Origin of the sequence: Streptomyces sp. T12 (assembly GCF_028736035.1) — a bacterium.
Lineage (GTDB): Bacteria > Actinomycetota > Actinomycetes > Streptomycetales > Streptomycetaceae > Streptomyces.
The window spans coordinates 10,605,538-10,830,694 of record NZ_CP117866.1 but is presented as its reverse complement, the minus strand read 5'-3'; the positions used below and the strand labels follow the sequence as shown (position 1 = coordinate 10,830,694).

Here is a 225,157-nt window from a genome sequence, read left to right as displayed (position 1 = left end):
AGTTTGAACGATGGAGTTGTCGCCCCGAGCTGTCTCGACGAACTGCCCGGACCTCAACGCACTGTTGAACGCACAAATGGCTGGCGAGCTGCGCCAGTTATCTCTCAGCTCCAGCGGGCCGGGCAGGCTGGTGGCGAACTCCTGAACGGCGGCAGGTGTGGCGCTCCGGAACTCGTAGATCGACTGGTCGATGTCGCCGACCATCACAACGTGCACTCCGCAGTCGCGGAGAAACTCCAGGATGCGCAACTCCTCGCGACCGCAGTCCTGCGCCTCGTCGACAATCACCTCAGCGAAGCGTGACCGCAACAGCGGAGCGAGGATGGCCCGCCCCTCGGAGCTGCCGATCCAGAATTCAGCCAGCACGCGTGCGGCTGCACAACTGACCGTACCTGCACGGAGAAGGCGCCCAAAGATATAGGCCGCATTGGCCTCCGCCTCTTGCTTACGCTCCGCAAGCATCCTGTGAGCATCCGCATCGCCGAATTCTCGCGGCACTCGGCACAGATTGAGGTGAGCCCGACCATCTGAGTCAAAGTCGAACCAGTTGAACTCGAGGTCTTTCGTTCTCCCGATGTCGCGAAGGCGGAAGCTCGTGCTGGGTACGTCCCGCCAAGACTGCACATAGTTTGGCTCCTGCTGGTAGGCCTTGGCGTACAGCGGAGTCACGATGAAGCGGTGAATGAAGGTACCGGAAGTTCTTTATCCCTAGCTTGGACAAGTACGTGCCGGCTTCCGGCTGTTCCTGGCTCTGACTCTGGCTCTGGCTCTGGCCCACCGACACGTCCCCGTAAATTCACGCCTGCCGCTTTACGTAAAAGCGAACATCTACACCATGCATCGCATAGGCCAACACTTGCGCACTTTGGCACGCGATCCTCAAGACATGTAAGTAAACTAGCTGGTAACACAGGGTGTTCTTCGCCACGTTGAGTGGCGGGAGCCTCGTTGCATCCCGAGTCCGGGCCCAACTGCGCGCTTAAGGCCTGAGTGTTGGGCCTGTCCACGAGGGGGGCTCGCGCCAGTTCAGCTGTCGAACCTTCGCGTCAGCCGAGCAACTCGCCCTGAACAACGGCCCCACTGAGTTCGGAGGTTGGCTGCGCCTGACCACCCCGCGCTCGACTCCGCCGAACTGATGGTCCTTTAGAGCTCGTACCACGGTCATGACGCAGGCTTGCTGAGGCGCCGCCAGCAGATGAGGTCGCAGGCCAGGGATACGAATGCGTCGTGGAGTTCGGTGCGGCGTTCCCATTGGCCGAAGCACAGCCCAGTGGCCACGTCGGCGTAGTCAGGGGGACGCTCCGTGGCTGCCGTATCAATCGCTGGGGTCCAGGACGGTCCGGGACGCTCGTTGGTCGGCCGGTTTCACCGTTGAGGCGATGTTCCGGACTCCCAGCAGACCGGGCTGGCGTCGCCGCAGTTGGCGCTCCAGACGCTGATGCAGCGTGAACCAGGAAGCAGGGCAGCCGCGGCAAGCGCCGCCGAGGCGGACGGTGACGACGCCGTCGCGTACGCCGACGAGGTCGATCGTGCCGCCATGGGACCGGGCGAAGTCACCCACCTGTCCGGCGAGGACCTCTCGTGCCGCGCCGTACAGCAGCCTGTCGTCATGCCGGTGGTCCTGACCGGCGGCCGGGGTCCATCCCGCATGGTCGTCGAGGGCGGCATGCAGCGCGGTGCGGACCCGGGCGCCCTCCTCTCGCCAGGTGCGGTCCACGCCGAGACAGGTGACGACGGCCGTGGATTCCAACGTGATCCGGGCGAGGGTGCCGTCGGCCAGCAGGGCAGCAAGAGGTGCGGGCACCTCGGCGAATGGGCCGGTGGTGGTGAGGGTTCCAGCGGGGACGATCCAGCGCAGCCGATCAGGTCGGCCGGGGACTTGTTGGGGGTATATGGGGATCATCAGGTCGGCTCACCCGCCCAGCAGGACGGTGGCCGTTCGGGCCAGGTAGGCCATCAGCCAGGCCAGGACCGTCAGGTAGGTGAAGGCGATCGTCGGCCATCTCCAGGTGCCGGTCTCGCGGCGCAGGACCGCCACCGTGGCCATGCACTGCAGCGCGTACACGAAGTAGACCAGCAGTGCGGCGATGGTGGGCGCCGTGAACACCGGCTCGCCGGCGCGCGGCCCGTCAGGGTAGGTCATGTTCCCCAGCGCCTGCGCCGGCTGTTCGGGGTCCTCGGCGGCGGCGACCTGTCCGAGGCTGGCGACGAAGGTCTCCCGGGCGGCCTGGGCGGACAGAACGCCGACGTTGATACGCCAGTCGAAGCCCTGCGGGTCGAAGACGGGGGCGACAAGGCGGCCCAGGTCGGCGGCGTAGCTGTGGTCGACGGTGTAGGCGGACACGGCGACGGAGTCGGTGGTGTCGATGCCGGCCGCGCGCAGCTGCGCGTCCGTGTGCAGTGGCAGGTTCAGCAGCAGCCACAGCACGACGCTGGTGGCGACGATGACGGTCGTGCACTTGTGCAGGAAGGCGCGCGCGGAGGACCACATCGCCACCAGCACCGCGCGCGGGGCGGGCAGCCGGTAGGGCGGCAGCTCCATGGAGAACGGCATCGCCTGGCCGCGGCGGTCCCCGATCGTCTTGAACACCCAGGCGGCCAGCATCGCCGAGACCGCGCCCAGCAGATACAGGCCGAACATGACCAGGCCCTGCGCGCCGAACGGACCGACCGTGACAGAGGGGTCGACCAGCAGGCCGATGAGCAGAACGTAGACCGGCAGCCGCGCCGAGCAGGTCATCAGCGGGGCGGCCATCATCGTGGCCAGGCGGTCCCGGGCCGAGGGCAGGGTGCGGGTGGCCATGATGCCGGGGATCGCGCAGGCAAACGACGACAGCAGCGCCACGAAGGCCCGGCCCTCCAGACCGAAGCGGGCCATCACCCGATCCATCAGGAAGGCCGCTCGCGCCATGTATCCCACGCCCTCCAGCAGGGCCAGGAGCAGGAACAGCAGCACGATCTGCGGGACGAACACCAGCACGCCGCCGACACCGCCGATGAGGGCATCGCCCAGCAAACCGGACAGCCACGGACTGCCGACCTGGGCGTCCACCTGGACCGACAACCACGCGAACAGCGACTCCACCCCGTCCTGCAACGGGGCTGCCAGGGTGAAGACGGTCTGGAAGAACAGCATCATCACCGCGAAGAAGACCGCTGTCCCCCACAGCGGATGCAGCAGCACCGCATCGATGCGCTGGGTGATCCGGTGGCGCTCCGGGGCCGGTAGCCGGCGAAGGCGAGGACCGACTCCGCCCAGGCGTCCCGCTCGCCCGGCTCGGTGGGCGGTGCCAAGGCCGGAGTGGGCCAGGCGCGCCACGTGGTGAGCTGCTCGCGCAACTGCCCGATGCCCAGCCCACGGTGGCCGACCACGGGCAACACCGGCACGCCGAGCGCCTGCCTCAACGCGTCGACGTCCAGGTGGCCCTGACGGCGGGACAGTTCGTCGGTGAAGGTCACCACGACACAGGTCGGCAGCCCGCGGGCCAGGACCTGGGCGACGAACCCGAGGGAGCGCCGCAGCGTGGTGGCGTCCGCCACGACCAGCAGCGCGTCAGGCCGGTCGGCGCCCTCGAGTCGTCCGTCCAGCACGTCGACCGTGATCTGCTCGTCGGGGCTGATCGGCTCCAGGCCGTAGGTGCCCGGCAGGTCCTCGACCAAGTGCCGGTGGTGGCCTGTCCGGGTGGTCCCGACGTAGCGGGACACGGTCACCCCGGGGTAGTTGCCGGTCTTGGCATGCAGGCCTGTGAGGCCGTTGAAGACGCTGGTCTTGCCCGAGTTGGGGGCGCCGACCAGGGCGATCCGTGGCGCCTCGGTCAGGGTGGCGTCCGCGCCGCCCTCGTCGTGGCAGCTCACGCTCACCGCTCCGCCTCGGTCACGTGCACGCGCTCCGCCTGCGCGCGGCGCAGGCACACCTCGTAGTCGCTGACCCGGTAGAGGACGGGTTCACGCAAGGGCGCCCGGCGTACCACCTCCACGACCGCTCCAGGGGTGAAGCCGAGGTCGTGCAACCGGCGGGCGACAGTGGGCTCCCCTTCAGCGACGACGCCTAGCACGGCGGCTCGGGCACCGGGTGCCAGATCCGCCAGAGAGAGCGGTACGGCATCGATGACGGTGGTCCCCCGGCCGCCTGCTTCCTCGAACACCCCATCAGTGCCACTCATGTGCGTCTCCACCACATCGTGCCGGGCAGATCCGCCCAGCAAAAGATCACCAACATGGTGAAGTTAGCCTTACCTGTGTGCGGGAGACCTGGGGCTTGTGGCCCTCAGGCATGGGCCCCTTGGCCCCATCAACCCGGACCACGCGGACCACGCGGACCACGCGGACCACAACAGCGAGCCGACTCTCAAACGGGCAGGCGCACGTCAGGTTGCGGTACGCGACGGGATACAGAACGATCTCGGCGGCGCCGAGTTGGGGCAGCAGAAGGCTGTTGCAGCAGGCGACCAGCCCGAAGCGGGGCTTCTGGGCGGCGGCCGGGCCGCGACGCACAGCGCCTCGTCGCAGCGGCCAAGGGCAGACTTGCCGCAGGCGGGCACAGCACTCCGCATCGGCGCCCAGCGTGTCGGGGCGCGTCCGGCCGCCCCGCCCGGGACGGGTGTGGCGGCCGGACGGTGACCGAGCGGGGAGGGACACCGCTTCCAACTGCGGCCTCTGGATAGGAGAACGCGCAGCCAGCAGTTGGAGGCGGCGGTCCGTGGCCCTCTTCCCGTTCGGTTCCGGGAGGCAGCATCGCTTGACGAGGCAAGGGGGTGCTCGGGCCGAACGGCCCCATTGCCGCGGGCTGTAGGTCCCGTACCGCGAGCGACGATCGGGACCGTCCGGCCCATCCACACCAGGCGCTTCGGACCGGGCGCCGCATCGGGACCGGGCCGTAGCGTTCCCTGACATGGACAACGGCACGACCGCGGTGGCTTCGGAACCCACGACGAGGGGGCACGTCGACTCGTCGCACGGCAGGGACTGGCGCGATGTCAATTCCCCGCGCTCCGACACCTGCCCTGTGCCGCAGGTGCGGAGGGCTTCCCCTCCTCTGCCTCTTCGACGTGAGGCTGCACCGGCCCGCGGTGGGCCGCGCGCACCGTTGGCAGGGGCGCCTGTGCAGCCGTCACGGCAGTGACCGACCTCCGTCGGCCCCAGCCCAACACCCCTCCGCCCCGCTGCCGGCGCGGCCCGTCGAGCATGGCGTGCCACCCCGACACCACGCCCACCGGCTCCATGCCGCGCCCGGCCCACAGAAAGACGCGCATGATCCTCGAAGATCTCCGAACGGCCTGCCGCAAGGACCCGGCCCTGCACGGTGTCCATGTGGTCGAAGTCCTGCTGTACCCCGGCCTGTGGGCGATCTGGGCCCACCGGCTCGCCCACAAGCTGTACCGGCTCGGTGTGCCACTGCTGCCCCGTCTGCTGTCCCAGCTCACCCGCGCGCTGACCGGCATCGAGATCCACCCGGGCGCGGTCGTCGGCCGCCGCTGCTTCATCGACCACGGCATGGGCGTGGTGATCGGTGAGACTGCGGTCCTGGGCGACGACGTGATGCTGTATCACCGCGTCACCCTGGGCGGCACCGGCTGGTGGACCGACGCGAAGGCCGCCAAGCGGCATCCCACCATCGGCGACCGGGTGGTCCTAGGCGTCGGCGCCACCGTCCTCGGCCCCGTGCACGTCGGCCACGACGCGATCGTCGGCGCGCACGCCCTGGTTCTGCGCGACGTCCCCGCCCACTCCCACGTCCGGACCGCACATACCGCCTCCGTCACCCATCTTCCTGACACAGCAACGACACCCCACGCCGGGGTCCTCACCCCCTCGGACGAGAAAGAAGGACGACCATGACGGCGACACGCCCCTCGTTCATTCCCTCGATCACGGCGCTGATAGGCCGCACCCCCCTGGTGGCGCTGCGCCGCTACGGCGCGGACCTGCCCGTGCGCCTGGTCGTGAAGCTGGAGTCCGCCAACCCCGGCGGCAGCGTCAAGGACCGCATCGCCCTGGCGATGATCGAGGACGCCGAAACCACCGGCGCGCTCCGGCCCGGGCAGGGCATCGTCGAACCGACCAGCGGCAACACCGGCATCGGCCTGGCCATGGTGGCCGCCGCCAAGGGCTACCCGGTCACGTTCACCATGCCCGAGAGCATGAGCACCGAGCGGCGCGCCCTGCTGCGCGCCTACGGCGCCGAGCTCATCCTGACCCCGGCCGCCGAGGGCATGACCGGCGCGGTCGCCCGCGCCACCGAACTGGCCGAGCGCCACGGCTGGTTCATGCCGCAGCAGTTCCGCAACCCGGCCAACCCCGACGCTCACCGCCGCACCACTGCCCAGGAGATCTGGCAGGACACCGCCGGACAGGTCGACATCCTGGTGGCCGGCGTCGGCACCGGCGGCACCGTCACGGGCGTCGGCCAGGTCCTCAAGGAGAAGAACCCCGACATCACCGTGGTGGCCGTGGAACCGGCGGAGTCGGCCGTCCTGTCCGGCGGCTCCCCCGGCCCGCACCGCATCCAGGGCCTCGGCGCCGGCTTCGTCCCCGATGTCCTCGACACCGAGGTCTACGACACCGTGCAGCGCGTCTCCGCACCCGAGGCCCGTGCCGCGGCCAGGCGCCTGGCACGCACCGAGGGCATCCTCACCGGAGTCTCCGGCGGAGCCGCTCTTCACGCGGCCACCACCGTCGCCCACTACCCACAGCACAAGGGCGCCCTGATCGTCGTCGTCCTGCCCGACAGCGGGGAGCGTTACCTCAGCACGGACCTGTTCCACGACGAATAGCGGCACCACGGAGCCGGAACACAGAGGAAAGCCATGAACCGCACGGTTCACGGGCGCGCCCACTGTCGCCGCCTGGTAGCGGGCTGATCCCGCTTGCTCGTGCAGACGTGCTTCCGGCCTGCTGACGCCGCCTGCCGGGACGGGTCCACTGGCCCCTTCAATCGGGACGTTCGGCCCCCGCAGCCCACCATCACTCCGAGTTAGGTTCACCTAAGTAGTACCGATGCAGGCAGAGAGCGAGGCACGACCATGGCATCGACGGACCATTCGGCCCTGCAGAAGAACATCCCCGTTCCCGGCGACGGACTGGACGCCGCCCGCATGCCCGGCCACTGGCTGCTGGCCCGCCTGGGCAAGCGGGTGCTGCGCCCCGGCGGTGTGGAGCTGACCCGGTGGATGCTGGACGCCCTGGGCGTGGATCCGGAGGACCGGGTGGTGGAGCTGGCCGCCGGCCTGGGAGCCACCGCCCGGCTGACCCTCGCCCGCCGCCCGGCCTCCTACACCGCAGTCGACCGCGACGCCACCGCCGTGGCCGCACTCAGCGCCCTCACCGCCCCGGGCCCGACCCAGGTGCGCGCCGTACGGTCGGACGCCGCGGACACCAGGTTGCCGGAAGGTGACGCCACCGTCGTGTACGGCGAGGCGATGTTGACCATGCAGCCCGAACCCGCCAAGCGGCGCATTGTACGCGAGGCCCGCCGGCTGCTCGACGGCTCCACCGGCCGGTACGCCATCCACGAACTGTGCCTGCTGCCCGACGATCTCGACCCGGCACTCGCCGAGCGGATCACTCATGACCTGCACGAGGCCATCCACGTCGGTGCCCGCCCCCTGACCCCCACCGCCTGGAGTGAGCTGCTCGCCGCCGAGGGCTTCACGGTCACCGCCCACAAGACGGCACCGATGGCACTGCTCGAACCACGCCGGCTCGTCGCCGACGAGGGGCTGGTCCCCGCGCTGCGCATCGCCGGCAGGGCACTGCGCAACCCAACTGCCCTGCGCCGTGTGCTGCACATGCGCCGCGTCTTCCAACGCCACAGCGGCCATCTGGGCGCGATCAGTCTGCTCGCCGTCCCCACACCGTCCCAGCCCTGAGGAGGAACCCCTCATGACCGCCACCGTGATCACCGACCTGGCCGCCGAACTGACCGTGCCCGAGGACGGCACGCTCAGCCGGGTCCTGTACCGCGACGACCGCCTGCGCGTGGTCGGCTTCGCCTTCGCCGCCGGCCAGGAACTGACCGAGCACACCTCCGCCCTGCCCGTCGTCATCCAGGTCGTCCAGGGCCGTCTCGACCTCGTCCTGGGCGAGGAGAAGACGGAGGCAACGCCTGGGAGTTGGATCCACTTGCCCGCGCGGCTACCGCACACCGTGCGCGCCACCGAGCCCAGCGTCATGCTGCTGACCATGCTGCCCGTCCCGGAGTCGTCCGGATCCGGGGTGCCTTCTGCGGCATGACCGACGCCCGGCCGTGCGCGCTGCCCTGATCAGCGCACCAGCGCCGCTGCCACCCTGGGCGGCAGCACGTCGCACAGGTCGGTGACCTGAACGTGGCCGGCGTGCCGCCCGGTGAACTGCGCGACGGAGACGTCCAAGGAGCCGAAGGACTCCTCGAACACGCGGCGCGCGTGCGGGGTGCGGTCCAGCGCCCAGGCCGCCGTCGCCGTGGAGGTACGCAGGAACCGGCCGGGCTCGGGCCCCACGACGAACAGCTCGGCGCGACGGCCCGTGCGGTCGGCCGCAAGCATGACCAGGTCCTTGAACGTCTGCCGCTTGCGCATGGCGTCCGCGCCGCGCCACCGCGCGAGTTTGAACTCCGCCACCCGCCGGTCCGTCTCCAGATCGAACGGCCGGTGCGGGTCGTTGCCGGCGGCAAGCGAAGGACGTACGGCGATCTCCTCCCCGCCCTCCAGGACATGGGGCAGTGCCAGCACGATCCCGGCCGCGTGGATGAGATCGTTCAGCCGGCCGAGGCTCTCGCGCACGGTCAGGGCCGCCACCATCAGTTCAGGACCGATACCCCGGGCGGCGGCCATGTCACCGACCTCCCTGGCGGGTCTGCCCGTCAGGTCCCGCTCCAGTGAGGCGATGGCCGCGGTCAACGGCTCGGCGCCCAGGAAGTCCGCCAACAGCGCCACAGCGTCGCCCAGTTGAGGAGCACCCATGCCATCGCCCGCTTCGTCTGTCATGAACGGCATTGTGCCCTGCGGCGCTTCGGCAGCCAGCCGGGCCCAGCCGACCCCTGTTCGGGCTACTCGGCGAACACGGTGTCGTAGAACCGCGCTGTGATCTCGGTCAGAGCTCCACAAACGGCGGGCAGGGTGGTCCGCACGACCGTGGCCGACTCGGGTGAAAGCATGGATCTCCTCGGCAGCGGAGGTGGGCAAGGAGGACCGAGCTCACGACCGTGGCCGGGGCGCGCCTGTCGCACAGCTTGGCGCATCAGCCTTCACAGTGGCCCTGTCGGCTCAGAACCGGGGCCGGACACCCTGCCGGGCCCGATGGTCGGCCCGGTCGCCGCGTGTCACCAGCCCGGACGCCTCCACCGGCCCAGCTGCATCGGCATGTCGGCCTCGTTTTCGAACGTGTCACCAGCGACCGCAGAGGCAGACACCCCACTTGAAGTTCCGTGCCCGTCGCGCCCCTCGCCTACCGGCCCGTGACGCAGTCAGGTGATCTCGAGAACGTCCCGTACGGGGCGGCGAGGCGTCCCGGGGCCTCGCGGGCCGTAGCCCAGACGCAGCACCATCTGCACCTGCCCGGTGCCCGACGCCGGGTCACGGGCCAGCAGGCGCAGCTCGGGCTCTTCCAGGGCGTGAGAGGTCAGGGAGGTTGCCAGGTCGGCCAGGGTGGCCTCCAGCAGGACGCGTTCCAGTGCCTGCCCGGCGCGCAGCCACTCGGCAGGGCCCTCGCCGCGGGTGCTCAGCAGGGCCAGATGCGGCGTGTGCTCGAAGGCGGTGGTACCACGGTCGGCCACCGGACGCCGTCCGGCGAAGTCCCGTACAGGGGCCTTGCCGTTGCGTTTCCGCGGCCCAAAGGCGTACTCGGGCACGCCGTCGACGGCGGTGTCCGCCTCCGCTCCGAGCCGGGTCCAGCGAACCAGGTCCTCGTTGGCACCGGGGTCCATGAGGTCGCGGCTCTCGGCGTCGTGGACCAGGTCGAGCACGGTCTCGGCATGCCAGGGGCCAGGGAAGAGCAGGGCGGCTCCCTCCTGTGCTGCCGCGTCCTGCAAGGCGGCCCGCACGTCCTCGGGAATGTCCTTCTCCGCGAAGGGATGGCGGCTTGTGTGCCGCTGCCGGATCGCCGGGTGCAGCCGCGCCAGGCCCTCGTCCCGCGCACCGCCGACCGCGTCAGTCAGATGGACGGCGGCAAGCAGCAGTGGGTCGTCAGGCTCGGGCAGCAGAGTCGTCTTCGAGACGAGGTCCGCGTGTGCCGCGGCGACGCGCAGGTTGAGCAGCGCTGCCCCGCAGCCGATGTGCAGTGCCCGGTTGTCGGGATCGGACCGGGGCATGGCCCGCCTGGCGTCGGCATGCAGCAGCACAGAACGCTCGTCGGTCCGGTAGTGGAAGCGCCATGGCTGCGCGTTGTGCATGGACGGGGCCGCGGTGGCTTCGGCCACCAGTGTGGTCACCGTCTTCTCATCGAGTGGTCGCGAAGCCATGACCTCCTCCTCCCACGTCGCCCAGGCGACGCAGATCCGAACCACCGGGTACCCGGAGAGCGGTTGCGGGCACCACTGCGACCGCGGCGGTCGGTCCGCGCACGACGGCCGGATTCCACCCGCCGGAACCGCTTGGTCCCGCGGCCCTCCGCGCTTCCTACGTGCGCCCTACTCCAGACACCATGGGCACGAGGGGACACGCAAGGTCCCCATCGTCCCCCAGATGGGTCCGATCGGCCCTCCTGCATGCGGTCACCTGACGGTCCGAGACGACACTCAGGTCGGTCAGCAAGCCGTCCTTCACCGGCACACGCACGGCGACGCCGTCCAAGGTGCCGGCCAGCTCCGCCAGGAGCAGCCCGACGGCTCGAGCGGCGCCCGTGCTGGTGGGGATGATGCTCACGGTGGCGCTGCGGCCCGGCCAAATGCAGCATGGTCCGCGACGCCAGGGGCTGCCGGAACGGCGCACTGTCAGGACACGGAGTGGGCACCGCTGGGACGCGCAGGGTCTCGGGTGTCAGCGCGGTGACCGGCCGCGTACGTCCGTCCATGTAGGAGAGGAACCGTCTCTTCAACTCGGCCGGCGTCAGCACGGTGTCCTTCAGGCGCGGGTGGATCCTGGGTGCCACGAAGATGTACCTGGTGGGAAGGGTCCTGGTCGTCTCCACAGCCGCCGCGAACGGTTTGATCATCTCCGGCAGCGCGTCGTCGAGCGTCAGGCCATCGGAGTAGTGCTTGCACTGGTAGCAGTGCCACTCACCGTTCAGCCTCTGTTCGCTCATGAAGGCCACTACATCGGCGCCGCGGTCGTTGGTCCCACCGATGATTTCGACGCCGAGATAGCCGAACTCGTCCTTTCGCATGCGGACCCACTCGCAGGTGAACTGCTCCCACTGGTCCGCCTCCCAGTAGAAGACCTGCTGCAGCGGCGTTCGCGTGTCGAACCGGTTGTGCGACACCACCGACGGCGGGAGCACGTACTGCGACACGGCTATGCCCTCTGCGCCCATCCCACCGCCGTCCTGCGGTAGTTCGTCCACCGTTCCTGGAGACTGAGCGGGAGTGAGTCCTGTTGCCAGGTCTCATGCTCAGCCGAACGCCCCGGACGTTGTTGGGCGTTCTGGTTGCCCGCGTTCACTCCGCGTCCGGCGCGCAGGACCTGGACGCGCAGAAGCAGTGGGCCCTGCGCATGCTGCGGGAGGCCGAGGAGGAGCTGCGCGGGCGGCATCCGGAGCTGACGGTCAGCACCGAGCAGATCTCCGACACCGCGGCCGAGGTGCTGCTGGGCCAGGCGGAGAAGGCCGAGATGCTGGTGCTGGGCTCCACCGGTCACGGCGCCATTGCAGGGTTCCTGCTCGGCTCCGTGGGGCAGCAGGTGCTGGCCCGGGCAAACAGTCCGGTGGTCATGGTGCGGGCGAACGCCCGCTCGGCCGCCAAGCACGACGGTGGGCAGGTCGTGGTCGGGCTCGACGACCTGGGCGACCCGGCCGCGCCGCTGCTGGAATTCGCCTTCGACGCGGCCGCCGCTCGCAGGACCGCGCTGCGCGCCGTGCACGCGCCGAGCCTGCCGCCGCTGTACGGACATGGCCCGGTTGTGGGACAGCTGGCCAGCCAGGAAGGCGGCATCACGGGGCAAGCGGAGAAGGCACTGTCCGACGCTCTCAAGCCGTGGCAGGAGAAGTACCCGCAAGTCCCGGTCGCCCACACGGTCGATCTCGCCCGCCCGTCCGGAGTCGTACTGCGGGCCGCCGCGCAGGCCGGACTCGTGGTGGTCGGCCGCCGGGTGCACCGGCCGGCGCTCGGTATGCGCATTGGGCCTGTGGCCCACGCTGTGCTGCACCATGCCGCAGCCCCGGTCGCCGTAGTGCCTCACGACTGAGGGCCGGATTCCGCTCGGCTTGGCCGGGTGGCCCCACCGCCGGGGACGTCCAGTACCTGCCGCCGCAGCGCGGCCCGTTCGACCCTGGAACCGCACCGACCAGACAGACCTGAGGAGCATCACATGAAGGCAGCAGTCGTCCGGTCCTTCGGCGAGCCGCTGGTGATCGAGGAGCGCCCGGACCCGGAGCCCGGATTTGGCCAGGTCCGCATTCGCCTGGAGGCGTCCGGGCTGTGCCACACCGACATCCACGCGGCGCACGGTGACTGGCCGGTCAAGCCCACCCCGCCGTTCGTCCCCGGCCACGAGGGCGTCGGCATCGTCGAGGCGCTCGGCGACGGGGTGACCCTCCCCCAGCCTTCGGCCAGGGGGACCCCCATCGCTGCGCTCGCCGTCGGTCAGCGGGTGGTCGTGCCCTGGCTGGGCTGGGCCTGCGGGCGGTGCGAGCACTGCCTGTCCGGCTGGGAGACACTGTGCGAGCAGCAGCAGAACACCGGCTACAGCGTGGACGGCGGCTACGCCGAGAAGATGCTCGCCCCCGCGGACTTCGCCGCTGTGGTCCCCGACGGCATCGACCCTCATGACGCGGCCCCGCTGACCTGCGCCGGCGTGACGACGTACAAGGCGCTGAAGGTCGCCGGAGTCCGCCCGACCCAGCTGGTGGCGATCTCCGGCGTCGGCGGCCTCGGCCACCTCGCCGTGCAGTACGCGAAGATCGCCGGAGCCACCGTCGCCGCGATCGACGTCACCGACGAGAAGCTCGAACTCGCCCGGGAGCTGGGAGCGGACATCCTCATCGACGCCCGCAAGGAGGATCCGGCCGAGGTCCTCAAGCAGCACGGGGGCGCCCATGCCGCGATCGCGCTGGCTGTCAACGAGCAGGCGTTCGCCTCCGTGTACGGCGGTCTGCGGCGCGGCGGCAAGCTGGTCATGGTCGCCCTGCCCGCCGGCGGAACCATCAGCGTGCCGATCTTCGACACCGTCCTGAACGGCACCTCCGTGATCGGTTCCATCGTGGGTACCCGCCAGGACCTGGACGAGGTGTTCCAGCTCCACGCCGCCGGACGCACCAAGGTGATCTACGAGACCCGGCCGCTGGACACCGTCAACGACTCCATCGCCGAAGTCCTCAACGGGCAGATCAAGGCACGCATCGTCTTCGAGATGTGACCCGTCCACGCCTGGCTGCTGCACCTCGCGCACCGACCGAGGTGCAGCTCCGCGAGTGGCCGAGGCGCACTCTCCCTCTGGGAAGCAGGAAGGAAGAACACCGTCATGGACCGTTACGTGTACGCGTTCACCGAGGGCGGCCGTGACATGGCCGACCTGCTCGGCGGCAAGGGCGCCAACCTGGCCGAGATGACCCGCATGGGCCTGCCCGTCCCGCCCGGCTTCACCGTCACCACCGAAGCCTGCCGCGCCTTCCTGGCCACCGGCACCGAGCCGGACAGCCTGGCCCGTGAGATCTCCGACCATCTGACGGCACTGGAGGAGGCCGCCGGGCGGCGGCTCGGGCAGCCGGACGACCCGCTGCTGCTGTCCGTCCGCTCCGGGGCCCGCTTCTCCATGCCCGGCATGATGGAGACGATCCTCGACATCGGCCTCAACGACGAATCGGTTCTCGGCCTGGCGAAGACCTCCGGGAACGAACGCTTCGCCTGGGACTCCTACCGGCGCCTTCTGCAGATGTTCGGCAGCACCGTCATGGGCGTCGACAGTGCACTGTTCGAGACCGTGATGGCCCGCCTCAAGGAGGCCCGCGGCGCGGTGGACGATCTGGGCCTGGACACGGCCGATCTGGCCGGGCTCGTCGAGGCGTACAAGGAGCTGATCCGTCAGGAGACGGGCGAATATTTCCCGCAGTCCCCCGCCGAGCAACTGCGCCAGGCCGTCCTGGCCGTCTTCGAATCCTGGAACGGCGAACGCGCCCGCCTCTACCGCCGCCGCGAGCACATCCCCGACGACCTGGGCACCGCGGTCAACGTGCAGACCATGGTCTTCGGCAATCTCGGTCCCGAGTCCGGCAGCGGCGTCGCTTTCACCCGCGACCCGGCCACCGGGCGCAGCGGCCTGTACGGCGACTATCTGCCCAACGCCCAGGGCGAGGACGTCGTCGCGGGCATCCGCAACACCGTCCCCCTGGACGAACTGGGCCGCCTGAACCCCGAGGCGTTCGCCCAACTCCGCGACCACATGCGGACGTTGGAGACCCACTACCGGGACCTGTGCGACATCGAGTTCACCATCGAGCGCGGCCGACTGTGGATGCTGCAGACCCGGGTCGGCAAGCGCACCGCCGAAGCCGCGTTCGCCATCGCCGCCGAGCTGGTCGACGAGGGACTCATTACCTCCGACGAGGGTCTGGCCCGCGTCAGTGGCGACGGTCTCGCCCGCCTGATGTTCCCCCGCTTCGACACCTCCGCTGTCGGTGAGGCGCTCGCGCACGGCATCCCGGCCTCGCCGGGTGCCGCCGTGGGCGCTGCGGTGTTCGACTCCGCCGAGGCGGTCCGGCGCGCCGCCGCCGGGGAGAAGGTCGTTCTCGTACGGCAGGAGACCACCCCCGACGACCTGCCCGGCATGGTCGCGGCCCAGGCGGTGCTGACCAGCCGGGGCGGCAAGACCAGCCATGCGGCGGTGGTCGCCCGTGGTATGGGCAAGGTGTGCGTGTGCGGTGCCGAAGAGATCGCCGTCGACCCACAGGAGCGCCGCTTCACCGTGGGCGGCACCACCGTCGAGGAGGGCACAGTCATCTCCGTCGATGGCTCGGAAGGCGCCGTGTACGCCGACGCGGCTCCGCTGGTGGACTCGGCGGTGATGCGGTACTTCGAGACCGGCGAAGCCTCGGCCGGGCTGGTCGAGGCTGTGGACGGCGCCATGCGACAGGCCGACGGCGTACGACGGCTGGGGGTCCGGGCCAACGCGGACACGCCCGAGGACGCGGCCCGCGCCCGCCGGTTCGGAGCTGAGGGCATCGGCCTGTGCCGCACCGAGCACATGTTCCTCGGCGACCGGCGGCAGCTGGTCGAGGCGATGATCCTCGCCCGCACCGATGCCGAACGCGAGCGGTCGCTGAAGGCGCTGTTGCCGCTGCAGCGGCAGGACTTCATCGGCATCCTGGAGGCGATGGACGGCCTGCCGGTCACCATCCGGCTCCTGGACCCGCCGCTGCACGAGTTCCTGCCGGACCGCACCGAACTCGCCGTGCGCCTCGCCGCCGCCGAGGCGCACGGCAGCCCGCCGAGCACGCATGACGCCGAACTGCTCGACGCCGTGAACCGTATGCATGAGGAGAACCCGATGCTCGGCCTGCGCGGCGTACGCCTGGGACTGGTGGCACCGGGCCTGGTCGCCATGCAGGTTCGGGCCATCGCCGAGGCGGTCGTCGAGCGCAAGCGAGCAGGTGGCGACCCGCGGGCGGAGATCATGGTGCCCCTGATCGACACGGTGGAGGAACTGCGACTCGTGCGCGAGGAGGTGGAACAGGTACTGGCCGAGGTCAGCACCCATTCCGGCGTCCCCGTGGAGTGCCCGATCGGCACGATGATCGAACTACCGCGGGCCGCCCTCACCGCGGGCCGGATCGCCGAGGAGGCGCAGTTCTTCTCCTTCGGCACGAACGACCTGACCCAGACCACGTGGGGCTTCTCCCGCGATGACGTCGAGGCGGCATTCTTCTCCGCGTACCTCGACAAGGGCATCTTCAAGGTCTCTCCGTTCGAGACGATCGACCGCGACGGCGTGGGCCGACTGGTCCAGATCGCCGTCGCCGAAGGCCGCGCCGCACGCCCCGGGCTGAAGATCGGCGTCTGCGGCGAGCATGGAGGAGACCCGGACTCGGTGCACTACTTCCACGCCGTGGGGCTCGACTACGTCTCCTGCTCGCCGTTCCGTGTCCCGGTCGCCCGTCTGGAGGCCGGACGGGCCGCACTACCCGGGACCGAGGCCAGCGACAGCCGGTGACACACGAGCCGGGGATGAAGGTCCGGCGTCGGTCCTGTGAGCCGCCGGCCGCCATGTGAGACGACGACGATGTGCGGCGGTGCGCCACCGCACCTATTCGGAGAACAGGCACGATGGAGACAACGTTTCGAGGCGTCGGTGTCAGCCAGGGTGTGGTGATCGGCACGGTACGCCACATGGGGACCGCGGTCCTGCAGCCGCCCGACCGGCGGATCCCGTCCGAGGCCGTGCGGGGTGAACAGGGCCGCGCCCGCCGGGCGGCCGACGTGGTTGCCGCGGATCTCACGGCGCGCGGTGCCCTGCCGGCGGTGAGGCACAAGCGGTCCTTGAGGCCCAGGCCCTGATGGCACAGGACCCCGAACTGATGGCGGAGGTCGAGCGGCGTATCGGCGGGGGCAGCTGCGCCGAGCGCGCGGTCTTCGACGCCTTCGCCGCATACCGAGCGTTGCTGGCAAAGGCTGGCGAGTACCTCGCGGGCCGGGTCGCCGATCTGGACGACGTACGCGACCGCATCATCGCCCGGCTGCTCGGAGTGCCCATGCCGATCCTGCCGGACAGCAAGGAACCCTACGTGCTGCTCGCCCGCGATCTTGCCCCAGCGGACACCGCGCTGCTGGACCCAGCCCTGGTGCTGGGCTTCGTGACCGAGCAGGGCGGGCCGACGAGTCACAGCGCCATCCTCGCCCGCGCCCTGGGTGTACCGGCTGTCGTGGCGTTGCCCGGCGCCACCGGGGTGGCCGAGGGCACCGTCGTCGCGGTGGACGGCAGTACCGGCGAGGTGTTCCTGGAGCCGAATGCCCGCAAGCGGGCGGAGCTTGAGCGTCTGGCCGCCGCCCACGAGGCGGCCCTGGCCTCCGCCTCCGGTCCCGGGGGCACCGCGGACGGACACCGGGTGCCGCTGCTGGCGAACATCGGCGGCCCCGCGGACGTACCGGCCGCCCTCGCGGCGGGCGCCGAGGGCGTCGGCCTGTTCCGCACCGAGTTCCTCTTCCTCGACGACAGCAAGCGGGCGCCGTCCGCGGAACGCCAAGTGGAGGCGTACCGCCAGGTGTTCCAGGCATTTCCCCAGGGCCGAGTGGTGGTGCGGGTGCTGGACGCGGGCGCGGACAAGCCGCTGGACTTCCTGACCCCGGCCGACGAGCCGAACCCGGCACTGGGCGTGCGCGGACTGCGCACGCTGCTCGATCACCCCGATGTACTGCACTCGCAGCTGCGGGCACTGGCCACCGCGGCCGCGGGCCTGCCGGTACAGCTGGAGGTGATGGCGCCGATGGTCGCGGACCGCGCGGACGCCAAGGCTTTCGTCGACGCCTGCCGCCAGGCGGGCCTGCGGGCGAAGACCGGCGCGATGGTCGAGATTCCCTCCGCCGCGTTGCGCGCCCGGTCCATTCTCCAGGAGGTCGGGTTCCTGTCGCTGGGCACCAACGACCTCGCGCAGTACACCTTCGCCGCCGACCGACAGGTGGGCGCGCTCGCCCATCTGCAAGACCCGTGGCAGCCCGCCCTCCTCGACCTCGTCGCCGCTGCCGCCGGCGCCGCGAACGCCGAGGGCAAGAGGTGCGGCGTGTGCGGCGAGGCCGCCGCCGACCCACTGCTCGCCTGCGTCCTCACCGGACTCGGCGTCACCAGCCTGTCCATGGGCGCCGCATCACTGCCGTACGTCCGCGCCGAACTGGCCCGGCACACCCTCGCCCAGTGCCGGCGAGCAGCCGCCGCGGCCCGCGCCACGGACACCGCCGAGGAGGCACGCGCCGCGGCCCGCACCGCCATTTCCGGCACGGACGAACGGGTCCGTGCGGCTGCCGGACGCCGCTGACCGCCCCTCGCGCCCTGTCGCATCCGCCGCCACTCGGAACCGGAACGCACGGAACCGGCCAGCTACAGGCGAGGACACGCCATACCCGGACAAGCAGCACGACACCTTCCAGGCAGCAGCCTGACCACACCAGGCGAGCCACCCCGGTCTACACGCGGCGGCTCACCTCGGTGTTTTCGCGCATACGGCGTGAGTCACAGCTCATCGTGGCGCCACCGTCTCCGACAGCAGCGGGACGCACACGTCGTCCACAGACGAAAGAACTCCGACCGCAGACACGCAGACCAGGCGGTGCTCCGGGGCCGAGGCGACGAAGGCTGCCAATAGCGCCTCCCCGGTGGGAGGCCTGTCCAGTCCAGGAATCAGGCGCTGTGGTGGGCGCCCTGGATGTGGAAGTTGAAGTCGGCATTGCCGAAGGCGCCATACAGGCGCAGCCAGATGGGCAGCAGCATCTCGGCGCCACGGGCAGTGGTGATGTCGCCCAGGTCGATGATGTCGCTGGCCGGCCAGCCGAAGGACACGAGCAGTTCGGTGACGGCCGCCTTGGCCTCGGCGTCATCGCCGGAGACGAACACGGTGTGCGCGCCCGGCACACGCGCCGGGGCCACCATGATCTGGGCGTTCATGGTGTTGAGGGTCTTGACGACCTTCGCGTCGGGGAAGGCACTCTGAATCTGCTCGCCGAGGCTGTCGGTGTTGACCGGGTCCAGCAACGGGGGCATGCCCTGGGAGAAGTCCAGGGGGTTGGCGATGTCGATGACCACTTTGCCGGCCAGGTTCGCGGCACCGGCGGAGTGGAGGGCCTCCAGGCTGCTGAGGCCCGCGGTGGTGTTGACCACCACCTCGCAGTGGGCCGCGGCGTCGGCGAAGGTCTCCAGCCGGGCCTGCGGATGCTCGGCCTGCCACTGCGAGTACGGCGGGTTGCCGTAGCCGTCGGGCTCGGTGCGGGCGAGGGTGGCCTTCGGGTCGCGGGTGCCGATTGGCAGCCTCATGGCCGAGAGAGATGAGTTCGGCGTGCGCACTGGGCGGGTGCCGATCCGCTGCGTGCCAGTCGAGGGAAGCCGGGACGGATGGCCCCCGGAACGACTCCGGACGGCCCTCCCCGCGGTGCTCTCTCAGTGGCCACGCTGGTCATGGGCCCGACTAGCAGCTGTCGCTCTGGGCCCGAAGGAGTTGATCGCCATGACAACCCTGGCCGGAACCCCGGACCGTCCGGTCCGGGTGAACGCGGTGCTGGATGCGCCTCTATCCCGGTGGCTGTGGCTGGTGAAGTGGATCCTGGTCATTCCCCACTACGTGGTTCTGTTCTTCCTGTGGATCGCCTTCACGGTGGTGAGCGTGATCACGTTCTTCAGCATCCTGTTCACCGAGCGCTACCCACGCGCGCTGTTCGACTTCAACCTGGGTGTGCTGCGCTGGAGTTGGCGGGTCGCGTACTACTCGTACGGCGCCCTGGGCACCGACCGGTATCCGCCGTTCAGCCTGGGTGAGGAGCCCGACTACCCGGCGCGGCTGGACATCGCCTACCTCGAGCGCCTCTCCCGCGGCCTGGTGCTGGTGAAGTGGTGGCTGCTGGCCATCCCGCACTACATCGTCGTCGGCTTCTTCCTCGGCGGCTGGCACGTCGGCTGGTGGGACGGCGGGCTCGTCGCCGTCCTGACGGTGATCGCCGCCGTGACCCTGGCCTTCACCGAGAAGTACCCGAAGAGCCTGTTCGACCTGATCCTCGGCCTCAACCGGTGGGTGCTGCGGGTCGCCGCCTACGCCGCCCTGATGACCGACACCTATCCGCCGTTCCGACTCGACATGGGCGGCACCGAACCGAGCGATGCGGAGGACCAGTCGTCATCACCGCGCTGGTGAGGGCGTTCCTGATCGTGCATGGACTGCTCCACCTGGGCGTCTGGACGACGCCGGAGCAGCCCGACAGGCCGGCCCCGTTCGATCGCGGGCACTCGTGGGCCCTGGCCGCCGCCCACGTCTCGCCCGCGCCGGCCAGGGCCGTGGCGCTGGCGCTCGCCTGGTACACAGCCCTCGTGTACGTCGTTGCCGGCGCCGGGGTGCTCGCGGGCAGCGGCTGGTGGCCCACCGCAGCTCTCGTGGCCGCCGCCGGCGGGCTTGCCCTCAAGGCGATCTGGTTCGACCCGTGGCTCAGCGTCGGCGTGCTGCTCGACGTGGGCGTCATCGTGGCCGTGGCCTGCACTTGGCCCGCCTCCGTCTACTGAGGACGAGCAGGCCCTTCGATTCACCCTGTGACGACTCGTACGGCCAGCGACTCCCAGCCCTGCCTCGCCCAAAGCGTCCTGGGGAGAAGCTCTCAGCGCAGCAGCAGCCCAGAACCTCGGCCGGATCACCCCGGCCGGGGCTCTTCCGTCGGGCTTGTGCATCTCGCTCAACCGTGACAGGCACTCGTTCACAGCGCCCGCAGCCCGTGCTCCCGGAACTGCTCGCGCACCCGCTCCGTCAGCTCCGGGTCCGGGGTGGGCGTGTCGCGTAGGGGGAAGAGGATGCCCAGTGAGTCGTACTTGTGGGCGCCGAGCTTGTGGAACGGCAGGACGTCCACCCGGTCGACGTTGGACAGGCCGGCGAGGAACACGCCGAGGCTGTCGATGGCTGCCGGGTCGTCGGTCCAGCCGGGCACGAGCACGTAGCGGATCCACACCGGGACGCCGAGCCGGTCCAGGCGGGTGGCGAAGTTGAGCGTCGGGGAGAGTTCGCCTCCGGTCAGCTTCCGGTAGGTGCGAACGTCGAATGACTTGATGTCCAGCAGGACCAGGTCGGTGTCGGCGAGGAGTTCGTCGGTGGCGCGGGCGCCGAGGAAGCCGGAGGTGTCCAGGGCGGTGCGCAGGCCGAGTTCCTTGCAGCGGCGGAAGATCGCGGCCGTGAAGGCGGGCTGCAGCAGGGCCTCGCCGCCGGTGAGCGTCACTCCCCCGCCGGCGGTCGTGATGAAGGCCCGGTACTTTCCGATCTCGGCCATCACCTCGTCGACGGTGGTGTGCTTCCCGTCGCGCATGTGCCAGGTGTCCGGGTTGGCGCAGTACAGGCAGCGCAGTGGGCAGCCGCTGAGGAACAGCACGAACCGGGTCCCGGGACCGTCCACTCCCGTGGACAGGTCCCAGGAGTGGACCCGGCCCGTCACCGGCTCGACCGTGGTGCTCACAGCGATCCGTGGAAGGTGCGGCTGATCACGTCGAGCTGCTGCTCACGGGTCAGGCGGACGAAGTTGACGGCGTAGCCGGAGACCCTGATCGTCAACTCGGGGTATTTCTCCGGGTGTTCCATGGCGTCCTCGAGCGTCGCCCGGTCCAGGACATTGACGTTCATGTGGAAGCCGCCGGAGGCCATGTACGCGTCGAGGATCCCGGCCAAGTTGCCCGCGCGCTCGTCCGGGTCATGGCCCAGGCCCTCGGGCGTGATCGTCGTCGTGAGCGAGATGCCGTCCCGCGCCTGCTCGTACGGCAGCTTGGCCACCGAGAGGGCCGAGGCCGCCACTCCGTGCCGGTCCCGGCCGTTCATCGGGTTGGCCCCCGGTGCGAAGGGCGCCCCGGCACGCCGGCCGTCGGGGGTGTTGCCGGTGTGCTTGCCGTAGACGACGTTCGATGTGATGGTCAGCACCGACTGGGTGTGCTCGGCGTTGCGGTACGTGGGGTGGCGGCGCACCTTCGCCATGAACGACTGGACCAGGTCGGCGGCCAGCGCGTCCGCGCGGTCGTCGTTGTTGCCGTACGCCGGGTACTCGCCCTCGACCTGGTAGTCGACGGCCAGTCCGGTCGCGTCCCGGATGACCTTCACACGGGCGAACTTGACGGCCGAGAGGCTGTCGGCCGCCACCGAGAGTCCGGCGATGCCGCAGGCCATGAAGCGGTGCACGGGGTGGTCGTGCAGGGCCATCTCGATCCGCTCGTAGGCGTACTTGTCGTGCATGTAGTGGATGACGTTGAGCGCGTTGACGTACGTGGCCGCCAGCCAGTCCAGCATGCGGTCGTACGCTGCCGACAGCCCCTCGTACTCCAGGTACTCGCCGGTCAGCGCGGGCGCCTCGGGGGCGATCTGCTCGCCGGTCATCTCGTCCCGGCCGCCGTTGATGGCGTACAGCAGCGCCTTGGCGAGATTGACGCGCGCCCCGAAGAACTGCATCTGCTTCCCCACCGCCATCGCGGAGACGCAGCAGGCGATCGCCGTGTCGTCGCCGGTGCGCGGACGCATCAGGTCATCCGACTCGTACTGGATCGCGCTGGTGTCGATGGAGACCTGCGCGCAGAACTCCTTGAACCCGGAGGGAAGTTGAGGCGACCACAGCACCGTCAGGTTGGGCTCGGGGGCCGGGCCCAGGTTGTACAGGGTCTGCAGGAACCGGAAGGAGGTACGGGTGACCAGTGGGCGGCCGTCGGTGCCGATGCCGCCGATGGACTCCGTCACCCAGGTCGGATCGCCGGAGAAAAGCGCGTCGTACTCGGGGGTGCGCAGGAACCGTACGATCCGCAGCTTGATCACGAAGTCGTCGATCAGCTCCTGCGCCCGCGTCTCGTCGATCGTCTCGTCCTGCAGGTCGCGCTGGAGGTAGACGTCGAGGAAGGTGGAGGTGCGGCCGAGCGACATCGCGGCGCCGTTTTGCTCCTTCACCGCCGCCAGGAAGCCGAGGTAGAGCCACTGCACGGCCTCGTGAGCCGTCGCGGCGGGGCGGGTGATATCGCAGCCGTACGAGGCCGCCATCTCGACCAGCTCGTCGAGCGCCCGGATCTGCTCGGCCAGTTCCTCACGGTCGCGGATGACGTCCGGGCCGGAGGGCTGCGCGTCCAGCAGGGCCCGCTCGGCCCGCTTGGCCTCGACCAGCCGGGCGGTCCCGTACAGCGCGACGCGCCGGTAGTCGCCGATGATCCGGCCGCGGCCGTAGGCGTCCGGCAGACCCGTGATGATCCCCGCCTTGCGGGCGGCCCGCATCTCGGGAGTGTAGGCGTCGAACACACCGTCGTTGTGGGTCTTGCGGTAGGTCCCGAAGACGCGCGTGACGAAGGGGTCGGCCTGGTAGCCGTACGCCTTCAGCCCGTTCTCCACCATCCGCAGCCCACCGTTGGGCATGATCGCCCGCCGCAGTGGGGCGTCGGTCTGCAGGCCGACGATCAGTTCGCGGTCGCGGTCGATGAAGCCCGGCCGGTGCGAGGTGATGGTGGATGGGGTGCCCGGGTCGACGTCCAGGATTCCCTTGCGCCGCTCCTCGGGGAACAGACGAGCGACCTTGTCCCAGACGGCGAGCGTACGCTCGGTCGGCCTGGCCAGGAACGTCGAATCGCCGTCGTACGGCGTGTAGTTGGCCTGGATGAAGTCGCGCACGTCGACCTGGTCCCGCCAGTGCGTACCGGCGAAGCCCCGCCATGCCTCGGTCGTCGCCCGGGGTCCAGCTGTCACCGTTACCGTCATCGCCGGTCTCTCCCTCACTCCGCACGCAGGATCTCTGCGCTTTCGATGCTCGTCGCTCGTGATGCCTGCGGGGAGGGCCTGTCGGCGTACCTGGGGCGCGCCATCGGTCCCTCGCCTGCCGGGCCGATTGGGCCCGGTCAGGCCGAACCCGGCATTACCTGGCCACCGACGCACGAGCGACCGGGGCACCTGCGCCGACGTGCGGCTGGTCACCGACAGCGTGCGCTTCCGGCGGATCCTTCGCGCCGTCGGCCTGGCAGGTGTCTTCGAGCTGCACCCCAGCCTGGGCACGGCCCTGGCCCGTGCACCGCAGGCCGTGACCGCGCCTGCCGCGGCGGGTTGATGACCAGGCGGATGGGCTAGCGACTCGCCAGCACATCGTCGAGCGCCATGCGCGGGGTGCGCCGTGGGCTCGCAGCGCCTTCGGGGCCGTATCCGAGACGGATGAGCATCTGCACATGATCGGTCCGCCCTGGCGTCGGGCTGAGGGAACTGCGTAGGTCCGGCCATTCCAGTGCCTGGTGCAACAGGGAGGCGCGCAGACCATGTGCCGTGGCGAGGAGCCACACGTGCTGGAGCGCTTGTCCGGCCCGCAGCCAGTCGGTGCGGTGGTCGTGTTCGGTGATCAGCACAGCAACGGTGGGTGTCGCCTCAAACGGTCGGGCGACCAGCCGCTCGGCGTGCCGCTGCGCGGTGAAGTCCCGCAGGGGAAGGTGTTCGCGCGCGTCCTGGGGGCCGAGCGCCTCCCGCGGCATGCCCACGTCGGGACCCGGCTCCCGGTCTCGGTGCACCCAGCGGCTGCTCTCCGTAGCGCGGTCGGTGGCGATGCGGTTACGGCCCTCGGCCTCTGCGGTCAGGCGGAGCAGCCGCTCCGTCTCGACGGCGTCCGGGAACCAGAGCCGCGCGCCTTCCACACGGGCGGCTTCACAGAGTTCGTTGCGCAGATACGGCGGCAGCGGCCGCCCGGAGAACGGGAGGCGGCTGCTGTGCCTGCGCCAGATCGCCTCGTACAGGTCGGCCCGGTGCTCCGTCGGGCGCCGGGCAACGGACCCTGCCAGGCGGACAATGGCGAGCAGTCCGGGGTCCTCCGGGGAGGGCAACAGGCGCCTGACCGGCGACCATCCGGAGTGCGCGATCGCGACCCGGAGATTCAACAGGCACGCCCCCACCGAGAGATGCAGGGCGCGACCGGTCGGGTCCGTGTGCCGCAGGCCGCGTTCAGGGGCGGCGCGCACCTGGAACGTGGCCGACTCGGGATCCAGGCGGAAGCACCATGGCTGGGTGTTGTGGATCGAGGGCGCGGCGACCGCGGCCGACACGCAGGTCTCCGGAAATACGGCGTCCAGGGATGTGCTGTGCAAGATGCCCTCCTCGCGCGTCGGCGTAGGACAGCGGGTGCTGTTCTCCGAGCCTGGGCGCCCGGCCACGGCCTGGTGAGGGGCCGATGGTCCCGCCTCCGGGACCGGTCGGGCCACACCTCACCGCGTGGGCAGCGTACGGGAACGCAGTCGTGACGTCCCGTCCTCCAGTTCCACGCCGGTATGGGCTGAACGGCCCAACGTCAGCTGCGAGTTGGCCCCCCATCGCCCCTCCCGCACTGCCTGGTCGGCCCCTGTCAGGGCTCGCTCCCGACTGTCACCTTCGTGAACGTCACAACGAGGACGGAGGGCAGACCGATGGACCGCAGCAGGCATATGAAGAAGCGGCTCTGGCGATGGCGTAACAACCCGCTCCGACGGCGCCACGACATCCTCGAGGCCTGGATCATGCTGGCCGTGTGGGCGGTCACAGCGGTGGGCAGTACCGTCGCCGGCCTGGTGACGGCCCACGCAGCCGACGAGGTGTTCGCCCGGCAGCGCGCCGAGCGCCATTCCGTGCGCGCTGTCCTCCTCAACGACGTCCCCCGGAACGTCCCGGCGGACGGAGCCACCAGTGACAAGACCTCCGCACGAGTCCGCTGGACAGACCCCGACGGCTCCGCCCACACGGACACGACCCTGGTGGAGACCGGGCTGAACGCCGGATCCAGGATCGTCGTCTGGACGGACGGCCGGGGCGAGATCACCGCCGAACCGCCGAGTCCCACGGAAGCGGCCGTCGAATCCGGCGCCCTGGCCACCGCGGCCGCGCTGGCCTTCGCCGGCCTCGCTTTCGGCGCCGGAACCCTCGCACGGTGGAGGCTCGACCGGCGGCGCATCGACCAGTGGGGCAGGGAGTGGGACCTGGTCGGCCCGCAGTGGGGCCACAAGACCGGGTGATCCACGTCTCGCTGCGGGAAGCGCAGCCAAGCCGTACGAGCACACGGGTGGTTCCGCCTCCGTACCCGCGTCTGCCGTGACCGCGGCGGTCCGAGTCGCGCGACGACGGCTGCCCTGGTGGGATCGTCGAACACGGTGCGCTGCCGACGTGCCTCGGCGGGCGGTTCAACTCCTTCCCGCCGAGCACCGCCATCGGCTGATGCGCTTCGCCCGTGAGGTGTCGTTCCCGCAGGGCACCCACCTTTTCGAGGAAGGCGGCAAGGCGGATCGGTTCTGGATCATCCGCACCGGCAGCGTCGACCTCGACATGCACGTGCCCGGCCGCCGCGCCGCCGTCATCGAGACCCTCCGGCACAACGAACTCATCGGCTGGTCCTGGCTGTTCGCCCCGCACACCTGGCACCTGGGCGCCACGGCGACCAGCCCGGTGCGCGCCGACGAGTTCGACGCCACCGCGGTCCGCTCGATGATCCAGGACGACCCCGCACCCGGCTGTTGGACCTGTATGCCCCCTACGGCAGCGGCAGCCGCCTGTGACCAAGCCGACGGGGCGAAGTGACAGCACCGAAGGAGGCATCATGCACGGCACCCCGCACATCGTCAGCGACGTGATGACCCACACCGTCGCCGCCATCGGCCGTGGCGCCTCCTTCAAGGAGATCGTGCGGATGATGCAGGACTGGAAGGTCAGTGCCCTTCCAGCCCTGGAAGGCGAGGGCCGGGTCGTCGGGGTCGTGTCCGAGGCCGACCTGCTGCCCAAGGAAGAGTTCCGCGACAGCGACCCCGACCGGTACACCCAGCTGCGGCGTCTGTCCGACCTGGCGAAGGCCGGGGCGGTGACCGCCGGGGAGCTGATGACCTCTCCGGCCCTCACCGTCCACGCGGACGCGACGCTCGCGCAGGCCGCGCGGACCATGGCACGCGCCAAGGTCAAGCGGCTGCCCGTGGTCGACGACTTGGGCATGCTGCAGGGCATCGTCAGTCGCGCCGACCTGCTGAAGGTGTTCCTGCGCGACGACGAGGACATCGCGGAGGAAGTACGCCGGGAGGTGGCGTCGTACCTCTTCCCCGCGTCGACGTCAGCCGTACGCGTGGCGGTGTGGGAGGGGGTCGTGACACTCAGCGGCCGTGTCCGGGACACGTCCCTGGTGCCCGTAGCGGCACGGCTGATCCGGGCCGTTGAGGGGGTCGTGGACGTGGAGTTCGACGTCTCCGCGCACGGCCGTTCCTCGGAGACGTCCCCTGCCCCGTCGAGTCACAGCGAGAACGCCTCACCGTCGTGAACCGCCCCGAGTGAACGTTGAACATCGCAGCGAGGACGGCGGCGTTGCGCACGTTACCTTCCAACACGCACCGTCCGTGCGGCGACCGCCGCCGCTCCGCGTTGCTGCCTCAGGAGTTGAGTGCCGCCATGCCGACTGCAGCGCGCAGGGGTCGGCTACTGCACGGTGCACAACCCGTTGCGGCGGAAGGGCGGACTGCCATGGAACAAGTGATTCTTGCCTCCAGCGCCCCATCGGGGCCCAGCCGGACCGCAGTCGATTGGGCCGCGCACGAGGCACGGCTGCGCGGTCTGCCGCTCCGCGTGGTCCACGGCCCACCGCAGTAGGTGAGCGAGGCCAAGGTCGTCGTGTGCGGCCTGCGCCGGGAGGATGTCGCCGACTCCCAAACGGCCGGCTTGCCCCTTCCTGTAAACGTCGAAGCCGCGGCCCGGCCGCTCGTGTTCGTCCCGGACGATCTCTCCGACGCCCGCCGCTCCGAGGGGGTCACGCTCGGCGTGGACGCCCGTAACCCCGCGGCCGCCGCGATCGACTTCGCCTTCGACAGCGCCCGGATACGAAGCTCACGCCTGTACGTTGTCCACGCCTGGTCGCTTCCCGCCAGTGCCGCCGAACTGCCTTTCGCCGTACCGGAGGAAGACCGGGCCGCCTGGGAGGACCAGGAGGTGCAGCAGCTCGCCGATGCGCTACAGCCGTGGTGTGAGAAACATCCGGAGGTACCAGTGCTCCAGGACGTCGTCCTGTTCACGCCGGCGCAGGCCCTGCTCCGCTGTTCCGCGGGCGCCGCACTGGTCGTCGTGGGCAGGAAGCCCGGCGTCGGCTGGAGGTACATGATTGGGTCCCTGTTGCGAGAGGCCACGTGCCCCGTAGCCGTGGTGCCGTCGTAGGTGCGGCCATGGGGCGAGCCCGGTGCCGGGCACCGGGGTCTGTGTGGAGCGGAGCATCCCGGCCCGCCTTATGTGTGTGCCAGCTCGTCGGCGACATGTGCCGCCCACGTCTCGATCGCGGTGAAGTCGCGGAAGTCACCGCCCTTTCCGTTACGGAGGATCATTCGTGCGGCCCATCCCTGGCCGAGGCGTCGAGCGGGCCGCTGCCGAACAGCCACAGTGGGCGTTCGCCCAAGTCGTGGCGGTGCCGACGGAGGAACCGGCGGGTGTGCTTCTGCCAGCGTCCGGCGTACAGTCCGCCTCCGACCACCACGGCGTCGTACGACGCCACCCTCGTGACGGACCGGGCCGGAAGGACCTCGACCGTCAGGTCGTCCTTGCGCAGGACGTCGGCGATGGTTTCGGCGATCTGCGCCGTCGATCCGTTCGTGCTTCCATAGGCGACCAACACGGTGCCGGTTATGGCGGTACGCCTCCTCTCACATCTTGCGCAGCCAGTCGCCGGCCACGCCGTGCAGCGCGTGCTCCTGAGTGCGCAGGCGCGGGTCATCCAGCCGGTACGTGAGCCTGTCGACCACGCCGACCACACCGTCGATCCGTGCGGTCATCGACAGGGCGATCTCCGTCTCGCTCTTGCGTTCCATGTGGCCGGTGAGGGTGACGACGCCGTGCACCACGGACACGTCGATGCTGCGGGGCGGCAGCCACAGGGTGCGCCCCAGTACGTCCTCGATCACCTCGTCGCGGATCTCCTTGTCGGGCCGCAGGAAGACCTGGAGCAGGTCGCGGCGGGTGACGATGCCGACCAGCCGGTCCGCCTCGTCGAGCACCGGCAGCCGCTCCACCTGGTGCTGGGCCATGGTGCGGGCGGCCTCGACGATGGTGTCGTCGGCGTGCGCGGTGACGGGCGGCACGGTCATGAGCCGGCCGGCGGTGCGGGCATGCGCCTTCGCCGCCTGCCGTCGGGCACCGCGCGTCAGCCCGGACAGGAACGCGAAGCGACGGCGCGGTTCGTACGGTTCGGGGGTGGCCGCCTGGCGTGCCACCAGGTCCGTTTCGGAGATGACGCCGATGACCTTGTCGTCCTCGTCGACTACCGGCAGTCCGCTGATCCGGTGGGCCGCGAGCAGTCGGGCGACCTCCTTGAACGGGGTGCCGTACGCGGCGCGGACGACCTCCGTGGTCATCACGGAGCCGACCTTCTGGTTCTTCATGTCCCCTCCCTCCTCAGCGGAGCCGGCGCAGATAGGGGTCCTGGGGCCTGCACGGCAGCAGGCGGATCCGCGCGTCCAGCACGGTGACGCCGCCCGGTGTCGCGAGGACCGGGTTGAAGTCGCTCTCAGCGAGCTGCGGCAGGTCCGCCGCCATGCGGGACAGCCGCAGCAGCAGCTGTTCCAGCTCCTCGATGTCGACGGGTCCGTTGCTGTGCGCGCCGAACAGGAGCGGGGCGCAGCGCGGGGAGGTGATGAGGTCGTGCACGTCGTGGTCGGTGAGCGGGGCGAGGCGGGCCGCGTGATCGGCGAGAACCTCGGTGGCCGTGCCGCCGAGCCCGAACAGGACGAGGGGTCCGAAGACCTGGTCCTGGACGACGCCGGCGAACAGCTCGGTGCCACGGTCGGCGAGTGGCTGGATCACCACTCCCTCCAGCAGGCCGGCGAACCGGGTCTCCAGGTCCCGGAAGGCGGCGCGGACCTGGTGGTCGCCCCTGAGGTCGAGATGGACGGCGTGCTCGGCGGTCTTGTGGACCAGGCCCGCCCAGTGACCCTTCATCACGACCCGGCCGTCGGCGCCGCGCAGCCGGTCGGCGGCGAGGACCGCGTCGTCCTCGGTCTCGGCCCAGGCCCACGGGATCTGCGGGATGCCGTAGCAGGCCAGCAGGTCGGCGCAGGTGCGCGGGTCCAGCCAGCCGCCGTCGGGGTGTGCGGCGAGGTAGGTCTCGACGACGGTGCGGGCTCGCTCCGTCTCGACGCCGTCCAGGTCGGGGACGGTCCCGGCGGGCCTGGCGAGCCAGGCCGCGCGGTGGGCGGCGTGGGCCAACGCCCGTGCCGCGGCCTGGGGTTCGGCGTAAGACGGGATGGTTCCGTCTTCCGCAGCGGGCAACAGCTCGACGGGCAGGCCCTGTTCGAGCCGTACCGCGGCGATCGGCTTCGCCCTGCGGCCGGGGGCGCGGGTGAGGGCACGGACGAGGTCGTCACCGGTCGCCGCGGCGACCGCCGTGGGGACCAGAGCGACGAGGACGGCGTCGACGCCGCCGTACCGCATGATCCGGTCCACGCAGTCCGTGAGTTGTTCCTCCGTGACGGCGGCGGTGGCGTCGATCGGGTTGCCCACCGCCGCCCCGTCCGGCAGTACGGCGAGCAGGTCGTCGATCAGTTCCGGTGTGGGGTCCGGGAGCGACAGTCCGGCTTCGGCGCAGGCGTCGGCCGCGAGGACACCGGCCCCGCCCGCGTTGGTGACGATCGCCACGCGGCTGCCCGCGGGCAGTGGCTGCGAGTGCAACAGCGCGGCGGTCTCGAGGAGTTCACCGATCGAGCGGGTGGCGGTGATGCCGGCCTGGGTGAAGAGCGCGCCGCGGGTCATGGTGCGGGTGGCGGCGGCCGCAGTGTGCGAGGCGGCGGCGCGCCGGCCCGCGTCGGTGCGGCCGGCATCGACGGTCAGTACGGGCATACGGCGGGTCACGCGCCGGGCGGTGCGGGAGAAGGCGCGCGGGCTGCCGAAGGACTCCAGGTGCAGCAGGGCGAGGTCAGTGCGGCCGTCGCTCTCCCACCACTGGAGCATGTCGTTGCCGCTGACGTCGTACTTGTCGCCGAGAGAGGCGAAGGAAGAGACACCGATACCGAGCCGGGAGAGCCCGTCGAGCAGGGCGATGCCGACACCGCCGGACTGCACGGCGACGCCCGCGGTGCCGGGCCGTGGATGGCCGGCGGCGAAGGTGGCGTCGAAGCTGAGCTCCGGGTCGGTGTTGGAAATCCCGAGGCAGTTGGGGCCGACGAGCCGCATGCCGTGCGAGCGGCAGGCCGCCAGCAGAGCGTGCGCCTGGCCGGCGTCCAGGCCCGCGGTGACGACGAGGAGGGCCCGTACGCCCGTCTTGCCGCACTCCTCGGCGGTCTCCGGAATAGCGGCGGCCGGTACGGCGAGCACCGCGAGGTCAGGTGTCTTGGGCAGGACGCTGACCGACGAGTAGGACGGCACGCCGAGAATCGAGCGCGCGGCGGGGTTCACCGCGAACAGACGCCCGGTGTAGCCGCCCGCGTGCAGCTGGTGCAGGATCGCCCGGCCCACCGAACCCGGCTTGCGCCCTGCTCCCACGACGGCGACCACCTCCGGCCGCAGCAGCGGCTTCAAACTGGCGACGTCGGCGGCACGCCCCCGTTCCTCGACAGCTGTGAGGTAGGTGTCGCTCTGGTCGAGGGTGATGGTGCAGCGCACCTCCGGGCCCTCGAAGCGGCGCTCCGTGCGTAGACCGAGGTCGGCGAACAGCTTCAGCACCTCGCGGTTCTCACTGAGCGCGTCGGCCGTGAAGGTCGTGATGCCCTCGGCGCGGGCGGCAGAGACGAGGTGCTCGACGAGCAGGGTTCCCACGCCCCGGTGGTGTAGTCCGTCGGCGACGGCGATGGACACTTCGGCCGCGTCCTTCTCGTCCCCTGTGTCGTACTCGGCAAGACCGATCCCCCGGCCCTGCGTCTCGGCCAGCAGCGCCCGGTAGCCGGTGCGGGCCGCAGCACAGGCACGGTCGGCGGCCAGACGGGCCGACCGGTGGCTCGCGGCGAAGAACCTCAGGCGCAGGTTCTCCGGGGACATCTCCTCGTACAGCCGCTCCAACTGGTCGTGGTCGCTCGGCACCACGGGACGGATGCACACGGTGGTGCCGTCCGTGAGCAGGGCGTGGACGGGGGGTCGGTCGGTCACGTCGTGCGTCATCGCGGGACTCCTCCAAGCCTCTTGTCATTTCGAGCATCCGGCGGATCGGGGGGTGGTCCCATGGGCTGTCCGGGGGCGATGCGAGGGCCGGTAGGCCCAAGTTTTCGCCAGTCGTCCCCGGCGCGGACGCGGGAGGCGTGCCTCACGGTGCACGTTCAGGGTGCGCCGCCCCTTGCCGGTCAGTGCGGTGCTGTCCCGGTCTTCGACCTGGGCACCAGTGACTACGTTGAAGTCATCGACGTAGGCCATCGGGCGATGGAGACGGCATGGCCGACAAGAAGGTGGCGAAGGTGCCTCGCGCGGCATACGAACGGGAACTGCTCCGCCTGCAGACGGAGCTGGTGAAACTGCAGGAGTGGGTGCGCGCTGAGGGCGCCCGGCTCGTCGTGGTCTTCGAGAGGCGGGACGCGGCGGGCAAGGGCGGCACCATCAAGCGGGTCGCAGAACACCTCAACGCGCGTGTCGCCCGGATCGCGGCGCTGCCCAAGCCGACCGAACGCGAGCGCACCCAGTGGTACTTCCAGCGGTACGTTGAGCATCTGCCGGCCGCCGGGGAGATCGTGTTGTTCGACCGGTCCTGGTACAACCGTGCCGGAGTCGAGCACGTGATGGGCTTCTGCACTAAGAGGACGTCTCAGTTGGGGGCGGGCAATGGGCAGAAACGGCAAGCCGGCCCAGGGTGTTGGGTCGGCTAGGAGCGGCCTTGGGCTCACCGGCTCAGCGGGCCATCCAGCGGTCCATCTCCCGCGCCCGCGTGTCCAGCGCGGTGACGACGGCGGCTGACGCGGTCCGGGGACTGCCGGGGACCTGCACATCATGCTGGACGCCACCACACATGTGGCCGGGCCCCGGTTCGGGTATCTCCACCTCGATTCCCGCGCGCCGCGCGAGCGCGACCGCCATCGCCACGAACCCCTCGGAGAGCGCGAGGATCACGGAGTGCCCCGTCCGGCAGTGCCACGCGACCAGGCCGCGTGCGAACTCCGCGTATACGGCTGGATCGACCTCGAGTGTGTCCGGGTCGCCCCCATATTTTCCCTGGCCGATTCCCGAGGGCAGCTTGAGCTCCGCCTCAAAGACCTCGACCTGCCGCAGGAAGAGGCGGCCGGCACCGTTCGACGGGTTCCACAGCGTCTTGTCACCGATGTCGAAGTACATGCTCATCGCTAATCCCCCTGCTCAGCCGCCCCGGCTCAGGGTAGAAGATCGGGCGGGTGGTAGGCACCCGGGTAAAACTGTGCCTTGGGAGGCCAAGACTCGTTGCTCTGGCATGGGCACAGTTGAGCAGCTGGTACCGGACGGACTCTGGGAGATCTTCCAAGACGTGGCGCCAGAGCCGCCCGTGCGTGCCCAGGGCGGCGGCCGGCGGCGGTGTGACGACCGCGCGGTTCTTGCAGCGATCATCTTCGTCGCCACGTCGGGCTGCACCTGGCGGCAGCTACCGCCGGTCTTCGGCGCCTCCTGGCAAACGGTCCACCGGCGCTTTACTGGCTGGTCCAAGGCCCGGGTGTGGGCAAAAATCGCACCGCGTGGTGCTGGATCGGCTCGGCACGAACGGCGAGCTGGACTGGTCCCGGTGCGCAATCGACTCGGCCAGTGTCCGGGCAGTCTAAGGGGGCCTTTGACCGGACCGAATCCGACCGATCGCGGCCAGCTCGGGTCGAAGATCCACGTCATCTGTGACCGCAACGGCCTGCCGATCTCGGTGGGCATCTCCGGTGCCGACCTGCACGACAGCCAGGCCCTGATCCCGCTGATGCGCGGCATCCCGCCAATCCGCTCCCGCTACGGGCCAAGACGCCGCCGCCCGGCCAAGCTGCACCCGGACAAAGGCTACGACTTCGACCATCTGCGCGACTGGCTGCGCCGCCGCCAGATCGCGCCCTGTATCGCCCGCCGCGGCATCGAACCTCCCAACCGCCTGGGCCGCCATCGCTGGGTCGTGGAAAGGACCATGTCCTGGCTCAACGGATGCCGCCGCCTGCACCGCCGCTACGAGCGCAAGGCAGAGCACTTCCTCGCCTTCGTCGGCATCGCCAGCAGCCTCATCTGCTACCGCCGATGCACCAACTGAGACGACGTCTAAGGAGGAGTACCAGCTCTTCCTGCGCCAGTGCCCGATCTTCGAGCGGTTGCTGTTGGAGGACGGGATCCTGCTGCGCAAGTACTGGTTCTCGGTGAGCGACACGGAGCAGCAGGAGCGCTTCCGGCGCCGGCTGGAGGATCCGACGCGGCGCTGGAAGCTGTCCCTGATGGACATGGAGTCGATCACCCGCTGGGAGGCGTACTCCCGGGCCAAGGACGAGATGATGGTGCACACCGACATCCCGGAGGCGCCCTGGTTCGTCGTCGAGAGCGACGACAAGCGCCGGGCGCGGCTGAACATGATCGCCCACCTGGACTTCGTCCCCTACCAGGAGGTGGCGCCGCCGGTGCTGGAACTGCCGGAGCGGCCGCCGTCGACCGGCTACCAGCGCCCGCCGCGCGATCTGCAGACCTACGTCCCCGATCACGCGGCGAGTCTCTGAGGCGCCGGTCAGGCGTCGTGCACCCGGTGCGGTACGACGGCGACCGGGCAGGCGGAGTGGTGCAGTACCGCGTGGGCGACCCGGCCGAGCTGGAGCCCGAAGTGCCCCTCGCGGCGCCGGGCGCCGACGACCAGCAGGTCGGCCTCGTGCGAGGCGTCCACGAGCACCCGGCGGGCATGGCCCTCGACGGTGCGCCGGCGCACATCGATGTCCGCCGGGACGTCCTGCAACGCCGCCTCCAGTTCCTCGACCGCCCGCTCCTCGTGCAGACGGGCGGACTCACCGGCCAGCAGCGGATGGTCGGTGGTCTCGTGTGCCGGGCACCGCCAGGCCCGTACGGCCTCCAGAGGCACGCCGCGGCGCCGTGCCTCTGCGGCGGCGAACCGCACGGCCGCCGACTCCTTCACGTCCTCGCCGACACCCACGACGACGCGGCCGCGCACCGGGGGCGTCGCCTGGTTGTCGTGGCTGCCGCGCAGCACGATCACCGGGCAGTCGGCATGGGCGGCGACGGCCAGACTGACGGAGCCGAGCAGCATCTCGGCGATGCCGCTGCGGCCGCGCGTGCCCACGACCAGCGCGGAGGCGTTCCGCCCCTCGCGCACCAGGGCGTACTCCGGCTCCTCGAACACCACGTCGGCGGTCACCTTCAGGTCGGGGTGCCGGGCACCCGCCCGCTGAGCAGCGGCGCCGGCGACGTCCTGGGCCAACGGCAGCGCGGTCGACTTGCCGATATCCCGGGCGAGCGCAGCTCCCTCGTACCGCTCCCACAGGCAGGCATACACCACCCGTAACGGCACCCCGCGCAGCACGGCCTCGTCGGCCGCCCAGTCGACGGCGCGCAGGCTCGGCTCGGAACCGTCCACGCCCACGACCAAGGGCTCGCCGAGGGCTCGTTCCACCTCTGCGTTCATGATCTCCACTCCTCCAGAGAATGCGTTCAGTCGTGCGCGACGACGGCCACGGGGGCGGTGGAGTGGTGCAGTACCGCGTGTGTGACGGGTCCGATGTGGGCACCGACCGGGCTGCGGCGCGTCCGGCGACCGACGACGACCAGCGAGGCCTCGCGGGAGGCGTCGATGACGTGGTTGGCGGGGCTGCCGGAACGGGACACCTCGACGATCTCGATCTCCGGGTACTTCTGCCGCCAGGGGTGCAGCACCCCAGCCAGCGCGGCAGCCTCCTGCCGGCCCAGTTCGGCGTTGAGCTCGGGGTCGGCGGGGAGGCCGTAGGCGAAGTAAGGCGGAAGGTTCCAGCCGTGCACGACCCTCAGCGCGGTGTTGCGGCGGGCGGCCTCCTCGAAGGCGAAAGCGATCACCGCGTCGTCGGGGTGGCCGGTATCGACGCCGAGGACCACGGGCCGGTACGCGGTGGCGGCGGACGGGATGCCCGCCGGATCCGCCTCGTGCTCGTCGGCGGCCTGCTCCCCGGCCCGCACCAGAACGACAGGGGTCTCCGTGTGCGCGATCACTGCCATGCCGACGGACCCGACGAGGAATCCCCCGATCCCGCTCAGCCCGCGCGAGCCGAGGACCAGCAGCTCGGCGTCCTTCGCCGCCTCGGCCAACGCATCCATCGGCCTGCCGGAAATCTGCTCCATCTCCACATGCACGCCGGGGTGGCGCAGGCGGAGGCCCTCGGCAGTCTCGCGCGGAATCCGCTCGCTCCAGTGCGCTTGCGTCTCGGCGCCCAGGAGCGGGGCCTGCGCCATGGGCTCCGGGACGGGTTCCCAGACGTGCACCAGCCGCAGCGGCAGCCCGCGCAGCTTCGCCTCGCGGGCCGCCCACTCGCCGGCGGCACGGCTCTCGGGCGAGCCGTCGAGGCCCACGGTGACGTTGCGGGACATGTTGTCCACCTCCTGGTCGGGGTTCTGACTCCAGGGTGGCGACGAGGAGAGACGCGGTGCAGAGACCGCAGGTCCCCGGTCTGGGACCGATAGGCCCCATCGGCCGAGGTGTCCCCGCCATCGCAGGGCCCGCGACGCCGGCCGTGACACAGCGGTACACGCGACCAGAGCGAGGCCCGTGTCGAGCGGACCGAAGGTCACCAACCCGATCCGCCGAGAGTCGTGCGCTCGGAGCCGAACCTCGTCCGAGAACACCTACTGAAGCAAGGATCCGGTCTCCCGGAGCAGCGGCACCCGCAGGCCGTTCGGCATCTCGCGGCCAACCAGGGTCCCGGAGGATCATGAGGTCCTTCGGCTCAAGGAGGATCATGTCCCAGACCTCGGTCGGCCGTGCTCCAAGGTGGCGCCGCCTGGTGCCGGGGCTCGGTGTGCTGTTCGGCTATCGGCGCTCGTGGCTGCGGGGCGACGTCCTGGCCGGGGTGACGGTGGCCGCGTATCTCGTGCCCCAGGTGATGGCGTACGCGGGCGTGGCCGGTCTGCCACCGGTCGCCGGGCTGTGGGCGATCCTGCCGGCGGTTGCCCTGTACGCCCTGCTGGGTTCCTCCCGCCTGCTCTCCGTCGGCCCGGAGTCGACGACCGCGCTGATGACGGCGACGGTGGTCGGGCCGCTCGCCGCCGGAGATCCAGCCCAGTACGCAACACTGGCAGCCACCCTCGCGGTCGCGGTCGGCTTGTTGTGCGTGCTGGCATGGGCGACACGGCTCGGCTTCATCGCTGACCTGCTGTCCCGGCCGGTGCTGATCGGGTATCTGGCGGGCGTGGCACTGATCATGATCGTGGACCAGCTTCCCAAACTGACCGGTGTCCGGACGACAGGCTCGGCCTTCTTCCCCCAACTGTGGTCCTTCGTAGGGCACTTGTCGCGGCTCCACCTGGCCACGGCGTTGTTCGCCGTCGCGGCGCTCGTGGTCCTCTTCACAGTGGCCCACTTCTTCCGCACCGTCCCCGGTCCCCTGCTCGCCGTGGTGTTCGGCACGGCAGCCGTGTCCGTCTTCGACCTCCACGACCAATACGGCATCAAGGTGATCGGTGACGTCCCGTCGGGCCTGCCCACCGTGGCTCTGCCGGACCTGGCCGAACTGCCGCACCTGGTGCTCCCCGCCCTGGGCGTCCTCCTGGTCGCCTACACGGACTTCATCCTCACCGCGCGGGCCTTCACCAAGCGCGACGACGGGGACTCCGGACTCGACCCCAACCAGGAGTTCCTCGCGCTGGGCGCCGCCAACCTCGGCGCGGGCACACTGCACGGCTTCCCGATCAGCAGCAGCGCCAGCCGCACCGCGCTGGCCTCCTCAGCCGGCGGGCACAGCCAGGCGTACTCGCTGGTGGCCGGCGCGGCCGTCCTGTCGGTCCTGCTCTTCCTGAGCCCCCTGCTCTCTCGCACACCCACGGCAGTCCTCGGCGCGCTTGTCGTCTACGCGGCCGTCCGCATGATCGACCTGACAGGCTTCCGCCGGCTGGCGTCCTTCCGCCGCCGGGAACTCCTACTGGCGCTCGGCTGCCTGGCCGGAGTTCTCGCCCTGGACATCCTGTACGGCGTGCTGGTCGCCGTCGGTCTGTCCGTGGCCGAACTGCTCACTCGGGTGGCCCGCCCGCACGACGCCATCGAGGGCCTGGTGCCCGGGGTGGCCGGCATGCACGACGTCGACGACTACCCGCAGGCCCGCACCATCCCCGGCCTGCTCGTCTACCGCTACGACTCCCCGCTGTTCTTCGCCAACGCCGAGGACTTCCGCCGCCGGGCCCTGGCCGCCGTCGACGAACAGACCGAACCGGTCCGCTGGTTCGTCCTCAACACCGAGGCCAACGTGGAGGTCGACATCACCGCCTTGGACGCGGTCGACGAACTCCGCCGGGAACTCGCCCACCGCGGCATCGTCTTCGCCCTCGCCCGCGTCAAGCAGGACCTGCTGGATGACCTGAGGGCGTACGGCTTGGTGGACACCATCAGCAGCGAGCGGATCTTTCCGACCCTGCCGACGGCCGTGGCCGCATACAGGAAGTGGCACCGCGATCAGTAGTCCGCCCGGGGATCCGCCCTCCGCACCGCAATGTTTTCGGGACGCCTGGCGAGGTGGTCGCTGTCGTCGTTGGCCCAGGACGGTTGCGGCGGACAGGGCCGACGGGAAGTCGTCCCTGCGCCGTGCGGCCCTACGGCAAAGTGGGTTGTGGGGCCGATGCGCCTGAATCAATGGGGCCCTTCGGCCCCTCTTCGCCCAGCGCCGTGAAACAGCGCCGAAACGCGGCCAGGTGCCTGATACACAGAAGATGCCGCCCGATGCGATGCGGCAGTCCTTCCCACCTCATCCCCTGCCCGGGAGGCTTCATGCTGTCCGCAGAATCCGCCGCCGTGGTACGTGCCACCCTGCCCGCCGTGGCCGGAGCGCTCGACGAGATCACGACACGCTTCTACGGCGCGATGTTCCGCGACCGACCGGAACTCCTCGACGGGATGTTCAACCGCGGCAACCAGGCCAGCGGAGCCCAGCGCCGCGCGCTGGCCGGCTCGATCGCCGGGTTCGCGACCGCGCTGCTCGACGATCCCGACAGCCGCCCGGACACGCTGCTGGACCGGATCGCGCACAAGCACGCCGCGGTCGGGGTCACCGACGACCAGTACACGATCGTTCACAAGTACCTGTTCGGCGCGATAGCCGACGTCCTCGGCGACGCCGTCACCCCGGAGGTGGCTACCGCCTGGGACGAGGTGTACTGGCTGATGGCCGGCGCCCTCATCGGCCGTGAGGCCCGCCTGTACCAGGACGCGGGCGTGGAGCCCGGCAAGGTGTGGCGACCGTGGACGGTCGTCGAGCGCCGCACCGAGACGCCGGACGTGGTGTCCTTCGTCCTCCGCCCAGCCGACGGCGAACCGTCTCCGCGGGCACGGGCAGGCCAGTACGTGAGCGTACGGGTCCTGATGGCCGACGGGGTCCACCAGTTGCGCCAGTACAGCCTGTCCTCCGACCCGGGCGGGGAGCTGCGGCGCATCACCGTCAAGCGGGTTGCCGGCACGGCCGACGCGCCGGGCGGCGAGGTCTCCGGCCTGCTGCACGACCAGGTCCAGGAGGGCGACGGACTGACGCTCTCCGCTCCCTTCGGCGACGTCTTCCTTGACGACCCCGCCGACGCCACCACTCCGGTCGTACTGGTCTCCGCGGGCATCGGCGGCACCCCGATGACCAGCATCTTGGCCCATCTCACGGCCCACGGTTCGACCCGCCCGGTGCTGGTCCTGCACGCCGACCGCTCCCCCGCCGACCACGCCCTGCGCACCGAGACGGGCGAGTTGGTCGGGCAACTGCCGGGCGCCCGCGCGGTTTTCTGGTACGAGCGCCCCGGTCCGGAGGAACCCGACGCCCGAGAGGGTCTGATGAACCTCGACGGGATCGAACTGCCCGAGAACGCCACGGTGTTCCTGTGCGGCCCGCTGCCGTTCATGCGCGATGTCCGCGCTCAGCTGCTGGGCGCCGGGGTTCCGGCACAGCACATCCGCTACGAGGTCTTCGGCCCCGACCTTTGGCTGCCCGGCCCGGCGGCCTGAACGAGCTTGCCACCTCCAGAAAGGGAATCACCATGACCAGCGACAAGGCCCAGGCCGCGCCCACAGTGCGGCTGCGCTCCGACGGCCCGGTGGACAAGGACACGCTCGACTACGCTCGTACGAAGATCGACGCCGTCGTCACCCGGCCAGGGCTGCCAGCCGTCACCGGCGAGGTGCGGATCGTGCGGGCGGCCACCCGCCACGCGGACCACCCCTGGTTGGCCACGGCGGAACTGCGCGTCGGCAGGCGCCAGGTGGTCGTCCTCGCCGAGGAGGCCACCGGCCGGGAGGTCGTCGACCAACTACAGGACCGGCTGCGCCGCCAGACCGACAAGGCCGCCCGCACCGCACACAACGACCATCGGGCGCCGGCTCCGCCGTGGCGCGGTGGCTCCGGTACCCCACGTCCTGCCGAAGGCAGCGGCAGCGCGGCGGACTCTCACCCGGCGTGAGTCCGCGGTGAGTACAGGCCCGGTCGGTGACGGTCCGCCGACCGGGCCTCTGTGCGTCCCCTCAGCCTGTACCTGGGAGCCCACCTCCCGGGCCGTTCGGACCAGACGAGTGACCAACGGCCCGCTGACAGCGCTCGCAGGCGCAGGAAACGCTGATGCTGTGCGGTTCCCGATCGACCGGTGAGAACGAGGAGTTGTGTGATGGCGAAGGCGTATCTGGTGGGCAGCGGGATCGCGGCGCTCGCCGCAGCCACCTTCCTGATCCGCGACGGCGGATTCGACGGAGCGGACATCCACCTCTTCGAGGAGCAGCGCAACATCGGCGGCAGCCTCGACGCGGGCGGCACGGCCGACGTCGGCTACACCATGCGCGGCGGGCGGATGTTCGAGGCCCAGTTCCGCTGCACCTACGACCTGCTGTCTGACATTCCCACGCTCGATGACCCCTCGGTGTCGGTGACGCAGGAAATCCTGGCCGGACACGAGGACTTCGCTTGGGACGACATCGCACGCCTCATCGACGGCGACGGAAAGGTCGTAGACGTCCGCTCGATGGGCTTCTCCGAGCGCGACCGGCTGGAACTGGTCCGCTGTCTGGCGACGCCCGAGGGCCACCTGGACGGCAAGCGGATCACCGACTGCTTCGGCGAGCACTTCTTCACCACGAACTTCTGGTTCATGTGGTGCACCACGTTCGCTTTCCAGCCCTGGCACAGCGCCATCGAGTTCCGCCGCTACCTGACGCGCTTCATCCACCTCTTCCCCGAGTTCGCCTCCATGTCGGGCATCCACCGGACCCGCTACAACCAGTACGACTGCATCGTGCGCCCCCTGACCGCCTGGCTGCGCGAACGCGGCGTCACCCTCCACACCGGATGCCACGTCACCGACCTCGGGCTCGCACCGGGCCGCAGGAGTACAAGGGTTGAGCGCATCTACCTGTCCCGCAGCGGCCGTGACGAGCAGATCGAGGTGGCTCCTGAAGACCTGGTCCTGGTCACCAACGGCTCCATGACCGACGCCTCCAGCCTCGGCTCGCACACCGCCGCGCCCCCGCCGGCGCCCCACCGCTCGGACGCCTGGCTGCTCTGGCACCGACTGGCCAGGGGACGCGACGACTTCGGCAACCCGGACGCCTTCGACAAGCACGTCAAGGAGTCCCGCTGGGAGTCGTTCACCGTCACCACTAAGGATCCTGCGTTCCTCAAGGCGCTGGAGGAGTTCAGCGGCCGCGAGACCGGCAAGGGCGGGCTGATGACGTTCACCGACTCCAACTGGCTGCTCACCATCGTCGCCAACCGCCAGCCCGTCTACCGCGACCAGCCCGAGGGCGTCTCCGTCTGGTGGGGCTACGCCCTGTTCCCCGGCCGTGAGGGCAACCGCACACCCAAGCCGATGACAATGTGCTCCGGCCGCGAGATCCTCGAAGAGGTTCTGCACCACCTGCACTTCGACGAGCCGACGGCGGCCCGAATCCTTCAGAACTCCACCGTAGTGCCCTGCCTGATGCCGTACATCACCAGCCAGTTCCTGGCCCGCCGCCGCGACGACCGGCCCAAGGTCGTACCCGAGGGGTCGGTGAACCTCGCTTTCATCGGACAGTTCGCCGAGGTACCCGACGACGTCGTCTTCACCGTCGAGTACTCCGTACGCACCGCCTGGACAGCCGTGGCCCGACTCCTCAAGCTCGACAAGCATCCGCCCGCGGTCTACAAGGGCCACCACGATCCCCACGTACTGGCCGCAGCCCTGGAGACCATGCACCGCCGGTAACCCGGAACCCGATCAACCAACGCCTCCGAATCATGGATAGTCCACCGCCATGTCCTGATCGCCACGTCGAGAGGCAACGCCACGACGACAGCCCACAACCACACGCACCACCGGACCAGCCACCCGGAGGAGAAGCCGCTACGCCGCGGCGTAGCTGAGGCGGAACAGGTCCTGGGCGCGCTCCAGGTCCCGCTCCGTACGAAGCTGCACCTCAAGGTCGCCCGTGCCGTGGTGGCCGAGCCCCGTCACGTCGCGGGTGAACCCGGGAACAAGGCCGACCCCCTTCGGAACCGCCTTGAGGTAGACGAGCAGCTTGGTCTTCTGCGGCGGACAGACGCAGGCGAAGTTCCGCAGCCGCTGGTAGGCACAGTAGGTCTGGCGCGGGACCCGGGTGATGCCGTCCCCGAGGCCGAGCAGGATCTCGTCGACCGCCGCGGCCAGTTCCGTCATGGGCCCGTCTCTCCTTGGGACGCTTGGCACCGCGGACGCCCGTCGACGGGCGGTCCTGGGGGCAGCGACATGTCCGGTGACGGAGGCCACGGTCTCAAGGCCAAAGTGCTCAGTGCCGAAGAAGCGGTAGCGGACCAGGTCGATGCTGCGCCGGTGCTCGCGTACGGCATGCACGTCGTAGCGGGTGAAGTCGCCGGCCACGCAGATCAGCCTGGGCGCGCTCCACAGCACCTGGGCGGCGGCCGTGACCCCGAGCCGGTCGCGGACCAGGTGCTGGTACTCGCTCCGATGGTCCATCAGCCAGCTCAGCTAGAAGAGACCCTGATGGATCACGCCTGCGTCGGTGCCGCGCTTTTACTCCACGACCACCGGTGCCCCGTTCTCGTCGATCCCCAGCGAGTCGATCCGGCCGCCGTGGACCGGACCGGTGCTGTACTCGGTCGCCAGGAAGCGGACCCCGAGCAGTGTCTCCATGTTGGCCTCGACGAGGCTCTGCACATCCGCCTCGGCATCAGCAAGGCGCGGCATGACCTCCGTCACGCCGCCCTTCGTGTTGTAGAGCTTCAGGTCCAGCACTGCCCCTCCCGTCCAGCCAGTGTGGCCAACGCTCAACAGCAGGGGCTGTCGAATCTATTTCCGGCTACTCCGCAGCCCGGTCTGGGGATCCCCGGGACACTACAACGAGGCAATCAGGTGAGGTTGGGACATTTCGGGGTCGCGGGGCATATACAGGGCCGCAGGGCTAACGCTCCGCCAGGTAGCCCATGTGCTCGAGTTCCTGCACCGCGTGGGCCGGCCCGTCGAGGAGCGGGCCATCGAGGACCCCGAGCTGATCGAGTGGCGCGGCGGCTGGCCGTACGACTGAGAGAACACCGTGTACCCGCCCGCGCCGTGCACAGGCGCGACGGCGTCATCGGCACCAGGAAGACGACCAGCAGCAGCGCACCCAGATCAGCCCAGACACCGAGCAGCATGCTCAGCCCGCCAGCGAGCAGCAGCAGGCCACTGCCGACGGTGGTCGGCACGGCCGCAGGTACCCCTTGGAAGCGGCATACCCGGCCATGGCCTTCGTCTGGGTGAGGTGACCGACGGCCAAGGCGAGGAAGAGGACCGCGAAGAGGATGCGGCCGATGAGTACCAGGACGTCCATGATGACCTCCAGGCGCGGCGTGCTGTTGAAACAGGAACCACTTGGCTCCAAGCCTACGCGCGGCCGATCGGGCGGCCAACGGGCACGGCCTCAGTGAACTGCCCGCTGCCGCCCGGGAGACAACTTGATGACCGTCTTCCGATCGCCTTGATGCCGTGGACTAAACTTGAAGAGTTCTTCAATTCACTAATTGCCGTGGACAGCGACTTCCGGAGGGGAGGCCCGGATGAGCGGGTCCGTGTTCGCCGAGGCGCTGCTCGAGCGAGTGCGTCATGCGCGGGCGGATCTCGAAGCGGCACTGGAGGCCCAGGACGCGTACGCCGTAGCGGTGGCCCAGGACGAGCTGGATGACGCGGTGCGCGTGGCACGGCGGCACGGGGTCGACGTTCTCGTCGAGGAAGCGGAAAGGGAGTGATCGGGATGCCCATTCCGCTGTACGAGGCGAAGGCCGAGTTCTTCCGGATGCTCGGCCATCCTGTGCGGATAAGGGTGCTGGAGCTACTGCAGGACGGGCCAAGACCGGTGCGCGACCTGCTCGCGGCGATCGAGGTCGAGCCGTCGAACCTCTCGCAGCAGCTGGCCGTGCTGCGCCGCTCCGGAATCGTCACCGCCACCCGCACCCGCTCGACGGTGGTGTACGAGCTGGCCGGCGGGGACGTAGCCGAGCTGCTGGCAGGGGCACGCCGGATCCTGTCCGTGCTGCTGGCCGGCCGCCACGAGCTGCTGGAGGAGCTGCGATCCACAGCGGAGCCTGCACGGTGATGGACAGACACCGGTTCAGGCCGCCGTGGCGCAGAGGCCGCCCCGCAGCGGGGATAGAGCATGTGCCGCCGCCTGTACGGCGGCACATCGTCTCGATACCGGTCGGACCGGAGGCGGTGACGCACGCCCGTGAGGCGGTGGCCGGGCGGTTCCGTGAGATCGGCGTCGTGCCGGACTCCACGTTCGCCGACGCTGTGCTGCTGGTGGTCAGCGAGCTGGTCACCAACGCGCTGCGGCACGCCGCGCGCTCGCCCTTGATGGACGTAGGGATAACGGTCGCCGCGGACCAGCTGGTCGTCAGTGTCGCGGACGCCGAGCCGCGCCTGCCGGACCTCACACTCGAGGGCATGGGCGCCGGGCTGCGGATGGTGACCGAGTTGGCCGCCGACTACGACGGGGACGTCAGTGCCGAGCCGGCCCTGGACCATGACGGCAAGGTCGTCCTCGTCCGGTTCCAGATCCCTTCGCAGGTCATGTAGTGCACACCACCCGGAATGAAGCAGGGAGTTGACCCGGTGAGCGAGCCCAAGAAGGAACGCGACGCGGAGAACCGGAAGGAGCGCGGCGTCGCCTTGCGCGCCTTCTTCTACATCTTCGGCACCCACATCATCGCCGGGTGGGTGATGCTGCTGTTCTACCTCGCCGGGCACGCGAACAAGTAGCGCAGGCGCGAGGAGGCGGGCGGTAGCCGAGCGGCGTCGGTCGTCCGCCCGCAAGGGCCTGTTGGCCCTGATGTCGGCCCCCGGTTGGCCCTGGTGCGCCGTCCTGGCACCTGGAGATGATCAAGTTCGGCCCCTCGGCGGCCTCCATTCTCCCGCACGCACGTCCAAGGGGTGGCGGAGGGCTGTCTCGGCTGGCCATTGAAGGCTTGCTCAATTAGGCACGTGCGGCCGTTGGCATGTGCAGGGGAAGAAAGGACGGCCGGAGTGATCGCTGTTGTGGGGCATGCCGATCTCACTGCGCCCACGCTCGCGCTGCTGGAGGAGGAGCTGCGTGCCCGGCTGGCCGAGTTCGCGCGGGCGGGCAAGGCCGGGCTGGTCCGCGCGGGCAGGGGGCTGCCGGTGGTGTTCGGGCGGGCCGCCCGCGCGGCGGGACTCGCCGTGGTGACGGTGCTACCGGCCCGCAACGGTGTCCCCGCGCAGCTCGCGGAGCCCGACCGATTGGCGGCCGGGGAGTTGCTGTTGCTGTCGGAGCAGGTGCGGCTGGTGGAGTACGACCCGGGTGATCGCGGCTCGTGCGTGGGTGCCGACGAGGGCCTGCTGCGCGCCTGCGCCCGAGTGCTGGCGGTGTGGGACGGCTCGCCGTCCACCGGGAAGGACGCGACCGCCCACCTGGTGGCCTACGCACGCAGTCACGGCGTCGATGTCGAGGTGCTCTGGCCGCGTGGCGCCGGGCACGAGGCCGCCTGCAAGGAGCCGTCATGACGGCTCGGCCTTCCCCATCCGCTGCTTCTGCTCCGGGCGCTCGCATGGTCGAGTTGGGCCGGGAAGAGTCGCTCAAGCTGCTGGCCGGTGTGTCCATGGGACGGGTGGGCTTCAGCCATCAGGCGCTCCCCGTGATCCGGCCGGTCAACCATCTCATCACCGACGATGGCGACATCGTCATCCGCACCCATGCGGGGGCCGCACTGCTGGCCACCGCGACGGCGTCGGAGGTGGTGGTGTACGAGGCCGACCGTATCGACGAGGACACCCACACCGGCTGGAGCGTGATGGTCACCGGCACCGCCAGCCGCGTGACGGACCCGCAGGAACTCTCCCGCTACCACGCCGAGCTCACGACATGGATCAACACGGAGATGGAGCACGTCGTCCTCATCCGGGCGGAGCTGGTGACCGGCTACCGGCTCGTCCGCTGAAGCGGCGCGTGGTTACAGGTCGTTGCCCGCGTAGGACAGGTTGAAGCTCTTGTTGGTCAGCGGGAAGTCCGGGACGATCGTGTCCGCCAGTGCCACGGGCAGGGCGGGCCAGTTGAAGAACGACGGGTCGACCGGCTTGACCCGGGCCAGGGTGCCGTCGGGGGCGAGTTCGACCCGGGTGGCGGTAGTGCCGCGCCAGCCCTCCACCAGGCCGACGCCGGTGCCGGGGCCTGCTCCCGGCGCGGGCGGAGCCGCCAGTACGGCAGCGGGTGCGGTGAGTCCCTCGGCGAGCCCGCCGATCAGGGCGAGGGAGGTGTCGATCTCCTCGGCGCGGATGAGGAAGCGGGCCAGGACGTCGCCGCCATCGTGGACGGGGACGTCGAGCTGGGTGCCGTACTCGGCGCACGGGTGCGCGACGCGGGCGTCGTCCGCGAGTCCGCTGGCGCGGGCGACGTAGCCGAGGCAGCCGATCTCCCGGGCGGCAGCGGTGTGGAGGATCGCGGTGCCGGTGAAGCGGTCGCGGACCGTGGAGTGGCCGAGTGCGAGGTCGATGATCTCGTGAATGTCCTCGCCGATCGCCTTCAGGCGTCTCAGGTCGGGTGCGGCGTGGAGTGCGGCGCCGCCGGGGACGACGCCGCCGCGGAGCAGCCGGTGGCCGGTGATCTCCCGGTTGAGGCGCAGGAGTTGTTCGCGGACGCGCTGGGCGTGGGCGTTGAGGATGCCGTGGCCGACGTCGTTGCAGAGCATGCCGAGGTCGGCGACGTGGTTGTGGATCCGCTCCAGCTCCAGCAGCAGCGCCCGGACGCGCTGGGCCTCGGCCGGGACCTCGGTGCCGGTGGCCTCCTCGACGGCCAGGCAGTACGCGAGGGCGTGACCGACGGCTGTGTCCCCGCTGATGCGCTCGGCCAGCGGCAGCCCGGCCGCGATCGAGCGACCCTGGAACAGCTTCTCGATGCCCTTGTGCACGAACCACAGGCGGGCCTTGAGCTTCAGGATGGTCTCGCCGACGACGGAGAACCGGAAGTGGCCGGGCTCGATCAGCCCGGCGTGCACCGGGCCGACGGGGATCTCGTAGACGCCGTCGCCCTCGACCTCCAGGAAGGGGTACGGCCCCTCCTGCTCGCCGAAGGCCGGTGGGGGCCCGGCGTCGGGGCGCATCGGATACCAGCCACGCGGCCAGTGGAAATGGCGGACGAGGCGGCGCGGCAGGGGGTGGTCGAGCGGGACCACGCCGTGCAGGTCGCGCATCTCGCGCTCGAACCGGCCGGCGGGGAAGGAAAGATGGGCAAGCGTCGGCACCTCGGGGCGGCCCGCGTCGAGGCGCACGTGCAGCTCCACCCGTGTGTCGGGTGGCCCAGAGACGAAGAGGTACACGACACGGACGGTGTCGGGGTCGTGGTGAGCGGCGACCAGGGCGAGGCGGTGCCCGCTCCGCAGCAGTTCCTCCGTTCTCTTGGCCAGTTCCGCGGTGTGGATGTCGTGGACGGTGCGCATGGCTCACGGCCTCCCGATGGTGTCCGCGGCGATGGTCAGCAGGTCGGTGAGCGGTCCGAGTCCGATGCCCAGGGCCGCGCAGCCCAGCAGGCCGAGGGCGAGCGGCCACAGTGCGGACGGGTGTTCGTCGACCGGTTCCCCGGGGCCGAGCAGCATCCGCGCCGTACGGAGGGAGAGCGCAGCGAAGGCGACCAGGACCACTGTGAAGGCGGCGGCCGTGGCCCAGGCCAGTCCCCCTCCGGCCGCGAACCCCGCGCGGGCGATGCCGAGTTCGGAGGCGAAGAGGCTGAACGGCGGGAAGCCGAGCAGCGCCACCACACCCAGCCCGAACAGGGCCCCAAGCCAGGGAACCCGGGCGAGTAAGCCGCGGACGCGGCCGATGCGCGTCGTGCCGGTGAGGCGGAGGATGTGCCCGGAGGCGCAGAAGGCGACGGACTTGGCCAGGCCGTGTCCGGCGATGTGAAGCAGAGCGGCGGACAGGGCGAGCGGGCTGCCGATCGCCGCGGCGAGGGCGATCAGACTCATGTGCTCCATGCTGGAGTAGGCCAGCATTCGCTTGTAGTCGCGCTGGGCCAGCAGCATCCCGGCGGCCAGGGCGAGGGTGAGCAGGGCAATGCCCGCGAGCAGGACCTGGGTGAAGCCGGGCCCGAGGGCGGCGTCGGCAATGATTCGGTAGCGCAGGATCGCGGCGAACGCGACCGAAAGCAGCACCCCGGACATCAGCGCGGACACGGGAGCCGGGGCCTGGCTGTGGGCGTCGGGCAGCCAGGCGTGCAGCGGGATCAGGCCGGCCTTGGCGCCGAAGCCGAGGATGACGAGGGTGATGCCGAGCCGGGTGACCGCAGGGTCAAGGCGGTCGGCGCGGGCGAGCAGGGTGGGCCAGTCCAGCGCCCATGCCTCGGCGATGCCGGCCTGTCGGGCGGCGTAGTAGATCAGGACGGTGCCGAGGAAAGCGAGCGCGATCCCGGCGGAACAGATCACCACGTACTTCCAGGCCGCCTCGACGGACGTGCGGGTGTGGCGGTGGCCGACGAGGAAAGCGGTGACGATGGTGGTCGCCTCGATGGCGACCCACAGCACGCCGAGGTTGGCGGTGAGCACGGCCAGGCTCATGGCGGCGAGGAAGGCGTGGACGAGAGCGTGGTACTGCGCTGCCGGGCGGCCCGTGGTCCATTCGCCCGCCAGGTACGCGGGGGTCGAGGCGCAGGCGACGAGCGCGACCGCGCCGATGACCAGCAGCATCCAGGCAGTCAGCGCGTCGGTCCGCAGAAGTCCGGAGTACGCCGCCGTCGGGCCGTCCTCGACGACGGCCACCGCGAGCAGACTCCCGCACAGCAGGATCACGGCGGGCGAGAGGAGTCCGGCCCAGGCCGCGGGCCGGCGCCTCGGGGGTGCTTCGGGTTCGGGTGACTCCGCCACGAGGACGTAGCCCGCACCATGGACAGCGGGCAATGTGGCGGGGACGAGCTTACGGGTGCGAAGTCCGTTCAGAGCGTATGACCCGGAAACGGCCAGCGGCACGGCCGCGGGTGCGGTGAGTAGCACTGCGGAGGAGGCGGCGTTCATCAGTCGTGCAGCTCCCGCAGGTCGTCGATGTCGGTGGTGCCGAAGGCTTCCCGCATCCGGGTGGTGAGGATCTGCAGCACCAGCACGGCCAGCAACACGTCGAAGGAGACCCCGAGTTCGACGATCAGCGGCACTCCGGAGGTGGCAAGGAAGGCGGTGGCCGTGATGCCGTTGTCGAGCAGCAGGAAGCCGACCACCTGGGCCAGGGCCCGGCGCCGGGTCACCAGCACGAAGAACCCGATCAATACGACGGCCAGGCCCACCGGCAGGGCCCGGGTGGCCGGGGTCGGGTCCAGCTCCACCAGCGGACTGGCCGCCACATAGGCGAGGAGCGTGAGCACGGCCGCGGTCAGCAGCGAGGCGGCGACGTTCACCAGCGGCTGCGTCTCGCGCACCTCCTCGCTGTGCGCAGGATCGGCGGCCAGCGCGGCCAGTGCCCGCCGGATCAAGTAGGGCAGCAGCCCCGCCCGCAGCAGTCCGATGCCAACCGCCACGACGATGACGTCCCAGCGTTCCTCGTGGATGCCGAGCAACAGGGCGATCGCCGCGAGGGCCAGGCCCTGAAGCGCGAAAACCCGTACGATCGCGGCGAGTTCGCGGCGCCACAGCACGACCACGGCCGCCAGCAGGAAGGCGCCGCAGGCCAGGTCGAGGAGTTGTGTGTAGAGGGCCTCGCTCATGACTCTCCGCTCAGGAAGTACGAGGCGGTCACCGCGAGCAGCGCCAGCAGGAAGGACCCGGCAAGCAGTTCGGGCACCCGGAACAGCCGCACCTTCGCCCAGAACACCTCGGCCGTCGCCAGCACCGCGCCCAGCAGCACGACCTTCACCGCGAACAGCACCAGCGCCAGCAGCAGAGCTGTCCAGGAGGCGCTGGTGGCGATGCCCCAGGGCACGAACAGCGAGGACAGCAGCCCCAGCAGCAGGGTGAGCCGCATCTGAGCGCCGAGTTCGACCAGCGCCAGGTCGGGGCCCGCGTACTCCAGCACCATCGCCTCATGGATCATGGTCAGCTCGAGGTGCGTGGAGGGATTGTCCACCGGAATCCGCCCGGTCTCCGCGAGCACCGCCACCGCGAGTGCGGCCGTGGCCAGCAGGCCGGCCGGGGAGGTGAGCCGGGCGGGTTCGTGGACGGCGCCGGAGACGATGGCGGGGATGTTGGTGGTTCCGGCCGGTATCGACAGGGCGAACACCGACAGCAGGATGGTCGGTTCGACCAACGCGGCGACGGTCATCTCCCGGGAGGCGCCCATTCCGCCGAACGCGGTGCCTGTGTCCAGCCCTGCTAGGGCCAGCACCAGAGTGCCCAGCGCGATCAGCGCCACCACGAGGATCAGGTCCGCGTGACCGCTGACCGGGGTGTCGGTCGACAGTAGCGGCACGAGCGCGGCGGCCACCATGGTGGTGGCGACCAGCAGCGCGGGAGCGGCCCGGAACGCGGGACCGGTACCGACCGGCGTGATCGGCTCTTTGCGCAGCAACTTGCGCGCGTCCCGCCAGGGCTGCAGCACTCCCGCCCCGGCCCGGCCTTCCAGGCGGGCCCTGATCTGCCGCATCCAGCCGGTCAGCAGCGGCGCTCCGGCGCCGACCGCGACGACCTGACCGGCCACCGCAACGTATCCGACCGCACTCACCAGCCCACCGCCAACACCACCAGAAGAACGACCAGGCCGACGAAGCCGTAGCCGAGGTAAAGGTGCACGCTGCCGCCCGCCAGCCGCCGGGCCGCCTGCCCGGTGCCGGCCAAAGCCCGCAGCACCGGCTCGTAGAGCCGGTGTTCGATCCGGTCGGGCACCCTGCGCTGGAAGCGCACCCGCTCCACCAGGTACGCCGACTCGCGCACCGGGGTGACGTTCACGTCCTGCTCGGGAGCGAGGACATCGTCGAAGACCCGCTGCAGCGGCTCGGCGAACGAGGTCGCTGTATAGGCCATGCGCGGCGTGGGTGTCCCGCCGCCGCAGTCCCACAGCCGCGTGTTCACGCGTCGCCGCCGGCGCGCGTACAAGCGGGGCAGGCCGACGGCGAGCATGGCGGCGGCGGTCAGGGCGGCCACGATCCACAGCGGCGACAGCGAGGCGGAGATGTCGGCGAGCCGCACCCGCACCCCGCCGCCCGACACGGTCCCGCTGCCCGGCAGTCCGACCGCACTGACGGCCCGGTCGAGCCCGTCGCCCAGCAGCCCCGGCACCAGCGCCAGGGCGACGCACGCGGCGCCGAGCAACCCCATCCCGGCCAGCATCAGAGGCGGCGCCTCCTTGGCAGCGTCCGCCCGCGGGCTGCGCGGCCGGGCGAAGAACCCGACGCCGAGCGCCTTGACGAACACGGCCGCCGCGAGTCCCGCCGACAGCGCGATCAGCGCCACCGACAGCGGCAGGACGACCGCCACCGCGACGCCCGGCACCCGCAGTCCGTGGATGAGGGACTGCAGCAGCAGCCACTCGCTGATGAAGCCGTTGCCCGGCGGCAGCGCGACCGCGCCGAGCGCGGCCAGCGCGAACAGCCCGGCCGTGACCGGCATCTTCGAGCGCAGTCCGCCGAGCAGGTCCAGGTTGCGCTCCCCCGTCGCCCGCAGCATCGAACCGGCCGCGCAGAACAGCAGGGCCTTGAACGCGGCGTGATTGACCACGTGCAGCAGCGCGGCCGCCAGGGCCAGCGCGGCCAGCGGCTCGTCGCCGTACGCGGCGAACAGGCCGGCCGCGCCGACCCCGATGAGTACGAGCCCCATGTTCTCGCTCGTCGAGTACGCCAGCAGCCGCTTCAGGTCCGAGGCCATCGCCGCCTGCAGGATCCCGTACACCGCCGACAGCCCGCCCAGCGCGAGCACCGCCAGCCACCACCAGGCCGGTCCCCCGCCGAGCAGGTCCAAGCCGACCCGCACCAGGCCGTAGATGCCGAGGTTGACCATGGCGGCGCTCATCAGCGCCGAGACCGGGCTGGGCGCCTCGGGATGCGCGCGCGGCAGCCAGGCGTGCAGCGGCACGGCGCCCGCCTTCGACGTGAAGCCGGCCGCGACCAGCACGAAGACCAGCCCGCGTACGGTCGGCGACATGCCGTCCGCGCCCGCCCGCAGCGCGGCGAAGGACTCGCCGCCCGCCAGCCCGGCGAACACCGCCAGCCCGGTCAGCAGCAGCACGAGCCCCAGATGGGTCATCACCGCGTACCACACACCCGCCTGCCGCACCGAAGCCCGCTCCCGGTGCTCGGCCAGCACCAGCAACAACGAGGCAAGCGCCATCAACTCCCACAGCACCAGGAACGTCGACACCGAGGCGGCCACCGGGACCAAGATCAGCGTGAGCGCGAACAGCGGCAGCACCGCCTGCGCCCCGCGCGAGCCGAGCCCGTGCGCCCCGTGGCCGGCGGCATAACCGATCCCGTACACCGCGACCGCCGCCACGACGACCCCCGCCACCGCCAGGAACAGGCCCGCCAACGCATCCACCGCCAGATGTGTCCCGGCCAGCGGCAGCACCCCGGGGAACGTTGCTCTCCAGCGGCTGCCTCCCAGTGCAGCCACACCCGCCGCACCACCACTCACCCCCACCCCCGCCGTCAGGACCCCAACGACCGCAGTGCGCGGCCGGTACGGCAGCAGCAGCCCGGCCAGCGCGCCCACCCCGCCCATCCCGGTGGCCGTCGCGAGAGCGGCCGGCACCACGCTCATCTGCCGGTCACCCGCCGCAGGGCCGCCACGATCTCGCCCGGCTCCGGCGGGCAGCCAGGTACGGCCAGATCCACCGGCACGACATCAGCGACGGCGCCCTCGACGCCGTAACCACCCACAAACTCCCCGCAGTTGACCGCGCAGTCCCCCACCGCCACCACCAGCCGCGGCTCACCCATCGCGGCAACCGTGCGCCGCAGCGGCTCCGCCATGTTCCGCGTCACCGGCCCGGTCACCAGTGCCACGTCCGCGTGCCGGGGCGAGGCCACCAGCCGCGCTCCGTACCGCTCGGCGTCGTACACCGGACTGAAGGCGGCGGCGATCTCGATCTCGCAGCCGTTGCAGGACCCCGCGTCCACACAGCGCACCTGCACCGATCCGCCGAACTCCCGTGCCCTCCCGGGCACCTCGTCCTCCGGGCGCGGCGGGGCGGGCTCGGCCACCCGCCCGGTCTCGCGGATTTTGCGCAACAGGCCCATGAACCCTCCCTGACACGGCGAGAACGTGTCCGCAGATGACCAACGAGGTGTGCTGCGGCTGGAGTTACGACACTTTCCTTGCGCTTTGCCAACTTTGACGATGCTTTGTTCGGGGATGATCCGATCGAGTCGGACCGGATCTGCCGGGGGTGAAGGCGGCCGCCTCCCGGCACCGCAGAGCGCTGTCAAACTCTTCGGTCGGGAGGCGGCCGCCGATCAGGGGCCGTCGCTCGACGGCGGTTTCGCTTCCCCTTGCGCGGCCTGCAGGTCGGCGAGGAGTTCGGCCTGCCCGGCCAGGACTCCGGAGAGGATGGTGCGGGCGACCCAGAGCAGTTCGGCGATGTGCGGGCTGGTCAGTGAGTAGTAGACGGCCGAGCCCTCCTTGCGGGTCACCACCAGGTTCGCCCGGCGCAGCACCGCGAGCTGCTGGGACAGGTGCGCGGGCTCGATGCCCACCTCGGGCAGCATCTCGGCGACCGCATGCTCGCGCTCGCTCAGCAACTCCAGCACCCGGATGCGCGCCGGATGGCCGAGCGTCTTGAAGAACTCGGCCTTGAGCTGGTACAGCGGCGTGCTCATCGTGGCGCCACCTCCCCGGCCGGGCAGCACGGCCCCGCCGGCCGGACCACTCTGCATCGCATCCACCCACTCGTCAGCAACATGCGGCCCATCCTCGCCTGCGGCACCAGTCAGCCTGAACCCGCACCGAGAGACCGGCCGCTGGAATCCAGCGATGACGACCTCAGTAATTGCTAACATTAGCAACTCCATACGTCCGTGAGGGAGGCTTCCGTGAGAATCACCCCACTGCGGGGCCTGGGCGTCACCTGGTACAAGTGCCCCGCCTGCCGCCTCAAGTGCCGCCCCACCGCTGTCGGGCCGGACGGCAACTGCCCGCGCTGCGGCCAGGCCCGCATGTTCAAGCTGTCCTTCGGCGGCCGGTCCGTGCCGCGGAGCGCAGGCGCGGACCGCGGCTGACCCGCCCACGGCACGAGGCCGGAGGTCTGAAGTGGGTGACTGGGGGGTCCAGTCCGGCAGCGGGGTCCGCTTCGAGTGGGGCCCGGAGCGCGCCGCCTGGCAGCGCAGGCCGCCTGTCTGGTCGTCGTGGACGTGCTGTCCTTCACCACGGCGGTGAGCGTCGCCGTGCAACAGGGCATACGGGTGCTGCCGTTCTGGCTGCCGGACGAACCGGCAAGCGCCGTCGAGCAGGCTGCCGCCGAGAAGGCCGCCGAGGTCTTCGCCCGCCAGTCGGGCGCGCGCCTGGCCGCCCCACGCCACGCCGTCACGCCCGCCACTCCCTGGTCCCTCTCCCCTGCTCAACTGCGCGCCGCGCCCTTCGTCGCCCGCCTGGTGCTGCCGTCGCCGAACGGCGCGTCCATCGCGGCCGCCGCACGGCCGAGCGTGCGGGTGGTCGCCGCCTGCCTACGCAACATCAGCGCGGTCGGCGGCTGGCTCACCGCCCACGGCTACGGCACGCCCGAACGTCCCGTTGCCGTGATCGCCGCGGGTGAGCAGTGGCCGGACGGCAGCCTGCGCCCCGCCCTGGAGGACCTGCTCGGCGCGGGAGCCCTCATCTCCGACCTGCACGCCCAGGGCGCCGGCCCGCTCTCGGCGGAGGCCGCAGCCGCCAAGGCCACCTACGAAGGCACGGCCGACCTCGCCCACGCGGTCGCCGTGAGCGCCTCCGGCCGCCGGCTGACCGCGACGGGATTTGTCGAGGACGTGGCCATCGCCACCGAAGAGGACACCTGCACCATGCCGGTTCGGGACGGCGACGGCGCCTTCGCCCCGGGATAATCCGGCAAGGTCATTGGCCTGTCTGGTCTCCGGTCGGCCACCCGGTGGTGCGCCACTCATGACGCCCCTCTGTCTGCGCCCCGTGCTCTGTGCTGTGCGCAGCGCGCGCGGCGGCCAGGTCAGCATGCACAGGGATGGGCGGGCAGTCCCCGGCGGGAACGAGGGAACCGTCGGCGGGAATGGCGGCCAGCTCCAGGCCACGGCCGGCCTCGGCGAGACGATGCGCCGCCTCGGTGATCGCCAGCTGTCCGTCGGCCGACCAGCCGCGCAGCTCGGTCAGGTCGAGAATGACCGGGCCGGCGCCGCGGGCCACTGCCCAGCCGACCGCGCCGGTAAAACGGTGGACGGCGTCCGGGCCCAGGTATCCGGCGACGGACAGGATGCCGAGGTTCTCCTCGACGGTGTAGCGCCAGTCGATGGTCATGGTCGTGAACTTCCTTGTGCGGGTGGCCCGTTCGGGGTCGGAGAGGTGTCAGAGGGGCAGGGTGATCCAGATGCTCTTGCCCTTGCCGTCGGCATCCCTGCGGACGACCGCGGTGCCGCCCAGGCCGAGGGTCAGCTCCATGACGGTGGCCAGACCACCGGCTCCGTTACCGGTGACCGCGCCGTACAGCTGGGGCTGGTAGGGGTGGCGGTCGTGGACAGCGAAGGCCAGGGAGTCCCGGCCCGCCGCGTAGATCACCGTCACCTGTGGGGAGAGGACGGCGGCGTGCCGGACACTGTTGGTGACGAGCTCGCCCAGGATCAGCAGCGCCGGGTCCACCGTGGAGTGGCGCAGCCCGATTCCCCACTCGACCCACGCCGCTTCGGCGGTCTCACGAGAAAGGCGGACGGCGGACGGCTCGCAGGGCAGGGTGACCACGTGCCGGTAGGGCAGGGCTTCCAGTCGGGTGGACATCACGCCTCCGGGCGGGCGAGGCGGAAGCCGGTCACTGGCTTGGGGTGGATCCGCAGGAGCGTGTCGTGCGGACCGTGCGTCCAACCAGCAAGGGTGCGCCGGTAGTGGGCGCCCTCATTCGGGTCGGTTATCACTTCGGCGGGGCCGCAGACGGTGACGGTCCAACCGGTCCCGGCCACGGCACGGATCTCGTCCACGTGGTAGGTCGCCGTCGCCGGGACCGCCGATGCCGGCACCGGGGTGCGGACCACCAGGCGGCCGTACTCGAAGACGTGCCGGGCGGGGCGTACGACGGTCAACTCCCGCTGCGTGTACACGAGCCGCCCCAGGCTGCTGCCCTCAAGCAGCCACAGGGCCTCCGCGCCGGAGACCTCGACCATGCGCGCGATGGTGGGGGACATGCTCATTGCAGGGCTTCCTCACTGGGCGTTGTGGTCCGCGGGGCAGGGACAGAGGACATGACTCCGGCGCTCTCCAGGTAGTCGCGGGCGCCACGGATCGCCTCGGGCGTGGTGGCGTACTCGCGGCCCTCCCGGCCCAGCAGATCCAACGCACCCACCGAGTCGAGGACCTGGCGCTGCCCCGGCCGGATCCCGGAGGCCAGCACGACGATGCCCCGACGGCTAAGCTTCTCCACCACGTCCTTGAGGACAAGCGCACCGGTGGCATCCATGGTCGACACCCGCGACATGCGCAGGATCACCACCCAAACATCAACAACCTCCGTCAGCTCCAGCAGGAATCGGTGCGCGGCGGCGAAGAACAGCGGCCCGTCGATGCGGTAGGCGACAATGTGCTCGGCCAGCAGCGCGTGTTCCTCGGCGCTGTGGTCGCCGCGGTCGAGCGGCACCTGGTCGAAGCGGGCCTGCTTGGCCACAGCGCGCAGGGCGAGGGCACCCGCGACGATCAGGCCGATGATGACGGCGTAGACCAGATCAAGGGCCAGAGTGGCGCCCGCCGTGAGGACGAGGATCACCGCGTCCGAGCGGGTGGCCTTCGCCATCGCCCTGAGCGAGCCGACCTCGACCATGCGGATCGCGGTGGCCAGCAACACGCCGGCGAGGGCGGCCAGCGGGATCTTCGAGACCAGGGGCGCCGCCGCGAAGACGATCAAGGCGAGGATCGCGGCGTGGGTCAGAGCCGCGAGCCGGGAGCCTGCACCCGTACGGACGTTGACCGCGGTCCGGGCGATCGCGCCTGTCGCCGGCACGCCGCCGAACAGCGGCGCGGCAATGTTGGCCAACCCTTGGCCGAACAACTCGCGGTCGGGGTCATGCTTCTGGCCGACCGTCATGCCGTCGGCGACCGACGCCGACAGCAGCGACTCCAGGGCGGCCAGCGCCGCGACCGCCACGGCTGGGGCCAGCAGGGACCCAAGGGACCCGAGGTCGAGGAAGGACAGAGAAGGAGCGGGCAGCCCGGCGGGCAGGTCACCGATCGGCCTCGCCGCATCCAGACCGGCCGCCTGGGCCACGATCGTCGCCGCGATGACCGCCAGAATGGAGAACGGGATCGCCGGCCGCCACCGCGCGCCGGCCAGCATGACCGCCGCCACCGCCACCGCAAAGCCCACCGCGGTCCAGTTCGGAGACTTCGCGAACTCCTCCACAGCGCGCCAAGTGACCACGAGCACCCGGTCGCCCTCCGGCTTGGACACTCCGAGCGCGTTCGGAATCTGCTGCAACCCGATCACACAGGCGATGCCCAGGGTGAACCCCTCCACCACCGGAGCCGGCACATACTGCATGTACTTGCCGGCCCGCAGCGCGGCCAGCACCACCAGCATGAGGCCCGCCGTCAGCCCGACGGTGAGCACCCCAGTGGGCCCGTACTGGCCGACGATCGGCACCAGGACCACCGTCATCGCGCCCGTCGGCCCGGACACCTGCAGATTCGAACCGCCGAACACCGCTGCCAGCGCGCCCGCGACCACGGCGGTCGCCAACCCCGCCTCCGCCCCGAGCCCGGAGGAGACCCCGAAGCCCAGCGCGAGCGGCAGCGCCACGATCGCGACCGTCAGTCCGGCGAGCAGGTCCCGGCGCGGATCGCGCCGCATCTCCGCCAGATCCCTCCGGCCGGGCAGCAGCGCGGCAAGCCGGGCCCGGGCCCGGCTGGTTGACGAGGTCATCACGCGGTGACCTCGTCTTCCCGTAGCTCGGCCAGCAGCTCATGCTGTCCCCTGAGCATCTCGGTCAGGATCCGGCGTGCGGCCCCCATCAGCTCCGCGACGTCCCCGCCGGCTAGCTGGTAGACGACCGTCGAGCCCTCCCGTGTCGAGGCGACGATCCCCGACCGGCGCAGCACCGCCAGCTGCTGCGACAGGCTGGAGGGCTCCACCTCGATCTCCGCGAGCAGTTGCCGTACCGGCCGCGGCCCCTCCTGCAGCAGCTCCAGCACGCGTATCCGCACGGGATGCCCCAGCATCCGGAAGAACTCAGCTTTGGCCTGATACAGCGGAACCGACACGACCCCTCGATTTCCCCAACGAAGACCCCGCTCCCCGCAGGGCAGACACGGCAGACGTCAGACACGTATGTGCTGTGCCTGCGGCTACCGGTGACAGGCACAGCCACATCAGCATGTAACCAATTGCAAAATTTAGCAATTCAGATATCCTATTTATGACGATTGACACATATGCGCTGGCGGGCGACGAAAACTCCTGGTCATGGAGTCGGCTGACCTCGTCCCAGCCTGGCTGTTCCGCGCCGGTGCCGATCAAGGGTCGACGCCCGCCAGCCTGCAGTTGGCGGACAACTGCGGACATCTGAGTACGGGCACTCACGACACCGCGCATGGGCCCGGGAGGATGGTCGCCCGGTGAACATGAACGCGGAACTCACCGGCAGGGGCGTGGCCGTGGTCCTGGCCGTCATCGAACTGGCAGCCCTTGCCTGGCACGGAAAGAGCCGCTCCGGAAGCTACTTCCACGCCCGACACGTCGGTTACACGATCACATAGGCAACCCAACGGTTCCAGCTCAATAAGCGCAGGCCGCTTAGAAGCGGGGCAACGTAGCGCGGGATCGCCGGTTAGCCAAACCGGCGATCCCGCGGATCATTGATAGTCCACCGCCACCACCTGCCCACACGTCGAAAGGCACCGAGACGGCCGTCAATTCAGCTCGCCGCGCGTCGTCAGCGCTTCCCACCGCCGCGTAGCTCCCGGGGAACATGTGCAGCGCGCGCTCAAGATCCCATGAGCCGCGCAGGTCGCCCGTGCCCTGGGGCCGACCTCTATCACAACCCGCGTGAACCCGGGAAAGACGTCGACCTGCGTCGGGTTTGCCTGTGCATCGACATCGACCTCAGCGCGCGATGCGGGGTGACCCTACTTACGTCATCGGCTGTCTTGTCCAATTTCCGGCCCAACACCGTGGTCCGCTGACCCGCCACAGGCATTAGAGCCACAAGTTTTCGGCAGTTTCAAACCACGCGCATTCGCGCCACCTGGGACGGGACGGGAAGCGTGGAGGACGCTTCCAGGGCGCTGGGGTTCTCGCGGGCGAAGGGCTACGACCTGGTTCGTCGCGGGGAGTCCCGTGCCGCGTGCTACGCGTCGGCCGTAGCACACGTGTCGTCACCGCCTCTCTGCTCCGCGTGCTCGAAAGCGGAGAGCCGGAGTACATCTCTCACACAGCTCTCACCAACTGGGCGGACTCCCCCAGACTGTGAGTCCCTGACCTGGCCTTACGCTCCTGTCCTGGATCGGCTGGACGCCCTTGGACGGTCTTTACGGCCTGCGCCAGGTGGTGCCGTTCGGCAGCTTCTTGGCGAGGGCGGAGGAGGGGCTGCAGGCCGCCTGTGCCGCCGGGGCCGCCTGCGGCTCGGCGTCGGCGGTCGTCACGGCCGTGAGGGTGGTCGCGGGCAGGACGAGCAGGGCGCAGGCTCCGGTGAGGGCCAGTCGCCGGGTCAAGGACCGCATGAGCGGGGCTCCTTGTCTGATACGTGCACGATCGTGCCGGTCTCAGGAGAGCCGGTGCACCGTGCGGTCGCTGAGGTCGATGACGAACTTCAGGGTGTCGATCCAGGGCCCGTTCCTGACGCTGGTGAAGAGCCGCACGCAGCGGTGCGTGCCGTCGCAGTCGGCGAGTTCGGCGACGCCGGTCGGCGGGGTGTCGTACGTCATGCCCTGCACCCGCAGCTGGCGGTCGCCGGTCAGCGGCCGGCCGGTAGCGCTTTCGTAGTCCTGCCGTACGCCCTGTCCGAGGGGGTCCGCGAGCAGCACCCGCAGCGCCTCGCGCGACTCCGGCCCGGCGGGCGGCGGCTGGGCGCCGGTGGTGGACCGGGTCAGCTCCACGCGGCCGGTGGAGAGGTTCACGGTCTTCTTGACCAGGCGGTCGTCTCGGTAGTCGTAGATGAGGATGTCGGCTCGCCGATCGGCGCCTGTCTCGTCCGGGTCGACCAGGGTGGTGGTGAGGAGCTGCGGCTTCCCCTCGCAATGGGTCGTCGCCGGTGGTCTGCGGGGCGGCGGGTGCGTTCTGGCCTGGTGTTTCCGGTGAGTCGTACGGCGATGGGGTGGCCGGGGCGGTGGCTGCCAGGGCCGGGATCGGGGTGCCGTCGTCCCCTGAGGCGTTCATGGGCAGGGTTACGGTGACGGCCACCGCCGTACCGGCCACGGCTATGGCGGCGCCGGTGAGGAGGTGGCGGGCGGTGGGGCTGGGGCGATTCTGGTGCTGCTTCTGCTTCTGCTTCTGCATGAAGGTGCTCCCCCGTGTCTTCGGGATGGGCGGCGTGGGGCGCGCGCATCGGCGCGCGCCCCACGCCGTGGTCAGGTCAGTCCGCCCAGTGGCCGTTGCACTGGCCGGCAGTTACCCAACGGTGGGAGCTGATGCCGTCGTTGATCGCGACTTGATTGTGGAACGTGTTGTTGTTCAGGTTGCTGGCGTACTTCTCGGAGCGGGCGAGGCAGGCCATGCCGCCGCCCCAGTCGGTGCCGGTGGCGTTGTAGACGGCGACCTCCATGAGGCGGCCCTTGTTCAGGAGGGAGCTCGCACGGTTGGTGTCCCTGCCGTTGAAGGCGCCCTGTCCGTTGCCCCAGTTGGAGTCATTGATGTCCGTGTGGCCGAGAAGGGTGCGGCAGTTGGCGTGCTCGTAGGCGTAGAAGAACCCGCGGCGGGCGTTTTGGTAGTCGTCATCGCACGGGGCGGCCGCGACCGACTTGTCCGGAGCCGCCTGCGCGGCCGTCACGGGGGTGGCGGCTCCGAGGCCCGCGAGGGCGAGCGTCGCCAGGAGGACGGGAATCTTGCGCTTCATGTGATGCTCCTCTTCTTGTGGGTGGTCAGCTGGGTTGTCAGCGGTTCTCGTGGTGGCTGTCGGGACCCGTCCGGGCCTTGGCTCCCAAGAGGTCCTGGGCGTTGGCCAGCGCGGTGAGGCTCATGCGCCGTTGGTCGGCGATCTCGTCGCGGTACGGCCCCAACTTCTCGGCGCGGTACTCGCGTTCGAGGGTGCGTGCCGTGCGCAGCAGCGGCGTGTCCGTGGCGCAGGTGGCCTCCGCGACGGCGAGGTCCACCTCCGTGGCCCGGGCGTCGGCCCGGCTCAGCCCCTGGGTGAGGCGAGCCAGGTCGCGGCGGGTCGGCGTAGGGGTGGCCCGCCTTGTTCATGCAGGCGGCCCAGGCCGTCAGCGCGCGCTTGAAACGGGTGTCCTTGACGATGTCGGGTGCGTAGAGCGGCTTCAGGTTCTCGGCGGTCCGGTCGGCGTGGAACCAGGCCCGGAAGTCGCCGTACAGCCGGTCCAGGGCCTGCGCCCGGCAGCCGCCGGCCGTGGTCTGCACCGTGCCGCCGCCCGGCAGGTCGACGCTCACCCACCCGTTCCCCGGTGAGCCGTCAAGTGCTGTGTTGTAGCGGATGAGTTCGGGCCTGGAGAGCTTTCCGGCATACGCGTTGTTCGGATCGGCAAGCCGGTTCTTGTTGGCCTGCTCCTCGAGCCCGGTGCCGTAGCCGTACTTCCTCGCCCAGCCGAGGTCGGACAGCACATACCCGCCGCCCTGCCGCTCGGCGATGCTCGCGATCGGCCCGATCCAGTAGCGGAATCCCTCCTTCTCCATGCATCGCTTGGTGAGCAGGGCCTCGGCGCGTTCGACGAGGGCCTGCTCGGCGTACGTCAGTTCCCGATACCCGGGGTCCGGGTCGAGGTCTGGGTCCGCCGACGGAACGCAGGCCGCGAGCGCCACGGCTGTGCTGATCACTGCCAGTGGCCATATCGGCGTTCGGCTCCTTCCTGCCCCAGTGCGATCCGGTACGGGCATCGGTTCCTCCCCTTGTCGGCGGCCCGGTTCGAGGGCCTCGCTCTGTGCCGCGGTTGGCCCAAGTGCGGGCCGCCGACTGCGAGTTCAGCGCTGGTCAGGGTTGTTCAGCAGTCCCCATCCGCCACACTGAACAAAGCAGGTGACCGTCGTGGCGCCGCGGAAGAGCCAGGGACGAGCCGGGAACGAGGGGGAGCAACGCGTGGGACGTCGCGAAACACCGGTGGATCCGAACGCGGGGCCTGTGCAGCGGTTCGCGTACGAGCTGCGGAAGCTGCGGCAGGAGGCGGGCGGGCTCACCTACCGGGAGATGGCCCGCCGGGCCCACTACTCGGTGACCGCGCTCTCCCAGGCCGCCGCCGGACAGCAACTGCCGTCCCTGGACGTCACCCTGGCGTACATCGAGACCTGCGGCGGCGACCCGGAGGGGTGGGAGCGGCGCTTGACGGAGGCGAGCGAGGAGACGGCGTTACGGGAGCGCACGGACGACGAGGCCCGCTCTCCGTACCAGGGGCTGGCCCGGTTCGAGCCCGACGACCACGACCGGTTCTTCGGCCGGGGCGAACTGATCGCGAGATTACGGGGGTTGACCGCCGAGCGGCGCTTCACGGCAGTGTTCGGGCCGTCGGGGAGCGGCAAGTCGTCGCTGTTGCGCGCCGGGTTGATACCTGTGTTGCGAGAGGGTGGTGGCGGCTCGATTGCCGCGATCCGGATTCTCACGCCGGGCGAACGTCCGTTGCGTACGCATGCGGAGGCGCTGAATCCGACTGAGACCGGTTCCGGCGACACGGTCGTCGTCATCGACCAGTTCGAGGAGGTCTTCACCCTCTGCCACGACCCGGCGGAGCGCGCCGGGTTCGTCGAACGGCTGCTCGCCGCCCGTGAGCCGGACAGCCGACTGCGGGTCGTGATCGCCGTACGCGCCGACTTCTAGGGCCGCCTCGCCGAACATCGCTCCCTGGCCGACGCGTTGTCCGACTCCGGGCTGCTGGTCGGGCCGATGAGCGCGGCCGAGCTGCGCGAGGCAGTGATCGGGCCCGCGCAGGCGGCCGGGCTGATCGTCGAGCGGGAACTGACCGCCCGGGTGGTCGGTGAGGTGAAGGGCGAGCCGGGCGGGTTGCCGCTCATGTCGCATGTGCTGCACGAGACCTGGCGCCGGCGGCGGGGGCGGGCGCTCACGGTGGCGGCGTACGAGGCGGCGGGCGGGCTGCACGGGTCGATCGCGCAGACCGCGGAGGACGTGCACGCCGGGCTGTCGGCACCACAGGCGGAGCTGGCCCGGCTGATCCTCCTCCGGCTGATCACGCCGGGCGAGGGCTCGCAGGACACCCGCCGCCCGGTCGCCCGTACGGAACTCGACTTCGCGGATGAGAGCGACGTCGCCCTCGTCCTGGACCGGCTGGCCCGCGCCCGTCTGATCACCCTCGACGAGGACACCGTCGACCTCGCCCACGAGGCGCTGATCACCGCCTGGCCCCGGCTGCGCGGCTGGATCGAGGAGGACCGGGAGCGGCTGCGCGCCCACCGGCGGCTGACGGAGGCGGCCCAGGCGTGGGACGACCTGGGGCGCGATGCGGGGGCCTTGTACCGGGGATCCCGCCTCGACACGGCTGACGAACTGTTCGCCACGCCTGAGCATGGGACCGCCCTCACTTCGCCGGAACGTTCCTTTCTGGCCGCGAGCCGCGAGGCCCGCACCGGGGCGCGGCGGCGTCGGCGCGGGCTGATCGGCGCCCTCAGCCTCCTGGTCGCCCTGGCCCTCGTTGCAGGGGTCGTCGCCTGGCAGCAGGGGCGGACGAGTGACCGGCGGCATGCGGAGGCGGAGGCGCGTCGGATCGCGGCGGTGGCGGAGAGCATGAGGCTCTCCGATCCGGTGACGTCGATGCGGCTGGGTGTGGCGGCGTGGCGGCTGGCGGAGACTGCGGAGACTCGAGGGGCGTTGGTAGGGGCGGTTACGCAGCGAGAGGAGGACGCATTCGCGATACCTGGGGCGGATATCGGGGGACAGAACTCTGACATAAGCCCCAAGTTCCACTTCGTCGACAACGGCCGGAGCCTGATGTCCATCGCTGCGGACCGGATCAAGATGTGGGATCTGCGGACCCATCGCAGCACTCACTACCCGGGGTTCGGCGAGCCGGAGCTGAATACCACTATGTACGCGGTCGCACCGGACGGTCGCTCGCTCGCGTCGGTGGGGGAGCAAGGGATTCGGATCTGGGACGTCCGCTCCGGACGCATCACCGCCAAACTCCCCATGGCCTGGCCCACGGACCCGGCGTTCGGGCCCGGCGGGCACACCCTCCTCGTGGACACCGACCCCTGGGATCGGGAGACAGACAACTCGCGTTCCGTACAGGTATGGGACCTGCGCACCCGGCGGATGCTGCTGAGTGTCCCGATGGGGGACGATGAGGCAGTGAACAGGGCGGTCAGCGCGGACGGCCGGTGGCTGGCGCTGTGCTCGGACGAGCGCCCCCTGGAGATCTGGGACACGACCGGGCGAGGGACGGCAGCTGAGCCCTGGCCGGCCCGGCTGAAACGGCACTCATGTACCGGCGATCCCCTCCCCTTCGCCTTTTCACCTGACAACCGCAGCATGGCGCTCCTGACCGAGACCGGGGTCCGCAGGACGGACTTCCGCTCCGGGCGTGAGCTCCCCGGGATCGAGGAGGAGGACCTGAGGACACTCCGGTTCAGCGCGGACGGCCAGTTCCTCGCCTCGGGTGGGTTTCAAGGGCTCGTGGTGTGGCGCCTGTCGGACCCGGACAACCCCATCCTCCGGCACTCTTTGCCCGGACAGGCGGCGGGCTTCGAGATCGACCTCGACTCGCATGCCCTTCGCTATCTCAACGAGGCCGCGACGGTCGTACGGTCGCTGAGCCTTGACGAGGCGGCGAAGCGGTGGGAGCGATACCCGGCCGACGACGCACAGCTGAGCCAGGACGGCACGACGCTTGCCGTTCTCCGGCAGAAGGGCGCCCAGACGGGCGTCCAGCTGCTGGACACGCGCGACGGTGCGGTTCTCCCCGCACCGGAGGGAGAGCCGTGCGCTGGTGGGGAGCTGGAGGACGTGCCCATGCGGATGTGCGCCGATCTCATGGCGTTCAGCGGCGATGGCAGGTACTTCGCCTACGGCAGAAGCTGGCTTGAAGACAGCGACGGCGTGCCGGGGCCTCCCAGTATCACCGTCTGGGACGTCAGAGCCGGTCGGGAAGTCGCCGACATTGAGCCGCCGGGCGGCCGTGGCCTGTGGGGAGTGGAGAGCGTTGCTCTCACTCATGACGGTACTTCTGTGCTGACGTTCAGATCATGGGACGGCAACGCGGTCGACCTATGGGACGTGCGTGGCCGTGAGCGCGTCCGGACGGTGGACAGGGGCGACAGTGCCGTGAGCCAGGTGGCAGCGGGGATGAGCAGTTTCGAATGGCGTGTGCAGAGGCTGGCCGTGCGCCCGGACGGAGACACCGTGGTGTCCCAGGACGGAGTGATCGCCGACCTCTCCACCAGGCTGATCGGGGATCGCAACCTTGGCGACAGCGCGACCCTGCAACTCGCCTTCAGCCCCGACGGTGCTTATCAGCAGCGGTGACGGAGTCGCTGCGATACGAGACGGCCGCGCAGTACCTGATGCGACGGGTGCTCAAGGATACGGAGGTGGCCGGACGGCGGTTGCCGACGGGAATACCCATCGTGGTGCTGGTCGCGGCGGCGAACCGCGATCCGGAGGTGTTCGAGCGGCCCGACACTTTCGACGTCCGGCGCAAGAACCTGGGCGACGTGATCGATTTCGGGACGGGAATTCACTGCTGCCCCGGCAGCGCGCTCACACGGCACCAGACACAGATCGCGCTTCGGCTGCTGTTCGAGCGTTTCCCGCGTATACGGCTGGCCGGCACACCGAAGCGGCGGTGTTCCACGGGACAGCGCGGGATCGGGTACCTGCCGGTGCGGCTTGTGTCGATGACGCGGCCCCTTGAAGGACTCGGCGTGTAAGGAGGAGGGGCAGTGTCTGAACTCCAGGCCCTTATCGGGGTCTTGTCCGCCGGTGCCTATCTGCCTCAGCAGATCGTCACCAACGAAGAGGTCGCGGCCGGTTGCCGCATGTCGGCCGAGTGGATCGTGGAGCGCACGGGAGTGCTGCGACGTCACCGTGCGGCTCCTGATCAGGCGCCGTCGGATCTGGCGGCCCAGGCGGTACTGCAGGCCCTTGAACGAGCCGGTCTGAGCGCGCAGGATCTGGGGCTGCTCGTGCTGGCGACGTCGATTCCCGACGAGTTCGGCCCTCCGACGGCGTGCCGGGTGCAAGCATTGCTGGGGGCGCGGAACGCGGTCGCGTTTCGATGTGACGGCGGCGTGCTCGGGATGGCTGTTCGCGGCCCGAGTGGCGCGTGACTGGCTCGCCTCCTCGGGCGAAGGGTATGCAGCCGTGGTCGGCGTCGAGGTGTACTCACGGTTCCTGGACCCTGCAGACAGAGCGACGGCGGTGCTGTTCGGGGACGGGGCCGCCGCGACGATCCTCGGGCCGGTCACGGCCGGCGGCTTCGGCGCGATTTCCCTGGGCTCGGACGGGACCGGAGCGGACGACGTCGTTCTCCCAGCCGGGGCGGGGCGCATGCCTGCCTCCGAGCGCACCTTGGCCGAGCAAGCACCCCGCGCTGCTGCGGCACGCTGCCGTACAGCTCGGGATCGGCGCGGACCGCCTGGTGCTCGTGGGAGACCAGGCCGGGAACCTGGGGGCTGCATGTATCCCCTACGGACTTGGCCGCGCGATCGAACACGGCCGTCTCCACGACGGTGACCGCGTTCTGGTTGTTGCGTTCGGCGCAGGGCGTACTTGGGGCAGCACGGTGCTGACGTGGTCAGGAAACTGACTCCTCCCCCAGGGCCAGCGCATGGCGTTTCCCCTCATCGCCTACGCCAGGACGGCGCCCAATGTGCCGTCCCATGGGCCGGACAAAGGCCGCTGACAATAAGAGAAGGACATGCGAAATGCGGGCCTACATTCATGTAGGGTCTCGCGCTTCGCTGTATACGCCGAGGCTGGGCCCTCGATCCGGGGCCCGTCATCGACGGTGCCGTCCCCCTGGCCGAGGTGCCGGACGGTTTTCGGGCGATGGACGACCGGTCGGCGCTGAAAGTGCGCATCACCGTCAGAGTGCGGGGCCGGCGGCACGGGTGTGGTTCCTCCCGTGCCGCGTGGCGCCCTCGTGATGTCAGGCGGCGCTCTTCACGTGGCGGACGAGCCACATCAGCAGGGCGTCCAGGTCGGCGGCGGCCGAGAGGACCCGGTCGACCGCCTCGGGGGTGTGCAGCCATTGCTCGCAGCCGAGGGGACGGGCGGCGATCAGCGAACGGTGGCGCAGCAGGTTCGTACGGGAGTGGTCCGTCGGATAGCCGCGCGGGGGTCGTTTCATCACGTCCCCGGAGATGTCGTAGCCCTTCTTCCGCACGTCCTCGACGATGGCGGACAGTTCGCGGCCGCTCCCCTCGGAGGCCACGGCTTTGCGGAACATGTCCACCTGGCCGGGATCGGGGTACCACCAGGCGCCCTGGATCCGCAGGCCGTCCAGGGAGAACCGGAGACCGATCTCGATCTTGCGGCCGAGCCGGATCACCGCGCCCTGGTGCTGCCACCACCAGGAATCGGTGCGGTAGTGCCAGACGGAGAAGTCCTCGTACCGGGGGTCGGTGTCCGCGACCTCGTTGAGCAGGGCGATCATCGGCTGCCGGACCAGGCGTTCGCGGTCCGCGCGGTAGCGCTCGCGGGTCGCGTGGGTCGGTTCGCCCTGGAGCTGCCACAACACGTCCATGGCCTGCTCCGGCCAGCCGGTGAACTGTCCGCGCATGCGCGCAGGTTAGCTCACCCATGATCCGCGCGTGCCGAGAGCGAGACGGGCAGGGAGGCTAACCCCAGACAAGGTGGGAGGTGCTGCGGCCGGGCTCGCCAGCCAGTTCGATGTGCCGTGCGCGGTGGGCGAGTTCGTCGAGAAGCACGGAGAGTGCAGTCGATATGAAGCGGGCGGTGGGATTTGTGCAGCCGAACTTGAGATCCCACAATTCATGCAGGATCTCGCGGCTGGTGTCGGATACCGCCCTCGTGACCTGCAGTTCCTTCCGCAGTCTCACGGCGTGTCGGACTTCCGAGTCGGCAGTGCGGGCACGCGTCGACGCCGTCGGCGAGGGCCTGCCGACCTGGTCGCGGGCTGATCAGCGCAGTCCGGCGAAGAGATCGTTCTCGGGCACGGCCGCGCCGGTGGCGTCCTGGACACGTACGAAGGTCTCCATGCCCATCAACTCGCCGAACCTCTCCTTGCCCATCTTGAGGAAGAAGATGTTCTCGCCCTGACTGGCGTGCGCGGCCAGCGCGTCGAACTTCTGGCCGCTGAACGCGGTGGTGTCCACCCACGTGGTGATCTCATCGTCGGGGAGGCCGATCTCGGCCATCGCGGCGGCCTCGGCGGGATCCGGCTCCGGCATGTCCGGATGAAACTCGCGCATGATCTCCCCGAACCGCTGCATCCCCGAGCGGGGCATCGTGGTCCAGTACACCTTCGGTGTCAGCGCGGTCATCTCCAGCGCCGCCATCGTGATGCGGTGGGCCTGGATGTGATCGGGGTGGCCGTAGAAGCCGTTCTCGTCGTAGGTGACGACCACATCAGGTCGGTAGTGCCGCATGAGTTCCGCGAGTCGGGCCGCGCCTTCCTCCACGGGGGTCTGCCAGAAGGATCCGGGGGCGTCGTTGCTCGGCCAGCCCATCATCCCGGAGTCGGCATAGTCCAGCATCTCCAGATCGCTGACCTTCAGCACGTCACAGCTCGCCTCGAGTTCTTGACGGCGCATCAGGGCGATGGCCGCCGGATCGTGCCCGGGATCGCCCGGCTTGACACCCCCCGGTCCGTCACCGCAACCGCCGTCGGTACACGTCACGAGAACTGTGCGGATGCCTTCCGCCGCGTACCGCGCGAGGACCCCTCCGGTTCCGGTGGCCTCGTCGTCCGGGTGGGCGTGTACTGCCATGAGCGTCAAGGGCCGGTCAGTCATGAAACAGTCCTCCAGCAGAAATACGTCTTGGTCCGAGTGCGCGGCGGGCGTACCGCGATCCTGGGGCCCGGATCCTGGTGGGGCGGACGACCCTCTGGTCTCCGTGTTCCCCGCCCGTGCGGCGCCGGTCCCTCGGTCGATGCAACCGTGCCGGCCGGACCGGATGTTCCCGGCGCGGCCGCTTGGCCTTCCAGGCGTCGGCGTTTCAACGCGAACGAGGTACAGGCGCGACCTGCATTGTCCTGTCGCACTGCGTCTGGCGTGTGGTGGGCTGCTGACCTGCGCTGTTGCCAGGTTGTTTGCTGCGATGTGGAAAGCCCCGAACCCGCCCTCGCCGCCTCGGATCTGCACGTGGTGATGTGCTGTGCGATGTGCACCGTTACCTGTACGCGGTACTGAGCTGCACTGTTAATTGGGGAGTCGAACCCCCGCGTTGCTCTTCACGCGCCAGGAGTGGGCCGGAAAACCGCCGGCCCTCGGTGTGTGCACGCCTCCGAAGCTGCTACCTGCTCCACATCGTCCCAGCTTGCTGGACTACTCAGTCCAGCAAATCGACCTCCCAGTTCGTACGCTGGATCCGCACATCGACCTCGCGGATCTCCCGGGCGAGGGCATCCGCCTGACCGCGCAGTTCCGCGACCGGAAGCGCGGAAAGCATCATCAGCTCGGACCGGAGCTGCCGGCCGTATCCCCGCTCACCCTGACCCGCCGCCGCGTCCGCCGCCGCGGTGACCACAGAGTGACGCAACCGCAGGACATCCCGGCGTGCGAGGGCATCGGTGAGCGTGCCGTTCGGACCCATCTCCACGGTGGCATTGGTCCGATTGATCCGCCGGATCAACGTTTCCAGAGCGTCCAGCACCTCACCGGCCTCAGCCAACAGCTGAGCTGCATCCTCGGCGGGCGTCTCCCCTTCCTGGTACCGCGCACTGCTGACGACACGCGCTCGCAGCTGTTCTACACGGCGCGTCGCCTCCGCACGTTCTGCCAGTGCCTCAGCAAGCTTCACTGTCTCCCCCTCCCCCTCCGTGAGCCCGCACGAGTATACGAGTGCGAACCGGCTCATACGCACCTGCATTTTGATCCGCCGCAGCCCTGACCAGCCACTGGAGTGAGAGCGGACAGCCACTCGGAGCGCCACGTCGGATCCGACTTCCATCCGGCACCAGCCGTGAGATATGGCCTTGCGCATCCTGCAGGGGCTCATCGAGGCCGAGGGCACCGACGTGATCGGTGCCGCCCCGGGCGAGCGCTCCGGCAAGCGCACGACCTGGCGCAACCGACGCCACTGCTGCGACCGACCGCCTCGGCTGCTGCTGGTCACGGTCATGGAGAGCAACACCAGCCTGCGGCTGTGCCGGGGTGCAGCCGTCCGCTGATGCCGGCGCCGAATGCGGGGGCGGTCTTCACCACCCCAGGGCGCATGGAACCCGACGGGCCGCGACGTCACCCGACGGCCCGTCGTCGACTGGCCGAGGACATGCAGGCCCATGGCCGAGCCGACCAGCAACAGACCGCTGCCGATGGAGGCAGTCCACAAACTCGCGACGTCAAGGGCGACTCGCCTGCATGAAAATCATGTGGCGATCAACACACACGTCAGTAAAGACATCCCCAAAGTTGCGCGTAGGAAATCGGCCATGCGGCAATCGGCGGAACACCGCAGGACTCCCGGCCGCATCCGAAAGCAGGCACCGCGGGCGCTTTGCCCCATGTATGCGCTGTCCATTTTGTGCACATTTTCAAGAAAAGTTCCATCCTGTTACATGGATGACTCTGACCGGAAACCGATCGTTGACACATCTCATCGAAACCCGGCTAGATGATCTAGATGATCTCGTTAACTGTGAAACGATTTCGATTCAGCGATTTCGAATATGTCCGTGAGAGGTGCAGACCCAATGGTGCGACGACGGATTCTCCTCCTGGGGGGAACCAGCCGACTCATCAAGAAGGTGGCCGGACTGAATCTGGATGTCGTCAATGTCCGGGCCGCACTCGACCTGGATCCGGCCGCCGCGCGATTCTGTACCGAGATACACGAGGTCGACGTCAGTAGCACTACCGATGTTGCGCAATTGGTGGAGCGTCTGCAGGCCAGAGCACCGTTCGATAGAATAATCTGTCATTCGGAACCGCTTCAGATGCTCTCTGGCCATCTAAGTACGCACTTCGGCATTCCTGGAAACTCATTCGACACGGTGCAGGCATTGCGCGACAAGTATCGGCTGCGCAGTCTGCTGCGCGAGCACGGTGTACGGACGATTGCAGCGCAGATCGTCACGAACGAGCAGGACATTCAAGACTTCGCCGAGCGGCACGGCGGTGCGGTGGTGAAGCCGAGAAGCGGTGACGGCAGTGTCGGAATCCACTTCGTCCATGGCGCCGAGGATGCCGCAGCAGCCTGGAAATGGGCATCGTCGATCGGCCTGTCGGAGATGCTGGCCGAGGAGATCATCGAAGGTACGGAGGTGTCCCTCGAGTTCTTCTCGGTCAACGGCACGCACATCCCTCTCGCCGCGACAACCAAGGAGCTCTCCTCCGGCTCCGTGGAGCTGGGACACGCCGTGCCCGCCCCACTCACCGAGCGGCAGTTCGACGAAGCCGCCAGGCTGGTCCGCGCCGTTCTCGACGTAGCGGGCCTGACGTGGGGCCCTTCGCACACGGAGGTCATCTTGACGGCGCACGGCCCCGAACTGGTCGAATCGCACAGCCGCCGGGCAGGTGGGCACATCAACGAGCTCGTGCGTCTGGTCTACGGAATCGACATGGAGCGGCTGGCCTTTGAGCTCGCCGCGGATGACGCTTCCCGCCTCCCTGACGTTCCGTCGGCGACAAAAGCCGCCGCCATTCGGTTCCTGATCGCCGAACCCGGTGAGATTCAGGACATCAGCGGCGTCTCTTCGGTTATGGCCGTGCCGGACGTGGCAGAGGTCGAAATCTACGCGAGCCCCGGCGGCGTCTCGCGGGGACTCCGGTGGTCGGGAGACTACGCCGGCCACGTCATCGCCACGGGAGCAAGCGCCGACGATGCCATGGCGCGCGCCACTCTCCACGCCTCACAGATCCAGATCCGCACCCGGGGATTCGAAGAAGTCCCGTATCCCCGCGGAAAGGTCTTCGCCGAGGAAGTGGACCAGGCATTCGATGCATTCGATGCCTCGGTGACGGCAAGGAAATAGCGGCCATCCGCACGCAGAATTCAGTTGATCCCATCGAAATGAGCGAGTCACCAAAAATGCACGAGGACACACCCCGCCCGCAGGACGTCTCCCGCGAGGTGTTGATCGGCGTCATCACTGGAGGAGTCTCCCAGGAGCGCGACCGTTCGCTGCTCTCAGGCCGCACCGTCTACGAATCCCTCACCACTCAGGGGTATCGGACCCAGCTTATCGACTCGGCGGCTCCGGATTTCGTCGAGCAGGTACGAGAGGTCGACATCGCCTTCCTGGCGATCGCCGGCCAATACGCCGAGGACGGCAAGCTGCAGGGCCTGCTCGAAATGCTAGGCATCCCCTATACCGGGTCGGGCGTCATGGCCAGTGCGCTGGGCATGAACAAGACCGCTCTCAAGTCGTTCGTGGGGGCTCACGGCGTACCCGTTCTCGGCCACGCCGAATTCGGTCCGACTGACTCGTCCGATGCCCTGGCCAAGGAAGTCGCCGACACCGTGGGCCTGCCGGTCATGATCAAGCCGGTATCCGAGGGGGGCAGCGTGGGCATGTCCATCGCGTCCGACGTCGCTGAGCTGTGCGATCTGATCGAGTCGGCCGGCCGCAGCGGCCAGCGATTCTTCGCAGAGCGCTACTGCCCCGGCCGCTCGATCACGGTGGGCGTTCTGGACGGCCCCGCCGGTCCCCAGGCCCTTCCGCCTCTGGAGGCCAAAACCGCGGGCGAGTTCTACGACTACGAGACCAAACGCGACCCGGCCCTGCACAGCTACGAGTGCCCGGCCTCCCTGGACGAGGACACCCGCGCCCGGCTCGCTGACATCGCTGTCATGGTCCACAAGGTACTGAACTGCATCGGGTACTCCCGCACAGATTTCATCGTGGATGAGAACGGCATGGAGTACTTCCTGGAGGTCAACACCCTCCCCGGTCTTTCCCGTACCGGAAACCTCGCGACGATGGCCCAGGCTCAGGGGATCGACTACGACAGCCTCGTGCGGCTCATCCTCGAGTCCGCCGCTGCACGCGAGGGATACGTGGCATGAACGAAGGAAGCGATTCGGCAACGCCACTCACAGAGCACCACGTCACGCAAGCGGCTCAGTTGCTCGCTGGTGTCGCCGTCCGGACCCCGATGCTCTCCTCCCGCGCCATCGACCGCCTGACCGGCGTCACCGGGAAGTTCAAGGCCGAGCTGTTCCAGCACACCAACGCGTTCAAGTTCAGAGGGGCGTACAACCACGTAATGGGGTTGTCCCCTTCGTCCCGCGCCCGGGGAGTCGTCGGCGCCTCCTCCGGAAACCACGCCCAGGCGTTGGCGCTGACGGCCCGGCTCCTGGGCATCCACGCCACGGTCGTGGTACCGGAGGACTGCCCGCAGACCAAGATCGCTGCCATCACGGCCGACGGAGCGGACATCGTCCGCTACCACCGGGAAACGGACGAGCGGGACAAGATCGTCGCGGAGATCGCCGAGGAGACCGGCGCCCACGTCGTTCCTTCGTCTGACGCCTACTCCGTCATGGCGGGCAACGGCACGGTGGCGCTGGAGATGCTGGAGGACGACCCCGAGCTGGACACCCTGTTCGTGCCGCTCGGAGGCGGGGGCCTCGCTGCCGGCTGCGCCACCATCGCCAAGGCACGCAATCCAAGCATCCGCGTGATCGGAGTCGAGCCCGAGGGTGCCAACGACACCTACGTCTCCTGGCGCCGGGGCGAGCGGTCGACCATCACGCAGGTCTCCACCGTCGCGGACGGACTGCGCCATCAGACGCCGAGCTCCCGAGCCCTCGCGGTCAACACCCGGCTCCTGGACGACGTCGTACTGGTCAGCGACAGCGAGATCGCGGAAGCGATGCGGCTGGCCTTCACCCACCTCAAGGTGGTGCCAGAGCCCAGCGGGGCCTGTGCCATGGCGGCAGTGACTTCCGGCCGGCATCTGCGCGGCGTGAAGCGAGCCGGCGTGGTGCTGTCCGGAGGCAACGTCGACTGGAGCAACTTCCGCACGCTCGCGGATCTCGGAAGCCGCTCTGACGACCTCGGTGCCTTGGCCTCCTGACAGTCCCCGCAAACAACCAACGTGTCGTCAAGACTGAGAGAGATCGAAGATGACTGAGCGGCCGGAAAGGCTTCTCTTCGTCCATGGCCCCGGTGGTCCCCACCCGTCCTGGTACCTGCCCCGGCTGAGCGGAACGTACCAGCTGCGGGTCCTCTGGCGCCCCAGCGGCGATCCCATGTCCGACGCTGCCCTGGCGGAGAGCTTTGGCCAACACGGCGAAAGCGTCGCAGTCGACCCGGACACCCCATGGGGCCCGTTCCTCCTCGAACAGGCCACCGACTGGAAACCCGACGGGATCCTGGCCTTCAGCGAACTCGTCGCCGCGGACTGCCATGCGGCGGCCTCGAAAACGGGCCTTCCCGGCGCACCGGTCCACGCCGCCGAAAGACTCCGCAGCAAGCACAGCCAGCGCACGCTGATGGCCGCCGCGGGAATCCCCATGCCGGCGTTCCGCTGTGTCGGCACCCTGGAGGAACTCCGCGAGGCCGCCGAGCACGTTGGTCTGCCGGCGGTCCTCAAGCCGGTGGTGGGGGTGGGCAGCGCCGCGACGTACCCCGTCGACCAGGCCACCGATCTCGCTACCCTCTGGCGGACCGCCGAACGCGCCTACCTCCCCGACCCCCGCGGCAGCGGACAGATGTCCTTCATCCTGGAGGCACGGCTGTTCGGACAGAACCAACACGGCGACGAGCGCTTCGGCGACCAAGTAAGTGTCGAGTCCGTCGTATGCGATGGACGGGTCCACCATCTGACCGTCACGGACAAGCTCCCGCTGGAACGGGAGTTCCGGGAAACCGGTGACATCTCACCATCGAGCCTGCCCGCCCCCCTGCAGGAGGAACTGCGTGAGATCAGCACGGCCGCCATCCGTGCCCTCGACCTCGACAACACGGCCGTCCACACGGAGTTCAAGCTGACACCCGACGGTCCGCGCGTCATCGAGGTCAATGGCCGTATCGGCGGCGGCGTGACCGAGCTGCTGCACTACTCGGCCGACTACGACGTCGTGGCCGACCTGGCGGCCGTAGCCGTGGGCAGAGCCTCCCTCGCCGCCCCGCGGCACCGCCGTCACGCCGCGTTCCTCACCCCCCAACCTCCCCACACGGCGACGCATGTCGCCCGCGCGCCGGAGGCGGCTCACCTGCTGTCCCTGCCCGGTGTGGTGAGCGCAGACGTCCTCTGTCAGGCCGGAAGCCCCACCGACTGGCGCCGCGGCACGTCGGCGAACCTGGCCCGCGTCTTCGCCGTCGCCGAAACCATCGACGACCTCCTCGCGACGCACGAGGCGCTCAACTCCGACGACTGCTTCGCTTTCGTCCACGAGCGAAGCGCGCGGGAATCCCGGTGAGTAGGGGCGTCCCGGTCGCCGAACGACCCGTAAGAGCACGGCCACGCTCGGATATTCGCAGCAAGGTCGTCCGGGTCGGGAGGCAACTGGTCCTACCGCCCACCCGGACGTCGCGCCCGCTTGCCGTGACCACGCTCCTGCACACGGTGGGAACGGGGCTCGTGGTCACGCTGACGACGATCTACTTCACGCGGGTCGTCGGAATCTCTGTGGAACGTCTGGGACTCGGGCTGACGGTCTCCGGGCTGGTCAGTCTCCTGGTCGGGGTCCCCTTCGGTCGCCTGTCCGACCGCGTGGGCCCTCGAGGCCTGCTGGCATGCCTTCTGGTCTGCCAGGGAGTCGCGGTCTTCCTGCACGGCTTCGTACACTCCTTCGGCGTGTTCGTCGCCGTGACCGGCCTGCTGGCGATCGCGAACCAGGGGGCATCAGCGGTGCGCTCCGCCCTGATCGCCAGGGCGATGCCCCCCGAGGAACGCGTCGTCTCCCGCGCCTATCTGAGATCCGTCACCAACGTTGGATTCGCGATCGGCGCGGCTCTGGCCAGCGTGGGTCTGGCGTCCTCGGGACGCACGGTGTACGAGGTGCTGTTCTGCTTCGGTGCCTTGTGTTTCGTGGGAGCCGCCGCCGCGATGTACGGCGTGCCTGCGGTTGCACCGGCCGAGCACACGACGCCCGTCAGCCCCTGGCTCGCCCTGCGCGACGGACCTTTCGCCTCGGTCGTCGTGGTGACCTCGATCCTTCAGCTCCACTACGCGGTGCTCGAAGTCGGTATCCCCCTGTGGGTGTCCGAGCACACGGACGCTCCACGCCAACTGGTCTCTGTCCTGTTCCTGCTGAATACGCTCTTCGTCTTTATTTTCCAGGTTCCGGTGGGACGGCGATGGGGAGGGCTTCGGCAGGCCGGTCCCATCTGTGCCGTGGCGGGCGCCCTCGTCGCCTGCGCCTGTCTGTTGCTCGGCGTGTCCGCAGCGACCACCGGTGTGCTGACGGTCGCCCTCCTGGTCGCGGCCGGGTGTGTGCACGTGGTCGGCGAGATCTGCCACACCACCGGTTCCTGGGCGGCTGGCTTCGGCCTGGCTCCGGATCACGCCCAGGGGCAGTACCAGGGGCTCTTCTCGACGGGCATGGCCGCGAGCCAGATGGCTGGGCCGGTCCTGGTCACCACCGTGGTCACCTCCGGCGCGCTCACCGGCTGGCTGGTCGCCGCGGGTCTCTTCGTCCTTTCCGGGCTACTGACACCGCTGCTGATCGGCTGGGCGATGCGGACCCGAGCCGTGGACGAGGCCACGGCCTGAGAGCTCGGTGGGAGGCACAGGCCCTGAGCACCAGCTTCGAGCGCCTGCCGCAGGTCAGGCGACCCGAAGAGTCACACCGCGCCGGCCGAAGAACGTCTCGAACACCTCGGCGGGCAGGAGCCCGTACCGTGCTTCCTCGGTGTGGCCGGACGGGTTGCGAAAGTGGACGCCTCGGCTGTCCCGCCCAATGGCCAGAACGAGGTGCCCGCCCCGCCCCGGAGAGGGCAGCGAAGGCCGGCGGATCTCCTTGTGCACCGAGGCCAGCACCATGCCGCCGCGGTCCAGCTCCTCACTCAGCTCCCGAAGGGACAGCTCGGGATGTACGGCACCGTCGATCTGGTGCACCTCACGCACGTACTCCAGGAACGGCGCGTACAGCAGGCCGAGAACACTCCCGTCCTCCTTCGGCCGGTAGGCGCCGCAAGCGATGCCGTCGCGCATGAGGTGTTGCAACGGCGGCACCGGCTGTCCACGGTGCGTCAGCACCATCTGCAGACAGGCCATCCCGCAGGACCGCCGCGACCAGAACCCGTACTCCTCCCGGCTGCCGGCTCCCGACCGCCACCACAAGGGATCATCGGCCGGGTCCGCCCCCTCGTACGCGATGGCTGCGATGAAGTCCGGCGACTGGTACTGAGTGACAGCGGGCACGGGCTGATGGACGCTCCCCGCCCGCGGCACCCCCTCGGTGTGACAGAGCCCGCACCGATCACGCCGGTGCTCAGCGTCTGACAGGTCACCGCGCCCCAAGATCACCTCATTCACATGCCCAGGCTATATCGTCCCCAATGAAGTCGGTGAGCCCCATCTCGTGCCTGCACCGGCCGCCGATCAGGAGTTGTCCTTGGGGGTCTTGTTCCAGGTGTTGGAGCTGTGTGGTCAGCGTGGAGGTCCCTACGAGTCTGTAGCAGTCGGCTGTTTCGACGCCAGGCCGATATGCCTCCTACGAGGTGCGGCGTACTGAGGCCCACCTCAATCCGAACGTCCGTCGCCTGGACTGGTCGCGGCCACGAGATTCCGCCGGGCCGCTCCGCCGCCGTGATCTGTAGGATCACGTTCCAGCGGGTAACCAGGGGAGGCGATTGCGATGGCCGGCGCAGTACTGGTCCACGGTCTGTACCACCGCGCCGAGCACTTTGCCCTGGTAGTGGAAGGCCTGCACGCCGCAGGCGTTGACGTGGTCGTTCCCGAGTTGCACCGCGGCTCCCTTGGAGCGGACACGGCGGTGGTTCAGGCTGCCGTCGACGAAATGGACGAGCCGCCCGTCGTCCTCGGACACTCCTACGGCGGTTCGGTGCTCACCGGTCTTCAGAACGCGGCACACCTCGTCTACGTGGCGGCCTTCGTGCTCGACGCGGGTGAGAGCGCGGCGAGCACCGGCGGTGCAACTCCTCGGCTCCGAAACGCCATCGAGTCCGCACCTGACGACTCCACCTTCATCCGCCGCGATTTGGCCGCCGACGTCTTCTACGCCGACTGCCCCGAGGATCGCGCCGCCTGGGCGGTGGACCTGCTGCGCGTTCAGGCGCCAGGGTGCGGGCGGGGCGTTCCCGAGCGTCAGAGCTGGAAGCACACGCCGTCCACGTACGTCGTCTGCGCGCGAGACCGGGCGATAGAGCCCGAACTGCAACGCGTGTTGGCCCGACGTTGCACATCGGTTCGCGAGTGGCCAACGGGCCACTCCCCCTTCGTCGTCCGACCCGAGCTCGTCGTGGACCTCATGCTGGAGCTGCTGCGCGACTGCGCGACCCCGTACCGGAGCGACGGCAAGCACTCGGCTGCTCATCGACCGTAGCGACGTGCTCGGCAGGCATCCCCGGGCTCGCCACTGTCACGCACGCTCGGCCACTCCCCACCGCCCAACGCGGGGTACCCGAGCGGGCATGGCCGTATGAGCCTCCTCTGATGGGCGGCCGGAAGGATCTGTTGCGACGCGCCGCCGCCCGGCACGATGGCCGCGGTGTGCCCCGACGTCCGGGGCGTCGCATACGAAACGGGAGATGCGGTGACGAGAGCGTCCTTCGAAACCGACGCTGCGGCCGCGGAGCCTCGTCTGGAGGATCTCGTACGCCACAGCGCGCACCGTGTGCCGGACAGGGCAGCCCTGTGTATCGGCCCCCGCCGGGTGAGTTACTCGGAGCTGAGGACCACAGCCGATCGCTGGGCCGGAGTCCTGCGGTCGGCGCACCCCGAGGGTGAGCCCCGCTCGATCGGCATCCTGGCGGATCGCACCTTCACTGGGTACGTGGGCATCCTGGCCGGCATGTGCGCAGGGGCAGCGGTGGTCCCCCTCCCACCGGACCTCCCGGCCGACCGGCTCGGCGAGCTGCTCCGCGACCATCCGATGGATGCCCTGGTCACCGACCCTGTGTGTGCCGCCAAGGTACGGGAACTGGCGGGGCGCGCAAAGCTCCCGCCGGTCTTCTCGCCCGAGGTCGATGCCTCCGCATGGGCGGGCTCGGACGTGGCCGTTCTCACCGGGACCGGCCACACCGCGCTCGCCCCCCGGCAACAGCCCAGCGACATCGCCTACGTGCTGTTCACCTCGGGCTCGACCGGGCGCCCCAAGGGGGTGCCGATCGGCCATTCCAACGTCCTCCACTTCGTGACCAGTGTTCTGGACCGTTACGACTTCACCGAGGACGACGTCTTCAGCCAAACCTTCGGCCTCACCTTCGACCTGGCCTTCTTCGACCTGTTCGTGACGTGGGCCTGCGGCGGCACCTTGGTGTACACCCATCCGGCGGCGCTGGCCCGCCTGCCGCAGTTCGTGGCACGGGAACAGGTCTCTGTCTGGTTCTCCGTTCCCGGGGCGATCTCGTTGCTGCGGCGCTCCGGTGCGCTGACGGCCGGTTCCCTGCCCTCGTTGCGGTGGAGCCTGTTCTGCGGGGAGGCGCTGCTCCACGAGGACGCGGCCGCTTGGCAGGCGGCCGCAGCCAACTCCACCGTGGAGAACCTCTACGGCCCGACGGAGCTGACGATCGCATGCTCGGTGCACCGCTGGTCACCGGAGGACGGGCACTTTGGTGACCACGGCATCGTGCCCATCGGCCGGCTGTTCCCCGGTCATGACGCGGTGCTGCTCGACGAGACCGGCATGCCGGACCCGCGTCAGGGTGAGCTGTGTGTGAGCGGCCCTCAGATGTTCTCCGGCTATCTGCGATCCGAGGACGACGAGGGGCGTTTTCTCCAGTCGGCCGGCCGCCTCTGGTATCGCACCGGCGACGTGGTGCGCCGAAGCGATGAAGCAGGTCTGCTCTATCTGGGCCGGACCGACCACCAGACGAAGATCCGGGGTCAACGCGTCGAGCCGGCGGAGATCGAGCATCGGCTGCGGGCTCTGCCGGGCGTGACGGCCGCGGTCGTCCTCGCGGAGGGCGAGGGCGTCGCCCGACATCTGGTCGCCTTCTGCAGCGGCAGTTCGCTGGACGAGGCCCTGATCGACAAACAGCTACGCAAGGCGCTACCGCCGGCCCTGGTCCCCGCCCGATATGTACTGCTCGACCAGCTCCCGGTGAACGACCGGGGCAAGACGGACCGGAAGGCTCTTGCCGCATGGCCCGGCCCACGAGCGGGTGAGCCAGGGCCATGACGTCCCAGGAACTGTGATTCCAGCGTCTCGCCGAGAGGACTGCCATACATGAACACGCCAGACGTACCGCAGCAGCGGCTGGAAACGGCGCTGCTGTTGCTGCTGGCCGACGTCGACCTCGACGAGGAACGCGTCGAGCGCTGCCGCGAGCTTCTCGCCCATAGCGGCCAGGAGCTCGAATGGGGCTTCTTTGTCGACCAGGCGGCGCGTCATCGCCTGCTGCCGCTTGTGGCCCGGAACATCCTCCGGCACGGGCTCCACCGCACCTCCCCCATCCCGTATCACTGGGTCTACACCTTCGTGTACTTCGGCAACCGGAACCGCAACGACCTCCTCGCCCGCGAGTTCGGGCAGGTCATCCGCGCTCTCAACGACTCCGGAGTGGCCTACGCGATTCGCAAGGGCCCGGTACTCGGCGAGCGGCTCTACGGCGACGCGGGCCTACGGCCGGTCAGCGACCTCGATGTCCTGGTGGAGCTTCGGGACGCCGCAGCCGCCGGGGCGGTGCTCACCGGCCTCGGCTACGTGCAGGGCAAGCTGTCGGCCGACGGTGAGCGTATCGAACCGTTCAGCCGGCGCACCAAGATCTTTTGGCAGCTCAACGTGCCTGTGGAACTCCCCTATCAGAGGATCTCCGAGCACGACGGCATCGAGACCTTCATCGTCGACATCTGTTCCAACGTTTTCCAGACTCGGGCGGACGGCGCCCGTATGACCGGTGATCTGCTGGAGCTGAGGACCCCGGTGTCGCTCTGCGGCGAGCAGGGCTTCGTCCTCGCCCCGGAGGACCAGTTCATCGACGTATGCGCCAATCTGCACATGGAGGCGACCTCGCTGTACTACGTCACCGAGGGCGGCGATCTGGAAGTCCTGAAGTTCTTGGACGTCGCCATGGGATGCCGCCGGATCACCGCGGAGAACAGGTGGCCCACCGTGCGGAAACGGGCCGAGGACCTCGGCGTCGTAGAGAGCGTCTACTACGCCCTGCACCACACGGCGCTGCTGTATCCGGAGTCGGTGCCGGCGGAGGAGCTTGTGGCGCTGCGCCCCGCGGACTGCGACTACCTGGACGAGTACGGCAGGTTCGAGGGCAGACCGGAGCGCTGGCAACAGCCGTTCCTCCAGCGCCTGTTCGACACGCGCCGGACGGCCGAGGTACAGCAGGCCAGCCCTATTCCGCGGCACTGAACGAGGCATCGAGGCGACGGACGGCCCGCCCGGGCGTACCGGGGCGGGCCGTCCGTCCGTGTCAGGCGGCGCCGGCGTCGCGCGCGGCCCGGACGATCTCCTCCACCACGCTCGGAGCGCCGAAGACCGCCGGGACCCGCTCACCTCGGGCCTGCGCTCCGGAGGCGAGCAGGTTCAGCGGGGTGCCTCGAAGTCCGCAAACCCGCCCGCCGGCCTCGGTCACGATCAGGGCAGGGGCGACGACATCCCAGAAGCGGTACGCGAAGGAGCAGGCGGCCGCCAGAGTTCCGTCAAACACATCGGCGAACATCTTCGCGCTGCCCACCGCTCGAACGCCACGCGAACGCTCCAGCAACAGCCGCAGCAGCCGTAGCTGTTCCTCCATGAAGCTGCCGTCCTCGGCCACCGTCGAGAAGTCCACCAGGGCCTGGCTCAGCGGCGGGGCGACGCCGAGACGGAAGGGCTCTCCGTTCCGGCGGGCGCCCGCTCCGGCCGATGCGGAGTAGAGCACACCGTGGGCGGGGAGATGGATCCCTGCTGCCTGGCCCCGGCCACCGATCTGTCTGGAGATCATGACACCGAAGTCCGGTGAGCCCGCGGCGAAGTTCTTGGTGCCGTCCAGCGGATCGACCACCCAGACCGCATCGGACGCCCCGCGGGACAGCCCGTCCTCCTCGGACAGGACACTGTCCAGGGGGTAGCTCCGCCGGATCTCACCGAGGATGAGTTCCTCGGCCCGTGTGTCCGCCTCCGTGACGATGTCCTGGGGACCCGACTTGGTGTGCCAGGAGAGTCCGTCCCGTCGGACGCCGGTCAGCAGAGTGCCGGCTCGCCGCAGCAGACCGACGATGAATTCCTCCTCCGGTGTCGTCACCGGTGCGCTCCCGTCAGGTCGCGCCGCGAGCCGTCCAGGAGCGCGGTGAGGGCACTTCGGGAACGGTAGACGCCCTTGGCCACCACGCCGAGCGGCTGCCGCAGGGTGCGCAGCGATTCCAGCGGGTTCGCGTCCAGCAGCAGGAAGTCTTCACCCGCACCCGGACCCTGTTGCCGGCCGGCCGGGCCGAACACTTCCGCGGGCACCGTGGTGGCGCAGCGCAACGCCTCCGCGGGGGCGAGTCCCGCCTGAACGAGGAGGGACAGTTCCCGGTGGAGGGAGAAGCCGGGGACCAGGAAGGGGTTGGGGGCATCGGTTCCCGCGATGATCCGCACACCGCGTGCGTGGAGGAGCGCCACGATCTCCAGGTAGTTGTCCAGCCTCTGCCGCGACAGCGCGACGATGTCCGGCCACACCGGCGCAAGGTCACGCGTCCGGAAGTCCTGTCGGGGATGCCAGTGGTGCACTCGCTCCGGCGCGAGGTGTTCCAGCGCGGGATCACGCAGGGCAACCTCGGGTTCCTGGAACATCATGCGGTACACGGACAGCGTCGGGCAGATGGCGACGCCCGTCGCGGCCAGTTCGTCGGCCATGCGTTCCATCGCGGCCCAGTCGATTCCGGCCGTACGAATCCTCAGCGCCTCCACAGCGGTGTACGCCGGTCCCAGCTGCCGGGCTCGTCCGCCGAGCGAGCGCAGTGCCCGCGCGTACTCGGGGAGCAGATGTCCTGTCTCCACGTTCTCCAGGTGCTCGATACATGCCATCCCCAGGCCCGCCGCCTCCTCGAAGGTGAGGGCACCCGGGCAATGGCCGACCACTTGCAGGCCGCGCGCCTCGGCGACCGCGCAGATTCCGGCCAGGGTCTCCCGGTCCAGATTCCCGTAGACCTTCAGCATCGGGTATCCCTCGTCGGCGAGCTCGGTGGCCGCTTTGGCGCCCTCCTCGTAGGACTGGCACACGACGACCCCCGGCCAGGTGGACGCCTGTGAGTCCGCGGGGCCGTCGATGACGGGGCTTGTCGTGACCAGCCGCGGTCCCGGGAGCCCGCTGTCCTTCCCGGCTGCGAGGGCCAGATGCTCCTCGTTGCCCCACATGTTCCGGACACGGGTGACGCCGTTGGCCAGATACAGGGCACCGTCGTCGTCGTGGTAGTGGACATGGCCGTCGTGGAGTCCGGGACACAGATAACGGCCCGAGCCGTCGATGACCGGGTGAGACGAAGCGGCGTCCCGGTCGGCGGGGGTCAGCCGCCCGTCCGAGAGGCGGAGTGTCATGTCGGGGAGCAGGCGGCCGCCCGCCACGTCGACCACGGTCACGCCGACGATCTCGACGGGACGGTCGTTCGCTTCACGGACGTGTACGGGTCGCGGCTCCTCCAGCGGCAGGATCGTGCCCCGGCCGGAGAGCCAGCCGGAGCGTCCGTCCTCGTCGATGGTGCAGACCGTGTTCTCCTCGTCGTGCCGGATGTACTGGGCACCGATCTGGATCCGGTCCCAGAGCGGCAGCCGTATCCCGGTTTCGTCGAGGTCCCGGACCAGACCGGCCCAGTCGAGCGTCGCCCCCTCCCGGGCCCGGTTCACCGCCTGGCGCACGGCACTCAGGCTGGACGACGGAGAACGGGACAGGTGCTCCGCGAGCACGGAGTCGAACCGGCCCATGACGGCGTCGATGTCGAGTTCTTCGCCGGGCACGTCGTCGTGGAGTGACGACAGATGCTTTCGGAGGACCTCCGTCACATCGGCGCCGTCGGCGGTGACGAGTTCCCGTGCCAGTGCGGGACGCTCCTCCGCATCGAAGAGGATGCCCAGTTCCCGGACGATGTCAACCGGTTCGTCGGCTGCGTGGATGAAGGTCATCATCCGGTTCGTGCCGCCGAGTTCGTACCGCAGCTGGCCTTCCTTGCGTACGGACGGGTACGCGGGCCCCTTCAGGCTACGGAAGCGCACAGTCCCCGGTATCTCCAGCGGCGCTGTCTCGTCCCAGAACGCGACCCACAGCGAATCGCAGGCGGGCATCAACAGGTCGGCGACGGCCAGTCTGTCCAACGTGGCGACGTTCCACTGGAACCGCCACAACTCCCTCGCGCGATACCGGTGCAGCCGTACCCGGCGAAAGGCGATCGGCCGGAACCCGTGCCTGCTCATAAAGTCCAGGGCCATGGGGATTCGTCGGCCCACCACGGCCTCCGGCTTGAAGGTGATGGCCGCGAGCCGTTGGAGCGCGGGCCCGGCACGCAGACCGCCGACCGCTTCGAGAGCGGCAGCGGCTTCACGGAAGTTGGTCTCTCGCGCGAACTCCAGCGCCTTGTCCTCGACGACCGTCAGCGGCCGCCACCACGCAGGGGCAGGGGACATGTCCGTCTTTCCTCTCTCGGCGGCGGCCCGTGGGGAGCGGTCAGAGTCTGGTGACATTCGCGCCGTCTGCGCGCCCCCGGGTGTCCAGCACCCGTCGCGCATGCTTGGCGATCTCGTCCAGGTCGTAGTGACGGTGGTGCTGGAGCACCACGGTCAGCTTTGCCTCGGAGACCGCGGTGATCAGGTCGGGAACCCGGACGAGCCGCTCACCCGCGACGTGCCACTCGGGCACGAACGGGTCGTGGTAGGAGAGTTCCGCGCCGAGGGCCCGCAGTCGCTCGGCGACGACCAGGCTCGGAGACTCGCGGTCATCCGCGATGTCCGCTTTGTAGGTGACCCCGAGCAGCAGCACGCGCGAGCCCCGTAGAGCGAGCCCGTCCTCGTTGAGCAGCCGGATCACGCGGTCGGCCACGAAGGCGGGCATTCTCCCGTTGATCTCCTGCGCCAGCTCCACGAAACGGAACGGATACCCGAGGCTGCGCACCCTGTGGGAGAGGTAGTTGGGGTCGATCGGAATGCAGTGTCCGCCGACCCCCGGTCCCGGGCGGAACGGATGGAAGCCGAAGGGCTTGGTGGCGGCCGCGTCGATCGCCTCCCACAGGTCGATGTCCAACTCGTGGCAGAACACGGCCATCTCGTTGACCAGGGCGATGTTGACCTGTCGGTAGGTGTTCTCCAGCAACTTGGACATCTCGGCCACCGAGGGCGAGCTGACCGGGACCACCCTGTCCGCGAGGCGTTCGTAGAAGCGCACTGCCGCCTCCGAGCAGGCCGGTGTCACCCCTCCCACCACCTTCGGGGTATTGCGCAGCGAGAACTCCCGGTTGCCCGGGTCGATGCGCTCCGGCGAGTAGGCGAGGTGGAAATCGCTGCCCACCTGTAGCCCCTCCCGCTCCAGCATGGGGAGCAGCACCTCCGTCGTCGTGCCCGGGTAGGAGGTGGACTCCAGGACTACGAGGGTGCCCGGCCGGATGGTGAGGGCGATCTGTTCGGTAGCCGCCCGTACGGCGTCCAGATCCGGAACGCCGTCGCGCAGCGGCGTGGGGACGCAGATGATGACGACGTCCGCGGAGGCGAGGCAGCCGGGGTCGGTGGTCGGTACGAACCCATCGGCGAGGGCCTGGGCGACCTGCTCGTCCGTGATGTCGTCGACGTGGCTGCGCCCTTCGGCCAGCCCCGCGACCCGTGTGTCGTCGCGGTCCAGGCCGTGCACACGCAGACCCGCCCGCACCGCCTCCATGACCAGGGGCAGTCCGACATAGCCGAGACCCACGACCGTCAACCGACGCTGATCCGTCACGAGGCAGCACTCCCCACTTTGTCACCGTCTTCGCGCAGTGCCGCGAGGGGCACGAGCAGCACTCTGTCGTTGAGGTAGTCCGCAATCGAAATGACGTCACCTGAGCGGCAGACCCTGGCGAGGCGAGGGTCCGAGAGGCTGTCGACGGCATGGCCGCGCCGTCGTCCGTACACGCCGGTCACCACTCCCGATGGCGTCAAGCGGACGACGCGGTGGTTTCCGCTGTCGGTCACCAGCAGTTGACCGCCGACCAGGTCGACGCTGCGGGGCGATATGAAAGGCGACTCGGTCCCCGCCGCCCGGCGCGGGGTGATGTTCCGCAGCCGGGACTCGCCGTACGGCAGGGCGGAGATCCGGTCGTGGCCGGTGTTCGCGAACCAGACCGTGCGCTCGTCGTCGATCACGGCGTCATGGACGTCGTCCAGCGGCAGCAGCGTCACTTCGCCGGGGCCCAGGGCCGCTCCGGTCCGCTCACCGCACCAGGCGTGCAGCACTTCTCCGGTCCGCGGGTCGAAGAGCAGCACCGCGTTGAGCCCCGTGTCCGTGACCAGCCAGCCCGGACCGCTCTTGCGCACGGCGTGCGGGTCGATCAGGCCGACGGGCCTGCCGGCGAGGGATAGCCGCAACTCCTGCCAAGCGTCGGCGTCATGGCCGGGCGACAGGAGCAACCGGCCGTTGCGGCTGTCGGAGACGACCGTGGAGCCGTCGATGACCGAGGCGTTCCGCGGCCAGAACAGGTTTCGGCCGAGGGCGGAAGCCGTGTGGACGACATCGCGGCCGTCCGCGCCGAAGGAGGTCACCCGGTTGTTGTAGGAGTCGGCGACCAGATACCCCGCGGGCGTGGCCTCGAGAGAGCGGGGCAGATGGAACACCCCTGCCTCCACCCGGCTGTCACCGTGGACGGCGGTGACCCTGCCGTCCAGATCCGCCTCAAGGATGCGGTCGTTGCCCGTATCGGTGATCAGAAGCAGGGATCCGCGGGCGGAGACGGATGTCGGATGCCACAGACGGCCCGGTCCGCTTCCCACCCTGCCCACCCCTCCGAGCGACCAGACAAGTTTGCCGTTCCAGTCCACGAAGAGCACCCGGTGATTGCGTGTGTCCGCGATCACGACTCCGGAGGGCAGCGGGATGGCGTGCTCCGGGCTGGTGAGGCACCCCTCCTCCGACGAGGGGTGGTTGCTGCGCCCGTACTGCCACACCACCTCGCCGGTCAGGGAGACGACGACGACGCTCTGGCTCTCCCGGTCGCACAGCAGGTAGTGCCTGTCATCGACCGGGACGGCCGAGCGCACGGACCGTAGGGTGAACGGGGCGGGAAGCCGGTCGGCGGTGCGGCCGTCCGCGGACACCAGAAGCACCGCCTTACGCGTGTCGTCGCTGACCAGCCACCGGTCCTGCCACTGGCAGGCGAACCACGGGGAGATCCCCGGCAGGTCCAGGTGACCGTGGATCCGGCCGTCGCCGTCGATGCGCGTCAGCCTGCCGATCTCCGGTTGTGCGACGACGGCCAGTCCTTCGGCACAACGCGCGACGCCCCGGGGCCCGGTCAGTCCCGCGACGATCTTCCGGCGGGCCGGGGCACCGCGGCGGATGATCTCTGCTTGCCCGGACCAGTACGAGACGGACAACAGGACATCGGGGTCGAGAAGCAGGCTCCCCGACCGCCAGTCGTGCGGCCTGGACGGAGTCGTGCTGCCGGGCAGGTATCCGAGCCCGATCTCTGTCACGCCGCCGGGGAGGGCGGCCGAGATCGGCACCATGGGCTCCACGATCAGTGTCCCTTCGATGCGGAGTCGTGGCGGCGACCGGCGGGTCGTGCGCGCAGGCGCCCGAGCAGCCGACGGGCCTTCAGGGAGAGCGAGACGACGCTGCGCTTACCGTCGACGTACACATGGGGGCCGGCCACCGAGAGAGTGTGCGGCCCCACCGGGTAGGGGCCGCTTGCGAAGGGTCCGATCCGGGTGACTTCGACTTCCGCGAACTCGCTCGGGCTCAGCCTCACGACCTCGTTGACGACCATCCGCCAGCCGTACCGCCCGGCGTCGTCCTGGGCGGGGCGCAGCAGTCTTCCGTCGCGTACGAACGGTGCCCCGGCCGGACGGCTGGAGGTGACATCGCTCTTGACAGGGTTGCGCAGGTGCGGGCGCCAAGGCCCCCAGGGGGTGGAGGCGTACCAGATGTACAGGTCCGTGTCCCGTGGTTCGAAACAGTCCGTGTAGAACATCCACCAACGGCCGTCCCACCGGAAGACCGTGGGGTCACCGGCGGCCACTCCGGTGAGGAGGTCGCGGTCCTTCTCCAGGCGCGGAGGGTCCTTAAGGCGGTAGACCGACACCGCGTTGTTCCATCCGGTCTCCGGGACACAGAGCGTCTCGCCGTGGTGCTCGAAGAGATAGGGGTACGACATGTGGAACGTCTCCTGTGCGACCACCTCCGAGCCCGACCAGCCCTCCGTCTCCGAGTACGTCGTCGCGATCAGCCGGCCGCGACGGGTCATGTGGTCGAACTCTTCGGCGTACACCACGCCGGGGTCGCCCGGCAGCGGGATCGGGTCCGCGACGTAGGTGTCAGGCCGGGTTCCCGGATGCCAGTGGAAGTGGTCGCCCGTCACCGATCCGTCCATGACGTTCTCGACCGGCGCCTTCACCACGCCGATCGACCAGTACGTCTCGGTGACGGCGTCCCGCAGCGCCTTGGCACAGCGCCTGCTCACCAGGGTGACGGCGAGGCGGACGCGCCGCAGAAAGCCGAGCGTGGCCGTTGCAGGGGAGACCTGTCCTCGGTCATGCGCGGCCGCCGGATGCGGCAGCCTGAGCCGGACGGCGCGCGCGGCCCGGGACGGGAAGCCGGCTGCTCCGCGCAGGACACGGTCGGTCGTTCCGGCGACCGAGGCGGCTACGACGCCGTACTTCCCGTCCACGAGCGCCCGGCTCTCCCCGTCCACGGTGGTGCGGATCAAGGCCGCGGTTATCGTCAGGTCGCCGTCGAGCAGTGCATGTGCGGCCATCCGTGCCGGGCGCGTGGGGAACGAGAATCGCCACACGCCGTGGACCGGCACCTGGAACGTGATGTCCTGGTGCCGCTCGCGCAGGTCAAGGACGAAGTCGAGGTCGTGCTCGGCCAGACGGGCCGCCACTTCGCCCGCTTCGACGTCGCAGGCGGGACATGCGAAAGCGTCGGGATCCGCGTCGGCGAGCGCCACCGACCGCCTCGCCGGATCGTGGAGGACGCCGGTGCGCCCACGCCTTGTAGAGGGTGCTGCGACCCGGAGCAGCGCCACACAGGTTTCCCCCTGGGCCACCAGCCCTTGAAGGCACTGAGTGTGCCAGTGACGCGGGGCGGCGGCATCGGTCAGTACCGCGAACCGCAGCGCGGTGCCGGGGTCGAGCTCCGGTATCGGAGAGCCGGTGGTCACAAGTGGGCCCGATCGGGCGCGAAGCGGTTGGCCGGTCGAGAGAGGCCATAGTGCTCGCGTAGCGTGCTGCCCTCGTAGTCACGGCGGAAGATGCCACGGTCCTGAAGGATCGGTACGACTTGGTCGACGAACACCTCAAGTCCGGAGGGCATCACTGCGGGCATGAGGTTGAACCCGTCGGCGGCACGGTTGTCGAACCAGTGCTGCATCGAGTCGGCGATGCTCTCCGCGGTACCGACCAGGGTTCGGTGGCCCCGCCCCGGCCCGAGACGCTCAATGAGTTGACGGACGGTCAGGCGTTCCCGCCGGGCGAGGTCGACGATCAGGGTGAAGCGGCTCTTGACGTCCTCGATCTCGCTCTCCTGGGGGAGATTCGCCGGCAACTCGCGGTCCAGGTGGAGCTCGTCCGGAGACAGCCGGAGCCGGGAGGCGAGCTGGAGTTTGGCGTACTCGGGAAGAATGAGCCGATCGAGCTCATCGGCCCGCTCCTGGGCCTCGCTCTCTGTGGATCCGACGACCGGGACGAGACCGGGAAGGATCTTGACCATGCCGGGGTCGCGGCCGGCCCGCGCCACTCGCTTGGTCATGTCGGCGTAGAACCGCTGCGCCTCCTCCAAGGTCTGTTGAGCCGTGAAGACCGCTTCGGCGTACCGGGCGGCGAAAGCGCGTCCGTCTTCCGAGGAGCCGGCCTGGACGAGCAAGGGGGATCCCTGAGGGCAGCGGGGTACGTTGAGCGCGCCCTCGACCCGGAAGAACTTCCCGGCATGGGCCGCGGGGTGGATCTTCGCCCCGTCCCCCCAGACGCCGCGCACCTTGTCCGCGACGACCGTATCGTCCTCCCAGCTGTCCCACAGCCGCAGAGCGACTTCCACGAACTCCGCGGCCCGCGCGTACCGTTCATGGTGCGGGGGCGAGTCGTCGAGGCCGAAGTTGCGGGCGGCCGCCGCCCCGGAGCTGGTGACGATGTTCCATCCGGCACGTCCGGAGCTGATGTGGTCGACGGACGCGAACCGGCGCGCGAGGTTGTACGGGTCGTTGTAGGTGGTCGAGGCCGTGGCGATGAGCCCAATGCGCCGGGTCACCCCGGCCAGCGCCGTCAGGACGACGGTCGGCTCCAGTGTTCCGGAGGGACGCCGGCGGATGTCCGTGGTGAGCTTGGGATTGTCAGCCAGGAAGACCGAGTCGAACTTCCCCCGTTCCGCGATGACCGCCAGGTCCCTGTAGTGATCGATATCCGTGTCCGCGACGGGATTGCTCTCCGGCAGCCGCCAGGCCGACTCGTGATGGCCCACGTTGTGAAGGAAGACATTGAGGTGCAGCGTCCCAGTGCGTCTCGTACTCAGTGCTTGCTCCTGCCTGTGCGTAGCTATTCGGCGGACTCGGGTGCACGCGGGCGTCACCGAGCCGGCCGTACGACCGGCTTCTTGACGGCTCTCCCATAAGGGCGCTAGCAGCAGACCGCCCTTGATACTGCCGTGCGTCCCGGAGTCGCTCCAGGCAATTGCCCGGCATTTACCTCCAGGTTGAGTTGCCGGTTTCTTGCCTGGCCCGCCTTGCGTCCGTTCGTTTCTCATGGCGGACGCAGACATGCAGCTTTTGATCGACGCCCGTAGGTCGGAAGAGCTGCACGGTCTGCTCGGACCGGTGGGCCGGAAGAACATCTGGCAACTGGCCGCGCACGCTGGTCACCACAGGCAACTGCCCGGCAACTTGTCGAGAGCCATTCGGCAACTTCGGTCGTCCGCAGTTGCCGGTCAGTTGCCTGGACGCAGCCGGCTGTGGCCGCCCAGAATTGATCGATACGACTGTCCGTTTTCAGAATTCGAAAGAACCCCTTTCTCGGTAGGCCGAGAATAAAGAAGGTCTTGCCAATATAACTCGACTGTGCTTCAGTTTTTTCGGCTCGCTGACAAGCGACTTCACGGTCTTCAAAAAGGCGCCTCCCTGCAGGGGCTTAAAAGCCAGCGGGCTATCCGCCTACGCGAAAGGAATCCTCATGGAAGCCTTGCTTGAGATTGAAGAGCTGGAGCTCTACCTGGACGGCGGCACCACCGTGGCCGAGGAAGCATCGACTCAGCTGGGCACCTACGCTCCGACGCAGCTGGGCACCTACGCTCCGACGCAGCTCGGTACGTACGCTCCGACGCAGCTCGGTACGTACGCCCCGACCCAGCTCGGCACGTACGCTCCGACCGTCTGACACACGCTCCTGAGTGAGCCGGGGTATGGCGTCGGACACCGGCATCAGAGCGTTCGGCGCCATACCCCGAACATTTCCTGAAGCAGCAGAACCGAACGGCATTCAGACCGTGAAGAAAACATCTTGGGTCACCGGAACAGCGCCCGACCCTATTTCCCTTCCACTCCCTTCTTCCGTGTTCCAAGCTGCACACCGCGAACTCCTCACGGAACGACTGAACGCCGCCTCGGCGAAATACCGTGTCTCCGAGGGACTCTCCGACAAGCCGGTGGTGCGTGACCTGCTCGCCGCGTCTCCCTGCAGGGCCCCGCAGCCCGGCATCGGACATATTGACGTGCCCTGGCCCGTCTCTCTCGCTCCCATCGTGCTGCCCGCCCGGCTGATCTCGGAGGTGCGGAACATCGGCGCCCTGGTGCCCGACGCTCTCCGCTGCTCGTGGGACACCCTCGTGGCCTGCGGGGACATACGTTCGTTCATCTTCCGGTCGCCGAAAGCGGAAGGCGAGCACTTCGACCCCCGGCAGGCGTACCCGCTCGGCGACGCGCCTCTCTTCCGGCTGGACCTCCTTCTCGAACAGAACGGCACCGAGATCGTCCCTTGGCTGGTGGACATCAACCTCATGGCCGGCATGGCCGGCGTCACGGCCGAGATCCAGCAGGCCTATGCCGCCTACTCTGAGCTCGTCTGGGGCCCGGACGCGCTCCTCGGTTCCTTCGACCTCGACGCCTGGGCGCGGGGCATCGCCGACGGACTGCCGGACCCCGCTCCCGGCACGGGCGTGATCGACTACGTCGTCCGGTCCGGGCACGCCCTGGTGCCCGACGCGCAGGCTGTGGTGTCCGCACTGCGGCGCAACGGCACCCGGGCCCGGCTCACCTCTCTCGACGAACTGCGGTTCGTCGAGGGACGGCTGACCGACGGCTCCGGCGACAGGGTCCAGCGGGTCGTCCGGCAGGTCCGGGCGACGACCAAACACGCGGCGACCGCGGCCGTGAGGCTGCGTGAGGCCCAGGCGTTCCAGCACCTCACGGACGCCTGGCGGTCGGGTGCCGTCCGTATGGCTCCCGGGTTCCACATGTATCTGGAAAGCCACGCCTGGATGCACTACTGGCACGACGAGGAGTTCGCGCACAGATTCCGCGCCCTGCACGGCGAAGCGGACCGGTCGTACCTGATGTCCCGCATCCCGCCCACTCTTCGGGTCGTCGACGGGGAACGAGTGGCGCCCACCCGGTTCTCGGTGCGTGAGCGTCGGCCCGGTGATCTCGACGGGGCCGTGCTGAAGCGGGCGGACTCCACGGGCGGTGCGGGGCTGAAGATGACCAGCCGGCCTGCGTCGGCCGGCGAAAGGGCAGAGCTCACCGACTCACTCACGGCCTCGCACCACGAGGGGCTGCTGCTCCAGGAGCGGGTCCGCCAAAGCCGGTTCACCTTCCCCGTCTTGGACGCCGACGGGGAACCGTCACCGGTCTCCGGAACGCTGAAGCTCGCCGCCTACTTCCGAGGCGGGACCTATCTCGGCGGACATGCCCTCCTCACCCCCGACGACCGCCGGCGCCTTCCCCCCTCCTCGGCTCTGCGTCTGCTGCCCCTGTTCGTTCCGGTGTACGGCTCCCGCGGCTGAACCGTCGCGCTACCGAAAGGTTTTCCCGGTGTCACAAGACCTGTGGTCGGCATTCCGGACCGCGTGGGGCCAGTCCGCCCAGGGTTACGACTCCCTGTACGGGCACGGCCTCCACTCGGAAGCGGAGCGCACCGCCTGGCTGCTGCTCCTGCGGCGTCTCCTGCCCGCTCAGGAGACACCGCTCAAGGTCCTCGACGTCGGTACCGGGACCGGCATGATCGCCCTCCTGGTGGCCGAGCTGGGCCATGAAGTGACCGGCGCCGACTACTCCGAAGCGATGCTGGAGGTGGCCGCCCGCAAGGCCAAGCAATCCGCGCGGGACCTGAACATCTCGTTCGTGCACACCGACGCCATGCTCGGCGAACTGGCGAACGCGCAGTTCGACGTGGTCGTCTGCCGACATCTGTTGTGGGCCCTCCCCTACCCCGAGGAGGTGCTGCGCCGCTGGAGAGAAGTGTGCCGTCCGGGCGGGAAGATCATTGTGATCGACCAGCTGCGCCCCCGGGTGCACCCCGTGCGCCAGGGCGTCCGGGAGCTGGCCGACCTGCTCAACCCGCTGATCGGCAGCGGTGACAGCCATGACGGTGACTTCCCGAAGATCCCCCTCCACGAGCAGCCGCTGAAGCGGGCCACGTCTGTGCTGCCGGTCGCCAACGCCATGCGCCGGGCCGGCCTGGTCCGGGTCCAGGGAGAGCGCCTGCCGTGGATCGACGCGGTGGAACGCCCGGCGATGCCCCGGCTGGAACGCTGGGCCCGCCGTTGGAACCGCTACGTCGTGGAGGGGTGGGTCTGAGGTGACCCAGCTCGGCATGACGAGCCTCTCCGCCGCCGACCGCGGCACCCCGGCGAACGGCACTCCGGCTCCTCGGGCACTGGTGCTGGTCCCGGCACTGGCCGAGTCCGGCCGGGTGTCCGGTGTGGTCGGCTCCGTCCTGGACGCGCTCGACACCGATGTACTCGTGCTCGACGCGGGCGGCAACGCTTTCAGCGCCTCGGCCTTTCCCGGCCGGGTGACCTCCGTCGGCGTGCCGCGGGGCGTGGGATCGGCGGTACGGCACGGCATCGAGTACGCCATGGACCACGGCTACGACGTCGTCACCCGGATCGACGGCGACGGCCAGCACGATCCCGCCGTGCTGCGGGAACTCCTGGCGCAGCAGCGGGCCGGAGCCGACCTGGTGCTGGGATCCCGCTACCACCCGCTGTCCCACGTCGTCGCCGCGCCGCCCACCGACCGCATCGCGCTCAACGTCATGTTCCGGTCCCTAGTCCAGCAGGTCTGCGGTCTGGCGATGACCGACGTCATCTCCGGCTGCTGGGCCATGGGCCGTACGGCGATGGAGTTCCTGGCCCCGCGGATCCAGGTGCGGGAATACGGGAGCACGCTGGAAATCCTGCTGCTGCTCGGTCTGGCCGGTCGTTTCTCGATCACTGAAGTACCGCATCCCGCCATCTACGCCGGGCTGGGTGTGGAACAGCGGTACGGGGCGGATCGGCTCGGCGACCGCTGCGCCCGAGCTGCCGTCTACCTGGAAGTGGTGACCGACGTCATGGACCGCCATGGCGTCGACGCCTGGCCGCTGCTCGTGCAGAGGTGACCGCGATGCGCGAATCACACGCCGGGGCTTCCCGGCTCGCGGAGTTGCTCAACGGTGTGCTGTCGCCGCCGCGGGGTGGCCATACCGCGTACGGCGACCGGCACACCGTCGTGGTAAGCGCTGGGCTGCACCGGGCGGCGACCGGAAACCGGCCGCCTGTGGACAGCCTGGGCTGTGCCGAGATCCTGCATGGCGCGGCCAGCGACCCGGACCCTGCCTTGGCCACCCTCAAAGCACGGATGGAAGCGGTGGAACGCTATGCCTCCGTCACCTGTGCCGAACAGCTGTCGACAGTTGCGTCAGCGGTCGAACTGGGGCCGGGCGCGCTCCCCACGCGGGTCCTGCCCCGCCACGACCCGGGGGAGCCTGGCCCGCGCTCAGGCACGCATGGCGTGCTCGGCGACCGGGACCGGGTGCGTTGGGTACGTGCGACTCGCTGCGGGGACGGGGCCGTGGTGTACGTACCGACGGTCATGGCGTTCAACACCGCGCCCCGGTACCCCGGGGAGGAGTTCTGGGTGCCCGTCTCCACCGGCACCGCCGCGCACCTGTCCTGGGCGCAGGCGCTGGAGAACGCGGTGCTCGAGGTCGTCGAGCGTGACGCGGTCGCGCTCACCTGGCTTCTGCGAACCCCCGCGGAGAGGCTGCCGGACGGATTCGGCGATCCCTCGGGAGCGGAACCGGAAGCCCGACTGCCGTACTCCGCCGAGCACTTGCGGGAGTACACCCTCGCCCGCTGGGACATCACCAGTGACCTCGGTATCCCCACCGTGCTCTCGGTCCTACGTGGCCCCGGACGCAGCGTGCACCAGGTCGTCGGAGCCGCGGCACGCCGGACACTATGGGCTGCCTCCGCGGCGAGCGCTGCGGAGGCAGCCCAGATCCACGCGGGTCTGGAAGCCTCCGTGCGCGCGGGAGACCGGGCGCCCAGGAGCCCGGTCCGATGCCGACGCGTCCATGACGGCGCCCTCTTCATGGCACCGGAGAGCATGGCTCACTACTTCGACTTTCTGGGCGGCTCCAGGCCGGACGACGCCACGGAGCCGTCCCGGAACCTGACGCCCGGTTCCGATCCTGTCCGCCGGCTGATCGAGGCCGGGCACGAGATCTACGCGGTGGATCTGACACCGCGCGACGTCGCCCCGTCCGGCGTTCGCGTCGTGCGGGCGATCATTCCCTCCCTCCAACCACTGTCCCCCGTGTTCGCGGCGCGATACCTCGCGAGCGACCGCCTCCGTCGCACCGGAGTGCCGCTCGCCGAGGTGAATCCGATGCCCTGTCCCCTGGCCTGAGGAACGGCATGCTCCAAGAAGACCCCGGTCGCCGCAACAGCGTGCTGCCCGTCGTGCGGTGCACGGCACAGGACGCCTTCGGACAGCAGGTGGCCGATCTCGTGGCCGCGTACCTGCAGCGCCATGAGGTGCCCGGACGTCGCCCCGCCCAGGGTTCCGGCAGTCCAACTCTGGTTGTCGAGGCCTCCGCGTCTCCCGTATCGGCACTCAGCGCCGACGAACACGAGGCGCAGTCGGCGGGCACATGGACGCTCCCTGTGCTGAGCAGTCCTCACGGTCTCTTGGTCGGCCCGCTTCGGGACGCCGGACAACCCTGCGTTTCCTGCCTGTTGCAACGCAGTGACCAGCACCAGTGGGGACTGAAACCGTTCTTCGCCACCGATGGCAGGCCCTCCGGGGTGTCCGGGGTGAGCCCGTTGTCGGCGAGGGCCGCGGCCGCGCTGGTGATACGCATGGCACTCCGCACGGGGCGCGACGGTGCCCCTGCTGGGCTGGCCTGGCACGTGGAGTTGCCACCCCACGGCGCGCGCGCTCTGCACATCCTGCCGATGCCGTACTGCCGTCGGTGCACGGGCGGTCGGGACGCCTCGGCCAGGGAGGTCTCATGACGGACGCAATCGATCTGAGCCTGCCCGAACTGCCGTTGAAGCCTCGACTCAGGCCGGGGGTGACATGGGCCCTGGAGAACGATGCCATGGTCGTCCGGGGGGCCAACCGGACGCACTATGTCCGTGGGCGGCACGTCGGCCGACTGCTCGTGCCCCTGCTCTCCGCCATGACGGGCCGGGCCGACCAGACCGAGCTCGCCGCGGCCGCGGCCTGCTCGGAGGCCGTCCTGCACAAGGCGCTGCGGCAGCTGGATTCCATCGGAGTCCTGGAGGATCTGGCCGGTTGCGAGGACATCCCGGACACCCCGTTGTCCGACTGGTACGCGCGGGCCACCGCCGACACGGGCCTCCACTCCAGTGGCCGGGCAGTGGTGCGGTGCCTGCAGAACCAGGTGATCCGGCTGATCGGCAACGGCGGACTGCACTCCCGGGTCGGCGACCTGCTGACGGAGCACGGCCTGACGGTGCGGACGAGTGCCTTCGGCAGCCCCGACACCATCGACCTGGACGGTACGGCCGACCTGACCGTCGTCATCAAACCGTGGGCCGCCGATCCGGCGGAGCTCATCGCCCTCGACGACGCCATGGCCGTGTCGGGAGGGCGCTGGCTTGTCGTTCTCGAAAGCGAGGACGGCGCCTTCCTGGGCCCGCTGCTCGACAGGAGTCTGTTTCCGTGCCTCGGCTGCGCCCGACGGGCCCTGCCCGATCGGGCCGGGCAGGAGGAGCCACCGGCCCCCGAGAACACCGACACCCTTGTCGAACGGGAGACGCGCACCGATGTCGTGGCCGCCTACGTCGCGGCCGAGTGTCTCGCTCTGATGGCGGGCGTCGGCCATCCCTCCACCGTGCGCCAGATCATCGGTCTGGGAGACGTCGAGGACGGCATCACCGTGCGGTCGGTCAGCCCGGCTGCCGACTGCCGTCGGTGCGTATCCGAGGGACCGGTGCGGGACACGCCGATGGCATCGGCCCATGTGTACGAGTACGCGGTCGCCGGGCTTCCGGAGGACCTGCACGGAGGCCGGGCCCAGTACGGTCACTACACCGCCGCGAACATGCTGGCCCAGGTGCCACGACGGCTGTGTGTCGATGAGACGGCGTTGTGGAGCACCGACGTCCGCGAGCCGGCCGTGATCGAGCACGGGCCGTGGGCGCGGTTGAGCGCCCTCCTGACCGAGACCTACGGACTACGGCCCGGCACTCTGCGCCGCTATCCGCCGACCGGCGGAAACATCGGCTCACCGCGGGCGCTGGTCTGGTTGCCGGAGTCGATATGGGGTTCGGAGCGGGCCGGTCTGCACAGTTACGAGCCGCAGATCGACGCGTTGTGCCGGCTGGAGGTCCCGCACGGGGCGCACGACCTGCTCCGGGCGTCGGCGGGCGACACGACCTGCGTTCTCCAGGTGGTCGACATCGAGCCGCTGGAGAGCAAGTACGGTCCCCGGGCCCCGCACATCGGCCGACTCGACGCCGGCGTGACCCTCGAACACCTGTTGATGGTCTGCGAGGCCCGGACGATCACAGCACGCCTGTCTTCTCCCGTGTGCGCCGGGGAGTTCTTCGACGCGGTTCCGCGGCTGTCGCGGCAGCTGCTCCTGGCCGGGCTGGTCGAACTGCCGGACATCCACACGGGGAGCGAGTGACATGACGGGGTATCCGCAGTTCGCGCAGGCCCTGGAGGAGGCGCGGGATCCGCGGGCGGGCGCGGCCGGTACGGACGGTCTGCCGCCCTGCTTGCCGGAACGGGGGGACACGCCGGTGCCGCTCCCGACGCCCGCTGACCCGGCGGTGCCGTTGCCCGCCGCCCTCGCCGATCGGCGGTCGACGCGGCTCTACGCGAAGCAGGAGGTCCCGGCGGCGGCGGTCTCGGCAGTGCTCTCGGCCGCCCTGAGGTTGACCCCGCTGTTGGGCTGGGCCGTGGTCGTCCGGCGCGCGCAGGGCCTCGCCGTCGGCTCGTACCACGTCGAGGCGCTGTCGGACGGCGGCTTGAGGCTGCACCGAGTAGGGCCCGTCCCGGGTGCCGAGGCATGGCCGCAGCGCGAGATTCACTTCGCTCCCGTGATCGTCGTCGCCATGGCGAACCTGCTCGTCCCGGAAGGGAGGTCCGCCGCCCCGCTCTACCACCTGGCCGGACGGTCGGCCTACCGGGCGCACATGGCGGCCGCGACAGCGGGTCTGGAGTCGTGCCTCTTCTACGGCCCCACTCTCGCGGGGCGCACCGCCCTGCGCTTCGACCATGTCACCCGCGCGCCACTCATCGGCCTGTCAGTGGGGCTACCGAACCCGAAGTCAAGCTCCCTTCTCACCAAGGCGATCGCAGAATGAAACACGGAACGTCGCTGGCGAACACGCCGGCCATTGCCGAGCAGGACACCCTGCACGTCTCGCTCTTCGTCGAGGACGAACTTCTGCGGAAGGGGCTCCAGAAGCAGCTGAGCGAGCTGGCGATCGTCCGGCTCGCCCACAGCTGTGCCACTCTCGCCGAACTGTCGCGCGTCCTGTCGCAGGGGCAGACGGACGTGCTGGTCGTCTCGGGCTCCCAGAGTGCCGCGCTGCGTGCCTGCCTGTCTGGACGTTCCGGCCCGGCACCGCGGGTTCTGGTCCTGCTCGACGAGTCACAGCTGACCTCGACGACACCGCTGAACACCCTGCCGGCCGACGGCTTTCTGCTGCGGGAGGAAGTGACCGAGCAGACCCTGGACCGGGCCTTGGCCCAACTCGCCAGGAACGAGATGCCGATGCCACTCCGGCTGGGCAGGCGGCTTGTCGCCTCCCTGGAGGAGCCCGGCCGGGGCCGGTTCCCGCTGTCCCCGCTCACGGCACGCGAGCGGGAGACCCTGGTGCACCTGACGGAGGGGCTGAGCAACAAGCAGATAGCGCGGCAGCTCGGCATTTCCGACCATGGCGTCAAGCGGCTCGTGGGCAACATCCTGTTGAAACTGGGAACGCCCAACCGCACGGCTGCCGCCGTGTTCGCGCTGGAGGCGGGGTTGCTCACGGACACCCCGTCCGCAGCGGCCGCGCGAGGTGAGCGCCGATGACCGCCACTGTCCACGAAGGGAACACAGCCGGGGCCTCGCCCACCGGGCCGGTGTACGAGTGGCTGGCGAAGGCTGCCGAGCGAGTACCCGACGCGGTCGCGGTCCGGGACGAGACCGCCGTATGGACCTACCGAGAACTCGACCGGTTCAGCAGGTCGGTGTGCGCCTGGCTGAAGGGCCAGGGCGTTCTCCGGGGGGACCGGGTAGTCGTCTGCCTGCCCAACTCCCGGACGGCGGTGGGTCTGTTGTACGGCGTCATCCGGTACGGCGCTGTGTTCGTTCCGGTGAGCCCCGAGTCGCGGCCGTACCAGCTCGCCGCGCTGCTGCAGGACTGTCGACCGGTCCTCTTCGTGCACGAGGGACGGAAGGAACACGACCGCGACGTCCCTGGGGGCGATGCCCGGCAGATCTCCGTCGACCAGCTTCTCGCGGACCTGCCCGCCCCGCTGTCACGCGCGCACGCGGATCGGGCGGATCCCTCCGACATCGCTCTGCTGATGTACACCTCCGGATCCACGTCCCGGCCCAAGGCGGTCGTCTGCCGGCACGAACAGATCGCCTTCGCGGTGGCAGCGGTGGCGAGCCGACTGGCGTACCGTCCGGACGACGTCGTCTACTGCAGGCTTCCGTTCTCCTTCGATTACGGCCTCTATCAGATCTTCCTCTGTGCACAGGCCGGAGCCGCTCTCGCGGTGACCGGCCATCAGCCCGAGCCCGCGGTGCTGAAGTTCGCCGCCCAGTACGGAGCGACCGTTCTGCCACTGGTACCGACGCTGGCGGTCCTGCTGCTACGGCTCGCGCGACGGGGCCGGCAGCTGCCACCGGTGCGTCTGATCACCAACACGGGTGCCGAGCTGACGGCGGGTACGGCCGCGGAGTTGCGGTCCGTGTTCCCGGGAGCCGCGGTCGTCCTCATGTACGGCATGACGGAGTGCAAGCGGATCACCATCGCCGGTGCCGACGAGGATCTGCGCACCCCCGGCACCGTGGGCACGGCGCTGCCCGGCACGACCGTCGACATCGTGGACGAGGCGGGGACGGTCCTGTCTCCCGGGCAGCCCGGCCAGATCGTGGTGTGCGGACCTCATCTGATGGACGGTTACTGGCAGGCCTCCGGGCCCACCGAAGCGCGCTACCGCCCACATCCGGTCACGGGTGAGCGGGCTCTGTTCACGGGCGACTTCGGGATGCTCGACTCAGCGGGGCGTCTGACATTCCTCGGCCGGGACGACGACATCTTCAAGCGGCGCGGCATGCGCACCAGTGCGGCCGAGATCGAGGCGGCCGCCCTCGACGTACCCGGAGTCGTCCAAGCCGCGGTCAACCCGCCCGGCTCGGACGGCAGGTTGCACCTGTGGGTGGTCTCGGACGCCGGTCCCGCCGATGTCCTGCGAGGGCTGTCCGAACGGCTGGAGCCCGCCAAGGTTCCCGACCACTGCTGGGTACGGGAACAGCTTCCGCAGACGGCGCACGGAAAGGTGGACAAGCGGCGGCTGCGCGAGGCCGAGCGGGACCTGCCGGGACCTGCGATGCCAGTGACACGGACGGGCACCAAGCCGTGATCGACTACGCGAGCCGCTACGGCACCCCCTTGTACGTCTACCGGCTGGAGAAGGTCCGGGAAGCGGTCGCCGCACTGCGGCGCGGACTGCCCGACGGCTCCCGGCTCTACTACTCCCTGAAGGCGAATCCGCACCCCCGGATCGTGCGGGAGCTGACGGACCTGGCCGTGCACGCCGAGATCAGCTCGCCCGGCGAACTGCGGGCGGCCCTGGCCGCTTCCCAGTCTCCGTCCGACATCCTCTACACCGGCCCCGGCAAGACCCTCCAAGAGATGCGGACCGCGATCCGGTCCGGGGTCCGCCGCTTCTCCGTCGAGTCCGCCACCGAGCGGGACCGGCTCGCCGAGGCCGCCGAGGCGGAGGCGGAGGACATCGGCTGTCTGATACGGATCAACGCCCCCGGCCCGGCGGCAGGAAGCACCGGGCTGCGGATGACGGGAGTGCCCTCGCAGTTCGGCATCGACTTCGACCAGGCCTGTGCCCAGCCCGGCCTGTTCCGGGCCACCGGCCGACTGCGCCCTGTGGGGCTGCACTTCTTTCCCGCCACCAATGTCGCCGACCCGGCCGCGCTGGCCGAGGAGTTCCGGTTGAGCGTGGAGACGGCCGCCGCCCTGCGCGAGAGAACCGGTTTCGACCCCGAGCTGATCGATCTCGGAGGGGGCTTCGCCGCTCCCTTCGCCAAGCCGGGAGACCTCCCGGACTACGGCGGCCTGCGTGCTGTGCTCGAGTCGGTTCTGGACCGCCACCTTCCCGGATGGCGGGACGGCCGTCCGGTCATCGCCTTCGAATCGGGGCGCCACCTCACTGCCGCCTGCGGCACCCTGCTGACCACCGTGCTCGACATCAAGGACAGCGGCGACAGGACGTACGCGATCCTTGACGCGGGGACGAACGTGCTGGGCGGCATGTCCGGACTGGGCCGGATCATGGCCCCCGCCGCCCTTCCGGAACCGGGCGCGGACGCCGGTGCCGGCACGCGGGAGGCGTCGGGCGGCGAGCCGGCCCGCGAAGCCGTCACCCTCGTGGGCCCCCTCTGCACCCCCCTCGACGTGCTCAGCCGGTCGGCGCCCCTCGGGTCGCTGAAAGTGGGAGACGTGCTGCGCATTCCCAACACGGGTGCCTACGGCCTGACCGCGAGCCTGTTGGCCTTTCTGAGCCACCCCCCGGCCACGGAGGTGGTCGTCGACGGCGCCGCCGAGGTGCACGTCCGTCGGCTCGAAGTGATCGAGACACCACTGGAAGGTAGAGAGACATGACGGCCCCCTGGGACTCGGCGTTCGAGTCCATCCTGCGCTCTGTGCTGCGCACCCTGTCGGACGGTGAACCGCTGCGAGCCGACCTGGACCTGGCAGCGGCAGGACTGGACTCGATGGCCAGCGTCGAACTGCTGCTCATGCTGGAGGAGAACTACGACGTGGAGATTCCGGACGAGTTGCTGCAGCCGATCACCTTCGCCACGGCGGGCAGCCTGTGGCAGGCGGTCTCCGGACTGCCCACTGCGGAGCCGCAGGCATGACGGCCCCCGGCCAGATCGTCGACGACGTCCTGACGGACGTACTGGAAACGCTGCGCAAGCACGCCGCCCACGCCGACAAGGAGGCGTCCTTCCCCGCCCACGGCATGGCAACTGTCCGCGGGTCGGGACTCCTCGGATTTCTCGTACCCGTCGAGTACGGCGGCTGGGGCGGGGATCTGTCGGCCCTGGTGCGGACCGCTCAACGGCTGGGCGGCGCCTGTCTGAACACAGCGACGATCTGGGCGATGCACTGTCAGCAGGTCGATGCCGTGGTGCGTTACGGCACGAGGGAGCTCAAGGAGGAGCTGCTGCCCTCCGTGGCACGCGGGGAGACCTATCTCGCGTCGATCACCACGGAGGCGGTCAAGGGCTGGAGCTTCGTCTCGGCCCAGTCCCCGGTCGTCCCGGGCGCGGACGGGCTGCACCTGGACCGATGGGCCCCCGTGGTCTCGGGCGGGGCACACGCCGACGGCTTCCTCCTGACGATGCGGGCGGCCCCGGACGCCCCCAGCCACGAGGTCTCGTTGGTGTACGCCGGACGCGACCAGGTGAGCGTCGAGTGTTCGGGTGACTGGGACACTCTGGGCATGCGGGGCATGGAGAATGTCTCGCTCAAACTGAGCGGCACCGTGCCCGAACGGAATCTGGTCGGTGGCCCCGGCGGCTTCCGCACGGTGGCCTCCGAGAGCGCCATTCCGCTGGCGCACCTGGGACTGTCCGCATGCTGGCTCGGCGCCGCACGGGATGTCTTCGCCCAGCTCATCGGCCATCTGCGCAACCCACGCCGCAAGGGCGGCCCCACCCTCACCTCCGACCTGGTACGGGAGCGACTCGCCCGGATCCGTCTCGACCTCGAACTCGTCCACGGTTACCTGGAGCGCGTGACCCAGGAGGTCGCCGAGGTTCGCGAAGGTGCCCGCGAGGTGCGCGCGGAGGTGCTGCAGATCCATCTGAACTCGCTCAAGTTGGCCGCCTCGGACCTCTCCTTCCGCGCGGTGGACCGGATGGTGGAGCTGGCCGGGCTGTCCACCGGCTACTCGTCGAGCAGCCCTGTACCACTGGAGCGAGCGCTCAGAGACCTGCGGTCGGCGAGCCTGAACTACTCCAACGACAGGCTGTGGACGGCCAACGGCGCCCTGACGCTGTGGGACCGCTCGGTGACCCTCGCCTGACCCAGGGGCCTACGTTTCGAGCACGGTGCGCGCTCCGGCGTGGCCTGCCGTTTCGAACGCCTCCCACATCGAGGCGTACTTCCCGCCCTCGGCGAGCAACTCCTCGTGCGTCCCCGCCTCGATGATCCGGCCGCCGTCGAGCACGACGACACGGTCCGCGGTCCGGGCCGTCTGCAGGCGGTGCGCGATCACGATCGTGGTCCGGCCGTGCGAGACGCGCCGCATCGCCGCCGCGACCCGGGCCTCGGTGGCGAGGTCGAGGTTGGAGGTGGCCTCGTCCAGCAAGAGCAGGACGGGGTCGACCAGTTCGGCTCTGGCCAGCGCGATGAGCTGACGCTGCCCGGCCGACAGGGACCGGCCACGTTCGGCCAGCTCGTGCAGATAGCCGCCGGGCAGACCGGCGATGAAGTCGTGGGCGCCGACCGCCCACGCCGCCGCCTCGACCTCGGCGTCGCCGGCGCCGGGCCGGCCGTAGGCGATGTTGTCGCGGACCGATCCGGTGAACAGGAACGCTTCCTGCGGCACGTAGCCGAGCCGGCGCCGGTACGACGGCAGGTCGAGCGCGCGGAGATCGTGGCCGTCGACGCGGATGGCACCCTCACCCGGATCGTAGAACCGTGCCACCAGCTTCATGATGGTCGACTTGCCCGCGCCTGTTTCGCCGACGAGCGCGACCGTCTCACCGGAGGCGATACGCAGACTGATGCCGCGCAGCGCCTCGGGTGGCCTGACCGCCAGGGCGTCGGCGTGCGCCACGGCCGGGTAGGAGAAGTGCACGTCGTCGATGACCACCTCACCCGACAGGTGACCCGCTTCCTTAGGATCCTCGGGGTTGGGGGTGAGGGTGTCGGTCTTCATGAGGTCGGCGATGCGGTTCCCCGAGACGCGGGTCTGCTGCCATGAGTCGAAGACCTGCGAGAACTGTTGGAGGGGTGAGAAGAACAGGTCGATGTAGAGGATGAACGCGATCAGAGCGCCCGCGGTCAGATGCCCGGACGTGACCATCCCGGCTCCCACGCCCAGGATGATGGCGACGGCGGCGTCCGGAAGGAACTGCACGAACAGGAAATAGGCCAGCATCAGCCGCTGGGCTGACATTCGGGAGACGATGTGGTCGCGGCCGAACCGGCGGTACTGGGCTTTGGCGGCCTCTTCGTGGACGAAGGCCTGGGCTTCGCGTATCCCGGACAGGCTCTCCTGGAAGTCGGCGTTGACGATGGCGATACGTTCCCTGGCCCGGCCGTAGAGAATGCTGCCGCGCCGTCGGTACAGCACGGTCGCGATGGCGAGCGGGACGACGAGGGTGAGCACGAGAGCTGCCAGTTCGGGGTTGAGTACGAACAGCGCTATACCCACGCCGGCGAAAGTGACCAGTGAGACGATCGCGGAGAGCATGCCGCTGTCGATCAGCGACTCGAACTGATTGACGTCGGTGGTCATCCGAGTCATGATCCGTCCGGCCATCTCGCTCTCGTAGTAGTCGAGGGACAGCCGTTGCAACTGGGCCCAGATCCGGATCCGCAGGGACAGCATGATGCGCTGGGCGGTCTTACCGGCCACGAACGTGCCGCCGATCTGAACAATCATGCCGACCAGGGCCACCGTCAGGTAGATGCCCGATGCGGTGAAGAGGGCGACCTCCGATCCGGCCGTCACGCCGCTGTTGATGCCGTTCTTGATCAGATAGGGGCCGGCCAGCGAGGCGAGCGCGTCGAGGACGACCAGGAGCAGGCCGAGCAGGAGCGGGCGGCGGAATTCCGACAGGAACCGGCCCAGCCCGAACGAGGGGTCCCGGCGTGACTCGGTCTCCAGGTCGATGGCCGGAATGTCGCGCACCGGCTTGAGTGCCGCCCCACGGCCGAGTGGTTCGGGAGCTGACGCCGCGTCGCTTCGCCGGCCACGGCCGCCGTCGCCCTGGCCGGGCTGACGCTTCTCGTTCGACGCCGTGGCGGTCGTGCCGGTGCCGGAAAGGGATGCCAAGGTCTCGACAACGCCGCCGGCCGCTTCCGCGTCGGGCTCCCCGCTGAGCAGTGTCCGGTAGAGGGCGCTGCGCTCCATCAGCTCGTCGTGGGCGCCGGTATCGACGACCTGGCCGTGGTCGATGACGACGACCCGGTCCGCGAGATGCAGGGTCGAGCGGCGGTGCGCGATCAGGATGGTGGTCCGTCCGGCCATCACCTCGCGCAGGGCGTCGTGGATGGCCTCCTCGGTGGAGGCGTCCACCGCGCTGGTCGCGTCGTCGAGGATCAGGACCCGGGGGTCGTACAGCAGCGCCCGGGCCAGGGCCACCCGCTGACGCTGCCCGCCGGACAGGCTCAGTCCCCGCTCTCCCACCGCGGTGTCGTAGCCGCGGGGCAGGTCCATGATGAAGTCGTGCGCACCCGCGGCGCGTGCCGCCTGCTCGATGTCGGCGTCGCTGGCGTCCGGGCATCCGTAGGCGATGTTGTCCCGAACCGACTCGGAGAACAGGAAGCTCTCCTCGAACGCCACGCCGACCTGGCTGCGCAGGGAGTGCAGAGTCACGTCCCGTACGTTGTGGCCGTCCACGAGCACGGCACCCTGCTGCGGGTCATAGATGCGCGAAACCAGCGCTATCGCGGTCGACTTGCCGCTCCCGCTCGGGCCCACGATGGCGACGCGTGACCCGGCCGGGATGTGCAGGTCGAGGCCGCGCAGCACCTCGGCACCTTCCGCATAGGAGAAATGAACACCGGAGAAGGTGATATCGCCGCGGAGAGCCGGCAGTTCTGTCGCGTCAGGCGCGTCGGCGATGGCAGGGCGCATGTCGATGAGCTGGAAGATGCGCTCGACGCCGGCCCTGGCTTGCTGCGCGACGAGAGGAAAGCGGGCCAAGCGGCCGGCGGGGGGAACGAGTTGGGCGACGTAGGTGGAGAAGGCCAGGAACGTGCCCAGCGTGATCTCGTGGCGTAACACCATCCAGCCGCCGAAGGCCAGGATGGCGACCTGCCCGAAGACCGGAACAGCCTGCAGGACCGGCTGGTAGCGCGCCTGCAGTCGCACCAGGCGCATCTGCGAACCGTAGAGGGCCCGCGAGGCCTCGGCGACTCGCTTGAGTTCCTGCTGCTCCTGGCCGAAAGCCTTGACGACCCGCACGCCGTTGAGGTCCTCGTCGACGATCTGGACGACGTCGCCCACGCGCTGCTGGGCGTCCCAGGTGGCGGGGAACACCTTCCAGCGCATCCGGTAGGAGAGCACGAGCACCGTTGGCACTATGGCGATACTGACGATGGCCAGCAGTGGGGACAGGAAGAGCATCACCCCGACCGCCAGCACTACCCGCAGGGCGTCGCTGCTCAGGAACGGGAAGTAGTTGAGCAGTCCCTGGACCAGGGTGGTGTCGGAATTGGCTCGCCCGACAAGTTGGCCCGTCGGCATGCGGTTGAGGTTCTCCGCGTCCATGGACTGAAGGCGGTCGTGCATGCCATTGCGAAGGTCGCACTCGACTTCAAGGGCAAGGCGAGCACCGGACAGACGGCGGAGAAATTCGAAGCCGACCGTGGCGGCGCCGAGCACCAGGACCAGGACCAGCCACGGCCACAGCGCCGATCCCTGGGTGAGTATGACGCCGTCGATGATCTGCCGCACGACCAGGGGCGTGGTGATCATGCAGGTACTGCCGAGTAGGGCGCCGAGCAGTGTGAGCACTATTTCCTTGCGGTGCCGGAGCATGTGAGCCGACAGGCGCCGAACCCATCCCGGACTGGCCGATGATTCTTCGGTCATCGACTCTCGCCCCATCATTACAAACTTCTCCACTGACACTCCGGCCTGTCGGATAACTGGTGTTAAATCAGGTGATTGACGGCAAGGTTTGACTGTCGGCGCCGTCCCGTGGGCGGATGCCGCGCAGGAAGACTGCAGTGATCCAGTCGGCGTTGGCCTGGAGAAGTGTGCGGTCGCGGCGGAAGCCAGGGTCGAGAAGTGCGGACAATTGAATGCCGGCCACTGCGGTTCGAGTGAACAACGCAGCACAAGTGTTCAGTTCTGGCACGGAGTAGCCATGCTCGGCGGCATCCTCGCTGAGGACAGCGGCTACAACATTGATGACGTTGTGGCCGTCGAATTCGTGCACCGCCCGTAACGGCTCTGGTATGCGGTCGCGCTCCATGACCAGGATCCGCAGAAAGGCCAGGCTCTCGGGCTCGGTCATGGATTCCAGGAGAATCAGAGCGACCCGGGAGAGTTTTTCCTCGGTATCGTGGGCCGAGTCGAGCAGCGCTTGGTCGAATCTGAAGTTCATCTTGGACGCGCCCCGCCGGATCACCGCGTGAAACAGTTCGAGCTTGTCACGGAAGTAGGCATGGACCGTGGTCTTCGAGACACCGGCCCGAGCGGCGATCTCGTTCATGGAGGTCTTGTCGAAGCCGGCGGCCAGGAACAACTCTGCGGCCGCATCGAGCAGGAAGGAGGGCTGATCGCTCGCGGGCCGGTTCACGCTATGGGTACGAGTACGCTGCGTTGCCATACCGGCATTTCCTCCACCGTCGAAAATCCTGCGCAGACAAGCTCACACCCGGACCAAGCCGACCTCCTCATGTCAGGCACTCTCTCGCGAATCGCAGGGGGTGATTAAGCGCCTCTGCATCCCCCAGGGCTACCCCGACCGCTAGAGCCTCAATTGCCAGCAAAATGCGCCCGACAGGAAGCTCCGGGAAGTACGAGTCGTGAACAGCGATCGAGAGCGTTTGGCTGCCTTCACCCCAGAGGGTGAACGACAGGAAACGAGCTCCACCTTGAGGCACCTTTTCGCGCAATTCTATTTTCGTCCGTTTCGTGAGGTCGCGAATTTTTTCTACCACTCCGCGATACGCCTCCCCTTCCGTGGAATTCCTCACGTCATTGAATGAAAAGTCGAAAGCTCTTTTGTACTCCCTGCCTTCGTCGAGGTCTGTGAGCATCAGCTGAAGAGCCTGCTCGTCGTAGCGACTGAACCTGTAGCCCTTGGCGCTTGCTCTCCAAGCATCATTAATTATCGCCTCGAAAGGCCTGTCAAGCGATTCCAGTACCCCAGGGGCAAATTGCACAAGCTCCCCGACGAACGAACGCTCTTCCAGGTTCAAACGATTGGAAGCCGGCAACAGAAAGGAGGACTTGTCCCGCCCGATGAGTGCGCCGGCGACCACCGAAAGAGCGGCCAGGTAGACAGCGGGTGTACCCATTGCATACTTCTTTGAGATAACTGAAACAGCAGCCCCCAGTGCGTCAGAATCCATTACTGCTGACCGACTGGCGTCTTGCGGCAGCTTCTCCAGAACCGACTTCCAGTATTCGAGGGAGCGGTCACTCCTTTCTTGCCACTTCGTCGATTGCTCCAGCTGCGCTCGGTCCACCGGCTGCATCAGCGGCGTTGATGGCCGGTCGTACTGCCCGGAAAGGTGGCTGTCGAGCGCCGCTCCCAGCGCCCCGCGACCATGACCATCCACTGAGAGGTGGGAAACCAGACAAATAAGGTGCGTTGGAACGTCGACGCACGTCACTATGGCGAATAACGCCCCGAACTCGGCCGTAACATCAAAGCGTTCTCCCTGGAGGCGGTGTATTGCACTTTTAATATCAGCCTCTACGGTGGATTCTCCGGCCGGAATTATGAAGATCTCCGCCGATCCGACTTTTTCAACCTTTTGAAAGGGCTCGCCACCGGCACCCAATGGAAACACCGTTCGCAGGGACTCAAACTCCTCGAATGCCCATTTGGCAGCGTCACCGACTTCACGGAGGCTTTTCCCTGGTGGAACGGATTGGACACACACAAACGGTCGGTGCTTGAAGCGAGATCCTCGGTAAGTCCTCCGCTGTGCCCATGTAAGGGGTGCGATCGCTTCGCGCTCACCTTCGAAGCGAATCGTTATTTTGTCCACTTTCGCCTCTTTTCCATTTCCATTGACGGAAACGCTTTGCGGAATTGACGGTCCGCGATATCTAATCCGACCAGAAAGCGCTTGTCAACGCCACCACCACCCCGCATCGAGGATTTCTCAATTTTTGGTAAAAACCGAACCCTGCGAGTTTGCCGCACACCTGGTGAGGCCCTGGGCCACAAATCAGTAACTGCGCCTTTTCCACCTTTTGGTCCGACTTGGTTGCTTTCGGAGATTTTTACCAGGGGCAAGAGAAAGGGCTTGCTTAATTTGCGAAGGCACTCTTAATCTCGGCAGACGATGCTCATGCAGCCGGGCTGACTACCGGGGAGCCAAGGGGCCGGGGGAGGTGGCGTACGCGTATGACTGCTTCTTAGACCTGCGCCTACGCGAGTAGCGCCTTCCGCTCTGAACACAACGCACATCCGCCTCGTGCCAACAGGCCAGATCGACGAAGCGGTTTATTGAACGAGGACGTATTCCTTGCTGCATGAGATGCTGTTGAATCTGCGCCAGCGTCGCGGTTGGACGCAAGAGGAACTCTCGGAGCTTTCCGGCGTCAGTGTACGCACCATCAGAAATCTGGAAACCGGAAAGGTGAGCCATCCGCGACGGGCCTCCCTGCGCCTCCTGTCCTCGGTTCTCGACCCGGAGGGCAGACAGGCATTCCTGATGAAGCAACAAGCGCATGCCGAATTGACAGTGCCCTGGCACGGTGCGAAATCTCCACAGAACCCACTCGTGGGCCGGGACGAGGACCTCCGATTCCTTTCCGGGGTGATCCGTGAGCGGCGCTCGGTCGTCCTCGTGGGACCGGGTGGGGTGGGAAAGACCAGGCTGGCCATGGCGCTGGCCGAGTCCGCGACGGACGGGCCGGTCAAGGGTGTGTCGGTGATCGACCTGGGTTTCTTACCCGCCGAGGGCGGCGACCCGCAGCAGAGCTACGAACGGGTCTCGGCCGCGGTCACGAAGGAGCGTCTGCACCCCTCCCACCTGGTTGTTCTCGACAACGCCGAGCACGTTGCCACATCGGTCACCCGGCTGAGCCGGCGCCTCCTCGCCGATCATCCCGGGATGCGGCTGATCATCACCTCCAGACTCCGCCTCGCGATGGACGCCGCTTGCACTTGGGAGGTCACACCGTTGCGCACGGATTCTCCCCGTGCGCGAGACGGGCTGCCGCCGGCCGTTGAGTTGGTCCTGCAGCGCACGAGCACCTCGTTCCCCAGTCTGGCCGACACCATGGATCCAGCCCAGGTGCAAAGGCTGTGCCGACTGCTCGACGGCATACCGCGTTCCCTTGAGATCGCCGCGGAGCGGCTGCGCTCCGTCTCCCTCGACGATCTGCTGGCTCTGCTGGGGAACGACGCGAAGCTGGAGGTGCTGAGGTCCATGGACGGCTCGCTGCTGCCGCACCAGCGGGACGTCGTCAGGAGCGTGGAATGGAGCCTCGAACTGCTGGACCCCACCCTTCGCTCGTTCCTTGGCCGCCTCGCGTCCATCCGCGGCGAGTTCTCGTTGCGGGACATCGAGAGGTTTCCCTCTCCCGCTTCTTCCGCTTCTCCTGCCCCTTCCTCACCTCTGGACATCGTCCAGATGCTGGCCCAACTCGCCGACCACTCCCTGGTCCAAGTCGTCCGCGGTGACGTCTACCGGTACCGGGTGTTGTCCTGCGTACGCTCCGTCGTGCTGGGCGCGGCGGAGCGCTCGATCCCGGTCGACGCGTAGATGCCATGGCCGCTTGCCAACGGGCTTCACGTTCTGCTCTGGCGCCTTCCGGTAGACAACTTCGCTGTCGCACTCGCCATGCGTTCCGCATCGGTCACCAGCACGTCGCGCAAGCGACGGACGCAGGCCGCGGCCACGGCGCGTGGGTCCCACTGCAACTCGACCGCCGTGCGGCCATCGGCTAACGGCCGCGCCTCCAAGTGCAGTTGGAAGCCCTGTCCGTTGCCGGGTTGTCTGTTGCCACCCGCCGTTTGCCGTGGCACCGCCGGCACCTTCAGCAGCGATGGTGCCCAGCCTGCCCGCGCGTCCCCGGATCTGAGTGAATCCGTTTCCATACGCCCCCCGTCCATCAGCACGACAAACGATCGTGCCCCACGGAGGCGATCGCTGCCTGCTACGCCCAGGCATGCCAATCAGGCCAAAATTGATGCGCAGGGCGTAGGTTCAGGGATGCGCCGAGCCACCTCGCCGGGTGATGTGTCTGGTAGCGGTTACGACTGCACTCCGGGGCAGGCGAGTTCCGCCCGCACAACAAGGTGAGGACGCCGCTGAGGAGGAAGAAGCCGATAGCGGTCGTCATGTGGAGGTTGCCGATCACCTTCTGTTTGGTCGTCGTCGCCCAGCCCAGCAACGACCCCGCCGGATCTCCGGCGCGGCCGGGCCGGTCTCCCACGCGCCGACTCGGTCCTGCTGCCCACCCCAATGCGCCGCTGCCGGGGCATTCGCCCGTGCGCCTCACCTGGTGTCGCTGGTCCCGGTGCGGTCGGTGACGGCCGCCCGGCCCGCCTCGAGTCGGGCCGCCGGAATGCGGAACGGCGAGCAGGAGACGTAGTCCAGTCCGGCCTTGTGGACGCCTTCCCGGTCGATCGACTCGAACGGCGACACTGCGAAGACTCCCTTCTCCAGATAGAGGGGGAAGAAGGAGGCCTCGGCGTCGTCCCGGGACAGGCCCCAGGTGGTCTGGGTGAGGTCGTTGGTGCCGAAGGAGAAGAAGTCGGCGGCTTCGGCGATGCGTCCGGCGGTGAGGGCGGCGCGGGGCAGCTCGATCATCGTGCCGATCGGGCAGTCGAGGGTCGTGCCGGCCTCGGCCGCGACCTCGGCGAGGACTCGTTCGGCTTCGGCGCGGGCCAGGCGTAGCTCCTCGACCGTGCCGACCAGCGGGATCATGATCTCGGCATGCGGCCGGCCGCCGGCGCTCAGGCGGGCCGTCACCGCTTCGGCGACGGCCCGTACCTGCATGGCCATCAGGCCGGGCACGGCGAGGCCCAGGCGCACGCCGCGCAGGCCGAGCATCGGGTTCTGCTCCTGCATGCGCTCGACGGCGCGCAGGAGGTCGCGGTCGTGCGGGTCCGGGTTCGCCGCAGAGGCGAGGCGGACGGCGAGTTCGGTGCGGTCCGGCAGGAATTCGTGCAGCGGCGGGTCCAGCAGCCGGATCGTCACCGGCAGTCCGTCCATCGCCGTCAGGATGCCGATGAAGTCCTCGCGTTGCAGCGGCAGCAAAGCGTCCAGGGCCTCCTCGCGGGCGCTGTCGTCGCGGGCCAGGATCATCGCCTCGACCAGCGCCCTGCGCTCGCCGAGGAACATGTGCTCGGTGCGGCACAGGCCGATGCCCTGGGCGCCGAGGGCACGCGCGTGTGCGGCGTCCTGGGGGGTGTCGGCGTTGGCCCGCACCTCAAGGCGGCGTACGGAGTCCGCCTGGGCCAGCGTCCCCAGGACGGCTTCGGTGAGCGGTCCGGTGCCGCTGCCTGTCTCCAAGGCGCGGCCGACGTCGGACGCGGTGAGCGGAAGCGCGCCGAGGTGGACGGTGCCGGCGGTGCCGTCGACGGAGAGGGTGTCGCCCTCGTGCACGACGACGCCGGACTCGGTGGTGAAGCGCCGGGCGCCCGGGTCGACGGTGAGGGCCTCGGCGCCGCACACGCACACCTTGCCCATGCCGCGCGCCACCACGGCTGCGTGGCTGGTCTTGCCGCCCCGGCTGGTCAGGACCGCCTCCGCGGAGATCATGCCGGGCAGGTCGTCGGGGGTGGTCTCCCGACGGACCAGGACCGTGCGCTCTCCGGCCGCGGCGCGCCGTACGGCCTCGGCGGAGTCGAAGACGGCGACACCGACCGCCGCACCGGGCGAGGCGGGCACGCCATGGGCGAGGGGCACGTCGGCCGGCGTGGTGTCGAAGCGGGGGAACATCAGCCGGGTCAGTTCGGCGCCGCCGACGCGCACCAGGGCCTCGTCGGCGCTGATCGTGCCGTCCGCACCGAGGTCGTGGGCGATTGGAAGGCGGCCTCGGCAGTGCGCTTGCCGACGCGGGTCTGCAAAATCCACAGCTTGCCCCGCTCGACCGTGAACTCGACGTCACACAGGTCGCGGTAGTGGGCCTCCAGGGCGCGCAGGTGGTCGCCGAGTTCGATGTACGTTCGCGGCTCGAGGATCTTGAGTTCGCTCAGCGGCAGCGCGTCGCGGACGCCCGAGACGACGTCCTCTCCCTGCGCGTCGGGCAGGTAGTCGCCGTACATGCCGCTCTCGCCGGTGGCGGGGTCGCGGGTGAAGGCGACGCCGGTGCCGGAGTCGGGGCCGAGGTTGCCGAAGACCATCGCCTGGACGTTGACGGCGGTGCCGAGGTCGTCGGGGATGTGTTCGCGGTGGCGGTGGATGCGGGCGCGTTCGCCGTTCCAGGAGTCGAACACCGCGCGGATGGCGCGGGCCAGTTGTTCTGTGGGGTCCTGGGGGAAGTCCTCGCCGGTCTGCTTACGGATGATCGCCTTGAACTCCTCGGTGAGCGCGCCGAGTTCACCGGTGTCGAGGTCGTGGTCGGTGGCGACCGCACGCTGCGTCCTGTGGGCCGTGATGGCCTGCTCGAACAGGTCGCCGTCGACACCCATCACGGTACGGCCGAACATCTCGATCAGCCTGCGGTAGGAGTCCCAGGCGAAGCGCTCCTGCCCGGAGGCCTTGGCGAGCCCGGTGACAGACTGATCGTTGAGGCCGATGTCGAGGATGGTCTCCATCATGCCCGGCATGGAGAAGCGGGCGCCGGAGCGCACGGACACCAGCAGGGGGTCGTCGGGCGCACCGAGGGTACGGCCCATGGCCCGCTCCAGGCGGGCCAGCGCCTGGGCCGCCTCGACGCCGAGTTCGTCCGGTTCCTCGCCCGTGGCGAGGTAGACCTTGCAGGCCTCGGTGGTGACGGTGAAGCCAGGAGGGACGGGCAGCCCGAGCCGGGTCATCTCGGCGAGGCCGGCTCCCTTGCCGCCGAGGAGTGCGGCCATGTCACGGCTGCCCTCGGCGAATTCGTACACGTACTTGGTGGGTGCACTCATCAGGGCTCTGGCCTCTCACTCGTGGGGGACGACGGCCACGGGGCAGCCGATGTGATGGATGGCGGCATGGGTGACGGGCCCGGTGCGGGGGCCGGTCGGGCGCTCGGTCATACGGCGGCCGACCACGACCAGGCTCGCCCCGGTCGAGGCTCGGACCAGCACCGACTGGGCGCGGCCTTCGGTCACCGTCTCGGCGACCTCGACCTCGGGGTATTTGTCCCGCCACACCTTCAGGACGGCTGTCAGGAAGCCGAGCCATTCATCCGCCTGCGCGGGGCCCTCGGCCAGACCGATATCGCCCGGGCCGAGCCCGATCGGGGACTGCGCCTGCCATGCGTGCACGACATGCAGGCGCGCGCCGCGCAGCCGGGCCGCCTCGAAGGCGAACTCGATCACGTCGTCGCAGGGGTCGTCGAGGTCGATGCCCAGGACGACGTCCCGGTAGCCGGTGTGGGTGGACAGGCTGCCGTCGTCGGCCGGGAGATGCTCGTCGGACGCCTCCTCGCCCGCACGGACGAGGACGACCGGGCGGGCGGCCCGTGCCACCACGCCCAGGGCGACGGACCCGACCAGGAACCCGGTGAAGCCACTGAGGCCTCGTGATCCCAGTACCAGCAGCTCGGCCTGCTCGGCGGCGCGCAGCAGGGCGGCGGTGGCCGGTCCCTCGATCTGCTCGTCGTCGAGTTTGACGCCGGGGCACACACGCCGGACGCGGTCCTCCGCCTGGCGCAGGGCGCGCCGGGCCAGATACCGCTGGGCTGCCGTGGCCGACGTACCTGCCCCCTGGCGGGGCTGCCAGCTCCAGACGTGCACCAGCCGCAGCGGCCGATCCCGGCGCATCGCCTCGCGGGCGGCCCAGTCGGCGGCGGCAAGGCTCTCGGCGGATCCGTCGACTCCTGCCATGACGGGCGGAAGCATGGCGCGCACCTCCTGCGGTCGGTCTGCTCCTCGGTGCCAGCGTCGTCCTGCGGCTCACCGCCGGGTATGGGCCGCCAGGGCTCCGATCCAGGTCCGTTCGGCCCCTGCGTACGGACCGGCTCCGCGGCGACGCTGGGGGTGCCCGGGTGCCGGGTGCCCCTCCGGCGGAAGGCGGCACATCATGGAACGAGTGATCATCACCGGCGTCGACCGGTCGGCACGCAGCCGTGCGGCGGCCGACTGGGCCGCGCGCGAGGCGCTGTCGCGTGGACTGCCTCTGCGGGTGGTGCATGTGTCGCCGCCGGACGGTCCGGATCCGGCCGAGCAGTGGCCGTACCGTCCCGAGGCGGTGGCGGACCGCGTGGTCGCCGAGCTCGCCGACCGGCATCCGGCTCTGCGGGCCCAGGGCCTGAACCTCACCGGGGATCCGGTGGCGGCCCTGCGCACGGTGGCCGGGGACGCGGAGCTACTCGTGCTCGGTCTGCGCGGCGAGGGCAGTCATCCCAGGGTCCCCGTGGGCTCGACCGCCACGGCTCTGGCCCGGGCCTGCGAGCGGCCGGTGGTGCTGGTCCCCGGCAGCCTCTCCGGCGAGAGGCCGCCCGGCCGCGCCGACGCCGTGACGCTCGGGATCGACGCCCGCAACCCGGCTGACGGTGCCGTCGGCCTCGCGTTCGAGGCGGCCCGGTTGCGCGGCGCGCGGCTGCACGCCGTTCATGTCTGGACGCTGCCCGCGCAGGCGGCGGAGCGGCCCTTCCCCGCGCTGGAGGAGGACCGAGCCACCTGGGAGGACGACGAGGTGCAGCGGCTGTCGGACGCGTTGCGTCCGTGGTGCGGCAAGTATCCGGAGGTGGACGTGCTGGAGGATGTCGTCCTGCTCGCCCCGGAGGTGGCGCTCGCCCATGCCGGCGCGAACTCCGGTCTGGTGGTGGTCGGCCGCCGGTCGGGCCGTACGGCGCTGGCGCTGCTGCAGCACGCCAGTTGCCCGGTCGCGGTCGTGCCGGGATAGCGCGCGACGGGTTCTCGGCCCCGGCAGGGCGGGCGACCGCCGGGGAGGGTCGGCCCCATGACCGGGGTCGTTCGGCCCATGCGGCGCCCAGCGGTCGCGGCCCACCGTGGGGGCATGCAAAGCCGCGGTCGGATCACCGTCATCGGCGTCGGGAACGAGTTCCGGCGCGACGACGGTGTGGGCTGGGCCGTGCTCGCCCGGCTGCGCGAGCGGGCCGAGGACCGGCCGTTGCCGCCGGACGTCGGCCTCGCGACCTGCGACGGCGAACCGGGGCGGCTGATCGGGCTGTGGGAGGGCGCCCGCCTCGCGGTCGTCGTCGACGCGGCCCACGCCCACCCGGGCACGCCCGGCCGGGTGCATCGCATCGAACTCGACGCCGGGCTCCTCGCACAACCCGCGACCACGAGTTCCCACGGGCTGGGGCTGGGTGAGGCCGTCGAGCTGGCCCGGGTGCTGGGCCTGCTGCCCGAGCGGCTGGTCGTGTACGCCGTCGAGGGCGCCGAGAGCGAGCTGGGCACCGGTCTGTCCCCCGCCGTCGCAGGCGCGGTGGAACCCCTCGTGAAGGCTGTCGAGGACGAGATCGCACGCCACCGGGGCACGGCAGCAGGGAGGCCGGCATGACCGTGCGCCGCTTCCACGTCGAGGGCATCGTCCAGGGGGTCGGCTTCCGGCCCTTCGTCTACCGCACCGCGGCCGCGCTCGGCCTGGACGGCTGGGTGGCCAACGTCAACGGGCATGTGGAGGGCGAGGTCGCCGGACCGACGCGGGCCATCGAGCAGTTCGCCGCCCGGCTGAGCACCGACGCCCCGGCCCTCGCGCGGGTGCGCCGCGTCCAGTTGACAGACAGTGCACGCCAGGCGATGCACGACACCGGGTTCCAGGTACGGCTCAGCGCCCCCGGCGACTCCGACGCGGCACCCCGCGAGATCCCGCCCGACGCGGCGATCTGCGACGCGTGCCTCAGCGAACTGCGCGACCCACGCGACCGCCGCTACCGCTACCCGTTCATCAACTGCACGGACTGCGGCCCCCGCGCCACGATCATCGAGAGCCTGCCGTACGACCGGATCCGCACGACCATGCGCCGCTTCCCGCTGTGCACCGCATGCGCCGCCGAGTACGCCGACCCCGGCGACCGGCGCTTCCACGCCGAACCCGTCGCCTGCCCGCTGTGCGGACCAACGCTGGCCTGGGAGAAGCTGCGCGGCGAAGAAGCGCTGCGGGCGGCGGTGAAGTCGGTCGACGAGGGCGGGATCGTCGCGCTGAAGGGGCTGGGCGGCTATCAACTGGTGTGCGATGCGGGCGATCCGGTGGTCGTGGCGGAGCTGCGGCGCCGTAAGCGGCGCGGGGCGAAACCGTTCGCGGTGATGGTCCGGGACATCGCGGCCGCCGCGCGGCTGGCGCAGATCAGTGCCGGCGAACGCCAGGCGCTGGCTGCTCCGGAGCGTCCCGTGGTGCTGCTCAGCAGGCGCCGGGGGCGGGGTCGAACGGCTCCGCTCGCTCCCGAAGTCCACCCCGGCCTGCCCCGGGTCGGACTGTTCCTGCCCACCACCGGCCTGCACCACCTCCTCCTCGACTCGCTGGCCCGTCCGCTCGTGGTCACCAGCGGCAACCTCAGTGACGAGCCGATCGCCATCGACGACGAGAAGGCCCGGGCCGCCCTGGTCGGCGTGGCGGATGGCTTCCTCACCCATGACCGGCCCATCCGCTCCCGGTACGACGACTCCGTGGTGCAGTTCACCGGGCGGACCCGGATCACCGTCCGCCGGGCGCGCGGGCTCGCTCCCGCCCCGCTGCCGCTGGCTGTCCGGCAGCCGGTGGCCGGGGCCGGCGCCCAGTTGAAGCACACGTTCACCCTGGCCGCCGACGGCAGGGCCCACATCGGGCCGCACACCGGAGACCTGGCCGATCTGCCGACGTACGACGCGTTCACGGCGTCGTATGCGCACCTCAAGGAGCTCACCGGCATCGAGCCCGCCGTCCTCGCTCACGACCTGCACCCCGGCTATCTCTCCACACAGTGGGCCATGGAACAGCCGCTGCGCCGGATCCCGGTGCAGCACCATCATGCGCACGTGGCCGCCTGTGCGGCCGAGCACGGGGTGCGGGGCCGGTTCCTCGGGGTCGCCTACGACGGGCTGGGGCTGGGCGACGACGGCACACTGTGGGGCGGCGAGATCCTCGTCGCCGATCGATGCGGCTACCGCCGCGTGGGCAGGTTCGCCACGGCGCCCCTGCCCGGCGGCGACGCGGCGGTACGCCATCCCTCCCGTACGGCCCTCGGCCATCTGCTGGGCTGCGAAGCACTGGGCTCCCCGCGCCCGTATCCCTGGCTCACACGAGCCTTCACCGATCGGCTCGACCCGGCCGAGGCCGCCACCGTGCGCGCCATGATCGCGAGAGACGTCAACTGCCCGCGGGCGTCCAGCGCGGGACGGTTGTTCGACGCGGTGGCCGCGCTGCTCGGCCTCGCCGACCAGGTCAGCTACGAGGGCGAGGCGGCCGTCCGGCTCGAAGCGGCGGCGGGCGAAGAGCATGCCGTCCCCCTCGCCCATCGCGTCGTACGGGCCCAGGGCCTGTGGGTGTACGACTCCGCGCCGACCCTGGCCGATCTCCTGCAGCGGCAGCACGACCGGGAGCCTGTGGGCCTGCTGGCGGCGGCCTTCCATTCGACGCTCGCGATCGCCACCGCCGATCTCGTGGCGCGGGCCGTCGCCGAAGGTGCCCCGCGTACGGTGTGCCTGGGTGGTGGCTGCTTCGTCAACCGGCGGCTGCTGACCGAGGTGAAGCGCCGGCTGCACGCGCAGGGGCTGCGCGTGCTGGTCGGCGGTCAGGTCCCGGTCGGGGACGGCGGCATCAGCTACGGCCAGGCGGCGGTCGCGGCCGCGCGGCTGGCCGGGGAGAGGTGAACGCGTATGTGCCTGGGCATCCCCGGCCGGGTCGTGGAGATCCACGACGACACCGGTCTGCGCATGGCAACCGTCGACTTCGGCGGCATCCGGCGAGAGGTCTGCCTGAGCTGCACACCCGAGGCGCGCGTCGGGTCGTACGTCATCGTGCATGTCGGCTTCGCGATCACCCAGGTCGACGAGGCGGAGGCGCAGCGGACGCTCGAGGTGCTGCGGGCGATGGCGGGCGCGGTGGAGGGCGAGCTGGGCGAGCCGCTGCCCTGACCGTCGGCACGCTCTGTCCGAGAACCCGCGGGCTGGCGAGCCCGTCGGTCGGCCTTCCTCGTACGGCTCCGCCGAGGGACCCGGTCGGCCCGTCAAGAGGGCCGATCAGCCCCTGCCGCAAGCACCCCTCGCAGTCGGAACCTGGCGGTGGAGGAGCACGGAGCCGCCCGACGAGGAGGACCTCATGACCGCCCCCGCAGCCCCGGCCGTGCTCGACCGGGATGGTCTGAACGCGCTGGTCGCGGCTCTGGTGGCGCAGGGACGAACCGTCATCGGGCCGACCGTCCGCGACGGCGCGATCGTGCTCGCCGAGCTGGCCTCGGGGGACGCGCTCCCCTACGGCTGGGGCGTCGAACTGGACGCCGGACGTTATCGTCTCGTCCCTCGCGAGGACGGGGCGGCCTTCGCGCACAGCGCCGGCCCGCAGTCCTGGAAGTCCTACCTGCACCCGTCGCGGGAACGGCTGTGGAGTGCCGATCGAAACCCCGAGGGAGACACCGCCTACACCCCGCACGAGCCGGAGGTACCCTCGTACGCCTTCCTCGGCGTCCGCCCCTGCGACCTGCGCGCCATCGCGATCCAGGACCGCGTCCTGACCGGCGGGCGCTACGCGGACGACGGCTACGGCAGGCGTCGGTGCAAGGCGCTGCTGATCGCCGCCGAGTGCACCGAGCCCGGCGCGACCTGCTTCTGCGTCTCCACCGGCGGCGGCCCAGCCGCCGACCCCGGATACGACCTCGCGCTCACCGAGATCGTGGACGAGCACGGGCACCGCTTCCTCGTACGCGTGGGCAGCGACGACGGAGCCGAGGTGCTGGACGGGATACCGCACCGCGCCGCCGACCCGGTCACCGAGGAAGCCGCGGACGCGACCGTGGACGCGGCCCGCGACCGCATGGGCCGTTCGCTCCCCCCGGTCGACCTACGTGCGCTGATGGGCGCGAGCCTCGACGCCGAGCGCTGGGACGACGTCGCCGCCCGCTGTCTGACCTGCGGCAACTGCACGATGGTCTGCCCGACCTGCTTCTGCACCACCACCGAGGAGGTCACCGACCTCACCGGTGACCACACCGAGCGCTGGCAGCGCTGGGACTCCTGCTTCGACCTGGACTTCTCGTATCTGCACGGCGGCCCGGTCCGCTCCTCGGCCCGCGGCCGCTACCGGCAGTGGCTCACCCACAAGCTCTCCACCTGGCACGACCAGTTCGGCACCACCGGATGCGTCGGCTGCGGGCGGTGTATCACCTGGTGTCCGGCCGGCATCGACATCACGGAGGAAGTCGCCGCCCTGGACGCCGAACTCACCGGCCACACGGCTCCCGGAACGGAGACGGACTGATGCCTCCCTCGCTGGACCTGCGCATGAACCACGCTCTGCCCGTCGAGCACCGCGAGCGGCTGCTCCGCGTCGGCCGCGAGACCCACTTCCCGCAGGGCGCCCGCCTGTTCGAGGAGGGCGGCCACGCCAACAACTTCTGGATCATCCGGGACGGCACCGCCGCGCTCGACATGCATGTGCCAGGCCGCCGGCCGCCGGTCATCGAGACGCTCGGCGTCGGCGACCTCGTCGGCTGGTCCTGGCTGTACGAGCCGTTCGTGTGGCAGCTGGGCGCCGAGGCCCTGACCCCGCTCAGGGCCCACGAGTTCGACGCCGTCGCCGTCCGATTGATGTGCCTGAACGATCCCGAGTTCGGGCGGGCCGTCGAGCACTGGGTCGGCCGCGTGCTGGCGCACCGGCTGAACGCGGCCCGCGCCCGGCTTGTCGACCTGTACGGGATCCATGAGACGAAGGAACCACGATGACCGCCGTACCGGTCCCCCATCGCGTGGTCGCCCGCCGGCCGGAGACCGCGGACACGGTCACGCTGCACCTCGAACCGGTCGGCGCGGCGCTGCCCGACTTCGCGCCGGGGCAATTCGCGATGGTGCACTCCTTCGGCCGGGGCGAGATCCCCGTCTCGGTGAGTTCCGTGCAGGCCACGGGCGGACTGGCACACACGATCCGCTCGGTGGGCGCGGTCTCCGACGGGCTGTGCTCGGCGCGGGTCGGCGATGTCGTCGGGCTGAGTGGCCCGTACGGCAACACCTGGGAGCTGGAGCGGGCGCGCGAGTGTGACGTGCTGGTCGTGGCCGGCGGCATCGGCCTTGCCCCGCTGCGGCCGCTGATCCTCAGCGCGCTGGCCGGGCCGGAGGCCTACCGCCGCGTCAACGTCCTGGTCGGGGCACGTACCCCGGGCGACGTGATCGCCCGGCAGGAGATCGAGAGCTGGCCCACGGCGTTCACCGGAGTGACGGTCGACCAGCCCGACGCCGACTGGCGCGGCGACGTCGGCATGGTCACCCAGCTGCTGGGGCGGGCGTACTTCGACCCGGACCGCACCTGGGCGTTCGTCTGCGGGCCCGAGCCGATGATCCGGGCCACCGCCCGCGAACTCGCCCAGCGCGGTGTCCCCGGCGACCGTGTCCGTGTCTCGCTGGAACGGAACATGCGCTGCGCGACAGGGCACTGCGGGCACTGCCAGCTCGGACCGCTGCTGCTGTGCCAAGTGGGCCCCGTCGTGGACTGGGAGCGCGCCGAACCGCTGCTGTCCGTAAGGGAGTTGTGAGATGGCACCCACACTCGCCGTGTTCAAGTTGGCCTCCTGCGACGGCTGCCAGCTCACCCTGCTGGACTGCGAGGACGAACTCCTGGCACTGGCGGGCGAGGTGGAGATCGCGCACTTCCTGGAGGCGTCCAGCGCGGTGGAACCCGGACCGTACGACCTGTCCCTGGTCGAGGGCTCCGTCACCACGGCCGAGGACGCCGAGCGGGTCCGCGCGATCCGGGCGGCCTCGCGCCACCTGGTGACCATCGGGGCGTGCGCGACCGCCGGGGGCATTCAGGCGCTCAGGAACTTCGCGGACGTCGACGAGTACCGGCGTGTGGTGTACGCGCACCCCGAGTACGTCGAGACGCTGGCCACCTCCACGCCCGTGTCGGCGCATGTGGACGTCGACTTCGAGCTGCGCGGCTGTCCGATCGACAGGCGTCAGCTCATCGAGGTGATCACCGCGTTCCTCTCCGGCCGCAAGCCGGACATCCCGGACCACAGCGTGTGCTTCGAGTGCAAGCGGCGTGGCACCGTCTGCGTCACCGTCGCCCACGGCACCCCCTGCCTGGGCCCGGTCACGCACGCCGGGTGCGGGGCGCTGTGCCCGGCGTATCACCGCGGCTGCTTCGGCTGCTTCGGGCCGTCCGGGTCGGTGAACCTGCCCGCGCTGATCCCGCTGCTGCGCCGCGACGGCCTCGACGACGCCGCCGTGGAACGGTTCCTGCACACCTTCAACGCCGCCGCGTTCGAGAAGTTCGAGAAGGAGTCGGCCAAGTGACGCACCGCGGTTCCCGTCTGCTGCACGTCGGCTCGCTGTCCCGGGTCGAGGGCGAGGGCGCGCTGCGCCTGCACGTCCACGACGGCACGGTCACCGACGCACAGCTGAACATCTACGAACCTCCCCGGTTCTTCGAGGCGTTCCTGCGCGGCCGTTCGTACACAGAGCCGCCGGACATCACGGCCCGGGTGTGCGGGATCTGCCCGGTGGCCTACCAGATGAGCGCGTGCGCGGCGATCGAGGACGCGTGCGCAGTGAGCGTCGATCCGGCGATCCGTGCTCTGCGCCGGCTGCTGTACTGCGGCGAGTGGATCGAGAGCCAGGCGCTGCACATCTACCTGCTGCACGCCCCGGACTTCCTGGGCCGCGCGAGCGCGATCGAACTGGCCCGTACGCACCGGGCCGAGGTCGAGCGGGGGCTCCGGCTGAAGAAGGCGGGCAACTCGCTGATGGAGCTGCTCGGGGGGCGGGCGGTGCATCCCGTGAACGTCCGCCTCGGCGGCTTCCACCGGGTGCCGACGCGTGACGAACTCCGGCCGGTCACCGAGGAGTTGAGGCAGGCCCTCGACGACGCGTGGAACACCGTGCGCTGGGTCGCCGGCTTCGAGTTCCCCGACGCCCGGGTCGAGGCCGACCTGCTGGCACTGGCCGAGCCGGACACGTACGCCATCGAGAGCGGGACGCCTACGGTCCTGCGGGCCGATGGGACCACGGGCTCCTTCCCCGTACGAGACTTCACCGAGCACGTCGCCGAGACCCATATGCCGCACTCCACAGCGCTGCACTCCCGGCTCGACGGCCGGCTCCATCTCACCGGCTCGCTCGCCCGGTTCGCGATCAGTGGCGCTCGGCTGTCTCCGGTGGCACTGCAGGCGGCCGTGGAGGCCGGGCTCGGCGATCCGCGCGAGGGGTCCGTGTGCCGCAATCCCTTCCGGTCGATCCTGGTGCGGGCCGTGGAGACGGTGTACGCCGTCGGAGAGGCGCTGCGGATCATCGAGGCGTACGAGCCGCCCGCGCGTCCGTACACGGAGGTGCCCCCGGTCGCGGGCGTCGGGCACGGTGCCACCGAGGCGCCGCGTGGAGTGCTCTACCACCGCTACGAAATCGACGCCGACGGCATCGTCACCAGCGCGGTGCTGGTGCCGCCCACCGCGCAGAACCAGGGCGCGATCGAGGACGACCTGCGGCGGCTGGCCCAGCGGGCGATCGGCGAGGGCGACCCGGACGACGGCGAGTTGACAGCCCTGTGCGAGCGGGCGATCCGCAATCACGACCCCTGCATCTCCTGCTCCACCCACTTCCTCGACCTGACGGTCGTCCGTACTTCGGGAGACGCCTCAAGAGACACATCGGGAGACACACCGGGAGACTGCCATGCCTGAATATCCGCACACCGTGAGCGATGTGATGACACACACCGTCATCGCCGTGGGGAGGGACGCGCCCTTCAAGGAGATCGTCGAGCTGATCGACCAGTGGAAGGTCAGCGCACTGCCCGTGCTGGAGGGCGAGGGCCGGGTCATCGGTGTGGTCTCCGAGGCGGATCTGCTGCCCAAGGAGGAGTTCCGGGACACCGAAGAGGGCGATCTCTCGGAGCGGGCCAAGGCGGGCGGGGTCACGGCGGGCGAGCTGATGAGCACCCCGGCCGTGACCGTGCACGCGGACGCCATGCTCGCCGAGGCCGCCCGCATCATGGCCCGCCGGCACGTCAAGCGGCTGCCCGTCGTGGACCGTCTGGGCATGCTGCAGGGCGTGGTCAGCCGCAGTGATCTGCTCAAGGTCTTCCTCCGCTCGGACGAGGAGATCGCCGAGGAGATCCGTTACAGCGTGCTGACCCATCTCCCGGTCATCAGCACGCTGGGGGTGTCGGTCACCGAGGGCGTGGTCACGCTGAGCGGTTCGATGCCCGACCGCGGCCTCGTGCCGGTGGTGGCCCGGGCCGTGCGGGCGGTCGAGGGGGTCGTCGACGTCCATCTGGATCTGACCCACCGATGAAGGGCCGGCACGACCGATGAAGTACCTCGACGAGTACCGCGATCCCGTCCTCGCCCGGCGCCTGCTGGACGAGCTGCGGCAGACCGTCACGCACCCCTGGCGGATCATGGAGGTGTGCGGCGGTCAGACCCACACCCTCGTCCGCCAGGGCATCGACGAACTGCTGCCGGCCGGGATGCGGATGATCCACGGCCCGGGCTGCCCGGTCTGCGTCACCCCGCTGGAGACCCTGGACCGGGCCATGGCCGTCGCCGCCCGGCCCGAGGTGATCCTCACCAGCTTCGGCGACATGCTGCGCGTGCCCGGCACCGACACCGACCTGCTGTCGCTGCGGGCGCGGGGAGCGGACGTACGTGTGGTCTACGCCCCGATGGACGCCGTACGCCTGGCAGCCGAGCACCCCGAGAAGCAGGTCGTCTTCCTCGCGGTCGGCTTCGAGACGACGGCGCCCGCCAACGCGACCGCCGTGCTGCACGCGGCGCGTCTCAGGCTGACGAACTTCTCGATGCTGGTCAGCCATGTCCTCGTCCCGCCCGCGATGACCGCGCTGCTGGACGACCCGGACTGCGAGGTCCAGGCCTTCCTGGCGGCCGGGCATGTGTGCGCGGTGATGGGCTGGCGGGAGTACGAGCCGATCGCCGCCGAGTACCGGGTGCCGATCGTGGTCACCGGGTTCGAGCCGCTGGACCTGCTGGAGGGCATCCTGATGGCCGTACGGCAGCTGGAGTCGGGGCGGTTCGAGGTGGAGAACCAGTACGTACGGGCCGTGCGGCGTTCCGGCAACACCGAGGCGCAGGACGCGGTGCGTGAGGTGTTCCGGGTCACCGACCGGGCCTGGCGGGGCATCGGGGCGCTGCCCGACAGCGGGCTGGAACTGGCCGAGAAGTACCGGCGGTTCGACGCCGCCCGGCGCTTCGACGTAAGCGGGCTGTGTCCCGTCGAGGACGCCGAGTGCATCGCCGGCGCCATCCTCACCGGGGCCAAGCTGCCCACCGACTGCACCGCGTACGGCACCCGCTGCACACCCCGCCACCCCCTCGGCGCGCCCATGGTGTCGTCCGAGGGCACCTGCGCCGCCTTCCACGCGGCCGGACGCACTCCTGTGAGGAGCACGGCATGACCATCCAGTGCCCCACCCCCCACCACGACGACGAGGTCGTCCTGCTCGGCCACGGTGCCGGTGGCCGTCTCACCGCGGAACTCCTCGACCGGGTGATCCTGCCCGCCTTGGACGGCGACCCGGGCCCCATGGAGGACGCGGCCCTGCTGCCCGGATACCGGGAACTGGTGATCAGCACCGACAGTTTCGTCGTCAGCCCGCTGTTCTTCCCCGGCGGGGACATCGGGTCCCTCGCCGTCCACGGCACGGTCAACGACCTCGCCATGCGGGGCGCGTGGCCGGTCGCGCTGTCGGTCTCCCTCATCCTTGAGGAGGGGCTGGCGCTGACCGAACTCCGGGCGGTCATGGCCTCGTTGGGGAAGGCTGCTCAGGACGCGGGCGTGCCGGTGGTCACCGGGGACACCAAGGTCGTGGGGCGCGGTGCCGCCGACCGACTGTTCATCAACACCACGGGCATCGGGCAGCGGCACGGCTCGCTGCATCCGTCCGCCGCGCTGGCCCGCCCCGGCGACGCGGTTCTGCTGTCCGGGCCGATCGGGCTGCACGGCACGACTGTGCTCAGCACCCGTGAGGGCCTCGGCTTCGAGGGCGACATCGCCTCCGACACCCGGCCGCTGCATCGCCTGGTGCGCACCCTGGTCCCGCTCGGCGCCGACGTCCACGTCCTGCGCGACCCGACGCGGGGCGGCTTGGCGGCGGCACTCAACGAGATCGCCCGTGACTCGTCCGTCGCCGTGGAGATCGAGGAGAGTGCGGTGCCGGTGCCCGAGGCGGTCGCCTCGGCCTGCGATCTGCTCGGCCTCGACCCTCTGGTCGTCGCCAACGAGGGCTGTCTGGTCGCGTTCGTCGCCGCCGACGCGGCCGAGGGCACGCTGAACGCCATGCGGTCGATGGGCGAGGGTGCGGGGGCGGTAAGGATCGGGGAGGTGCTGCCGGACGGGCCGGCGGGGCGGGTGACGCTGCGTACGTTGGTCGGCGCCCGACGGATCGTGGACATGCCGCTCGGGGAACAGCTGCCGCGGATCTGCTGAGAGGCCTCCGATGACGAGGGCGACAGAGGCGGCCCGACGTCCGGGCGTCAGCCCAGCCACGCGCATGCGCCCCAGCCGGTGAGCGTCACCATGGCGCCGACGCTCACCGGCTGGCTACGGCACCCTGGAGTCCGGCCTGGTCGACGGTCGCCGACTCGGGGACGAGCTGTGCCTCGGTGTTCAGCCACACGCGGGTCCTGTCCCCGGTCTCGCTGCCCGGTTCGACGCAGGTCACGCCTGTCCGGGAGGTGCCGTCCGGCCCGGTCCAGCGCATTTCGCCCCCGCCGCCCCTTCCGGCGTTTGAGCAGCGGGGTCTGGGGCGGAGCCCCAGAAGGCCCGCGTCATGGTCACCACCGGACCGGAACGCCGTCGTGGACCAGTACCTCGGCGGGTGGGCGGCGCGGTGTGCACCATGTGCGGGCGGGACGGCCGAGGCGCAGCGCGACCTGCGGGAACCGGCCTCCGACGAGGTGCGTCCGGATCTCCGCCCGCGACTCGGGCAGTTCGAGTGGCTGAGTGTGGAAGGCCGCCATGACGTCGTGGGCGGCCGCGTGCAGGAGGACACGCTGAAGCGCCTGCCCCGAGCGGAGCCAGTCGGTGCGGCTGTCGTAAGGGGTGGACAGCACGGCGACGGTCCCGGTGCGTGAGATCCACCGGCGGCTCGGGCGGGCGCAGTACTGGGCGAAGCCGAGGTAGTCACGGCCGGCGAGCAGGGTGGCGTCCGGGTGGTGACGGCATGCCTCGACGGGCACCCCGACCCTGCCGACGGACTGGAAGATCTCGGCGGCGTGGCGCGGATCCGCGCGTTGGCGGTCCTCGGCGGCGCGCACCAGGTCGGCGAGCAGCCGGAGCTTCTCCGGTTCGTCGATGATCCGGAGGTCGGTGCCCTCGGCGCGGGCATGGTCGCGCAGTTCGTCGAGGAAGGTGTCGGGTACCGGCTCGGCGCCGAAGGGGCCACGGTGGGTGTGCCGGTGGGGCATCGCGTGGGCCAACAGGGTCTCTTCGGGCGTGGCCGGGGCATGGGCCGCGTAACCCACGTGGGCCAGGTAGCCGGGGTTCCCGGGTTCCGGCAGGAGGTCGACGGCGGGCCGGAAGCCCAGCCGGCGTACGGCGATCCGCACGTTGAACAGGGCCGCCCCGCAGGCGATGACCGCCTCCCGCCCGCCGGGGTCGGTCAGCATCATCCGCCGCCCGCCGTGCACATGCACCTCGAAGCCGTGGTCGCGGCCCTCCTCGGCGAAGAGCCACGGCTGGCTGTTGTGCGGTGAAGGCGCCAGAGAGGCGGCGCGGGCCAGGTGGAGAGCAGCCCGGCCGGCCCGCACGCGGGAGACGCGGCCCGGACTCTCGTACGACAGGGACATGGTGCACCCCTTCCGTGACCCTTCCTGACCCGCTGAGCCCTGCTCAGCCCTTGGTGACCAGTTCGTCGGCGACTGTCCGCGCCCAGTCCTCGATCTGGGCGAAGTCCCGGAAGTCGCCGCCCTTTCCGTTCTTGATGATCATCCGGGCGACCCACCCTTTGGCGCCCTCCTCCAGGCAGCCGCCGAAGGTGACGTGCCCCCTGGTGTCGAACCGGTTCATCGCGCGCTTCAGGCCGGGCACGGGCGGGATGTCCCGCTCCGACGCCGACGGGTCCAGCGGTCCGCTGCTGAACAGCCACAGCGGGCGTTCGGCCAGTTCGCGGCGGTGCCGGCGGAGGAACCGGCGGGAGTCCTTGTGCCAGCGCCCGGCGTACAGTCCGCCACCGACCACGACGGCGTCGTACGGCGACACGCGGGCAACGGCGCCGGCCGGCAGTGCCTCGGCAGTGAGGCCCTCCTTGCGCAGGACCTCTGCCACGGCCTCGGCGATCTGCGCGGTCGATCCGTTCGTCGTCCCGTAGGCGATCAGCACCTTGGTGGTCATGGTGCTCCGCCTCCTTTCACATCCATCACTTCACAGCTTGCGCAGCCAGTCGTCGGCGATGCCGTGCAGCGCCTGCTCGTCGGGCCGCAGGTGCGAGTCGTCCAGCCGGTAGGTGAGCTCGTCGACGACCGCGACCACGCCGTCGATCTGCCGGGTCATGGAGACGGCGATCTCCGTCTCGCTCTTGCGTTCCATCTGTCCGAGGAGCGTGACCACGCCCTCCGCCACCGACACGGCGATGCTGCGCGGCGGCAGCCACAGCGCCCGCACCAGTACCTCGTCGACGACCTCGGCGCGGATGTCCGCGTCCGGCCGCAGGAAGACCTGGAGCAGGTCGCGGCGGGTGATGATGCCGACGAGTCGCTGCTCCTCGTCCAGGACAGGCAGCCGTTCGATGCGGTGCTGTGCCATGGTCCGGGCGGCCTCGACGATGGTGTCGTCGGCGTGGACGGTGATCGGTGGCTCGGTCATCAACCGGCCGGCCGTGCGGGCCCGGGACTTGACCGCCCGTGTCCGGCCGGCGCGGGTCAGCCGGTCGAAGCGGAAGCGCTTCTTCGGCTCGTACGGGTCCGGTGTCTCGGCCTGCCGGACCATGAGGTCCGTCTCCGAGATGACGCCGATGACCTTCTCGTCGTCGTCGACGACCGGCAGTCCGCTGATGCGGTGGTCGCCGAGCAGCCGGGCCACTTCCTTGAACGGGGTGCCGTACTCGGCGCGGACGACCTCCGTGGTCATCACGGAGCCGACCTTGTTGTGCTTCATGGTTGTCCCTCCTCAGCGGAGTCGGCGCAGATACGGGTCCTGGGACCTGCGGGGCAGCAGGCGTACGCGCGCATCGAGCACGGTGACTCCGCCCGGTGTCGCGAGAACGGGGTTGAAGTCGGCCTCGGCGAGCTGTGGCAGATCGCTCGCCATGCGGGACAGCCGCAGCAGCAGTTGTTCGAGGCCCTGGAGGTCGACGGGCCGGGCGCCGTTCGCGCCGAGCAGGAGTGGGGCGCAGCGCGGGGCTGTGATCAGGTCGTGGACGTCGTGGTCGGTGAGCGGGGCGAGGCGTGCTGCGTGGTCGGCGAGGATCTCGGTCGCGGTGCCGCCGAGCCCGAACAGGACGAGGGGTCCGAAGACCTGGTCCTGGACGACGCCGGCGAACAGCTCGGTCCCGCGGTCGGCGAGCGGCTGGATGACCACGCCCTCCAGGAGGCCGGCGAACCGGGTCTCCAGGTCCCGGAAGGCGGCGCGGACCTGGTGGTCACCCCTCAGGTCGAGATGGACGGCGTGTTCGGCGGTCTTGTGCACCAGGCCCGGCCAGTGGCCCTTCATCACGACCCGGCCGTCGGCGCCGCGCAGCCGGTCGGCGGCGAGGACGGCGTCGTCCTCGGTGTCCGCCCAGGCCCAGGAGAGCTGGGGAATGCCGTAGCAGCCGAGGAGTTCGGCGCACTCGCGTGGGTCGAGCCAGCCGCCGTCGGGGTGCCGGTCGAGATAGGCGTCGACGACTGCGTGGGCGCGCTGCGTCTCGACTCCGTCGAGGTCGGGGACGGTTCCGGCGGGCCGGGCGAGCCAAGCGGTGCGGCGGGCCGCGTGGGCCAACGCCCTGGCCGCCGCCTGGGGTTCGGAGTAGGAGGGAACGGTGGTGTCTTCGGCCGCGGGCAACAACTCGACGGGCAGGCCCTGTTCGAGCCGTACCACGACGATCGGCTTGGCGCGTCGACCGGACGCGTCGGTGATGGCCCGGACGAGGTCGTCGCCCGTCGCCGCCGCGACCGCGGTGGGGACGAGGGCCACGAGGACGGCGTCGACAGCGCCATTGCGCATGATCCGGTCCACGCAGTCACCGAGCTGTTGCTCCGTGACGGCGGCGGTGGCGTCGACGGGGTTGCCGACGGCGGCGCCCGCGGGCAGCGCGTCGAGCAGGTCGTCGATCAGTTCGGGACCGGGCGCCGGGAGCTCCAGCCCGACCTCGGCGCAGGCGTCGGCGGCGAGGACACCCGCTCCCCCGGCGTTGGTGACGATGGCCACGCGGGGTCCCGCAGGCAGGGGCTGGGAGTGCATCAGGGCGGCGGCTTCAAGGAGTTCGCCGATCGAGCGGGTGGCCGTGATGCCTGCCTGGGTGAACAGGGCGCCACGGGTCATGGTGCGGGTCGCGGCGGCCGCGGTGTGCGAGGCGGCGGCGCGGCGGCCCGCCTCGGTCCGGCCGGCGTCGACGGTCAGGACCGGCATACGGCGGGTGACACGGCGAGCGGTGCGGGAGAAGGCGCGCGGGCTGCCGAAGGACTCCAGGTGCAGCAGGGCGAGGTCAGTGCGGCCGTCGCTCTCCCACCACTGGAGCATGTCGTTGCCGCTGACGTCGTACTTGTCGCCGAGAGAGGCGAAGGAAGAGACACCGATACCGAGCCGGGACAGCCCGTCGAGCAGGGCGATGCCGACTCCGCCGGACTGCACGGCTACGCCCGCGGTGCCGGAGCTCGGGTGGCCGGCCGCAAAGGTGGCGTCCAGGCACAGCTGGGGATCGGTGTTGGAGATGCCGAGGCAGTTGGGGCCGACGAGCCGCATGCCGTGCGAGCGGCAGGTGGTCAGCAGGGCTCGGGCCTGGTCGACGTCGAGGCCGGCGGTGACGACGAGGAGCGCCCGCACGCCCGCCTTCCCGCACTCCTCGGCGGTGCCGGGGATCGCGGCGGCGGGTAGGGCGAGGACCGCGAGGTCAGGGGTCCTGGGCAGGGCGCTGACCGAGGAGTGGCACGGCACGCCGAGGATCGAGCTCGCGGCGGGGTTCACCGCGAACAGGCGGCCGGTGTAGCCGCCCGAGTGCAACTGGTGCAGGATCGCCCGGCCCACCGAGCCCGGCTTGCGTCCGGCGCCGACGACGGCAACCGTGCGCGGACGCAGCAGCGATGCGAGGCTGGCTACGTCGGCCGCGCGGCCGCGTTCTTCCACGGCCGTCAGGTAGGTGTCGCTCTGGTCGAGGGCGATGGTGCAGCGCACCTCCGGGCCCTCGAAGTGGCGGGCGGTGCTCAGGCCGAGGTCGGCGAAGAGCTTCAGCACCTCGTGGTTCTCGCTGAGGGCGTCAGCGGTGAAGGTGGTGATGCCTTCGGCGCGGGCGGCGGAGACGAGGTGCTCGATCAGGAGAGTGCCGACACCCCGGTGGTGCAGCCCGTCGGCGACCGCGATGGAGATGTCCGCCGTGGCCCCGGTCCCGCCACTGTCGTACTCGGCGAGGCCGATCACTTGGCCTCCCGTCTCAGCCAGCAGCGCCCGGTACCCGTTGCGCGGCTCGGCGCAGGCGCGGTCGGCGGCCATCGCGGCCGAGCGGCGGCTTGCGGCGAAGAACCTGAGGCGCAGGTTCTCCGGGGACATCTCCTCGTAGAGCCCCACCAGCTGATCGCGGTCGCCCGGTGCCACAGGGCGGATGCACACGGTGGTGCCGTCCGCGAGCAGGGCGTGAACCGTGGGCCTGCTGAGCGCGTCGTCCGACATCGCGGAAACTCCTTCGGGTGTTCTGGTTCACTTCGAGCGTCCAGCGGAACGGACGGCCGCCATAGGGGCTGACCGGGCGGTCCAGGTGGGCCGGTCGGCCCTCATGGGAAGGCCGGGGATCGGGCGGTCCGGCCCACCCGTCGGCGCAGGGGCATCAGCCATGCTGGGCCCGCCGGGACCAGGGCCCGGTCAGGCGGTCCAGGCCCACTCCGCGATCTCGGGCAGGTCGGTGCCGTGCTCGCGGATCCAGGCGTGGTGGCGGGTGCGGGCGTCGGCCATCGACTGCCGTACGGCGGCAGCTCGGACGGCGAGGCCGGGGACGCGGTCGATGACGTCCATGACCAGGCGGTAGCGGTCCAGGTCGTTGCGGACGACCATGTCGAACGGCGTGGTCGTGGTGCCGGACTCCTTGTAACCGCGCACGTGCAGGTTCGGGTGGCCGGTGCGGCGGTAGGCGAGCCGGTGGATCAGCCACGGGTAGCCGTGGTACGCGAAGATCACCGGCTTGTCCTTCGTGAACAGGCCATCGTATTCGAAGTCGCTCATGCCATGCGGATGCTCTTCGCGCGGCATCAGTCGCGTCATGTCGACGACGTTCACCACCCGGACCGCCAGCTCCGGCAGGTGGCGGCGCAGCAGCAGGGCGGCGGCCAGCACCTCCTGGGTGGGCACGTCACCCGCGCAGGCGAGGACGACGTCCGGTTCGCCGCCGTTCTCCGTGCCGGCCCAGTCCCAGATACCGGCTCCGCGCGCGCAGTGGGCGCGGGCGGCCTCCATGGACAGCCAGTCGAAGCAGGGCTGCTTGCCGGCCACGATCACGTTGACGTAGTCACGGCTGCGCAGGGCGTGGTCGGCGACGGAGAGGAGCGTGTTGGCGTCCGGCGGCAGATACACCCGTACGACGTCCGGGCTCTTGTTGAGGACGTGGTCGACGAAGCCGGGGTCCTGGTGGGAGAAGCCGTTGTGGTCCTGGCGCCACACGTGCGAGGTCAGCAGGTAGTTGAGGGAGGCGATGGGGGCGCGCCACGGCAGCTCCCTGGAGGTCTTCAGCCACTTGATGTGCTGGTTGACCATCGAGTCGACGATGTGCACGAACGCCTCGTAGCAGGAGAACAGCCCGTGCCGGCCGGTGAGGAGATAGCCCTCCAGCCAGCCCTGGCAGGTGTGTTCGGAGAGGATCTCCAGCACCCTGCCGTGCCGGTCCAGATGCTCGTCGACCGGAAGGGTCTGCGCCTGCCATGCCTTGCCGCTGGCGTCGAAAACGGCCTGGAGCCGGTTGGAGGCGGTCTCGTCCGGGCCGACGACGCGGAAGTCCCGGCGGGCGCCGGTGTCCTTCATGACCTGCGCCAGAAGGTCCCCAAGGATCCGGGTCGGCTCGTGCAGGGACGTGCCGGGCTTGTCGACCGGCACCGCGAAGCGGTCGAGGGACGGCAGCGGCAGCTCGCGCACGAGCAGGCCTCCGTTGGCGTGCGGGGTGGCGCCGAGCCTCCTCGCGCTCTCGGGGACGCAGGCCAGGACATCGGCGACAGGTCGGCCGTCCGCGTCGAACAGCTCCTCGGGACGGTACGAGCGCAGCCAGGCCTCCAACTGCCGCAGGTGCTCCGGGTTTTCACGAACACCGGCGAGCGGGACCTGGTGGGCGCGCCAGGTGCCCTCGACGGGCACGCCGTCCACCTCGGCGGGGCCGGTCCAGCCCTTGGGGGTACGCAGGACGATCACGGGCCAGTGCGCGCGCTCCCCGATGCCCTCCTCACGGGCGGTGCGCTGGAGCAGCGCGATCCGGTCGAGCGCGTCGTCCAGGGCCCGGGCCATGGCACGGTGAACGGTGGCCGGGTCGTCGCCTGTGACATGGAGGGGTTCGTGGCCGTAGCCGCGCAACAGGGCGTCGAGTTCGTGCTCGGGCAGGCGGGCCAGCACGGTCGGGTTGGCGATCTTGTAGCCGTTGAGGTGCAGGATCGGCAGCACGGCGCCGTCGTGAACCGGGTCGAGGAACTTGTTGGAGTGCCAGGAGGCGGCCAGCGGCCCCGTCTCCGCCTCACCGTCGCCGATCACGCAGGCGACCAGAAGGTTCGGGTTGTCGAAGGCGGCGCCGTAGGCGTGCGACAGCGCATACCCGAGCTCACCGCCCTCGTGGATCGACCCCGGCGTCTCCAGCGCCACATGGCTCGGCACACCGCCGGGGAAGGAGAACTGCCGGAACAGCCGCCCCATGCCGGCCGCGTCCCTGCCGACGTCCGGGTACGTCTCGCTGTACGACCCCTCCAGCCAGGAGTTGGCGACCACGGACGGGCCGCCGTGACCAGGACCCCACACGCACAGCGCGTCCAGCCCACGCGCCTTGATCACGCGGTTGAGGTGGGTGTACACGAGGTTCAGGCCGGGCGAAGTGCCCCAGTGGCCGAGCAGCCGCGGCTTGATGTGCTCCGCCCTCAACGGCTCCCGCAACAGCGGGTTGGCCAGCAGATAGATCTGTCCGGCGGCCAGATAATTGGCGGCCCGCCAGTGGGCGTCCAGGGTGCGCAGCTCGTCGTCGGTCAGAAGGGTGCTGTCCTGGTGCTCGAGCTCGGGCATCGGTGACTCCGAAAGTCGTCGAGTGCGTCGCCGACGGGGGTCGACGGGCGGTGGGAGGCCCCATGGCCGGCAGGAAGGCCGAGGGGCCGCGGCGCAAGACGTACGAGAACGAACTGCTCTGCCTGCAGACGGAGTTGGCGTAACCGCAGGAGTGGGGGCGCGCGGAGGGCGCTCCGCGCCTCTTCTTCATCTTCGAGGGGCGGGACGCGGAGGGCAAAGGCGGCATCATCAAACGGGTCACCGAACACCTCAACCCTCCGGTGCCACGTGTCGCGGCCTGCCGAAGCCGACCGGGCGCAATCGCACCCGGACCACGCGGCGACTCTCCGAGCCGGGCACGGCGCTCACGTCGGCTGCGGTACGACGGCGACCGGGCAGGCGGAGTGGTGCAGTGCCGCGTGGGCGACGCGGCCGAGCTGGAGCCCGAGGTGTCCGGTGCGGCGCTTGGCGCCGACGATCAGGAGGTCGGCGCCGATCGAGGCGTCCACCAGCACGCGGCGGGCGTGGCCCTCGACAGTACGGCGGTGCAGCTCCACGTCCGCCGGGGCGTCGTGCAGTGCCGCCGAAAGGGTCTCCTCGGCGTGCTGCTCGTGCAGCCGGGCGGGTGCGTCGGCCAGCAGCGGGTGGTCGGTCGTCTCGTGCGCGGGGCACCGCCAGGCCCGTACCGCTTCCAGGGGGACCTGGCGGCGCCGCGCCTCCTCGTAGGCGAAGCGCACGGCCGCCGAGTCCTCGGCCTCCTCGCCGACGCCCATGACGACGCGTCCGTGGACCGGGGGCGTGGCCTGGTTGTTGTGGCAGCCGCGCAGAACGATCACCGGGCAGTGGGCGTGCGCGGCGACCGACAGGCTGACGGAGCCGAGCAATGCCGATACGAGACCACTGCGGCCGCGGTTGCCGACGACCAGCACAGAGGCGTTCCGGCTCTCCCGTACCAGGGCGTACTCGGGCTCTTCGAACACCACATCGGCCGTCACCTTCAGATCGGGGTGCCGGGATTGAGCCCGTCGGGTGGCGGCGCCGGTGATCTCCTGGGGCAGCGCCTGCGCGGAGGGCTTGCCGAGGTCCTTGGCCAGCGCGGCACCCTCATAGCGCTCCCAGAGGGAGGCGTACAGCACCCATAGCGGCACGCCTCGCAGCGCGGCCTCGTCGGCCGCCCAGTCGACGGCCCGCAGGCTGGGCTCGGAGCCGTCCACCCCGACGACGATCGGCAGGTCCATCGCCCTCACCGCCCCGCACCGAGGTCGAAGACGATCCGTGCCTTGACCTGGCCGCGCAGCACGTCGTCGATGGACTCGTTGACGGAGGCCAGCGGGCGGGTCTCGCAGATGACTCGGGTGCGGCCGGCCGCATGCAGCTGGAAGACCTCGGCGAGGTCCTGCCGGGTGCCGACGATCGAGCCGATCACGCTCGTCCCGTTCAGGACCGTGTCGAAGATCGGGACCTGGACGGTGCCGTGGGCGGGCAGAGCGACCATGACGAGCTTGCCGCCGCGCCGCAGCCCGGCGTTGACCGCTGCGAAGGCGTCCTCGTTCACCGCGAGGGCGATGGCCGCGTGGGCGCCGCCGTACCGCTTGAGCACCTCGCCGACGTCGTGCTTGCGGGCGTCGATGGTGAGGTCGGCTCCGAGCTCGGCGGCGAGTTCGAGCTTGTCGTCGGTGACGTCGATGGCGGCGACGGTGGCTCCTGCGATCTTCGCGTACTGCACGGCCAGGTGACCGAGCCCGCCGATCCCGGAGATCGCGACGAGCTGCGTGGGCCGCACGTCGGCGACCTTGAGCGCCTTGTACGTGGTCACACCGGCGCAGGTCAGCGGGGCGGCATCGACGGCGGTGACGCCCTCTGGCACCAGCTGCGCGAAGTCGGCCCAGGCCAGCATCTTCTCGGCGTAGCCGCCGTCGCAGCCGTAACCGGTATTGATCTGCTGCTCGCACAGCGTCTCCCAGCCGGACAGACAGTGCTCGCACCGCCCGCACGCCTTCCCCAGCCACGGCACGGCGACCCGCTGGCCGACGCTCAGGTGAGTGACGCCGTCACCGAGCTTCTCGACGAGGCCGACGCCCTCGTGTCCGGGCACGAACGGCGGGTTGGGCCTGACGGGCCAGTCGCCGTGGGCGGCGTGGATGTCGGTGTGGCACAGCCCGGAGGCCTCGACCCGGATGCGGACCTGGCCGGGGCCGGGCTCGGGATCGGGGCGGTCCTCGATGACCAAGGGCTCACCGAAGGCTCGTACGACCGCTGCCTTCATGGGGGCAACTCCTCACACGGGGATTGGGGTCAGTCGTGGGCAACGACCGCGACGGGGGCCGTGGCATGGTGCAGGACGGCGTGGGCAACGGGACCGATGTGGGCGCCGAACGGGCTGCGGCGGACGCGACGGCCGACGACGACCAGGGAGGCCTCGCGGGAGGCGTCCACCAACCGGATGCCGGGGCTGCCGGACGGGGTCTCCTCGGTGACCTCGACGCTTGGGTACTTCTGGCGCCAGGGTCGCAGGGCTTCCGCCAGGACGGCGGACTGCTGCCGAGCGATCTCGTCGTGCAGCTGTGCGTCGGCAGAGAGTCCGTAGACGTAGTACGGGGGCAGGTTCCAGCCGTGGATCACCCGCAGGCCTGTCTTGCGGCGGGCGGCCTCCTCGAAGGCGAACTCGATCACCGAGTCGGCGGGGCTCGCCGCGTCGAGGCCGAGGAGAACGGGGCGGTACGGCGTGGCGGCCGACGGGATGCCCACCGGGTCCGGCTCGTGCTCGTCGGCGGCCTGTTCACCGGCGCGGACGAGGACGACGGGCCGCTCGGCGTGCGCCACGACGGAGAGGCCGACCGAGCCGACCATGAAGCCGCCGAACCCGCTGAGTCCGCGGGAGCCGAGGACCAGCAGTTCCGCGTCCGCGGCTGCCTTGACCAGGGTGTCGGCCGATCCTCCCGTCAGGTGCTCGGTGGTCACCTCGACGCCGGGGTGACGCAGCCTGATCCCCTCGGCTGCCTCGCGCGGCACCCTCCCCCAGCCTTCGGCCGGGGGTACCCCCATCTCGCTTCGCTCGCTCCAGTGCTGCTGGGTCTCGGCGCCGAGCAGCGGGGCCTGGGCCATGGGTCCCGGAACGGGCTCCCAGACATGGACGATCTTCAACGGCAGGCCGCGCAGTTTCGCCTCGCGGGCCGCCCACTCGGCCGCGGCCCGGCTTTCGGACGAGCCGTCGAATCCTGCGACAACAGTGCGGACCATGGTTCTGCCTCCTGATCGGGGATCTGCCATCAGCGTCGGGCCTGGCGTGTCGCTGCTGCAGGGGCCGCTGGTCCCCGGCCGGGACCGACCGGCCCCAACGGCCCCCGGGTTCACCGCAGCCAGGGGTTGCGGATGACGAACGGCAGCCGGGCCCATGCCTTGCCGAGTCCCCAGACCGCGCCGGCGCCAACGGCGGCCAGAGCGATCAGGACGACCGCGTACACGACGTGGTACTCGGCGAACGGGTTGGTCGACATGCTCGGCGAGCCGTCGGAGAGGTGCTTGGCGGGCGGCCACTCCGCAATCCACATCAACGCCATCATCAACGTGCCCGCGATCGCTGCCAGGCGCAGGCCGATGCCGAGCATCAGCGCCACACCGATGCCGAGCAGGCCGAGCATGAACAGCCAGTCCGCCCAGGCGTCCCCGGCCCAGTCGTGGAAGGTCGACTCCATCGGACCGGCCGCGACCCCACTGAGGAAGCCCTTGGTGGGCGAGCCACCGTCGATCCAGCCGTTGCCGGACTGGGTGGCGTACCCGAAGCCGAACGTCTTGTCGAGGAATGCCCACAGGAAGATGAACCCGGTCAGCAGACGCAGCCCGGCGAAGACATAGGCGCTCGTCGCCGTGGCGTCGGCCACCGTCTCGGCCGTCCGGGCCTTGCGCAGGGACGGGAGACGGAATCCCAGGTGCCGGTGCGGTTGATCGTGAGTTGCCATGGCCTACATCCCCCTCGGGACGGATTCGTTGTTGACACCGTCCACTCTCGTGGCGCGGACATGCCGTCGCCGGATGCCGAAGGTCGGTGCCCATGGGGCTGAATGGCCCCTTCTTCGGGCCCTGTCGGCCACCGAGCCTGGACACGCGCACGTGCCGGTCGAGGCGGTCGGGCCGGTCGCGACGGATCCTGCAGGCAGTCGGAGAAAGGAACCCGATGTCCCACGGCTCGGGCGGGCACGCCCCGGGGCGGCACCGTCTGTTGCCCGCGATCCGCCGACTGGCCCCCGGGGGCGCCGTCCTGGCCGGCTACCACCGCTCGTGGCTGCGCGGCGATCTGCTCGCCGGTGTCACGGTGGCCGCGTATCTCGTGCCGCAGGTGATGGCGTACGCGGGTGTGGCCGGGCTGCCGCCGGTCGCCGGGCTGTGGGCGATCCTGCCGGCCCTCGGTCTGTACGCCCTGCTGGGCTCCTCCCGGCTCTTGTCGGTCGGCCCCGAGTCGACGACCGCGCTGATGACAGCGACAGTCGTGGCCCCTCTGGCCGGTGCTGACCCCGACCGTTACGCCGCACTTGCCGCCACCCTCGCCGTGACGGTCGGCCTGCTGTGCCTGGCGGCCCGGGTGCTGCCCCGGTCCGGTCCGCTGGTTCGTCCTCAACACCGAGGCGAACGTGGAAGTGGACGTCACCGCTCTGGACGCGGTGGACGGCCTGCGCCGCGAGCTGAACCGGCGCGGCATCGTCTTCGCGCTGGCCCGTGTGAAGCAGGACCTGCTGGACGATCTGGAGGCGTACGGGCTCGTGGAGTCGGTGGGCCGGAGGCTGATCTTCCCGACATTGCCGACGGCCGTGGCCGCGTACCGGAAGTGGTGCGGCGAGCAGTGACCGGGTGTCAGGCCACCGGCAGATCGGGCCGTACGAGAGTGCCGGAGCGACCATGCACGATCTCGTACGCCGCGTCCAGCGCTCCGATCGCGGCCAGTTGGCCGGTGTTCTCGACGAAACGGGCGGCGGCTTCGGCCTTCGGGCCCATCGAGTCGTCGGGGATGGGGGCACCTCCCACGCCTTTCAGGCAGTGGGGGAGGGCGCCGCGCAGTTCGGCGGGCGTGGCGTCGAGGACGGGCCGCTGCTCGGGAGTGCCGTAGTCGGCGTAGACGTTCGGGACGTCGGTCAGCACGAGCAGGAAGTCCGCCTTCAGGTCCTCGGCCAGCCGGGCGGCCGCCAGGTCCTTGTCAACGACGGCCTCCACACCGTGCAGGGCTCCGGTGGCCCAGTCGGCGACGACGGGGACACCTCCACCGCCCGCGCACACCACCACGGTCCCCGTCTCCACGAGCGCCCGGACGGTGTCGGCCTCCAGGATCCGCTCGGGCGAGGGCGCGGGAACCACGCGCCGCCAGCCGTGCCGGTCCTCGGCCATGTGCCAGCCGTACTTCGCCACCAGGTACCGCGCCGGCTTCTCGGGGTAGATGGGGCCCACCAGCTCTGTGGGATCTTCGAAGGCGGGGTCGTCGACGCGTACCCGGGTGTGCGTGACGAGCGTGACGACCCTGCGTCCGGGCAGCACGTCGCGCAGGGTGCACACCAGGAGGGTGCCGATCATGCCCTGGGTCTGGGCGCCGAGCAGATCCAGCGGGTAGGGGGCGGTGAGGGCCGCGTCGGCCGTGCTCTGGGCGGCGAGGAGGTCGAGCTGGGGTGCGCTGCCGTGCGTGAGGACGAGTTCGTGGTCGTGGGCCAGGGCGGCGATCGCGGTGGCGACGCGGACGATGTTGGTGCGCTGGATGTCCGCGTCGGGGCGCTCGCCGCGGTGCAGCAACGCGTTGCCGCCGAGGGTGACGACGATGCGCATGGTTTCCGCCCCTCTCCTCGCCTCTCTCCGTGGCATCTGCTCTCTCCGTGCCAGCTGCGCCGAGTGGCTCCCCCGCCTCCATCATCGAACGACGGACCGCCCGGCCGCACAGGGTGCCGAAGGGCTCCTGCGGGCCGCCGGGTGGCCCGGTCCTGGGGCCGGGTGGCCCATGGCCCTGGCAGTCGCACGCGCTCACGCTGGAGGTGGTAGCTCCGTACGCCCGACCTGGAGGCACCCCATGAACGCACCCGCATCGACAAGCATGCCGCGGACGCTGCCTGCCGAGCACCGGGAACGGCTGCTGCGGATCGCCCGGGAGGTCTCGTTCCCGCAGGGCGCCCGGCTCTTCGAGGAGGGCGGGCACGCCGACCGGTTCTGGATCATCCGGACCGGTACGGTCGACCTCGACATGCGTGTGCCCGGCCGCCAGGCCGCCGTCATCGACTCGCTCGGCCACAACGAACTTCTCGGCTGGTCCTGGCTGTATCCGCCGCACGTCTGGCACCTGGGAGCGGAGGCGTCCTCGCCGCTGCGGGCGTACGAGTTCGACGCCACCGCGGTGCGGGGGATGTGCCAGAGCGACCCCGAGTTCGGCCGGAGCATCGCCCGGTGGGTGGGCGAGGTCGTGGCCCACCGGTTGCAGGCGGCCCGTGTCCGGTTGCTGGACCTGTACGCCCCGTACGGCAGCGGGACCCGGCGCTGACCGCGCCCGGGCCCGCGCCGCACGGACCGAATCGTTCGAGGAGTTCGAGGAGTCATCGTGCCCGAATCCCCGCACATCGTGCGTGACGTGATGACGCGTGACGTGGCCGTCGTCGGCCGCGACGCCGCGTTCAAGGACATCGTGCGGACCCTGCAGGACCGCGGGGTCAGCGCGCTGCCCGTGGTGGACGGCGGAGGCCGGGTCCTCGGGGTCGTCTCCGAGGCCGATCTGCTGCCCAAGGAGGAGTTCCGCGACAGCGACCCCGACCGGTACACGCAGCTGCGCCGGCTGTCCGACCTGGCGAAGGCCGGTTCGGTGACCGCGGGCGAGCTGATGACCCGCCCCGCGCTCACGGTCACCGCCGACGCGACGCTCGCCCAGGCCGCCCGGACCATGGTGCGGGCCAGGGTCAAGCGCCTTCCCGTGGTCGACGGGGACGGACGCCTGGAAGGTGTCGTCAGCCGGGTCGACCTACTGAAGGTGTTCCTCCGGGACGACGAGGAGATCGCGGAGGAGGTACGACGGGAGGTCGTGGCGCATCTCTTCCCGGTTCCCGGATCGGCAGTACGGGTCGAGGTCCTCGACGGCGTCGTACGCCTGGGCGGCAGGATCCGGGACACGTCACTGGTACCGGTGGCGGCGCGGCTGGTGCGGGCGGTGGAGGGGGTTGTGGACGTGGTGTTCGAGCTGGACGGGCAGGACACCTCGACGGCGTGAGGCAGCTGCCCGCCAAGATCTTCAACCACGTTCCGCGGGATCGACGCACCGTTTGCGCGCCGGACGCTCCCCGTGCGGCACGCCCCCTGAGAGGCAGAATGGAAGACGCGACGAGTTGGGCCGACCGGCCCTAGTGGCAGAGGCCCGGGCGCGTGATGATCGTCGTCAGGACGGCCCGCCGGTCCGTCACACCCGGGGAAGCAGGGGTCCAGATGACCGAGGCACGCACCTTCACCGCACAGGACCCGATCCGCGTCTTCCTGCTGGACGACCACGAAGTCGTCCGGCGCGGGCTCTCCGACCTGCTGGACGCCGAGCCGGACATCTCTGTCGTCGGTGACGCCGAGAACGTCGAGCACGCGCTGGTCCGGGCTCCGGCTGTCCGCCCGCACGTGGCCGTGCTGGACGTACGTCTCCCGGACGGTGACGGCATCACCGTCTGCCGCGAGCTGCGCAACCGGATGCCGGAGCTGGCCTGTCTGATGCTGACGTCGTTCGACGACGAGGACGCCCTGCTCGACGCGATCATGGCTGGTGCGTCCGGCTATGTGCTCAAGCAGATCCGCGGGTCGGACCTGGTGTCGGCGGTGCGGACCGTCGCCTCGGGGCAGTCCATGCTCGACCCCGCGACGACAGCCCGGCTGATGCGCTCGCTGCGCGCCGAACCCGCCGAGGCACCGGCCGAGGCTCCGGAGCTCGCGGGGCTGTCCCCGCGCGAGCGGGAGATCCTCGCGCTGATCGGGGACGGGCTCACCAACCGCGAGATCGGCCAGAAGCTGTACCTGTCGGAGAAGACGGTCAAGAACCACATCTCCCGGCTACTGGCCAAGCTGGGCGTCCAGCGACGCGTCCAGGCCGCCGTGCTCGCCACGCACCTGGAGCAGCCCGAGCCGACGGGTGAACGTCCGGCGCAGTGACGGAGCCGCGGCTGTACCGCACGCCCGCACGTCGAGCCGAACCGGCAACGTTCGGCGGGCCGTTGAACCGTCCCCGCACGAACCGAGGCCGCCCAGCGGGCCGTTGGGCCCTCCGGCGCCCTGCCGGGCCGTACGGCCCATGCCCCGGCACGCGCCGCACGGGCCACCCTGGGGAGGGTCATCCAGCTGCCCCACCGTCCTTTCGGTTCGGGGCGGGGAGGAGCCCTCATGCCCACGACGGTCCCCGGCGTCCCGACCTTGGAGACGCTCGTCTCGGCGGCTTCGGCCGCGCCCTCGATCCACAACACCCAGCCGTGGTGGTTCCGCCTCGACCCGGACGGCGGCACGCTGGAGATCCGGGCGGCGGCCGAGCGCGGCCTGCGCCATACCGACCCGTCGGGGCGCGCCCTGCACATGTCCGTGGGCTGCGCGCTGTTCAATCTCCGTATCGCTGTGGCGCACTTCGGCCGGGAGCCGGTGACCCGGCTGCTGCCCCGCCCTGACGAACCCGGCCTGCTCGCGACCGTACGGCTGGGCGGCCCGGCCCGCTCCTCGGCGGTCCCTCGGCTGTACGACGCCCTGTGGCACCGGCGCAGCAGCCGGCTGCCGTTCTCCGAGCGGCCGCTCCCCGGCTCCGTACTGGCCGAGCTCGCCGAGGCCGCTCACACCGAGGGTGCCGTGCTCGGCCGCCCCGGGCCCGACGCCGCCGACCGGCTGCTGCGGCTGACGTGGGAGGGGGAGCAGCGCACCACGGCCGACCCGGACCGGTCCGCGGAGAGCCGCCGCTGGGTCCGGGAACCGGACCACACCGGGCTCGGCATACCGCCGGGGGCCGCCGGAGCGCAGGACTACCGCGACCACATCCCCATGCGGGACTTCGCCGCCCACTGCCACCGCGCCGCCCTGACCGCCCGCCCCTTCGAGGCCCGGCCGACGATCGCGGTGCTGTCCACCGCGCACGACCGGCGCGCGGACTGGCTGCGCGCCGGGCAGGCGCTGGAACGCGCCCTGCTGGTGGCCACTGCCCACGGCGTCCGGGCGTCACTGCTGCATCAGGCGCTGGAGTGGCCCGACCTGCGAGCGCAGCTCGTGTCCGCGCCGGGCGACGACCGGCGGGCCCATGCCCAGATGGTGATCCGCCTGGGCTACGGCCCGATGGGTCCGCCGACACCGCGGCGTACGGCATCGCAGGCGCTGGAGGACGGCGTACTGCCGACTCCTCGCTGAACAGGGGGGCTGAGCCACTGGTGCCGAGCAGCAGACCCTGCCGCTTCACCGTTCCCCCGACCGAGCGAGCCGCCGCACCCCACGCACACCCAGCTCCACCAGCAGGACCGTGGATGCCGTCCCCAAGCACACCGCCCACTGCCCCGCATCGAGCGGCACCGTACCGAACACGCTGCGCGCCCACGGCAGATGGACGGCGACGACCTGCACCGCCAGCACCCCGGCCAGGCACAGCCACAGCGTCCGGTTGCGGAACTGGTGGCGGCCGAGCAGAGGTCCGTCGTCGGCGCGGGCGTTGAGGGCGTTGAACAGCTGGAACAGGACGAACGTCGTGAACGCCATGGTCAGCGCGGTGTCCGTGTCGACCTGTTCGCGGGCGATGGCCAGCAGTACCACCGTGCCCAGCGCCATGACCGCGCCGGCCCGGGTGATGGCCAGCAGGCGGCGGGCGTCCAGGATCCGCTCCGCCGGGTCGCGCGGCGGATGGCGCATCACGTCGTCGCGGGCGGGGTCGACGGCCAGCGCCATGGCGGGCGGGCCGTCCATGATGATGTTGACCCACAGCAGCTGGGCCGCCGTCAGGGGGGCGGGCAGGCCCGCGAGGGTGGCGCCCAGCAGGGTCAGGATGGCGCCGACATTGGTGGCCAGCTGGAAGCGGACGAATTTGACGATGTTGGCGTAGATCGCCCGTCCCTCGCGCACGGCCCGCACGATCGTGGAGAAGTCGTCGTCGGTGAGGACCACGTCGGCGGCCTCCTTGGCCACGTCCGTGCCGGTGCGCCCCATCGCCACGCCGATGTGGGCGGCCCGCAGCGCCGCCGCGTCGTTCACGCCGTCGCCGGTCATGGCGACGATGTGGCCACGGCTGGACAGGGCTCGCACGATCAGCACCTTGTGCTCCGGGGCGACCCGCGCGAACACGCCGATGTCGTCGATGCGCGCGGCGAGTTCGTCCTCCGACATCCGGTCCAGCTCGGCACCGGTCACCACCTCTCCGTCCATGTCGAGCTCACGGGCGATGGCCGTGGCGGTGGCGGCGTGGTCACCGGTGATCATCTTCACCGCGACGCCCGCCGAGCGGCACAGCGCCATCGCGTCCCGTGCCTGGGGACGCGGCGGATCGGCGATCCCGGCGATGGAGACGAGGGTGAGCCCCGGCAGCACGGAGGGGTCCGGCGTGCCGTCCACCAGGGCGGTGGCGGCGCCGAGGACGCGCAGTCCCGCTCCGCCGAGCCGTGCGCACACGGCTTCGATCTCGCCCCGCTGCCCGTCGTCCAGGGTGCGCACGCCGTCGTCCGTCCGTACGTCGGTGCACAGGCCCAGCAGGACGTCCACCGCTCCCTTGACGTGGACGCATGTGCGGCCGTCGGATTCGGTGTGGAAAGTGGCCATGTACTTGGTGACCGCGTCGAAGGGCAGCTCGCCGGTGCGCGGCAGCTCGGCCCGCAGCCCGTCGGCATCGACGCCGGTCTTGGCTGCCAGGACGACCAGTGCGGCCTCTGTGGGATCGCCCACGAAGCCTTCGTCGGTCAGGTGAGCGTCGTTGCAGAGGGCGAACGGCAGGACCGCGGACAGGAGTCGGTCGGCCCGTCCCTCGGCGCCGCGCACGGTGCCCTGGGTGCCGTAGCCCTCGCCGGTCACCTCGTAGAGCCTTCCGCCAACCCAAAGGGCCCGTACGGTCATCTCGTTGAGTGTCAGGGTGCCGGTCTTGTCGCTGCACACGACGGTCGCCGAGCCGAGGGACTCCACCGAGGCCAGGCGTTTGACGATGGCGCCACGCCGGGCCATGCGGTACACGCCGAGCGCGAGCGTCAGGGCCAGAACGGCGGGCAGCCCTTCAGGGATCGCGGCGACGGCGAGAGCCACGGCCCGCAGGGCGATGTCCGCCAGTCCCTCGCCGCGGATCAGGGCGACGAGCGCGTAGGCGACGACCGCGACGCCGCTCAGCAGCGCGAGCCGGCGGCCGAGGCTGTCCAGTTGGATCTGGAGCGGGCTGGCCGGTTCGGCGCCGGTGCGCAACGCCTCGGCGATCGCGCCGAGTTCGGTCCGCATACCGGTGGCCGTGACGATCATCTCGGCACGGCCCCGGGTCACCGCGGTGTTCATGAACAGCATGCTGCTGCGCTCGGCGAGCGGCACCGGGCCGGTGGCCGTGGCCTCGACGGCCGTGGTGCTCTTGGTGACCGGCTGTGACTCTCCGGTCAGGGCCGCCTCGGCGACCTCCACCGACTCCGCGACAGTGAGCCGCCCGTCGGCGGGGACGCGGTCGCCGGCCTCCAGCAGGACGATGTCGCCGGGTACGAGGGTATGGGCCTCGACCACCCGTTCCGCGCCGTCGCGGCGGACGCGGGCGGTGGGTACGAGCATCCGGCGCAGCGCCTCCAGGCTGCGCTCGGCGCGCCGCTCCTGGAGATAGCCCAGTACGGCGTTGATCTGCAGGACGACGGTGATCACCACGGCGTCCTTGATGTCGCCGATGGCCCCGGCCACCACGGCGGCGATCAGCAGGATGCCGATCAGCCAGTTGCGGAACTGATCCAGGAACTTGAGCCATTCGGGCCGCCGGGCCGGTTCGGCCAGTCGATTCGGTCCGAAGGCCGTGGCGCGCTCGTCGGTCTCGCGCGTGCTCAGACCCGCCGCCGGGTCGACACCGAGACGGACCGCCACCTGCCCGGGGGCCAGCCGATGGACGTCCGCCCCCGCGACCGGATCCGGCGCGATCTGTGCTGTCGGTTGCCCACCCACGGTCACACCTCGCCCGTCCGGACGACGGCGACCGGGCAGTGCGCGTGGTGCAGCAGGGCCTGGCTGACCGAGCCCAGCAGCAGCCCCGCAAACCCGCCCCGCCCGCGCGCCCCGACCACGACGAGCCCGGCCTCGGCGCTGGCCTCGATGAGAGTGTGGCGGATCCGGCCGCGCACCAGCCTGCGGTCCACGGAGACGTCCGGGTACTTCTCCCCCAGCCCGTCCAGCGCCTCGGTCAGCACCCGCTGCTCCTCGTCGCGCAACCGGTCCTCGTCGTACGTCACGACGGGCGGGTCGGCCGGACTGTCGTAGGCCCGCTCGGTCCGGGTGTTCCAGGCGTGCAGTGCGATCAGGTCCGTGCCGTGCAGGGAGGCCTGCGCGAAGGCGAACTCGACGGCTCCGCGAGCGGCGGGCGAGCCGTCGGCGGCGAGCAGGACCGGCCCGCCCGGATTCGGCCTGCCGCGCACCACCAGCACCGGGCAGGCGGCGTGGGCGGCCAGATGACCTGCGGTGGAGCCGAGCAGCAGGCTGCCGAACCGGCTCAGGCCCCGGCTGCCGACCACGACCAGGGACGCCGTGCACGACTCGATCTCCAGCACTGTCACCGGTTCGCCGACTACGACCTCGCGCATGATCTCGATCCCGGGCGCCGCCTCGTGGGCGCGCCGCTCGGCCTTGACGAGCGTGCCGTCGATCAGCTCGCGCAGTCCGGCGCCGCTCGGTTCCCAGGGCTTTCCGGGCGGCACGTGCGCGGCCGGCCAGCCGAAGGCGTGCACCAGCCGGAGCCCCACCCCCCGCAGCCCGGCCTCGCGTGCCGCGACCTCCACGGCCGCCATACTCGACGGCGAGCCGTCCACCCCCACCACAACCGGCCCGTTCATCGCGCTCCCCTTTCCGGTCAAGATCCGCGGACTCCGTACGGCTTGCCTGTGCCAGGCCCTCAGGCTCCGTACGACGGGGCGAGGGCAGCACCGTGCGGCCGGGCCGTCGGCCCGGCGATCTCGGGCCGGACTGCCGTCGCCCGCCCTCGTCCTCCCAGATTCGCCCTGCCGGTCGGCTCCCGCACAGGGCCGTACGGCCCGGGAACGCCCCCATCCGGCCCTCGCCCCGGTGATGGCCGGACTCCCACCCTGGAAACGGAGAGGGAGTACACGCGCGGCGGTGTGGAACAGGCTGCCGCGCCGATACCGGAGGTGCGTCATGACCGGACCTGTCGTCGTCGGACTCGACGGTTCGCCCGCGAGCGAAACGGCCGCGTGGTGGGCCGCCCGCGAGGCCTCGGACCGCCATCTGCCCTTGGTTCTGCTCCACTCCTGGACCACCCAGCCCTTGGACGTGCCGATCGCCCAAGAGGCGCACAACAAGCAGCGCTACGGCCGGGAGATCCTTGAGCGGGCCTCTGCCGAACTGCTGCATCGCCACGGTGACCTGGACCTGACCACGGAACTGGTGTCGGCTCCTGCCGCGGACGCCCTCCTGGAGCGCGGCGAGAGCGCGTCGATGCTCGTGCTCGGCTCTCGCGGGCACGGCTCCGTGGCGAGCTTCCTGCTAGGCACCATCAGCCTGCACGTGCTGGGTCTGACGCCCTGTCCGGCCGTCGCAGTGCGGGCAGGCGATCCGGCCGTCGAGGCCGGCTGGGGTCACCCCGCGGCAGCGGACCGGGACGAGGTCGTGGTCGGGGTACAGGAGCCGGGAGCGGCGGCCGGCCCGCTGCTGGAGTTCGCGTTCACGGCGGCCGCGGCGCGCGGCGCGCGGCTGCGAGCTGTGCGGGCGCTGCCCCTCACCTCGCTGGTCACCCGGCGCGACGACGACTTCGAGGCCGAGGAGCGCGTGCGGCTGGCCGAGGCACTGGCGCCGTGGCGGGAGAAGTTCCCCGACGTCCCCGTCACCAAGCACGTGGCGACGGGCCCCGCCACGCAGGTGTTGCTGACCGCGTCCGCCCGCGGCTGCCTCACCGTCGTGGGGCGCAGGCGCCATCCGTCGTACGTGACCTGGAAGCTTGGGCCGGTCGCCCATGCGGCCCTGCACCACGTGCCGTGCCCCGTCGCTGTCGTTCCGCACGACTGAGCCGCCCGGGCCGAGGACCGTCATGAACCGTTTCCGTCCTCAGATGCCGTCGCACCGGCTGCTGACGGCCCTCTCCCGTATGCCGCCGCTCGAATCGCTCCTGCTGGCCGACACCGTCGTAGCCCTGACCGTGGGCGGTGTCTTCTGGCTCGCGGGGGCAGGCGGCCTCGCCGACCTGTGCTGGGCCCTGGGGACGGTCGTCGCCGTCGGGCCCGCGGTCGGCTGGGTGCTGGGCGCATTGCGCCGCGGCCAAGCGGGCGTGGACCTGATCGCGGTCCTGGCGCTGGGCGGCACCCTTGCCGTGGGCGAGTACCTGGCCGGATCCCTGATCGCGCTGATGCTCGCCACCGGGCGGGCACTGGAGGCGTCCGCGCGGCAGCGGGCCTCGCGCGATCTGCGCGCCCTGCTGGAGCACGCGCCCCGCACCGCCCGGCGCCGCACCGGCACCGACGTGCGTACGGTGCCCCTGGCCGAAGTCGCCGTCGGTGACCTGCTCGTCGTCGGGCCCGGGGAGGTCGTCCCCGTCGACGGGAGCGTGGCCGGTGACCCGGCCGAGCTCGACGAGTCGGTGCTCACCGGGGAACCGCTGGCCGTGCGGCACACACCGGGCGAGTCGGTGCGCAGCGGTGCGGTCAACGCAGGCGGCGCCTTCGAACTGCGCGCCACCGCGACCGCGCAGGACAGCACGTACGCCGGGATCGTACGGCTGGCCCGGCAGGCCTCCGCCGAGTCGGCGCCCGTGGTGCGGCTGGCCGACCGGTACGCGGCCTGGTTCCTGCCGCTCACCGTGGCCGCGGCGGGGATGACTTGGCTCATCAGCGGTTCCGCCGTGCGCGCGGTGGCGGTTCTGGTGGTCGCCACGCCCTGCCCGCTGCTGCTGGCGGCACCGGTGGCCGTGGTCTCCGGCCTGTCCCGGGCCTCACGCCTGGGCGTGGTGGTCCGGGACGGCGGAGCGCTGGAGAACCTCGGCCGGGCCCGCACGCTGCTGCTGGACAAGACCGGGACCCTGACCGGCGGCCATCCCCGGGTGCTCGACGTGATCGCCGCCCACGGCTGGCAGCCGTCGCAGGTGCTGCGGCTGGCCGCCTCGCTCGACCAGTACTCGCCGCACGTCCTCGCGCGGGCCCTTGTCGACGCGGCCCGTGAGCGGGGGCTGCGGTTGTCCGTGCCCGCGGACGTGTCCGAGGAGCCCGGCCGCGGTGCGCGGGGCACCATCGCGGGGCGCCGCATGGGCGTAGGCGGCCTCGACGCCGGCACGGAGAAGCCCGCCTGGGCCCGCTCGGCGGACAACCGCGCCGTCCTCGACGGGGCGACCGTCGTCTGGCTCATCGTGGACAGCCGCCCGGTCGGCGCCGTCCTGCTGCGCGATCCGCTGCGCCACGACGCGCCACGCACGCTGCGCCGGCTGCGCGCGGCCGGCATCGAACGGCTGGTCATGCTCACCGGCGACCGGCCCGAACCCGCCCGCGAGGTCGGCGCCGTGCTCGGACTCGACGACGTGCGGGCGGGCCTCTCCCCCGCCGACAAGGTCACCGCGGTGCGCGCCGAACGCGACCGCGCGGTCACCGTGATGGTGGGCGACGGCGTGAACGACGCTCCCGCCCTCGCCGCCGCCGACGTCGGTGTGGCGATGGGCGCGCGCGGCTCCACCGCGTCCTCCGAGGCCGCGGACATCGTGCTCACCACCGACCGGGTGGACCGCCTGGCCGACGCGGTCGGCATCGCCGTACGGTCCCGGCGCATCGCCGTGCAGAGCGCGCTCGGCGGCATGGTGATGTCGCTGATCGCGATGGCCGCGGCCGCCCTCGGTCTGCTCCCGCCCGCCGTCGGCGCTCTGCTGCAGGAGGGCATCGACGTCGCGGTGATCCTCAACGCTCTGCGCGCACTGGGCGACGACCGCAGGGCACGCCCGGCGCTCCAGCCGTCCACGGAGGCCCTCATCCACCGCTTCGCGGCGGAGCACGACGACCTGCAGGACGTCCTGGAGGCCGTGCGCTCCGCCGCCGACCGCCTGTCGGACAGCCCTGGGCCCGAGGCCCTCGCAGTCGTGCGGGAGGTGCACCGGCTGCTCACCGAGCGCCTGCTGCCGCACGAGTACGCCGAGGAGCACCAGCTCTACCCGGCCCTCGCCCCCACGCTCGGCGGTCCCGAAGCCACGGCCACGATGAGCCGCGCCCACGTCGAAATCGACCGCCTCGCCCACCGCATCGCCATGCACCTCACTCTGGTCGGCCCCGACGGGAACCTGGCCCCGGAGCAGCTCGATGACCTGCGTGCCTGCCTCTACGGGCTGCACACGGTGCTGCGACTGCACTTCACGCAAGAAGAAGAGAACTACTTCTCCCTCGCACCATGAGGTGACGCCGATGACGAACGTGCTCGAATGCGCCCACCTGGTCCGCCGGTTCGGCGAGCGTACCGCTGTCGACGACGTGAGCCTGCACATCGCCCCGGGCGAGACGTACGGCCTGCTCGGGCCGAACGGGGCGGGCAAGACGACGACGATCAGGATGGTGTGCGGGCTGCTGCGCCCCGACGCCGGGACCGTGCACGTGGCGGGCCGGCCGGTGAACACCGCCGCCGGGCCGGCCAAGCAGCTCATCGGCTTCGTCCCGCAGGATGTGGCTCTCTATCCCGACCTGAGCGTCCGCGAGAACCTCCGCTTCTTCGGCCGCCTCTACCGGCTGCCGCGCCGCCAGTTGGAGCGCCGGGTCGACGAAGTACTCGAACTCATCGACCTCGGCGGCCGGGCACGCGACCGCGTCGACTCCCTGTCGGGTGGGATGCGCCGACGTCTCAACATCGGCGCGGGACTGGTGCATTCGCCGACGCTGCTGGTGCTGGACGAGCCGACCGTCGGTGTCGACCCGCAGAGCCGGCACGCCATCCTGGAGAGCGTCACCCGGTTCGGCGAGGAGGGCATGGCCGTCCTCTACACGACCCACTACATGGAGGAGGCCGAGCGGCTCTGCAACCGGGTCGGCATCATCGACCGGGGCCGCCTCGTCGCCGAGGGAACCCCGCGCGAGCTGGTGGCCCTGGTGGCCGAGCGGGACCGGGTGCGGCTGGCCGCCGTCGGCAACCTCACGGCCTACGCGGACGCGTGCCGCCGCCTCGCCCGGGTCGAGGGCGCGGCGCGCGGCGGTGACGACGGCAACGTGGTCGAACTCGTCGTCAAGGACGCCCGCAGCCTGCTGCCCGAGCTGCTCGACCTCGCTCACGAACTGGACGTCGTCATCCGCAGCGTGGAGATCGACGAGCCCGACCTGGAGGCGGTCTTCCTCCACCTGACCGGCACCGCGCTGAGGGAGTGAGCCGCCGTGCGTGTCGTACTCGCCATCGCGGCCAAGGACCTCAGGCAACGGCTGCGCGACCGGTCTGCCTGGGTGATCGTGTTCCTCGCGCCGGTGCTGATCTCCGCGCTGATGGCCATGGCGTTCAACAACAACGACGAGTTCCGTGCGAACCTCGGTGTCGTCGACCTGGACCGGGGTCCGGCCGCCACCGGTCTCACCCAGGTACTCGACAGCCCGGAGCTCGAAGGCACGGTCCACGTGCGATCGTACGACGCCGAGGCCGCGGCACGGCGGGCGGTGGACGCGGGTGACGTGCACGCCGCGATCGTCGTTCCCGCCGGGTTCACCGAGTCGCTGCACGGCGGCGGGGCCGAGCCGGTGCGGGTCCTGGACAGCGTTGACTACGGCCTGCAGGCCCAGCTCGCCCGGGCGATCACCGAGTCGTACGTCGCCCAGGTCAACGCCGACCGGCTGTCGGTCGCCACGGCCGTGGCCACGGGGGTCCCCGAGACGGGCATACCCGAACTCGCCGCCAAGGCGGCCCTGTTGCGGCTGCCGGAGGAGGTCCGGGCGCAGGGGCTGCCCGACGACCCGCTGAAGGTGATCAGCTACTTCGGGCCCAGCATGGGCATGTTCTTCGTGCTGTTCACGGTCGGCTTCGGGGCGCGCGGCTACTTCATCGAGCAGCAGCAGGGCACGCTCGACCGGATCGCCGCCGCACCCGTCGGACGGGGCTCACTCCTGCTCGGCAAGTCGCTGTCGACGTTCGTCTACAGCCTGGCCGGGCTCGCCACCGTGACCGTCGTGTCCTGGCTCGCCTTCGACGCCAGCTGGGCCGACCCGGTCGGGGTAGCGGCGCTCAGCGTGGCGATGGCGGTGTGCGTGGTGTGCCTCACCGCGCTTGTCATCTCCCTGGTGCGGACCGAGCAACAGGCCCAGGGACTCGCCTCGATCCTGGTCTTCGCGCTCGTCCTGCTCGGCGGCAACTTCGTCTTCGCCTCCGGCACCACACCGGCGATCCGCACCCTCGCCCTGTTCACGCCCAACGGCTGGGCCCTGCGCGGCTTCACCGACCTGGGCACCGGGGTGCGCGGCTGGGACGCCGTCGGTGCCCCGTTGCTCGGCATCGCCGCGTTCTCGTTGGTCGTGGTCGCGGTGACCGCACTGCTCCTTCGGCTGAGGAGGACACCATGACCGCGCTCGCGGTGACCAGCGCGACCCTCGCGCGCGTGCTGCGCGACCGCACGGCGCTGTTCTTCATGGTGCTGCTGCCGGTCGCCATCATCGTCGTCATCGGGGTTACCGTCAGCGGCTTCGACCAGTTCCGCATCGGACTCGTCCCGGCCGCCCGAAACGGGCCGGTGGCAGGGGAGTTGACTTCGGAACTCCAGGAGGCACCCGGGCTGCGGGCCCGTACATACGACACCGCGGCCGACGCGCGCACGGCGCTGCGGCGCGCCGAGCTGGACGCCGTGGTCGTGGTGCCGAACAGCCTCGATGCGGACGTTCGGGCCGGGCGGTCCGTGACCGTGCCGGTGCTGGTGGAGCCCTCCGGCAGCGCCGGGCACGGGGCCGTGTCCTCGGTGTCGGCCGTCGTGGCCGAGCATGCGGCACGTCTGCAGGCCGCCCGGTTCGCCAGTGACGAGACAGACGGCTCCTTCGATGACGCCCTCGCGCTCGCCCGCACCGCCGAACGGGCCGCGTCCCCCATCGTCGTCCGCAGCGAAACCGTCAACGGCCAGAGCGACTTCCTGCCGCTCGGCTACAGCTACAGCACACCGACCATGCTGGTGCTGTTCGTGTTCATCAACGCCCTGGCGGGCGGCGCGGCCATCGTGCAGACACGCCGGACCGGGGTGTACGCCCGCGCGCTCGCGGCACCGGTCGCCGCCCGCACCCTGGTGTTCGGTGAGACGGTCGCCTATTTGCTGCTGGCGGCCCTGCAGTCCCTGCTGATCGTCGGCATCGGGGCGCTGGCCTTCGACGTGAAGTGGGGCGATCCGCTCGCCGCCGGCGCGCTGGTCACCGTGTGGGCGCTGGTGGGCACCGGCGCCGGTGTGCTGGCCGGGGCCCTGTTCCGCACACCGGAGCAGGTGCACGCGATCGGCCCCGCCCTCGGCATCGGGATGGGCATGCTGGGCGGCTGCATGTGGCCGCTGGCCGTGGTTCCCGACTGGCTGCGCAGCGCCGGGCACGCGGTGCCGCACGCCTGGGCCGTCGACGCGTGGACGACGCTGCTGTCGCGGGACGGTGACCTGGCCGCGATCCTGCGCGACCTGGGCGTCCTCGCCGCCTTCGCCACCGCGCTGCTCACCCTCGCGTCCCTGGCGCTGCGGCACCGGCTGACGACCAGCGCCGGAGCGTAGCCGCCGGCCGTCGCCGATCGGCCCTCACGTGGGGCCGATCGGCCCCCGTTCACGGCAACCCATCTGCGCTGTACTGGAGTTGGGGGATAGCACGTTCCTCCTTCGTGAAAGGAGTCAAGGCATGGCTACGTCACGCACGTTCCGTCGTGCCGCGCTCGTCGGCGCGGTGGCGGCTCTCGGAGCCTCGGTGCCGACGGCCGCGAGCGGCGGCGTCCGGGAGGACACTCCGGCCACCGTCACCACCGCCCCGGCCCGCAGCGGGAGCCCGACGAGCACGGTCGACCGGGTCGCCGACTTCTACGCCGCCTACATCGACGTCCTGTTCGACTCCGGGCGCGGCCGGCTGGCCGACTCCCTGCGCGGTCACTACCTCACCGAGCAGCTGCGCAGCAGCCTGGCTCGCTGGGAGGCCGACCATCACAGGGACGGCGTGCTGCGCGCCAAGGGCGTGCCGATCGCCTGGAAGGTGGTCTACAACGACAGCGGGATGGGGCACTGCTGGACCCGGGTCACGCTCACCTGGCAGGACGCCGGGAACCGGGTGCACCGCACGCAGTTGATGGTGCAGTCCGACCTCGCGACGCGGCTCATCTCGGGCATCAAGTCCGCCTGACAGCCGAGGCGGCCCACTCGACGGCCTCAGGTGTCGTGGTCGAAGGGCAGGCCGCCGGCCGCCCCGGGTGATGGTCAGTCCGGGAGCTCCAGCCGAGCCGTCTGCCCGGGTTCGACGCTGACCGCGCGGCCCGGCAGCCGTACGTCGATCGCGGACGCGTCCGAGGACGGGACCGCGATCTCCAGGTTCCCGCGCTCCAGGCGCAGGCGTACGCCCCAGTGCCCCTGGTAGCGCAGAGCGAAGCCGTACGAGGACAGTTCGGGCAGCGGCACGGGGTCCAGCCACAGGGCGCCGCCCCGGGTCTCCAGGCCGGTCAGCCCGCGCTGGACCAGGTCGAGGGTGCCGGCCATGGCGCCCAGGTGGATGCCCTCGCCGGTGGTGCCGCCCTGGACGTCGGCGATGTCGCCCTGGAGGGCCTCCTGGCAGAACTTCCACGCCTCACTGCGTCGGTGCCGGGCCAGCACCCAGCCGTGGACCAGGCCGCTGAGGGTGGAGCCGTGGCTGGTGCGGTGCATGTAGTAGTCGACGGTGCGCCGCCAGGTGTCCTCGTCCAGCCGCACCCCCAACCGGCGGAACAGGCCCTGCAGTTCGGCCGGTGCGAAGAGGTAGCCGAGCATCAGCACGTCGGCCTGTTTGGAGGCCTTGTAGCGGTTGACGGTGTCGCCCTCCGCCTCCAGGATCCGGTCCAGGCGACGAATATCGCCGTAGCGCTGCCGGTACTCCTCCCACGGGAGCTCGGCGAGCTCGGCGTAGCCCGCGAACTGGCTGATGACGCCGCTGTGGAAGGGGACGTGGAGGGTGCGGGACACGTCCTCCCACTGTTCGAGTTCGCCCCCGTCGAGTCCATTGCGCTCGACGAGTTCGCGCCGGCGGGGCTCGGGCAGGGTGTCCAGCAGCTCCAGGGTGCGGGTGAGCACCCAGGCGGCTGTGACGTTGGTGTACGCGTTGTCGTCGAGGCCGGGCGCCTCGGCACCCGGGTAGGACTCGTGGTACTCGTCGGGGCCGACCACGCCCTTGATGCGGTGCCGTCCGAGGCTCTCGTCGTAGACGGCCTTGTCCGCCCAGAAGCGGGCGATCTGCAGCAGCATCTCGGCGCCCTTGGTGTGCAGGAACTCCGCGTCGCCGCTCGCCTCGCAGTACTGCCATACGTTGTAGGCGATCGCGGACCCGACGTGGTATTGGAGATGGGAGTGGTCGGGCAGCCAGCGCCCCGAGCGCGGGTTGAGATGGAGCTGCTGGGTCTCCTCGCGCCCGTCGCTGCCGCTCTGCCACGGGTAGAGGGCACCCCGGCGGCCCGCTGCCAGGGCGGTGCTGCGGGCCTGTTCGAGGCGGCGGTGGCGGTAGCGCAAGAGGGCGCGGGAGACCTCGGGGAAGTGCAGGTTGAGGAAGGGCAGGACGAACAGCTCGTCCCAGAAGACGTGCCCGCGGTAGGCCTCGCCGTGCAGCCCCCGGGCGGGTACGCCGACGTCGAGGTCGGCGGTGTGCGGCGAGAGCGTCTGGAGCACATGGAAGAGGTGCAGCCGCAGGATGCGGCCGGATTCGCCGCCCACGTCGAGTTCGGCACGGCGCCAGAGCTGGTCCCAGGCCGTGAGGTGGGTTTCGAGCAGGTCGTCGAAGCCGGGTGCCCGGCTGACCCGGTCGACGGCGGCGTGCAGCGGGTCACTGATGGCAGGGTCGCGGGAGGTGTGCAGGGCGACGACCTTGTCGACGGTCGCCGTACGGCCCTCCACCAGGTCCAGACAGGTGTGCTGGGTGGTACGGGGGCTCTTGTTCCGGATCGTGACGGGCGGGTCGGCGGTCAACCGGGCGGCCATGCCGATCCGGATGTCCGAGGTGCGGGTACGGCAGCGCAGCCAGACCGTGTCCGGGGCGGCAGTGCCCGCGTGCACATGGGTGAGGTGGCGGCCGTCCAGGTCGCGGTAGCGCGGGACCCCGCCGTTGGTGACACCGCCGTCGAGCAGCGCCTCGACCTCGAGTTCGCCGGAGAACCCCTCGGCCGTGAACTCGGTGCGCAGCGCCGCCAGATGCGGGTCGGCCATGTGGACGATCCGCTGCTGGCGCACCGACAGCACCCTTTCCTCGCCGAGGTCGTAGCGGGTGCGCCGTTCGAGCATGCCCGAGGCCAGGTGCAGGTCCAGGCGGTGCGTGAGCACCGGGGCGGTGTCGGGGGTGAGCCACTGGCCGTCGCGCAGGCGGAAGCGCAGCGGCAGCCAGTTCGGGACGTTGACCATGTCCTCGTTCTCGACCCGGCGGCCCGCGACGTCCGAGGTGAGCCGGTTGTAGATGCCCGCGATGTAGGTGCCCGGGTAGTGGATCTCGTCGGCAGCGCACTCCGGCAGCGCGCCCCGGGTGGCGAAGTAGCCGTTGCCCAGGGTGCACAGGGATTCCCTCAGGCACTGGTCCGCGGGCTCGTAGCCCTCGTACTCCCAGGTCCAATCGGTCACTTCGACACTCCTCGTGCCAGCAGTTCCGCCAGATCCCCTACGACGATGTCGGCGCCGTGCCGCCGCAGCCTCTCCCCCGAGCCCTCGGCGGCGGCCCGGTCCACGCCGACGACGAGGGCGAACCCGCCGCTGCGCCCGGCCTCCACTCCGGCCAGGGCGTCCTCCACGACAGCGGCGCGGCCGGCCGGGACGCCGAGCCGGTCGACCGCCGTGAGGAACAGGTCGGGCCGCGGCTTGCCCGGCAGGTTCAGCCGGGCGGCCTCGCCTCCGTCCACGAGGACGTCGAAGAGGTCCCGCACTCCGGCCCTGGTGAGCAGTTCCCCGGCATGCCGGGACGCCGAGGCCGCCGCGACGGGTACCCCCGCCCGGCGCAGGGCACGCACCAGTCGCACCGTTCCCGGGTAGGCGTCCACGCCGTGCGTGCGCAGCCGCTCGGTGAACAGCCGCTCCTTGTCGGCGGCGACCTCCCGGACCGTCTCGTCCGACGTCTCGATGCCGCGCGAGACGAGGAAGGCGGCGGCACCGTCGAGGCGGGATTTGCCGTCCACGAACCTGAGGTAGTCGTCCCTGGCGTCGAACGGGCGCCGCTGGACGGGGTCCGCGGGCGGATGGGCGCGCAAGAAGGCGTCGAACGCCGTCTTCCACGCTGCCGCATGCACCCGGGCCGAGTCGGTGATCACGCCGTCGGTGTCGAAGACGACGGCCCGGATGTCACGTAGGACGGGTGCGAGTGCGTCCGAGGGAGTCGTCGGGGTGAGGGGGCGCTTCATGGTCGCTCCGTTTGCGGTACGACGGCTACGGGGCAGGGGGCGTGGTGCAGCAGCGTGTGCCCCACCCGGCCCAGCTGAAGCCCGAAGTGGCCGGACCTGCGCCGCGCTCCGATGACGACGAGGTCGGCGGCCGCCGACCGGCGCAGGAGCACCCGGTGGGCCGGCCCCTCCACCGTGTCGCGACGCACCGGCACGCGGGGGTGGTCCGCCATCGGGTCGTGGAGTACGGCGTCGAGCAGGGCGGACGCCCGTTCCTTCTGGTGGCGGGCCGGGTCGCCGGTGCTCAGGTGGTGGTCGACCGACTCGTGGGCGGGAACACGCCAGGCCCGCACGACATCGAGCGGGCACCGGCGTACCTCCGCCTCGCGGAAGGCGAATCGCATCGCCTCACCGGCGATCGAGGGGTCGGCCGCGCCGAGCAGGATCCGCTCGTGGGTGCCTGCCAGGCCGGCCTTGTCGCCGCGGACCACGATCACCGGTCCGTGGGCGCGAGCCGCCACGGCCAGGCCGACCGATCCCAGGAGCAGACCGGCGAACGCACCGCGGCCGCGTGATCCGGTCACCACGGCGAAGGCGTGATGGGCTTCGCTCAGGAGTGCGTTCGCCGCTTCGTCGGGGACCACGTCGGCCGAGACCTTCACCTCGGGGTTGCGTCGATGGGCGCGTTCGGCCGCGGTGCCGACGATGTTCTCCGCCATGACTCGCTCGGACGGGCGTTCCGCTCCGCCGGAGGGCACATTGCCCTCGTACCGCTCCCACAGGGACGCGTACACCAGGCGCAGCGGCAGACCGTGCCGGGCCGCCTCGTCCACGGCCCAGTCGACCGCGCTGAGACTCGGCTCCGATCCGTCGACGCCCACGACCAGGGGCACCTCCATCGCGCCCACCGCCTTTCGTCGGGCCGCACAGGGATGCGGCGCGGGTCCCACTCCACCCTCGCGCTCCGGCCTTCGGGGCAGCAGGGGTTGGTCGGCCCCACCCGGGGCCGTTGGGCCCAAGCATGGGTGTGCCGGAGGGAGCACCGGTGCGGGAGAGCCGCCCGACTGCCCCGCACACCGGCGGCGGGGAGGGCCGATCGGCCCGGCGGTCTGCCCGAGCAGCCCCTGGGACGGCCTGCGCGTGGCGTGAACGCTGAAGGTGAACGCCCGGAGTTCGTCAGGACCGAGATCCACCGAGCGTCGGACCCGGCATGTCCGACGCCCAGGAGAGCGGGAGGTCGTCATCGAGAAGCACTTCATCGGCGACAACGACGATCACCGGCGCTACCGCTCGTGATCACCACCGCGCCTGGAAGGGACCGACCATGGCCACGGAAGCACTGCATCCTGTCCACCCCGCCCGGCTGACCGCGACCCTCGACCCGCAGCTGTCGCGTTGGCTCTGGCTGGTGAAGTGGCTGCTCGCCCTGCCCCACTTCGTCGTCCTCGCCTTCCTGTGGGTGGCGTTCGTCGTCGTCAGCGTGGTGGCGTTCTTCGCTGTCCTGTTCACCGGGCGTTATCCGCGAGCGTTGTTCGACTTCAACGCGGGCGTGCTGCGCTGGAGCTGGCGCGTCGCGTACTACGCGTACGGGGCCCTCGGCACCGACCGCTATCCGCCGTTCACGCTCGCCGACGTGCCCGACTACCCGACTCACTGGGACGTGGCGTACCCCGAGCAGTTGTCCCGGGGCCTGGTCCTGGTGAAGTGGTGGCTGCTGGCGATCCCCCACTACCTGGTACTGGGGTTCTTCCTCGGCGGCGCCCGATTGGTCTGGTTCTCGGGCGGGCTCATCGGGTTGCTCGCCTTGTTCGCCGGCGTCTCCCTGGCCGCCACCGCCCGCTACCCGCGCGGCATCTTCGATCTGGTCATCGGCCTCAACCGGTGGGCCCTGCGGGTGGCCGCCTACGCGGCCCTCCTCACCGACGTGTACCCGCCGTTCCGGCTCGACCTCGGTGGCGACGAACCGGAGTGACTGCCATGATCACCGCGCTGGTCTCGACGTTCCTGTTCGTGCACGGGCTGATCCATCTGGCCGTCTGGCTGCCGCACGACACCACCGAGCAGCCGTTCAACCTCCGGTACTCGTGGGCGCTCGCCTCGGCGGGGCTGCCACAGGAACGGGTCATGAGCCGGGCGGCCATCGCCCTCGCTTCCGTCACCGCCATGCTGTACGTCATCGCAGGCGCGGCCACCGCGGCGCAGAGCAGCGGCTGGACGGCCGCGGCGGTGCTCGCCGCCTCCGTGGGCCTGGTGCTGAAGTCCCTGTGGTTCAACCCCTGGCTGTCGCTCGGCGTGGTCCTCGACGCGGGCGTGGTCGCCGCCGTGGCGACGAGCTGGCCGGGGTCGCTGTACTGAGCCCGCCTGAGCCGGCCCTCGGCAAGGGCCCGTTGGGCACCGGCCCGGAGCCGCTCGGCTCACGCATCGCCCGCCCGGTTCGGGAGAGGGTGGCAGTAGAGACCAGCCGGGGAGGCAGCCATGACCGAACACGCCGACGGAATCGTGGTGGGCGTCGACGGATCCGAAGCATCCGTGGCCGCGCTGCGCTGGGCGGCGGAGCAGGCACGGGCCCTCGGCACGCCGGTCGTCGCCGTGCACGCCTGGGAACCGTGCACGGCCGGGTTCGCGCCGTACGCGCCGACGTCGGCCCGTCCGACGGTCGCGGAGCAGCGCGAGCGGGCCGCCGAGGTGCTCGCCTCGGCCGTACGTCACGCCTTCGGCCCTCGCATCGGCCCCGACCTGCGTGCCGTGGTGGCGCAGGGGCCGCCCTCACGGGTGCTCCTGCGGTACGCGCGCGGCGCTCTGCTCCTGGCCCTCGGGCGCAGGGCCCACGGGCAGTGGGAGCTCCCGGCCGTCGGCACGGTCGGCCGCGAGTGTCTGCGGCACGCCACGGTCCCCGTGGTCACGGTGCCCGCCCCCGACCGCCAGGCGGCGCGGCTCAGGTCGGTCGGCACCCCTCCCGACGTACGAACCGGAGCCGCGTGACGGGGTGGCGCGGCTCGGGCGGGCCGCCCGGTGTCCGGCACGGGCGGCCCGGCGGGACTGCCCCGGATGAGGTGAGCGCCATGCGTGTCCTGGTGGGTTACGCGACCGCGCACGGCTCGACCCGTGGTGTCGCCGAGCGGCTGGCGGCCGGCCTCGGCCACGCCGGGCTGCGGACCGACGCGCGGCCCATGGATGTCGTCGACGACGCCGACGCGTACGGCGCGTTCGTCCTCGGCAGCGCCGTGCACAACCAGAGCTGGCTCGACCCCGCCAAGGCGTTCCTGCGCGACAACCTGGAGCTGCTGGACCCTCGCCCCGTGTGGCTCTTCAGCGTCGGAATGCCGGGAGCGCTGCGTGGGCCGTGGAAGCGACTTGGGCCGATGGAGGCCCCGGTGATCGTCCAGGGCCTGCCCGCGGAGCTGTCGTACCGAGGTCATCGGCTCTTCTCCGGCGTCATCCGCGCTTCCCAGCTGCCGCTCGGCGGACGGATCCGGTTCCGTCTGATGGGCGGCCGGTATGGCGACTACCGCGACTGGGACGCCATCGGCGGCTGGGCGGCCGAGATCGCCGAAGAACTGCTCCGCCCATGACAGCTCGCACATGACGACTCCCCGCCGTGCGGGCGGCGGGGAGTCGTGGCATGACCGTCTATTCCCTGACGGGCCGGGTGCCTCAGCAGCGGATGGACGGGCGGTGGTCTGCGGTCTTCGGCCGCTGCGGGCCCGGCGTCTGCAGGACCGGCGGCCGGTGCGCCCGGCGGTTCTGCCGACGCAGTGCGAGCGCGTCGAACAGCGCGGCAAGAGCGAAGGTCACCCCCATCGCCGCGAACAGCAGGAGCGTGAACCGCTCCCAGAACTCCGGCGTGAGACTCGTGCCCACGGTCCTCGCCCCCTAGGGTCGGCATCGTTCCCTTTCGATCCCAGCCAACTCCGATACGCCTCCCGGCGCATGAGCCATGTATCCCGAAGGGAGGGCAGGAGCGGCCCTTGCCGGCACGACGTCCGCTCTGACACTGTCCGGGGGGCCGACCGGCCCTGGAACTCGGTGCGGCTTGGCCCATGATCCGAGGTCGATCGCCTCATGGTCCGTGAGCCGACGGCGGACAAGGCTTGCGGGTACGCGCGATGCCGGGAAGACCGACATTCCGCGGGACGACCTTCACGGAGGCGACGATCATGAGGCGGATACAGGAGGCCAAGCACTCCCCCGCCCCGCGTCGGCCGGAGCCCCAGGACCTGCGCACGCCGTCCGGGCGGCTCCTCCCCTACTGATCCCCGGAGCGCGGTACGACGGCGGTCCAGCCCAGGGTCCGGTCGATGCGGTCGCGCAGCGCCGCGGCGGCGTCGGGCTCCCCGTGCACCAGGTAGGTGGCGTTCGGGGCGGGCGCGCCGCGCAGCCAGTCGATGATCTGTCCGGCGTCGGCGTGTGCCGAGAAGTGCGGTACGTCGGCGACCTCGGCTCGCACCGGGACGTACTCATCGAACATCTCGAGCACCTTGGCGCCGTCGACGAGATCGCGGGCGCGGGTGCCCTGGGCGGGGGCGAAGCCCACCACGACGACGGCGCCCCGCGCATCGGGCAACAGCCGCCGCAGACGGTGCAGGACGCGCCCTCCGGTGGCCATGCCGGACGCCGAGACGATAACGGCCGGACCGCTCTCGTGGCCGAGGCCGACGGACTCCTGGATCGACCTCACGGTCCGCAACGGCTCGGGGCTCAGCGCCGCCGTGCCGACGACGGCGATCTCGGGACGCAGTTCGGGCGCCCGGGTGAGGACGGCGTCCCGGTAGACGTCGAGGGCGGCCAGGGCCATGGGGCTGTCCACGTACACGGGCACCGACGCCGACAGCCGGCCCGCGCTGCGGAGTTCGGCGAGTTCGTGCGGGACGACCTCGGTGCGGTCGAGGGCGAATGCCGGTATGACGGCGCCCCCCGCGGGCCAGGGTGCGGATCACGACGTCGGCGAAGCGGGCTCGGGCGGCCTGGTCCTCGTGCCGTCGGTTGCCGTAGGTCGACTCCCTCAGCAGCGCGTCCGCCCCCGAGAACGGTTCCGGCGGGCTCGGCAGAGGATGGCCGGGGCGGCCGAGGTCGCCGCTGACGGCGAGGGTGTGGCCGTCCTCCAGGGTGAGCCGCGCCCAGGCCGAGCCGAGGATGGGGCCGGCGGGGTGCAGCGTGAGCCTGGTCCCGGTCGCGAGGTCCGTCGTCGTACAGGTCGGTACGGGATCGAGGAGCTCAAGAGTGCGGTCCACGTCCCCGTCGTCGTACAGGGGCTGGGCGGGGCGGTGTTTGGACCAGCCGTGCTCGTTGGCGTGCCGGGCGGTCTCCAGTGGGAGCTTGGCGCTGTCGCGCAGCACGATCTCCATGAGTCGGGCGGTGAACTCCGTCGCCACGATCCGGCCACGGAAGCCGTGGCGTGCCGGCCGGGGCAGGCATCCGCAGTGGTCCAGGTGGGCGTGGGTGACCACTGCGGTCTCGATGTCCGCGGGGGCGCAGGGCAGTCCGCGCCAGTTGCGCCTGCGCAGGTCGGCGAGGCCCTGGAAGAGGCCGCAGTCGACGAGGACGCGGGCAGGGTCGCTCTCGACCAGGAACCTGCTGCCGGTGACCGTCCCCACCCAGCCGAGGAACGTCAGCAGTGCCGGCCGGGATCGCGTCCGGGTGCCGTCCTCCGGGGCACCTGCCCTTCCTGGGCACCTACCACAGTGGTCATGACGTCGGCCTCCTTCCATCGGGATGCGCGAGAAGCGGGGGTCCGGGCACCCCGTTCACCTCCTGAGGACCGAGTCCTGGTGCCGAATGGCGGTGCAAGGGCGCGAAAAGACGCGTGTCCGTGGCCGGGTGACCAGCCGGCCACGCACACGCTGTGCGGCCTCGGCGCGCAGCGGCGCTCAGACGTGCCGCACGGGGATGGTCCTGGTGCCCGCCTTCTCCTCCGGCACCGGAACCTTGATGGTCAGGACACCGTCCTTGTAGTCCGCAGTCGCCTCGTCACCCTTGGCTCCGGCCGGCAGCCGGACGGAACGGGTGAACGTGCCGTAGCGGAACTCCGTGTGGTGCTTCTCCTTGGTCTCCTCGGTGCGCTCGGCCCGCAGGGTGAGCACGCCCTCCGAGATGGTGATCTCGACGTCCTTGGCAGGGTCGATGCCGGGAAGCTCGGCCCGCAGTACGTACGTTCCCTCCGTCAGGCGCTCCTCGATGCGGATGCCGTGTGTCCCCGGAACGGTGTGGACCGGGGGGAACCCACCCTCTACCCAGCCGAACAGGTCGGGGAGTGTGGGCCAGCCGGGCAGCCGCTCGATCATGCCGCTCATGTCGCCCTCCTCTTTCGCTCTTCCCACTTCCAGGGTGACGCGGCGAGGCGGGGGCGCGCCTGGGCCGACCGGCCCCGCAGGAAACCCGATCGGCCCCTGGCAGCCGCTCACCCTCCTCCGCCGCGGAGCGCCGACTCGCACCAAGTCCGTCTCCACTACCGAAGTCGCCACCGGCCCGGGCGATGCGGGCAAGCCTGACGCAGACCGCTCACGACCCCGGCGGTCAGTCCGGCACGGAACTGAGGGCTCCCCCGGCACCTGCCCTTCGGCCCTGCGGGCCGCCCACGCCGAAGGACACCGACACTGGAGGTCGTGATCGGCACCGTCGCGGACACCGGCGCCGTGACCTGTCTGCACGCGTCCGCCAACGTTGCCCGGGAAATCGCGCGGATCGTCGTACCGGCCCGGGACGCAACACGTACCCAGGCACCAGCCGAAACGGCCGGGACCCGCTGACGTCGGGCCCACCGATCGGCCGCCCAGGACCTTCGGCCCCTGCCGCCCCCTCCCGCCGTGCGCGAGCATCGGAGGCAGCCGACGCGGGGAGGCTCCCATGTCCACCGATTCCGCTCCACAATGCCGCGACAGGTCCGGCAGCGACGGCTCCGCCGCCGTGCTCGCCTCGGGGCTGGTGAAGACCTTCGGACGGACCCGTGCGCTGGACGGGCTGGATCTGACCGTCGCCACGGGTGAGGTGCACGGCTTCCTGGGGCCCAACGGCGCCGGCAAGACCACGACCATCCGTGTCCTGCTCGGGCTGCTGCGGGCCGACGCGGGCGAGGTCCGACTGCTGGGCGGAGATCCCTGGCGCGACGCCGTCGGCCTGCATCGGCGGCTGGCGTACGTGCCGGGCGACGTCAGCCTGTGGCCCAGACTGACGGGCGGCGAGATCATCGATGTCTTCGGCCGCCTGCGCGGCGACCTCGATCCGGTCCGTCGCGACGAGCTGCTGCAGCGGTTCGAGCTGGACCCGACGAAGAAGTCCCGCACCTACTCCAAGGGCAACCGGCAGAAGGTCGGCCTGGTCGCGGCGCTCGCGTCCCGCGCCGAGCTGCTGCTCCTGGACGAGCCGACCTCCGGACTCGACCCGCTGATGGAGAGTGCCTTCCAGGATTGCATCCGCGAGGTGAAGGCCGAGGGCCGCACGGTGCTGCTGTCCAGCCACATCCTGGCCGAGGTGGAGGCACTGTGCGACCGGGTGAGCATCATCCGGACGGGCCGCACGGTGGAGAGCGGCACGTTGGCCGAGCTGCGGCATCTGACGCGCACCTCGATCGATGTCGAGACGGTCCGGACGGCCACCGGACTCGACGTGCTGCCCGGCGTGCACGATCTGCGCACGGAGAACCACCGGGTGCGCTTCGACGTGGACACCGACCGCCTCGACGACGCGGTACGCCACGTCACCAGCTTCGGGATCCGCACCCTCACGAGTCAGCCGCCGACGCTGGAGGAACTGTTCCTGCGCCACTACAGCGACGAGTCCGCCCGGCACGCGAAGGACGAGCCGCGATGACGCTGTCGACCGAGCAGACCGGCACCGTCGTCCTCACCCGGCTGATCCTGCGCCGCGAACGAGTCCGCATCCTGATCTGGACGACGGCCGTCCCCCTGTTGGTGCTCCTCACTGCGGCCAGCGTGAAGGGGCTCTACCCCACCCAGCACGACCTCGACGTGGCAGCCGAGGCCAGTGAGGGCAACGCCGCGGCCATCGCCTTCAACGGGCCGGCCCAGGGACTCGACACGCTGGGCGGCGAGGTGGCCTTCCAGGTGGGCACCTTCGGACTGGTCCTGGTGGCTCTGATGAGCACCTTCATGACCGGGCGGCAGACCCGCGCCGAGGAGGAGGCCGGGCGCGCCGAGATGATCGGCTCGCTCCCGGTCGGCGGGCACGCGAACGCCACCGCCGCCTTGCTGGTCGTGGCCGGCATGAACGTGATCGTCGGTGCTCTGGTGGCTCTCGGCCTCATCGGCCTGGACCTGCCCGTCACGGGTTCGGTCGTCTTCGGCGTCTCCTTCTGCGCGCTGGGCCTCGTCTTCGCCGGGATCACTCTCGTCGTCGCGCAGATCTCGGAGAACACCCGGGTCGTGCACGGCAGTACCGGTGCCGTGCTGGGTGTGTCGTTCGTGCTGCGGGCCGTCGGGGACATCGGGGACGGCACGGCGTCGTGGTTCTCGCCCATCGGCTGGGTCCAGAAGACGCGGCCCTTCGCCGGTGAACGCTGGTGGCCACTGCTGGTCCCGGCCTTGTGCGCCGTCGCCGCCGTGTTCGTGGCCCACACGCTGTCCGACCGGCGAGACCTCGGCGCGGGCCTCGTACCGCCCCGGCCCGGCCCGCCGCGGGCGGCGCGGGGCCTCGGACGACCGCTGGGGCTGGCCCTGCGACTGCAGCGGGGCAGCCTGATCGGCTGGACCTGCGGTGTGTTCCTGACCGGGCTCGCCTACGGCTGGGTCGCCGACGACGTCGAGGACTTCGTCGCCGACAACGAGGCCATCGCGGACCTGATCGCGGGGTACGGCGGAGCGAGCCTCACCGACTCCTACCTGTCCCAGTCCCTGCTCGTCGTGGCTCTTCTCGGTGCGTGGTACACGATGCAGTCCGTCCTGCGGCTGCGCGGCGAGGAGAACGGCCTGCGGGCCGACCTGGTGCTCGCCACACCGGTCTCCCGGAGCCGCTGGGTGGCAAGTCATCTGACCGTGGCGCTGGCCGGCAGCATCGTCGTGCTCGTCGCCGGAGGGCTCGGCACGGGGCTCGCCTACGGCCTCACGAGCGGTGACCTCGGCCAGGTGCCCCGCCTGATCGGATCCGCGCTCGCCTACGCCCCGGCGCTCTGGCTGCTCGCGGGGCTCGCGACCACCCTGTTCGGACTGGTCCCGCGCGGCACGGTCGCCGCCTGGGCCGCCCTCATCGCCTGCTTCGTCATCGGCCTGCTGGGCCAGGCCCTCGACCTCCCGGGCTGGACCAGGGACATCTCCCCGTTCGAGCACGTACCGCGCCTGCCCGCCGCCGATCCAAGCCTCACGGCGCCGACGCTCCTCACCGTACTCGCCGCCGCCCTGACGGCAGCGGGCCTGTCGGGGTTCCGACGGCGGGACCTCGGCTAGGCCCTGTCGTCAAATTCCCGTCGTCCGCCCGGAGGGCGGGCCCCGCGGCGTCATGGGGGTGCCCCCACGCGAGCCGGGCGAAGCTCGGTTCGAGCGTGGGGGAGGAGCCACGTGGGCGGTTCGGCAACGCGGCTGGGGGTCCCCCCTCTGGGGGAGTGCGTGCCAGGCGCCGCGCAGCAGGCGGGAATTCGACGACAGGGCCTAGGTTCCGGGAGAGACGCGCGCCGCCCCCTTGGGCCACACCACCTCGAGCGGGATGCCGCGGGCCCGGGCGTAGGCGACAAGGTGCGCGGTCGCGTCCCTGCCGTCGGTCGGGGAACCGTCCCACACGGCCAGCACCTTCCGGCTCGCGGCGACGAGGCGTTCGTCGGCGGTGATGCAGGCGTTCCGGTCGGCAGGGTCGAAGCCCAGCAGTCGTACGTGCTCGGCCAGCATGAGCAGTTCCGCGGCCGCCGACCGATCCGGCTCAGGGAGGATGGCGGGCACCGAGCGCTGCGTCGGCAGCAGCACCACGAGCCGCCGCCCCGCCTCACGCACCGCCCGCCCGAACACCACGGGCAGCCCGGCTCCGGCTCGCACCAGACCGCCGGCGCCCTCGGTGAGACGCCCCAGCCGGTCCTTCAGCTCGGCCTGCACCAACTCCAGCGTGGGCAACGTCAGATCCGCGTGCCCCACCACAGCGATCATCGACACCACCGCGTCCTGCCGAACATGCCCGGTCCTCTCCCTGTCACGTCACGACCTGTCCGACGCAGTGAACCGGCCGGCGTCCGCCCGCCGGTAGAGCCGAACGGTCTCCCCGCCGGGGCGGGTCGGCACGGTGCTTCGCCGCCGGTAGACGAGGTACGGCCGGAAGAGATAACCGATCGGGACGCTCCACACATGGACGAGACGGGTGAACGGCCAGACGGCGAACAGCAGGCAGGCGGTGAGGGCGTGCAGTTGGAACAGCAGCGGTGCGCCGGTGATCGCCTCGGGCTCGGGCTGGAAGGTGAAGAGGCCGCGGAACCAGACGGAGACGGTGGTGCGGTAGTCGTAGCCGGCGCCGAAGACGTTGTGGGCGGCCGTGGCGGCGATGCCGAGCAGTACGGTGACCGAGAGCAGCGGAAAGAGCAGCTTGTCGCTGCGGTCGGTGCCGAGCCGGACCCTCCGGGTCAGCAGACGGCGGGCGCAGAGCATGCCGATGCCGGTGACCATGGCGCCCCCGGCGACCGAACCGGCCCAGACGGCGGTCGCGTGGTAGGCGTGCTCGGAGATTCCCGCCGCCCCGGTCCAGGAGGCGGGCACGGCGAGCCCGACCACATGCCCGGCGATCACCATGAACGCGCCGAGGTGGAACAGCGGACTTCCCCAGCGCAGCCAGCGGTGTTCGAGGAGCTGGCCCACAGCAGGAGGTCGGTGCCGAGGTGCTCGGCGGCGAGTTCGCTGAACTTGTCGGCGATGGTCAGGAAGGTGTCGTAGTCGGTGCGGGCCTGCCAGGGCGGGGCGATGGCCGGGGTGAAGGCGTGCACGAAGGGGTGCATGTCCGTGCTGGAGAGGTCGTCCTTCTCGTACCAGGTCGCGGCCGGCAGGACCACGTCGGCGAGCAGGCCGGTGGAGGTCATCCGGAAGTCCATGGTGACCAGCAGGTCGAGCTTGCCCTCGGGGGCCTCCTCCCGCCACACCACGTCCTGCGGCCGGACGTCGGGCGGCGTCTCCTCACTGCGTACGGCGCTGTCGGTGCCCAGCAGGTGGCGCAGGAAGTACTCGTTGCCCTTGCCGGAGGAGCCGAGCAGGTTGGCTCGCCAGACCGTCAGGACACGCGGGAAGTTGGCGGGATCGTCGGGGTCCTCGGCGGCGAACCGCAGCCGCCCGGACTTCAGCTCCTCCACGATGTGCTCGGCGACCTGCTTGCCCTGGACCCGCGCCTCGTCCGTCAGGTCCAGGGGGTTGCGGTTGAAGCCGGGGTGCCCCGGCGTCCAGCCGAGCCGGACGGCCTGGGCGAGGCAGTCGGCGAAGCCCTTGCCCGCGAAGCGGCCCTCGCCCAGCGGGGAGGCCAGCTCGTCCGGCCCGAAAGCCTCGTACCGCCACTGGTCCGTGTTCAGGTACCAGTACGACGTGCCCGCCATGTGCCGGGTGGGCCGCTGCCAGTCGAAGGCGAACGCCAGGTGTGGTGCTTCAGCGATCCAGCCCATCGAGGAACCACCCGAGCGCGCAGCTACCCCGGCGGGCCTGGCTGATGCTGGCCCTGGCCACGGTCGGGTTCGCCGTCAACTTCTGGGCGTGGGCCCTGCTCAGCCCGCTCGGCCCGCGCTTCAAGGACTCCCTGGAGCTGTCGTCGTTCGAGCAGTCGCTGCTGGTGGCGGTGCCGGTCGTGGTCGGGTCGCTGGGCCGGATCCCGGTGGGTGCGCTGACCGACCGGTACGGCGGCCGGGTGATGTTCCCGTTGGTGTCGGCCGCCACCGTGGTGCCGGTGCTGTACCTCGGGCTGGCCGGGCACTCGTCGCTGGCGGCGCTGCAGGTGGGCGGCCTCTTCCTGGGCATCGGGGGGACGGCGTTCGCGGTGGGCGTGCCCTTCGTCAGCGCCTGGTTCCCGCCCGAGCGGCGCGGGCTGGCCATCGGTGTCTTCGGTATGGGCATGGGCGGTACGGCGATCAGCGCGCTCACCACGGTGAAGCTGGTGGACGCGTACGGCACCGCAAACCCGTTCCTCGTCACGGCCGGGGTTCTCCAGCGTGCCGACCGGCGCGAGGGACGGCGTGAGGGACTGCACCAGGGCGCCCACGACGATCACGCCCAGGGAGCCGGTCAGTACCCGCACCGGTCCGACGCGGTCCGACAGCCAGCCGCCGACCGGCCGCATCGCCACCGCGAGCAGCACGAACCCGGCCATGCGGTTCGCCGCATCGCCGACGGAGCCGCTGCTCCAGCGCCTGGCCGGCACGCTGCGGCTGAGCATCACCTGGCAGGCCTCCGCACTGTACGCGGTGGCCTTCGGCGGCTATGTCGCCTTCTCCGTCTACCTGCCCACCTACCTGAAGACCGGCTACGGCCTCACTCAGGCGGCCTGCCTGGCCATGGCGGCCGCGCTGGGCGCGGGCAGCGGCGCGACGTTCGCCTTCGTGGCCCTGCTGGCGCCGCCCGAGCGCACCGGCTCGGTCACCGGAGTCGTCGGGGCAGCGGGCGGGTTGGGCGGCTTCGTGCCGCCGCTGGTCATGGGCTCGCTCTACGGCGCCATCGGCTCGTACGCGCCGGGGCTGGTGCTGCTCGCCGTCGTGGCGGCCGGCGCTCTGGCCTTCACGGTCACGGGCGTGCGTCGGGCGGTCACCCGCCGCGCCCCGGCAGTCGCACCGCACTGACCATCCGGGGCCGTTCGGCCCCCGCCGCGGGCCGCTGTGGCCCCTGCCGTGCCGCTGCCCGCGAGGCGATTCTGGAAGCGAAGGGACCCGCACACCGGCGTGCGGACACCGACCGGGGAGGTGTTGGCCGTGCTTCGCCCTGTTGTGGTGGGACTGGACGGTTCCCGAGAAAGCCTCGCCGCCGCCGACTGGGCGGCCCGGGAGGCGCTCAGGCGTGGTCTGCCGCTGCGCCTGGTGCACGCCGGGGAGGGCGGCATGCCGCCCGACGAGTCGGAGCTGCCCGAGCTGGAGGCGCCACGCTACTGGGCGCGGCGGATCCTGCGCGGCGCGATGGACCGGCTCAACGAACGCTACCCGCAGGTCTATCTGAGCGCCGAGCAGATCTCCCGGCCCGCGGCCGACGCCCTGGTCGCGGCAGGCGACGAGGCCGAGCTGCTGGTCCTCGGAAGCCGCGCGTTCAGCGGCTTCGGCGGATTCATGGCCGGTTCGGTGGCGCTGGCGACAGTTGCCCACGCGGCACGTCCGGTTGTGCTGGTACGGGCGGATCAGATCCTGGAGGACGATCACGAGCCGGACGCGGAGGGCCTACCGTCGGCGCACACTCCGTATCGCCCTGTCGTTGTCGGTGTGGACCCGGCGCAGTCGTGCGAGGAGCTGCTCGCCTTCGCCTTCGAGAGCGCGACGCTGCGGGCCGCGCCGTTGCGGGTCGTGCGCACCTGGCAGCTGCCGTACGTGCCTCACGCGCTGGAGGCGAAGGCGCGAAGGGACGTGCGGGCGGCCGCCGGGCGGGCACTGGACGCCGTGCTCGGACCGTGGCAGGAGAAGTACCCCGCTGTGGAGGTCACCAGGCTGGTCGAGGAGGGCCGTCCCGCACAGCACCTGCTGCACGCAACACGGGACGCCGGGCTGCTGGCCGTCGGCCGCAGGATCCGCCCGGTCAGGATCGGCATGCACACCGGTCCGGTCGCGCACGCGGTGATGCACCACGTCCGCTGCCCGGTCGCGATCGTGCCGCACGAGTGAGTCATCCCTCCCGGCTCCGTCGGCAGGGGGCGGGCCGGGAGGGGCCGGGTCGGCGGGGCGCGTCTCCGCTCCTGCCTGTCGGCCCTCGGCCCGGGGCGTTCGGCCCCTGAGATACAGGACCGCCGCAGCGATACGACGGTAGGGCAGCCGGATGTGGGGAGGCTTCCGTGTTCCAGGTACGCGTCCACGGACGGGGCGGTCAAGGCGCCGTTACGGCAGCGGAGCGGTGTGCCGGGCCCGCCACCCAGGCGGGCACCTCGCGCCCCCGGCACGACCGCCGTCGGCCTGACGCGGGCCCGGCACGGGCAGGGTGACCCGCCCTGCCCTTCCCGAGAGGCCGCACGAGGCGTTCCCATCCGCCGATGTGTCTCGTGAGCCGGTCTCAGCCTGGCACCGCAACCCATGACGCGACAGAGCTGAAGGGCCCATACAAGGGGCCCGACCGGCCCAACTCCGGTGCCCCCTACTGCTCTTCCGCCATCAGCGGCACCCGCCACACCAGCGTGCTGCCGCCGTCCTCGGGGGTGATCACCCTCAGCTCCCCGCCCAGTTGCCGGGCCCGCTCGTCCATGTTGGCCAGTCCGCTGCGGCGCCCTTCGGCCGGGATGCCCACGCCGTTGTCGGTCACGGTCAGCCGTACTTCACGGCCGTCGGTCTCCAGCGCGACCTCGGCTCGGTCGGCGCGGGCGTGTCGGCCGATGTTGGTCAGGGCCTCGGAGAGCACGGCCACCACATGGTCGGCGACCTCCCGAGGCACGTCGGTGTCCACCAGGCCCTCCATACGGACGCTGGGCGCGAAGCCCAGCACGGGAGCGGCCTCGCCGGCGACGCGGACCACGCGGGCCCGCAGCCCGCTCCCGGGGGCACCGTCGCGGGCGCGCAGACCGAAGATCGTCGACCGGATGATCTTGATGGTCTCGTCCAGGTCGTCCACCGCCCGCGCCACGCGGTCCGAGGCCTCCTGGTGCTCGATGAAACGGCCGGCGCTCTGCAATGTCATGCCCGTCGCGAACAGCCGCTGGATCGCGAGGTCGTGCAGGTCCCGGGCGATCCGGTCGCGGTCCTGCAACAGGGCGATCTGCTCCGCGTCCTCACGACGCTCGGCCAGCTCCATCGCGATCGCCGCCTGTGCGGCGAAGCCCCGGAGCGGCGCGATCTCCTTCTCGGAGAACACTGCGCGTCCCGCCTCACGCACCAGCAACACGACGCCGCGCACGCCGCCGCCCGCCCCGATGGGCACGGCCACGGCGGCCCCGAGCCCGTCGAATCGGGGCGATGCGGACGGCACACGCTCGTCGCGGGTGACGTCCGGGCTGGTGAGGGGGGTGGCGGTGGAGAAGGCCTGGCCGATCAGGCTCTCGTTCATGGGCAGCACGAGCCCGCGATGGGCCTCGGCGCCCTGCCCGACGGCCAGCTCCACCTCCAGCGCTTCGGTGTCCTCCAGGGGCATGGCGACCACGGCGAGGGCCGCGCCGGTGATCTCCCTGGCGCGCTCGGCGATCAGGCCGAGGGCCTCGCCACGATGGCCGCCGGACATCAGGCTGTGGGTGAGTTCGGCGTTGGCCTGCAGCCAGCGCTCCCGCAGCCGGGTCTCCTCGTACAGGCGAGCGTTGTCGATGGCGACGCCGGCCGCGACGGCCAGGGTCGACAGGACCGACTCGTCCTCCTCGTCGAACTGTGCCCCGCCCCTCTTCTCGGTCAGGTACAGGTTGCCGAAAACCTGGTCGCGCACCCGGATCGGGACGCCGAGGAAGGTGTTCATCGGCGGGTGGTGGGGCGGGAAGCCGTACGAGGCGGCATGTTCGGAGATCTTCGTCAGCCGAAGCGGCTCGGGGTGGTGGATCAGCTCGCCCAGGATGCCGTGGCCTTCCGGAAAGGGGCCGATGCGGGCGATCTGTTCCTCGGAGACGCCGACGGTGTGGAAGGCGGACAGCCGATTGCCGTCCGGCCCGATCACGCCCAGGGCCGCGTACTCGGCGTCCACCAGCACCGCGGCGGCCTCCACGATGCTGTGCAGTGCCTGTTCGAGGTCCAGCTCCCGGCCGACGGAGAGCACCGCCTCCAGGAGGCTGTGCACCCTGTCGCGGGTGCCACGGGCCGCGTCGAGGCGGGCCTGCAGTTCCTCCAGCAGCTCGTCCAGCTTCAGCTGCGGCAGCCGTACGCGGGCCTCCCCGGCATGCTCCTGGCTCTCCACCGGTGCTCCTCCACGTCCCCTCGACCCACCCGAAGCGGACCGTTGCGGTCATGTGCCACGGTAACGGTGCAGGGCGAGGGACGGTACGGAATCGGACCCGGTGGCCGGGGCGGGACGCCCGGTCAGCCGCGCGGGAGCCGGGCCGCGACGTATTCGGTGAGGTCCAGCAGCCGGTTGGTGTAGCCCCACTCGTTGTCGTACCAGCCGAAGACCTTCACCAGGTCGCCGTGCGCCTGGGTCAGCGGGGCGTCCAGGACGCAGGAGGCGGGGTCGCCCACGATGTCGCGGGAGACGATCGGGGCCTCGGACACCCGCAGCACGCCCTTCATCGGACCGTCGGCGGCCTCCCGGAACGCGGCGTTGACCTCCTCCACGCTGACCGGCCGGTCCAGGACCACGCTGAGGTCGGTCAGCGAACCGTCCTCGACGGGGACGCGTACGGCGATGCCGTCCAGGGTGCCGGCCAGCTCCGGCATGACCAGCCCGACGGCGCGGGCGGCCCCGGTGGAGGTGGGGATGATGTTGACGGCGGCACTGCGGCCGCGGCGCAGGTCCTTGTGCGGGCCGTCGAGGACCACCTGGTCGTTGGTGTAGCCGTGGATGGTGGTCATCAGCCCCTTGACGAGGCCGAAGTGCTCGTCGAGGACCTTCACCATCGGCGCCACGCAGTTGGTGGTGCAGGAGGCGTTGGAGACGACGTGGTGGCTCTGCGGGTCGTACGTTCCCTCGTTGACACCCATCACCACGGTGGCGTCGACGTCCTTGCCCGGCACGGAGAGCAGCACCTTGCGGGCACCGGCCTTCAGGTGCCGGCCGGCCTGTTCGCGGGTGCGGAAACGGCCGGTCGACTCGATGACGATGTCGACGCCGAGGTCGCCCCAGGCCAGGGCGGCGGGGTCCCGCTCGGCGGTCACGGCGATGCGGTGCCCGGCCACGGTGAGGGACTCGTCGTCGTGCTCGACGGGACGGCCGATGCGGCCGTATGTCGAGTCGTACGCCAGCAGATGGGCCAGCGCCGCCGGTGAGGTGATGTCGTTGACCGCCACGACCTCCACCGGGGTGCCGGCGGAGGTCTCCGCGCGCTCCAGTACGCAGCGCAGGTAGTTACGGCCGATCCGGCCGAATCCGTTGATGCCGACGCGCACGCTCATGTCCGTCGTCCTCCCGATCGATGTCCGGTGGTGTTCCGGTGCGCCGCCAGCCTCCGTTCTGCGGACCCTGTGCGGGAGGGGCCGTACGGGGCTGAGGTACGGGACGTCCGGCCCCACTCCCCCGCTGTCGCACCGCCCTTCAGCGGCCCTGCTGCTTCAGCCGGTCCTCGGCCTGGGTGGCGATGACCGCGGCCTGGATGCGCCGCTCGACGCCCAGCTCGGCCAGCAGACGGGAGCTGTGGTTCTTGACGGTCTTCTCTGCGAGGAAGAGCCTTTGGCCGGTCTGCCGGTTGGTCAGTCCCTCGCCGATCAGGGCGGGAATCTCCCGCTCCCGGCCGGTGAGACCAGGCAAGGGGTCCGGCGCCTCCTCCTTCCCATGCCCGTGGCGCAGGCGGGCCATCAGCCTGGTGGTGGCGCTCGGGTCGAGCAGGGACTGGCCGCGGGCGACGGTCCGCACGGCCGACACCAGGTCCGAGCCCTGGATCTGCTTCAGCACATATCCCGAGGCGCCGGCCATGATCGAGTCCAGCAGGGCTTCCTCGTCGTCGAACGAGGTCAGCATCAGGCAGGCCGGCTCCGGCAGACGCGAGCGCAGCTCCCGGCGCACGGTCACGCCGTCGCCGTCGCCGTCGCCGTCGCCGTCGCCGTCGGGCAGGCGCACGTCGAGCACCGCGACTTGGGGGCGCAGCGCGGGCAACCGCACGAGGGCCTGCGCCGCGGTGCCGGGCTGTTCGCCGTCTGCCAGCGGATGCTCCTTGACCTGTGATCCGGGTGCACGGGCTCGAGTGCCCATGCGTACAGAGATCCTTCTCGCTACCGGGCCTTGGGGCAGGGCCGGTCTGCCCTCAATCCGGCTCTGGCGTGTGGGATGCCGACGGACGGACCGGGGTGCCGGGCGTCAACGGCGAGGTGCGGGTCGCCTGGTCGCGGTGCAGGACGTCGAGCAGCCGTGGTCGGCAGGGGCCGAGATCCGAGTGGGCGACACCCTGGTGCTCGCGCCTGCCCGGGAGGCGACAAGCCCACGAAATCGCCGACCGGCTCCAGGACCGACTCCGCGGTCAGGCGGACCGTGCGACACACCGGGGCGCGGCGATCCGCAGGTCGGTGACACCTCCGCTCGCGGCGTCGTGGTCCAGCGGAGAGGCGGGACGGGCAGGACTCGCCGGACTGAGGGGGCCGGCCGGAACAGGCGGGACGGATGGCCACGGGGGGCCGGGAGAGCAAGCTGCGCCGTGCGGCCCGGCACAGGACCCCCTGTTCGGACAGGGCGGGGCTTGCGTACGTGCCCACGCCGGGCAGGTGCACACACGGCCAGAACCTCGAAGTGCAGCACGCCGAGCCGACGTCGCACGCAGACCGGTCCCGCACAACACCGCCCTTCCAGCAGCTGAAGGCCCCAGCACAGGGTCCCGGATCCGGCGCCGATCCTGCTGGTCGTCGGCGCCACCCTCCCTTGTCCCCATCCCCCGACCCCGCGTGGCGCCCCACCTCCGCATCGTCCGCGTATCGCCCTCCCCAAACAGGCCGTCCGGTCACCGGAGAGGGCCGAACGGCCCTAGCGTCGGCCGGGCGGCCGCGGTTCGAATGATCTGATCGGAAAAGTGCCCGCGCACAAAGCCACCTAGCCCGCCCAGCGGCCATCACGGTCCCGTGCCGCGTGACGGAACCGGTGAGCCGGTCGGAGACAGCAAGCAGTGAGAGACGAACAGCTACGGGAACCCGCCATGGCCTGCGACAACGCCCTGCCGATCGCCCCGGGACCACGTCGGGGCATTGACCTCGACGGCGCCGAAGCGCTGCGGCTTCTGGGCAGCGTGTCCTTCGGGCGGATCGTCTTCACCCAGCACGCTCTGCCGACGATCCGCCCTGTCAACCATGTCCTGGACGGGGGTGACATCGTCATCCGCACCCACGAGGGAGCGGCCCTCACGTCACGGGCCCGGCAGGCGGGAGCGCCGGGGGTCGTAGTGGCGTACGAGGCAGACGCCATCGACCCGGGCACGCACCTCGGTTGGAGCGTGGTCGTCACCGGATACGCCCAGCTCGTGACCGACGCCCGCGATCTGGCCCGCTACCAGGACCTGCTGCATCCCTGGGTGGGACGGGCCATGGACTACGCGGTCCGCATCCGCCCCGACCTTGTCACCGGAGTCCGGCTCGCCCCCGTCGAGGACTGATCCGTCTGTCCGGTCAGTCGTGGGGCGTGACCGCGACCAGCGTGTTCGCGCGATGGAGCACCTCGTGTGTCACGGAACCGATGGGCGCTCCGACCGACGCGTGCGGGCGTGCATTGCCTGATGAGCCGGCGGTCCCAGAACGACGGGGGGCGCCGGTCAGTCGGTTGCCGGCACCATCAGTACAGGGCAGTGGGAGCGGTGCAGGAGGGTGTGCGCGACCGGGCCGAGCTGCGGTCCGGGCCGGCTTGTCCGGCGGTGTGTGCCGATGACGACGACGGCGGCCTCTCGTGTGTGGTCCAGGAGAGCCTGGGCCGGTCCCCTGCGGACCGTGCGGGTCTCGACGTCGACCTGGGGGTGTTCTTCCCGCAACTGGGCCAGGTTGAAGCGCGGCACGGCCTCCTCGGCCAGGTCGTTCTGGGCGCGCCGCCGTTGCCCCGGGCTCGTGGCGGGAATCAGGGAGGGCAGTTCGGGGGTGACGGGGCGGTGGGTCGAGTGCAGGACGCGCAGCCGGACACCGCGCCGCTCCGCCTCGTAGAAGGCGTAAGAGGCCGCGTCGGCGTCGGAGTCGTCCTCCAGACCGAGCAGCACGCTGCGCTTGTCGTCGCACGGGTGGTCACCGCGTACGACGAGCAGCGGGCCGTGCACATGCGCGGCCAGGCGCAGACTCACCGAGCCGACCAGCAGCCCGGTGACGCCGCCCAGGCCGCGGGTGCCGACGACGGTCAGGTCGGAGCCCTCGCTCTCGCGCAGGAGGGCCCGTACGGCGCTGCCCGCCGCTGCCTTGGTCACCACCGACAGGGCCGGATGACGTTCCCGGACGCGTGCGGCGGCCGACGCGAGGACGGGTCCGGCCTCGTCGCGGTCGGGCACGGCGTACACGACGCGCAGTTCGGCGTCACGGCGTGCGGCCTCGTCCGCGGCCCAGTCCAGCGCTCGTACGGCGTTCAGGGAACCGTCGACTCCGACGACCACATGATGGCGAGTCATCTCCCTCTCCCTTCTGCTCTGTGCCCCCGATGCTCGTCCTTCCACGACGACGCGAGCAGGGGCCGCACGAACCCGACGACACGCCGTACGGCTCCCGTCACAGGGCCGTTCGGCCCCGCATCCGGCGACCCCCGGAAGTCGCAGACCGGGTCAGTGAGCGACGTCCAACCCGTACATGCTGCGTCCGCCGACCAGTTCGCGACCGGTCACCAGTTCGGGCTCGATCCGGACGAACACCTCCCGGGGCGAGGGCACCCAGGAGCGCGGACCGGTACGGGCAAGGCGCTCGTGCTCGTCCGGGTCGGTGACCACCGTGGCAGAGCCGGTGACGACGACGCTCCAGCCCGAGTGCGTGGCCGCGTCGACCTCGTCGGCCTCGAAGGCGACCACCGTGCCGTCGATCGCGCGCACCAGTTCGGAGGTGGCCGCGGTGCGCAGCAGCACCGCGCCGTCGTCGTCCAGACAGAAGTTGACGGGCAGTACCGCGGGCAGGGCCTGACGTGTGTGCACGATCCGGCCGACCGGCACCTTGGCCAGCAGGCGCAGGCACTCCTGCCGTCCGAGTTCGCGGAATCCGTCGTTGCGGTACATGAGTCAGTCCGTCTTTCGCCTGATACATCTGGTACAGCGGTGCGCTGAGAAGTCCATCGTTCGTCCTGCGAGGGGCCACGGGCGAGGGCCATCAGTCCCGGACGTGCCGGACAAAAGCCCCCATTCCGCCATGATCCGCCGCGCGGTGATCACGCGGGGATCGATTCGCACCCACTGGTCGCGCCGCACGTATCTCGTCGGGGTCCGTCACGGCCCGCGCGTGTCCCCGTACGAGCACGCTCCAGCCCTGGATGAACACGTCGTCGATACGGTCGATCTCGAAGGCGGCCTGGCAGCCCGACGCTTGGGACGGTGTCGTAACGGGGGCGGTCCTGAAGACGATGGCGCTGTTCACGACGCTGTAGTTGACGGGCACGCTCACCGGCCCGGTGACGGTGGGTACGGCGATGCGCCCCACACCGTGGGTCGACAGCAGGGCGCGGCATTCCCGAGTGGGCAGTTCTGCGATGCCGGGGCGGCGGCATGCACGGGGAGTGGTGCCGGGCGGCAGATCGGTGTCCCGCCGGTGAGCTCGCTGACGGTGGTGTGCAGGGCCTCCGCCAGTACATGGAGCGCGCCCATGCCCGGTGCGGCGGCCGGATGCTCCTCCAGACAGTGGAGATAGGAGATGGCTGAGAGCCATGCCCGCCCGGGTGGCCGTCTCCTCCCGGGAGAGGCCGAGTTCGGTGCGTCGCCGGGCGATCCGGCGCCCGAGGTCGCCCACGGGTGCTGCCTCGGTCGCCTTCGACTCGACCTGTTCGGCCATGGCCCGTCACTTCCTCTCGTCAGGGCGCCGGGAGAGCGACGACGTCGTGCTGCTCCTCACCGAGGACGACCTTGAGGGCGCCAGTGTCGGCGGCCTTGCCGAAGACGTCGTACGCCTCCTCCATGAGGTCGAGCGGGAAGGCGTGGGTGACCAGCTGTGAGGTGGGCAGGCGGCCGGCGGCCGCCATGCGCAGCAGGGTGGGGGTGGAATGGGTGTCGACGAGGCCGGTGGTGATGGTGATGTTCTTGATCCACAGGTCTTCGAGGTGCAGGGTCGCAGGCCTGCCGTGCACGCCGATGTTGGCGACATGCCCGCCGGGCCGGACCGTCCGCGTGCACATCTCGAAGCTCTCCGGCACCCCGACCGCCTCGATGACCACGTCGGCGCCCAGCCCGTCGGTGAGGTCGGCGATCAGCTGCTCGGGGGCCTCGCGGGCATCGGCCACGGCATCGGCGCCGAGTTGCCGAGCGGCCTCCAGCCGGGCGGGGGCCAGGTCCACGGCGACGATCCGCTCGGGCGCGAACAGGCGAGCCGTGGCGATGGCCGCGAGCCCGATGGGACCGGTTCCGACGACGGCGACCGTGTCACCGGGCCGTACCTGCCCGTTCAGCACACCCACTTCGTAGGCGGTCGGGAAGATGTCGGCGAGCAGGACGGCGTCCTTACCGTCCGGGGTGCCGGGCAGCGCGTGGACGGAGAGGTCGGCGTGCGGCACGCGCACATACTCGGCCTGCGTGCCGTCGATCAGATGGCCGAGGATCCAGCCTCCGCCGCCCCGGCACTGGCCGTACATGGCCTTGCGGCAGTAGGGGCAACGGCCGCAGGCGGTGATGCAGGAGACCAGGACCCGGTCCCCGGGCCGTACAGTGCGCACGTCACTGCCGGTCTCCACGACCACGCCGACCGCCTCGTGCCCGAGCACCGTGCCGGGGCGCACCTCGGGCACGTCGCCCTTGAGGATGTGCAGGTCGGTTCCGCAGATGGTGACCGTGTCCACGCGCACGATCGCGTCGGTGGGGTCCTTGAGGCCGGGGTCCGGGACGTCCTCCCAGGAGGCGTGTCCGGGGCCGTGGAAGACGAAGCCCTTCATGACGATCCTTCCTTCCTCGGTCCCCCTGGTCAGGGGCCCGGGCTGCGCACGGGTCACAGGGGTGCCGGTATTGCCCCGCAGGTCCAGCTTTTCCCACGTTCCGGTGGACGTGCTTGGGCCGGGCGGCCCTGATCGCCCGGCCGGACGGGGCGGCAGGCACCGTAGGGCCGGTCGGCCCCGCGGGATCGGGAAGGCTGGACCGACCGGCCCTTCCGCCCGCAGGCCGCACGGGATTCGCTTTGGCCATGTCCGAGAACCACACCAGGTCCATGCCACCCCTCTCGGTACGCGCCGTCGCTGGTACGACCCTCGTGGAGCTGCGCGGGGAGATCGACCTCTTCGCGGCGTCGCACCTGGCGGCACACCTGGACGCGCTGCCCTCCGATCTGGTGCTCGACCTGCGTGGCGTGTCGTTCGTCGACTGCAGCGGGCTTGGCGTCCTGTGCCGGACCCGCAATCGGATCCTGGCCCGGCAGGGCCGACTGCGACTGGTCACGGACAGCGCGCGCTTCCTGCGCGTGCTGCGCATCGCCGGTCTGGCGGGCGTGTTCGAGATCCACCCCGGCTTGCCCACACCTCTCGAAGCGGAAGCCATGAGTGTCACGGCCGGCTGACGCGCCCCGACCGGCTACCCGCTCACCGCCCGGCGTCGCGCGCTGTACGCACCGCGCGCCGCGGAGTGGCGGGGCCTTCGGGGCCGTAGCCGAGGCGTATGAGCATGTGCGCGTGATCGGGCCCAGGGGTCACGGACTCGCGCAGGTCGGGCCACTCCATCGCCTGATGGAACAGGGACGCGCGCAGGCCATGAGCCGTGGCGACCAGGAGGACGTGTTCGAGGGCCTGCCCGGCGCGCAGCCAGTCGGTGCGCCGGTCGTGTTCGGTGGTCAGGAGTGCGATGACGGGGGTCGTCTCGTACGGGCGGGCGGGGAGTCGGCCGGGACGGCGTTGGGCGGTGAAGTCGCGCATGGGGAGCCGCTCCCGGGCGTCCTGCGGGCCGAGCACCGCCCACGGCAGGCCCGTGTCGGCCTCCGCGTACGGATCCCCGCGCACCCAGCGGCGGCTCTCAGTACTGCGGTCGGCGTCCATGCGGTTGCGCTGCTCGCCGTCTGCGGTGAGCGCGAGCAGGCGTGCGGTCTCGGCGTCTTCGGGGAAGCGGAGCCACGCGCCCTCCGTACCGGCCGCCGCGGCGAGTTGGACGCGCAGATGCAGCGGGATCGGCCGGTCGGAGAACGGGAAGCGGCTGCTGCGCCGACGCCAGATCGCCTCGTACAGGCCGATGTCGCCTCCGCGTGGGTGGCGGGTGGCGGGCTCGGTCGGTCGGACGGATGCGAGCAGGTCCGGTTCCTCGGGACGCGGCAGCAGGCGGGTGACCGGGTCCCAGCCGAAGTGGGCCACCGCGACGCGGAGGTTGAGCACGCAAGCGCCCACCGACAGATGCAGGGCTCGGCCTTCCGGGTCCGTGTGCCGCAGGGCCCCGCCGGGCGCGGCACGCACGTGGAAGGTGACCGTTTCCTGATCCAGACGGAAGCGCCACGGCTGGGAGTTGTGGATCGAGGGCGCGGCGACCGCGGCCGAGACACATGTCTCCAGGACCGCGGCATCGATGAAGGTGCTGTGCATGGCGTCCTCCTCTCGCCCCGGAGTGGTGCTGCTTCGAGCATGAACACTCGGCGGTGAGGCGGTGAGGGGCCGATGGTCCTTCGTAAGGGCCCGGCGGGCCACATCCTCCGCAGGACACCGGCCGGATTGGGCTGAACGTCCCGGTGCAGAGCCCGGGTTGGTGCCGGTCGGTCCCGCGAGTCCGTCCGGGCGGCCCATGTCGGCGCGGTGCGCGCACTGGCACGGTCTGGACAGCGAACTCGCCGAGGAGGTGCGGATCGATGAGCGACGGCACATGCACGAAGAAGCGGTTGTGGCGCTGGCGCGGCAACCCGTTGCGACGGCGCGACGACATCGTCGAGGGCTGGGTCGTGCTGGCCGTCTGGGCGGTCGTCCTGGTGGGCGGCACGCTGGCCGGCCTGGTGACCGCCCACGCCGCCGAAGTGGAGTTCGCTCGGCAGCGCGCCGAACGGCACTCCGTGCGGGCCGTGCTCCGCGCCGACGTCCCCGCCTCGACCACCGCGGCGGGTGGGACACGCGCCCTGGCCAAGATCAGCTGGACGACCCCGGGCGGCGACACACACACCGACAACACCCTGGTGGACAGGGGGCAGAGGGCCGGCGCCGAGGTCGTGGTCTGGCTGGACGGCCGGGGCGAGCTCGCCATCGAGCCGCCGAGCCCGACGGAGGCTGCCATCGAGGCCGGCGTCCTGGGCACGGCCGCCGCGCTCGGACTCGCCGGCACGGCCTTCGGCACCGGGGCCCTCGTCCGCTGGAGGCTCGACCGGCGGCGCATCGACCGGTGGGGCCGGGAGTGGGACCTCGTAGGGCCCAGGTGGGGGCACAAGACCGGGTGAGAACCCTGATCCGGGGGAGCCGAACGGCCCGGTTTCCGGGGCCATCCGGCGCTGAGCAGGTTCTGGGTGGCTCTCCTGTGGACGCCTGGCTCCTGCCACGCTTGACATGTGATGGCTGTTGGCTGTCACCCGGGGAAGGGAGGAGCGACATGCAGCACCGTACGGTCGCCGACCTGATGACCCGCGATGTCGTCCGGGCCCGGCGCGACACGCCGTTCAAGGAGATCGTCGAGCTGTTGGCGGAGAACGACGTCACCGCCGTACCGGTGGTGGACGACCTGGACCACCCTTTGGGCGTCGTGTCCGAGGCCGACCTGCTGCGCAAATGCTCCGCCCAGGCCGACCCGTCCGGGCGCGCACCGATTCCTCACCTGGAGGCATGGGAGCGGGCCAAGGCCGCTGGTGTCAGGGCCGGGGAATTGATGTCGGCTCCCGCCGTTTGCGCGCGTCCGGAGTGGAGTGTGGTCGAGGCGGCCCGCCTCATGGCGACCCAGAACGTCAAGCGGCTGCCCGTGGTCGACGAGGCGGACCGGCTCCGGGGCATCGTCAGCCGCAGTGACCTGCTGCGGATCTTCCTGCGCGGGGATGACGCCATCCGCGATGAGATCACCCGGGAGGTGCTGCGGCGGACGTTGGGGCTCGCGCCCTCGGACGTGACGGTCGAGGTGCGTGAGGGGCAGGTGACCCTTGGAGGATCCGTCGAGGTGAGCAGCTTGATCCCCATCGTCGAACGGCTGTGCCGAAATGTCGACGGCGTGGTCTCGGTCTCCGCGCACCTCGGATACCGGATCGACGCGTCCCGGACTTCCCCCACCAGAGGCTGAGCGCCGTGGTGTCGGCGCCTTCGTCGGTCACATGGGCCAGTCGGCCGCTGAGGGGTGGTTCCCACCTCGCCGCGCACGCATCCATGCCCCTTGTGTCGCGCTCGGCGGCATGGGCGGGTCGCCGACGGGGCCGCTGTCGCTCATGCTGGAAGGGGAGTCACATGGCTCTTCGAGTTCACTTCCGTGGAGGTGAGCCGGATGGCTCTGCCCGTTCGGCACAGGTCGGAAAGCCTGCTGGGGCAGGCCTCCTGGCGTGGTCGAGCGCTGCCGAGTCCGACGAACTCTTCGAGCGGATGAACCGGCTCCTGGAGTCCGCCTCGCCTTCGTGGACCGAGCCCATGGCTTGGGGGTCGTCGGCCGACCCGTGCGAGACCCAACGCGAACGCGAGGGTGTCCTGCGCCGCACGTCGCGCCGCACCGGGCGCTTCGGGTGCCGGGCGCTGCAATCCACCGACGTGAAAGCCGAGGACGTGCGTGCCACTCCCGCCGACGGCATCCCCAGGGCGCAGCCGGCCAAACCGCACCGTATAAAGACAAAGGGCCGACCCGCCGCCCGGCAGGGCACAGTCGGCAGTAGCGGACCGGCCGACGTCATCTGCAGAGGAGAGAAGAAGCCATGAAGGTCGGAGTGCTGACCGGTGGCGGCGACTGCCCCGGCCTCAACGCTGTGATCCGCAGCGTCGTCCGCAAGGGAATCCAGGAGTACGGCTTCGACTTCGTCGGCCTGCGGGACGGCTGGCTCGGTGCGCTTCAAGGCAATGTCGTGCCGCTGGACATCTCCGGCGTACGGGGGATCCTGCCACGTGGCGGGACCATCCTCGGTTCCTCCCGCACCAACCCGTTCAAGCATGAGGACGGGGTACAGCGCATAAAGGACATGCTTGCCGCGCACCAGGTGGACGCGCTCATCGTGATCGGCGGCGAGGACACACTCGGTGTGGCCACCGAGCTGAGCCGTCAGGGGGTCAATCTGGTCGGCGTGCCGAAGACCATCGACAACGACGTGTCCGGCACCGACTACACCTTCGGCTTCGACACGGCCGTAGGCATCGCGACGGAGGCCATCGACCGCCTCCACACGACCGCCGAGTCGCACATGCGCACACTGGTGGTGGAGGTGATGGGGAGGCACTCCGGGTGGATCGCCCTGCACGCCGGGGTAGCGGGCGGCGCCAACGTGATCCTCATCCCGGAGCGGCCGTTCGACATCGATCAGGTCTGTGCGTGGGTGAAGAACCGATTCAAGATCCACTATGCCCCGATCGTCGTCGCCGCCGAGGGAGCCGTCCCCATCGAGGGGCAGATGGTCCTCAAGGACCGGACGCTTGACGAATTCGGCCACGTGCGGCTGTCGGGCATCGGCGAGTGGCTTGCCCAGGAGATCGAGGAACGCACGGGCAAGGATGCCCGTACCACCGTCCTCGGCCACGTCCAGCGCGGTGGCACTCCGAGCGCCTTCGACCGGTGGCTGGCCACGCGCTTCGGGCTGCACGCCGTGGACGCGGTCAAGGACGGCGACTACGGCAAGCTGGTGGCCCTGCGCGGCACCCAGATCATCCGCATCCCCCTCGACGGCACCAGGGCGAAGACCAAGCTGGTGGATCCGTCGCTGTACGACGAGTTCGAGGTGTTCTTCGGCTGATCCTCTCCCCCGTCAGCCGGCATACGGCACGACCGCCACCGGGCAGCGAGTGTGGTGCAGTACGGCGTGGGTCACCGGCCCCAGTCGGCCCTCGGGCGCCTGGGGCCCGGTGCGGCGGCCCACGACCAGCAGGTCCGCTCCCCGGGACGCGTTGAGGAGCGCCTGCGCGGGGTGGAGCAGGACGACATCGGTGCGGGTGATCACCTCCGGATACTTGTCCTGCCGCGTACGCAGGGCGTCGGACAGCCGCAGGACCTCCTGGTCCTCCCAGGTGGCGCGGTCCTCCTCGGTCACGAACAGCGTCTGGGGCGACACGGCCTCGGCGGGAAGAGCCCACGCCTGAACCACCCGCAGACGTGCCCCGCGCGCCTCAGCGGCGGCGAACGCGAAGTCCGCCACCTCACCGACCGGACGGTGCGCGTCGAAGCCCACCACCAGCTGGGCCACACCGCCTGCCATCCGCGTCGCGTCTCCGAAGCCCCCGACCGGCCGTTCGGGCACCAGCACGACGGGACACGCAGCTGCTGCCGCCACACGAAGGGCCACGGATCCGACCGCGAGGCCGTCGAAGCCGCCCGAGCCTCGTGCCCCGACCACGAGGAGCCCGGCACCGCGCGCCGCGGCGAGCAGGGCCATGGCCGGGGCGTCGGCGGCCTGCTCCCCCCGCGCCTGGAGATCCGGGTAGCGGGCGCCGAGGTCGGCGATCACCCGCTGGAGCATGCGCTCGCCCATATGGTGCAGCGTCTGCGTGGCCTGGACCGGAACGGCATCGCCCGGAAGCGGTGGAGAGGCGTGCACCAGACGCAGCGGAACGCCGCGCAGCAACGCTTCCCGCGCGGCCCAGTCGGCTGCGGCCAGGCTGCGTTCGGATCCGTCGACACCCGCCAGCACAGGGTGACTCATCGCGTCCTCCTTCGCCCGCCGTGCACGTTCGCGGGCGCGTCCCGCGACGCCCTCAACCCCTTTCCACTGTTCCACGACGGGCCCCGAAGGTCCCGGCGAAAGAGCCGTCCGGCCCTCTCTGCCCCGCTCTGCTGCGGCGCGTCAATGGAGAGGACGCGGACTTCGGGAGATGACGATGCCGACATTGAGCGTCGCCAGGGGGACTCAGACGTCCACCGATACTCAAGAAGGAGAGGAACCATGACCTACGGCACCGATGTGCGCAACGAGCTGCGGGCTCCTGCCCGAGATCTGCGGAACGCGATCCCACAGGTGTACGAGGGGTACCGGCAACTGCACGACAGCGCGCTCGCCACCGGCGCGCTGGATGCCAAGACGAAGGAACTGATCGCGCTGGCCATCGCGGTGAGTAAAGAGTGCGACGGCTGCATCGCCGCTCACGCCCACGCCGCCGTCCGGCAGGACGCCACCGAGCAGGAGGCGGCCGAGGCGATCGGGGTCGCGATCCTGATGAACGGCGGGCCGGGCACCGTCTACGGTCCCCGTGCCTTCGCCGCGTTCCGCGAGTTCCACGCGGAGGCGAACCCGTGACGGCGTCCGGCAACGGCTCCCCGAGCGTGGTCGTGGTGGGTGTGGACGGGGCGCAGCCGAGCAGGTCGGCGTTGCGCCGGGCGGCCCACCCGGTGGAGCTGACCGGCGCGGAGCTGTGGGTAGTGCACGCCTGGGCTGCCGCCCACGTACGGCATGCTGGTGGACTACTCCGACGCGACCAGGTCAGGGGCCTGATCCGCATCGCGGGTCGGGCCCCTGAGTGGTTGTGGGGGCCGTTTGGGGAGCCGACTTCGAGATGCGGCTCCCGAACGGGCTCCCGGATTCCTTGTGCCTCGCCCGTCGGCCAGCCCTCATGACGGACAGTGGGCTCCTCACGGGGTGCGCGCGACACTGAAGGTGTGGACCTCGTGCTTCTCGTCGTCCCCGACTGCCCGAACGCCGGGCCCGCGGCCGAGTTGCTTCGCCGAGTGCGCGTCAGAGGCGGAGGCTTTCACCGGCTCGCCGAGCTGCATGGTCACTGGGCGGGAGCTGTTCGCCGAGCCCGGCCGCACTCCTGGGATCGCGTGCCGGGTATACCGCATGCCGGACGGCTTGGCCGGACTGCCCGGTCTCGACCAGCCGCGGCGGGTCTTGCTCGGTGTCTCCGCAAGCAAGGACCAGGCCGAATGCCCGCCTGCCCGCGCGGGGCCGGGCGGTTTCCGTAGCATGAGGGTTGTGACAGCCCGTGCACAGCTCCACTCTGCGCGATCGCCCCGTGGGCGGTGGCGGGTGCTGCTGGTGCTCGGGCTGCTGGCCGGCCTTCTCGGCATGCACGCTCTCAGCCCGGGCGGGGTTGTCGCAGTCGGCGCCCACCACTTCCCCTTCGCCTCTGCTCATGCGGGGATGGCGATGGGAAGCGACGAGTACGTCTGCCACGGTGACAGTGGCAACGGTCATGCCGAGCATGCCGATGCCACTTGTGCATCCGGTGCCGTCGGCACGGGACCGGTCCTTCCTGCGCCGTTGTCTGACGCTGTCGGCACGCTCTCGCCCGCCGACAGCGTCCGCGGGGTCTTCGCCACCGCGCCTGACGGCGGCCGAGCACCACCCACGCTGGCCGAACTGCAACTTCTGCGGATCTAGGACAAGGCCAAGCCGTATCCGTCCTCGCCACCGGGTCGTGGCGGGCGGTTATACGGCACTCAGCCATGTCCCGCGCCGCTCGGCGCAGCATTCGTCGCAGACCGCAGGAGTACCACCATGACCAGCACCCGTTCCCTCATCCGTCGTGCCGCTCTCGGCACCACGGCTGCGGCCGCCGCCCTCGTCCTCGCGGCCTGCGGCAGCGAAGACGGCTCCGACACCGGCTCCGGCACGCAGACATCTGCCTCGGCGAGCGCCGAGGACGCCGTCGGCGCCCACAACGACCAGGACGTGTCCTTCGCGCAGGACATGATCCCCCACCACCGGCAGGCCATCCAGATGTCGAGGATGGCCGCCGGTCAGGCTTCCTCCGCCGAGGTCAAGGACCTGGCCGCGCGCATCGAGAAGGCCCAGGACCCGGAGATCGAGACGATGTCCGGCTGGCTGGAGTCCTGGGGCGAGGATGTGCCCTCCTCCATGCCGGGCATGGACCATTCCGGCAGCTCCGGCATGCCCGGGATGATGGACACCGAAGACATGGACGAGCTGATGAAGGCGTCCGGCAAGGGCTTCGACACCATGTTCCTGACCATGATGGTCGAGCATCACGAGGGCGCCGTGGAGATGGCCACCACGGAGAAGGAGAAGGGCCAGTACGGGCCGGCCAAGAAACTGGCCGACGACATCATCACCGCGCAGAACGCCGAGATCGAGGAGATGAACAAGCTCCTCGGCAAGAGCTGACGACAACCGCATCGGGGGCTCGGGCATGCTTCCGCGCGGCCCGGCCCCCGTGCGGGCACGTCCTGGACCAGTCCCTGAGCGCCGCTCGCCACTCCTCCTCGCGTCTCACCGAGAGATCCTCAGCATGAAAATTCGTTCCCGCGCTGCCACCGTCATCACCGCGGCCGTCCTCACGGCCGTATTGGCCGCATGCTCGTCCGGCTCCGACGCCTCATCCGACACGGCGTCGGCCGACGGCTCCGGCGGCCTCACCGTCAGCCATGTCCACGGCCTGGGCATCGACCCGGCCGACGGACGCCTGTACGTCGCCACCCACGAAGGTGTGATCGCCGTGGCCGACGACGGCGCCGCCCAGCGGGTCGGCGACGCGGCCGACTACATGGGCTTCACCGTCATCGGCCCGAAGACCTTCCTCGGCAGCGGCCACCCGGCCGAGGGCAGCGGCGACCACGGCAACCGCGGCCTGATCCAGTCCACCGACTCCGGCAGGACCTGGAAGACCCTCTCGCTGGGCGGCACCACCGACTTCCACTCCCTTGAGTACGGGCACAACACCGTCTACGGCTACGACAGCACCCGCGGCCTGCTACGCGTCAGCGCCGACCGGACCACCTGGGACAGCCGCGCCCAGTTCGCCGCCCTCGACATCGCCGTCAGCCCGAAGGACCGGGATCTCGTGCTGGCCACCACGGAGGACGGCGTCGCCGCGAGTACCGACGGCGGCCGGACCTTCGGCACGGTTTCCGGGCAGGTCCTCGCCTTCCTGTCCTGGCCCGAGGCCGATGCCCTGTACGGCGTCGACCTCGGCGGCGGCCTGCAGCACAGCACCGACGGCGGCACCACCTGGAGGAAGACCGGAACCGTACCGGGCGGTCAGCCCCAGGCCCTGACCGCCGTCGATGCCGAGCACCTCCTGGCCGCCACGCAGGACGGCGTGTATGAATCCCGCGACGGCGGCAGGACCTTCACCCGGCGCCTGCCCGTGTCCTCCGCCGAAGGGCACTGAGCACGCAGTCCGTCAGTGGCTGTGCCCTGAGTCGCCGTGGTCATCGGCAGCCGGGGAGGAGGGGGCCGTGGCCGTCGGCTCCTCACTCGGACGGGCACTGGGCGCCGTCCCATGGGCCGGGCTCTCGGAAGAAGCGGGTTCGTGCTGGTGGCCGTCTGACCCCGTTTCCGGTTCGGTTTCGGTGGCGGGCTCTTCGCCGTGGCTGTGGCCGTGGCCGTCGCCGCCCGGTTGTGCGGCCATCTCCTGAGCGATGCCCTTCAGTCCGACGAAGGCGACAGCCGCCGTAACCGCCACCAGGATCCCGGCCGGACCGATGATGCTGCGCCACCGGTCGGGACGGTGGCGCAGCACGTACGAGACGAAGGAGAGCGCGAGACCGAACGGGATGAGCATCGCTGCGCGTTCGGGGAAATCCTCGAAGTGCTGTAGCCCGCCGCTTAGCATGCCGATGCCGAAGGACAGCGCGAGGGAGGCCGCGACCACACCGCAGACCTTCGCTGCGCTGGGGCGGCTGCGGGTGAGGACGAACTCGTTGAGGATCGTGGCGCAGAGGAAGACGGCGGCGCCTATGACGGCGATGAGGGTGTAGCGGGTGGGATCGAGCGGGTGGTGCACGATGGCTCCGCTGATCAGCCCGGCTCCGACGAAGGTCGCGGCATAGCCCAGGTAGTCACCGAGCAGCGGGGTCCGCTTGGGGGCCCGGCGACGCCCGCGCCGGCCGCCGCTGGTGCCGGTGGGCGGCACCGGTTCCGCCCGGCGCGACGCGGACACGGTGCCGCCTCGATCGAACAGGTGCGGGCTGTCCGGCACTGTCGGGCGGGGAGGGTGCGTCGGGTGGGAAGCGTATGGCGGTGCCGCCATGGAGCGGGCTTCGGCGACGTGGTGCTGGGACACGGGAACAGTGACACCTTTCGGCACGGGTCGCCCGTGTGGCCTGATGCGCTGTACGGACGTACGACGCATCAGGGCGCTGGACGGCGACCCGGAGATCACGGACGGGGAGAGCGGTCGGGCAGCCCCTCACCGGAGCGGCGGACCGGAACTGTGAGCCGCGCAGAGGCATGGCGGTGCCGTCGGCGCGGGTCTCCTCTCTAGATCCGCAGAACTCCCAGCGCGTGGGGTGAGATGTGTGCGCGGCAGCTGAGAAGCCCGTCGGCGAGCTGCGCCCCGTGCGGGTCCGTCGTGGTCCCGGCTGCGAGCTGCGCCGGGGGGACTGGCCACGGCCCGGTGGGTGCCGAGGCCCAGCAGTCGGCCTCGGGCAGCGAGTCCGGGTCCGCGGTGCCAACGGCGGTCATGGGGTGCAGGGCTTCGCCGGATGTGTCCCTCTCGCCTTCGTGATGCCCGTCAGAGGGTTCCTGGTCCGCCGCGGCCAGATCGAAGTGGTGGGCGGTCGTGTGTCCGGTGATGCCGTCATGGGCGTCGGCATGGGCGAGCGTGTGGACGACGCCGAGGCCGATGAGGAGCAGGCCGAGCAGCAGCAGGCGCGCCAGGAGACCCCTGGTCGCTCCGGCTGTCCTCGTCACGTCGCCGCCCCTCGTCCACGCCCTGGGCTGAGTACTCGTCCTCGTGCTGGCGGCATCAGCGTACCCGTGGCCCGTCGGCGTCGGCCCCCGGATCCGGACGAGTGCACCTCAGCCCTCGTGCCAGGTGGCCCCGCGCACACAGTCACAAGTCGGGACCCCGCCTGGTGTCAGGTCACGGTGAGGGTGCCTTTCATGTTCGGGTGGAGGGTGCAGACAGAGGAGTAGCTGCCCGGCGTGGACGGCGCGGTGAACGTGACGGTCGCTCCGCCCGTGATGTTGCCGGTGTCGAAGACCTTGTCCCCGGTGGCGGTCACGGTGTGCGCAACCGAGTCCCGGTCCACGACGGTGACCTTCGTTCCGGGCGCACCTGCAGGTTCGCCGGACTGAAGGCGAAGTTCTCAATCACCATCCTTGTCCCGCCCGGGCTGGCACTGGTCGCGGCGGACGAGGCGCTGGTGGTGGCGGGCTGGTGCTGTCGCCGTGCGAGCAGCCGACCAGGGTGAGCAGGGCGCAGGCACGTCCCATGGCGAGTGCGGTGCGGGCCCGGTGCGGAGAAGTGAGTGACATGCGGGTGGGCCTTTCGGGCGAGGCTGCTGCGGGGTAGGACGCGGCCGGAGGCCGGCCGAGGCACTCACGTTCGTCGTGTCCGGCCAGGACCATGCGGCGGTCGGCGGCGCGGGCGCCGCGCATCTGGAAGTACATGGCGATCGCGCCGATGAACCCCGCGGCCCATCCGGCCGTGGCGGTCTGCACGGCCGGCCCGCCGGGGCCGCCGAGCAGTTCGGCCGCGTCCGCCAGTGGGCGGGCACGACGAACACCACCGGCCCCAGGATGAGCACCAGCAGGTTCACTGGGGTGCGGGCGGGGCCGGGCCGTTTGCGGGGCCGTGCGCGACGGCCGTCTGCCACCCCAGGTCACAGTCCCGACCACGGTTCTTCCATTGTCCGGGCGCACTACCGGCCCGACAGCTCCACTCTTTCCGGGCCGGTGCGTGCCTCGGGCCGGTCACGGCATCCTCCCGGCCCCACCCTCGCCCTGAACGGCGCGGGTGTCACGGAGAGTGTCGGCGAAGGCATGGACGAGGGCTGCGGCGATGCAGCCGGCGCCCCACAGGCCCCAGGCACCGGCGGGTGCGTCGGTGGCGAGCAGGACGGGAAGGGGCACTACCCCGGCGGTCAGGAGGGCGGGGGCGGTGCGGCGCATGCTGCGGTCCAGACGCGGGGCATCACGTTTGCCACGCCGGGCCAGGAGCACCCCACTTGCGGCGGTGGTCAGGATCTGCAGCGCGAGGAGAAGCCAGGTCAACAGACCAGCGGCGTCCATTTCGGTCACCTCCGGCCGGGTCGGGTTGGTCGGCGGTGACACTCTGCCCGGGCAAGCACGGTGAGCAGCAGCATGATTTCGGCAAGGAAGCTGTCGGCGATCGCGGGCTGCAGGGCCACGGGAATCCCGGTCATCGGCTCCTCCTTGTGTGGGAGTGGTGGGAGTCGGCCGTGCGCGGCGGCTGCGACTGCTGCCCGGACATGGCGTGGAGGCCCGGCGGGGGCATGGCGCGGCGGACAGGGCGGTGGCGTGGCAAGAACGCCGGAGTGCGGGCGGCGTAGACGTCCCACTGCTTGCCGAACTCCCTGGCGACCTCGCGTTCCTCGCTGCGGGCCAGGCGTACGTACACGTACACCAGGACCGGGAACATGATCAGAGTGGGAACGGTGGGCCACTGCAGCAGGAAGCCGATCATGATGAGCAGGAACCCGTCGTACTGCGGGTGGCGCACCCACGCGTACGGGCCGGTGGTGGCGAGTTCGTCGTGCCGGGCGGCTTCGTGCAGGCGCTTCCAGGCAGCGGCGATCAGCCAGAACCCGGTGCCGAGCGCGACATAACTGGCCAGGTGGAAGGGGCTCAGATGCGGGTCGCCCTGCCAGTTGGTCAGGTCGTTCCACAGGTGGCCGCCGGCGTGGGTGTCCTTCAGCAGCGGGAACTGGTTGCCGAGCCAGCTGCCCAGCAGATAGATGGTCAGCGGAGTGCCGTACATCTCTGTGAACAGTGCCACCAGGAACGCGCTGTAGGCGCCCATCGCCCGCCAGTCCCGCTTCGTCCTCGGGTGGAAGAAGCTGGCGGCGAACACCACGAAGAGCAGGGTGTTGAGGACCACGAGCGGCCACAGGCCGTAGGCCGAGTCGGCCATGACGTCCTCCCACCGTGTTGGTCGGTCCGGTGGTGCTGCGGCGCTGTCCGTGGGCGAGAGTGGTCATGCGGCGCTGGTAGGTGGCAGCGTCGACATGGTTGTGAAAGCGCAGGCCCACGAGCCACCGTTCCGCTTCGGCCAGCTCGGCGCGCCGTCCACGCAGACGGGCCAGCGGTGGACGTCGAGACTCGTCGGGGTGATCAGGCGGGCGATGTCGTAGACGATGCCCGCCAGAATCAGCACCCCGGCCAGCGAGGCGATCACAGCGTCCATCGCGCTCACCGCCTGCCGGGCAGGGCCGGTCAGGCCCGCCCGGACCCGGTGTGGTGGTCGTGCTTGTGCAGCGGGTCTTCGTCCCGGTCGTCGCGGTGTTGATCGTGTCCGCCGTGCATGTTCTGGCCGTGCATGCTGCGCATCATGAAGAACATCATCAGCGGGCAGGCGGCGACGAGGGCGAGCCAGACGAGGCTTTCCAGGGACGCGCCGACGATCAGGGCGCCGACGACGACGATCGCGGCGGCGAGGGCGTACATACCGTAGTTGCGCTGGTTCATGACTGGCCTCCTTCAGCGGAGGGCCGTGGGCCGCAAACGGGGCGGCCGTGTTTTCAGGTCTTGGTGAGAGGGCCGGCGTGCAGCGCGCTCAAGCGGCGCCGGTACTCCTCCTCGTCGATCTCCCCGCGGGCCAGCCGCTCACGAAGAATGGCCTCGGGCGGTGTGGGTGCGGCGGGGGTGTGCGTGTGTTCGTGGGGGCTGTTGAGGGCGCGAATGAGCAGCACGACGACTGTGATGATCAGTGCCCAGAACAGGATCATGCCGGCCGACATCGCGAACCAGCCCCATCCACTGACGTTGTGGTCGTACCAGAGCATCATCGCCACTCACCTGCTTCGGCTTGCCGGCGACCGGGGGCCGGATGGGCTCCCCAGGGACTTTCCTGCCTTCACCTGCATCGTCCCTCTGCCCGGTGTGACGGTCTGGGGCCGGATGGTCCAGGACCAGTGGGCCGTTCAGCCCCTACCTGGCAGGGGTACCCGAGCGCAGGCTGAAGGCGGGACCGAAGTGGGAGGCGAGCAAGCTCATGGGCGCCGTCGACATCGTTGTGGTTCTGGCCTCGGCCGTGCTGGTTGCCGTTCTGGGCTGGTACTTCTTCGGGCCGCGCCGGGCCGGTGCCGCCCGGCTGGAAGGCGGCGTACAGCGGGTGGAGGTGACGGTACGGGGCGGCTACAGCCCCGACCTGATCAAGGTCCGCCAGGGCACCCCGGTGGAGTTGGTCTTCGACCGGCAGGAGGCCGGCGAGTGCACCTCCCGCGTGGTCTTCCCCGATCTCAAAGTCGGCGCGGGCCTGCCCGCCCACACCCGCACGACCGTGCGGCTGAGCCCGGACCGGCCAGGTTCCTTCGGCTTCGCCTGCGGCATGAACATGATCCACGGCACGCTCCTGGTCGAACCCGCGGAAGGCTGGGACGGCTCCGGCGCCACGGCCGCACCTCCTCCTGCCCCCGCTGCTTCGACCGGTGGGCCGCCTTCGGGCGAGGAGCGGACAGCGGCCGAGGCGGAGGCCGCGGACGCCGCCGAGCGGCGGGCGGAGATCAAGGACCTCACCCGCAGGGTGCTGACGGGCGCAGTGCTCACCGCTCCGGTGCTGTTCGCCGTGATGGCGCACGAACTGTTCGGCGCGGACTGGGTGCCCGGCTGGATGCTGAACCACTGGCTGCAGCTGGCGCTGATCACGCCGGTGATGTTCTACACCGGGTGGCCGATCCACGTGACGGGCTGGCTGACCCTGCGCCACCGCGCCGCCGACATGAACTCCCTGATCACCCTCGGCACCAGCGCCGCCTACGGCTACAGCCTGCTGGTCACCCTCGCCCCGGGCCTGCTGCCGGAGGACCTGCAGGAGGTCTACTACGAGGCTGTCGGCGTGATCCTCACCCTGATCCTTCTCGGACGGCTGCTGGAGGCCCGCGCGAAGGCCGGCACCGGCGAGGCCATTCGCGCCCTGCTGGGACTGCAGGCCCGCACCGCCCGTGTCATGCGGGATGGCACCGAGTCCGAGATCCCCATCGAGGACGTCGTGGTCGGGGACGAGATCGTCATCCGGCCGGGCGAGAAGATCCCCGTCGACTCCGTGGTTCTCTCGGGTTCTTCGGCGGTGGACGAGTCGATGGTCACCGGCGAGCCGATGCCGGTCACCAAGCACGCCGGGGACACCGTCATCGGCGCCACCGTCAACGGCACCGGGTCCCTACGGGTACAGGCGGCCAAGGTCGGCTCCGACACGATGCTTGCCCAGATCATCCGCCTGGTGCAGCAGGCCCAGGCGTCCAAGGCCCCCATCCAGCGGCTCGCCGACGCCGTATCGGCGTACTTCGTGCCCGCGGTCATCGCCATCGCGATCGGCACCTTCGCCCTCTGGTTCACCCTCGGGCCGTCGCCCGCCTTCACCCTGGCGCTGGTCTCCGCGGTGGCAGTACTGATCATCGCCTGCCCCTGCGCGCTCGGACTCGCCACGCCGCTGTCGGTGATGGTCGGCACGGGCAAAGGCGCACAGGCCGGCATCCTGATCCGCTCCGCAGAAGCCCTGGAAACGGCCCACAAGCTGAACACCGTGGTCCTGGACAAGACCGGCACCGTCACCGAGGGCAAGCCCGTCCTGACGGACGTCCACGCCGCCGACGGATTCGACGAGACCGGGCTGCTGCGGCTGGTGGCCGCAGCCGAGATCGACAGTGAACACCCACTCGCCCAAGCCATCGTCACCGGCGTCCGCGACCGCGGTCTGCACCTGCCCGTGGCGACCGGGTTCGACTCGGTCACCGGCAAGGGCGTCCAGGCCACCGTCGACGGGCGTGCCGTCCTGGTCGGCACTGCCCGCCTCCTCGGCGACGTCGGCATCGACAGCACCGCGTTGGCCCCGGTCGCGGCCAACCTGTCGGCCGAAGGCAAGACCCCCGTTCTCGCAGCCGTCGACGGACGTCCCGCAGGCGTCCTCGCCATCGCCGATACCGTCAAGGACGATTCCGCAGCCGCCATCGCCGCCCTCAAGCGCCTCGGCGTCGAAGTTGTCATCATCACCGGTGACAACGCTCGCACGGCCGCGGCGATCGCCGCCCAGGTGGGCGTGGACCGGGTGCTGGCCGAGGTACTGCCCGAGCACAAGGCCGACGAGATACGCCGTCTGCAAGGCGAAGGCCGCACCGTCGGCATGGTCGGCGACGGCATCAACGACGCCCCCGCCCTGGCCGCCGCCGACGTCGGCCTGGCCATCGGAACCGGCACCGACGTGGCGATCGAAGCCGCCGACATCACCCTGATCTCCGGCTCGCTGAGCGGCGTCGTCACCGCGATCCGCCTGTCGCGAGCCACCCTGCGCAACATCCGCCAGAACCTGTTCTTCGCCCTTGTCTACAACGCCGTCGGCGTCCCCCTTGCCGCGGGCGCCCTCTATCCGCTGTGGGGCCTGCGGCTGAGCCCGATCATCGCCGCCGCGGCCATGGCGCTCAGCTCGCTGTCGGTCGTCACCAACGCCTCCCGGCTGCGCCGCTGGCACACCCAGCCGCTGCCCGAGGCCCAGCCTGCCCGCAGCCGGCCCCGTGTCGAGCCCGCCGCCGACCTGGCCGAGGCCGACAGCACGGCCGCCACGGCGGGGAATGAGGACCACCACCCCGCATCCCAAGGCGGGGGCACCGTGGTGGCGGACCCGGTGTGCGGCATGCAGGTGGACAGGACCACCGCTGCCGAACACCGGCAGACCGAGCACGGCACGTACTACTTCTGCTCCGCTCACTGCGCCGCCACGTTCGACGCCGACCCGGACCGCTACACCGCCCCCACGACCGGCAGCCCGCACGAGGGAGGTGAGCCTCGATGACCACCGCTCCAGCCGCCTCTCGCCACGCCACGAACAGCACACCCAGGCACCCGGTTACGCGGACCACAAGGCCGACCACCTGGCCCGCCTGAGCAAGATCGAAGGCCAGATACGCGGCATCTCCCGCATGGTCACCGGCGACCGCCACTGCATCGACGTACTCACCCAGATCACAGCCGCCGGCCGCGCCCTGCAGGAAGTCGCCCTCAGCCTTCTCGACGACCACGTGCGCAGCTGCGTCACCGACGCCGCCCGCACACAACGGGCCGTTCACAGCACCAGCACGGACGGACACCATGACGATTGCCGACCACCGGCGAGGCGGCGCCGACAGCGCCGTACTCCGGTGGACGCGCGCTGCCGTCATCGCGCTGATGCCGGCGCTCGCTGTTCTCGTTCACCACGAGGCCACGTCGCCGGGCTCCCCGACCGCCACCGACGATCATGGGGCGTGTTCTGGCACCGTGATGCAGCATTGCTCTGCCGCCAGTGTCGACAGCGTGAAGCTCGTGCCTCCTCACCACCCCTCCGTCAGCTGTGCTCCGGCCCTCCCATCCGGAGCAGCCGTTGGCCGCAACGTCCCGGGAACGACGGCCCGCGCAAGGACACCGCCATCGTGCTGCCGAAGAAGACGGTGTCCGTCGCCTTCGACGCCGACAACCCGGGGCAGTGGATGCTCCACTGCCACAACGCCTACCACGCGGAGGCCGGGATGATGGCCGTCCTCGGCTATCGGGCCTGACCTTGCCGACGCGGCGGGGCGGGCCGATGTCCCTGTCCATCCCCGCTTCATGCGCCGAGGTCTCGCGTCTTGTCCGGATTCCCGCATCCGAGAAGCCGTGGCATGGCGGCGCTCGGCGGCCGGGGTGAGGCTGGAGGGACAGCGAACGGACGGCGACGCGGCATCTACTGGAGGTTGCCATGACAGGTGCGGACGGGCGTCGGCCCATCGTGGTGGGCGTCGACCCCGATCCTTCGAAGCGGCTTGCGTTGGCCTGGGCCGCCGATGAAGCGGACCGGAGGCACGTGCCGCTGCGGCTCGTGCATGCCCAGGGCATGCCGACCCGCGGCTATCGGTCGGGAGAGGTACGACCGTCCTGGGAGGAGTGGAACCAGGCCCTGCACGGCCTGGGTGACCAGCTGCTCAAGGCATCGGTCGCCTTCGTCGAATCGCGGCGGCCGACGGTCGAGGTGTCGACGCTGCTGGCGGAGGGAGAGCCGGCGTGGGTGCTGGGCGAGGAGGCGCGGAGCGCCGCCCTGGTCGTGGTGGGCTCCTGGCAGCTGAGCAGACTGCGCGAAATGTTCACCTCCGCCTCCGTGGCGCTCCCGCTCGCCGCTCACGCTCCCTGCCCGGTTGCGGTCGTACCGGAGCCGGAGCACATCACCCAGCAGCCTGCGTACTTCGTGGTCGGCGTCGACGGCAGTCCGCATTCCGCTGCGGCGGTGGATGTGGCGTTCGAGGAAGCGGCTCTGCACGGAGGACTCCTGCGGGCCCTGTACGTGTGGCATCCGCCGCTCCTCGGTGTCCTGGACGAGGATGCCGCGATGCGGGAGTGCCGCCGTGTGCTGTCAGAGACAGTCGCGGGCCGCAGCGCGAGGTACCCGGACGTGGAGCTGCGCCACGAGGTCGTCCGCGGCCACCCGGTGCAGGTCCTGACGGAAGCCTCGGAACACGCCCTAGGTCTGGTCGTGGGAACCCGGGGTCACGGAGGGTTCACGGGCATGCTGCTGGGCTCGGTGAGCCAGGGAGTGCTGCACCACGCCCGCTGCCCCGTCATCACGGTCCCGGTGTGAGCGACGAACGGCCCTGGGCTTGTGCCCCGGACGGCCCTGGTCGTGTCAGCGGACCCGTCACACGATGAGACAGCGCCGCCGGTCATGGGCGGCGATCCGGCGAGACGTCCGCAGAGTTCCCTGGAGTCCGCGATGGCAGCCTCACCTCAGTCCCTCCGCGCGATCCGGCCGATTCCACTGGTGCCGAAGACCTCGTCGCCGTACGGGATCGGATGATGCGCACCGGTACGGACCCGCTGGTACCGAGCGGCGGGAAGGGCGGGGTGGCCGGTGCCACGTCCGGTTCCGTACGGCGTCCTCCGGTACGGGAACTCGCCGCCGGTGAGGTCTTCACCGCACTGGACACGTCACGGCGCGGTCTGTCGGCGGTTCAGGCACGGGCGAGGCTGGAGCAGTACGGGGCCAACGAACTGCCGCGTGCGGGGCGCCGCGCCGTGTGGCGGCAGCTGGCGGCGCAGTTCACGGACCTCTTCGCGGTGGTGCTGATCGTCGCGTCGGGGATCACCTTCCTGGCGTACGCGCTGGAGGAGCCGCCTGACGTCGGCACCCTCCAGCTTGCGGTGGCAATCCTGGGCGTCGTGATGCTGAACGCCGCCATCGGCTTCGCACAGGAGTACTCGGCCGAACGGACGGCCCAGGCGCTGGAGGCGATGGTGCCCCACACCTGCCGGGTGCTCCGCGGCGGCGAACGCCTGGAGCTGCCGACTCGGGAGCTGGTGCCGGGCGACGTGGTGCTGCTGGAGGCCGGCGACGCGGTGTCGGCGGACTGCCGGGTGGTCGAGGCGCACGAACTCGCGGTGAACAACGCGCCGTTGACCGGGGAGAGCAACGCCGTGGGCCGCACGGCCGACGCGGTGGCGGCCGGACCGCCGCTGGAAGCCCGCGACTGCGTGTTCATGGGGACCGACGTCGTCGCCGGGTCCGGGCGGGCCGTCGTCTTCGCCACCGGTCCGACGACCGAGTTCGGGCGGATCTACCGGCTGGCCGCGGCTGCCCCGCGGCAGAAGACCCCGTTGCAGCTCCAGGTGGCCTCGATGGCGCGACGGGTGTCGGGGGCGGCTCTGGCCATCGGTGCCCTGATGTTCGCCGTGCGGATACCCACCGGGGAGTCCGCGGTGACCGCGTTCGTCTTCGCGCTGGGGGTGATGGTGGCCCTGGTCCCGGAAGGGCTGCCCGCCACGCTGTCGGTGTCGCTGGCGATCGGCGTGCGGCGGATGGCGCGCCGCCATGCCCTGATCAAACAGCTGCTGGCAGTGGAGGCGCTCGGGTCGACCACGGTCGTGTGCACCGACAAGACCGGGACTCTCACGCAGGCGGAGATGACCGTCACCCAGGTGTGGGCGGGGGATGCGCCGCACCCGGTGACCGGTGTCGGATACGCGCCGAGCGGCGAGCTCGCCGACGCGGCGCCGGTGCGCGAGCTGCTGCGGGCGGCGGGCCTGTGCTGCAACGCCCGGCTGGTCCCCCCTCAGGGCCCCCGGGAGCACTGGCGGGTGCTCGGCGACACCACCGAGGGAGCGCTGCTCGTCGTCGCCGCCAAGGCCGGGCTCGACCTGGTCGCGGAGGAGGCCGCAGCGCCGCGGGTGACGGAGTTCCCCTTCGATTCCAGCCGCAAGCTGATGACCACCGTGCACAAGAGCGCCACGGGCTACCAGGCGTGCGTCAAGGGAGCGCCCGTCGAATTGCTGGCGCGCTGCACCGACGCGGAGTGGGAGGGCCGGCGCGGGCCACTGACCGAGCAGGACCGAGCAGCGGTCGTCACGGCGAGTGACGCGCTGGCGTCGCAGGGGCTGCGGGTGCTGGCCGTCGCGCGGCGGGAGCTGGACGGACCCCGTCCCACGCAGGACGAGGCCGAGTCCCGACTCACGCTGCTGGGCCTGGTCGGCATGCTGGACCCGCCGCGTCCGGAGGTCAGCGACGCGGTCGCCGCATGCCGCCGGGCCGGCATCCGGATCGTCATGGTCACCGGCGACCACCCGCTCACCGGGGAAGCCGTGGCCCGCCGCGTGGGGATCGTACGGCGGCCGGATCCGGTCGTGGTGACGGGCGCCCGGCTCGACGCGATGGACGACGAGGCGCTCGACGCGCTGCTCGCCGAGCCGTCCGAGCTGCTGCTGTGCCGGGTCAGCCCGGAACACAAGATGCGTGTGGTCACCGCCTTCCAGCGGCGGGGCGAGGTGGTGGCGGTCACCGGCGACGGCGCGAACGACGCCCCCGCGCTCAAGCACGCGGACATCGGCGTGGCAATGGGAGCGTCGGGCACCGACGTGGCTCGGGAGGCGGCGTCGATGGTGCTGCTGGACGACTCGTTCGCCTCCATCGCGGCGGCGGTGCGGCTCGGCCGGGCGGTCTACCAGAACATCCGCAAGTTCCTCGTCTACCTCTTCAGTCACAACATCGGGGAGCTGGTCCCGATCCTGGCGGCGACCTTCGCCGGATTCCCGCTGGTGCCCATCAGCGCGGTGCAGATCCTGGCGATCGACCTGGGATCCGACGTGCTGCCCGCCTTGGCCCTGGGCGCGGAGCCGCCGGAGCCCGATGTGATGGACCGCCCGCCGCGCTCCCGCCGGGAACGTCTGTTCTCGGGCCCCCTGGTGGGGCGGATCCTGTTCCTGGGCGGCATCCAGGCCGTCTGCGTGACCGGCGTGTTCTTCTGGCACATCGGTTCCTCGGGCATCCCGTTCGACGACTTCACCGAGGACACCCTCGTCTACCAGGAGGCGATCACCATGGTCCAGGCCGGGATCGTGCTCAGCCAGTTCTTCAACGCGCTCGCCGTGCGCACCGACCGGCAGAGCATCCTGAAGGTGGGACTTCTGTCCAATCCGGCCCTGCTCGCGGCGGGCGGCTTCGGCGTCGCCCTCATGGCCGCCATCAGCTATCTGCCGCCTCTGCAGGCCGTCTTCAACACCGCCCCGCTCGACGCGGCCGACTGGGTGGTCCTGGCCGGGCTCGGCACCCTGCCCCTGCTCGCGGACGAGGCCCGCAAGACATGGCAGCGCCGCCGCGCAGACCGCCGGAAAGGAGCCCCACGATGAAGGTGATCGTCGTCGGCTGCGGACGGGTGGGATCCACGCTCGCCGGTCTGCTCGCCACAGAAGGGCACGACGTGCGGGTCGTCGACCGGCGTCCCAAGGCGGCCCGGCGGCTGCCCGACAGCCCCCGCATCCGCTTCCACGAGGGCAACGGCTACAGCCGCGCCGTGCTCCGGACCGCCGGGATCGAGCACGCGGACGCGTTCGTGGCCGTCACCTCCGGGGACAACAGCAACATCGTCAGCGCGCGTACGGCGAAGGAGACCTACCGGGTGCCGATCGTCCTCGCCCGCATCTACGATCCCCGGCGCGCCGACATCTACCGCGAACTCGGCATCCCCACCATTGCCAGCGTCCGCTGGACCGTGCACCAGATCCACCAGATGCTGCTGCACCGCCATCTGAGCCCCGAACTCAGCTTCGGCAACGGAGAGACGCTGCTCATCCGCTCCGAGGTGCCGGACTACCTCATCGGGCGGCGGCTGACCGAGTTCGACGTCGACGGCGAGATCCGCGTCGTCGAGGTCACCCGCGCGGGCCGGTCCCTGATCCCGGCGCACAGCACGCCCGCGCAGGCCGGCGACCTGGTCACCTTCGCTGTCGCCGCCACCGCGCTGGGCAGGCTGCGCGGCTTTCTCGACAAGGAGCTGGGGACGTGAATGTGCTCATCGCCGGCGCGGGGCGGCTCGGCACCCAGATCGCCCAGGTGCTCTTCGCGGCCCGCAACGAGGTCACGCTGATCGACGTCGACGACGACCGCATGGCCGAACTTCAGGGCCGCCTCCCGGCCGTGCGCCTGGTAGCAGGGGACGCCTGCGAACCGACTCTCCTTGAACACGCCGGCGTCCTGACCGCCGATCTTGTCATCGCCACCACCGGGGACGACGAGGACAACCTCGTCATCAGCCTGCTCGCCAAGCGGCAGTTCTCGGTGCCGCGCGTGGCCGCCCGGGTCAACGATGCCGACAACGCCTGGCTGTTCGACGGGCGCTGGGGCGTCGACGTCGCCGTTCCCGCGGCCACCCCACTGATCTCCCTCATCGAGGAGGCCACCGGGGCCACCGACACGGTCGCCCTGCTGCGGCTCAGCAAGGCCGGCGTCGACGTCATCGAGACGGCCATAACGCCGCAGTCCGGGGCTGTGGGCCGACTCCTGGGCGACATCCGGCTGCCCGAAGGGACAGTCGTCGCCACGATCGTCCGCGAGGGACAGCCCACGGTGCCGGATCCGGCGATCCGGCTCGCGGCCGGGGACGAACTCCTGCTCGTCTCGCACTCAGCCACCGAGCAGGAGATCCACGCAGCGTTCCAGTGAACCGCAACCGGATGCAGAGCATGTGGGCGGTCACCCGGCGGTCGTCCGAGCTGCCCAGCGCCGCCGGACACTGTCCTCGTGCTCGGCCTGCTCCAAGGCCAGGTCGGCCCGGTCGAGTTCCTCCCGCAGGCGAGGGATCCAGTGGCGCCGCAGCGCACGGACCCGGTGCCGGGTACTGATGACCTCCGCGCCGACCAACTCGGCGGCGGCGTGGGCGGCCGCGTACTCGGCGGCGGCGCGCACCGCACGGGCGTAGGCCGCCTCGGCGTGCACCAGCGCCGTGTTGGAGGGGGCGGCGGCGGTGAGCGGACGGTCGGGCACGGACGTAGCGACCCCCGCCGGGTGACGTACTCCCATGGAGACGGTCCAGTGCACCGTGACCTCGGCGGGGCCGATGCCCGCGGCGGCCGAGTCGAGGGCCCCTTCCCCGCCCAGGAGCAGGCCCCGCAGCAGCCAGTCCTCGGCCTCGGACAGCAGCTCCCGCCAGGCCCGCCCAGCCGCTTCCTCCGCGTGCAGCAGCCGCTGGTGCTCGGAGCGGAGGATGCGCAGCTTCTGTTCCAGCAGGTCGGCTCCGCGCACGGCGACATCGAGGTTGTGCCGCAGCCGCAGCCGTCCTGCACGACCGGGCGGCGTACGTCGGCGGGTGCCGGTCATCGGGACGCCTCCCCGTCGAGATCGCCGAGATCGTCGAGGTCCTGCGCCCCATGGGCGTCGAGAAGCCGGGCGGGGAGCATGGAGAGCTGGCTGCGGGGCAGCGTGAGCAGGGCCCGCCAGCCGCGTTCCAGCGAGGTGTCGAGGTCGCGTGGTTCGTCGCTGCGCTGGTCGGCGAAGTCCCGCAGGAACGCCTCGTCGAAGTCCAGGTAGCGGCGGTCGGTGGGGCTCAGCGCCGCCTGGCCGACCAGGTCGGCCAGATCGCGGACCTGCCGCGCGCGGGCAAGGGCGGCCAGCAGTTGGGCCGCGACGTCGAGGTGGTCGTCGCGGGTACGGCCAGGGCCGGCGCCCTTGCGCATCAGCCGGGAGAGGGAGGACAGGGCGTCCAGCGGCGGGTAGACACCCCGTGCGTGCGTCTCGGGCGAGAGCACGATCTGGCCCTCGGTGATGTAGCCGGTCAGGTCGGGCACGGGGTGGGTGATGTCACCGGCGGGCATGGTGAGCACCGGCAGCACGGTGACCGAGCCGGGCCGCCCCCGGATGCGTCCGCAGCGTTCGTACAGAGAGGCCAGGTCGCTGTAGAGATAGCCGGGGTAGGCGCGGCGGGCGGGGATCTCTCCGCGGGCGGCGGAGACCTCGCGCAGGGCTTCGGCGTACGTCGTCATGTCGGCCATCACCACGAGGACGTGCCGTCCCTCGGTGAAGGCGAGGCGCTCGGCGACGGTGAGCGCGATCCGCGGGGTGAGAATCCGTTCGATCACCGGGTCGTCGGCGGTGTTCAGCAGCAGGACCAGTTCTCCGGCCGCGGACCGTTCCTCCAGGGCATCGCGTACGAACGAGGCGTCGGCGTGGGTGAGGCCCATGCCCGCGAAGACGACGCTGAACGCCTCTCCTTCGGCGGTGGCCTGGGCGGCGATCTGGGCGGCCAGTTCCAGATGCGGCAGTCCGGCGACGGAGAACACGGGAAGCTTCTGCCCCCGCACGAGCGTGGTCAGGGCGTCGACGGACCCGACACCGGTGAGCACCGGTTCGGACGGCGGCTCGCGCCGCACCGGGTTGATGGGGGCGCCGCCCACCTCGGCATGGTGGGAACCGAGGACAGGTGGGCCACCGTCGAGGGGCTCACCGCGGCCGTTGCAGATGCGGCCGAGCCAGTCCGTGCCGACCGGGATGCGCAGCGGGCTGCCCAAGAAGGCCGCCCGGACCCCCTCCGGGTCCATGCCCGCGGTGCCCTCCAGCACTTGGACGACCGCCAGGTCGCGATCGGCGTCCAGGACCACGCCGTGGCGTCGTTCGCCCGAGGCGAGGGTGATGCGTACGTATTCGTCCCAGCCGACCCCCGAAACGCCTTCGACGATCGCGAGCGGTCCTCGGAGTTCGCGCACCGCCGTGTACTCGATCCCACCGGGCAGGCTCATGGCCGCACTTCCCCCAGCCTGGCGAGCATCGCGTCCTGCAGTGCCGCCACCCCGGAGGCGTCGTGCGGGCCGGTGTCCTCGCGGGCACGCAGCAGCGGTCCGAAGTCGATCGCCTCGAGCGAGGCCGCTGGGACACCGGAGTCCACCAGCTCCCGGCAGCGGTCGGCGACCGCGAGGACGGCGTCGGCCAAGGCGGCCGTCTTCTCCGGCCCGCAGTACGCGTCCCGCTCCGACAGCGCGCTCTGCTGCAGTACGCCCTCGCGGACCAGCCTCCCCGCAAGCACGCTGATCCGCTCCCGCGCGGGCAGGGCGGCGATCCCGATCAGGTCCACGAGATCGGCCAGCCGGTCGGCCTCCGCCAGCACCGCTCCCACCCGGTCGCGGCGCCTGGCCCACGCCGGATCGCCGGCTGCCCGGTGGCCGGCGGCCAGGACGGGGACGTCCCGGGAGAAGGACCCGGCCCAGGAGACCGCCGGGTAGTGGCGGGCGTAGGCGAGGTCGCGGTCAAGGGTCCACAGGCAGCGGACGAAGCGTTCGGTGTGCGCGGTCACCGGTTCGGTCATGTCCCCGCCCGGCGGGGACACCGCGCCGATCACAGTGACCGAGCCCCGGTCGCCGCCGAGGGTGGTCACGGCAGCAGCCCGCTCGTAGAAGGCCGCGATGGCGGAGGCCAGTCCGGCCGGGTATCCCTCCTCGGCGGGCAGCGCGCCGGTCCGCGAGGCGAACTCACGCAGCGCCTCGGCCCACCGGGAGGTCGAGTCGGCGATGACGACCACGTCCAGGCCCATGTCCCGGAAGTACTCGGCGACCGTCATCCCCGTGTACACGCTCGCCTCACGGGCCATCATCGGCATGTTGGAGGTGTTGGCGATCGTCACGGTGCGGTCCCCAAGGCGTCCGCCCGTGCGCGGGTCCTGGAGTTCCGACAGTTCGGTGATGACGTCGGCCATCTCGTTGCCGCGCTCCCCGCAGCCGACGTAGACGATGACGTCCGCGTCGCACCACTTGGCGATCTGCTGCAGCAGCACCGTCTTGCCGGTGCCGAAACCACCGGGCACCGCCACCGTGCCGCCCCGGGCCACGGGGAAGAGCAGGTCGATCACCCGCTGGCCGGTGTTCAGCGCCTCATGGCTGTCGACACGCTCCCGCACCGGGCGCGGCACACGCACCGGCCACAGGGCATCCACCGTGACCTCGGTGCCGCCCACCACGGCCACCGTCGCATCGCTCGTACGGCTCCCAGCACCGGCGATCTTCTCGACCGTGCCGTCGCAGCCGGGCGGCACGAGGACCCTCACCCGCACCGCTCCCGCGTCCCGGACCTCCCCGAGCGCCTCCCCCTGGGCCACCTGCTCGCCCTCCGCCACCAGCGGGGAGAAGTTCCAAGTGCGATCCTCGGCAGCGTGCCGCCCCGCCCCGGGCAGCAGCCAGTCGCCCGCACCGGACAGGGGGCGCAGCAGGCCGTCGAAGATGCCGCCGAGCAGCTCGGGGCCGAGCCGCACCGACAGAGGACGGCCCTGGGGCAGTGCAGTCTGCCCCGGAGCGAGGCCGCCGGTGTACTCGTACGCCTGGACGGTGACCACGTCGCCGCTGATGGCCACGACCTCACCGGGCAGCCCGGCCGGGCCGATCGCGACCAGGTCGTACATCGCGATGCCGCCCGTGTACTCCATCTCGACCAGCGGTCCGGTCACGCGCAGGATCCGGGACACCGGCTCCCGCCCAGTCGCCCGGTGAAGCGTCCCGGCAGCTTGCGTCACGGCTCCCACAGGCTGCGCGCCTCCCCTCCCATGCGATCCAGCGCGCGGTCGGCAAGCGCGGTCAGCGAGAGATCGACCCGCCTCCCGGGCGCCTGCACCACCACTCCCCCGTCGGCCTGCTCGGTCGTCTCGGCAGCAGGACCGAGGAGGACCCGCGCCCGGTGTTCCAGCCGCTCCCGCAGGGACGGGTAGTCATCGTTCCGGCGCAGTTCCCGGACCCGCTCGGCGGCCTCGCGGCGCAGCTCCTCGTACGAGGTGCGGCGAGCGGTGAGCGCGCGGGACCTGGCTTCCCGCCTTGCCCTGACGAGGAGGTCGCGGGCGGCGTCCGCGCCGTCGGCCTCGCCCTGCCGCTGGGCCTCGTCGAGGATCGTCCGGGCCTCGGCACGGGCCTGGTCGAGCAGGGCGGTGGCCTCCCGCTCGACGCGGGCCAGGAGCGCTTCCGCGTCGGTGTGAGCGGCTCGCAGCAGTCCCTCCCGGACCGGCGAGAGTGCGTCCGATGTCCGCTCGTGAGCCGGGGTCGTCATGGCGGCATCACAGCGGTCAGCGGCCTGCGGCCCCCGGGCGCCGCACGGTCCGACTCCAGTGCCTCGGCCGCGGCAGGGGTGAGGATCACCAGGTCGACGCCGTCCGGCAGACTCCGCCAGATCCGGCGTACGGCCTCGGGGGCGTCGGCGACGAGCACGACCGCTCCGGCCAGTGCCAGACCGGCCACACGGGACCGCTCTCCGAGGGCGGCGATGCGGCCCATGGTCATGCCTTGCCGATCAGGATGACCGCGACGACCAGCCCGTAGATGGCGATGCCCTCGGCCAGGCCGACGATGACCATGGCACGGCCGAAGAGTTCAGGTCGTTCGCTGAGCGCCGCGAGGGCCGCCGCACCGGTGTAGGCGACGGCGATGCCCGCTCCGATCGTCGCGCCGGCCACCGCGATCGCGGCGCCGATCAGGGCGGCGGAGCTGGAGCCGGAGTCCTGTGCCACCGTGGTCGCGGCTTGCGCGGTTCCTCCACCGAGAACCAGGGTCAGTACGACGGCGGCGGCCACCAGGAGCACAGCGTCCGCCGCGACCATCCACCACAGGGCCCTCCGGCCGGAGCGTCGCAGCACAAGGCGCACGGCGACGAATGCCGCCACGATGACGGGCAGGGCCAAGAACCAGGTGATCACGCTTCCTCCTTCCGCGCCGGGCCGCGCCCCGCAGCTTCCGCCGTTGCGAGCGGCCCGACGTCGGTGCCCGGCCCCGTGAGGTGCTCCACGGGCAGACGCCAGGGCCTGAAGGGGCGGCCCTCGCCCTCGAAGAGCCGGGAGAACAGTTCGTAGAACTCCAGCCGCAGCGCCTGGACACCGGCCACCAGTGCCTCCAGTGCGAAGGCCAGGGCATTGCCTGCGAGGAACACCAGCACCGCTGCGGCGACGCCCACCGGGCCCCGGCCCGCCAAAGCCGTCGTGCCGTCCCAGACGATCGCCCCCAGCGCCGCATGGGTGAGGCCGAAGGCCGCGAGCCGTGCGAACGACACGACGTTCGAGCCGATTCGCACCACCGCGTCGAACAACTGGATACCGGTCTGCACAGCACCGCCGACACCGCCTGCGGTGGTGGCGTACAGCCCCACCCCGACCAGCGCCAGCCCGGCGGTCGCGATCGCGGCGCCGAGGACCCCGTACGCAGCCTGGCCGAGCCAGATGTACCCCGCGACGGCGGCGAGACCGAGATAGAGCGCCGCTCCTGCGATTCCGGTCGTCGCGTACAGCGCTGCCGCGGGTCCGCCTTCCCGCCACCGGTTCACGATCCCCGCGGCATAGGCGACGGCCAGCAGCACGGCGCCGAGTCCGACGGCTGTGGCCAGCAGCCGCATGGGTTCCTCCAGCGGTTCCAGCCACAGCACGGGGAGCACCCCGGTCGGGCCGAAGAACTCGCCGTAGGCCACTCCGGCCAGGGTGGCGGCGAGCCCGGCGCCGGCGACGAAGGGCCACAGCGGGCGCAGCGTCGCCGCTCGGCGCGGTCGGCCCGCTCGCAGCAGGAGAGCGATGACGACCAGTAGCAGACCGTGCCCGGCATCGCCGAACATCAGGCCGAACATCACCACGTAGACGATCCCGGCCGGCATGGTGGGGTCGAGGTCGGCATAGGGCACGGTTCCGTACGTGCTGACCAAAGGTGTGAAGGAGCGGCGCAGGGTCCTCGCCGTGTACGCCGGGTGTGCGACGTCCGCTCCGATCAACAAGGTTGGCGGATCGACGCCGCGCGGGGTCCGCAGTGGCACCAGCGCGCCGCCGGCGCCTGCGATGCGAGCGGCGGTGGCGCCCACCTCGGCTTCGGGGCACCAGCCGGCCAGTGCCGCGACCGCGCCGTGGCGGACCGCGCTGCCGAGTCGTTCCTCCAGCTGCGCCTCGCCCGCCAACAGGTCCGTCCGGCCCTCACGCTCCAGGGCGTCCAGGTCGGGGGACGCCTCGCTGAGAACGGGTTGGCTCGGCTCGGTGCGCAGCCGCTGGAGGCTGGTGGCCGCCGGCCCCCGGACATCCGGCCCGCCGTCCCGGGCCAGGTCGATCTCGACGCAGCCCGCCTCGGCAATCCGGACCAGGCTCTCCCGCAGCGCCGGCTCGGGGGCCACGATGGCCACCCTGCGCATCCGGACCGGGGCCGCCGCCTCAGCCCGGAGCATCGAGCACCTCCGCAGGCCCGTCACCGGAGCCGCCGCCCCGGGCGGCCAGCTCCAGCGCGCCGCGGGTCCGCCACGCGTCGACGGACAGCAGTGCCACGGCCCCCACTACCGGCTGCGGCCCGAAACTGGACCGGCGCAGGAATTCCCGGCCGTCCCGCTCCACCACGTCCCACCAGCGCGCCTCAGCCCGCCACAGGTCCGCCGCCTCGTCGATGTCGTCCAGCAGCCACCTCGCGGTGGCCGGCAGCGCCTGCTGAAAGTCGGCGTACGCCCCCGCACCCACCGCTCGCGGGCCGAGCAGACGGGCCGCTCGGCGGGCGGAGACGTCCGGGATCCGGCGCCCGACGACGTACGTCTCACGGCCGAACAGCAGGGCGAGCCGGGCCGCCGCCCAGCGCGCCGCGTCGGGAACGGTGGTGGCGAGTCGCAGGGCGGCGGAGACCCGCATACCGGTTGCGACCGCGGCCGGGGAGTCGCCCCCGGGGTCGCCCCAGACGGAGGCTGCCAGCGCGGTGCGCAGCTCCGTCGGCGTACGGGTGCGGGCCAGGCGTGTCCAGGCGGTCGCCAGTGTGCCCAGGCGGTAGGGCTGGGGGTGGAGGCGTTCTGAGCCCGGCTGTCGCGGGTCGGCTGCGAGAGCCCTTAGATGGTGTTCGGCGTTGGAGAGCTCGAATCCGGCGGCGAGCGCCCGGACGGCCTCGGCCCCGTTGGCCGGTTGCCAGCCGGCGAGGACCCGAAGATGCCACAGCAGTGTCGCCGCGACCGCCCGTTGGGCCTCGGCCGGCGTGGCGCCCGGGGTGACGTCGTGCCGGTAGGGGGTGGCCGCCAAGTAACGCAGGGCGTCTTCGAGGGTGGGGGACGCGGCCGCCTCCCTGATGCCCTCGGCTCCCAGGCACCGGGTCCGCAGGGCGCGTGCCCGGGTCACGCCGGCCACCCATCCGGCGCCCATCACGGACCGCCCTCCTGGGGCCTCCCACGGCCCCGAGACCGATGCTCCTCCTGTGGCGCAGGAGACGCCTGCCCCGCCGTGATGTCCTCCAGCACCAGCGCGACCACACGTTCGACGAGCGCGGGCGTCCGGCTCCTGGCGCGGTCGCGTACCGCGACGGCCTCGCGTTCTGCTTCGGCGAGCAGTTCCGCCGCCTCGCCCTCGGCCGCACGCAGCACCTGCTCGGCGGCGCGCTCCCGCACCTGGTTGGCCTCCGCATGCGCCTCGGCCACGATCTCCTCGGCCTGCCGTTCGGCTTCCCGCCGGTGTGACGTGGCGACGGCCTCGGCCTGTTCGCGTACGGCCCGGGCTTCCGCCTCCGCCTGTTCGAGCAGGGCCAGGGGCGGTGTGAGTTCCGCGCGGAGTTCGGCGGAACGGTCCGCGGGGACGCCACCTGGTGCGGCCCGGCCGGGCGATGCCGTCGGCCGGAAACGTGTCAGGAAATCCCGGAATCCCGTCACGAACTCTCCTTCAGGTGGGCCTTGGCCCCGCTTCCCAGTCTCCTTGGTAGGCGATGGCATGTCGCGGCGCACTGGGCCGGTTGTCCCGCAGCGGGGCCGTTCGGCCCGGAGGCCGCACCAGTTGATCGATGCCAGACTGAGCGCGTAGGTGGACGGCGTCCCCGGGAGGCAGCCGTGAGCAACTTCGAGCAGAGTTCCGCGGGGAAGGACGCCCGCCGCACCATGCCGCGCCGCCCCTGGACGCCCCAGGAGGAACCGCGTCAGGAGGCGCTGGGCCGCTACCTCGCGGCGGTCGCCGCCGCGTCGGCGAGGAAGAGCGCCAAGGAGCCCGAGCCCGCTCCCGGCAGGGAGAGCTCCGAGGCGACCACCACTGCCACACCCGAGCCGTCCACCCGGGCTGTCGTGCTCCGGGTGCGGGATGTCATGCAAGTGCCGGCGACCTCCGTCCCCGGTGACATGCCGTTCCTGGAGGTCGCCCACACACTCGCCCGCGAGCAGGTGGGCGCCGTGCCGGTGGTCGACGCCGGCGACCACGTGATCGGTGTCGTCTCCGAGTCGGATCTGCTGGCCAAGGCCGCCGTCATGGCGGAACCGCGCCGGCACGGGCCTGTCGGCAGGCTGTGGCAGCACCGCCTGTACGACAAGAGCCGTGGCGACACGGCGGCCACGTTGATGACCTTCCCGCCGGTCACCGTGCATCCGGCGCAGCGCGTGGCGGACGCCGCGTGGACCGCCGCCCACGCGCGGTTGAAGCGGCTGCCCGTGACCGACTATCGGGGTCGGCTCGTCGGTGTGGTGAGCCGGCGCGACCTGCTGCGGGCCCTGGTCCGTGACGACGCCGAGATCCGGGCCGAGGTCGAGTCGCTGGTCGGTCAGCACGTGCTGGATCCGCGCGCTGTCGAGGTCACGGTGGAGAGCGGCGTGGTGACGATGACGGGGCGACTGGACAAGGCTGTTGTCCCCGAACTGCTCGCATCGGTACGGGACATCGACGACGTGGTCGATGTCGTCGACGACACCGAAGCGGTCTGAGCCGTGACCGTCCACGGGGCGCACGTCACTGCGTGCGGGCGACGAGGAAGTCGGCGCTGCCGGACAGTGTGGTGAGCCGGGGCGTGTCCTCGTCCTCGATGCGGACGCCGGACCGTTCGCTGAGGACCTCCACGAAACTCAGGAAGTCCAGCGAGTCCATCTCCAGTACGTCGCGGAACGCGTCGTCGGGCTCCAGCGCGGCGACGTCGGCGCCGGGGATGACGGAGGAGATCGATTCCCTGACCATGTCCAGCGCCTCGGTTCGGTTCATGTTCACAGCTGCTCCGGGTTCTGCAGGAGGCGGGTGACCGCCGTGAGGTAGCGGGCACCGACGGCACCGTCGGTCGCCCGGTGGTCGGCAGAGAGGGTCGCCGTGACCACGGGCCGCACGCCCAGCAGGCCGTCGACGGCGCACGGCCGGTCGACCACGCGCCCGAAGCCGACCAGTGCCACCTGGGGCGGGTGGATCACACCGAAGACGGTTTCCACGCCCTGGTCGCCGAGGTTGGTGACGGTGATCGTCGCGTCGGACACCTCGGAACCGCGCAGCCTGCCCGCGCGGGCCCGGGCGACCAGGTCCTTCAGGGCGGTCATCAGCTGCAGGGGTGTCATGGTGTCGGCGTGGTGCAGCGCGGGTGCGACGAGGCCTCCGCCGCGCAGGGACACGGCAACGCCGAGGTGTATGCCCTCGCCCGCCGTGAAGTGGTCGTCGGTCCAGAAGCCGTTGAGTTCGGGGACCTCCCGGGCCGCCAGGGCCGCCGCCTTGAGCAGCAGGGCCGCGGGGAGCAGCCGTTCACCGACCGGGCTGCGCCGGTTGTGCTCATGCAGCCAGTCCATCGCGGCGGCCATGTCCACGGTGGTGGAGAGGTAGTAGTGGGGAATGTCCCGGTTGGCGCGGCTCATCAGGCCGGCGATGGCCTGGCGCATGGCTGCCGCCCGGTCCTTGGACGGACGGGCAGCAGAAGGCCGTTGAGCGGAAGGACGTAGCGGGGTGGCGCCCGTTGGTACGGGCGAGGCCGGGGCCGCCGGGCCGGGCGCTGCCTGGCGTACGTCTGCGGCACGGACGGTCGACTCCCTGCCCGTCCCCGTGACCGTGGCCAGGTCGACGCCCAGTTCGGCGGCGAGCCGCCGGGCGAAGGGGGTGGCGCGCACGCGCGGTGGCCGAGGAGCGGCACGGGCGGCCGCCGCTGCCTCGACGTCGGTCCGGGTGACGCGCCCTCCGGGGCCGGAGCCGTGCAGCGTCTCCAGGTCGACGCCGCTGTGCTCCGCGAGATGCCGGACCAAGGGGCCGGCCTCGATGTGGCCGCGCCGGCTCCCGGCGGACGGTACCGACACCGGGACGGGGGCGGGTTCGGGTGGCGGGGAGGTGGGCGCGGAGGGCTCAGTGGGCCTCGCCTTCTTCGGTACCTGACGGACCGGGTGTCGCTCCTCGGTCGGCCCGATCAGCGCGAGCGGCGTGCCCACCGGGACCGTTGTGCCGGGCTCGACGAGCAGTTCGGTCATGGTCCCGGTGTCGAAGCACTCCACCTCGATCGTCGACTTCGCGGTTTCGACGACCGCGACCGGATCGCCCTTGTGCACGAGGTCGCCCGGTCCCACCAGCCATTCCAGGAGCGTGCCCTCGTCCATGTCGGCGCCGAGGGAGGGCATGGTGAACTCGGCCATGATCAGTCCACCGCCCGGTGGGCGGCCGCGACGATGTCGGCGGTCTGCGGCAGGGCGGCCTCTTCCAGCCGCCGGGCGTACGGCATGGGCACCTCCGCGCTGCACACCCGCTCGACGGGCGCGTCCAGTTCGTAGAACGACCCTTCGGCGATGCGGGCCGACACTTCGGCAGCGAGGCTTCCCGTGCGCCATGCCTCATCGATGACCATCGCACGATGGGTACGGGTCACCGAGGCGGTGATGGCCTCGTCGTCGAGGGGGCGCAGCGTGCGCAGGTCGATCACCTCGGCGCTGATGCCCTCGGCAGCCAGCTCGTCCGCCGCCGCGAGGGCCTTGGGCAGCGAACCGCCGTACGTGATCAGGGAGATGTCGGTGCCGGGCCTGCGGATCGCGGCGTGGTCGAGGTCCACGGGGGCGTCGGGCGGAAGGAGTTCGCCGGAGACGTTGTAGAGGCTTCCGTGCTCGAAGATCAGTACGGGGTCGGGGTCGGCGAGCGCCGGGGCGAGCATGTGCCGCGCGTCCTCGAGAGTGGCGGGGGCGAGGACGCGGATGCCGGGGATGTGTGCGTACCAGCCTTCCAGGCTGTGCGAGTGCTGGGCGGCGAGCTGCCGTCCGGCGCCCGTGGTCATGCGGATGACCAGCGGTACGGGCAGTTGGCCGCCCGACATGTGCAGCAGGGTGGCGGCGTTGTTGAGGATCTGGTCGAGGGCGAGCAGGCTGAAGTTGACGGTCATGATCTCGACGATGGGCCGCATCCCGGCCAGGGCTGCACCGATGCCGGCGCCCACGAACGCGGACTCCGACAGCGGGGTGTCGCGGACGCGTTCGGGGCCGAACTCCTCCAGCAGGCCGAGGCTGACGCCGAAGCATCCGCCGTAGCGGCCCACGTCCTCGCCCATGAGGAAGACGCGGTCGTCCGAGCGCAGGGCTTCCCGGAGTGCCTCTCGCATCGCCTCCCGGTAGGTTGTCTTCGCCTCGTGCGTCCCGTCGACGCCCATGGTCAACTCACCGCCTCCGCCGAGGAACTGGTGACGTGGTGGAGCAGGTCCTCGACCGGCTCCTCGGGAGCCTTTTCGGCCGCTTCGACGGCTTGGTCGATCTCGGCGGTGATCCGCTGCTCGATCCGGGCCACCTCCCGGTCACCCAGCTCACCGTTCTCGCGCATGCGGTCCGTGAGCAGGCTGATCGGGTCGCGGGACTTCCACTGCTCGATCTCCGCCTTGTCTCGGTAGCGGTCCGGGTCGTACATCGAGTGGGCGCGGAAGCGGTAGGTGCGCATCTCCAGGAAGTGCGGCCCGGTGCCTGCCCGGATGCCCTCGACGGCCCGCTGTGCGGCCTGCTCGACAGCCTCGACGTCCATGCCGTCCACGGCCCAGGCGACCATGCCGTAGGAGGCGGCACGCATGGCCAGATCGGTCTGTGCCTGATGCCGTTCCAGGGCCGTGCCCATGGCGTAGAGGTTGTTCTCGCAGACGAGCAGCAAGGGCAGCTTCCACAGCGCTGCCAGGTTCGCGGTCTCGTGGAACTCGCCCTCGGCGAAGGCGCCGTCGCCGAAGAAGCAGCAGGTGACGTCGGTCCGTCCGCGCATGCGGTCGGCGAGCGCGAGGCCGGCTGCCAAGGGGAGCCCGCCGGCGACGATGGCGTTCCCGCCGTAGAAGCGGCGACTCGCGTCGAACAGGTGCATCGAACCGCCCCGGCCGCCGCTGCACCCGGTCGTCCTGCCGTACATCTCGGCCATGACGGCATCGGCCGTGATCCCACGGGCCAGTGCGTGGCCGTGCTCGCGGTAGGTGGAGACGACCGCGTCCTCGGGTGTCAGTGCCTCGTTGACGCCGACGGCGACGGCCTCCTCGCCGATGTAGAGGTGAACGAAGCCGCGGATCTTCGCGGCGCTGTACAGCTCGACGCACCGCTCCTCGAAGTGCCGGATGCGCAGCATCGACTCCAGCAGGTCCGTCCGGTGTCCGGTGGACGGCTGCCGGGCCCGCGATTCGGTGCTCGCGCTCCGTTTGGTCGTCGTGGTCTTCGTGCCGGACTTCGGGTGCGCCGGGTCGTTCCGCATGCGGGTGGAGCGGGCCGCGCTCATGTGGATCCCTCCAAGGTCGACAAGTCGCCCGTCGGCAGGCCGAGTTCGCGCGCACGCAACAGACGGCGCATGACCTTCCCGCTGCGCGTCTTGGGCAGGTGCTGATCGAAGGCGATCTCCCTGGGAGCGACAGCGGGTCCCAACTTGTGACGGCCGAAGGCCAGCAACTCCCGCTCCAGACCCGGGGTCGGCTCGACACCGGGCCGCAGCGACACGAACGCCTTGACCACGTTCCCGGCGACCGGGTCCGGCCGTCCGATCACCCCGGCCTCGGCCACCGACGGGTGCTCCATCAGCGCGCTCTCCACCTCGAACGGGCCGATCAGATGCCCCGCCGACTTGATGACGTCGTCGGCGCGCCCCACGAACCAGTACCAGCCGTCCGCGTCCCGTCTGACCAGGTCTCCGGTCAGGTACCAGCCGTCCGCGAACTCGGCGTCGTAGCGCTCCTTGTCGTGCAGATAGCCGCGGAACATCGACGGCCAGCCCGGCCGTAGCGCCAACTCGCCCTCGACATCGGGGTTCTGCACCTCCGTGACCCTGCCGTCGGTGACCAGTGCCCGGCCGTCCTCGCCCTGCTTCAGCACGGCCGCGTCGATGCCGGGCAGCGGACGTCCCATCGAGCCGGGCCGGATCTCGCAGGCCGCGAAGTTCGCGATCATGATGCAACCGGTCTCCGTCTGCCACCAGTTGTCGTGCACCGGCAGGCCCAGCACGTCCCGGCCCCACACGACTGCCTCCGGGTTGAGGGGCTCGCCGACAGACGCGATGAAGCGCAGGGACGACAGGTCGTAGGAGCGCGGCAGGTCGTACGGGCCCTGGCGCGGGGTGGCTCTCATGAGCATGCGCAAGGCCGTGGGGGCCGTGTACCAGACGGTGACCCTCTGTTCGCCGAGGATCCGGTACCAGCGGCGGGCGTCGTAGTCGCCCTCGTCGACGACGAGCGTCACGCCGTGGACGAGCGGGGCGATGATGCCGTACGACATGCCGGTGACCCAGCCGGGGTCGGCGGTGCACCAGTACACGTCCTCGGCGTGCAGATCGAGGGCGTACGCGGCTGTGGCGTAGTGGGCGACGACAGCGTCGTGGACGTGGACCGCGCCCTTGGGGGTGCCCGTGGTGCCGCTCGTGAAGTGCAGCAGGGCCATGTCGTCGGGCGAGGTCGGCGGGATGGTGAAGGTGTCCGGGGCTGCGGACATCAGGTCGTCGAAGGAGGCGGTGTCGGGCAGTTCCTCGGCGCCGGGGCCGACGATCAGGACGTGCTTCAGTCCGGGAACCGATGCCCGGCGCTCGGCGACCTTGCGCCGGTAGAGGGCCGCAGTGGTGACCAGGACCTGCGCGTCACCGAGCCGCAGCCGCTGCTCCACCGGGTCGGGGCCGAAGGCGGAGAAGAGCGGGCAGAGCACGCCGGCGTTCTTCAGCGTGCCCAGCACCGTGACGTAGAGCTCGGGACAGCGGCCGAGCAGGGTGAACACCCGGCCGCCGTGGCCGACGCCGAGTGAGCGCAGGACGTTCGCGAAGCGGGCGGTACGGCGGGCCAGTTCGGCGTAGGTGACGGTCGAGACGGAGTCGTCCCGGGCAACACATCGCAGCGCGACCTTGTCCGCGAGGTCAGAGGCCGCGTGCCGGTCGACCGCCTCGTGGGCGATGTTGAGCCCGCCGTCGGGCAGCCCGGCCAGTGCGGTGCGCGCCTGCGCCCAGGTGAAAGTCGAGCGGGCCTGGTCGTAGTCGGTGAGTCGGGGTGGGACGACCGGTGTGGTGTCCTTGTGGATCGTTTCCCCGTGCATGGGCTGCTCCTCCCGGCACTGCCCCTGATCTCCAGAGTCGCCGAGCCCGGCCGCAGCTGCACCTCGGCCGGAGGACACGGCCCGCTCGGACTGGCGGCGGCGTACCGCGGGCTTCGGTGAAGCCGGGGGCCGCCCACTTCTTGCGGGCCCGAATCGCACGGTGCGCGGTGTCTCTCCGTTTCGCCGTGCCTCCCTGTGGCCCTCGGCTCAATTCCATGGCACCGCCACTCGCCGGCGAGTTGTAGGGCCGGACGGCCCGGACCGAGGGGCCGGACGGCCCGTTCGGCCCCTTTCCGGCCGGCGCGGTTCACTCGCGGTGCAGAACGACCTTGAGGGCGCCCGTGGTGGTGCCGTTCGAGAACACCTCGTAGGCGTCCTCCATCCGATCAAGGCCGAAGGCGTGGGTGACCAGCTGGGAGACGGGCAGGCGTCCGAACCTCACCAGCTCCAGCAGCCAGGGGGTGGAGGACGTGTCCACCTGGCCGGTGCTGATCGTCACGTTCTTGCGCCACAGGGATTCGAGGTGCAGCGTGACCGGTTTGCCATGCGTGCCGATGTTGGCGATGTGCCCTCCTGTGCGGACGGCGCGGGTGCACAGGACGAAGCCCTCCGGCTCACCCGATGCCTCGATGACCACGTCGGCTCCCGGCTCCTCGGAGAGATCGGCGATCATCTTCCCCGGCAGCTCTGCGGCATCGGCGCCCAGGCGGGCGGCGGCTTCCAGCCGGGCGGCGGACAGGTCCACGACGATGATGCGGCGCGGCGAGTAGAGACGCGCGATGATGACCGTGGCGAGACCGACGGGACCCGCTCCCACCACGACGACGATGTCCCCCGGACCCACATGTCCGTTCCGCACCCCGATCTCGTAGGCGGTGGGGAGGACTTCGGCGAGCAGGACCGCGTCGCCCAGTGGGAGGGCGGAAGGTCGCCGGTGGGTGGAGTATTCGGCGAACGGCACCCGCACGAACTCGGCCTGCGTCCCGTTGACGAGGCTGCCCAGGATCCATCCACCGCCCCCACGGCACTGTCCGCCCATGTTGTCGCGGCATGCACGGCAGTGGCCGCAGGCCGAGACGGACGACACGATCACCTGGCTCCCGGGGTGCAGGTCGTGGACGTCGCTCCCGACCTCCACGACCTCGCCCACGGCCTCGTGGCCGAGGATCGTCCCCGGTTTCACCTCGGGGAGGTCTCCCCGCAGGATGTGCAGATCACTGCCGCAGACGGTGGTGGCGTCGACGCGCACGATCGCGTCGGTCGCCTCCTCGATCGCGGGATCCGGGACGGTGTCCCAGGAGATCTGTTCCGGGCCGTGGTAGACGAGCGCTCGCACGGTACTCACTCCCTCGTTCCGTCACCTCCACGGTCGCCCCCGCCGGACTCCCGGGCAACACGGCTGCTCTTGCGCCTCAGTCCGCACTGGACCGGAGCACGGACGCATCGGCTCAATGCGCCGATCGCACCGATTTCCCGGGGCGGTACGGCTCAGTCATGGAGGTCCGGCTCAGTCATGCGGAACGACAGCGACGGGGCAGCGCCCGTGGTGGATGGCGGCCTGGGCCACGGGACCCAGGTGGGGTGGCAGGCCGTGCCGGTGTGCGCGTCGGCCGACGACCAGCAGCGCGGCGCCTTCGGCAGCCCGTACCACGGCTTTGGAGGGGTTTGCGAGGCGGATGCTGTCGGCCACCTCCACCTGCGGGTACTTCCCGCGCCAGGGGCGCAGCGCACTGCTCAGTTGCTTCTGTGCGTCCCGCGTCATCTCTTCGGTGACGTCGTGGTCCACACCCCAGGGCACGCGTGCATGGAGCGGCACGCTTCGGCCGTGGACAGCCAGGAGGGGAACGCCTCTGGCCGCGGCGGTGTGGAAGGCGAAGTCGAGCAGGTCGTCGGAGGATCCGTGCAGTTTCAGGGCCACGACCACGCGGCTCGCGGGTGCCGGGGGCGGCGCTTCCTCCCGGGTCTCGGCGCGGACCAGTACGACCGGCCGCTCGGCCCGTGCCACGACGGGCATGCTGACGTCGCCCAGGAAGTAGCTCTCGACTGGCTCCAGCCCTCGGGAGCCGAGCACGATCATCTCGGACTCCGACGCCGCTTGGAGCAGGGCGTTCTGGGCGTCGTCGGCGACCAGGTTCCCGACGATGGACAGGCCCGGGTGGTGTGCCTGCAGCTCCGCCCGCGCTGTGTGGACGAGACGCTTCGCCCAGTAGTTCTGATCGACTTCCGAGGGGACGCGGGCCGGTTCCGGTGCCAGCAGTGGCCACGCGTGCAGCAGGCGCAGGGTGAGCTTGCGCTTCTCGGCCTCGTCGGCGGCCCAGCGGGCAGCGGCAAGGCTCTCGGGTGAGCCGTCGAGGCCCACGGTGACGGCTTGTTGCATGGCGGCGGCCTCCGTCTCGTACGAAGCTGGAAGTGACGGTGATGACGGTGAGCGAGTCCGAGGGTGTGGATGGTCCGGACGTCGCCGACATGCCGAGCGTGATGTGTTCTCTCCTTCGAGGAGTACCCCAATCTCCTCTGCGGCGCATGTGGACCTGTGAGGAGCAGGGCCGGAGAGGTGGAGTCCGGCACGAGAGGAGACAGGGGCGGTGACGATTCCCCTGGTGGTCGGCGTCGACGGGTCCGAGGCGAGCCTCGAGGCGGTGGACTGGGCCGCCGACGAGGCGGTCCGGCACGAGGTACCGCTCCACCTCCTGCACGCGGCGAGGAACCACGAGGCGTCCGACGTGCTCGGCGCTGCCTCGGAGCGTGCCAGGGCAGGCGCTCCCACGGTCCGGCTGTCGAGCGAAGTGCTGCATGACGACGCGGCCTCCGCCCTGGTCGACAAGGGGCGCAACGCCTTCGCACTGGTGCTCGGATCCCGGGGGCTCGGGGATCTCGCCGGGATGCTCCTGGGCTCGGTCAGTCTGGCCGTAGCCGCACGAGCGGACTGCCCGGTCGTCGTGGTGCGCGGCGCGGCGGAGCACCGTGGTGCCGAGTTCGGAAGTGTCGTGGTCGGTGTCGAGGACGGGGAGGGCAGCGGCACGGCCGTCCAGTTCGCGTTCCGTGAGGCACGTGCGCGGGGCTGTCGGCTGGTGGCGGTGCATGCCTGGAGCACACCGCTCGGTGCGTTCACCACACCTCAAGCCCCGCCCTGGTACGCCCTGGAGACCCACCGACGCCCGCCGGCCCAGGTGCTCGACGACGCCCTGCGCGGCGCGGCGGAGCTGTGCGGGGACGCCCCGGTGAGCCGAAGGGTGATCGAGGGACCGGCACGCCAGGCACTGCTGGAGGCAGCGTCTGAGGCGGACCTGCTGGTGGTCGGCGCTCGAAGGCGACAGGGGCACTTGGGTTTGCAGCTGGGTCTGATCAATCATGCGGTACTGCATCACGCGCCGTGCCCGGTCGTGGTCGTTCCTCAGGTATGACCGCGCCGCGCCTGGCGGAGAACGGATCTTGTCGATGGTCGGCCCTTGCAGGGCCGGACGTCGGACCCGCAGGGACTTTCGGCCCAGTGACCGGACTCCGCCGCCGTTCCATGGTGGGACGGAGAGATGGGGGAACGGACCAGCAACCTGCTGGAGGCCGACTCATGAGTGCACAAGATTCGCCGTCCGCGTCCGGCCCGCCCCTGCCGCACCAGGAGCACACGTCGAAGGGGGCGAATCCCCTGAGACGTACGTCCGACAGGGTCGAATCCTGGTTCCGCCGCTTCTTGATGCTCGTGTTCGTCCTCGGGCTGCCGGTGGCCGCGATGGGTGCAGGGCTGACGGCGTACGAGTCATCGATGCGTACCGTGCAGACCCAGTCGGCGCAGCGGCAGGAGGTCACCGCCCGACTGACGTCGGATGTCAAGGGCGAACCCGAAGACGCGAAGCAACTGGCGCAGGTCCACTGGACCGACGGCAACGGCAGGGTGCGGACGGGAACCGCCCTGGTGCAGCCGGGAACGCCCAAGGGCGCGACCATGCGGGTCTGGGTGGACCGGGACGGAACCATCACTGGTCCTCCGATGAGCGCACTCAACGCCAGGACCACGGGCTGGTTCGTGGGCGGTATGGCGGCGGGCGGCGTGAGCGCCGGGTTCTTCGCGGCGCGGGCAGGCATGCGCCATGTGCTGGACCGCAGAAGGTACGCGCAGTGGGAGGCCGAGTGGGTCCTGGTGGAGCCCCTGTGGTCCGCGCGCTTTCGCAGGTGACGGACGGGGAGACCGGGCGAAGGCCGAGGAGGTGACGCCCATGTCCGATGCGATGACCACCGATCTGTACGAAGTCACGATGACGATGTCCTACCTGCGGGAGGGCATGACCGGACCGGCGACCTTCAGCCTCTTCGTCCGCGATCTGCCTCCTGAGCGCGGCTTCCTGGCTGCGGCGGGGCTGGAGTCGGCCCTGGACTACCTGTCCGGCCTGCGTGTCGGCCCCGAGGACGTCGATGCCTTCGCTTCCGCCCTGCACCGGCCGCCCCGGGATCTTCAGGCCCTGCTCGGCCTGGAGTTCACGGGGGACGTGCGGGCCGTGCCGGAAGGGCGGATCGTACTGGCCGGAGAGCCGCTGTTGGAGGTGACTGCGCCGCTTCCGCAGGCACAGTTGGCCGAAACATACGTGCTCAACCAGGTCAGCCATCAGACGGCGCTCGCCTCGAAGGCCGCACGCTGCGTGCTCGCCGCGGCCGGGCATCCGGTCGTCGACTTCTCCCTGCGGCGGACCCACGGCCCGCAGTCCGGGTTCCAGGCCGCCCGCCTCGGTGCGATGGTCGGCTTCGCCGGAACCAGCAACGTGGCCGCTGCCACCGCTGTCGGCATACCTGCCGTCGGCACGATGGCGCATTCCTTCGTGGAGGCATTCGCCACGGAGGAAGACGCGTTCCGCGCCTTCGCACGGTCCCATCCCGGACCGGTGACCTTGCTGGTGGACACCTATGACACCGAGGAGGGCGTCCGCGTCGCGGCGCGCGTCCTGCGAGACCTCGACCACGCGGCCAGCGGGCCGGGCTCGGCCGTACGACTGGACAGTGGCGACCTAGGGGCCCTGGCGGTGCGAGCACGGGACATCCTCGACAGCGCGGGCCTGCCGGACGTACGGATCATCGCCAGCGGCGGTCTCGACGAGTGCGCCGTGGACGAACTGGTCCGCTCGGGCGCGCCGATCGACACGTACGCCGTCGGCACCCGCGTCGGGGTCTCGGCCGACGCACCGTTCCTGGACTCCGC

206 protein-coding genes and 18 pseudogenes (2 of these 224 running past the window's edge) are annotated in these 225,157 nt (G+C 70.7%); 114 read left to right on the top strand and 110 right to left on the bottom strand.

Annotated features, from left to right (window positions below; genetic code table 11):
• The 5 genes from PBV52_RS48515 to PBV52_RS48495 all read right to left on the bottom strand — a co-directional run.
• Nucleotides 1-669: the beginning of a UvrD-helicase domain-containing protein gene (locus PBV52_RS48515; RefSeq protein ID WP_274248439.1), read on the bottom strand. The gene continues 825 nt to the left of window position 1, outside the view; 669 of the gene's 1,494 nt are visible here — the first part of the coding sequence; the start codon lies at nucleotides 667-669; its stop codon lies off the left edge, out of view.
• Nucleotides 670-1,315: 646 nt separating this feature from the next.
• Complete coding sequence (locus PBV52_RS48510; RefSeq protein ID WP_274248437.1) at nucleotides 1,316-1,903, bottom strand: NifU family protein; 588 nt, start codon at nucleotides 1,901-1,903, stop codon at nucleotides 1,316-1,318.
• 9 nt (nucleotides 1,904-1,912) lie between these two features.
• A complete protein-coding gene (locus PBV52_RS48505; RefSeq protein WP_274248436.1) occupies nucleotides 1,913-3,184 on the bottom strand; it encodes a ferrous iron transporter B in 1,272 nt (423 codons plus the stop codon).
• Complete coding sequence (locus tag PBV52_RS48500) at nucleotides 3,139-3,855, bottom strand: FeoB small GTPase domain-containing protein (protein WP_274248434.1); 717 nt, start codon at nucleotides 3,853-3,855, stop codon at nucleotides 3,139-3,141. Before PBV52_RS48500 ends, PBV52_RS48505 begins: the two co-directional genes overlap by 46 nt.
• Before the next feature lie 2 nt (nucleotides 3,856-3,857).
• A complete protein-coding gene (locus PBV52_RS48495) occupies nucleotides 3,858-4,163 on the bottom strand; it encodes a FeoA family protein (RefSeq protein WP_274248432.1) in 306 nt (101 codons plus the stop codon).
• A 1,087-nt stretch (nucleotides 4,164-5,250) separates the two neighbouring features.
• Between PBV52_RS48495 and epsC the strand changes: the two genes are divergently transcribed.
• From epsC to PBV52_RS48475, 4 genes are all read left to right on the top strand, one after another.
• Nucleotides 5,251-5,838, top strand: a complete 588-nt coding sequence (epsC, locus tag PBV52_RS48490; RefSeq protein WP_274248430.1) for a serine O-acetyltransferase EpsC — start codon at nucleotides 5,251-5,253, stop codon at nucleotides 5,836-5,838.
• A complete protein-coding gene (gene cysK / locus PBV52_RS48485) occupies nucleotides 5,835-6,773 on the top strand; it encodes a cysteine synthase A (RefSeq protein WP_274248429.1) in 939 nt (312 codons plus the stop codon). Before epsC ends, cysK begins: the two co-directional genes overlap by 4 nt.
• A 249-nt stretch (nucleotides 6,774-7,022) precedes the next feature.
• A complete protein-coding gene (locus PBV52_RS48480) occupies nucleotides 7,023-7,868 on the top strand; it encodes a class I SAM-dependent methyltransferase (protein WP_274248426.1) in 846 nt (281 codons plus the stop codon).
• A 13-nt stretch (nucleotides 7,869-7,881) separates the two neighbouring features.
• A complete protein-coding gene (locus tag PBV52_RS48475) occupies nucleotides 7,882-8,232 on the top strand; it encodes a cupin domain-containing protein (protein ID WP_274248424.1) in 351 nt (116 codons plus the stop codon).
• Nucleotides 8,233-8,261: 29 nt separating this feature from the next.
• On the opposite strand, the gene PBV52_RS48470 is transcribed toward PBV52_RS48475, so the two are convergent.
• The 3 genes and pseudogenes from PBV52_RS48470 to PBV52_RS48460 form a co-directional block, all read right to left on the bottom strand.
• Nucleotides 8,262-8,963 carry a PE-PGRS family protein gene (locus tag PBV52_RS48470; protein ID WP_274248422.1) on the bottom strand — a complete coding sequence of 234 codons (702 nt, stop codon included), beginning with the start codon at nucleotides 8,961-8,963 and terminating at the stop codon, nucleotides 8,262-8,264.
• 479 nt (nucleotides 8,964-9,442) lie between these two features.
• Nucleotides 9,443-10,435: a nitroreductase gene (locus PBV52_RS48465; protein ID WP_274248420.1), complete on the bottom strand. Its 993-nt coding sequence runs from the start codon at nucleotides 10,433-10,435 to the stop codon at nucleotides 9,443-9,445.
• A 247-nt stretch (nucleotides 10,436-10,682) separates the two neighbouring features.
• Nucleotides 10,683-10,850: pseudogene (locus tag PBV52_RS48460) on the bottom strand (type I glyceraldehyde-3-phosphate dehydrogenase); the annotation flags it as partial.
• Nucleotides 10,851-11,519: 669 nt separating this feature from the next.
• Between PBV52_RS48460 and PBV52_RS48455 the strand changes: the two are divergent.
• The 4 genes and pseudogenes from PBV52_RS48455 (at nucleotide 11,520) to ptsP (ending at nucleotide 18,090) form a co-directional block, all read left to right on the top strand.
• Entirely contained in the window at nucleotides 11,520-12,314 is a 795-nt protein-coding gene (locus PBV52_RS48455; RefSeq protein ID WP_274248419.1) for a universal stress protein, read from the top strand.
• A gap of 123 nt (nucleotides 12,315-12,437) precedes the next feature.
• On the top strand, nucleotides 12,438-13,484 hold the full coding sequence (locus PBV52_RS48450) for a zinc-dependent alcohol dehydrogenase (protein ID WP_274248417.1): 1,047 nt from the start codon (nucleotides 12,438-12,440) through the stop codon (nucleotides 13,482-13,484).
• A 105-nt stretch (nucleotides 13,485-13,589) separates the two neighbouring features.
• Nucleotides 13,590-16,274 (top strand): pyruvate, phosphate dikinase, encoded by a 2,685-nt coding sequence (ppdK, locus tag PBV52_RS48445; protein WP_274248415.1) that lies wholly within the window; start codon nucleotides 13,590-13,592, stop codon nucleotides 16,272-16,274.
• A 113-nt stretch (nucleotides 16,275-16,387) separates the two neighbouring features.
• Nucleotides 16,388-18,090 (top strand): annotated as a pseudogene (ptsP, locus tag PBV52_RS48440) (phosphoenolpyruvate--protein phosphotransferase).
• A 362-nt stretch (nucleotides 18,091-18,452) separates the two neighbouring features.
• Here the strand turns inward: ptsP and PBV52_RS48435 are convergent.
• A complete protein-coding gene (locus PBV52_RS48435) occupies nucleotides 18,453-19,082 on the bottom strand; it encodes an NADPH-dependent F420 reductase (protein ID WP_274248413.1) in 630 nt (209 codons plus the stop codon).
• Nucleotides 19,083-19,272: 190 nt separating this feature from the next.
• Here PBV52_RS48435 and PBV52_RS48430 point away from each other — a divergent pair, with 190 nt between their 5' ends.
• Both PBV52_RS48430 and PBV52_RS48425 read left to right on the top strand, forming a co-directional pair.
• Nucleotides 19,273-19,953 carry a DUF4389 domain-containing protein gene (locus PBV52_RS48430; protein WP_274248411.1) on the top strand — a complete coding sequence of 227 codons (681 nt, stop codon included), beginning with the start codon at nucleotides 19,273-19,275 and terminating at the stop codon, nucleotides 19,951-19,953.
• Nucleotides 19,950-20,315: a hypothetical protein gene (locus PBV52_RS48425; RefSeq protein WP_274248409.1), complete on the top strand. Its 366-nt coding sequence runs from the start codon at nucleotides 19,950-19,952 to the stop codon at nucleotides 20,313-20,315. The genes PBV52_RS48430 and PBV52_RS48425 overlap by 4 nt, the downstream gene beginning before the upstream one ends.
• Before the next feature lie 188 nt (nucleotides 20,316-20,503).
• On the opposite strand, the gene pflA is transcribed toward PBV52_RS48425, so the two are convergent.
• Complete coding sequence (gene pflA / locus PBV52_RS48420; protein ID WP_274248407.1) at nucleotides 20,504-21,250, bottom strand: pyruvate formate-lyase-activating protein; 747 nt, start codon at nucleotides 21,248-21,250, stop codon at nucleotides 20,504-20,506.
• On the bottom strand, nucleotides 21,247-23,508 hold the full coding sequence (pflB, locus tag PBV52_RS48415; protein WP_274248405.1) for a formate C-acetyltransferase: 2,262 nt from the start codon (nucleotides 23,506-23,508) through the stop codon (nucleotides 21,247-21,249). Before pflB ends, pflA begins: the two co-directional genes overlap by 4 nt.
• A 199-nt stretch (nucleotides 23,509-23,707) precedes the next feature.
• On the opposite strand from pflB, the gene PBV52_RS48410 reads away from it, so the two are divergent.
• Nucleotides 23,708-23,851 carry a hypothetical protein gene (locus tag PBV52_RS48410; protein ID WP_274248403.1) on the top strand — a complete coding sequence of 48 codons (144 nt, stop codon included), beginning with the start codon at nucleotides 23,708-23,710 and terminating at the stop codon, nucleotides 23,849-23,851.
• 16 nt (nucleotides 23,852-23,867) lie between these two features.
• Here the strand turns inward: PBV52_RS48410 and PBV52_RS48405 are convergent, their stop codons facing one another.
• Nucleotides 23,868-24,869: a nitroreductase family protein gene (locus tag PBV52_RS48405; protein WP_274248401.1), complete on the bottom strand. Its 1,002-nt coding sequence runs from the start codon at nucleotides 24,867-24,869 to the stop codon at nucleotides 23,868-23,870.
• Nucleotides 24,870-25,184: 315 nt separating this feature from the next.
• Between PBV52_RS48405 and PBV52_RS48400 the strand changes: the two genes are divergently transcribed.
• The 4 genes and pseudogenes from PBV52_RS48400 (at nucleotide 25,185) to PBV52_RS48385 (ending at nucleotide 27,933) form a co-directional block, all read left to right on the top strand.
• On the top strand, nucleotides 25,185-25,766 hold the full coding sequence (locus PBV52_RS48400) for a hypothetical protein (RefSeq protein WP_274248399.1): 582 nt from the start codon (nucleotides 25,185-25,187) through the stop codon (nucleotides 25,764-25,766).
• 148 nt (nucleotides 25,767-25,914) lie between these two features.
• A pseudogene (locus PBV52_RS48395) lies at nucleotides 25,915-26,303 on the top strand (cyclic nucleotide-binding domain-containing protein).
• Between the two features lie 41 nt (nucleotides 26,304-26,344).
• Complete coding sequence (locus PBV52_RS48390) at nucleotides 26,345-27,049, top strand: CBS domain-containing protein (RefSeq protein WP_274248397.1); 705 nt, start codon at nucleotides 26,345-26,347, stop codon at nucleotides 27,047-27,049.
• A 326-nt stretch (nucleotides 27,050-27,375) separates the two neighbouring features.
• The gene (locus PBV52_RS48385; RefSeq protein ID WP_274248396.1) at nucleotides 27,376-27,933 is read left to right on the top strand and encodes a universal stress protein; all 558 of its coding nucleotides are present in this window, start codon (nucleotides 27,376-27,378) and stop codon (nucleotides 27,931-27,933) included.
• Nucleotides 27,934-28,001: 68 nt separating this feature from the next.
• On the opposite strand, the pseudogene PBV52_RS48380 reads toward PBV52_RS48385, so the two are convergent.
• The 3 genes and pseudogenes from PBV52_RS48380 to PBV52_RS48370 all read right to left on the bottom strand — a co-directional run bounded on the left by PBV52_RS48380 (nucleotide 28,002) and on the right by PBV52_RS48370 (nucleotide 31,854).
• A pseudogene (locus PBV52_RS48380) lies at nucleotides 28,002-28,396 on the bottom strand (flavodoxin domain-containing protein).
• 16 nt (nucleotides 28,397-28,412) lie between these two features.
• A complete protein-coding gene (locus tag PBV52_RS48375) occupies nucleotides 28,413-29,147 on the bottom strand; it encodes a CBS domain-containing protein (RefSeq protein WP_274248394.1) in 735 nt (244 codons plus the stop codon).
• 13 nt (nucleotides 29,148-29,160) lie between these two features.
• A complete protein-coding gene (locus PBV52_RS48370; protein ID WP_274248392.1) occupies nucleotides 29,161-31,854 on the bottom strand; it encodes a GNAT family N-acetyltransferase in 2,694 nt (897 codons plus the stop codon).
• 266 nt (nucleotides 31,855-32,120) lie between these two features.
• Here PBV52_RS48370 and PBV52_RS48365 point away from each other — a divergent pair.
• Nucleotides 32,121-32,495, top strand: a pseudogene (locus PBV52_RS48365) (polyphosphate kinase 2); the annotation flags it as partial.
• Between the two features lie 76 nt (nucleotides 32,496-32,571).
• Here the strand turns inward: PBV52_RS48365 and PBV52_RS48360 are convergent.
• On the bottom strand, nucleotides 32,572-33,018 hold the full coding sequence (locus tag PBV52_RS48360) for a DUF6086 family protein (protein WP_274248391.1): 447 nt from the start codon (nucleotides 33,016-33,018) through the stop codon (nucleotides 32,572-32,574).
• A gap of 106 nt (nucleotides 33,019-33,124) precedes the next feature.
• On the opposite strand from PBV52_RS48360, the gene PBV52_RS48355 reads away from it, so the two are divergent.
• Both PBV52_RS48355 and PBV52_RS48350 read left to right on the top strand, forming a co-directional pair.
• The gene (locus tag PBV52_RS48355; RefSeq protein ID WP_274248389.1) at nucleotides 33,125-33,928 is read left to right on the top strand and encodes an IS5 family transposase; all 804 of its coding nucleotides are present in this window, start codon (nucleotides 33,125-33,127) and stop codon (nucleotides 33,926-33,928) included.
• A gap of 7 nt (nucleotides 33,929-33,935) precedes the next feature.
• Nucleotides 33,936-34,382: pseudogene (locus PBV52_RS48350) on the top strand (polyphosphate kinase 2); the annotation flags it as partial.
• Nucleotides 34,383-34,390: 8 nt separating this feature from the next.
• Here PBV52_RS48350 and PBV52_RS48345 read toward each other — a convergent pair.
• Together PBV52_RS48345 and PBV52_RS48340 are read right to left on the bottom strand one after the other, a co-directional pair.
• The gene (locus PBV52_RS48345) at nucleotides 34,391-35,296 is read right to left on the bottom strand and encodes a universal stress protein (RefSeq protein WP_274248386.1); all 906 of its coding nucleotides are present in this window, start codon (nucleotides 35,294-35,296) and stop codon (nucleotides 34,391-34,393) included.
• A 26-nt stretch (nucleotides 35,297-35,322) separates the two neighbouring features.
• Nucleotides 35,323-36,228 (bottom strand): universal stress protein, encoded by a 906-nt coding sequence (locus PBV52_RS48340; protein ID WP_274248384.1) that lies wholly within the window; start codon nucleotides 36,226-36,228, stop codon nucleotides 35,323-35,325.
• A 368-nt stretch (nucleotides 36,229-36,596) separates the two neighbouring features.
• Here PBV52_RS48340 and PBV52_RS48335 point away from each other — a divergent pair, with 368 nt between their 5' ends.
• The 4 genes from PBV52_RS48335 (at nucleotide 36,597) to PBV52_RS48320 (ending at nucleotide 42,054) form a co-directional block, all read left to right on the top strand.
• A complete protein-coding gene (locus PBV52_RS48335) occupies nucleotides 36,597-38,309 on the top strand; it encodes a SulP family inorganic anion transporter (protein ID WP_274248382.1) in 1,713 nt (570 codons plus the stop codon).
• Between the two features lie 305 nt (nucleotides 38,310-38,614).
• Nucleotides 38,615-39,829: a globin domain-containing protein gene (locus PBV52_RS48330; RefSeq protein WP_274248380.1), complete on the top strand. Its 1,215-nt coding sequence runs from the start codon at nucleotides 38,615-38,617 to the stop codon at nucleotides 39,827-39,829.
• A 32-nt stretch (nucleotides 39,830-39,861) separates the two neighbouring features.
• Nucleotides 39,862-40,281 (top strand): hypothetical protein, encoded by a 420-nt coding sequence (locus PBV52_RS48325; protein WP_274248378.1) that lies wholly within the window; start codon nucleotides 39,862-39,864, stop codon nucleotides 40,279-40,281.
• Nucleotides 40,282-40,461: 180 nt separating this feature from the next.
• Nucleotides 40,462-42,054 carry an oleate hydratase gene (locus PBV52_RS48320; RefSeq protein ID WP_274248376.1) on the top strand — a complete coding sequence of 531 codons (1,593 nt, stop codon included), beginning with the start codon at nucleotides 40,462-40,464 and terminating at the stop codon, nucleotides 42,052-42,054.
• A 138-nt stretch (nucleotides 42,055-42,192) separates the two neighbouring features.
• Here the strand turns inward: PBV52_RS48320 and PBV52_RS48315 are convergent, their stop codons facing one another.
• The 3 genes and pseudogenes from PBV52_RS48315 to PBV52_RS48310 all read right to left on the bottom strand — a co-directional run.
• Nucleotides 42,193-42,801 (bottom strand): DUF5655 domain-containing protein, encoded by a 609-nt coding sequence (locus PBV52_RS48315; protein WP_373921991.1) that lies wholly within the window; start codon nucleotides 42,799-42,801, stop codon nucleotides 42,193-42,195.
• A gap of 57 nt (nucleotides 42,802-42,858) precedes the next feature.
• Entirely contained in the window at nucleotides 42,859-43,080 is a 222-nt protein-coding gene (locus tag PBV52_RS51970; RefSeq protein ID WP_373921990.1) for a hypothetical protein, read from the bottom strand.
• Nucleotides 43,081-43,418: 338 nt separating this feature from the next.
• Nucleotides 43,419-43,654, bottom strand: a pseudogene (locus PBV52_RS48310) (DoxX family membrane protein); the annotation flags it as partial.
• Nucleotides 43,655-43,880: 226 nt separating this feature from the next.
• Here PBV52_RS48310 and PBV52_RS48305 point away from each other — a divergent pair.
• The 6 genes from PBV52_RS48305 (at nucleotide 43,881) to PBV52_RS48280 (ending at nucleotide 46,274) form a co-directional block, all read left to right on the top strand.
• Nucleotides 43,881-44,069 carry a hypothetical protein gene (locus PBV52_RS48305; RefSeq protein WP_274248375.1) on the top strand — a complete coding sequence of 63 codons (189 nt, stop codon included), beginning with the start codon at nucleotides 43,881-43,883 and terminating at the stop codon, nucleotides 44,067-44,069.
• Nucleotides 44,070-44,074: 5 nt separating this feature from the next.
• Nucleotides 44,075-44,416 (top strand): helix-turn-helix transcriptional regulator, encoded by a 342-nt coding sequence (locus PBV52_RS48300; protein ID WP_274248373.1) that lies wholly within the window; start codon nucleotides 44,075-44,077, stop codon nucleotides 44,414-44,416.
• A 62-nt stretch (nucleotides 44,417-44,478) separates the two neighbouring features.
• A complete protein-coding gene (locus PBV52_RS48295; RefSeq protein ID WP_274248372.1) occupies nucleotides 44,479-44,895 on the top strand; it encodes an ATP-binding protein in 417 nt (138 codons plus the stop codon).
• 36 nt (nucleotides 44,896-44,931) lie between these two features.
• A complete protein-coding gene (locus PBV52_RS48290) occupies nucleotides 44,932-45,078 on the top strand; it encodes a DUF6126 family protein (protein WP_373921989.1) in 147 nt (48 codons plus the stop codon).
• 264 nt (nucleotides 45,079-45,342) lie between these two features.
• Nucleotides 45,343-45,840, top strand: coding sequence for a hypothetical protein (locus PBV52_RS48285; protein WP_274248369.1), 498 nt, complete (start codon nucleotides 45,343-45,345; stop codon nucleotides 45,838-45,840).
• Entirely contained in the window at nucleotides 45,837-46,274 is a 438-nt protein-coding gene (locus PBV52_RS48280) for a pyridoxamine 5'-phosphate oxidase family protein (RefSeq protein ID WP_274248368.1), read from the top strand. The genes PBV52_RS48285 and PBV52_RS48280 overlap by 4 nt, the downstream gene beginning before the upstream one ends.
• Before the next feature lie 12 nt (nucleotides 46,275-46,286).
• Here the strand turns inward: PBV52_RS48280 and PBV52_RS48275 are convergent, their stop codons facing one another.
• From PBV52_RS48275 to PBV52_RS48245, 7 genes are all read right to left on the bottom strand, one after another.
• A complete protein-coding gene (locus PBV52_RS48275) occupies nucleotides 46,287-47,768 on the bottom strand; it encodes an NADH-quinone oxidoreductase subunit C (protein WP_274248366.1) in 1,482 nt (493 codons plus the stop codon).
• A 3-nt stretch (nucleotides 47,769-47,771) separates the two neighbouring features.
• Nucleotides 47,772-49,187 (bottom strand): proton-conducting transporter membrane subunit, encoded by a 1,416-nt coding sequence (locus tag PBV52_RS48270; RefSeq protein ID WP_274248363.1) that lies wholly within the window; start codon nucleotides 49,185-49,187, stop codon nucleotides 47,772-47,774.
• Nucleotides 49,188-49,333: 146 nt separating this feature from the next.
• On the bottom strand, nucleotides 49,334-50,014 hold the full coding sequence (locus PBV52_RS48265; protein ID WP_274248361.1) for a hypothetical protein: 681 nt from the start codon (nucleotides 50,012-50,014) through the stop codon (nucleotides 49,334-49,336).
• Entirely contained in the window at nucleotides 50,011-50,967 is a 957-nt protein-coding gene (locus PBV52_RS48260) for a respiratory chain complex I subunit 1 family protein (RefSeq protein ID WP_274248359.1), read from the bottom strand. The genes PBV52_RS48265 and PBV52_RS48260 overlap by 4 nt, the downstream gene beginning before the upstream one ends.
• The gene (locus PBV52_RS48255; protein ID WP_274248357.1) at nucleotides 50,964-52,997 is read right to left on the bottom strand and encodes a proton-conducting transporter membrane subunit; all 2,034 of its coding nucleotides are present in this window, start codon (nucleotides 52,995-52,997) and stop codon (nucleotides 50,964-50,966) included. The genes PBV52_RS48260 and PBV52_RS48255 overlap by 4 nt, the downstream gene beginning before the upstream one ends.
• A complete protein-coding gene (locus tag PBV52_RS48250; RefSeq protein WP_274248355.1) occupies nucleotides 52,994-53,476 on the bottom strand; it encodes an NADH-quinone oxidoreductase subunit B family protein in 483 nt (160 codons plus the stop codon). Before PBV52_RS48250 ends, PBV52_RS48255 begins: the two co-directional genes overlap by 4 nt.
• Before the next feature lie 216 nt (nucleotides 53,477-53,692).
• Nucleotides 53,693-54,055 (bottom strand): metalloregulator ArsR/SmtB family transcription factor, encoded by a 363-nt coding sequence (locus PBV52_RS48245; RefSeq protein ID WP_274248353.1) that lies wholly within the window; start codon nucleotides 54,053-54,055, stop codon nucleotides 53,693-53,695.
• Nucleotides 54,056-54,268: 213 nt separating this feature from the next.
• Between PBV52_RS48245 and PBV52_RS48240 the strand changes: the two genes are divergently transcribed.
• Nucleotides 54,269-54,454 (top strand): hypothetical protein, encoded by a 186-nt coding sequence (locus tag PBV52_RS48240; RefSeq protein ID WP_274248351.1) that lies wholly within the window; start codon nucleotides 54,269-54,271, stop codon nucleotides 54,452-54,454.
• Nucleotides 54,455-54,529: 75 nt separating this feature from the next.
• Nucleotides 54,530-55,273, top strand: coding sequence for a 2-phosphosulfolactate phosphatase (locus PBV52_RS48235; RefSeq protein WP_274248349.1), 744 nt, complete (start codon nucleotides 54,530-54,532; stop codon nucleotides 55,271-55,273).
• Between the two features lie 10 nt (nucleotides 55,274-55,283).
• On the opposite strand, the gene PBV52_RS48230 is transcribed toward PBV52_RS48235, so the two are convergent.
• The 5 genes from PBV52_RS48230 to PBV52_RS48210 are packed head-to-tail and all read right to left on the bottom strand — an operon-like array spanning nucleotide 55,284 to nucleotide 58,637.
• Nucleotides 55,284-55,697 (bottom strand): anti-sigma factor antagonist, encoded by a 414-nt coding sequence (locus PBV52_RS48230; protein WP_274248348.1) that lies wholly within the window; start codon nucleotides 55,695-55,697, stop codon nucleotides 55,284-55,286.
• Nucleotides 55,698-55,745: 48 nt separating this feature from the next.
• Complete coding sequence (locus tag PBV52_RS48225; protein ID WP_274248346.1) at nucleotides 55,746-56,171, bottom strand: ATP-binding protein; 426 nt, start codon at nucleotides 56,169-56,171, stop codon at nucleotides 55,746-55,748.
• Complete coding sequence (locus tag PBV52_RS48220; protein WP_274248345.1) at nucleotides 56,171-56,578, bottom strand: pyridoxamine 5'-phosphate oxidase family protein; 408 nt, start codon at nucleotides 56,576-56,578, stop codon at nucleotides 56,171-56,173. Before PBV52_RS48220 ends, PBV52_RS48225 begins: the two co-directional genes overlap by 1 nt.
• Nucleotides 56,575-58,299, bottom strand: coding sequence for a SulP family inorganic anion transporter (locus tag PBV52_RS48215; protein ID WP_274248343.1), 1,725 nt, complete (start codon nucleotides 58,297-58,299; stop codon nucleotides 56,575-56,577). Before PBV52_RS48215 ends, PBV52_RS48220 begins: the two co-directional genes overlap by 4 nt.
• Entirely contained in the window at nucleotides 58,299-58,637 is a 339-nt protein-coding gene (locus PBV52_RS48210) for a helix-turn-helix transcriptional regulator (protein WP_274248341.1), read from the bottom strand. The genes PBV52_RS48215 and PBV52_RS48210 overlap by 1 nt, the downstream gene beginning before the upstream one ends.
• Nucleotides 58,638-58,991: 354 nt before the next feature.
• Here PBV52_RS48210 and PBV52_RS48205 point away from each other — a divergent pair, with 354 nt between their 5' ends.
• Nucleotides 58,992-59,132: a hypothetical protein gene (locus PBV52_RS48205; protein WP_274248340.1), complete on the top strand. Its 141-nt coding sequence runs from the start codon at nucleotides 58,992-58,994 to the stop codon at nucleotides 59,130-59,132.
• A gap of 771 nt (nucleotides 59,133-59,903) precedes the next feature.
• Here the strand turns inward: PBV52_RS48205 and PBV52_RS48200 are convergent.
• The 4 genes from PBV52_RS48200 to PBV52_RS48185 all read right to left on the bottom strand — a co-directional run bounded on the left by PBV52_RS48200 (nucleotide 59,904) and on the right by PBV52_RS48185 (nucleotide 62,358).
• Nucleotides 59,904-60,095 (bottom strand): hypothetical protein, encoded by a 192-nt coding sequence (locus tag PBV52_RS48200; protein ID WP_274248339.1) that lies wholly within the window; start codon nucleotides 60,093-60,095, stop codon nucleotides 59,904-59,906.
• 42 nt (nucleotides 60,096-60,137) lie between these two features.
• A complete protein-coding gene (locus tag PBV52_RS48195) occupies nucleotides 60,138-60,491 on the bottom strand; it encodes a hypothetical protein (protein WP_274248337.1) in 354 nt (117 codons plus the stop codon).
• 455 nt (nucleotides 60,492-60,946) lie between these two features.
• On the bottom strand, nucleotides 60,947-61,426 hold the full coding sequence (locus PBV52_RS48190) for a hypothetical protein (protein ID WP_274248335.1): 480 nt from the start codon (nucleotides 61,424-61,426) through the stop codon (nucleotides 60,947-60,949).
• The gene (locus PBV52_RS48185; protein ID WP_274248333.1) at nucleotides 61,423-62,358 is read right to left on the bottom strand and encodes a hypothetical protein; all 936 of its coding nucleotides are present in this window, start codon (nucleotides 62,356-62,358) and stop codon (nucleotides 61,423-61,425) included. Before PBV52_RS48185 ends, PBV52_RS48190 begins: the two co-directional genes overlap by 4 nt.
• A gap of 199 nt (nucleotides 62,359-62,557) precedes the next feature.
• Between PBV52_RS48185 and PBV52_RS48175 the strand changes: the two are divergent.
• From PBV52_RS48175 to PBV52_RS51520, 5 genes and pseudogenes are all read left to right on the top strand, one after another.
• Nucleotides 62,558-66,007 (top strand): annotated as a pseudogene (locus PBV52_RS48175) (DNA-binding protein).
• Nucleotides 66,004-66,411, top strand: coding sequence for a cytochrome P450 (locus PBV52_RS48170; protein WP_274248326.1), 408 nt, complete (start codon nucleotides 66,004-66,006; stop codon nucleotides 66,409-66,411). Before PBV52_RS48175 ends, PBV52_RS48170 begins: the two are co-directional and overlap by 4 nt.
• A 12-nt stretch (nucleotides 66,412-66,423) precedes the next feature.
• Nucleotides 66,424-66,810: a hypothetical protein gene (locus tag PBV52_RS51530; RefSeq protein ID WP_306801482.1), complete on the top strand. Its 387-nt coding sequence runs from the start codon at nucleotides 66,424-66,426 to the stop codon at nucleotides 66,808-66,810.
• Nucleotides 66,761-66,928, top strand: a pseudogene (locus PBV52_RS51525) (3-oxoacyl-ACP synthase); the annotation flags it as partial. The gene PBV52_RS51530 and the pseudogene PBV52_RS51525, both read left to right, overlap by 50 nt.
• A gap of 193 nt (nucleotides 66,929-67,121) precedes the next feature.
• Nucleotides 67,122-67,289 carry a 3-oxoacyl-[acyl-carrier-protein] synthase III C-terminal domain-containing protein gene (locus PBV52_RS51520; protein ID WP_306801481.1) on the top strand — a complete coding sequence of 56 codons (168 nt, stop codon included), beginning with the start codon at nucleotides 67,122-67,124 and terminating at the stop codon, nucleotides 67,287-67,289.
• 342 nt (nucleotides 67,290-67,631) lie between these two features.
• Here PBV52_RS51520 and PBV52_RS48160 read toward each other — a convergent pair whose 3' ends face one another.
• From PBV52_RS48160 to PBV52_RS48150, 3 genes are all read right to left on the bottom strand, one after another.
• The gene (locus PBV52_RS48160) at nucleotides 67,632-68,264 is read right to left on the bottom strand and encodes a DUF2461 family protein (RefSeq protein ID WP_274248323.1); all 633 of its coding nucleotides are present in this window, start codon (nucleotides 68,262-68,264) and stop codon (nucleotides 67,632-67,634) included.
• Nucleotides 68,265-68,625: 361 nt separating this feature from the next.
• On the bottom strand, nucleotides 68,626-69,459 hold the full coding sequence (locus PBV52_RS48155) for a PIG-L family deacetylase (protein WP_274248321.1): 834 nt from the start codon (nucleotides 69,457-69,459) through the stop codon (nucleotides 68,626-68,628).
• A gap of 538 nt (nucleotides 69,460-69,997) precedes the next feature.
• Nucleotides 69,998-70,468 (bottom strand): DIP1984 family protein, encoded by a 471-nt coding sequence (locus PBV52_RS48150; protein WP_274248318.1) that lies wholly within the window; start codon nucleotides 70,466-70,468, stop codon nucleotides 69,998-70,000.
• 169 nt (nucleotides 70,469-70,637) lie between these two features.
• On the opposite strand from PBV52_RS48150, the gene PBV52_RS48145 reads away from it, so the two are divergent.
• From PBV52_RS48145 to PBV52_RS48120, 6 genes are all read left to right on the top strand, one after another.
• On the top strand, nucleotides 70,638-70,838 hold the full coding sequence (locus tag PBV52_RS48145) for a hypothetical protein (protein WP_274248316.1): 201 nt from the start codon (nucleotides 70,638-70,640) through the stop codon (nucleotides 70,836-70,838).
• 522 nt (nucleotides 70,839-71,360) lie between these two features.
• On the top strand, nucleotides 71,361-72,641 hold the full coding sequence (locus PBV52_RS48140; RefSeq protein ID WP_274248314.1) for an ATP-grasp domain-containing protein: 1,281 nt from the start codon (nucleotides 71,361-71,363) through the stop codon (nucleotides 72,639-72,641).
• Nucleotides 72,642-72,697: 56 nt separating this feature from the next.
• Nucleotides 72,698-73,675, top strand: coding sequence for a D-alanine--D-alanine ligase (locus PBV52_RS48135; RefSeq protein WP_274248313.1), 978 nt, complete (start codon nucleotides 72,698-72,700; stop codon nucleotides 73,673-73,675).
• Entirely contained in the window at nucleotides 73,672-74,688 is a 1,017-nt protein-coding gene (locus PBV52_RS48130; protein ID WP_274248312.1) for a threonine/serine dehydratase, read from the top strand. Before PBV52_RS48135 ends, PBV52_RS48130 begins: the two co-directional genes overlap by 4 nt.
• Nucleotides 74,689-74,737: 49 nt before the next feature.
• Complete coding sequence (locus PBV52_RS48125) at nucleotides 74,738-76,036, top strand: acetyl-CoA carboxylase biotin carboxylase subunit family protein (protein WP_274248311.1); 1,299 nt, start codon at nucleotides 74,738-74,740, stop codon at nucleotides 76,034-76,036.
• A gap of 125 nt (nucleotides 76,037-76,161) precedes the next feature.
• Nucleotides 76,162-77,331: an MFS transporter gene (locus tag PBV52_RS48120; protein WP_274248309.1), complete on the top strand. Its 1,170-nt coding sequence runs from the start codon at nucleotides 76,162-76,164 to the stop codon at nucleotides 77,329-77,331.
• Between the two features lie 54 nt (nucleotides 77,332-77,385).
• Here the strand turns inward: PBV52_RS48120 and PBV52_RS48115 are convergent, their stop codons facing one another.
• Nucleotides 77,386-77,982, bottom strand: coding sequence for a peptidase (locus tag PBV52_RS48115; protein ID WP_274248307.1), 597 nt, complete (start codon nucleotides 77,980-77,982; stop codon nucleotides 77,386-77,388).
• A 436-nt stretch (nucleotides 77,983-78,418) separates the two neighbouring features.
• On the opposite strand from PBV52_RS48115, the gene PBV52_RS48110 reads away from it, so the two are divergent.
• The 3 genes from PBV52_RS48110 to PBV52_RS48100 all read left to right on the top strand — a co-directional run bounded on the left by PBV52_RS48110 (nucleotide 78,419) and on the right by PBV52_RS48100 (nucleotide 82,111).
• Complete coding sequence (locus tag PBV52_RS48110) at nucleotides 78,419-79,126, top strand: alpha/beta hydrolase (RefSeq protein WP_274248305.1); 708 nt, start codon at nucleotides 78,419-78,421, stop codon at nucleotides 79,124-79,126.
• A 210-nt stretch (nucleotides 79,127-79,336) separates the two neighbouring features.
• Nucleotides 79,337-80,923, top strand: coding sequence for an AMP-binding protein (locus PBV52_RS48105; protein WP_274248304.1), 1,587 nt, complete (start codon nucleotides 79,337-79,339; stop codon nucleotides 80,921-80,923).
• 48 nt (nucleotides 80,924-80,971) lie between these two features.
• Nucleotides 80,972-82,111, top strand: coding sequence for a nucleotidyltransferase family protein (locus PBV52_RS48100; RefSeq protein ID WP_274248303.1), 1,140 nt, complete (start codon nucleotides 80,972-80,974; stop codon nucleotides 82,109-82,111).
• Between the two features lie 61 nt (nucleotides 82,112-82,172).
• Here the strand turns inward: PBV52_RS48100 and PBV52_RS48095 are convergent, their stop codons facing one another.
• From PBV52_RS48095 to PBV52_RS48070, 6 genes are read right to left on the bottom strand one after another with little or no spacing between them, the layout of a single operon-like run.
• On the bottom strand, nucleotides 82,173-82,985 hold the full coding sequence (locus PBV52_RS48095; protein ID WP_274248302.1) for an inositol monophosphatase family protein: 813 nt from the start codon (nucleotides 82,983-82,985) through the stop codon (nucleotides 82,173-82,175).
• Complete coding sequence (locus tag PBV52_RS48090; protein ID WP_274248301.1) at nucleotides 82,982-85,339, bottom strand: amidohydrolase family protein; 2,358 nt, start codon at nucleotides 85,337-85,339, stop codon at nucleotides 82,982-82,984. The genes PBV52_RS48095 and PBV52_RS48090 overlap by 4 nt, the downstream gene beginning before the upstream one ends.
• A 40-nt stretch (nucleotides 85,340-85,379) precedes the next feature.
• The gene (locus tag PBV52_RS48085) at nucleotides 85,380-86,639 is read right to left on the bottom strand and encodes a nucleotide sugar dehydrogenase (RefSeq protein ID WP_373921988.1); all 1,260 of its coding nucleotides are present in this window, start codon (nucleotides 86,637-86,639) and stop codon (nucleotides 85,380-85,382) included.
• Nucleotides 86,636-88,402 carry an NHL repeat-containing protein gene (locus PBV52_RS48080; RefSeq protein WP_274248299.1) on the bottom strand — a complete coding sequence of 589 codons (1,767 nt, stop codon included), beginning with the start codon at nucleotides 88,400-88,402 and terminating at the stop codon, nucleotides 86,636-86,638. The genes PBV52_RS48085 and PBV52_RS48080 overlap by 4 nt, the downstream gene beginning before the upstream one ends.
• An 11-nt stretch (nucleotides 88,403-88,413) precedes the next feature.
• Entirely contained in the window at nucleotides 88,414-90,057 is a 1,644-nt protein-coding gene (locus PBV52_RS48075; protein WP_274248296.1) for a hypothetical protein, read from the bottom strand.
• Nucleotides 90,054-91,349, bottom strand: coding sequence for an LLM class flavin-dependent oxidoreductase (locus PBV52_RS48070; protein WP_373921987.1), 1,296 nt, complete (start codon nucleotides 91,347-91,349; stop codon nucleotides 90,054-90,056). The genes PBV52_RS48075 and PBV52_RS48070 overlap by 4 nt, the downstream gene beginning before the upstream one ends.
• Before the next feature lie 704 nt (nucleotides 91,350-92,053).
• Between PBV52_RS48070 and PBV52_RS48065 the strand changes: the two genes are divergently transcribed.
• The 12 genes from PBV52_RS48065 to PBV52_RS48010 all read left to right on the top strand — a co-directional run bounded on the left by PBV52_RS48065 (nucleotide 92,054) and on the right by PBV52_RS48010 (nucleotide 104,670).
• Entirely contained in the window at nucleotides 92,054-92,257 is a 204-nt protein-coding gene (locus PBV52_RS48065; protein WP_274248294.1) for a hypothetical protein, read from the top strand.
• Nucleotides 92,258-92,432: 175 nt separating this feature from the next.
• The gene (locus PBV52_RS48060) at nucleotides 92,433-93,881 is read left to right on the top strand and encodes a hypothetical protein (RefSeq protein ID WP_274248292.1); all 1,449 of its coding nucleotides are present in this window, start codon (nucleotides 92,433-92,435) and stop codon (nucleotides 93,879-93,881) included.
• Between the two features lie 28 nt (nucleotides 93,882-93,909).
• On the top strand, nucleotides 93,910-94,674 hold the full coding sequence (locus tag PBV52_RS48055; RefSeq protein ID WP_274248290.1) for a class I SAM-dependent methyltransferase: 765 nt from the start codon (nucleotides 93,910-93,912) through the stop codon (nucleotides 94,672-94,674).
• A 16-nt stretch (nucleotides 94,675-94,690) separates the two neighbouring features.
• On the top strand, nucleotides 94,691-95,479 hold the full coding sequence (locus tag PBV52_RS48050; protein WP_274248289.1) for a glycosyltransferase family 2 protein: 789 nt from the start codon (nucleotides 94,691-94,693) through the stop codon (nucleotides 95,477-95,479).
• A 5-nt stretch (nucleotides 95,480-95,484) separates the two neighbouring features.
• The gene (locus PBV52_RS48045) at nucleotides 95,485-96,771 is read left to right on the top strand and encodes a YcaO-like family protein (RefSeq protein WP_274248287.1); all 1,287 of its coding nucleotides are present in this window, start codon (nucleotides 95,485-95,487) and stop codon (nucleotides 96,769-96,771) included.
• 604 nt (nucleotides 96,772-97,375) lie between these two features.
• On the top strand, nucleotides 97,376-99,022 hold the full coding sequence (locus tag PBV52_RS48040; RefSeq protein ID WP_274248286.1) for a hypothetical protein: 1,647 nt from the start codon (nucleotides 97,376-97,378) through the stop codon (nucleotides 99,020-99,022).
• 1 nt (nucleotide 99,023) lies between these two features.
• Complete coding sequence (locus PBV52_RS48035; RefSeq protein WP_274248284.1) at nucleotides 99,024-99,704, top strand: hypothetical protein; 681 nt, start codon at nucleotides 99,024-99,026, stop codon at nucleotides 99,702-99,704.
• Entirely contained in the window at nucleotides 99,701-100,420 is a 720-nt protein-coding gene (locus PBV52_RS48030) for a response regulator transcription factor (protein ID WP_274248282.1), read from the top strand. The genes PBV52_RS48035 and PBV52_RS48030 overlap by 4 nt, the downstream gene beginning before the upstream one ends.
• Nucleotides 100,417-101,982: a class I adenylate-forming enzyme family protein gene (locus tag PBV52_RS48025; protein WP_274248281.1), complete on the top strand. Its 1,566-nt coding sequence runs from the start codon at nucleotides 100,417-100,419 to the stop codon at nucleotides 101,980-101,982. The genes PBV52_RS48030 and PBV52_RS48025 overlap by 4 nt, the downstream gene beginning before the upstream one ends.
• Nucleotides 101,979-103,238 (top strand): type III PLP-dependent enzyme, encoded by a 1,260-nt coding sequence (locus PBV52_RS48020; RefSeq protein ID WP_274248279.1) that lies wholly within the window; start codon nucleotides 101,979-101,981, stop codon nucleotides 103,236-103,238. The genes PBV52_RS48025 and PBV52_RS48020 overlap by 4 nt, the downstream gene beginning before the upstream one ends.
• The gene (locus tag PBV52_RS48015; RefSeq protein ID WP_274248277.1) at nucleotides 103,235-103,498 is read left to right on the top strand and encodes a phosphopantetheine-binding protein; all 264 of its coding nucleotides are present in this window, start codon (nucleotides 103,235-103,237) and stop codon (nucleotides 103,496-103,498) included. The genes PBV52_RS48020 and PBV52_RS48015 overlap by 4 nt, the downstream gene beginning before the upstream one ends.
• Entirely contained in the window at nucleotides 103,495-104,670 is a 1,176-nt protein-coding gene (locus PBV52_RS48010; RefSeq protein WP_274248275.1) for an acyl-CoA dehydrogenase family protein, read from the top strand. The genes PBV52_RS48015 and PBV52_RS48010 overlap by 4 nt, the downstream gene beginning before the upstream one ends.
• Before the next feature lie 9 nt (nucleotides 104,671-104,679).
• On the opposite strand, the gene PBV52_RS48005 is transcribed toward PBV52_RS48010, so the two are convergent.
• From PBV52_RS48005 to PBV52_RS47995, 3 genes are all read right to left on the bottom strand, one after another.
• Nucleotides 104,680-108,360, bottom strand: coding sequence for an ABC transporter ATP-binding protein (locus PBV52_RS48005; RefSeq protein ID WP_306801480.1), 3,681 nt, complete (start codon nucleotides 108,358-108,360; stop codon nucleotides 104,680-104,682).
• Nucleotides 108,361-108,481: 121 nt separating this feature from the next.
• The gene (locus PBV52_RS48000; protein WP_274248271.1) at nucleotides 108,482-109,156 is read right to left on the bottom strand and encodes a TetR/AcrR family transcriptional regulator; all 675 of its coding nucleotides are present in this window, start codon (nucleotides 109,154-109,156) and stop codon (nucleotides 108,482-108,484) included.
• A gap of 67 nt (nucleotides 109,157-109,223) precedes the next feature.
• The gene (locus tag PBV52_RS47995; RefSeq protein ID WP_274248269.1) at nucleotides 109,224-110,549 is read right to left on the bottom strand and encodes a condensation domain-containing protein; all 1,326 of its coding nucleotides are present in this window, start codon (nucleotides 110,547-110,549) and stop codon (nucleotides 109,224-109,226) included.
• Between the two features lie 495 nt (nucleotides 110,550-111,044).
• Here PBV52_RS47995 and PBV52_RS51965 point away from each other — a divergent pair.
• A pseudogene (locus PBV52_RS51965) lies at nucleotides 111,045-111,185 on the top strand (helix-turn-helix transcriptional regulator); the annotation flags it as partial.
• A 186-nt stretch (nucleotides 111,186-111,371) separates the two neighbouring features.
• Nucleotides 111,372-112,277, top strand: coding sequence for a hypothetical protein (locus PBV52_RS47990; protein WP_274248267.1), 906 nt, complete (start codon nucleotides 111,372-111,374; stop codon nucleotides 112,275-112,277).
• 735 nt (nucleotides 112,278-113,012) lie between these two features.
• On the opposite strand, the pseudogene ppdK (PBV52_RS47985) reads toward PBV52_RS47990, so the two are convergent.
• Nucleotides 113,013-115,591: pseudogene (gene ppdK / locus PBV52_RS47985) on the bottom strand (pyruvate, phosphate dikinase).
• A 15-nt stretch (nucleotides 115,592-115,606) separates the two neighbouring features.
• Nucleotides 115,607-116,509: a universal stress protein gene (locus tag PBV52_RS47980; protein WP_274248265.1), complete on the bottom strand. Its 903-nt coding sequence runs from the start codon at nucleotides 116,507-116,509 to the stop codon at nucleotides 115,607-115,609.
• 181 nt (nucleotides 116,510-116,690) lie between these two features.
• Here PBV52_RS47980 and PBV52_RS47975 point away from each other — a divergent pair, with 181 nt between their 5' ends.
• The 12 genes from PBV52_RS47975 to hypE all read left to right on the top strand — a co-directional run bounded on the left by PBV52_RS47975 (nucleotide 116,691) and on the right by hypE (nucleotide 128,203).
• On the top strand, nucleotides 116,691-117,515 hold the full coding sequence (locus PBV52_RS47975) for a universal stress protein (protein ID WP_274248263.1): 825 nt from the start codon (nucleotides 116,691-116,693) through the stop codon (nucleotides 117,513-117,515).
• Nucleotides 117,516-117,629: 114 nt separating this feature from the next.
• A complete protein-coding gene (locus PBV52_RS47970; RefSeq protein WP_274248261.1) occupies nucleotides 117,630-118,136 on the top strand; it encodes a hydrogenase maturation protease in 507 nt (168 codons plus the stop codon).
• The gene (gene hypF, locus PBV52_RS47965; protein WP_274248259.1) at nucleotides 118,133-120,424 is read left to right on the top strand and encodes a carbamoyltransferase HypF; all 2,292 of its coding nucleotides are present in this window, start codon (nucleotides 118,133-118,135) and stop codon (nucleotides 120,422-120,424) included. The genes PBV52_RS47970 and hypF overlap by 4 nt, the downstream gene beginning before the upstream one ends.
• 6 nt (nucleotides 120,425-120,430) lie before the next feature.
• Nucleotides 120,431-120,688: a HypC/HybG/HupF family hydrogenase formation chaperone gene (locus tag PBV52_RS47960; RefSeq protein WP_274248256.1), complete on the top strand. Its 258-nt coding sequence runs from the start codon at nucleotides 120,431-120,433 to the stop codon at nucleotides 120,686-120,688.
• 184 nt (nucleotides 120,689-120,872) lie between these two features.
• A complete protein-coding gene (locus PBV52_RS47955) occupies nucleotides 120,873-122,027 on the top strand; it encodes a 4Fe-4S dicluster domain-containing protein (RefSeq protein ID WP_274248255.1) in 1,155 nt (384 codons plus the stop codon).
• Complete coding sequence (locus PBV52_RS47950) at nucleotides 122,027-122,491, top strand: Crp/Fnr family transcriptional regulator (RefSeq protein ID WP_274248253.1); 465 nt, start codon at nucleotides 122,027-122,029, stop codon at nucleotides 122,489-122,491. Before PBV52_RS47955 ends, PBV52_RS47950 begins: the two co-directional genes overlap by 1 nt.
• A complete protein-coding gene (locus PBV52_RS47945; protein ID WP_274248251.1) occupies nucleotides 122,488-123,294 on the top strand; it encodes an FAD/NAD(P)-binding protein in 807 nt (268 codons plus the stop codon). Before PBV52_RS47950 ends, PBV52_RS47945 begins: the two co-directional genes overlap by 4 nt.
• 1 nt (nucleotide 123,295) lies before the next feature.
• Entirely contained in the window at nucleotides 123,296-124,057 is a 762-nt protein-coding gene (locus tag PBV52_RS47940) for an oxidoreductase (RefSeq protein ID WP_274248249.1), read from the top strand.
• Entirely contained in the window at nucleotides 124,054-125,439 is a 1,386-nt protein-coding gene (locus PBV52_RS47935; RefSeq protein ID WP_274248248.1) for a Ni/Fe hydrogenase subunit alpha, read from the top strand. Before PBV52_RS47940 ends, PBV52_RS47935 begins: the two co-directional genes overlap by 4 nt.
• The gene (locus PBV52_RS47930) at nucleotides 125,432-126,052 is read left to right on the top strand and encodes a CBS domain-containing protein (protein WP_274248245.1); all 621 of its coding nucleotides are present in this window, start codon (nucleotides 125,432-125,434) and stop codon (nucleotides 126,050-126,052) included. Before PBV52_RS47935 ends, PBV52_RS47930 begins: the two co-directional genes overlap by 8 nt.
• A gap of 16 nt (nucleotides 126,053-126,068) precedes the next feature.
• Complete coding sequence (gene hypD, locus PBV52_RS47925) at nucleotides 126,069-127,172, top strand: hydrogenase formation protein HypD (protein WP_274248244.1); 1,104 nt, start codon at nucleotides 126,069-126,071, stop codon at nucleotides 127,170-127,172.
• A complete protein-coding gene (gene hypE / locus PBV52_RS47920; RefSeq protein WP_274248243.1) occupies nucleotides 127,169-128,203 on the top strand; it encodes a hydrogenase expression/formation protein HypE in 1,035 nt (344 codons plus the stop codon). Before hypD ends, hypE begins: the two co-directional genes overlap by 4 nt.
• A 103-nt stretch (nucleotides 128,204-128,306) precedes the next feature.
• Here the strand turns inward: hypE and PBV52_RS47915 are convergent, their stop codons facing one another.
• The 6 genes from PBV52_RS47915 to PBV52_RS47890 form a co-directional block, all read right to left on the bottom strand.
• Complete coding sequence (locus tag PBV52_RS47915) at nucleotides 128,307-128,477, bottom strand: hypothetical protein (RefSeq protein WP_274248242.1); 171 nt, start codon at nucleotides 128,475-128,477, stop codon at nucleotides 128,307-128,309.
• 73 nt (nucleotides 128,478-128,550) lie between these two features.
• Nucleotides 128,551-129,564, bottom strand: a complete 1,014-nt coding sequence (locus PBV52_RS47910; protein WP_274248240.1) for a hypothetical protein — start codon at nucleotides 129,562-129,564, stop codon at nucleotides 128,551-128,553.
• A gap of 43 nt (nucleotides 129,565-129,607) precedes the next feature.
• Nucleotides 129,608-130,108: a flavodoxin domain-containing protein gene (locus PBV52_RS47905; RefSeq protein ID WP_274248238.1), complete on the bottom strand. Its 501-nt coding sequence runs from the start codon at nucleotides 130,106-130,108 to the stop codon at nucleotides 129,608-129,610.
• Nucleotides 130,109-130,138: 30 nt separating this feature from the next.
• Nucleotides 130,139-130,870 (bottom strand): CBS domain-containing protein, encoded by a 732-nt coding sequence (locus PBV52_RS47900; RefSeq protein WP_274248236.1) that lies wholly within the window; start codon nucleotides 130,868-130,870, stop codon nucleotides 130,139-130,141.
• A 12-nt stretch (nucleotides 130,871-130,882) separates the two neighbouring features.
• Entirely contained in the window at nucleotides 130,883-133,576 is a 2,694-nt protein-coding gene (locus tag PBV52_RS47895) for a GNAT family N-acetyltransferase (protein ID WP_274248235.1), read from the bottom strand.
• A gap of 189 nt (nucleotides 133,577-133,765) precedes the next feature.
• Nucleotides 133,766-136,147, bottom strand: a complete 2,382-nt coding sequence (locus PBV52_RS47890; protein WP_274248233.1) for a phosphoketolase — start codon at nucleotides 136,145-136,147, stop codon at nucleotides 133,766-133,768.
• Nucleotides 136,148-136,209: 62 nt separating this feature from the next.
• Here PBV52_RS47890 and PBV52_RS47885 point away from each other — a divergent pair.
• Nucleotides 136,210-136,457, top strand: a pseudogene (locus PBV52_RS47885) (polyphosphate kinase 2); the annotation flags it as partial.
• A 34-nt stretch (nucleotides 136,458-136,491) separates the two neighbouring features.
• On the opposite strand, the gene PBV52_RS47880 reads toward PBV52_RS47885, so the two are convergent.
• From PBV52_RS47880 to PBV52_RS47865, 4 genes are all read right to left on the bottom strand, one after another.
• The gene (locus tag PBV52_RS47880; RefSeq protein ID WP_274248232.1) at nucleotides 136,492-137,364 is read right to left on the bottom strand and encodes a universal stress protein; all 873 of its coding nucleotides are present in this window, start codon (nucleotides 137,362-137,364) and stop codon (nucleotides 136,492-136,494) included.
• 5 nt (nucleotides 137,365-137,369) lie between these two features.
• Entirely contained in the window at nucleotides 137,370-138,392 is a 1,023-nt protein-coding gene (locus tag PBV52_RS47875; RefSeq protein WP_274248230.1) for a zinc-dependent alcohol dehydrogenase, read from the bottom strand.
• Between the two features lie 29 nt (nucleotides 138,393-138,421).
• Nucleotides 138,422-139,366, bottom strand: coding sequence for a universal stress protein (locus PBV52_RS47870; protein ID WP_274248228.1), 945 nt, complete (start codon nucleotides 139,364-139,366; stop codon nucleotides 138,422-138,424).
• A 110-nt stretch (nucleotides 139,367-139,476) separates the two neighbouring features.
• On the bottom strand, nucleotides 139,477-140,085 hold the full coding sequence (locus PBV52_RS47865) for a hypothetical protein (RefSeq protein ID WP_274248226.1): 609 nt from the start codon (nucleotides 140,083-140,085) through the stop codon (nucleotides 139,477-139,479).
• A gap of 215 nt (nucleotides 140,086-140,300) precedes the next feature.
• Here PBV52_RS47865 and PBV52_RS51515 point away from each other — a divergent pair.
• A pseudogene (locus PBV52_RS51515) lies at nucleotides 140,301-140,702 on the top strand (SulP family inorganic anion transporter); the annotation flags it as partial.
• A gap of 52 nt (nucleotides 140,703-140,754) precedes the next feature.
• Complete coding sequence (locus PBV52_RS47855) at nucleotides 140,755-140,967, top strand: STAS domain-containing protein (RefSeq protein WP_274248224.1); 213 nt, start codon at nucleotides 140,755-140,757, stop codon at nucleotides 140,965-140,967.
• Nucleotides 140,968-140,974: 7 nt separating this feature from the next.
• Here PBV52_RS47855 and PBV52_RS47850 read toward each other — a convergent pair whose 3' ends face one another.
• Entirely contained in the window at nucleotides 140,975-141,931 is a 957-nt protein-coding gene (locus PBV52_RS47850) for a carbamate kinase (RefSeq protein WP_274248222.1), read from the bottom strand.
• A 238-nt stretch (nucleotides 141,932-142,169) separates the two neighbouring features.
• Between PBV52_RS47850 and PBV52_RS47845 the strand changes: the two genes are divergently transcribed.
• The 4 genes from PBV52_RS47845 to PBV52_RS47830 all read left to right on the top strand — a co-directional run bounded on the left by PBV52_RS47845 (nucleotide 142,170) and on the right by PBV52_RS47830 (nucleotide 145,495).
• A complete protein-coding gene (locus tag PBV52_RS47845; protein WP_274248220.1) occupies nucleotides 142,170-142,634 on the top strand; it encodes a Crp/Fnr family transcriptional regulator in 465 nt (154 codons plus the stop codon).
• Nucleotides 142,635-142,691: 57 nt separating this feature from the next.
• Nucleotides 142,692-143,351 (top strand): CBS domain-containing protein, encoded by a 660-nt coding sequence (locus PBV52_RS47840; RefSeq protein WP_274248218.1) that lies wholly within the window; start codon nucleotides 142,692-142,694, stop codon nucleotides 143,349-143,351.
• Nucleotides 143,352-143,563: 212 nt separating this feature from the next.
• The gene (locus PBV52_RS47835; protein WP_274248216.1) at nucleotides 143,564-144,268 is read left to right on the top strand and encodes a response regulator transcription factor; all 705 of its coding nucleotides are present in this window, start codon (nucleotides 143,564-143,566) and stop codon (nucleotides 144,266-144,268) included.
• Nucleotides 144,269-144,496: 228 nt separating this feature from the next.
• The gene (locus PBV52_RS47830; RefSeq protein WP_274248214.1) at nucleotides 144,497-145,495 is read left to right on the top strand and encodes a hypothetical protein; all 999 of its coding nucleotides are present in this window, start codon (nucleotides 144,497-144,499) and stop codon (nucleotides 145,493-145,495) included.
• A 45-nt stretch (nucleotides 145,496-145,540) separates the two neighbouring features.
• Here the strand turns inward: PBV52_RS47830 and PBV52_RS47825 are convergent, their stop codons facing one another.
• Complete coding sequence (locus tag PBV52_RS47825; RefSeq protein WP_274248212.1) at nucleotides 145,541-148,240, bottom strand: HAD-IC family P-type ATPase; 2,700 nt, start codon at nucleotides 148,238-148,240, stop codon at nucleotides 145,541-145,543.
• Between the two features lie 2 nt (nucleotides 148,241-148,242).
• Nucleotides 148,243-149,121 carry a universal stress protein gene (locus PBV52_RS47820; protein ID WP_274248210.1) on the bottom strand — a complete coding sequence of 293 codons (879 nt, stop codon included), beginning with the start codon at nucleotides 149,119-149,121 and terminating at the stop codon, nucleotides 148,243-148,245.
• Between the two features lie 319 nt (nucleotides 149,122-149,440).
• Here PBV52_RS47820 and PBV52_RS47815 point away from each other — a divergent pair, with 319 nt between their 5' ends.
• The 6 genes from PBV52_RS47815 to PBV52_RS47790 all read left to right on the top strand — a co-directional run bounded on the left by PBV52_RS47815 (nucleotide 149,441) and on the right by PBV52_RS47790 (nucleotide 156,582).
• Nucleotides 149,441-150,307 (top strand): universal stress protein, encoded by an 867-nt coding sequence (locus PBV52_RS47815; protein WP_274248208.1) that lies wholly within the window; start codon nucleotides 149,441-149,443, stop codon nucleotides 150,305-150,307.
• Nucleotides 150,308-150,350: 43 nt separating this feature from the next.
• Nucleotides 150,351-152,663, top strand: coding sequence for a heavy metal translocating P-type ATPase (locus PBV52_RS47810; RefSeq protein WP_373922050.1), 2,313 nt, complete (start codon nucleotides 150,351-150,353; stop codon nucleotides 152,661-152,663).
• A gap of 10 nt (nucleotides 152,664-152,673) precedes the next feature.
• The gene (locus tag PBV52_RS47805; RefSeq protein WP_274248204.1) at nucleotides 152,674-153,621 is read left to right on the top strand and encodes an ABC transporter ATP-binding protein; all 948 of its coding nucleotides are present in this window, start codon (nucleotides 152,674-152,676) and stop codon (nucleotides 153,619-153,621) included.
• Between the two features lie 6 nt (nucleotides 153,622-153,627).
• The gene (locus PBV52_RS47800; RefSeq protein ID WP_274248203.1) at nucleotides 153,628-154,797 is read left to right on the top strand and encodes an ABC transporter permease; all 1,170 of its coding nucleotides are present in this window, start codon (nucleotides 153,628-153,630) and stop codon (nucleotides 154,795-154,797) included.
• Nucleotides 154,794-155,969: an ABC transporter permease gene (locus tag PBV52_RS47795; RefSeq protein ID WP_274248201.1), complete on the top strand. Its 1,176-nt coding sequence runs from the start codon at nucleotides 154,794-154,796 to the stop codon at nucleotides 155,967-155,969. The genes PBV52_RS47800 and PBV52_RS47795 overlap by 4 nt, the downstream gene beginning before the upstream one ends.
• A gap of 121 nt (nucleotides 155,970-156,090) precedes the next feature.
• Entirely contained in the window at nucleotides 156,091-156,582 is a 492-nt protein-coding gene (locus PBV52_RS47790) for a hypothetical protein (protein WP_274248199.1), read from the top strand.
• A 74-nt stretch (nucleotides 156,583-156,656) separates the two neighbouring features.
• Here PBV52_RS47790 and PBV52_RS47785 read toward each other — a convergent pair whose 3' ends face one another.
• The 3 genes from PBV52_RS47785 to PBV52_RS47775 are packed head-to-tail and all read right to left on the bottom strand — an operon-like array spanning nucleotide 156,657 to nucleotide 160,674.
• The gene (locus PBV52_RS47785) at nucleotides 156,657-159,026 is read right to left on the bottom strand and encodes a glycoside hydrolase family 65 protein (protein ID WP_274248196.1); all 2,370 of its coding nucleotides are present in this window, start codon (nucleotides 159,024-159,026) and stop codon (nucleotides 156,657-156,659) included.
• A complete protein-coding gene (locus PBV52_RS47780; protein ID WP_274248195.1) occupies nucleotides 159,023-159,796 on the bottom strand; it encodes an HAD family phosphatase in 774 nt (257 codons plus the stop codon). Before PBV52_RS47780 ends, PBV52_RS47785 begins: the two co-directional genes overlap by 4 nt.
• On the bottom strand, nucleotides 159,793-160,674 hold the full coding sequence (locus PBV52_RS47775; RefSeq protein ID WP_274248193.1) for a universal stress protein: 882 nt from the start codon (nucleotides 160,672-160,674) through the stop codon (nucleotides 159,793-159,795). Before PBV52_RS47775 ends, PBV52_RS47780 begins: the two co-directional genes overlap by 4 nt.
• Before the next feature lie 425 nt (nucleotides 160,675-161,099).
• On the opposite strand from PBV52_RS47775, the gene PBV52_RS47770 reads away from it, so the two are divergent.
• The 4 genes from PBV52_RS47770 to PBV52_RS47755 all read left to right on the top strand — a co-directional run bounded on the left by PBV52_RS47770 (nucleotide 161,100) and on the right by PBV52_RS47755 (nucleotide 163,347).
• On the top strand, nucleotides 161,100-161,747 hold the full coding sequence (locus PBV52_RS47770) for a DUF4389 domain-containing protein (RefSeq protein WP_274248191.1): 648 nt from the start codon (nucleotides 161,100-161,102) through the stop codon (nucleotides 161,745-161,747).
• Between the two features lie 5 nt (nucleotides 161,748-161,752).
• A complete protein-coding gene (locus PBV52_RS47765) occupies nucleotides 161,753-162,130 on the top strand; it encodes a hypothetical protein (RefSeq protein WP_274248189.1) in 378 nt (125 codons plus the stop codon).
• Nucleotides 162,131-162,250: 120 nt separating this feature from the next.
• Nucleotides 162,251-162,757 (top strand): universal stress protein, encoded by a 507-nt coding sequence (locus PBV52_RS47760; RefSeq protein ID WP_274248187.1) that lies wholly within the window; start codon nucleotides 162,251-162,253, stop codon nucleotides 162,755-162,757.
• An 80-nt stretch (nucleotides 162,758-162,837) separates the two neighbouring features.
• Nucleotides 162,838-163,347 carry a flavodoxin domain-containing protein gene (locus PBV52_RS47755; RefSeq protein WP_274248184.1) on the top strand — a complete coding sequence of 170 codons (510 nt, stop codon included), beginning with the start codon at nucleotides 162,838-162,840 and terminating at the stop codon, nucleotides 163,345-163,347.
• An 82-nt stretch (nucleotides 163,348-163,429) separates the two neighbouring features.
• Here the strand turns inward: PBV52_RS47755 and PBV52_RS47750 are convergent, their stop codons facing one another.
• The 4 genes and pseudogenes from PBV52_RS47750 to PBV52_RS47735 form a co-directional block, all read right to left on the bottom strand.
• Nucleotides 163,430-163,636, bottom strand: a complete 207-nt coding sequence (locus PBV52_RS47750) for a hypothetical protein (protein WP_274248182.1) — start codon at nucleotides 163,634-163,636, stop codon at nucleotides 163,430-163,432.
• Nucleotides 163,637-164,021: 385 nt separating this feature from the next.
• Nucleotides 164,022-164,582: an MBL fold metallo-hydrolase RNA specificity domain-containing protein gene (locus PBV52_RS47745; protein ID WP_274248181.1), complete on the bottom strand. Its 561-nt coding sequence runs from the start codon at nucleotides 164,580-164,582 to the stop codon at nucleotides 164,022-164,024.
• A 643-nt stretch (nucleotides 164,583-165,225) separates the two neighbouring features.
• Nucleotides 165,226-165,483, bottom strand: a pseudogene (locus PBV52_RS51960) (hypothetical protein); the annotation flags it as partial.
• A gap of 159 nt (nucleotides 165,484-165,642) precedes the next feature.
• The gene (locus PBV52_RS47735) at nucleotides 165,643-166,065 is read right to left on the bottom strand and encodes an Hsp20/alpha crystallin family protein (protein WP_274248179.1); all 423 of its coding nucleotides are present in this window, start codon (nucleotides 166,063-166,065) and stop codon (nucleotides 165,643-165,645) included.
• 312 nt (nucleotides 166,066-166,377) lie between these two features.
• Between PBV52_RS47735 and PBV52_RS47730 the strand changes: the two genes are divergently transcribed.
• The 3 genes from PBV52_RS47730 (at nucleotide 166,378) to PBV52_RS47720 (ending at nucleotide 169,170) form a co-directional block, all read left to right on the top strand.
• Nucleotides 166,378-166,521 (top strand): hypothetical protein, encoded by a 144-nt coding sequence (locus PBV52_RS47730; protein WP_274248177.1) that lies wholly within the window; start codon nucleotides 166,378-166,380, stop codon nucleotides 166,519-166,521.
• A 97-nt stretch (nucleotides 166,522-166,618) separates the two neighbouring features.
• Nucleotides 166,619-167,581: an ABC transporter ATP-binding protein gene (locus PBV52_RS47725; RefSeq protein WP_274248176.1), complete on the top strand. Its 963-nt coding sequence runs from the start codon at nucleotides 166,619-166,621 to the stop codon at nucleotides 167,579-167,581.
• The gene (locus PBV52_RS47720) at nucleotides 167,578-169,170 is read left to right on the top strand and encodes an ABC transporter permease (protein ID WP_274248174.1); all 1,593 of its coding nucleotides are present in this window, start codon (nucleotides 167,578-167,580) and stop codon (nucleotides 169,168-169,170) included. Before PBV52_RS47725 ends, PBV52_RS47720 begins: the two co-directional genes overlap by 4 nt.
• Before the next feature lie 201 nt (nucleotides 169,171-169,371).
• Here PBV52_RS47720 and PBV52_RS47715 read toward each other — a convergent pair whose 3' ends face one another.
• From PBV52_RS47715 to PBV52_RS47705, 3 genes and pseudogenes are all read right to left on the bottom strand, one after another.
• On the bottom strand, nucleotides 169,372-169,857 hold the full coding sequence (locus PBV52_RS47715) for a hypothetical protein (protein WP_274248173.1): 486 nt from the start codon (nucleotides 169,855-169,857) through the stop codon (nucleotides 169,372-169,374).
• A 48-nt stretch (nucleotides 169,858-169,905) separates the two neighbouring features.
• Nucleotides 169,906-170,556 carry a respiratory nitrate reductase subunit gamma gene (narI, locus tag PBV52_RS47710; protein ID WP_274248171.1) on the bottom strand — a complete coding sequence of 217 codons (651 nt, stop codon included), beginning with the start codon at nucleotides 170,554-170,556 and terminating at the stop codon, nucleotides 169,906-169,908.
• A gap of 11 nt (nucleotides 170,557-170,567) precedes the next feature.
• Nucleotides 170,568-171,320 (bottom strand): annotated as a pseudogene (locus PBV52_RS47705) (molybdopterin-dependent oxidoreductase); the annotation flags it as partial.
• A 68-nt stretch (nucleotides 171,321-171,388) separates the two neighbouring features.
• Between PBV52_RS47705 and PBV52_RS47700 the strand changes: the two are divergent.
• The 3 genes and pseudogenes from PBV52_RS47700 to PBV52_RS47685 form a co-directional block, all read left to right on the top strand.
• Nucleotides 171,389-171,817, top strand: a pseudogene (locus PBV52_RS47700) (MFS transporter); the annotation flags it as partial.
• A gap of 91 nt (nucleotides 171,818-171,908) precedes the next feature.
• Nucleotides 171,909-172,508 (top strand): hypothetical protein, encoded by a 600-nt coding sequence (locus tag PBV52_RS47690; RefSeq protein ID WP_373921986.1) that lies wholly within the window; start codon nucleotides 171,909-171,911, stop codon nucleotides 172,506-172,508.
• A gap of 129 nt (nucleotides 172,509-172,637) precedes the next feature.
• Complete coding sequence (locus tag PBV52_RS47685; RefSeq protein WP_274248169.1) at nucleotides 172,638-173,531, top strand: universal stress protein; 894 nt, start codon at nucleotides 172,638-172,640, stop codon at nucleotides 173,529-173,531.
• Between the two features lie 463 nt (nucleotides 173,532-173,994).
• Here PBV52_RS47685 and PBV52_RS47680 read toward each other — a convergent pair whose 3' ends face one another.
• The 3 genes from PBV52_RS47680 to PBV52_RS47670 all read right to left on the bottom strand — a co-directional run bounded on the left by PBV52_RS47680 (nucleotide 173,995) and on the right by PBV52_RS47670 (nucleotide 177,669).
• Nucleotides 173,995-175,725: a GAF domain-containing protein gene (locus PBV52_RS47680; RefSeq protein WP_274248167.1), complete on the bottom strand. Its 1,731-nt coding sequence runs from the start codon at nucleotides 175,723-175,725 to the stop codon at nucleotides 173,995-173,997.
• A 122-nt stretch (nucleotides 175,726-175,847) separates the two neighbouring features.
• Nucleotides 175,848-176,876, bottom strand: a complete 1,029-nt coding sequence (gap, locus tag PBV52_RS47675) for a type I glyceraldehyde-3-phosphate dehydrogenase (protein WP_274248165.1) — start codon at nucleotides 176,874-176,876, stop codon at nucleotides 175,848-175,850.
• Between the two features lie 139 nt (nucleotides 176,877-177,015).
• Nucleotides 177,016-177,669: a response regulator transcription factor gene (locus PBV52_RS47670; RefSeq protein WP_274248163.1), complete on the bottom strand. Its 654-nt coding sequence runs from the start codon at nucleotides 177,667-177,669 to the stop codon at nucleotides 177,016-177,018.
• A 931-nt stretch (nucleotides 177,670-178,600) separates the two neighbouring features.
• On the opposite strand from PBV52_RS47670, the gene PBV52_RS47665 reads away from it, so the two are divergent.
• Entirely contained in the window at nucleotides 178,601-179,053 is a 453-nt protein-coding gene (locus tag PBV52_RS47665) for a pyridoxamine 5'-phosphate oxidase family protein (RefSeq protein WP_274249982.1), read from the top strand.
• Between the two features lie 156 nt (nucleotides 179,054-179,209).
• Here PBV52_RS47665 and PBV52_RS47660 read toward each other — a convergent pair whose 3' ends face one another.
• The 4 genes from PBV52_RS47660 to PBV52_RS47645 form a co-directional block, all read right to left on the bottom strand.
• Nucleotides 179,210-180,040, bottom strand: a complete 831-nt coding sequence (locus PBV52_RS47660; RefSeq protein WP_274248161.1) for a universal stress protein — start codon at nucleotides 180,038-180,040, stop codon at nucleotides 179,210-179,212.
• Between the two features lie 150 nt (nucleotides 180,041-180,190).
• Nucleotides 180,191-180,631, bottom strand: a complete 441-nt coding sequence (locus tag PBV52_RS47655) for a pyridoxamine 5'-phosphate oxidase family protein (protein ID WP_274248159.1) — start codon at nucleotides 180,629-180,631, stop codon at nucleotides 180,191-180,193.
• Nucleotides 180,632-180,722: 91 nt separating this feature from the next.
• Nucleotides 180,723-181,397, bottom strand: a complete 675-nt coding sequence (locus PBV52_RS47650; protein WP_373921985.1) for a pyridoxamine 5'-phosphate oxidase family protein — start codon at nucleotides 181,395-181,397, stop codon at nucleotides 180,723-180,725.
• Nucleotides 181,398-181,416: 19 nt separating this feature from the next.
• Nucleotides 181,417-182,487: a zinc-dependent alcohol dehydrogenase family protein gene (locus tag PBV52_RS47645; RefSeq protein ID WP_274248157.1), complete on the bottom strand. Its 1,071-nt coding sequence runs from the start codon at nucleotides 182,485-182,487 to the stop codon at nucleotides 181,417-181,419.
• Nucleotides 182,488-182,732: 245 nt separating this feature from the next.
• On the opposite strand from PBV52_RS47645, the gene PBV52_RS47640 reads away from it, so the two are divergent.
• Nucleotides 182,733-183,101 (top strand): STAS domain-containing protein, encoded by a 369-nt coding sequence (locus PBV52_RS47640; protein WP_274248155.1) that lies wholly within the window; start codon nucleotides 182,733-182,735, stop codon nucleotides 183,099-183,101.
• 22 nt (nucleotides 183,102-183,123) lie between these two features.
• Here the strand turns inward: PBV52_RS47640 and PBV52_RS47635 are convergent, their stop codons facing one another.
• Nucleotides 183,124-184,107, bottom strand: a complete 984-nt coding sequence (locus PBV52_RS47635) for a hypothetical protein (protein ID WP_274248153.1) — start codon at nucleotides 184,105-184,107, stop codon at nucleotides 183,124-183,126.
• 260 nt (nucleotides 184,108-184,367) lie between these two features.
• Here PBV52_RS47635 and PBV52_RS47630 point away from each other — a divergent pair, with 260 nt between their 5' ends.
• From PBV52_RS47630 to PBV52_RS47620, 3 genes are all read left to right on the top strand, one after another.
• The gene (locus tag PBV52_RS47630; protein ID WP_274248152.1) at nucleotides 184,368-184,943 is read left to right on the top strand and encodes a hypothetical protein; all 576 of its coding nucleotides are present in this window, start codon (nucleotides 184,368-184,370) and stop codon (nucleotides 184,941-184,943) included.
• 149 nt (nucleotides 184,944-185,092) lie between these two features.
• The gene (locus PBV52_RS47625) at nucleotides 185,093-185,767 is read left to right on the top strand and encodes a CBS domain-containing protein (protein ID WP_274248150.1); all 675 of its coding nucleotides are present in this window, start codon (nucleotides 185,093-185,095) and stop codon (nucleotides 185,765-185,767) included.
• Nucleotides 185,768-186,383: 616 nt separating this feature from the next.
• Complete coding sequence (locus tag PBV52_RS47620; protein WP_274248148.1) at nucleotides 186,384-187,409, top strand: 6-phosphofructokinase; 1,026 nt, start codon at nucleotides 186,384-186,386, stop codon at nucleotides 187,407-187,409.
• 12 nt (nucleotides 187,410-187,421) lie between these two features.
• On the opposite strand, the gene PBV52_RS47615 is transcribed toward PBV52_RS47620, so the two are convergent.
• On the bottom strand, nucleotides 187,422-188,312 hold the full coding sequence (locus tag PBV52_RS47615) for a universal stress protein (RefSeq protein WP_274248147.1): 891 nt from the start codon (nucleotides 188,310-188,312) through the stop codon (nucleotides 187,422-187,424).
• A 240-nt stretch (nucleotides 188,313-188,552) separates the two neighbouring features.
• Here PBV52_RS47615 and PBV52_RS47610 point away from each other — a divergent pair, with 240 nt between their 5' ends.
• From PBV52_RS47610 to PBV52_RS47595, 4 genes are all read left to right on the top strand, one after another.
• On the top strand, nucleotides 188,553-188,903 hold the full coding sequence (locus PBV52_RS47610) for a carboxymuconolactone decarboxylase family protein (RefSeq protein ID WP_274248145.1): 351 nt from the start codon (nucleotides 188,553-188,555) through the stop codon (nucleotides 188,901-188,903).
• Nucleotides 188,904-189,632: 729 nt separating this feature from the next.
• Nucleotides 189,633-189,986: a DUF6153 family protein gene (locus tag PBV52_RS47605; protein WP_274248143.1), complete on the top strand. Its 354-nt coding sequence runs from the start codon at nucleotides 189,633-189,635 to the stop codon at nucleotides 189,984-189,986.
• A gap of 117 nt (nucleotides 189,987-190,103) precedes the next feature.
• Complete coding sequence (locus PBV52_RS47600) at nucleotides 190,104-190,730, top strand: DUF305 domain-containing protein (RefSeq protein ID WP_274248141.1); 627 nt, start codon at nucleotides 190,104-190,106, stop codon at nucleotides 190,728-190,730.
• A gap of 124 nt (nucleotides 190,731-190,854) precedes the next feature.
• Nucleotides 190,855-191,736: a F510_1955 family glycosylhydrolase gene (locus PBV52_RS47595; RefSeq protein WP_274248139.1), complete on the top strand. Its 882-nt coding sequence runs from the start codon at nucleotides 190,855-190,857 to the stop codon at nucleotides 191,734-191,736.
• Nucleotides 191,737-191,748: 12 nt separating this feature from the next.
• Here PBV52_RS47595 and PBV52_RS47590 read toward each other — a convergent pair whose 3' ends face one another.
• The 10 genes from PBV52_RS47590 to PBV52_RS47545 all read right to left on the bottom strand — a co-directional run bounded on the left by PBV52_RS47590 (nucleotide 191,749) and on the right by PBV52_RS47545 (nucleotide 196,318).
• A complete protein-coding gene (locus PBV52_RS47590; RefSeq protein WP_274248137.1) occupies nucleotides 191,749-192,507 on the bottom strand; it encodes a hypothetical protein in 759 nt (252 codons plus the stop codon).
• A gap of 320 nt (nucleotides 192,508-192,827) precedes the next feature.
• A complete protein-coding gene (locus PBV52_RS47585) occupies nucleotides 192,828-193,259 on the bottom strand; it encodes a hypothetical protein (RefSeq protein ID WP_274248135.1) in 432 nt (143 codons plus the stop codon).
• Between the two features lie 167 nt (nucleotides 193,260-193,426).
• Nucleotides 193,427-193,600, bottom strand: a complete 174-nt coding sequence (locus PBV52_RS47580; RefSeq protein WP_274248134.1) for a hypothetical protein — start codon at nucleotides 193,598-193,600, stop codon at nucleotides 193,427-193,429.
• A 61-nt stretch (nucleotides 193,601-193,661) separates the two neighbouring features.
• Nucleotides 193,662-194,012 (bottom strand): hypothetical protein, encoded by a 351-nt coding sequence (locus tag PBV52_RS47575; protein WP_274248132.1) that lies wholly within the window; start codon nucleotides 194,010-194,012, stop codon nucleotides 193,662-193,664.
• A 252-nt stretch (nucleotides 194,013-194,264) separates the two neighbouring features.
• Complete coding sequence (locus tag PBV52_RS47570; protein WP_274248131.1) at nucleotides 194,265-194,582, bottom strand: hypothetical protein; 318 nt, start codon at nucleotides 194,580-194,582, stop codon at nucleotides 194,265-194,267.
• Between the two features lie 5 nt (nucleotides 194,583-194,587).
• Nucleotides 194,588-194,716, bottom strand: coding sequence for a hypothetical protein (locus PBV52_RS47565; protein ID WP_274248129.1), 129 nt, complete (start codon nucleotides 194,714-194,716; stop codon nucleotides 194,588-194,590).
• Nucleotides 194,713-195,444 carry an isoprenylcysteine carboxylmethyltransferase family protein gene (locus PBV52_RS47560; protein WP_274248127.1) on the bottom strand — a complete coding sequence of 244 codons (732 nt, stop codon included), beginning with the start codon at nucleotides 195,442-195,444 and terminating at the stop codon, nucleotides 194,713-194,715. The genes PBV52_RS47565 and PBV52_RS47560 overlap by 4 nt, the downstream gene beginning before the upstream one ends.
• Nucleotides 195,445-195,507: 63 nt before the next feature.
• The gene (locus PBV52_RS47555; RefSeq protein WP_274248126.1) at nucleotides 195,508-195,717 is read right to left on the bottom strand and encodes a hypothetical protein; all 210 of its coding nucleotides are present in this window, start codon (nucleotides 195,715-195,717) and stop codon (nucleotides 195,508-195,510) included.
• 29 nt (nucleotides 195,718-195,746) lie between these two features.
• Nucleotides 195,747-195,998: a DUF2933 domain-containing protein gene (locus tag PBV52_RS47550; RefSeq protein ID WP_274248124.1), complete on the bottom strand. Its 252-nt coding sequence runs from the start codon at nucleotides 195,996-195,998 to the stop codon at nucleotides 195,747-195,749.
• A 53-nt stretch (nucleotides 195,999-196,051) separates the two neighbouring features.
• Nucleotides 196,052-196,318: an SHOCT domain-containing protein gene (locus PBV52_RS47545; RefSeq protein ID WP_274248122.1), complete on the bottom strand. Its 267-nt coding sequence runs from the start codon at nucleotides 196,316-196,318 to the stop codon at nucleotides 196,052-196,054.
• Nucleotides 196,319-196,524: 206 nt separating this feature from the next.
• Between PBV52_RS47545 and PBV52_RS47540 the strand changes: the two genes are divergently transcribed.
• The 7 genes and pseudogenes from PBV52_RS47540 to PBV52_RS47515 all read left to right on the top strand — a co-directional run bounded on the left by PBV52_RS47540 (nucleotide 196,525) and on the right by PBV52_RS47515 (nucleotide 205,461).
• Nucleotides 196,525-199,317 (top strand): heavy metal translocating P-type ATPase, encoded by a 2,793-nt coding sequence (locus PBV52_RS47540; RefSeq protein ID WP_274248120.1) that lies wholly within the window; start codon nucleotides 196,525-196,527, stop codon nucleotides 199,315-199,317.
• 127 nt (nucleotides 199,318-199,444) lie between these two features.
• Nucleotides 199,445-199,525, top strand: a pseudogene (locus PBV52_RS51955) (metal-sensing transcriptional repressor); the annotation flags it as partial.
• Between the two features lie 375 nt (nucleotides 199,526-199,900).
• Nucleotides 199,901-200,059 (top strand): annotated as a pseudogene (locus tag PBV52_RS51950) (multicopper oxidase domain-containing protein); the annotation flags it as partial.
• A 179-nt stretch (nucleotides 200,060-200,238) separates the two neighbouring features.
• Entirely contained in the window at nucleotides 200,239-201,111 is an 873-nt protein-coding gene (locus PBV52_RS47530) for a universal stress protein (RefSeq protein WP_274248119.1), read from the top strand.
• A 215-nt stretch (nucleotides 201,112-201,326) separates the two neighbouring features.
• Complete coding sequence (locus tag PBV52_RS47525; protein WP_306801479.1) at nucleotides 201,327-204,149, top strand: cation-transporting P-type ATPase; 2,823 nt, start codon at nucleotides 201,327-201,329, stop codon at nucleotides 204,147-204,149.
• Nucleotides 204,146-204,805 carry a TrkA family potassium uptake protein gene (locus PBV52_RS47520; protein WP_274248115.1) on the top strand — a complete coding sequence of 220 codons (660 nt, stop codon included), beginning with the start codon at nucleotides 204,146-204,148 and terminating at the stop codon, nucleotides 204,803-204,805. Before PBV52_RS47525 ends, PBV52_RS47520 begins: the two co-directional genes overlap by 4 nt.
• On the top strand, nucleotides 204,802-205,461 hold the full coding sequence (locus tag PBV52_RS47515; RefSeq protein ID WP_274248113.1) for a TrkA family potassium uptake protein: 660 nt from the start codon (nucleotides 204,802-204,804) through the stop codon (nucleotides 205,459-205,461). Before PBV52_RS47520 ends, PBV52_RS47515 begins: the two co-directional genes overlap by 4 nt.
• Before the next feature lie 30 nt (nucleotides 205,462-205,491).
• Here the strand turns inward: PBV52_RS47515 and PBV52_RS47510 are convergent, their stop codons facing one another.
• Genes PBV52_RS47510 through PBV52_RS47470 form a run of 9 tightly spaced genes read right to left on the bottom strand, consistent with a single transcriptional unit; the run spans nucleotide 205,492 to nucleotide 213,399 of the window.
• Nucleotides 205,492-206,115: a V-type ATP synthase subunit D gene (locus PBV52_RS47510; RefSeq protein WP_274248110.1), complete on the bottom strand. Its 624-nt coding sequence runs from the start codon at nucleotides 206,113-206,115 to the stop codon at nucleotides 205,492-205,494.
• Nucleotides 206,112-207,530 carry a V-type ATP synthase subunit B gene (locus tag PBV52_RS47505; RefSeq protein WP_274248108.1) on the bottom strand — a complete coding sequence of 473 codons (1,419 nt, stop codon included), beginning with the start codon at nucleotides 207,528-207,530 and terminating at the stop codon, nucleotides 206,112-206,114. Before PBV52_RS47505 ends, PBV52_RS47510 begins: the two co-directional genes overlap by 4 nt.
• Nucleotides 207,527-209,242 carry a V-type ATP synthase subunit A gene (locus PBV52_RS47500; protein ID WP_274248106.1) on the bottom strand — a complete coding sequence of 572 codons (1,716 nt, stop codon included), beginning with the start codon at nucleotides 209,240-209,242 and terminating at the stop codon, nucleotides 207,527-207,529. The genes PBV52_RS47505 and PBV52_RS47500 overlap by 4 nt, the downstream gene beginning before the upstream one ends.
• 44 nt (nucleotides 209,243-209,286) lie before the next feature.
• Nucleotides 209,287-209,814 carry a hypothetical protein gene (locus PBV52_RS47495; RefSeq protein WP_274248104.1) on the bottom strand — a complete coding sequence of 176 codons (528 nt, stop codon included), beginning with the start codon at nucleotides 209,812-209,814 and terminating at the stop codon, nucleotides 209,287-209,289.
• Complete coding sequence (locus tag PBV52_RS47490; protein WP_274248103.1) at nucleotides 209,811-210,044, bottom strand: hypothetical protein; 234 nt, start codon at nucleotides 210,042-210,044, stop codon at nucleotides 209,811-209,813. Before PBV52_RS47490 ends, PBV52_RS47495 begins: the two co-directional genes overlap by 4 nt.
• Nucleotides 210,041-210,457: an ATP synthase subunit C gene (locus tag PBV52_RS47485; RefSeq protein WP_274248100.1), complete on the bottom strand. Its 417-nt coding sequence runs from the start codon at nucleotides 210,455-210,457 to the stop codon at nucleotides 210,041-210,043. The genes PBV52_RS47490 and PBV52_RS47485 overlap by 4 nt, the downstream gene beginning before the upstream one ends.
• Entirely contained in the window at nucleotides 210,454-211,953 is a 1,500-nt protein-coding gene (locus PBV52_RS47480; protein ID WP_274248099.1) for a V-type ATPase 116kDa subunit family protein, read from the bottom strand. Before PBV52_RS47480 ends, PBV52_RS47485 begins: the two co-directional genes overlap by 4 nt.
• A complete protein-coding gene (locus PBV52_RS47475) occupies nucleotides 211,940-212,899 on the bottom strand; it encodes a V-type ATPase subunit (RefSeq protein ID WP_274248097.1) in 960 nt (319 codons plus the stop codon). The genes PBV52_RS47480 and PBV52_RS47475 overlap by 14 nt, the downstream gene beginning before the upstream one ends.
• Entirely contained in the window at nucleotides 212,899-213,399 is a 501-nt protein-coding gene (locus PBV52_RS47470; RefSeq protein WP_274248096.1) for a hypothetical protein, read from the bottom strand. The genes PBV52_RS47475 and PBV52_RS47470 overlap by 1 nt, the downstream gene beginning before the upstream one ends.
• A 174-nt stretch (nucleotides 213,400-213,573) precedes the next feature.
• On the opposite strand from PBV52_RS47470, the gene PBV52_RS47465 reads away from it, so the two are divergent.
• On the top strand, nucleotides 213,574-214,431 hold the full coding sequence (locus PBV52_RS47465; protein ID WP_274248095.1) for a CBS domain-containing protein: 858 nt from the start codon (nucleotides 213,574-213,576) through the stop codon (nucleotides 214,429-214,431).
• Between the two features lie 25 nt (nucleotides 214,432-214,456).
• Here PBV52_RS47465 and PBV52_RS47460 read toward each other — a convergent pair whose 3' ends face one another.
• The 7 genes from PBV52_RS47460 to PBV52_RS47430 all read right to left on the bottom strand — a co-directional run bounded on the left by PBV52_RS47460 (nucleotide 214,457) and on the right by PBV52_RS47430 (nucleotide 222,346).
• Nucleotides 214,457-214,702 (bottom strand): acyl carrier protein, encoded by a 246-nt coding sequence (locus tag PBV52_RS47460; protein WP_274248093.1) that lies wholly within the window; start codon nucleotides 214,700-214,702, stop codon nucleotides 214,457-214,459.
• Nucleotides 214,703-214,704: 2 nt separating this feature from the next.
• A complete protein-coding gene (locus PBV52_RS47455) occupies nucleotides 214,705-216,096 on the bottom strand; it encodes a dihydrolipoamide acetyltransferase family protein (protein ID WP_274248091.1) in 1,392 nt (463 codons plus the stop codon).
• Nucleotides 216,097-216,098: 2 nt separating this feature from the next.
• Nucleotides 216,099-217,094, bottom strand: coding sequence for an alpha-ketoacid dehydrogenase subunit beta (locus PBV52_RS47450; protein WP_274248089.1), 996 nt, complete (start codon nucleotides 217,092-217,094; stop codon nucleotides 216,099-216,101).
• A gap of 2 nt (nucleotides 217,095-217,096) precedes the next feature.
• Nucleotides 217,097-218,182, bottom strand: a complete 1,086-nt coding sequence (pdhA, locus tag PBV52_RS47445) for a pyruvate dehydrogenase (acetyl-transferring) E1 component subunit alpha (RefSeq protein ID WP_274248087.1) — start codon at nucleotides 218,180-218,182, stop codon at nucleotides 217,097-217,099.
• Nucleotides 218,179-219,969 (bottom strand): acetate--CoA ligase, encoded by a 1,791-nt coding sequence (gene acsA / locus PBV52_RS47440; RefSeq protein ID WP_274248085.1) that lies wholly within the window; start codon nucleotides 219,967-219,969, stop codon nucleotides 218,179-218,181. Before acsA ends, pdhA begins: the two co-directional genes overlap by 4 nt.
• Before the next feature lie 307 nt (nucleotides 219,970-220,276).
• Nucleotides 220,277-221,305 carry an alcohol dehydrogenase catalytic domain-containing protein gene (locus PBV52_RS47435; protein ID WP_274249980.1) on the bottom strand — a complete coding sequence of 343 codons (1,029 nt, stop codon included), beginning with the start codon at nucleotides 221,303-221,305 and terminating at the stop codon, nucleotides 220,277-220,279.
• Nucleotides 221,306-221,476: 171 nt separating this feature from the next.
• Nucleotides 221,477-222,346 (bottom strand): universal stress protein, encoded by an 870-nt coding sequence (locus tag PBV52_RS47430; protein WP_274248083.1) that lies wholly within the window; start codon nucleotides 222,344-222,346, stop codon nucleotides 221,477-221,479.
• Between the two features lie 208 nt (nucleotides 222,347-222,554).
• Here PBV52_RS47430 and PBV52_RS47425 point away from each other — a divergent pair, with 208 nt between their 5' ends.
• The 3 genes from PBV52_RS47425 to PBV52_RS47415 form a co-directional block, all read left to right on the top strand.
• Entirely contained in the window at nucleotides 222,555-223,373 is an 819-nt protein-coding gene (locus tag PBV52_RS47425; RefSeq protein ID WP_274248081.1) for a universal stress protein, read from the top strand.
• A gap of 164 nt (nucleotides 223,374-223,537) precedes the next feature.
• Nucleotides 223,538-224,143, top strand: coding sequence for a hypothetical protein (locus PBV52_RS47420; RefSeq protein ID WP_274248080.1), 606 nt, complete (start codon nucleotides 223,538-223,540; stop codon nucleotides 224,141-224,143).
• Nucleotides 224,144-224,174: 31 nt separating this feature from the next.
• Nucleotides 224,175-225,157, top strand: partial view of a nicotinate phosphoribosyltransferase gene (locus PBV52_RS47415; protein ID WP_274248078.1) — the 5' portion only. The gene runs 427 nt beyond the window's last position; 983 of the gene's 1,410 nt are visible here — the first part of the coding sequence; it begins with the start codon at nucleotides 224,175-224,177; its stop codon lies beyond the right edge, outside the window.

Excerpts from the sequence above, each read along its gene's own strand:
- PBV52_RS48035 (WP_274248284.1), top strand. The coding sequence starts at position 99,024 with ATGACGGGGTATCCGCAGTTCGCGCAGGCCCTGGAGGAGGCGCGGGAT.
- PBV52_RS47625 (WP_274248150.1), top strand. The coding sequence starts at position 185,093 with ATGCAGCACCGTACGGTCGCCGACCTGATGACCCGCGATGTCGTCCGG.
- PBV52_RS47655 (WP_274248159.1), bottom strand. The coding sequence starts at position 180,631 with ATGTACCGCAACGACGGATTCCGCGAACTCGGACGGCAGGAGTGCCTG.
- PBV52_RS48480 (WP_274248426.1), top strand. The coding sequence starts at position 7,023 with ATGGCATCGACGGACCATTCGGCCCTGCAGAAGAACATCCCCGTTCCC.
- PBV52_RS48345 (WP_274248386.1), bottom strand. The coding sequence starts at position 35,296 with ATGAACGCAGAGGTGGAACGAGCCCTCGGCGAGCCCTTGGTCGTGGGC.
- PBV52_RS48110 (WP_274248305.1), top strand. The coding sequence starts at position 78,419 with ATGGCCGGCGCAGTACTGGTCCACGGTCTGTACCACCGCGCCGAGCAC.
- PBV52_RS48045 (WP_274248287.1), top strand. The coding sequence starts at position 95,485 with ATGCGCGAATCACACGCCGGGGCTTCCCGGCTCGCGGAGTTGCTCAAC.
- PBV52_RS48065 (WP_274248294.1), top strand. The coding sequence starts at position 92,054 with ATGGAAGCCTTGCTTGAGATTGAAGAGCTGGAGCTCTACCTGGACGGC.
- PBV52_RS47940 (WP_274248249.1), top strand. The coding sequence starts at position 123,296 with ATGGCACCCACACTCGCCGTGTTCAAGTTGGCCTCCTGCGACGGCTGC.
- PBV52_RS48130 (WP_274248312.1), top strand. The coding sequence starts at position 73,672 with ATGAACGAAGGAAGCGATTCGGCAACGCCACTCACAGAGCACCACGTC.
- PBV52_RS47960 (WP_274248256.1), top strand. The coding sequence starts at position 120,431 with ATGTGCCTGGGCATCCCCGGCCGGGTCGTGGAGATCCACGACGACACC.
- PBV52_RS48300 (WP_274248373.1), top strand. The coding sequence starts at position 44,075 with ATGCCCATTCCGCTGTACGAGGCGAAGGCCGAGTTCTTCCGGATGCTC.
- PBV52_RS47645 (WP_274248157.1), bottom strand. The coding sequence starts at position 182,487 with ATGAAGGGCTTCGTCTTCCACGGCCCCGGACACGCCTCCTGGGAGGAC.
- PBV52_RS47770 (WP_274248191.1), top strand. The coding sequence starts at position 161,100 with ATGGCCACGGAAGCACTGCATCCTGTCCACCCCGCCCGGCTGACCGCG.
- PBV52_RS47870 (WP_274248228.1), bottom strand. The coding sequence starts at position 139,366 with ATGGTCCGCACTGTTGTCGCAGGATTCGACGGCTCGTCCGAAAGCCGG.
- PBV52_RS47765 (WP_274248189.1), top strand. The coding sequence starts at position 161,753 with ATGATCACCGCGCTGGTCTCGACGTTCCTGTTCGTGCACGGGCTGATC.
- PBV52_RS48190 (WP_274248335.1), bottom strand. The coding sequence starts at position 61,426 with ATGAAGCGCAAGATTCCCGTCCTCCTGGCGACGCTCGCCCTCGCGGGC.
- PBV52_RS47495 (WP_274248104.1), bottom strand. The coding sequence starts at position 209,814 with ATGACGACCCCGGCTCACGAGCGGACATCGGACGCACTCTCGCCGGTC.
- PBV52_RS47805 (WP_274248204.1), top strand. The coding sequence starts at position 152,674 with ATGACGAACGTGCTCGAATGCGCCCACCTGGTCCGCCGGTTCGGCGAG.
- PBV52_RS47905 (WP_274248238.1), bottom strand. The coding sequence starts at position 130,108 with ATGACCACCAAGGTGCTGATCGCCTACGGGACGACGAACGGATCGACC.
- PBV52_RS48005 (WP_306801480.1), bottom strand. The coding sequence starts at position 108,360 with ATGCTCCGGCACCGCAAGGAAATAGTGCTCACACTGCTCGGCGCCCTA.
- PBV52_RS48400 (WP_274248399.1), top strand. The coding sequence starts at position 25,185 with ATGGACCGCAGCAGGCATATGAAGAAGCGGCTCTGGCGATGGCGTAAC.
- PBV52_RS47975 (WP_274248263.1), top strand. The coding sequence starts at position 116,691 with ATGGAACGAGTGATCATCACCGGCGTCGACCGGTCGGCACGCAGCCGT.
- PBV52_RS48135 (WP_274248313.1), top strand. The coding sequence starts at position 72,698 with ATGCACGAGGACACACCCCGCCCGCAGGACGTCTCCCGCGAGGTGTTG.
- PBV52_RS48455 (WP_274248419.1), top strand. The coding sequence starts at position 11,520 with ATGCTCAGCCGAACGCCCCGGACGTTGTTGGGCGTTCTGGTTGCCCGC.
- PBV52_RS47460 (WP_274248093.1), bottom strand. The coding sequence starts at position 214,702 with ATGAACCGAACCGAGGCGCTGGACATGGTCAGGGAATCGATCTCCTCC.
- PBV52_RS47520 (WP_274248115.1), top strand. The coding sequence starts at position 204,146 with ATGAAGGTGATCGTCGTCGGCTGCGGACGGGTGGGATCCACGCTCGCC.
- PBV52_RS48015 (WP_274248277.1), top strand. The coding sequence starts at position 103,235 with ATGACGGCCCCCTGGGACTCGGCGTTCGAGTCCATCCTGCGCTCTGTG.
- PBV52_RS48030 (WP_274248282.1), top strand. The coding sequence starts at position 99,701 with ATGAAACACGGAACGTCGCTGGCGAACACGCCGGCCATTGCCGAGCAG.
- PBV52_RS47775 (WP_274248193.1), bottom strand. The coding sequence starts at position 160,674 with ATGGAGGTGCCCCTGGTCGTGGGCGTCGACGGATCGGAGCCGAGTCTC.
- PBV52_RS48000 (WP_274248271.1), bottom strand. The coding sequence starts at position 109,156 with ATGGCAACGCAGCGTACTCGTACCCATAGCGTGAACCGGCCCGCGAGC.
- PBV52_RS47545 (WP_274248122.1), bottom strand. The coding sequence starts at position 196,318 with ATGATGCTCTGGTACGACCACAACGTCAGTGGATGGGGCTGGTTCGCG.
- PBV52_RS47900 (WP_274248236.1), bottom strand. The coding sequence starts at position 130,870 with ATGAAGCACAACAAGGTCGGCTCCGTGATGACCACGGAGGTCGTCCGC.
- PBV52_RS47895 (WP_274248235.1), bottom strand. The coding sequence starts at position 133,576 with ATGTCGGACGACGCGCTCAGCAGGCCCACGGTTCACGCCCTGCTCGCG.
- PBV52_RS47455 (WP_274248091.1), bottom strand. The coding sequence starts at position 216,096 with ATGGCCGAGTTCACCATGCCCTCCCTCGGCGCCGACATGGACGAGGGC.
- PBV52_RS47720 (WP_274248174.1), top strand. The coding sequence starts at position 167,578 with ATGACGCTGTCGACCGAGCAGACCGGCACCGTCGTCCTCACCCGGCTG.
- PBV52_RS48215 (WP_274248343.1), bottom strand. The coding sequence starts at position 58,299 with ATGACCTCGTCAACCAGCCGGGCCCGGGCCCGGCTTGCCGCGCTGCTG.
- gap (WP_274248165.1), bottom strand. The coding sequence starts at position 176,876 with ATGAGCGTGCGCGTCGGCATCAACGGATTCGGCCGGATCGGCCGTAAC.
- PBV52_RS48080 (WP_274248299.1), bottom strand. The coding sequence starts at position 88,402 with ATGGTGCCGATCTCGGCCGCCCTCCCCGGCGGCGTGACAGAGATCGGG.
- ppdK (WP_274248415.1), top strand. The coding sequence starts at position 13,590 with ATGGACCGTTACGTGTACGCGTTCACCGAGGGCGGCCGTGACATGGCC.
- PBV52_RS47850 (WP_274248222.1), bottom strand. The coding sequence starts at position 141,931 with ATGCGCATCGTCGTCACCCTCGGCGGCAACGCGTTGCTGCACCGCGGC.
- PBV52_RS48435 (WP_274248413.1), bottom strand. The coding sequence starts at position 19,082 with ATGAGGCTGCCAATCGGCACCCGCGACCCGAAGGCCACCCTCGCCCGC.
- PBV52_RS47665 (WP_274249982.1), top strand. The coding sequence starts at position 178,601 with ATGGCCTGCGACAACGCCCTGCCGATCGCCCCGGGACCACGTCGGGGC.
- PBV52_RS47570 (WP_274248131.1), bottom strand. The coding sequence starts at position 194,582 with ATGGACGCCGCTGGTCTGTTGACCTGGCTTCTCCTCGCGCTGCAGATC.
- PBV52_RS48010 (WP_274248275.1), top strand. The coding sequence starts at position 103,495 with ATGACGGCCCCCGGCCAGATCGTCGACGACGTCCTGACGGACGTACTG.
- PBV52_RS47420 (WP_274248080.1), top strand. The coding sequence starts at position 223,538 with ATGAGTGCACAAGATTCGCCGTCCGCGTCCGGCCCGCCCCTGCCGCAC.
- PBV52_RS48475 (WP_274248424.1), top strand. The coding sequence starts at position 7,882 with ATGACCGCCACCGTGATCACCGACCTGGCCGCCGAACTGACCGTGCCC.
- pflB (WP_274248405.1), bottom strand. The coding sequence starts at position 23,508 with ATGACGGTAACGGTGACAGCTGGACCCCGGGCGACGACCGAGGCATGG.
- PBV52_RS48470 (WP_274248422.1), bottom strand. The coding sequence starts at position 8,963 with ATGACAGACGAAGCGGGCGATGGCATGGGTGCTCCTCAACTGGGCGAC.
- PBV52_RS47430 (WP_274248083.1), bottom strand. The coding sequence starts at position 222,346 with ATGCAACAAGCCGTCACCGTGGGCCTCGACGGCTCACCCGAGAGCCTT.
- PBV52_RS48230 (WP_274248348.1), bottom strand. The coding sequence starts at position 55,697 with ATGACCATCGACTGGCGCTACACCGTCGAGGAGAACCTCGGCATCCTG.
- PBV52_RS47630 (WP_274248152.1), top strand. The coding sequence starts at position 184,368 with ATGAGCGACGGCACATGCACGAAGAAGCGGTTGTGGCGCTGGCGCGGC.
- PBV52_RS48100 (WP_274248303.1), top strand. The coding sequence starts at position 80,972 with ATGAACACGCCAGACGTACCGCAGCAGCGGCTGGAAACGGCGCTGCTG.
- PBV52_RS48305 (WP_274248375.1), top strand. The coding sequence starts at position 43,881 with ATGAGCGGGTCCGTGTTCGCCGAGGCGCTGCTCGAGCGAGTGCGTCAT.
- PBV52_RS48495 (WP_274248432.1), bottom strand. The coding sequence starts at position 4,163 with ATGAGTGGCACTGATGGGGTGTTCGAGGAAGCAGGCGGCCGGGGGACC.
- PBV52_RS47910 (WP_274248240.1), bottom strand. The coding sequence starts at position 129,564 with ATGTCCCTGTCGTACGAGAGTCCGGGCCGCGTCTCCCGCGTGCGGGCC.
- PBV52_RS47950 (WP_274248253.1), top strand. The coding sequence starts at position 122,027 with ATGCCTCCCTCGCTGGACCTGCGCATGAACCACGCTCTGCCCGTCGAG.
- PBV52_RS47635 (WP_274248153.1), bottom strand. The coding sequence starts at position 184,107 with ATGCACAGCACCTTCATCGATGCCGCGGTCCTGGAGACATGTGTCTCG.
- PBV52_RS47490 (WP_274248103.1), bottom strand. The coding sequence starts at position 210,044 with ATGACCATGGGCCGCATCGCCGCCCTCGGAGAGCGGTCCCGTGTGGCC.
- PBV52_RS48225 (WP_274248346.1), bottom strand. The coding sequence starts at position 56,171 with ATGTCCACCCGACTGGAAGCCCTGCCCTACCGGCACGTGGTCACCCTG.
- PBV52_RS48465 (WP_274248420.1), bottom strand. The coding sequence starts at position 10,435 with ATGGCTTCGCGACCACTCGATGAGAAGACGGTGACCACACTGGTGGCC.
- PBV52_RS48510 (WP_274248437.1), bottom strand. The coding sequence starts at position 1,903 with ATGATCCCCATATACCCCCAACAAGTCCCCGGCCGACCTGATCGGCTG.
- PBV52_RS47510 (WP_274248110.1), bottom strand. The coding sequence starts at position 206,115 with ATGACCGGCACCCGCCGACGTACGCCGCCCGGTCGTGCAGGACGGCTG.
- PBV52_RS47565 (WP_274248129.1), bottom strand. The coding sequence starts at position 194,716 with ATGACCGGGATTCCCGTGGCCCTGCAGCCCGCGATCGCCGACAGCTTC.
- pdhA (WP_274248087.1), bottom strand. The coding sequence starts at position 218,182 with ATGAGCGCGGCCCGCTCCACCCGCATGCGGAACGACCCGGCGCACCCG.
- acsA (WP_274248085.1), bottom strand. The coding sequence starts at position 219,969 with ATGCACGGGGAAACGATCCACAAGGACACCACACCGGTCGTCCCACCC.
- PBV52_RS47600 (WP_274248141.1), top strand. The coding sequence starts at position 190,104 with ATGACCAGCACCCGTTCCCTCATCCGTCGTGCCGCTCTCGGCACCACG.
- PBV52_RS47640 (WP_274248155.1), top strand. The coding sequence starts at position 182,733 with ATGTCCGAGAACCACACCAGGTCCATGCCACCCCTCTCGGTACGCGCC.
- PBV52_RS47790 (WP_274248199.1), top strand. The coding sequence starts at position 156,091 with ATGGCTACGTCACGCACGTTCCGTCGTGCCGCGCTCGTCGGCGCGGTG.
- PBV52_RS47755 (WP_274248184.1), top strand. The coding sequence starts at position 162,838 with ATGCGTGTCCTGGTGGGTTACGCGACCGCGCACGGCTCGACCCGTGGT.
- PBV52_RS48275 (WP_274248366.1), bottom strand. The coding sequence starts at position 47,768 with ATGCGCACCGTCCACGACATCCACACCGCGGAACTGGCCAAGAGAACG.
- PBV52_RS47660 (WP_274248161.1), bottom strand. The coding sequence starts at position 180,040 with ATGACTCGCCATCATGTGGTCGTCGGAGTCGACGGTTCCCTGAACGCC.
- PBV52_RS47845 (WP_274248220.1), top strand. The coding sequence starts at position 142,170 with ATGAACGCACCCGCATCGACAAGCATGCCGCGGACGCTGCCTGCCGAG.
- PBV52_RS47835 (WP_274248216.1), top strand. The coding sequence starts at position 143,564 with ATGACCGAGGCACGCACCTTCACCGCACAGGACCCGATCCGCGTCTTC.
- PBV52_RS47970 (WP_274248261.1), top strand. The coding sequence starts at position 117,630 with ATGCAAAGCCGCGGTCGGATCACCGTCATCGGCGTCGGGAACGAGTTC.
- PBV52_RS47810 (WP_373922050.1), top strand. The coding sequence starts at position 150,351 with ATGCCGTCGCACCGGCTGCTGACGGCCCTCTCCCGTATGCCGCCGCTC.
- PBV52_RS47615 (WP_274248147.1), bottom strand. The coding sequence starts at position 188,312 with ATGAGTCACCCTGTGCTGGCGGGTGTCGACGGATCCGAACGCAGCCTG.
- PBV52_RS47480 (WP_274248099.1), bottom strand. The coding sequence starts at position 211,953 with ATGCTCCGGGCTGAGGCGGCGGCCCCGGTCCGGATGCGCAGGGTGGCC.
- PBV52_RS48245 (WP_274248353.1), bottom strand. The coding sequence starts at position 54,055 with ATGAGCACGCCGCTGTACCAGCTCAAGGCCGAGTTCTTCAAGACGCTC.
- PBV52_RS48370 (WP_274248392.1), bottom strand. The coding sequence starts at position 31,854 with ATGACGCACGACGTGACCGACCGACCCCCCGTCCACGCCCTGCTCACG.
- PBV52_RS48335 (WP_274248382.1), top strand. The coding sequence starts at position 36,597 with ATGTCCCAGACCTCGGTCGGCCGTGCTCCAAGGTGGCGCCGCCTGGTG.
- hypF (WP_274248259.1), top strand. The coding sequence starts at position 118,133 with ATGACCGTGCGCCGCTTCCACGTCGAGGGCATCGTCCAGGGGGTCGGC.
- PBV52_RS48145 (WP_274248316.1), top strand. The coding sequence starts at position 70,638 with ATGGCCTTGCGCATCCTGCAGGGGCTCATCGAGGCCGAGGGCACCGAC.
- PBV52_RS48040 (WP_274248286.1), top strand. The coding sequence starts at position 97,376 with ATGACGGACGCAATCGATCTGAGCCTGCCCGAACTGCCGTTGAAGCCT.
- PBV52_RS47890 (WP_274248233.1), bottom strand. The coding sequence starts at position 136,147 with ATGCCCGAGCTCGAGCACCAGGACAGCACCCTTCTGACCGACGACGAG.
- PBV52_RS47955 (WP_274248255.1), top strand. The coding sequence starts at position 120,873 with ATGACCGCCCCCGCAGCCCCGGCCGTGCTCGACCGGGATGGTCTGAAC.
- PBV52_RS48450 (WP_274248417.1), top strand. The coding sequence starts at position 12,438 with ATGAAGGCAGCAGTCGTCCGGTCCTTCGGCGAGCCGCTGGTGATCGAG.
- PBV52_RS47620 (WP_274248148.1), top strand. The coding sequence starts at position 186,384 with ATGAAGGTCGGAGTGCTGACCGGTGGCGGCGACTGCCCCGGCCTCAAC.
- PBV52_RS47670 (WP_274248163.1), bottom strand. The coding sequence starts at position 177,669 with ATGGGCACTCGAGCCCGTGCACCCGGATCACAGGTCAAGGAGCATCCG.
- PBV52_RS47475 (WP_274248097.1), bottom strand. The coding sequence starts at position 212,899 with ATGGGCGCCGGATGGGTGGCCGGCGTGACCCGGGCACGCGCCCTGCGG.
- PBV52_RS47815 (WP_274248208.1), top strand. The coding sequence starts at position 149,441 with ATGACCGGACCTGTCGTCGTCGGACTCGACGGTTCGCCCGCGAGCGAA.
- PBV52_RS48360 (WP_274248391.1), bottom strand. The coding sequence starts at position 33,018 with ATGAGCATGTACTTCGACATCGGTGACAAGACGCTGTGGAACCCGTCG.
- PBV52_RS47560 (WP_274248127.1), bottom strand. The coding sequence starts at position 195,444 with ATGGCCGACTCGGCCTACGGCCTGTGGCCGCTCGTGGTCCTCAACACC.
- PBV52_RS47795 (WP_274248201.1), top strand. The coding sequence starts at position 154,794 with ATGACCGCGCTCGCGGTGACCAGCGCGACCCTCGCGCGCGTGCTGCGC.
- PBV52_RS48160 (WP_274248323.1), bottom strand. The coding sequence starts at position 68,264 with ATGCGCGGACAGTTCACCGGCTGGCCGGAGCAGGCCATGGACGTGTTG.
- PBV52_RS47980 (WP_274248265.1), bottom strand. The coding sequence starts at position 116,509 with ATGCTTCCGCCCGTCATGGCAGGAGTCGACGGATCCGCCGAGAGCCTT.
- PBV52_RS47760 (WP_274248187.1), top strand. The coding sequence starts at position 162,251 with ATGACCGAACACGCCGACGGAATCGTGGTGGGCGTCGACGGATCCGAA.
- PBV52_RS47830 (WP_274248214.1), top strand. The coding sequence starts at position 144,497 with ATGCCCACGACGGTCCCCGGCGTCCCGACCTTGGAGACGCTCGTCTCG.
- PBV52_RS48255 (WP_274248357.1), bottom strand. The coding sequence starts at position 52,997 with ATGAGCGTGGTGCCGGCCGCTCTCGCGACGGCCACCGGGATGGGCGGG.
- PBV52_RS47945 (WP_274248251.1), top strand. The coding sequence starts at position 122,488 with ATGACCGCCGTACCGGTCCCCCATCGCGTGGTCGCCCGCCGGCCGGAG.
- PBV52_RS48280 (WP_274248368.1), top strand. The coding sequence starts at position 45,837 with ATGACGGCTCGGCCTTCCCCATCCGCTGCTTCTGCTCCGGGCGCTCGC.
- PBV52_RS47505 (WP_274248108.1), bottom strand. The coding sequence starts at position 207,530 with ATGAGCCTGCCCGGTGGGATCGAGTACACGGCGGTGCGCGAACTCCGA.
- PBV52_RS48375 (WP_274248394.1), bottom strand. The coding sequence starts at position 29,147 with ATGAAGAACCAGAAGGTCGGCTCCGTGATGACCACGGAGGTCGTCCGC.
- PBV52_RS48250 (WP_274248355.1), bottom strand. The coding sequence starts at position 53,476 with ATGGGCCTGTTGCGCAAAATCCGCGAGACCGGGCGGGTGGCCGAGCCC.
- PBV52_RS47595 (WP_274248139.1), top strand. The coding sequence starts at position 190,855 with ATGAAAATTCGTTCCCGCGCTGCCACCGTCATCACCGCGGCCGTCCTC.
- PBV52_RS47450 (WP_274248089.1), bottom strand. The coding sequence starts at position 217,094 with ATGGGCGTCGACGGGACGCACGAGGCGAAGACAACCTACCGGGAGGCG.
- PBV52_RS48125 (WP_274248311.1), top strand. The coding sequence starts at position 74,738 with ATGACTGAGCGGCCGGAAAGGCTTCTCTTCGTCCATGGCCCCGGTGGT.
- PBV52_RS48200 (WP_274248339.1), bottom strand. The coding sequence starts at position 60,095 with ATGCGGTCCTTGACCCGGCGACTGGCCCTCACCGGAGCCTGCGCCCTG.
- PBV52_RS48340 (WP_274248384.1), bottom strand. The coding sequence starts at position 36,228 with ATGTCCCGCAACGTCACCGTGGGCCTCGACGGCTCGCCCGAGAGCCGT.
- PBV52_RS48090 (WP_274248301.1), bottom strand. The coding sequence starts at position 85,339 with ATGTCCCCTGCCCCTGCGTGGTGGCGGCCGCTGACGGTCGTCGAGGAC.
- PBV52_RS47650 (WP_373921985.1), bottom strand. The coding sequence starts at position 181,397 with ATGGCCGAACAGGTCGAGTCGAAGGCGACCGAGGCAGCACCCGTGGGC.
- PBV52_RS47555 (WP_274248126.1), bottom strand. The coding sequence starts at position 195,717 with ATGGACGCTGTGATCGCCTCGCTGGCCGGGGTGCTGATTCTGGCGGGC.
- PBV52_RS48155 (WP_274248321.1), bottom strand. The coding sequence starts at position 69,459 with ATGACTGACCGGCCCTTGACGCTCATGGCAGTACACGCCCACCCGGAC.
- PBV52_RS47525 (WP_306801479.1), top strand. The coding sequence starts at position 201,327 with ATGCGCACCGGTACGGACCCGCTGGTACCGAGCGGCGGGAAGGGCGGG.
- PBV52_RS48330 (WP_274248380.1), top strand. The coding sequence starts at position 38,615 with ATGCTGTCCGCAGAATCCGCCGCCGTGGTACGTGCCACCCTGCCCGCC.
- PBV52_RS47820 (WP_274248210.1), bottom strand. The coding sequence starts at position 149,121 with ATGAACGGGCCGGTTGTGGTGGGGGTGGACGGCTCGCCGTCGAGTATG.
- PBV52_RS48265 (WP_274248361.1), bottom strand. The coding sequence starts at position 50,014 with ATGAGCGAGGCCCTCTACACACAACTCCTCGACCTGGCCTGCGGCGCC.
- PBV52_RS47735 (WP_274248179.1), bottom strand. The coding sequence starts at position 166,065 with ATGAGCGGCATGATCGAGCGGCTGCCCGGCTGGCCCACACTCCCCGAC.
- PBV52_RS48315 (WP_373921991.1), bottom strand. The coding sequence starts at position 42,801 with ATGGACCATCGGAGCGAGTACCAGCACCTGGTCCGCGACCGGCTCGGG.
- PBV52_RS48325 (WP_274248378.1), top strand. The coding sequence starts at position 39,862 with ATGACCAGCGACAAGGCCCAGGCCGCGCCCACAGTGCGGCTGCGCTCC.
- PBV52_RS47880 (WP_274248232.1), bottom strand. The coding sequence starts at position 137,364 with ATGGACCTGCCGATCGTCGTCGGGGTGGACGGCTCCGAGCCCAGCCTG.
- PBV52_RS47530 (WP_274248119.1), top strand. The coding sequence starts at position 200,239 with ATGACAGGTGCGGACGGGCGTCGGCCCATCGTGGTGGGCGTCGACCCC.
- PBV52_RS47865 (WP_274248226.1), bottom strand. The coding sequence starts at position 140,085 with ATGGCAACTCACGATCAACCGCACCGGCACCTGGGATTCCGTCTCCCG.
- PBV52_RS47715 (WP_274248173.1), bottom strand. The coding sequence starts at position 169,857 with ATGATCGCTGTGGTGGGGCACGCGGATCTGACGTTGCCCACGCTGGAG.
- PBV52_RS48050 (WP_274248289.1), top strand. The coding sequence starts at position 94,691 with ATGACGAGCCTCTCCGCCGCCGACCGCGGCACCCCGGCGAACGGCACT.
- PBV52_RS47610 (WP_274248145.1), top strand. The coding sequence starts at position 188,553 with ATGACCTACGGCACCGATGTGCGCAACGAGCTGCGGGCTCCTGCCCGA.
- PBV52_RS48220 (WP_274248345.1), bottom strand. The coding sequence starts at position 56,578 with ATGAGCATGTCCCCCACCATCGCGCGCATGGTCGAGGTCTCCGGCGCG.
- PBV52_RS48390 (WP_274248397.1), top strand. The coding sequence starts at position 26,345 with ATGCACGGCACCCCGCACATCGTCAGCGACGTGATGACCCACACCGTC.
- PBV52_RS47780 (WP_274248195.1), bottom strand. The coding sequence starts at position 159,796 with ATGAAGCGCCCCCTCACCCCGACGACTCCCTCGGACGCACTCGCACCC.
- hypD (WP_274248244.1), top strand. The coding sequence starts at position 126,069 with ATGAAGTACCTCGACGAGTACCGCGATCCCGTCCTCGCCCGGCGCCTG.
- PBV52_RS48430 (WP_274248411.1), top strand. The coding sequence starts at position 19,273 with ATGACAACCCTGGCCGGAACCCCGGACCGTCCGGTCCGGGTGAACGCG.
- PBV52_RS48025 (WP_274248281.1), top strand. The coding sequence starts at position 100,417 with ATGACCGCCACTGTCCACGAAGGGAACACAGCCGGGGCCTCGCCCACC.
- PBV52_RS47725 (WP_274248176.1), top strand. The coding sequence starts at position 166,619 with ATGTCCACCGATTCCGCTCCACAATGCCGCGACAGGTCCGGCAGCGAC.
- PBV52_RS47915 (WP_274248242.1), bottom strand. The coding sequence starts at position 128,477 with ATGCGCTGGACCGGGCCGGACGGCACCTCCCGGACAGGCGTGACCTGC.
- PBV52_RS48140 (WP_274248314.1), top strand. The coding sequence starts at position 71,361 with ATGGTGCGACGACGGATTCTCCTCCTGGGGGGAACCAGCCGACTCATC.
- PBV52_RS47550 (WP_274248124.1), bottom strand. The coding sequence starts at position 195,998 with ATGAACCAGCGCAACTACGGTATGTACGCCCTCGCCGCCGCGATCGTC.
- PBV52_RS47540 (WP_274248120.1), top strand. The coding sequence starts at position 196,525 with ATGGGCGCCGTCGACATCGTTGTGGTTCTGGCCTCGGCCGTGCTGGTT.
- PBV52_RS47875 (WP_274248230.1), bottom strand. The coding sequence starts at position 138,392 with ATGAAGGCAGCGGTCGTACGAGCCTTCGGTGAGCCCTTGGTCATCGAG.
- PBV52_RS47930 (WP_274248245.1), top strand. The coding sequence starts at position 125,432 with ATGCCTGAATATCCGCACACCGTGAGCGATGTGATGACACACACCGTC.
- PBV52_RS48355 (WP_274248389.1), top strand. The coding sequence starts at position 33,125 with ATGGGCACAGTTGAGCAGCTGGTACCGGACGGACTCTGGGAGATCTTC.
- hypE (WP_274248243.1), top strand. The coding sequence starts at position 127,169 with ATGACCATCCAGTGCCCCACCCCCCACCACGACGACGAGGTCGTCCTG.
- epsC (WP_274248430.1), top strand. The coding sequence starts at position 5,251 with ATGATCCTCGAAGATCTCCGAACGGCCTGCCGCAAGGACCCGGCCCTG.
- cysK (WP_274248429.1), top strand. The coding sequence starts at position 5,835 with ATGACGGCGACACGCCCCTCGTTCATTCCCTCGATCACGGCGCTGATA.